This is a genomic window from Streptococcus sp. CF8-6 (genome assembly GCF_024295845.1).
GTDB classification, from domain to species: Bacteria; Bacillota; Bacilli; order Lactobacillales; family Streptococcaceae; genus Streptococcus; species Streptococcus oralis_BO.
This window is the reverse complement of record NZ_JANCOF010000001.1, coordinates 114,938-345,623: the sequence shown is the minus strand read 5'-3', so window position 1 is coordinate 345,623 and position 230,686 is coordinate 114,938. Positions and strand designations below refer to the sequence as shown.

Annotated in this window: 202 protein-coding genes, 1 tRNA gene, 1 other RNA gene, 7 pseudogenes and 1 riboswitch (2 of these 212 cut by a window edge); of the genes and pseudogenes, 48 read left to right on the top strand and 163 right to left on the bottom strand. The window is 42.5% G+C overall.

The features are described 5' to 3' along the window. From NML69_RS01625 to NML69_RS01605, 5 genes are all read right to left on the bottom strand, one after another. Positions 1-306: the start of a CPBP family intramembrane glutamic endopeptidase gene (locus tag NML69_RS01625; RefSeq protein WP_254725113.1), read on the bottom strand. 306 nt of this gene lie to the left of the window's left edge; the window shows 306 of its 612 coding nt (coding positions 1-306); the start codon lies at positions 304-306; the stop codon falls past the left edge of the window. 271 nt (positions 307-577) lie between these two features. Then, positions 578-663, bottom strand: a tRNA-Leu gene (locus NML69_RS01620). A gap of 80 nt (positions 664-743) precedes the next feature. Continuing rightward, on the bottom strand, positions 744-1,319 hold the full coding sequence (locus NML69_RS01615) for a cysteine hydrolase family protein (protein WP_198459891.1): 576 nt from the start codon (positions 1,317-1,319) through the stop codon (positions 744-746). Further along, complete coding sequence (gene codY, locus NML69_RS01610) at positions 1,319-2,107, bottom strand: GTP-sensing pleiotropic transcriptional regulator CodY (protein WP_000940725.1); 789 nt, start codon at positions 2,105-2,107, stop codon at positions 1,319-1,321. Before codY ends, NML69_RS01615 begins: the two co-directional genes overlap by 1 nt. A 282-nt stretch (positions 2,108-2,389) precedes the next feature. Further along, a complete protein-coding gene (locus tag NML69_RS01605; RefSeq protein WP_254725112.1) occupies positions 2,390-3,952 on the bottom strand; it encodes a DEAD/DEAH box helicase in 1,563 nt (520 codons plus the stop codon). Between the two features lie 348 nt (positions 3,953-4,300). Here NML69_RS01605 and NML69_RS01600 point away from each other — a divergent pair, with 348 nt between their 5' ends. From NML69_RS01600 to NML69_RS01580, 5 genes are all read left to right on the top strand, one after another. Then, complete coding sequence (locus NML69_RS01600) at positions 4,301-5,617, top strand: FAD-containing oxidoreductase (RefSeq protein WP_254725111.1); 1,317 nt, start codon at positions 4,301-4,303, stop codon at positions 5,615-5,617. 709 nt (positions 5,618-6,326) lie between these two features. Further along, positions 6,327-7,082: a hypothetical protein gene (locus tag NML69_RS01595; RefSeq protein WP_254725110.1), complete on the top strand. Its 756-nt coding sequence runs from the start codon at positions 6,327-6,329 to the stop codon at positions 7,080-7,082. 296 nt (positions 7,083-7,378) lie between these two features. After that, entirely contained in the window at positions 7,379-8,722 is a 1,344-nt protein-coding gene (gene murT / locus NML69_RS01590; protein ID WP_254725109.1) for a lipid II isoglutaminyl synthase subunit MurT, read from the top strand. Further along, a complete protein-coding gene (gene gatD, locus NML69_RS01585; RefSeq protein WP_038806325.1) occupies positions 8,722-9,504 on the top strand; it encodes a lipid II isoglutaminyl synthase subunit GatD in 783 nt (260 codons plus the stop codon). The genes murT and gatD overlap by 1 nt, the downstream gene beginning before the upstream one ends. A 127-nt stretch (positions 9,505-9,631) precedes the next feature. Continuing rightward, positions 9,632-10,714 carry a Xaa-Pro peptidase family protein gene (locus NML69_RS01580; protein WP_254725108.1) on the top strand — a complete coding sequence of 361 codons (1,083 nt, stop codon included), beginning with the start codon at positions 9,632-9,634 and terminating at the stop codon, positions 10,712-10,714. A gap of 40 nt (positions 10,715-10,754) precedes the next feature. Here NML69_RS01580 and NML69_RS01575 read toward each other — a convergent pair whose 3' ends face one another. The 18 genes from NML69_RS01575 to NML69_RS01490 all read right to left on the bottom strand — a co-directional run bounded on the left by NML69_RS01575 (position 10,755) and on the right by NML69_RS01490 (position 25,296). Then, entirely contained in the window at positions 10,755-11,216 is a 462-nt protein-coding gene (locus NML69_RS01575; RefSeq protein WP_198459901.1) for an ECF transporter S component, read from the bottom strand. Further along, positions 11,194-11,967, bottom strand: a complete 774-nt coding sequence (locus tag NML69_RS01570; protein WP_254725107.1) for a bifunctional hydroxymethylpyrimidine kinase/phosphomethylpyrimidine kinase — start codon at positions 11,965-11,967, stop codon at positions 11,194-11,196. Before NML69_RS01570 ends, NML69_RS01575 begins: the two co-directional genes overlap by 23 nt. Continuing rightward, entirely contained in the window at positions 11,957-12,706 is a 750-nt protein-coding gene (gene truA, locus NML69_RS01565) for a tRNA pseudouridine(38-40) synthase TruA (RefSeq protein ID WP_254725106.1), read from the bottom strand. Before truA ends, NML69_RS01570 begins: the two co-directional genes overlap by 11 nt. Before the next feature lie 99 nt (positions 12,707-12,805). Beyond that, positions 12,806-13,957 carry an MFS transporter gene (locus tag NML69_RS01560; protein ID WP_254725105.1) on the bottom strand — a complete coding sequence of 384 codons (1,152 nt, stop codon included), beginning with the start codon at positions 13,955-13,957 and terminating at the stop codon, positions 12,806-12,808. Positions 13,958-14,069: 112 nt separating this feature from the next. Then, positions 14,070-14,693, bottom strand: coding sequence for a Pr6Pr family membrane protein (locus NML69_RS01555; protein WP_000775204.1), 624 nt, complete (start codon positions 14,691-14,693; stop codon positions 14,070-14,072). 2 nt (positions 14,694-14,695) lie between these two features. Next, the gene (locus tag NML69_RS01550; RefSeq protein ID WP_001061600.1) at positions 14,696-15,034 is read right to left on the bottom strand and encodes a zinc ribbon domain-containing protein YjdM; all 339 of its coding nucleotides are present in this window, start codon (positions 15,032-15,034) and stop codon (positions 14,696-14,698) included. A gap of 209 nt (positions 15,035-15,243) precedes the next feature. After that, positions 15,244-15,762 carry a DNA starvation/stationary phase protection protein gene (locus tag NML69_RS01545; protein WP_000229890.1) on the bottom strand — a complete coding sequence of 173 codons (519 nt, stop codon included), beginning with the start codon at positions 15,760-15,762 and terminating at the stop codon, positions 15,244-15,246. Between the two features lie 188 nt (positions 15,763-15,950). Beyond that, positions 15,951-16,709, bottom strand: a complete 759-nt coding sequence (gene tpiA, locus NML69_RS01540) for a triose-phosphate isomerase (RefSeq protein ID WP_000087899.1) — start codon at positions 16,707-16,709, stop codon at positions 15,951-15,953. 96 nt (positions 16,710-16,805) lie between these two features. Further along, a complete protein-coding gene (locus tag NML69_RS01535; RefSeq protein ID WP_254725104.1) occupies positions 16,806-17,483 on the bottom strand; it encodes a DnaD domain-containing protein in 678 nt (225 codons plus the stop codon). Positions 17,484-17,491: 8 nt separating this feature from the next. Then, entirely contained in the window at positions 17,492-18,436 is a 945-nt protein-coding gene (gene metA, locus NML69_RS01530) for a homoserine O-succinyltransferase (protein ID WP_001122729.1), read from the bottom strand. A 186-nt stretch (positions 18,437-18,622) separates the two neighbouring features. Further along, a complete protein-coding gene (locus tag NML69_RS01525) occupies positions 18,623-19,135 on the bottom strand; it encodes an adenine phosphoribosyltransferase (protein ID WP_001049315.1) in 513 nt (170 codons plus the stop codon). A gap of 86 nt (positions 19,136-19,221) precedes the next feature. Further along, entirely contained in the window at positions 19,222-19,980 is a 759-nt protein-coding gene (locus NML69_RS01520) for a class I SAM-dependent methyltransferase (RefSeq protein WP_254725103.1), read from the bottom strand. Between the two features lie 483 nt (positions 19,981-20,463). Next, positions 20,464-21,153, bottom strand: a complete 690-nt coding sequence (gene rplA / locus NML69_RS01515) for a 50S ribosomal protein L1 (protein ID WP_001085675.1) — start codon at positions 21,151-21,153, stop codon at positions 20,464-20,466. A gap of 207 nt (positions 21,154-21,360) precedes the next feature. Beyond that, positions 21,361-21,786 carry a 50S ribosomal protein L11 gene (gene rplK / locus NML69_RS01510; protein ID WP_001085808.1) on the bottom strand — a complete coding sequence of 142 codons (426 nt, stop codon included), beginning with the start codon at positions 21,784-21,786 and terminating at the stop codon, positions 21,361-21,363. A 122-nt stretch (positions 21,787-21,908) separates the two neighbouring features. Further along, positions 21,909-22,625 carry an LD-carboxypeptidase LdcB/DacB gene (ldcB, locus tag NML69_RS01505; RefSeq protein ID WP_061453363.1) on the bottom strand — a complete coding sequence of 239 codons (717 nt, stop codon included), beginning with the start codon at positions 22,623-22,625 and terminating at the stop codon, positions 21,909-21,911. Positions 22,626-22,639: 14 nt separating this feature from the next. Then, positions 22,640-23,101 (bottom strand): HIT family protein, encoded by a 462-nt coding sequence (locus tag NML69_RS01500; RefSeq protein WP_254725102.1) that lies wholly within the window; start codon positions 23,099-23,101, stop codon positions 22,640-22,642. 186 nt (positions 23,102-23,287) lie between these two features. After that, positions 23,288-24,232, bottom strand: coding sequence for a hypothetical protein (locus NML69_RS01495; protein WP_223341662.1), 945 nt, complete (start codon positions 24,230-24,232; stop codon positions 23,288-23,290). Between the two features lie 26 nt (positions 24,233-24,258). Further along, on the bottom strand, positions 24,259-25,296 hold the full coding sequence (locus NML69_RS01490; protein ID WP_254725101.1) for a M42 family metallopeptidase: 1,038 nt from the start codon (positions 25,294-25,296) through the stop codon (positions 24,259-24,261). Positions 25,297-25,435: 139 nt separating this feature from the next. Between NML69_RS01490 and NML69_RS01485 the strand changes: the two genes are divergently transcribed. Both NML69_RS01485 and NML69_RS01480 read left to right on the top strand, forming a co-directional pair. Further along, positions 25,436-25,987 carry a DUF1307 domain-containing protein gene (locus NML69_RS01485; RefSeq protein WP_254725100.1) on the top strand — a complete coding sequence of 184 codons (552 nt, stop codon included), beginning with the start codon at positions 25,436-25,438 and terminating at the stop codon, positions 25,985-25,987. 319 nt (positions 25,988-26,306) lie between these two features. Then, entirely contained in the window at positions 26,307-26,858 is a 552-nt protein-coding gene (locus tag NML69_RS01480; protein ID WP_254725099.1) for a DUF1307 domain-containing protein, read from the top strand. Positions 26,859-26,906: 48 nt separating this feature from the next. On the opposite strand, the gene brnQ is transcribed toward NML69_RS01480, so the two are convergent. The 16 genes from brnQ to recJ all read right to left on the bottom strand — a co-directional run bounded on the left by brnQ (position 26,907) and on the right by recJ (position 43,808). Then, entirely contained in the window at positions 26,907-28,232 is a 1,326-nt protein-coding gene (gene brnQ, locus NML69_RS01475; RefSeq protein ID WP_254725098.1) for a branched-chain amino acid transport system II carrier protein, read from the bottom strand. A 184-nt stretch (positions 28,233-28,416) separates the two neighbouring features. Continuing rightward, a complete protein-coding gene (locus NML69_RS01470; RefSeq protein ID WP_254725097.1) occupies positions 28,417-28,704 on the bottom strand; it encodes a rhodanese-like domain-containing protein in 288 nt (95 codons plus the stop codon). Further along, positions 28,701-29,291 carry a uracil-DNA glycosylase family protein gene (locus tag NML69_RS01465; protein ID WP_198459919.1) on the bottom strand — a complete coding sequence of 197 codons (591 nt, stop codon included), beginning with the start codon at positions 29,289-29,291 and terminating at the stop codon, positions 28,701-28,703. Before NML69_RS01465 ends, NML69_RS01470 begins: the two co-directional genes overlap by 4 nt. A gap of 53 nt (positions 29,292-29,344) precedes the next feature. Then, entirely contained in the window at positions 29,345-30,745 is a 1,401-nt protein-coding gene (gene pepV, locus NML69_RS01460) for a dipeptidase PepV (protein ID WP_254725096.1), read from the bottom strand. 12 nt (positions 30,746-30,757) lie between these two features. After that, positions 30,758-31,363, bottom strand: coding sequence for a nitroreductase family protein (locus NML69_RS01455; RefSeq protein ID WP_254725095.1), 606 nt, complete (start codon positions 31,361-31,363; stop codon positions 30,758-30,760). Positions 31,364-31,506: 143 nt separating this feature from the next. Further along, entirely contained in the window at positions 31,507-31,800 is a 294-nt protein-coding gene (locus NML69_RS01450; RefSeq protein ID WP_000880830.1) for a hypothetical protein, read from the bottom strand. Then, the gene (locus tag NML69_RS01445) at positions 31,781-32,173 is read right to left on the bottom strand and encodes a hypothetical protein (protein ID WP_000438034.1); all 393 of its coding nucleotides are present in this window, start codon (positions 32,171-32,173) and stop codon (positions 31,781-31,783) included. The genes NML69_RS01450 and NML69_RS01445 overlap by 20 nt, the downstream gene beginning before the upstream one ends. Further along, entirely contained in the window at positions 32,155-33,372 is a 1,218-nt protein-coding gene (locus tag NML69_RS01440) for a triacylglycerol lipase (RefSeq protein WP_254725094.1), read from the bottom strand. The genes NML69_RS01445 and NML69_RS01440 overlap by 19 nt, the downstream gene beginning before the upstream one ends. Continuing rightward, positions 33,372-33,764, bottom strand: a complete 393-nt coding sequence (locus NML69_RS01435) for a hypothetical protein (RefSeq protein ID WP_001042358.1) — start codon at positions 33,762-33,764, stop codon at positions 33,372-33,374. Before NML69_RS01435 ends, NML69_RS01440 begins: the two co-directional genes overlap by 1 nt. Before the next feature lie 286 nt (positions 33,765-34,050). Continuing rightward, positions 34,051-34,905, bottom strand: a complete 855-nt coding sequence (locus NML69_RS01430; RefSeq protein WP_254725093.1) for a metallophosphoesterase — start codon at positions 34,903-34,905, stop codon at positions 34,051-34,053. Then, positions 34,895-36,742, bottom strand: a complete 1,848-nt coding sequence (gene uvrC, locus NML69_RS01425; RefSeq protein WP_254725092.1) for an excinuclease ABC subunit UvrC — start codon at positions 36,740-36,742, stop codon at positions 34,895-34,897. The genes NML69_RS01430 and uvrC overlap by 11 nt, the downstream gene beginning before the upstream one ends. Positions 36,743-36,844: 102 nt before the next feature. Beyond that, positions 36,845-37,546, bottom strand: a complete 702-nt coding sequence (locus tag NML69_RS01420) for a M57 family metalloprotease (protein ID WP_254725091.1) — start codon at positions 37,544-37,546, stop codon at positions 36,845-36,847. A 104-nt stretch (positions 37,547-37,650) separates the two neighbouring features. Then, positions 37,651-38,430 carry an alpha/beta hydrolase family protein gene (locus NML69_RS01415; RefSeq protein ID WP_254725090.1) on the bottom strand — a complete coding sequence of 260 codons (780 nt, stop codon included), beginning with the start codon at positions 38,428-38,430 and terminating at the stop codon, positions 37,651-37,653. Between the two features lie 68 nt (positions 38,431-38,498). After that, on the bottom strand, positions 38,499-40,160 hold the full coding sequence (locus NML69_RS01410; RefSeq protein WP_061415081.1) for a ribonuclease J: 1,662 nt from the start codon (positions 40,158-40,160) through the stop codon (positions 38,499-38,501). Positions 40,161-40,658: 498 nt separating this feature from the next. Beyond that, on the bottom strand, positions 40,659-41,306 hold the full coding sequence (locus tag NML69_RS01405) for a CHAP domain-containing protein (RefSeq protein WP_254725089.1): 648 nt from the start codon (positions 41,304-41,306) through the stop codon (positions 40,659-40,661). Positions 41,307-41,588: 282 nt separating this feature from the next. Further along, positions 41,589-43,808 carry a single-stranded-DNA-specific exonuclease RecJ gene (gene recJ, locus NML69_RS01400; protein WP_254725088.1) on the bottom strand — a complete coding sequence of 740 codons (2,220 nt, stop codon included), beginning with the start codon at positions 43,806-43,808 and terminating at the stop codon, positions 41,589-41,591. A gap of 177 nt (positions 43,809-43,985) precedes the next feature. On the opposite strand from recJ, the gene NML69_RS01395 reads away from it, so the two are divergent. Genes NML69_RS01395 through NML69_RS01380 form a run of 4 tightly spaced genes read left to right on the top strand, consistent with a single transcriptional unit; the run spans position 43,986 to position 46,908 of the window. After that, entirely contained in the window at positions 43,986-44,744 is a 759-nt protein-coding gene (locus NML69_RS01395; RefSeq protein WP_254725087.1) for an amino acid ABC transporter ATP-binding protein, read from the top strand. Positions 44,745-44,754: 10 nt separating this feature from the next. Further along, entirely contained in the window at positions 44,755-45,549 is a 795-nt protein-coding gene (locus tag NML69_RS01390; RefSeq protein ID WP_254725086.1) for a transporter substrate-binding domain-containing protein, read from the top strand. 12 nt (positions 45,550-45,561) lie between these two features. After that, positions 45,562-46,239: an amino acid ABC transporter permease gene (locus tag NML69_RS01385; RefSeq protein ID WP_254725085.1), complete on the top strand. Its 678-nt coding sequence runs from the start codon at positions 45,562-45,564 to the stop codon at positions 46,237-46,239. Between the two features lie 9 nt (positions 46,240-46,248). Then, positions 46,249-46,908, top strand: a complete 660-nt coding sequence (locus NML69_RS01380) for an amino acid ABC transporter permease (RefSeq protein ID WP_254725084.1) — start codon at positions 46,249-46,251, stop codon at positions 46,906-46,908. A 40-nt stretch (positions 46,909-46,948) separates the two neighbouring features. Here NML69_RS01380 and NML69_RS01375 read toward each other — a convergent pair whose 3' ends face one another. From NML69_RS01375 to NML69_RS01360, 4 genes are all read right to left on the bottom strand, one after another. After that, on the bottom strand, positions 46,949-47,971 hold the full coding sequence (locus NML69_RS01375; protein ID WP_254725083.1) for a YdcF family protein: 1,023 nt from the start codon (positions 47,969-47,971) through the stop codon (positions 46,949-46,951). Positions 47,972-48,038: 67 nt separating this feature from the next. Continuing rightward, complete coding sequence (locus NML69_RS01370) at positions 48,039-48,476, bottom strand: Rrf2 family transcriptional regulator (RefSeq protein WP_049490302.1); 438 nt, start codon at positions 48,474-48,476, stop codon at positions 48,039-48,041. 165 nt (positions 48,477-48,641) lie between these two features. Then, positions 48,642-49,583 (bottom strand): hypothetical protein, encoded by a 942-nt coding sequence (locus tag NML69_RS01365; protein ID WP_254725082.1) that lies wholly within the window; start codon positions 49,581-49,583, stop codon positions 48,642-48,644. A 160-nt stretch (positions 49,584-49,743) separates the two neighbouring features. Continuing rightward, on the bottom strand, positions 49,744-50,595 hold the full coding sequence (locus NML69_RS01360; protein WP_254725081.1) for a metallophosphoesterase: 852 nt from the start codon (positions 50,593-50,595) through the stop codon (positions 49,744-49,746). Between the two features lie 206 nt (positions 50,596-50,801). On the opposite strand from NML69_RS01360, the gene NML69_RS01355 reads away from it, so the two are divergent. The 3 genes from NML69_RS01355 (at position 50,802) to thrS (ending at position 53,904) form a co-directional block, all read left to right on the top strand. After that, the gene (locus tag NML69_RS01355; protein ID WP_254725080.1) at positions 50,802-51,176 is read left to right on the top strand and encodes a hypothetical protein; all 375 of its coding nucleotides are present in this window, start codon (positions 50,802-50,804) and stop codon (positions 51,174-51,176) included. Between the two features lie 325 nt (positions 51,177-51,501). Next, positions 51,502-51,873, top strand: a complete 372-nt coding sequence (locus NML69_RS01350; RefSeq protein WP_254725321.1) for a hypothetical protein — start codon at positions 51,502-51,504, stop codon at positions 51,871-51,873. An 87-nt stretch (positions 51,874-51,960) separates the two neighbouring features. Then, complete coding sequence (gene thrS / locus NML69_RS01345) at positions 51,961-53,904, top strand: threonine--tRNA ligase (RefSeq protein ID WP_254725079.1); 1,944 nt, start codon at positions 51,961-51,963, stop codon at positions 53,902-53,904. Positions 53,905-54,115: 211 nt separating this feature from the next. On the opposite strand, the gene NML69_RS01340 is transcribed toward thrS, so the two are convergent. From NML69_RS01340 to NML69_RS01325, 4 genes and pseudogenes are all read right to left on the bottom strand, one after another. Then, positions 54,116-55,165 carry a DUF389 domain-containing protein gene (locus tag NML69_RS01340; protein WP_254725078.1) on the bottom strand — a complete coding sequence of 350 codons (1,050 nt, stop codon included), beginning with the start codon at positions 55,163-55,165 and terminating at the stop codon, positions 54,116-54,118. 279 nt (positions 55,166-55,444) lie between these two features. After that, positions 55,445-55,746: pseudogene (locus tag NML69_RS01335) on the bottom strand (DUF898 family protein). Positions 55,747-55,906: 160 nt separating this feature from the next. Then, positions 55,907-56,881 carry a sensor histidine kinase gene (locus tag NML69_RS01330; protein ID WP_254725077.1) on the bottom strand — a complete coding sequence of 325 codons (975 nt, stop codon included), beginning with the start codon at positions 56,879-56,881 and terminating at the stop codon, positions 55,907-55,909. Then, a complete protein-coding gene (locus tag NML69_RS01325; RefSeq protein WP_000548981.1) occupies positions 56,874-57,551 on the bottom strand; it encodes a response regulator transcription factor in 678 nt (225 codons plus the stop codon). The genes NML69_RS01330 and NML69_RS01325 overlap by 8 nt, the downstream gene beginning before the upstream one ends. 320 nt (positions 57,552-57,871) lie before the next feature. Between NML69_RS01325 and NML69_RS01320 the strand changes: the two genes are divergently transcribed. The 5 genes and pseudogenes from NML69_RS01320 (at position 57,872) to NML69_RS01300 (ending at position 62,576) form a co-directional block, all read left to right on the top strand. Next, positions 57,872-58,441, top strand: a complete 570-nt coding sequence (locus NML69_RS01320) for a TetR/AcrR family transcriptional regulator (protein ID WP_219628364.1) — start codon at positions 57,872-57,874, stop codon at positions 58,439-58,441. Positions 58,442-58,526: 85 nt separating this feature from the next. Beyond that, positions 58,527-59,303, top strand: a complete 777-nt coding sequence (locus NML69_RS01315; protein WP_254725076.1) for a ferredoxin reductase — start codon at positions 58,527-58,529, stop codon at positions 59,301-59,303. A 111-nt stretch (positions 59,304-59,414) separates the two neighbouring features. Beyond that, positions 59,415-60,488: a DUF2974 domain-containing protein gene (locus NML69_RS01310; protein WP_254725075.1), complete on the top strand. Its 1,074-nt coding sequence runs from the start codon at positions 59,415-59,417 to the stop codon at positions 60,486-60,488. A gap of 163 nt (positions 60,489-60,651) precedes the next feature. Continuing rightward, positions 60,652-61,845: pseudogene (locus NML69_RS01305) on the top strand (oxidoreductase). A gap of 101 nt (positions 61,846-61,946) precedes the next feature. Beyond that, positions 61,947-62,576 carry an MBL fold metallo-hydrolase gene (locus tag NML69_RS01300; protein ID WP_007517726.1) on the top strand — a complete coding sequence of 210 codons (630 nt, stop codon included), beginning with the start codon at positions 61,947-61,949 and terminating at the stop codon, positions 62,574-62,576. 38 nt (positions 62,577-62,614) lie between these two features. Here the strand turns inward: NML69_RS01300 and NML69_RS01295 are convergent, their stop codons facing one another. Beyond that, a complete protein-coding gene (locus tag NML69_RS01295) occupies positions 62,615-64,507 on the bottom strand; it encodes a M13 family metallopeptidase (protein WP_254725074.1) in 1,893 nt (630 codons plus the stop codon). Positions 64,508-64,686: 179 nt separating this feature from the next. Between NML69_RS01295 and NML69_RS01290 the strand changes: the two genes are divergently transcribed. The 6 genes from NML69_RS01290 (at position 64,687) to NML69_RS01265 (ending at position 69,080) form a co-directional block, all read left to right on the top strand. Continuing rightward, positions 64,687-65,409, top strand: coding sequence for a metal ABC transporter ATP-binding protein (locus tag NML69_RS01290; protein ID WP_000619169.1), 723 nt, complete (start codon positions 64,687-64,689; stop codon positions 65,407-65,409). Beyond that, complete coding sequence (locus NML69_RS01285; protein ID WP_198459983.1) at positions 65,406-66,254, top strand: metal ABC transporter permease; 849 nt, start codon at positions 65,406-65,408, stop codon at positions 66,252-66,254. The genes NML69_RS01290 and NML69_RS01285 overlap by 4 nt, the downstream gene beginning before the upstream one ends. A gap of 26 nt (positions 66,255-66,280) precedes the next feature. Next, positions 66,281-67,210: a metal ABC transporter substrate-binding protein gene (locus tag NML69_RS01280; RefSeq protein WP_254725073.1), complete on the top strand. Its 930-nt coding sequence runs from the start codon at positions 66,281-66,283 to the stop codon at positions 67,208-67,210. Positions 67,211-67,331: 121 nt separating this feature from the next. Continuing rightward, positions 67,332-67,826, top strand: coding sequence for a thiol peroxidase (gene tpx / locus NML69_RS01275; protein WP_000206539.1), 495 nt, complete (start codon positions 67,332-67,334; stop codon positions 67,824-67,826). Positions 67,827-67,908: 82 nt separating this feature from the next. Next, complete coding sequence (locus tag NML69_RS01270; RefSeq protein ID WP_254725072.1) at positions 67,909-68,559, top strand: metal-dependent transcriptional regulator; 651 nt, start codon at positions 67,909-67,911, stop codon at positions 68,557-68,559. Between the two features lie 107 nt (positions 68,560-68,666). After that, entirely contained in the window at positions 68,667-69,080 is a 414-nt protein-coding gene (locus NML69_RS01265; protein ID WP_254725071.1) for a hypothetical protein, read from the top strand. A 31-nt stretch (positions 69,081-69,111) separates the two neighbouring features. On the opposite strand, the gene dtd is transcribed toward NML69_RS01265, so the two are convergent. Both dtd and NML69_RS01255 read right to left on the bottom strand, forming a co-directional pair. Continuing rightward, positions 69,112-69,555, bottom strand: a complete 444-nt coding sequence (gene dtd, locus NML69_RS01260; protein ID WP_254725070.1) for a D-aminoacyl-tRNA deacylase — start codon at positions 69,553-69,555, stop codon at positions 69,112-69,114. A gap of 29 nt (positions 69,556-69,584) precedes the next feature. Continuing rightward, a complete protein-coding gene (locus NML69_RS01255) occupies positions 69,585-71,801 on the bottom strand; it encodes a bifunctional (p)ppGpp synthetase/guanosine-3',5'-bis(diphosphate) 3'-pyrophosphohydrolase (RefSeq protein WP_001123776.1) in 2,217 nt (738 codons plus the stop codon). 293 nt (positions 71,802-72,094) lie between these two features. On the opposite strand from NML69_RS01255, the gene NML69_RS01250 reads away from it, so the two are divergent. Beyond that, positions 72,095-74,470, top strand: a complete 2,376-nt coding sequence (locus tag NML69_RS01250; RefSeq protein ID WP_254725069.1) for a bifunctional 2',3'-cyclic-nucleotide 2'-phosphodiesterase/3'-nucleotidase — start codon at positions 72,095-72,097, stop codon at positions 74,468-74,470. A 93-nt stretch (positions 74,471-74,563) separates the two neighbouring features. Here NML69_RS01250 and NML69_RS01245 read toward each other — a convergent pair whose 3' ends face one another. From NML69_RS01245 to NML69_RS01135, 23 genes and pseudogenes are all read right to left on the bottom strand, one after another. Further along, complete coding sequence (locus tag NML69_RS01245; RefSeq protein WP_000229937.1) at positions 74,564-75,694, bottom strand: ABC transporter ATP-binding protein; 1,131 nt, start codon at positions 75,692-75,694, stop codon at positions 74,564-74,566. 113 nt (positions 75,695-75,807) lie between these two features. Beyond that, positions 75,808-76,677 (bottom strand): helix-turn-helix domain-containing protein, encoded by an 870-nt coding sequence (locus NML69_RS01240; RefSeq protein WP_254725068.1) that lies wholly within the window; start codon positions 76,675-76,677, stop codon positions 75,808-75,810. Positions 76,678-76,680: 3 nt separating this feature from the next. Next, on the bottom strand, positions 76,681-77,067 hold the full coding sequence (locus tag NML69_RS01235; protein ID WP_254725067.1) for a Mini-ribonuclease 3: 387 nt from the start codon (positions 77,065-77,067) through the stop codon (positions 76,681-76,683). Continuing rightward, entirely contained in the window at positions 77,060-78,403 is a 1,344-nt protein-coding gene (cysS, locus tag NML69_RS01230) for a cysteine--tRNA ligase (protein ID WP_254725066.1), read from the bottom strand. Before cysS ends, NML69_RS01235 begins: the two co-directional genes overlap by 8 nt. A 43-nt stretch (positions 78,404-78,446) precedes the next feature. After that, a complete protein-coding gene (locus NML69_RS01225; protein ID WP_254725065.1) occupies positions 78,447-79,208 on the bottom strand; it encodes a nucleoside phosphorylase in 762 nt (253 codons plus the stop codon). 4 nt (positions 79,209-79,212) lie between these two features. Continuing rightward, positions 79,213-80,079 carry a GNAT family N-acetyltransferase gene (locus tag NML69_RS01220; protein WP_254725064.1) on the bottom strand — a complete coding sequence of 289 codons (867 nt, stop codon included), beginning with the start codon at positions 80,077-80,079 and terminating at the stop codon, positions 79,213-79,215. Positions 80,080-80,090: 11 nt separating this feature from the next. Then, the gene (cysE, locus tag NML69_RS01215; protein ID WP_254725063.1) at positions 80,091-80,708 is read right to left on the bottom strand and encodes a serine O-acetyltransferase; all 618 of its coding nucleotides are present in this window, start codon (positions 80,706-80,708) and stop codon (positions 80,091-80,093) included. Positions 80,709-80,723: 15 nt separating this feature from the next. Next, entirely contained in the window at positions 80,724-82,937 is a 2,214-nt protein-coding gene (gene pnp / locus NML69_RS01210; protein WP_254725062.1) for a polyribonucleotide nucleotidyltransferase, read from the bottom strand. 465 nt (positions 82,938-83,402) lie between these two features. Continuing rightward, a complete protein-coding gene (gene metF / locus NML69_RS01205) occupies positions 83,403-84,269 on the bottom strand; it encodes a methylenetetrahydrofolate reductase [NAD(P)H] (protein WP_002877494.1) in 867 nt (288 codons plus the stop codon). A 60-nt stretch (positions 84,270-84,329) separates the two neighbouring features. Further along, positions 84,330-86,579 (bottom strand): 5-methyltetrahydropteroyltriglutamate--homocysteine S-methyltransferase, encoded by a 2,250-nt coding sequence (gene metE / locus NML69_RS01200; protein WP_254725061.1) that lies wholly within the window; start codon positions 86,577-86,579, stop codon positions 84,330-84,332. Positions 86,580-86,931: 352 nt separating this feature from the next. Then, on the bottom strand, positions 86,932-87,225 hold the full coding sequence (locus NML69_RS01195; RefSeq protein ID WP_254725060.1) for a helix-turn-helix domain-containing protein: 294 nt from the start codon (positions 87,223-87,225) through the stop codon (positions 86,932-86,934). Beyond that, positions 87,215-87,580, bottom strand: a pseudogene (locus tag NML69_RS01190) (type II toxin-antitoxin system RelE/ParE family toxin). The gene NML69_RS01195 and the pseudogene NML69_RS01190 overlap by 11 nt, the downstream one beginning before the upstream one ends. 156 nt (positions 87,581-87,736) lie before the next feature. Continuing rightward, complete coding sequence (locus NML69_RS01185) at positions 87,737-88,102, bottom strand: TIGR02328 family protein (protein WP_254725059.1); 366 nt, start codon at positions 88,100-88,102, stop codon at positions 87,737-87,739. Further along, positions 88,086-88,496: a YbgA family protein gene (locus NML69_RS01180; RefSeq protein ID WP_254725058.1), complete on the bottom strand. Its 411-nt coding sequence runs from the start codon at positions 88,494-88,496 to the stop codon at positions 88,086-88,088. Before NML69_RS01180 ends, NML69_RS01185 begins: the two co-directional genes overlap by 17 nt. A 124-nt stretch (positions 88,497-88,620) precedes the next feature. Beyond that, a complete protein-coding gene (locus NML69_RS01175; RefSeq protein ID WP_254725057.1) occupies positions 88,621-89,148 on the bottom strand; it encodes a hypothetical protein in 528 nt (175 codons plus the stop codon). A gap of 84 nt (positions 89,149-89,232) precedes the next feature. Then, positions 89,233-90,108, bottom strand: a complete 876-nt coding sequence (locus tag NML69_RS01170; protein WP_254725056.1) for an Abi family protein — start codon at positions 90,106-90,108, stop codon at positions 89,233-89,235. A 111-nt stretch (positions 90,109-90,219) separates the two neighbouring features. Then, a pseudogene (locus NML69_RS01165) lies at positions 90,220-90,430 on the bottom strand (Fic family protein); the annotation flags it as partial. 120 nt (positions 90,431-90,550) lie between these two features. Next, complete coding sequence (locus tag NML69_RS01160; protein ID WP_213952234.1) at positions 90,551-90,964, bottom strand: hypothetical protein; 414 nt, start codon at positions 90,962-90,964, stop codon at positions 90,551-90,553. After that, positions 90,939-91,772: a hypothetical protein gene (locus NML69_RS01155; protein WP_254725055.1), complete on the bottom strand. Its 834-nt coding sequence runs from the start codon at positions 91,770-91,772 to the stop codon at positions 90,939-90,941. Before NML69_RS01155 ends, NML69_RS01160 begins: the two co-directional genes overlap by 26 nt. A 49-nt stretch (positions 91,773-91,821) precedes the next feature. Beyond that, on the bottom strand, positions 91,822-93,069 hold the full coding sequence (locus tag NML69_RS01150) for a restriction endonuclease subunit S (protein WP_254725054.1): 1,248 nt from the start codon (positions 93,067-93,069) through the stop codon (positions 91,822-91,824). Next, positions 93,062-94,666: a class I SAM-dependent DNA methyltransferase gene (locus NML69_RS01145; protein WP_254725053.1), complete on the bottom strand. Its 1,605-nt coding sequence runs from the start codon at positions 94,664-94,666 to the stop codon at positions 93,062-93,064. Before NML69_RS01145 ends, NML69_RS01150 begins: the two co-directional genes overlap by 8 nt. A 5-nt stretch (positions 94,667-94,671) precedes the next feature. Next, entirely contained in the window at positions 94,672-97,728 is a 3,057-nt protein-coding gene (locus NML69_RS01140; RefSeq protein WP_254725052.1) for a type I restriction endonuclease, read from the bottom strand. A gap of 130 nt (positions 97,729-97,858) precedes the next feature. Beyond that, the gene (locus tag NML69_RS01135) at positions 97,859-100,492 is read right to left on the bottom strand and encodes a DEAD/DEAH box helicase family protein (RefSeq protein WP_254725051.1); all 2,634 of its coding nucleotides are present in this window, start codon (positions 100,490-100,492) and stop codon (positions 97,859-97,861) included. A gap of 133 nt (positions 100,493-100,625) precedes the next feature. On the opposite strand from NML69_RS01135, the gene NML69_RS01130 reads away from it, so the two are divergent. Then, positions 100,626-101,243: a TVP38/TMEM64 family protein gene (locus NML69_RS01130; protein ID WP_084975760.1), complete on the top strand. Its 618-nt coding sequence runs from the start codon at positions 100,626-100,628 to the stop codon at positions 101,241-101,243. 276 nt (positions 101,244-101,519) lie between these two features. Here NML69_RS01130 and scrK read toward each other — a convergent pair whose 3' ends face one another. Together scrK and NML69_RS01120 are read right to left on the bottom strand one after the other, a co-directional pair. Beyond that, complete coding sequence (scrK, locus tag NML69_RS01125) at positions 101,520-102,407, bottom strand: fructokinase ScrK (protein ID WP_254725050.1); 888 nt, start codon at positions 102,405-102,407, stop codon at positions 101,520-101,522. 158 nt (positions 102,408-102,565) lie between these two features. Beyond that, positions 102,566-104,452 carry a sucrose-specific PTS transporter subunit IIBC gene (locus NML69_RS01120; RefSeq protein ID WP_254725049.1) on the bottom strand — a complete coding sequence of 629 codons (1,887 nt, stop codon included), beginning with the start codon at positions 104,450-104,452 and terminating at the stop codon, positions 102,566-102,568. 378 nt (positions 104,453-104,830) lie between these two features. On the opposite strand from NML69_RS01120, the gene NML69_RS01115 reads away from it, so the two are divergent. Then, a complete protein-coding gene (locus NML69_RS01115) occupies positions 104,831-106,285 on the top strand; it encodes a sucrose-6-phosphate hydrolase (RefSeq protein WP_254725048.1) in 1,455 nt (484 codons plus the stop codon). Next, on the top strand, positions 106,266-107,231 hold the full coding sequence (locus tag NML69_RS01110) for a LacI family DNA-binding transcriptional regulator (protein WP_000225991.1): 966 nt from the start codon (positions 106,266-106,268) through the stop codon (positions 107,229-107,231). Before NML69_RS01115 ends, NML69_RS01110 begins: the two co-directional genes overlap by 20 nt. A gap of 195 nt (positions 107,232-107,426) precedes the next feature. On the opposite strand, the gene NML69_RS01105 is transcribed toward NML69_RS01110, so the two are convergent. The 26 genes from NML69_RS01105 to NML69_RS00980 form a co-directional block, all read right to left on the bottom strand. After that, positions 107,427-108,701 carry a hydroxymethylglutaryl-CoA reductase, degradative gene (locus NML69_RS01105; RefSeq protein ID WP_254725047.1) on the bottom strand — a complete coding sequence of 425 codons (1,275 nt, stop codon included), beginning with the start codon at positions 108,699-108,701 and terminating at the stop codon, positions 107,427-107,429. Then, on the bottom strand, positions 108,701-109,873 hold the full coding sequence (locus tag NML69_RS01100; protein WP_254725320.1) for a hydroxymethylglutaryl-CoA synthase: 1,173 nt from the start codon (positions 109,871-109,873) through the stop codon (positions 108,701-108,703). Before NML69_RS01100 ends, NML69_RS01105 begins: the two co-directional genes overlap by 1 nt. A 118-nt stretch (positions 109,874-109,991) precedes the next feature. Further along, on the bottom strand, positions 109,992-110,447 hold the full coding sequence (locus NML69_RS01095) for a threonine/serine exporter family protein (protein WP_000176907.1): 456 nt from the start codon (positions 110,445-110,447) through the stop codon (positions 109,992-109,994). A 1-nt stretch (position 110,448) separates the two neighbouring features. After that, a complete protein-coding gene (locus tag NML69_RS01090) occupies positions 110,449-111,207 on the bottom strand; it encodes a threonine/serine exporter family protein (protein ID WP_254725046.1) in 759 nt (252 codons plus the stop codon). Positions 111,208-111,294: 87 nt separating this feature from the next. Continuing rightward, a complete protein-coding gene (gene pknB / locus NML69_RS01085) occupies positions 111,295-113,196 on the bottom strand; it encodes a Stk1 family PASTA domain-containing Ser/Thr kinase (RefSeq protein ID WP_198460020.1) in 1,902 nt (633 codons plus the stop codon). Continuing rightward, positions 113,193-113,933, bottom strand: coding sequence for a Stp1/IreP family PP2C-type Ser/Thr phosphatase (locus NML69_RS01080; RefSeq protein WP_000401527.1), 741 nt, complete (start codon positions 113,931-113,933; stop codon positions 113,193-113,195). Before NML69_RS01080 ends, pknB begins: the two co-directional genes overlap by 4 nt. Before the next feature lie 15 nt (positions 113,934-113,948). Then, entirely contained in the window at positions 113,949-115,262 is a 1,314-nt protein-coding gene (gene rsmB / locus NML69_RS01075; protein ID WP_254725045.1) for a 16S rRNA (cytosine(967)-C(5))-methyltransferase RsmB, read from the bottom strand. Beyond that, positions 115,255-116,190 (bottom strand): methionyl-tRNA formyltransferase, encoded by a 936-nt coding sequence (gene fmt / locus NML69_RS01070; RefSeq protein ID WP_215804395.1) that lies wholly within the window; start codon positions 116,188-116,190, stop codon positions 115,255-115,257. The genes rsmB and fmt overlap by 8 nt, the downstream gene beginning before the upstream one ends. A 12-nt stretch (positions 116,191-116,202) precedes the next feature. Then, positions 116,203-118,599: a primosomal protein N' gene (locus NML69_RS01065; protein WP_254725044.1), complete on the bottom strand. Its 2,397-nt coding sequence runs from the start codon at positions 118,597-118,599 to the stop codon at positions 116,203-116,205. A gap of 65 nt (positions 118,600-118,664) precedes the next feature. After that, positions 118,665-118,979, bottom strand: coding sequence for a DNA-directed RNA polymerase subunit omega (gene rpoZ / locus NML69_RS01060; protein WP_002874282.1), 315 nt, complete (start codon positions 118,977-118,979; stop codon positions 118,665-118,667). 24 nt (positions 118,980-119,003) lie between these two features. Then, positions 119,004-119,630 carry a guanylate kinase gene (gene gmk, locus NML69_RS01055; protein ID WP_254725043.1) on the bottom strand — a complete coding sequence of 209 codons (627 nt, stop codon included), beginning with the start codon at positions 119,628-119,630 and terminating at the stop codon, positions 119,004-119,006. A gap of 134 nt (positions 119,631-119,764) precedes the next feature. Next, entirely contained in the window at positions 119,765-121,378 is a 1,614-nt protein-coding gene (locus NML69_RS01050) for a ribonuclease Y (protein WP_254725042.1), read from the bottom strand. A 203-nt stretch (positions 121,379-121,581) separates the two neighbouring features. Next, the gene (locus NML69_RS01045; protein ID WP_000924723.1) at positions 121,582-121,836 is read right to left on the bottom strand and encodes a Txe/YoeB family addiction module toxin; all 255 of its coding nucleotides are present in this window, start codon (positions 121,834-121,836) and stop codon (positions 121,582-121,584) included. Between the two features lie 3 nt (positions 121,837-121,839). After that, positions 121,840-122,094, bottom strand: a complete 255-nt coding sequence (locus tag NML69_RS01040) for a type II toxin-antitoxin system Phd/YefM family antitoxin (protein WP_025171799.1) — start codon at positions 122,092-122,094, stop codon at positions 121,840-121,842. Between the two features lie 133 nt (positions 122,095-122,227). Continuing rightward, a complete protein-coding gene (locus NML69_RS01035; RefSeq protein WP_254725041.1) occupies positions 122,228-123,325 on the bottom strand; it encodes a nucleotidyltransferase in 1,098 nt (365 codons plus the stop codon). Positions 123,326-123,339: 14 nt separating this feature from the next. Next, entirely contained in the window at positions 123,340-123,732 is a 393-nt protein-coding gene (locus NML69_RS01030) for a hypothetical protein (RefSeq protein ID WP_000252453.1), read from the bottom strand. Between the two features lie 9 nt (positions 123,733-123,741). Next, entirely contained in the window at positions 123,742-124,482 is a 741-nt protein-coding gene (locus NML69_RS01025; RefSeq protein WP_254725040.1) for a class I SAM-dependent methyltransferase, read from the bottom strand. A 206-nt stretch (positions 124,483-124,688) separates the two neighbouring features. After that, entirely contained in the window at positions 124,689-125,042 is a 354-nt protein-coding gene (gene rsfS / locus NML69_RS01020) for a ribosome silencing factor (RefSeq protein WP_254725039.1), read from the bottom strand. Between the two features lie 12 nt (positions 125,043-125,054). Continuing rightward, a complete protein-coding gene (locus NML69_RS01015) occupies positions 125,055-125,555 on the bottom strand; it encodes a cysteine hydrolase family protein (protein WP_198460040.1) in 501 nt (166 codons plus the stop codon). Next, positions 125,556-126,149: a bis(5'-nucleosyl)-tetraphosphatase (symmetrical) YqeK gene (gene yqeK, locus NML69_RS01010; RefSeq protein ID WP_254725038.1), complete on the bottom strand. Its 594-nt coding sequence runs from the start codon at positions 126,147-126,149 to the stop codon at positions 125,556-125,558. Then, positions 126,149-126,778 carry a nicotinate-nucleotide adenylyltransferase gene (locus NML69_RS01005; protein WP_000963713.1) on the bottom strand — a complete coding sequence of 210 codons (630 nt, stop codon included), beginning with the start codon at positions 126,776-126,778 and terminating at the stop codon, positions 126,149-126,151. Before NML69_RS01005 ends, yqeK begins: the two co-directional genes overlap by 1 nt. Positions 126,779-126,829: 51 nt before the next feature. After that, positions 126,830-127,141, bottom strand: coding sequence for a ribosome assembly RNA-binding protein YhbY (gene yhbY, locus NML69_RS01000; protein WP_000060169.1), 312 nt, complete (start codon positions 127,139-127,141; stop codon positions 126,830-126,832). 211 nt (positions 127,142-127,352) lie between these two features. Further along, the gene (yqeH, locus tag NML69_RS00995) at positions 127,353-128,459 is read right to left on the bottom strand and encodes a ribosome biogenesis GTPase YqeH (protein ID WP_254725037.1); all 1,107 of its coding nucleotides are present in this window, start codon (positions 128,457-128,459) and stop codon (positions 127,353-127,355) included. A 2-nt stretch (positions 128,460-128,461) separates the two neighbouring features. Further along, positions 128,462-128,989, bottom strand: coding sequence for a YqeG family HAD IIIA-type phosphatase (locus NML69_RS00990; protein ID WP_198460050.1), 528 nt, complete (start codon positions 128,987-128,989; stop codon positions 128,462-128,464). A gap of 17 nt (positions 128,990-129,006) precedes the next feature. Next, positions 129,007-129,915, bottom strand: a complete 909-nt coding sequence (locus NML69_RS00985; protein WP_254725036.1) for a magnesium transporter CorA family protein — start codon at positions 129,913-129,915, stop codon at positions 129,007-129,009. A 57-nt stretch (positions 129,916-129,972) separates the two neighbouring features. Further along, positions 129,973-130,533: a mechanosensitive ion channel family protein gene (locus NML69_RS00980; protein ID WP_001150572.1), complete on the bottom strand. Its 561-nt coding sequence runs from the start codon at positions 130,531-130,533 to the stop codon at positions 129,973-129,975. Positions 130,534-130,682: 149 nt separating this feature from the next. Here NML69_RS00980 and sstT point away from each other — a divergent pair, with 149 nt between their 5' ends. After that, positions 130,683-131,894 carry a serine/threonine transporter SstT gene (gene sstT, locus NML69_RS00975; RefSeq protein WP_254725035.1) on the top strand — a complete coding sequence of 404 codons (1,212 nt, stop codon included), beginning with the start codon at positions 130,683-130,685 and terminating at the stop codon, positions 131,892-131,894. A gap of 49 nt (positions 131,895-131,943) precedes the next feature. Beyond that, positions 131,944-132,897, top strand: a complete 954-nt coding sequence (locus NML69_RS00970) for an aromatic acid exporter family protein (RefSeq protein ID WP_254725034.1) — start codon at positions 131,944-131,946, stop codon at positions 132,895-132,897. Between the two features lie 39 nt (positions 132,898-132,936). Here NML69_RS00970 and NML69_RS00965 read toward each other — a convergent pair. From NML69_RS00965 to NML69_RS00900, 14 genes and pseudogenes are all read right to left on the bottom strand, one after another. After that, positions 132,937-133,158, bottom strand: a pseudogene (locus NML69_RS00965) (accessory secretory protein Asp5); the annotation flags it as partial. A 2-nt stretch (positions 133,159-133,160) separates the two neighbouring features. Beyond that, on the bottom strand, positions 133,161-133,340 hold the full coding sequence (gene asp4, locus NML69_RS00960) for an accessory secretory system protein Asp4 (protein WP_000161925.1): 180 nt from the start codon (positions 133,338-133,340) through the stop codon (positions 133,161-133,163). Continuing rightward, positions 133,333-134,679, bottom strand: a complete 1,347-nt coding sequence (gtfB, locus tag NML69_RS00955; RefSeq protein WP_254725033.1) for an accessory Sec system glycosylation chaperone GtfB — start codon at positions 134,677-134,679, stop codon at positions 133,333-133,335. Before gtfB ends, asp4 begins: the two co-directional genes overlap by 8 nt. Continuing rightward, on the bottom strand, positions 134,663-136,183 hold the full coding sequence (gtfA, locus tag NML69_RS00950; RefSeq protein ID WP_254725032.1) for an accessory Sec system glycosyltransferase GtfA: 1,521 nt from the start codon (positions 136,181-136,183) through the stop codon (positions 134,663-134,665). The genes gtfB and gtfA overlap by 17 nt, the downstream gene beginning before the upstream one ends. Before the next feature lie 12 nt (positions 136,184-136,195). After that, complete coding sequence (gene secA2, locus NML69_RS00945) at positions 136,196-138,568, bottom strand: accessory Sec system translocase SecA2 (protein WP_254725031.1); 2,373 nt, start codon at positions 138,566-138,568, stop codon at positions 136,196-136,198. After that, a complete protein-coding gene (gene asp3 / locus NML69_RS00940) occupies positions 138,561-139,001 on the bottom strand; it encodes an accessory Sec system protein Asp3 (RefSeq protein ID WP_254725030.1) in 441 nt (146 codons plus the stop codon). Before asp3 ends, secA2 begins: the two co-directional genes overlap by 8 nt. Continuing rightward, positions 138,998-140,527 carry an accessory Sec system protein Asp2 gene (gene asp2 / locus NML69_RS00935; protein WP_254725029.1) on the bottom strand — a complete coding sequence of 510 codons (1,530 nt, stop codon included), beginning with the start codon at positions 140,525-140,527 and terminating at the stop codon, positions 138,998-139,000. Before asp2 ends, asp3 begins: the two co-directional genes overlap by 4 nt. Continuing rightward, positions 140,511-142,091 carry an accessory Sec system protein Asp1 gene (asp1, locus tag NML69_RS00930; RefSeq protein ID WP_198460075.1) on the bottom strand — a complete coding sequence of 527 codons (1,581 nt, stop codon included), beginning with the start codon at positions 142,089-142,091 and terminating at the stop codon, positions 140,511-140,513. Before asp1 ends, asp2 begins: the two co-directional genes overlap by 17 nt. A gap of 9 nt (positions 142,092-142,100) precedes the next feature. Beyond that, positions 142,101-143,318 (bottom strand): accessory Sec system protein translocase subunit SecY2, encoded by a 1,218-nt coding sequence (gene secY2 / locus NML69_RS00925; RefSeq protein ID WP_254725028.1) that lies wholly within the window; start codon positions 143,316-143,318, stop codon positions 142,101-142,103. Positions 143,319-143,407: 89 nt separating this feature from the next. After that, positions 143,408-144,637 carry a glycosyltransferase gene (locus tag NML69_RS00920; protein ID WP_254725027.1) on the bottom strand — a complete coding sequence of 410 codons (1,230 nt, stop codon included), beginning with the start codon at positions 144,635-144,637 and terminating at the stop codon, positions 143,408-143,410. Between the two features lie 15 nt (positions 144,638-144,652). Continuing rightward, positions 144,653-145,879: a glycosyltransferase gene (locus NML69_RS00915; RefSeq protein ID WP_254725026.1), complete on the bottom strand. Its 1,227-nt coding sequence runs from the start codon at positions 145,877-145,879 to the stop codon at positions 144,653-144,655. A 219-nt stretch (positions 145,880-146,098) separates the two neighbouring features. After that, positions 146,099-151,921: an accessory Sec-dependent serine-rich glycoprotein adhesin gene (locus NML69_RS00910; RefSeq protein WP_254725025.1), complete on the bottom strand. Its 5,823-nt coding sequence runs from the start codon at positions 151,919-151,921 to the stop codon at positions 146,099-146,101. A 747-nt stretch (positions 151,922-152,668) separates the two neighbouring features. Beyond that, on the bottom strand, positions 152,669-154,213 hold the full coding sequence (locus NML69_RS00905) for a peptide chain release factor 3 (RefSeq protein WP_254725024.1): 1,545 nt from the start codon (positions 154,211-154,213) through the stop codon (positions 152,669-152,671). 143 nt (positions 154,214-154,356) lie between these two features. Beyond that, positions 154,357-155,049: a TIGR02206 family membrane protein gene (locus NML69_RS00900; RefSeq protein ID WP_254725023.1), complete on the bottom strand. Its 693-nt coding sequence runs from the start codon at positions 155,047-155,049 to the stop codon at positions 154,357-154,359. 165 nt (positions 155,050-155,214) lie between these two features. Here NML69_RS00900 and gatC point away from each other — a divergent pair, with 165 nt between their 5' ends. The 8 genes from gatC to nusB all read left to right on the top strand — a co-directional run bounded on the left by gatC (position 155,215) and on the right by nusB (position 162,051). Then, entirely contained in the window at positions 155,215-155,517 is a 303-nt protein-coding gene (gene gatC / locus NML69_RS00895; protein WP_000705419.1) for an Asp-tRNA(Asn)/Glu-tRNA(Gln) amidotransferase subunit GatC, read from the top strand. Continuing rightward, positions 155,517-156,983, top strand: coding sequence for an Asp-tRNA(Asn)/Glu-tRNA(Gln) amidotransferase subunit GatA (gene gatA, locus NML69_RS00890; protein ID WP_254725022.1), 1,467 nt, complete (start codon positions 155,517-155,519; stop codon positions 156,981-156,983). The genes gatC and gatA overlap by 1 nt, the downstream gene beginning before the upstream one ends. Beyond that, positions 156,983-158,428 (top strand): Asp-tRNA(Asn)/Glu-tRNA(Gln) amidotransferase subunit GatB, encoded by a 1,446-nt coding sequence (gene gatB / locus NML69_RS00885; protein ID WP_001008649.1) that lies wholly within the window; start codon positions 156,983-156,985, stop codon positions 158,426-158,428. The genes gatA and gatB overlap by 1 nt, the downstream gene beginning before the upstream one ends. A gap of 62 nt (positions 158,429-158,490) precedes the next feature. Next, positions 158,491-159,447, top strand: coding sequence for a zinc-ribbon domain-containing transport protein (locus tag NML69_RS00880; RefSeq protein ID WP_254725021.1), 957 nt, complete (start codon positions 158,491-158,493; stop codon positions 159,445-159,447). An 8-nt stretch (positions 159,448-159,455) separates the two neighbouring features. After that, positions 159,456-160,583, top strand: a complete 1,128-nt coding sequence (locus NML69_RS00875; RefSeq protein ID WP_000505819.1) for an SPFH domain-containing protein — start codon at positions 159,456-159,458, stop codon at positions 160,581-160,583. Positions 160,584-160,664: 81 nt separating this feature from the next. After that, on the top strand, positions 160,665-161,225 hold the full coding sequence (efp, locus tag NML69_RS00870) for an elongation factor P (protein ID WP_000568640.1): 561 nt from the start codon (positions 160,665-160,667) through the stop codon (positions 161,223-161,225). A gap of 21 nt (positions 161,226-161,246) precedes the next feature. Next, positions 161,247-161,636: an Asp23/Gls24 family envelope stress response protein gene (locus NML69_RS00865; protein ID WP_000510584.1), complete on the top strand. Its 390-nt coding sequence runs from the start codon at positions 161,247-161,249 to the stop codon at positions 161,634-161,636. Beyond that, a complete protein-coding gene (gene nusB / locus NML69_RS00860; protein WP_000203659.1) occupies positions 161,629-162,051 on the top strand; it encodes a transcription antitermination factor NusB in 423 nt (140 codons plus the stop codon). The genes NML69_RS00865 and nusB overlap by 8 nt, the downstream gene beginning before the upstream one ends. A gap of 48 nt (positions 162,052-162,099) precedes the next feature. Here nusB and NML69_RS00855 read toward each other — a convergent pair whose 3' ends face one another. The 16 genes from NML69_RS00855 to NML69_RS00780 all read right to left on the bottom strand — a co-directional run bounded on the left by NML69_RS00855 (position 162,100) and on the right by NML69_RS00780 (position 174,672). Next, positions 162,100-162,825: a CPBP family intramembrane glutamic endopeptidase gene (locus tag NML69_RS00855; RefSeq protein ID WP_254725020.1), complete on the bottom strand. Its 726-nt coding sequence runs from the start codon at positions 162,823-162,825 to the stop codon at positions 162,100-162,102. A 26-nt stretch (positions 162,826-162,851) separates the two neighbouring features. Further along, a complete protein-coding gene (locus NML69_RS00850; protein WP_084860390.1) occupies positions 162,852-163,058 on the bottom strand; it encodes a hypothetical protein in 207 nt (68 codons plus the stop codon). Between the two features lie 194 nt (positions 163,059-163,252). Further along, the gene (locus NML69_RS00845) at positions 163,253-163,957 is read right to left on the bottom strand and encodes a CPBP family intramembrane glutamic endopeptidase (protein ID WP_254725019.1); all 705 of its coding nucleotides are present in this window, start codon (positions 163,955-163,957) and stop codon (positions 163,253-163,255) included. A gap of 147 nt (positions 163,958-164,104) precedes the next feature. Next, entirely contained in the window at positions 164,105-164,872 is a 768-nt protein-coding gene (locus NML69_RS00840; RefSeq protein WP_254725018.1) for an acetyl-CoA carboxylase carboxyl transferase subunit alpha, read from the bottom strand. Then, entirely contained in the window at positions 164,869-165,735 is an 867-nt protein-coding gene (accD, locus tag NML69_RS00835) for an acetyl-CoA carboxylase, carboxyltransferase subunit beta (RefSeq protein ID WP_001173379.1), read from the bottom strand. The genes NML69_RS00840 and accD overlap by 4 nt, the downstream gene beginning before the upstream one ends. Before the next feature lie 35 nt (positions 165,736-165,770). Further along, positions 165,771-167,138: an acetyl-CoA carboxylase biotin carboxylase subunit gene (gene accC, locus NML69_RS00830; protein ID WP_254725017.1), complete on the bottom strand. Its 1,368-nt coding sequence runs from the start codon at positions 167,136-167,138 to the stop codon at positions 165,771-165,773. An 11-nt stretch (positions 167,139-167,149) separates the two neighbouring features. Then, positions 167,150-167,572, bottom strand: coding sequence for a 3-hydroxyacyl-ACP dehydratase FabZ (gene fabZ / locus NML69_RS00825; RefSeq protein WP_000565515.1), 423 nt, complete (start codon positions 167,570-167,572; stop codon positions 167,150-167,152). Then, positions 167,569-168,057 carry an acetyl-CoA carboxylase biotin carboxyl carrier protein gene (accB, locus tag NML69_RS00820; protein ID WP_254725016.1) on the bottom strand — a complete coding sequence of 163 codons (489 nt, stop codon included), beginning with the start codon at positions 168,055-168,057 and terminating at the stop codon, positions 167,569-167,571. The genes fabZ and accB overlap by 4 nt, the downstream gene beginning before the upstream one ends. 2 nt (positions 168,058-168,059) lie before the next feature. Beyond that, entirely contained in the window at positions 168,060-169,295 is a 1,236-nt protein-coding gene (gene fabF / locus NML69_RS00815) for a beta-ketoacyl-ACP synthase II (protein ID WP_000774051.1), read from the bottom strand. 28 nt (positions 169,296-169,323) lie between these two features. Next, positions 169,324-170,055, bottom strand: a complete 732-nt coding sequence (gene fabG, locus NML69_RS00810; protein ID WP_198460092.1) for a 3-oxoacyl-[acyl-carrier-protein] reductase — start codon at positions 170,053-170,055, stop codon at positions 169,324-169,326. Between the two features lie 45 nt (positions 170,056-170,100). Beyond that, positions 170,101-171,021 carry an ACP S-malonyltransferase gene (gene fabD / locus NML69_RS00805; protein WP_198460093.1) on the bottom strand — a complete coding sequence of 307 codons (921 nt, stop codon included), beginning with the start codon at positions 171,019-171,021 and terminating at the stop codon, positions 170,101-170,103. Further along, complete coding sequence (fabK, locus tag NML69_RS00800) at positions 171,014-171,988, bottom strand: enoyl-[acyl-carrier-protein] reductase FabK (RefSeq protein ID WP_000857452.1); 975 nt, start codon at positions 171,986-171,988, stop codon at positions 171,014-171,016. The genes fabD and fabK overlap by 8 nt, the downstream gene beginning before the upstream one ends. Before the next feature lie 117 nt (positions 171,989-172,105). Next, positions 172,106-172,330, bottom strand: coding sequence for an acyl carrier protein (locus NML69_RS00795; protein ID WP_000257840.1), 225 nt, complete (start codon positions 172,328-172,330; stop codon positions 172,106-172,108). Between the two features lie 57 nt (positions 172,331-172,387). Continuing rightward, positions 172,388-173,362, bottom strand: a complete 975-nt coding sequence (locus tag NML69_RS00790; RefSeq protein ID WP_084922090.1) for a beta-ketoacyl-ACP synthase III — start codon at positions 173,360-173,362, stop codon at positions 172,388-172,390. After that, positions 173,362-173,796, bottom strand: a complete 435-nt coding sequence (locus tag NML69_RS00785) for a MarR family winged helix-turn-helix transcriptional regulator (protein WP_000386338.1) — start codon at positions 173,794-173,796, stop codon at positions 173,362-173,364. The genes NML69_RS00790 and NML69_RS00785 overlap by 1 nt, the downstream gene beginning before the upstream one ends. A gap of 90 nt (positions 173,797-173,886) precedes the next feature. Next, complete coding sequence (locus NML69_RS00780) at positions 173,887-174,672, bottom strand: enoyl-CoA hydratase (RefSeq protein WP_001015586.1); 786 nt, start codon at positions 174,670-174,672, stop codon at positions 173,887-173,889. Between the two features lie 282 nt (positions 174,673-174,954). On the opposite strand from NML69_RS00780, the gene NML69_RS00775 reads away from it, so the two are divergent. From NML69_RS00775 to serS, 3 genes are all read left to right on the top strand, one after another. Further along, a complete protein-coding gene (locus NML69_RS00775; RefSeq protein WP_000869633.1) occupies positions 174,955-176,319 on the top strand; it encodes an aspartate kinase in 1,365 nt (454 codons plus the stop codon). 2 nt (positions 176,320-176,321) lie between these two features. Continuing rightward, the gene (locus NML69_RS00770; RefSeq protein ID WP_000079382.1) at positions 176,322-176,693 is read left to right on the top strand and encodes a DUF956 family protein; all 372 of its coding nucleotides are present in this window, start codon (positions 176,322-176,324) and stop codon (positions 176,691-176,693) included. Between the two features lie 213 nt (positions 176,694-176,906). Then, complete coding sequence (gene serS, locus NML69_RS00765) at positions 176,907-178,181, top strand: serine--tRNA ligase (protein WP_198460096.1); 1,275 nt, start codon at positions 176,907-176,909, stop codon at positions 178,179-178,181. Between the two features lie 23 nt (positions 178,182-178,204). Here serS and NML69_RS00760 read toward each other — a convergent pair whose 3' ends face one another. From NML69_RS00760 to zapA, 7 genes are all read right to left on the bottom strand, one after another. Then, positions 178,205-179,104: a TDT family transporter gene (locus tag NML69_RS00760; protein ID WP_254725015.1), complete on the bottom strand. Its 900-nt coding sequence runs from the start codon at positions 179,102-179,104 to the stop codon at positions 178,205-178,207. 107 nt (positions 179,105-179,211) lie between these two features. Next, a complete protein-coding gene (locus NML69_RS00755; RefSeq protein WP_254725014.1) occupies positions 179,212-180,276 on the bottom strand; it encodes an acyl-CoA dehydrogenase family protein in 1,065 nt (354 codons plus the stop codon). A gap of 14 nt (positions 180,277-180,290) precedes the next feature. After that, on the bottom strand, positions 180,291-180,839 hold the full coding sequence (locus NML69_RS00750; protein WP_000206774.1) for a carboxymuconolactone decarboxylase family protein: 549 nt from the start codon (positions 180,837-180,839) through the stop codon (positions 180,291-180,293). A gap of 131 nt (positions 180,840-180,970) precedes the next feature. Then, on the bottom strand, positions 180,971-182,293 hold the full coding sequence (locus tag NML69_RS00745) for a sodium:alanine symporter family protein (protein WP_254725013.1): 1,323 nt from the start codon (positions 182,291-182,293) through the stop codon (positions 180,971-180,973). Between the two features lie 88 nt (positions 182,294-182,381). Next, positions 182,382-182,470, bottom strand: a riboswitch (glycine riboswitch). A gap of 167 nt (positions 182,471-182,637) precedes the next feature. Beyond that, complete coding sequence (locus tag NML69_RS00740; RefSeq protein ID WP_254725012.1) at positions 182,638-184,974, bottom strand: endonuclease MutS2; 2,337 nt, start codon at positions 184,972-184,974, stop codon at positions 182,638-182,640. 113 nt (positions 184,975-185,087) lie between these two features. Beyond that, on the bottom strand, positions 185,088-185,636 hold the full coding sequence (locus NML69_RS00735; protein WP_254725011.1) for a CvpA family protein: 549 nt from the start codon (positions 185,634-185,636) through the stop codon (positions 185,088-185,090). Further along, complete coding sequence (zapA, locus tag NML69_RS00730; protein WP_000002028.1) at positions 185,633-185,935, bottom strand: cell division protein ZapA; 303 nt, start codon at positions 185,933-185,935, stop codon at positions 185,633-185,635. The genes NML69_RS00735 and zapA overlap by 4 nt, the downstream gene beginning before the upstream one ends. A gap of 86 nt (positions 185,936-186,021) precedes the next feature. Between zapA and rnhC the strand changes: the two genes are divergently transcribed. The 3 genes from rnhC (at position 186,022) to NML69_RS00715 (ending at position 190,020) form a co-directional block, all read left to right on the top strand. Next, the gene (gene rnhC, locus NML69_RS00725) at positions 186,022-186,903 is read left to right on the top strand and encodes a ribonuclease HIII (RefSeq protein ID WP_254725010.1); all 882 of its coding nucleotides are present in this window, start codon (positions 186,022-186,024) and stop codon (positions 186,901-186,903) included. Between the two features lie 3 nt (positions 186,904-186,906). Beyond that, positions 186,907-187,521 (top strand): signal peptidase I, encoded by a 615-nt coding sequence (lepB, locus tag NML69_RS00720; RefSeq protein ID WP_001083992.1) that lies wholly within the window; start codon positions 186,907-186,909, stop codon positions 187,519-187,521. Positions 187,522-187,650: 129 nt separating this feature from the next. Continuing rightward, positions 187,651-190,020 (top strand): ATP-dependent RecD-like DNA helicase, encoded by a 2,370-nt coding sequence (locus NML69_RS00715; RefSeq protein ID WP_254725009.1) that lies wholly within the window; start codon positions 187,651-187,653, stop codon positions 190,018-190,020. A 47-nt stretch (positions 190,021-190,067) separates the two neighbouring features. Here NML69_RS00715 and tig read toward each other — a convergent pair whose 3' ends face one another. From tig to NML69_RS00630, 17 genes are all read right to left on the bottom strand, one after another. Further along, positions 190,068-191,351 (bottom strand): trigger factor, encoded by a 1,284-nt coding sequence (gene tig, locus NML69_RS00710; protein ID WP_000116504.1) that lies wholly within the window; start codon positions 191,349-191,351, stop codon positions 190,068-190,070. 90 nt (positions 191,352-191,441) lie between these two features. Further along, on the bottom strand, positions 191,442-192,098 hold the full coding sequence (locus NML69_RS00705) for a DNA alkylation repair protein (protein ID WP_198460104.1): 657 nt from the start codon (positions 192,096-192,098) through the stop codon (positions 191,442-191,444). Beyond that, a complete protein-coding gene (locus tag NML69_RS00700) occupies positions 192,099-192,731 on the bottom strand; it encodes a response regulator transcription factor (RefSeq protein WP_198460105.1) in 633 nt (210 codons plus the stop codon). It lies immediately after the preceding gene. A gap of 10 nt (positions 192,732-192,741) precedes the next feature. Continuing rightward, positions 192,742-193,740 carry a sensor histidine kinase gene (locus tag NML69_RS00695; RefSeq protein ID WP_198460106.1) on the bottom strand — a complete coding sequence of 333 codons (999 nt, stop codon included), beginning with the start codon at positions 193,738-193,740 and terminating at the stop codon, positions 192,742-192,744. Continuing rightward, positions 193,737-194,435, bottom strand: coding sequence for a cell wall-active antibiotics response protein LiaF (liaF, locus tag NML69_RS00690; protein ID WP_198460107.1), 699 nt, complete (start codon positions 194,433-194,435; stop codon positions 193,737-193,739). The genes NML69_RS00695 and liaF overlap by 4 nt, the downstream gene beginning before the upstream one ends. Positions 194,436-194,601: 166 nt before the next feature. After that, entirely contained in the window at positions 194,602-195,603 is a 1,002-nt protein-coding gene (gene fni / locus NML69_RS00685; RefSeq protein WP_198460108.1) for a type 2 isopentenyl-diphosphate Delta-isomerase, read from the bottom strand. Further along, entirely contained in the window at positions 195,587-196,594 is a 1,008-nt protein-coding gene (locus NML69_RS00680) for a phosphomevalonate kinase (RefSeq protein WP_254725008.1), read from the bottom strand. Before NML69_RS00680 ends, fni begins: the two co-directional genes overlap by 17 nt. After that, on the bottom strand, positions 196,581-197,534 hold the full coding sequence (gene mvaD, locus NML69_RS00675) for a diphosphomevalonate decarboxylase (protein ID WP_254725007.1): 954 nt from the start codon (positions 197,532-197,534) through the stop codon (positions 196,581-196,583). Before mvaD ends, NML69_RS00680 begins: the two co-directional genes overlap by 14 nt. After that, positions 197,516-198,394 (bottom strand): mevalonate kinase, encoded by an 879-nt coding sequence (gene mvk / locus NML69_RS00670; protein ID WP_254725006.1) that lies wholly within the window; start codon positions 198,392-198,394, stop codon positions 197,516-197,518. Before mvk ends, mvaD begins: the two co-directional genes overlap by 19 nt. A 117-nt stretch (positions 198,395-198,511) precedes the next feature. Continuing rightward, entirely contained in the window at positions 198,512-199,507 is a 996-nt protein-coding gene (gene cbpF / locus NML69_RS00665; protein ID WP_254725005.1) for a choline-binding protein CbpF, read from the bottom strand. A gap of 99 nt (positions 199,508-199,606) precedes the next feature. Continuing rightward, positions 199,607-200,296, bottom strand: coding sequence for a response regulator transcription factor (locus NML69_RS00660; RefSeq protein WP_254725004.1), 690 nt, complete (start codon positions 200,294-200,296; stop codon positions 199,607-199,609). An 11-nt stretch (positions 200,297-200,307) separates the two neighbouring features. Beyond that, entirely contained in the window at positions 200,308-201,732 is a 1,425-nt protein-coding gene (gene gndA, locus NML69_RS00655) for an NADP-dependent phosphogluconate dehydrogenase (RefSeq protein WP_007518502.1), read from the bottom strand. A 75-nt stretch (positions 201,733-201,807) separates the two neighbouring features. Beyond that, on the bottom strand, positions 201,808-203,250 hold the full coding sequence (locus NML69_RS00650) for a cell division site-positioning protein MapZ family protein (RefSeq protein ID WP_254725003.1): 1,443 nt from the start codon (positions 203,248-203,250) through the stop codon (positions 201,808-201,810). Positions 203,251-203,262: 12 nt separating this feature from the next. Beyond that, entirely contained in the window at positions 203,263-204,420 is a 1,158-nt protein-coding gene (locus NML69_RS00645; RefSeq protein WP_198460116.1) for a class I SAM-dependent RNA methyltransferase, read from the bottom strand. A gap of 83 nt (positions 204,421-204,503) precedes the next feature. Further along, positions 204,504-204,885, bottom strand: an RNA gene (gene rnpB / locus NML69_RS00640) — RNase P RNA component class B. 20 nt (positions 204,886-204,905) lie between these two features. After that, positions 204,906-205,235, bottom strand: coding sequence for a cell division regulator GpsB (gene gpsB, locus NML69_RS00635; RefSeq protein WP_007518509.1), 330 nt, complete (start codon positions 205,233-205,235; stop codon positions 204,906-204,908). A 69-nt stretch (positions 205,236-205,304) separates the two neighbouring features. Continuing rightward, complete coding sequence (locus NML69_RS00630) at positions 205,305-205,832, bottom strand: DUF1273 domain-containing protein (protein ID WP_000199581.1); 528 nt, start codon at positions 205,830-205,832, stop codon at positions 205,305-205,307. Positions 205,833-205,898: 66 nt separating this feature from the next. On the opposite strand from NML69_RS00630, the gene recU reads away from it, so the two are divergent. Both recU and pbp1a read left to right on the top strand, forming a co-directional pair. Then, the gene (gene recU / locus NML69_RS00625; protein WP_198460117.1) at positions 205,899-206,495 is read left to right on the top strand and encodes a Holliday junction resolvase RecU; all 597 of its coding nucleotides are present in this window, start codon (positions 205,899-205,901) and stop codon (positions 206,493-206,495) included. Further along, positions 206,492-208,660 (top strand): penicillin-binding protein PBP1A, encoded by a 2,169-nt coding sequence (gene pbp1a / locus NML69_RS00620; RefSeq protein ID WP_198460118.1) that lies wholly within the window; start codon positions 206,492-206,494, stop codon positions 208,658-208,660. The genes recU and pbp1a overlap by 4 nt, the downstream gene beginning before the upstream one ends. Before the next feature lie 167 nt (positions 208,661-208,827). Here the strand turns inward: pbp1a and NML69_RS00615 are convergent, their stop codons facing one another. From NML69_RS00615 to NML69_RS00605, 3 genes are all read right to left on the bottom strand, one after another. Further along, complete coding sequence (locus NML69_RS00615; RefSeq protein ID WP_254725002.1) at positions 208,828-216,972, bottom strand: SIALI-17 repeat-containing surface protein; 8,145 nt, start codon at positions 216,970-216,972, stop codon at positions 208,828-208,830. Positions 216,973-217,113: 141 nt separating this feature from the next. After that, on the bottom strand, positions 217,114-223,482 hold the full coding sequence (locus NML69_RS00610; RefSeq protein WP_254725001.1) for a SpGH101 family endo-alpha-N-acetylgalactosaminidase: 6,369 nt from the start codon (positions 223,480-223,482) through the stop codon (positions 217,114-217,116). Positions 223,483-223,760: 278 nt separating this feature from the next. Further along, complete coding sequence (locus NML69_RS00605; protein WP_084860279.1) at positions 223,761-225,743, bottom strand: peptide ABC transporter substrate-binding protein; 1,983 nt, start codon at positions 225,741-225,743, stop codon at positions 223,761-223,763. Between the two features lie 238 nt (positions 225,744-225,981). On the opposite strand from NML69_RS00605, the pseudogene NML69_RS00600 reads away from it, so the two are divergent. Then, positions 225,982-226,134: pseudogene (locus NML69_RS00600) on the top strand (sugar nucleotide-binding protein); the annotation flags it as partial. Here NML69_RS00600 and NML69_RS00595 read toward each other — a convergent pair. The 5 genes and pseudogenes from NML69_RS00595 to NML69_RS00575 all read right to left on the bottom strand — a co-directional run. After that, positions 226,130-226,260: pseudogene (locus NML69_RS00595) on the bottom strand (sugar phosphate nucleotidyltransferase); the annotation flags it as partial. The pseudogenes NML69_RS00600 and NML69_RS00595 overlap by 5 nt on opposite strands. Positions 226,261-226,308: 48 nt before the next feature. Beyond that, on the bottom strand, positions 226,309-227,361 hold the full coding sequence (locus NML69_RS00590; RefSeq protein ID WP_084860280.1) for a galactofuranosyltransferase: 1,053 nt from the start codon (positions 227,359-227,361) through the stop codon (positions 226,309-226,311). A 27-nt stretch (positions 227,362-227,388) separates the two neighbouring features. Continuing rightward, on the bottom strand, positions 227,389-228,492 hold the full coding sequence (gene glf, locus NML69_RS00585; RefSeq protein WP_254725000.1) for a UDP-galactopyranose mutase: 1,104 nt from the start codon (positions 228,490-228,492) through the stop codon (positions 227,389-227,391). Between the two features lie 13 nt (positions 228,493-228,505). Next, positions 228,506-229,486, bottom strand: a complete 981-nt coding sequence (locus NML69_RS00580) for an acyltransferase (RefSeq protein ID WP_084860282.1) — start codon at positions 229,484-229,486, stop codon at positions 228,506-228,508. Positions 229,487-229,506: 20 nt separating this feature from the next. Continuing rightward, a protein-coding gene (locus NML69_RS00575) for a flippase (RefSeq protein WP_254724999.1) crosses the window boundary here: on the bottom strand, positions 229,507-230,686 show its 3' portion. It continues 236 nt past the right edge of the window; only the last 1,180 of its 1,416 coding nucleotides appear in the window; the start codon falls outside the window, past its right edge; its stop codon occupies positions 229,507-229,509.

Below are 230,686 nucleotides of genomic sequence, written 5' to 3'. Positions count from 1 at the left end.
CAAAATACTGTAAATTAGAATACTTGGTAAAGCCTTAAAGCCCATAGCTGAAAAAGCCGAAGTGGCTGTTTCTAGACTACGCGTAAGAGGAAAGATAAGGATAGAAAAAATAGTAAATAAGGAAAATCCCCCTACCATCCATAAAATCAGCTGCAAAGTTTTTGCTGTTTTGATAGCTTTTAGCCCTATCCATTCCATAAATGGGACTTTTCCCCTCACAGTCAGAAACCACCAGATAGAAGGTAGTAAAATAATAAAGAGAATTTGAATAAAGGCGCTCATTATTCGTTGAAGTTCATTAACCATCGTAATCCTCCTTTACATTTTTGAAATACTCATTTCAAATACCAAATGACTATCTAGTCCTCCTTTCCTAACTTATATATCCGTTTTAACTAAACCTATTAGTATCCATTACTCGATGATCTTTCATATAAGACTTTTTACTGTTACTTTCTATCTATATTATAGCACTATTTAAAAGAAAAGAAAAAAACAAGAAAGGTAGACCTCTCTTGTTGAATAGTCACTATATAAGCTAACAAAAAAGAGCTAGCCAAAGCTAACTCTTACCCTATGCGGAGAGAGGGACTTGAACCCTCACGACCTAAAGCGGTCACAGGATCCTTAGTCCTGCGCGTCTGCCAATTCCGCCATCCCCGCGTCGATTACTTTACTAGTATATCAACTTTCAAAATCTTTGTCAACACTTTTTTCAGATTTTTTTCATTTTTCCAACAGGCTTATAGTTCGATTGTAGCAAGGTTTTCATCCAGCAATTTGGCTCCCAATGTGTTCTTAAAATGCCCAAGAGCAAACTGATGATTTTCTGGCCAAATAGAGGCAACCGCAGACTTGACAATCTCTATTTGATAACCTAAATTATAGGCATCAATAGCCGTATGAAGGACACAAATGTCAGTAAGCACTCCAGTTAGGATGACTGTATCTACCCGACGTTCCCGCAAGCGGATATCTAAGTCCGTTCCAGAAAATGCTGAATAGTGACGTTTGTCCATCCAAAAGACACGGCTATCCGCCTCATGGTCAGCATAAAAGTCAGCTAGGGGTCCATAAAGGTTACGCCCATTAGTTCCAATGATGTTGTGTGGTGGAAAGAGCTTGCTTTCTGGGTGGAATGCATCCTTCTCCTCATGAGCATCAATGGTAAAAAAGATATAGTCTCCACGATCAAAAGCTAATCGGGTTACCTGATCAATGGCTTTTGATATTGCTTGAGCAGGTGCGCCAGCAGTTAGCTTTCCATGATCTGCTACGAAATCCTCTGTATAGTCAATCGAGATTAAAGCCTTTGCCATTAGTAGTCCCTCTTTTTCACTTCCTCAAAAATATCACCAATTAGAACTTTGAGATAAGTCCCCTTCATTCCTAATGAACGACTCTCAATAATTCCCGCCGACTCCAGTTTACGAAGCGCATTGACAATCACTGAGCGTGTAATGCCAATACGGTCTGCAATAACAGACGCAGTCAGCTGACCTTCATTTCCATCCAATTCAGCTAAAATAGCTGATACGGCACGAAGTTCTGAATAGGAAAGGGTGTTGACCGCCATAGTAACAGCTGTACGACGGCGAATATTTTTCTCATCTTCTTCACGTTGGAAGTTCAATAGTTGAATTCCCACAACCGTGCTCGCAATCTCGACAAGGATCAAATCTTCATCTTCAAACTTCTTATCATTGCGCCAAATAATCAACGAACCTAGGCGAATCCCTGATACATGAATCGGAGCAATCGTTGTCAACCCATCTGGAAAGTCCGCACGGCTCTCCACAGGGAAAATGGTCAAATCATGTTCAACAGGAAGATTTGCTTCCGTATCATAAATCATGTTTGCCCCTTGTACATAGACCTCAGGGAAGGTTTTAGTTTGGAAGAACTGTTCTACTCGGTCATTATTGGTCTTATAACGCATAAAGTAGCCCAAGAGACGTCCCTTGTTATTCACAATACAAGCGTTACAGTCAATAATATCAGCTAACTGGCGTGTGATCGCATTGTAAGGAAGTTCATCTTGGAGTTGCTCCTCAGAGCGCTTTAGAATAGACGTGATTTTTCTTGTTTTTTCTAATAAATGTGCCATTTTTTACCTCGCATATAATCGCTTCCATTATAACATAGAAAAGTCTTTATTTCAATAATTATCTGAAAATTGCTTATTTAATTGCAATTTTGAACAGCAAAAATATTTTAGAAAAAAGCGAAGTTTTTTATTGACATCCTATTTTATTTTTGATATTATAACATTATAAGAAGATGACATGATAAATCCCTTTCCGTTTCACCTATCCTTTACTATCACCATCTTCTTTTACTATCGGTCTCCTTATATATAAAAGCGATTCACATTGTGAATCGCTTTTTTCTATTTGTCTCCTTTGTTACGAATAACAAAGCCGGTCTTCTTTTCGCTTGAAGTGTTGCGAGGTTTTTTATTGTCTTTATTACGGTAACGTCTGTCTTTATCAAAACGATCGTTTCCACGACTGCCTTTCTTGAAGTCATCACGGCGACCACGATCTCGACGGTCGTCTCCACGACGGCCTCCTCGACCTCCCTTACCTTTGCTACCAAAGCCATTACCTGATGGTTTAAATGGCAGTGGTTTTTCACGCGCAATTTCCACTTCTGGAAGGCTGTCTGGATCTTGGACTGTCAGACTCAAGATATACATAGCCAATTCTTCTGGACTAAATTCAGTGGCTAACTTACGAGCATCTTTAGCAAATTTCTCAAAGTTGCCACGAATTGCTTCGTCTGCGAAGTCACGTTCGATTTTCTTAAGCGCTACTTGTTTCTTAGCTTGGAAGGCTTCTTCTGCTGTCGCTGGTTTCAAGCCTTTCATTCGTTTCTTAGTCAAGTTTTCAATGATTTGAAGGTAACCCATTTCATTTGGTGCTACGAAAGTAATAGATTGACCTGACTTACCAGCACGACCTGTACGACCGATACGGTGAACATAGCTTTCAGGATCTTGTGGAATATCGTAGTTGTAGACATGGGTCACACCTGAAATATCCAAACCACGCGCTGCCACGTCTGTCGCAACTAGAACATCAAGATTCCCATTTTTAAAATCACGAAGGACACGAAGACGTTTGTTTTGGTCTAGGTCTCCATGAATTCCTTCAGCACGGAAACCACGGATTTTCAGACCACGAGTCAATTCATCTACACGGCGTTTGGTACGACCAAATACAATAGCAAGTTCTGGTTGTTCTACATCCATGAGACGTGTCATGGTATCAAATTTTTCTTGTTCCTTAACACGGATATAGTATTGGTCAACTAGTTCTGTTGTTAATTCCTTGGCAGCAATCTTGACATGCTCAGGGTCTTTCATAAACTGAACACCGATACGTTTGATCGCATCTGGCATGGTTGCTGAAAAGAGCAAGGTTTGACGATTTTCAGGGACACGGGAAATGATGGCTTCGATGTCTTCAAGGAAGCCCATGTTGAGCATTTCGTCCGCTTCATCAAGGATCAGAGTTTCAATGTCTTGTAATTTCAAGGCCTTGCGTTTAATCAAGTCCAAGAGACGACCTGGTGTTCCTACCACAATGTGAGCACCAGATTTAAGGGCTTTGATTTGTTTTTCAATGCTGGAACCACCGTAAACTGAGCGAACTTTCACACCCTTGCTACGACCAAAGCGGAAGAGTTCCTCTTGGCTTTGGACAGCGAGTTCACGAGTTGGAGCGATAACCAAGGCTTGGACGGTCGCTTCTTCTGTACGGATTTTTTCAAGGGTTGGCAAGCCAAAGGCTGCAGTTTTTCCTGTACCAGTCTGAGCTTGACCGATAACGTCTTTTCCTTCGAGAGCCAAGGGAATGGTCTGTTCTTGGATAGGACTGGCTTCTACAAATCCAGCTTTTTCAATCTCTGCTAGCAATTCAGCAGACAAGTTAAATTCATTAAATTTCACGTTATTCTTCTTTCTAAAGGTGGTGCGAAGCCACCCTATAGGGCTTTAGTTTATACTTTTCTTTTCATGACGTATCTTCTTTAAAACGAGATACCGTGTTGCTTCTTTTCCACGAAAGAAAAGTACGAGTTTCTTTGCAACCTATCTAGTATAACACAAGAGAGAAGCAAAAGATAGTAGAATCCATTAGGAATATCATGTAAACGATTTTCTAGCTGTAAAGTAACCTGAAACTTGTTTTTCAGAGGATTTGAAGAGACCATTTCAAACTCACTTCATTTCCCGTAGCAGATTTGTGCAAAAGTTTTTTTCTTGTGCTAGAATGAAATTCGAATAGGAGGACTATAAATGTTAACATATGATTTAATCGTTATTGGATTTGGTAAAGCTGGGAAAACACTAGCTGGTAAATTGGCTTCAGCTGGCAAAAAAGTTGCTCTGGTTGAACGTAGCAAAGCTATGTACGGTGGAACTTGTATCAACATCGGATGTATCCCAACTAAAACCTTATTAGTTGCTGCTGAGAAAGACTTGTCTTTTGAAGAAGTCATTGCTACCAAAAATACTATCACTAGTCGCCTCAACGGTAAAAACTATGCTACTGTTGCGGGAACAGGCGTGGATATCTTTGATGCGGAAGCTCACTTCCTTTCAAATAAAGTCATCGAAATCCAGGCTGGTGATGAAAAACAAGAGCTGACTGCTGAAACTATCGTTATCAACACTGGTGCTGTTTCAAACGTCTTGCCAATTCCTGGACTTGCTACAAGTAAAAATGTCTTTGACTCAACAGGTATCCAAAACTTGGACAAATTGCCTGAAAAACTTGGTGTCCTTGGTGGCGGAAATATCGGTCTTGAATTTGCTGGTCTTTACAACAGACTTGGAAGCAAGGTCACAGTCCTAGATGCCTTGGATACTTTCCTACCTCGAGCAGAACCTTCCATCGCAGCTCTTGCTAAACAATACATGGAAGAAGACGGCATTGAATTGCTTCAAAACATCCGTACTACTGAAATCAAAAACGACGGTGACCAAGTCCTTGTCGTAACTGAAAACGAAACCTACCGTTTCGATGCTCTTCTCTACGCAACTGGACGTAAACCAAACATAGAACCACTTCAACTTGAAAATACAGATATCGAACTTACTGAACGTGGTGCTATCAAGGTAGACAAACATTGTCAAACAAACGTTCCTGGTGTCTTTGCAGTTGGAGACGTCAACGGTGGACCTCAATTTACCTACATTTCACTTGATGACTTCCGTGTTGTCTACAGCTATCTTGCTGGAGATGGCAGCTACACTCTTGAAGACCGTCTCAATGTACCAAACACCATGTTCATCACACCTGCACTTTCACAAGTTGGTTTGACAGAAAGCCAAGCAGCTGATTTGAAACTTCCATACGCTGTCAAGGAAATCCCTGTTGCTGCGATGCCTCGTGGTCACGTAAATGGAGACCTTCGTGGAGCTTTCAAAGCTGTTGTCAACACTGAAACAAAAGAAATTCTCGGTGCAACTATCTTCTCAGAAGGTTCACAAGAAATCATCAACATCATCACCGTTGCTATGGACAACAAGATTCCGTACACTTACTTCACAAAACAGATCTTCACTCATCCAACCTTGGCTGAGAACTTGAATGACTTGTTTGCGATTTAAGTTGAGACTGATTTGTTAGCTAACAGCCCTATTTGGGCTGTTTTTGCTTCTGCGAAATCTCATACTCTTCGAAAATCAAATTCAAACTACGTCAGCTTCACCTTGCCGTACTCAAGTACAGCCTGCGGCTAGCTTCCTAGTTTGCTCTTTGATTTTCATTGAGTATCAAATCTGTCTTTTTTTCTTTTATGATATAATGTCCAAACTTTACTTAGCAGTCCTAATTATATATTGGGTCTCAGGTCACTCTTTCAAATATCAGCAATACATATGACTTTGAATAACTCGCTTCAGCTCATCGTTTTATGGGTAATTTAAAAAGTATATTTTGCAATGATTGTTTCATGCCTAATTAGTAAATTATCCACTCTTTGCGCGGGTCGTATGTGTATTTTCATCGTTTGTGGAAAGGTTTTACCGTTTGCAAATTGATGGTTAAGTCGATATATTTTTTCTTCTTAAATATTTTCCAAATTATTTAATCTTTTTAAAGATAAGAATCACTTTCTAATCAATCAAAGGATACTTCAAATTTCTTCATTCTTGATAATATGAGCAATACCCTGCAAAATGTTTAAACTTTATCATTGTAAAAAATATCGAAAGAAATCCCATATTACATTAGTATATATTTGGTATGGGATGAAATTGACTTTCGAAAACATTAACTATATAATGTCTGTAAACAAGAAATAATGAGGTAACGATTATGAATAAAACAGAATTACTGTTACAAAGACTAGATAATATTGGTCAGTCTCTAAAAGATTCTAGACAAGCACTAGCTTTGCTGGCACTTGGTTCTTGCGGAGTAGAAAGAGACCGATTGGATCAATACTCAGATTTGGATTTTTTTGTTATTGTAAAAGATGGCTACAAGCAGGCCTATATACAGGATCTAACTTGGTTAAGTAATCTAGAACCAATTGCATTTCACTACCAAAATACAGTGGACGGACATAAAGTTCTATTTGAAGATGATGTTTTTTGTGAATTTGCTGTCTTTGAAGCTCATGAACTAGTAAACATTCCCTTCGCTGAAGGCAAGATTATCTGGAAGGAGGTCGGTTTTGATGGAACAATCTGCCAGCCACAAAGATTGCCATCAAAAGAAAATAGAGACCGTGAATGGCTGTTGGGAGAGATTTTATGCAATCTATATATAGGACTAGGTCGCTATCAACGAGGCGAAAAATTGGCTGCTTATGATTTCATCCAAAACAGATCCGTCAAGCTTTGGACCGAACTAATCAATTTGGAAAAAACTTCTAAATCTGATTTTATAGATATTTTTAACAGCAACAGAAGATTTGAAAAAGGTTATCCAAACGAGGCCAAACAATTGCCTCACTTTTTGCAAGGTTACGAACGAATTTCTGAATCTGCTCAGGAACTCCTAGAATATCTTGATAAACACTATCCTCTTAACGCATTTATAAAAGAAAAAATTCGTAATTTATTATAAAAGAGACTTTCCAAAAAATGATCTAAATCCCAAAAGTTAGGTATCTTTGTCAGTTATAATGGATTAATGAAATTTTAAAACCTGTAGAGGATAATCGATGTCCTCTCCTTTCTTATATTCAGAGTGAGAAAGATTTATTTCTTAAAGTTGCCAAAGTTATCAAATCCAAAGATATTGTATTTGATTGGTTTGGTTTAATCAGAACCTAAAAAGCACTTCTAAGGTTACTTCTTTAGTTGATCTTAGAGGTTACTTTAGTTATTGGACTGCTGGGCGCAGTATGATATAATAGAAACATGAAATTAAAAACTACTTTGGGCCTTCTTGCTGGGCGTTCTTCTCACTTCGTTTTAAGCCATCTTGGCCGCGGAAGTACGCTCCCAGGAAAACTCGCCCTTCAATTTGATAAAGATATTTTACAAAATTTAGCTAAGAACTACGAGATTGTCGTGGTCACTGGAACCAACGGGAAAACCCTGACAACTGCCCTCACTGTCGGTATTTTAAAAGAGGTCTATGGTCAGGTTCTGACCAATCCTAGTGGTGCCAACATGATTACGGGGATTACAACAACCTTCTTGACTGCAAAATCTTCAAAAACTGGAAAAAATATTGCAGTCCTAGAAATTGACGAAGCCAGTCTATCTCGTATCTGTGACTACATCCATCCTAGTCTTTTTGTCATCACTAATATCTTCCGTGACCAGATGGACCGCTACGGTGAGATTTACACAACTTATAAGATGATTTTGGATGCTATCCGCAAGGTGCCTACGGCTACTGTTCTTCTAAATGGTGACAGTCCCCTTTTCTACAAGCCAGCTATTCCAAATCCAGTACAGTATTTTGGTTTTGACTTAGAAAAAGGTCCAGCCCAACTGGCTCACTACAATACCGAAGGAATTCTCTGCCCTGACTGTCAAGGTATCCTCAAATATGAACTCAATACCTATGCCAACTTGGGAGCCTATATCTGTGAAAATTGTGGATGCAAACGTCCTGACTTGGACTACCGTCTGACAGAATTGGTTGAGTTGACCAACAATCACTCTCGCTTTGTCATTGACGGACAAGAATACGGCATCCAAATCGGTGGACTCTACAACATCTACAATGCGCTAGCTGCGGTTGCCATTGCTCGATTCCTCGGTGCAGATTCGCAACGGATCAAGCAAGGATTTGATAAGAGCCGTGCTGTCTTTGGACGCCAGGAAACCTTCCATATCGGTGACAAAGAATGCACCCTTGTCTTGATTAAAAATCCTGTTGGCGCTACCCAAGCTATCGAGATGATCAAACTAGCTCCTTATCCATTTAGTTTATCTGTTCTCCTCAATGCCAACTATGCAGACGGAATAGACACTAGCTGGATCTGGGATGCTGACTTTGAACAAATCACTGACATGGACATTCCTGAAATCAACGCTGGCGGTGTTCGTCATTCTGAAATTGCACGTCGTCTACGAGTGACAGGCTATCCAGCCGAGAAAATCACTGAGACAAGCAATCTGGAGCAAGTTCTCAAGACCATTGAGAACCAAGACTGCAAGCATGCCTATATCCTGGCTACCTATACTGCTATGCTGGAATTCCGCGAACTGCTGGCTAATCGTCAGATTGTTAGAAAGGAGATGAACTAATGGTTTATACTTCACTTTCCTCAAAAGCTGGCAACTACCCTTATCAGCTCAATATCGCCCACCTCTATGGAAACCTCATGAATACCTACGGGGACAATGGCAACATCCTCATGCTCAAGTATGTGGCTGAAAAACTGGGAGCTCATGTGACGGTTGACATCGTTTCTCTCCATGATGACTTTGATGAAAACCACTATGATATCGCCTTTTTCGGTGGCGGTCAAGACTTTGAACAAAGCATCATCGCAGGCGACCTTCCTGCTAAAAAAGAAAGCATTGACAACTACATCCAAAACGACGGAGTAGTTCTAGCCATCTGCGGTGGTTTTCAACTTTTGGGGCAATATTATGTTGAAGCTTCAGGTAAACGTATCGAAGGACTCGGTGTCATGGGCCACTATACCCTCAACCAGACCAATAACCGCTTTATCGGTGACATCAAGATTCATAATGACGAATTCGATGAAACCTACTACGGCTTTGAAAATCACCAAGGTCGTACCTTCCTTTCTGATGACCAAAAACCGCTGGGTCAGGTTGTCTATGGAAATGGAAATAACGAAGAAAAGATCGGCGAAGGGGTTCATTATAAGAATGTCTTTGGTTCCTACTTCCACGGACCTATCCTCTCTCGTAATGCCAATCTGGCTTATCGCCTAGTCACCACTGCCCTCAAGAAGAAATACGGTCAGGATATCCAACTCCCTGCCTATGAAGACATTCTCAGTCAAGAAATCGCTGAAGAATACAGCGACGTCAAAAGCAAGGCAGACTTTTCTTAAACTAAGGAAAATTATATCAAAGAACTCCCCTATCTTGTCGGAGTTCTTTTTGCTTGTTCTTTTACCCTTCTCCCTTGCATTTTCTCTCTTTTTTTGCCAAAATAGAGGGGTAGAAAGAAGGTAGCATATGTCTAAATTACAACAAATCGTAACATATCTTGAATCAGAAAAACTAGACGTCGCTGTCGTATCTGACCCCGTCACTATTAATTACCTCACTGGCTTTTACAGTGATCCCCATGAACGCCAAATGTTCCTCTTTGTTCTAGCGGATCAAGAACCCCTCCTTTTTGTCCCAGCCCTTGAAGTAGAACGTGCAAGTAGCACCGTTTCCTTCCCAGTTGTGGGCTATGTGGATTCTGAAAATCCATGGCAAAAAATCAAAAACGCTTTGCCTCAATTTGACTTCAAACGTGTCGCTGTTGAGTTTGACAATCTCATCTTGACCAAATACCATGGTTTGAAAACAGTTTTTGAAACTGCTGAGTTTGAAAACCTCACTTCTCGCATCCAACGCATGCGCCTCGTCAAATCAGCTGATGAAGTGCAAAAAATGATGGTTGCAGGTATCTATGCTGATAAGGCTGTAAAAGTTGGTTTTGACAATATTTCTCTTGATAAAACAGAGACAGATATCATTGCCCAAATTGACTTTGCCATGAAAGGTGAAGGCTATGAAATGAGCTTTGATACCATGGTCTTGACTGGTAATAACGCTGCAAATCCACACGGAATTCCTGGTGCAAACAAGGTTGAAAAGGACGCCCTTCTCCTCTTTGACCTCGGTGTCATGGTTAATGGCTACGCCTCAGATATGACTCGTACGGTCGCTGTCGGTAAACCAGATCAATTCAAAAAAGATATCTACAACTTGACTCTTGAAGCCCAACAAGCTGCCCTTGACTTTATCAAGCCAGGTGTGACTGCACATGAAGTTGACCGCGCTGCCCGTGAAGTCATTGAAAAAGCTGGTTACGGTGAGTACTTCAACCACCGTCTCGGTCACGGTATCGGTATGGATGTCCACGAATTCCCTTCTATCATGGAAGGAAACGACATGGTCATCGAAGAAGGCATGTGTTTCTCTGTTGAACCTGGTATCTATATCCCTGGTAAAGTCGGTGTTCGTATCGAAGACTGCGGTGTTGTTACCAAGGATGGCTTTGACCTCTTTACAAGCACCAGCAAAGACTTGCTTTATTTTGATTAAATCTAGACAAGCAAAAAGTCAGCTATTGAAGCTGACTTTTTTATTTTATCTTCTTGACACTCTGAAAGACTACAAACCCTACAATCATACCCAGAGTATTTTGCAGGAAGTTTGGTATGATTTCTGGTAAGGCTGCTGACCAGCCATTCATTAGGGTTGAGCCCAGAGCGTAGCCACTTACCATGACGATAGTAGCTAAGACTAAGCCCAGCCATTGCCATTTCCCTTTAAAACCTGCAAAAAATCCTTGCAAGCCATGGTTTATCAAGCTAAAGAACATCCACTGTGGAAAGCCTGATAAAAGGTCAATCAGGAATCCTGCTAGTCCTCCAACGACAGCTCCTTCTTTACTACCAAAGTAAAAGGCAGTAAAGAAAATACCTGCATCCAAGAGAGTCAACATTCCTGTTGGCGTTCCAATTTTCAAGTAATAGCCTAGGACTACTGAAAGGGCGGTTAAAAGGGATACAAGGGCGATTTTAGTTGTTTTGGTTTGCTTCATATTGTCTTACTCCATATTGATCTGCTTGTGCAATGGCACGGTAAACGAAAGCTTTAGAACTTTCTACTGCTTGTAAAAGTTCATCACCTTTAACCAAGTGACTAGCGATGCTTGAGGCAAAGGTACAACCTGCGCCAGCATTTTGGCCTTGGATAACGGGATTCTCTAGAACTGTAAAAGTTTGTCCATCATAAAAGACATCTACAGCCTTGTCCTGACTGAGGCGATTGCCTCCCTTGATAATAACTGCTGGCGCTCCTAAATCATGCAATTTCTGCGCTGCTGCTTTCATGTCTTCCAAGGTTTTAATTTCCTGATCAGCCAATAATTCTGCTTCAGGAAGATTTGGCGTAACCACACTGACATGAGGGAAAAAGCGAATCAACTCTTGACAGAGTTCACTGACAGCCACGTCGTGCGTTTCCTTGCAGACCAAAACGGGATCCAATACCACAGGCACTCCTGGACGTTGCTTAATAAAGTCCAAGGCCTTCTCAGCTACGCTGACAGTAGGAAGAAGGCCAATCTTAATCCCTGCAAACTCGACATCACGCAAGCTGTTCAACTCATGTTGAAAAATAACATCGTCTGTTGGAAAGACCTCAAAGCCCTTTTCGGTCAAGGCCGTTAAACAAGTTACAGCTACAAAGCCGTGCAAGCCGTTCAAGGTAAAGGTAGCAAGATCGGCTGATAAACCACCACCACTAAAAATATCATTCCCAGAAAGGGCTAAAATACGATTATTCTTCATAACGAATCTCCTTTAAATACAAGCCATTCGGTGCAGCCGTGGGACCTGCAAGTTGCCTGTCCCTCTTCTCCAAAATCAAGTCAATCTGCTCAACTGGCATTCGATTATTTCCGATTTTGAGCAGCGTCCCCACCATATTGCGAATCTGCTTATACAAGAAGCCATTTCCTGAAAAGGTAAAGGTCAAAAACTGCCCTGTATCATCAACACTAAGACTGGCTTCTGTAATGGTCCGAACCTTGTCCTCTACACTAGTCCCAGATGCTGTAAAACCGGTAAAATCGTGGGTTCCCTCTAATTTCTTGACAGCATCCTGCATCCGCTCTACATCAAGCGGATAAGGAAAGTGAGTAGCATAGTGACGGCGCATGGGATTTTTAGGACGGCCCCTATCCACGATAAACTCATAGGTCTTGCTGTGCTTGGCATAACGGCAATGAAAATCATCCGCCACAAGCTCCATCGAGATTACATCGATATCTTCAGGAGATTGGGTATCCAGGGCAAAACGGAGTTTTTCCTCATCCATCTGATAGGGCAGATCAAAATGAATGACCTGTCCCAGAGCATGGACCCCACTATCCGTCCTACCAGCACCGTGAACAGTGATGACTTGCCCCTTATTGAGTCTCGTTAAGGTTTTTTCGATTTCCTCTTGAACGCTCCGCGCATGAGGCTGGCGCTGAAAACCGGCAAAGGCAAAACCATCATAAGAAATAGTTGCTTTATATCTTGTCATAACTTCTATTTTATCAGGAAATAAAAGTGTAAACAAGTTTAAAAACCAATAATTGTCTGGGTACAAAATTCCCAAAAAGAAAAACTTAGGAAACCAATCCTAAGCTCTCTTTTGAAGTGCGTACATAACAAAGATAGAAGTGACAATCAACCAGCATCCTAGAATGGTGAAGACCAACATACCGTTTTGAGTCACCAAGCCAATCGCCCCAAGAATAAACGGTGTCGTAAAGGCTCCAAAGCTACATCCTAGCACTGCAAAAGATGTTGCTTGATTAAGGAGCTTGGCTGGGATTCTTTCAGAAAGAAGCTGAAAGACAGTGGTCAATGCCACACTGTAAGAAAAACCTGCCACAACACTTCCAACTACCATCACACCCAATGACGGAGACAAGGCAATCACAATCTGCCCCAATCCAAAGGTGATGCCTGACCAAAGGAGCAACCTTTCTTTAAACAGAGAGATAAAGAAAGAAAAACTCACACCTGCCAAGATACCAATCAACTGCATGATACTTAAAACCAAGCTCGATAACTGGGCATCCCCTAGACCTCTTTCCACCATCAGACTAGGAATACGAATGGTGATAGCTGTATTGGTGCAGACAACAACTGCTGCTTCGATAGCCAATAGAAAGATCAAGCCTTTCATCTTTCCTGTCAAACGAGTCGTTTCGGTCTCTTTTTTCTTTGTTTCTTTCTTTTCTTTCCCATAAGGGACAAAGAGCAGATAAAGGATCAATACTAAAAATCCTGCACTGTAGGCCAAGAAGGTCACTGTCCATCCCAAGGATAAGAGTTGACCTACCACTAGAGTCAAAATCGATGCCCCGACAACTTCTGCTGATCCGCGAAGCCCCAACATCTGGATCCGTGTCTTTCCATGATAGCGTTCGCTGATGATGGAAATGGCCTTGGCATTGATCATCCCAACACCCAAGCCAAATAAAATCCGCATCGCAAAGACAAAGTTGTACTCCTGATACCAGAAAGGAGCTGTTCCACCGATAGAAAGGATGAGAAGTCCTAGACTAATCTGAAGTCGCTCAGGAAATAACCGCTCCAAAAACCCATTTAAAACCAGCATAATCATGATTCCAAAAGAAGGAAGACTGACCAGGAGCTCGATTTGTTCTTTGGGGTAGCCTTGATAGTAGTCAAACATGGCTGGCAGAGCGCTTGAGATGGAGAAGGAGGTAATCAAAACGAGGGAGAGGGCCAAAATACTAGCCCGTTCTAAATATTGTTTCATGAATTTTCTTTCTGTATATTTCTCACTGTTTATCCTTTTAAAAGGAAGATGGCAAGAAAAGAAGGAGCCCGATTGAACTAGAGACTCCGTCCTAACTTTCCTAATAGGAAGACTATTTTCGCTTGATTTGCTTGATTAGGTAGAAGATAAAGCCTGCAACCATATACGCTGCAAAAATGATCAAACACCATTTGATAACCACGTCCCAACCCTTGTTCACATTTAAAAAGAAATAAGGGAAGGGATTGTCCTTGGAATTCGGAATATTGAGTTTTAAGACCAGGCCGTTAAACAAGGCAAAAATCATATAAACCAAGGGCAAGATGGTCCACAAGACTGGATCCCAGATCTTGTATTGACCCCGTTTATCGAAGAAGAGGGTATCGGCTAAAAACCAGAGTGGAACGATATAGTGGCAAAGGAAATTTTCCACACGGTAAAAGTCTGTCGCGATCGGAGCAAGCATAAAATGGTAAATCACACAGGTAATCATGATACTCATGGTAACACCACCCTTGAGACGAAGCAAGGTCGGACTTTGCCAATTTTCACCTGAACGGCTCATCACACGGAGCAGATAACCCGTGAAAATCGTTACCAAAAGGTTGGACAACACTGTGTAGTAAAGGAGCATACCAAAGCCACCGTGCTTGGTAATCTCCAAATAAACCCCTGTAAATGCCGCTAAAAACAAGAGCACACGACTATAAAAGATAAATTTATAATTCAGTTTCATGGCTAGATTTTCTTAACAAATTCTGACTTGAGTTTCATAGCTCCAAAACCATCAATCTTACAGTCGATGTTGTGGTCACCTTCTACAATACGGATATTTTTAACACGAGTTCCTTGTTTCAAATCCTTTGGCGCACCTTTTACTTTCAAGTCCTTGATAAGGGTCACAGTATCGCCGTCAGCCAGTTTATTTCCATTGGCATCGATAGCAACAACACCTTCTTCTACTTCTGCAACTTCTGCAGGGTTCCATTCATAGGCACACTCTGGGCAGACCAAGAGGCTTCCGTCTTCGTAGACATATTCTGAATTACATTTCGGGCAATTTGGTAAGTTGTTCATAAGTCCTCCTAAAACTAACAATTATTCTTTAAAATTCATATGTTATTGAACAGCAACTATTATACCGTAAAATCCTACTTTTGACAATGTGTCCTAAGTCCAGCAGACAAAAAAATCATGCAACTGTTTACAGTTACATGACTTTTAAAAGATGATTGGTCATGAGCACTTATCAAGCACCTCATGATAAAAGGGGTAGCAACTATATTTTACAAACCAGGAGCTTGCCCAAGTTCTGCTGCAAGCATCCAAACTGTTTTCTCAAGTTCAGCCTTAGCACCAACAAAGATATCGTTTGTAACATCATCGCCTTCTTCATCAGTCACATCCAAAGCTTTTTGGAAAAGAGCGATGAGGTAGCGATAAATCGCTAGAACACGTTCCAAGCTTTCTTCAACGTTACGGAATTCTCCTTCTTCTTCTTCGATTTCACTGTGTTGAAGGAATTCTGTCAAAGTTGAGTAAGGTTTGCCGCCAAGGGTGATCAAACGTTCGCTGATTTCGTCAAGATAACCATCAAGGCTATCCATGTATTCATCCATTTTTGGATGCCATACGAGGAAACCACGACCACGCATATACCAGTGTACTTGGTGAAGGGCAATGTGAGCCACATACAAGTCTGCTACTGCTTGGTTCAATACTTCCTTTGTTTTTGCCAATGCTACTGGCGCTGTTTTAGATAATGTTGTAACGTCTTTTACTGCTTCTTTTTTCAATTCAACCATATTTCTTACCTCTTTCTTTTTTTTGTAACCATCTTCTTAGTGGTTACAATATAAGTATACTACTACCAGAAAACGATAGCAAGGAAAGTGTACTATCTGAGAAAAGTTGTAATAGACTGATAATTTAAGAAAAATTTACAGCATCTATAAAAAAGACAGTCTTAGAAGACTGTCTGGAATAACTGAGATTATTTTACAAAATCAAGCAATGCCAAGAAGCTTTCAGCTTCAAGCGACGCGCCACCAACAAGGGCACCGTCAACGTCTGGGCAAGCCATGTATGAAGCTACATTTTCAGGTTTAACAGAACCACCGTATTGAACACGAACTTTGTCCGCAACTTCTTGACCAAAGTCAGCAGCTACAACGTCACGAACGACTTTACACATTTTTTGTGCATCGTCTTGTGAAGCTGATTTACCAGTACCGATAGCCCAGATTGGCTCATAAGCGATAACGGATGCAGCAACTTGTTCAGCTGTCAATCCAGCCAATGCAGCAGATACTTGAGCACCTACGAATTCAGCAGCTTTACCAGCTTCGTAAGTTTCAAGTGATTCACCACAACAGATGATTGGAAGCATACCATTTGCAAAGATTGCTTTTGCTTTTTTGTTGATATCTTCGTCAGTTTCATGGAAGTAGTCACGACGTTCTGAGTGCCCGATAACAACGTAGTCAGTACCGATTTCTTTCAAAACTTGTGGGCTAGTTTCACCAGTGAACGCACCTGCATTTTCAAAGTAGCAGTTTTGAGCAGCAACTTTAAGGTTTGAACCTTTAGCAGCAGCAAGAACAGCTGTCAAATCAACTGCAGGAGCTGCGATACCTGCTTCAACAAGGTCTGATGAAGGAAGTTTTGATGCAACGGCTTCAACGAATGCTTTTGCTTCTTCTGGATTTTTGTTCATTTTCCAGTTACCAGCGATAAATGGTTTACGTGACATTTCACATACCTCTTTTTTCATTTTATTCACTATTATTCTATCATATTTATAAGGAGCTTGCAAACCTTACTCTAATTTTCAAGATTTTTCAAGCGACTAATCTTGCCACAAATTCATGGCATCGAGGAAATCAGCCGAAGCCTGAACCTGTTTGGGATTGTTGGCTCCTCGCTCTGCTCGTTTGGCCTCTACCTGAGCCACAGACTGAATACCTTCATGACGCCAATTCCGAAGGATGGCCTGAATATATTTCCAGTTTGGCTTGCCATTGAGAACGGCCTCTCGGAGAGCTTCCTTGATCAAATCCGCCTTAACTCCATCTTCTTTGACAGTCTTAGAAAGATCCTCGATTTCAAATGGTGTTAATAAGCGTCCTAATTCCTGCTGAAAAGTCTCAACCAGGTCCTTCAACTGATTCTGCGGGTTTTGGGCAGTTGTAGCTGGAGTTTGGCTGTCTAGTAAGCTATCCAAGCGTTCAAAAGCCAAACTAGCATCAAAGATCAGCTCAATTTCCCCATTTAGTTCAATGGTCCGATATTGTAGCAAACCATTTTCAGTCAAATTTGAAATAGATTGGTTGACATCTGCCACCTCTTTCCCAATGATTTCAGCTATTTGGCTAGGTGAAACATCTCCTAAGGCTGTGGTATTTTGTAAATAGAAAAATTGCCAGACCAGAAAATCTTCGCTAGAAGGAAAGAGTTCCTTAAAATGCAAGAGCAGGGCACTTGGCAAAACCAAGTTCCCTGATTTAAAAGCGTCAAAATATGTCATAATTCCTCTTATAGATATCCAAATGCAGCCGCATCATCCTCTACCTTTCTCCAGTCAAAAGGGGTTTCTTGATAAACTGCATAGTTTACCCAATTGCTGAAAAAGAGGGCAGCTGATGAAGACCAACAGAGACAAGGCGTCTCATTTACATCATCATTTTTAAAGTAGTTCTCTGGTATATGAGGGTCGAGTCCCGCCTCATAATCACGAAAATACTCTCTTGCCAAAGTGTCACGATCGTACTCCAAATGACCAAAACTATAAATTTCACGCAAATCTCGACTAGCTAGGATAGAAACCCCAACCTCAGGACCTTCTGACAGAATCTCCAGATTGGTCTTATTTAAGATTTCTTCTTTTAAAATCTCAGTATGACGAGAATGAGGAGCTACATAGCGATCATCAAAACCTCTAAAAAGAAGGTGCCCCTCTTTTAAGGTATCCTGTGGGTAAATACCTGATAGTTTCCGATCCATCTGGTGCTTTTCAACGCCATAGCGAACATAAAGACCTGCTTGTGCTCCCCAACAGATATGGAGGGTTGAAAAAACATGCGTCTTGGACCATTCGATGACCTGTTTGAATTCCTCCCAGTAATCTACCTCTTCAAAAGGCAAATGCTCTACTGGTGCTCCTGTGATAATCATTCCATCAAAAAAGTCATCCTTGACCTCTGGAAAGGTTTTATAGAAGGTTTCCATATGTTCGGCACGAGTTGTCTTGGAACGATGTGTTTCCATATATAAGAAATCAATATCTAATTGCAAAGGGGTATTAGCCAAATGCCGTAAGAGTTGCGTTTCTGTTACCATTTTTTGAGGCATAAGATTTAAAATCAAAATCTTCAAAGGACGAATATCCTGATGAGCAGCCCGTTGGTCGTCCATAACAAAGATATTTTCTGTCCTTAAAATCTCAACAGCTGGTAATTTTTTATCAATTCGAATCGGCATAATACCCTCCTAACAGTTCTCTATTTCGGGAATGATCTTGTCTGTTTGAAAGCAAAAACCTCCAAATACATCTTCCCTTTATTATACTGTATGAAGATATAGTTTTCAATTATAGTTTTTCTCTAACTAGCTATAGTTAATTTATATAGCAGATGAAGAGAAAACAGCCCCAAGGACTGTTTTTCATTAATAATGCATAAGTACCTTGTAATCGTAATCTCCGATTTTTTCACGGCCTTTAAGCTCATCCAACTCAATCAAGAAAGCACAACCGGCTACAATTCCACCAAGTCTTTCAATCATCTCAATGGTTGCTTTGACAGTTCCACCTGTTGCCAAAAGATCATCTACGATGAGAACACGTTGACCTGGCTTAATCGCATCAGCATGCATGGTCAAGGTATCAATACCGTACTCCTTCTCATAGTCAGCAGAAATGACTTCACGTGGCAATTTCCCTGGTTTACGAACAGGTGCAAAGCCAATTCCCAACTCAAAAGCAACTGGGCAGCCAACAATAAATCCACGAGCCTCTGGACCCACGATCATGTCGATTTTCTTATCGGTTGCATACTGAACAATTTCACGAACAGCGTAGCTATAAGCATTTCCATCTGCCATCAAAGGGCTGATATCACGGAAGGTAATACCTTCCTTAGGATAATTTTCAATCGTTGCGATATAATCTTTTAAATTCATCTTTTTCTTTCTTTCAAAGTTTTTTACTCTCTATTATAGCATATTTTTTAAGAAAGAAAAAAGGAAAAGTTAACTTCAATAATTATCTAACGATTTGACGATTTATAACTAGCCATAGCAATAAAGCCCAATTTCTGTTTATTCTTAGCAAACATTTTATACATAGTTAAAAACTGCTTTCTATTCTCCTTTTTACAAGCATTTACGCAAATTTTCAAAGTTCCTAGCCAACCTTCGTCATAAATCATACCTGATAATTTCATTAATGTCATTTCACCAGTCAATATTTTCACATCATGATAACCTGATTCTATCATCACCTGTTCCCAACCATCTTGAGTTAAAGGACCTACATTTACATGAATTGCTTGTGACAATTCCTGTCTGACAGACTCTTTAGCTTCCTTAAGAAGCACATCATGTGTCAAAAGAAGACCTTCAGGTTTTAAAACCCTTAGATACTCCATTACACATTTTTTCTTAGCTTGATCGGCTTGCATAGTCAGCATAGCTTCATTTATAACAATATCAAAACTAGCATCTTCATAAGGAAGTTTCATTGCATTTGCTCTTTCAAATCTGATCAAATGACCAACACCTGCCGTTTCAGCAGATTTTTTAGCCACTTCTAAGGCTTGTCCATCCATATCAACAGCAGTTATCTTACAACCAAAACGCTGTGCCAACTCAATTGCTGTAGTTCCCCTATTGCACGCAACTTCTAGTATTCTCTTTTCTTTTGAAAATTCTCCTTCCGCAATTAACCAATCTGTAGCACGTTTTCCACCTGGACGTAAGCGTTTTTTCCCCAGTTTTGCTAAAAACTTATGACCTGCTTCTGACATTTGAACACCTCTATTTTTTCTTCATTATAACATAAAATTATATTATCTGACAATTCTAATCTATTATTTGATAAACTAGAATCAAAAGCATACAAGCTGCCATGACTATAGCATAAATCTATTAATCACCTCTCTAGTTCGAATTCAATTGCTCACGTAGTTTACGCATATAGTTTACGACTACATATTTGTACTTTAGAGTTGCTGGCCTCCTTATCCGCTATATGCGCTTTACTATCACCTGCCTATTCGTATAGCCAAGATTTCTCTATCTCTTTCTCTACCGATTCTTGTTTCCAACGTCAGACTTAAACAGTCTATCCTAATGCCGTTCGATCAGCTACTCACAATAGTCAGGCTTGGGAATCACTTTTGGGTTTACTAGTATATGGTACCCACAGAGAACTTACACCTCAGATGAACGGAATGCCCGTTGTACCTAAAAAACGAGCACATTCGTACTCGTTTTTAAAAATCTGTTAATTAAAGTGAGTTCACGTCAACCTTGATACCAACACCTTGAGTAGTTGTGATAGTCAAGTTTGTTACGTAAGTTCCTTTAGCTGTAGCTGGTTTTGCTTTTTGAATTGTTTCGTTGAAAGCTTTGAAGTTTTCAACCAATTTTTCAGCTTCAAATGATACTTTACCGATGATTGCTTGAACGTTACCTGCACGGTCTGCACGGTAAGTAATTTTACCACCTTTAGACTCTTCAACTGCTTTAGCAACATCCATTGTTACAGTACCAGTTTTAGGGTTTGGCATCAAGTTACGTGGTCCAAGGACACGTCCAAGACGTCCAACAAGAGCCATCATGTCAGGTGTAGCGATAACTACGTCGAAGTCCAACCAACCGTCGTTGATTTTTGCAACAAGGTCATCTTCACCAACAAAGTCTGCACCAGCAGCTTTTGCTTCTTCAGCTTTTGCACCACGTGCGAAAACAAGAACGCGTGAAGTTTTACCTGTACCGTTTGGCAATACCATTGCGCCACGGATTTGTTGGTCAGCTTTTTTAACGTCGATGTTCAAGTTGTAAGCAACTTCTACAGTTGCGTCAAATTTTGCAAAGTTAGTTTCTTTTGCAAGTGCTACAGCTTCTTCTACACTGTATGCTTTTGTGCTGTCGATTTTCTCAAGAGCAGCACGAAGTTGTTTGCTTTTTTTAGCCATTTTCTATTCTCCTTGTAAGTGGTTCAATCGATTTTCATCTCCCACGTCACTCCTCGAAATGATGAAGTCTTGCGGGTTTTCAGTCTATTATTTTTCTTTTCCTACGTCGTTAAGTTCCCTTGCTGTACCCAAGTACAAGCCTCAGTCATTTGCCTAGTACGAAAAGTAACTAATAGACTGCTGTGAGATTTTCTACTGTGTTATTGATTAGTCAACAACAGTGAATCCCATAGAACGAGCAGTACCTTCGATCATACGCATTGCAGACTCAATGTTTGCTGCGTTCAAATCTGGCATCTTAGTTTCTGCAATTTCTTGTACTTGTGCACGAGTAACTGTAGCAACTTTAGTTTTGTTAGGTGTACCTGATCCTTTTTCAACACCTGCAGCTTTTTTCAAAAGAACAGCAGCTGGTGGTGTTTTTGTAACGAAAGTAAATGATTTGTCTTCGTATACTGAGATAACAACTGGAATGATCATACCAGCTTGGTCAGCTGTACGAGCGTTGAACTCTTTTGTGAATCCCATGATGTTGATACCAGCTTGACCAAGAGCAGGTCCAACTGGTGGAGCTGGTGTAGCTTTACCAGCAGGGATTTGCAATTTTACAAGTTTTTCGACTTTTTTAGCCATTTTTAAATCCTCCTTTGTGGTTTTGGCGGTAATGTAAGATTTTTACCTCCCACAAGTATGCTTTACACATACCTTTCCATTATACACTATTTATCTAAAAATGCAAGAGAAAAATTACTTTTTTAATCGACATAATCGCCGCCTTCAAAGCCATAGTACTCTTCCAAACTGAGACCACTTGCAGCAATTTCTTTGGCTTCTTTGCCAACGTAGCGAAGATGCCATTCTTCTGCCATGTAGCCCGTCTCTTTTTCTTTGCCTTTAAGATAGCGAACAACAAAGCCATAGTCAGCTGCATGATCTAAGAGCCACTGAGCCGCTTTCTCCTCTGTCACTAATTCTCCATTAGTCCCAATCAAATCAAAAGCAAGACCCGTTTGGTGTTCACTATAACCAGGACGAGCCGAGTAGCGATCTGCTGCTTCCTTACCGTCTTGATTCACATAGTCTTGATAAAGCTTGGTTTGAGTTTCATAACTTCTAAAACCACTGTAGTGATCGCTGATTGGGTAGCCAGCTGCTTGCATTGCTGCAATGAGTTTCAGCAACTCTGCTTTAGCTGTTGGATTCTCTCCTGGATTATAGTCTTTTGACAAAGGATAGTGCTTATTAGCTATGACAATTTCATCGTACTTCCCTTGAATACTATAGTAGTCACCCTTATTGACAACTTCTGCCTTCTTCTGACTAGAGGCTTGGGATTTGCTCCCTACAGTTCCTTCAGGTTGACTAGTTTGTTCCGTTTTTTGAGTGTTTTCTTCATTTTTAGGTTTTTCTTGAGAACATGCTGCTAGGGTTACTGCTAGCAAACCTGATAAAACGATGTATCTTTTTTTCATTTTTTCTTCCTCTCTTAGGCCATGTGCTTCTCTAATTCATCGGATAAGGCTTTAATCATTTGTTCCAACTCATGGGATTTCACTTGGCAATCTTCTGACGCCATTTCTTCCCAGGGCACCCACCAGACTGGACCACGGCCATTAAGCCCATGACCCTTCATATCACCAGCTCGTCTTGGAAAGAGGTGCCAGTGAGCGTGGGCATCTCCATTTCCTAGAAGTTCGATGTTCATCTTTTCCGCTTTAAACGCTTTGGCGACTGCTTCTTGGACTAAACTCATTTCCTCTAGAAAACGCAGTTTTTCAGAAGTCTCCATATGGTGGAGTTCTGTTATATGTTCTTTTGCCAGAAATAAGGTATAGCCCTTAAAGTATTGGTGATCCCCAATAACAACATAGCCTGTTTCTAGTTCTTTTACAAAGTAGGGATTTTTCCCCGCTTTAATTAGGTCTATCCGCTCACAAATAAGACACATGAGTCTCTCCTTTCAACTCTAATAAGTTCAAAATATCTTGAGCCTGACAGCTCGGGATTAGCTATACTTGCATTCTCAAGCACATAGGGATTAAATCACTCACTGTCAATCCCTGCTTTATTTACCCCTCGGATATCCACTGCTTCAAAGTCGAGAAGGATGTGATTAAGGTCAAAAAGTCGGTGTTCATAGGTCATCATTCCCCTCCCTCTTATCTTTGTGAAATAATTTTTGAATCTTATTAAAAAATGGAATAACTGTAAAATTATCTATAAAGCGTCTCTTACTTAACTTAGGTCCCTGTAGTTTTCTATATTCTTCGATATAAATTGTAGATACCTTACCAATTTCACTTTCTCCGAAGATAATAGCTTTTAAAAATATTACACCAATACTTAAACAAAGTGAAACTATTCCAACAATAAGAACAATAGATAAATTTTTATACAAATAATACGATATTACAGTATCAACTGCGACAATATAGAAAAGGCACACTGTAATAAATATTCCAGATCTTCCATCATCACTTTCATCAACACTAAATTCTGGGAGTAAAAAAATTAAAATTACAACAAGCAGCAAATAAGCCAATAACAAAGAGGGGCCAGTAGGTTGTTCTATAAAACTCTGATACCCAAAGTAAATGAAAAATAGCTGAAGTAATAACATCGCATACTGAAATAAATAAAACCATATTTTAGCTGAACTTATAAGCGGAATATTTTTTTCTACTTTTATATCTAGTAATCGTTTAGCAATTTGTATCCGATGAGCTAGTTCTTTTAAATCCTCTATTTGAAGTATTTGAGAAGCAAGTTTTTTCTCTATAATTTCTATTTGATACCATATATATCCATCATCTTCTATCCACTGATATTTTCCAAAAGTTTTTATTTTTCGTCCATACGGATTAATGTTTTGAGAAATTTTAAAAAGTAGTTTTTCTAAATCTGGATTAGTAATTCCTTTATCTACCAGTTCATCGGCATAAACAACTAGTTCTTTAAAGTTTTCTTGTTTATTTTCATACACATACTTACGATATTCCTCTTTTTTCTTTTGGAAATAAGCATACAAACCCGAAACTAACCCCGTTATTATAGCAGGCGTTGCTAATTGTTTCAGCATTTCAAACATAATACTTTATCGCCCCTTTACTCCACCAAGGTGCTCTTGAGATAGACGTCTACCATACGCTCAGTCGCCACTACTGAATCAATGTGTGTGCGCTCATAAGAGTGACTGGATTCAATACCAGCTCCAAGAAGGGCATGCTTGACCTCTGCTCCAGCTGACATAGCTGCCGAAGCGTCCGAACCATAAAATGGATAGATATCCAACTTAAATGGAATATCTTGCTCTTTCGCCAAAGCTACCAAGTGTTGACGGAAGTCGTAGTGATAGGGACCTGAAGCATCCTTAACACAGATAGACACTGTGTACTCATCCGTCTGCTGGTCATCGCCCATAGCTCCCATATCTACAGCTAGATATTCCACTACCTGACCTGAAATATTTGAGTTGGCACCGTGGCCCACCTCTTCAAAGACTGAAAAGGCAAAATGAGTTGTTACTGGCAATGCAACCCCCTCTTCCTTGTAAATACGAAGAAGATTGAGCAAAATCGCTGCGCTGACCTTGTCGTCCAAATGTCGAGACTTGATAAAACCAGTTTCCGTCACAACAGTTCGCGGGTCAAAGCTGATAAAATCACCGACTTCAATCCCCAAGGCGCGCGTTTCCTTTTCATTGGTCACTTTTTCGTCCAAACGCACTTCCATATTGTCCTGCGTGCGTTCAGCAGTTCCTGCATCTTTGTATACATGGCAAGAAGTCTGGTGGATGAGGATGGTTCCAGATACCTTTTTACCTGTGCTAGCCACATGAACCGTACAATTCTCACCTTCAATCATGTTCCAGGGAAAACCACCGATACGGTCCAATTTGAGACGGCCATCCGGTTTGACTGCACGAACAATAGCACCCAGCGTATCTACATGGGCAGTCACATAGCGCTGTTGCTCATCATTTTGACCTTTAATAGTAACATTGACACCACCCTTGGCTGTACGAACCGGCTGGTAACCAAGTTTCTCTATAGTATGGACTAGATAGTCTGAAATCTCACGAGTAAAGCCCGTCGGAGATGCAATAGCAGTTAGTTCTTTGATATAGTTTATAGTCTGATTCATTTCTTCACCTCTTTCCTACCATTATAACATTTTTCTAGTCAGACTCCTTCTCAAAAGGAGAAAAACTGTGTTTAGTTGCTTTCACTATAGATCCATGTTATAATACAAATACTTTGATTATGAAAGGAAAGTAATAGATATGAAATCATACTTTAAAGCATCGCTAGCCCTAGTGGCTTCACTTGTTCTCCTACTCGGATGTTCCAAACAAGCATCAACACCTGCAAACAGCAGTTCTAAAGAAGACACAACAACTCAGTCAAGCGAAACCAAACAAAGCACTGACCAATCATCTGAGAAAAAAGAAACAGCCAAGACACATACTTTTGTCAACAAAAACAATTCTGGAATCATTTCTACCTTGGTTTATACTGTAGAAGGCGACAATGTTACCAAGCAAACTGCTCAGAATATTGCAGATCCTGAAATCCTTGGTGCAACTCCAGAAGATGTCAAGAGTTTTATCGAGGAAAAGTACAAAGGTTACAATGGACTCAAAGGTGTTAAACAAACCATTGAAATCAAAAATGGAAAAGTTGTTCAAAATCTAGAAGTTGATTTCTCAGTTGCAAGCATTAGCGAACTTAGAAAAGCACTTCCTGAAGAATATTCTGGTATCGGCAATCGTGTCAGTTTCTCAAACTCTAAAAAAGCACTGGAAAAAATGGGATTCACAGAAAAGACGAACTAATCTCCTAAAATTTCATATAGACTAGTGTAGGTCCACCCCAAAAGTTAGACACAACTCTAACTCTTGGGGTGTTTTATTACATCCCTAACCGATGAGTCCAATAGATTCCTCGCAACTCCATAAAAAGCACATTTGAAACTTCATTCTCTTTTCAATCCATACGATAAAAGTTCTTTGAAATAGATAGAGACAAAACTTTTAATCGTCTGACTAGTTTCTGTTCATTGTCATGTCAGGTCAGATGAGAGGGGAGGTCTAGTTGATTTTGTAGTAGAATCATGTTATAATACAAAATACTTTGATTATGAAAGGAAATTTTATGAAAACTTATGTTAAAACTTCATTAGCTCTAGTGGCTTCACTTGTCCTCCTACTCGGATGTTCCAAACAAGCATCAACAACTGCAAACAGCAGTAGCAAAGAAGACACAACAACTCAGTCAAGTGAGAGCAAACAAAGCAGTCAACAATCATCTGAAAAGAAAGATGAGACAGAAACCCACACATTTGTCCACAATAGCAAACCTGGAATTCATTCTACCTTGACTTATACTGTAAAGGGAGATGACGTTGTAAAACAAACTGTTCATAATGTATTTGACCCTGAAAAACTTAATAATACCGCGGAAGGTATTAAGGAAATTGTTGACGATACTTATAAAGGTTATGAAGGGGTCAAAGGGGTTACACAAAAAGTTGAAATTCAAGACGAAAAAGTTATCCAAAACATCGAGGTTGACATGACTGTCGCAAGTCTTGACGAACTAAAAAAAGCAATGCCGAACGAATATTCTGGTATTGGAAACCGTGTAAGCTTTGCTGCTTCGAAAAAAATGCTTAAAGAGGCTGGTTATACCGAACAAACCAATTGATGACTTCTCCTCATACAAAAAATTCTTGGTCAATGACCAAGAATTTTTTTATTCCATCTCAAAAACATCACTCTCTTGCTTATTTGGTAGAACCAAGGAAAGCAAGATTCCGATAATAGCTGGCACTAGCCATGGAAGAGAGGCTGACGCAAACGGAAGGGCATTAATCAGATTTTCTAGAAACTCAATCTTAAAGGAACTTCCAAGGACGCTTGCAAGAGCAATAGCTGTAACAAGCCCAATGGTTAACTGCATGCCTGGTTTTGATAGGGCGACAAACTTATTAACAATCACGATCATCACAATGGCGATGGTGATTGGGTACAAGATTACCAGCACTGGAACTGAGTACTTGATAATTGCATCCAAACCGAGGTTTGCAATAGCAAATCCAATCAAGGTAAAGGCAGTTGCATAGACCTTGTAGCTGATTTGTGGAAAACGACCGTTAAAGAACTCCGCTGTAGACACAATCAAGCCAACCGTTGTTGTGAAGCAGGTTACTGTTACCATAACAGCAAGGAAGAGTTGAGCTGTCGAACCAAAGATTTCCTGAGTCGCTTGCGACAAGATATAGACACCTGGTGTTCCACCCTTCATCACTTCAGCTGGCACTGGGAAATGATTTCCAAGGAAACCTAAACCAATGTAAAGAGCGCTAAAGGCAAGAGCTACAACGATACCAACCACCCAAATAGTTGAAATGTATTCTTTCTTACTGGAGAATCCAAGTTGTTTCAAGGTTTGAACTGCAATCACACTGAAGGCAACTGAAGCAAGGGCATCCAAGGTGTTATAACCTTCTAGGAATCCTGTCCCGAAAGCAGAAGATTGATAGGCCGCTGAAGCTACTTGAGGACTTGTTCCACCATATTTGAAGGCACCTAGTACAACCAAGATAACGATCAACAAAGCAAAGACTGGGGTCAAGATACGTCCGATTCGGTCCAAAATCTTTGAAGGATTGAGCGAAATCAGATAGGCTGCTGCAAAATACAGTACGGTAAAGACAATCAATCCTAGACCTTTGTTTGCTTCGGATAAGAGGGGACTAATCCCAACTTCGTAAGCTGTTGTTGCTGTACGCGGAATGGCAAAGAAAGGGCCAATCGATAGATAAAGGACTGCAAGATAAAGCGTCGCAAACCAAGGTGAGACTTTCTTAGAAATCTCGTGAATGTATCCTTTCGGGTTTAGCGTTCCAATAATAAGTGTCAAGACGGCAATACCGACACCTGAAAAGACAAAACCTGCGATGGCAGGAAGAAACTGTTCTCCAGATAAAGCACCTAGAGAAGGTGGAAAAATTAAGTTCCCCGCACCAAAAAATATTCCAAACAGGAGCAAGCCTGTTAGGGCACCTTTTTTAGCCATAATAATCTCCTTCATATTTCTAAAATACTGACCTAGTATACCATGATTAAGACTCTGAAAAAAGTATCCAAAATTAATCATTGAATGTTTTCAATATTTTTAAAAATAAGAATTATCTAAAAACAAAATCCCTCACTCAGTTGGAACCGAGCAAGGGAAGATTAGGTTCTATCGCTATATAGCTTTAAAGATTTTCAAAGGCCGTCATTCCACCTTGGACATTGATAACGTCATAACCCTGTTCAGCTAGAAATTGACAAGCACGTGCTGACCTCATCCCAGATTTGCAAATGACATAATACAAGAGGTTCTTGTCCAATCGATCATAGATATCAGCTAATTGACTAAGTGGTAGGTTCTGAGCACCTTCTAAATGAAGCGTCTCGAACTCTTCTACTTCTCTCACGTCCACTAGAGAAAGTTGCTCATTTTGATAAAGCTGGTAAAATTCGTCAAAGGAAATATCTTTCATTCTTTTTCTCCTAAAATGGTTTTAATTCTTTTTTTCAAATCGGGCACTACTTCTGACTCAAACCAAGGATTTTTAGCCATCCAAATTTGATTTCGTGGTGACGGGTGCACCAGAGGGAAAAATTCTGGTAGATAGTCTTTGTAGTGTTTTACCCGCTCCGTTACCTTGCCACTAACTTTCTCATGTAAATAATAGGCTTGGGCATATTGTCCAATCAAAAGGGTCAATCCAATATTTGGACATTCCTTGAGAAGTTGTGGGTGCCATTTTTCGGCAAAGCCTTTACGGGGTGGAAGGTCGCCTGATTTTCCATGTCCTGGGAAATAAAAGTCCATGGGAATAACTGCAAACAACCCCGAATTGTAAAAGGTATCTTCATCTACACCTAGCCACTCACGCAGACGATCACCGCTCTTATCCTTCCAATAAATCCCAGCTTCTTGTGTTTTAAGCCCAGGAGCCTGACCGACAATATTGATGCGAGCAGTCTTTGGCGCTGCAAAGAGTGGTTCGATTCCGCGTTCTGTATAGCTTGCATTCTGTGGATCCGCCATAATAGCTTGCTTGATTCTTTCGATTTGAGACATCTGTTTTCCCTCCAAAAAGAAGTCCAAGCATAAAATCTCAGACTTCTATCGTTTTATTTGATCAATTCATAAATAGCTTCTGCATAGATTGCTGCTGCTCGGAAGAGATCGTCCAAGGCGATAAATTCGTTGGCTTGGTGCATGGTGTCAATAGAGTCTGGGAACATCGCGCCGTAGGCAACTCCACGTTCCAGCAAGCGACCAAAGGTACCACCACCGATGACTTGTTCGTGACCTTTAAGCCCAGTTTGTTTTTCATAGACATTCAACAAAGTTTGCACAAGTGGATCTTCCATTGGCACATAGTGAGGGGTGTGACCGTGTTCAGAAAGGCTAACAGAAGCAACTGGCAAGTTTTCAAGGACTAACTTGATTTGCTCTGGACTTATTCCTTTTGGATAACGGAAGTTGAGAGCAATGGTATTGTCAGCACTTGCTTCGTCAAAGCGGAAGACACCGGCATTCATAGAAAGGGCACCCATTTTTTCATCCACATGAGCAACCTTGAGATTTTCACCCTCATGGTCATTTAAGAGAATCTTACCAGCGATGTCGAGGTAGTCTTTTGCTGGTCCTGCAAAGTCAAACTGACTGAGGAAGAGGGCCAGGTAGGTCGCACCATTGACACCTGAAGCAGGCATAGCACCATGGGCAGATTTACCAATCACAGTCACCTTGTGCTGACCGTTTTCTTCTTGGAGTTCTCCTCTAAGTTTGTGCTCCGCAACAAAGGCATCTAGTTTAGCTTGCAAGTCAGCCAAGTCACCTGAAACAACTGCTGTCGCTGATTCAGGTACCATGTTTTCACGCAAACCACCTGTGAAGCTGTGAAGACGGGCTGCACCTGTATTTTCACCTGCAAAGTGGAGGTATTCAGTGATGTTTCCTTTTTCACCATTGATGATTGGGAATTCAGCATCTGGTGAGAAGCCAAAATCTGGTTTTGCTAGTCCTACATGTTCAAAGTAGTAGTCCATGTCTGCCCAACCTGATTCTTCGTCTGTTCCGACGATGAAACGAACTTTCTTAGAAGTTGGAAGGCCCAATTCTTTGATGATTTTCAAACCATAGTAACAAGCTGTTGTTGGACCCTTGTCATCGGAAGCCCCACGCGCATAAAGGCGACCGTCTTTGATAGTTGGTGTATAAGGGTCCGTGTCCCAACCGCTACCAGCTGGCACCACGTCCATGTGAGCAAAGATTCCAAGAACTTCTTCTCCTTCACCAAACTCAAAATGTCCTGCGTAGTTATCAACATTTTTAGTTGGATAGCCATCGCGGTCTGCGATTTCAAGGAATTTTTCCAAGGCTTTTACCGGCCCAGGTCCAAATGGATGCTCAGCATCGGCCTTGCTATCGTCACGTTCTGAGTTGATTTCCAAAAGGCTAAACAAGTCAGCCAAGAGGTCTTCTTTGCGTTTTTCTACTTCTGCTGTAAAATCAATTGCTGTCATTTTTTCTTCCTTCTATCTTTTCTCGATGATTTCATCCACTGGTAAGCGGTAGCTTGGTTCCAATTTCTCATCTGTATAGCCCACTGTGATCAAGAGTTCTGGGCGGAAACGGTCTTCGATATCCAAAACTTCGTTGGCTTTTGATTTGTCAAAACCAAGAATAATGTTAGATCCAATTCCCTGGTCTGTAAGAGCCAGAACCAAGTTCATGGCAACCAAACCTGCATTGAGGGCTAGATAGTCGCTGATCTGTTGCTCACTGTAACGTGCAAATTCAGCAGGCAGATTCTTCATAAAATATTGAAGTTGCTCTTCAGAAAAGTTATTAGCGCCGCCAACTCGGGCAATCTTACGAGCACGTTTGGCAAGATCTGTATCTGTAAACAGGGCAATGGTTACAGGTGCTGACGAAACCTGCTCAAAGTTCGAACCATAAGCCAATTTTGCCAATTCTGCATTTTTTTCACGAACCACAACAAACTTCCAAGGCTGGCTGTTGTGGGCACTTGGGGCCAAGGTTGCGATTTCGATAGCCGTACGCACATCTTTGGGATCTACCGGTTTATCAGTAAAATGCTTAGTCGCATGACGTTTTTTATTCAATTCAAGAAATTTCATAATCGATTTCCTTTTCTAATTCTACTGCATCCATTCTACCATATTTTGAAAGAGCTTGCAGAGATTTTTCATAGGAAAAGCAAGAGCAAAACAAACTGCTCTGTGCAGTTTGTAATAATTATTCTATATCACTCACCATAAAATTAGCAAATGGAATCATACTGAGATAGCTTCTCCGTTGTCACTTCTTCCAACTTTTTCTTTACCTGACCTTTTATGGCCGTATCCATCTGTGATTTTATTTTCCCAATAGCGACTTTTGTCTCCTCCGCACTTTCTCTCACTTTTTCTTTATAGTTGGTTTGCAAAGAATTTTTTTCCTTTAAGATTACTGTCGCCATTGTATAGATTCTATTCCTCTCCATCATGCGATACATCTGACGTAAAGCAAATTCATATTCTTCATCTGTGTAATATTCATTTAATGGTGCGAGCATATGACCTCCTTAAATCTCCGATTGTCTGTTCTAACTCATCTTGCTTTTTACGATAATCTCTATCTAACATCTCTTCATGGTACTGCAATTCATCTTCTCTACGCCTACACGCAAACTGAGAATCCTCCATCAATTGTTGCAAACTCCTATAAAACTGTTCTCCATCTTGGTAACTGTGTTGTCCCTTTTGAAGAAAGACATCCATTTTGCTAGCTTCGTCTTCAATGATTCGGGCAAGGCGGTCTCGACGTTCATAGAGTTCGTTATATTGATTCGTAAAAGTTGCTTTCCGCTTTAGATACTCATCTTCCAAATCATAATGCTCTTTTTCTTTTGCTTTTAACTTTTGGAAGACTAAATCCGACTGTTCCATTTTCTAAATTCTCCTGCCAATTCCTTATCTGTGGCCAGTTTACTCTCAATGACTTGGATAATCTGTTGGTTAAGGGTATCAAACTCTGTGGCTAGTTTTTCAGCCTTTTGATTCATTTGCTCAAAATCTTGCTTAACTGAACCGACAATCGTATCCTGAGTCACACCCGCAGACGCAAAAGTCGATAGAACTTCATCATAACTCAGGTATCGGAAACTACTAAAGTCAAGCTGATTCCATAGTTCTTGTGCTTTTGACACCACCTCTTCTTGAAGGTGCTTGACGTCGTCTGCACCAGCTCGAGCCGCATTAGCCATTCCTTCCCCTAGAGCCATTCCCTGCAAGCTATCCAAGTATATCTCTTCCCTACTTGACAAACCATCTGCCGAGAGGTAGCTTTTAATTTTTTGGTAGCGGTACATACCCGCTGTTGCTTCTGCTAATGCCGTTACTTTGAGATTTGTGACACGTTTTCCATCCAAATCAACTAGCTGGCCATTCTCATCAAATCGCCACTGGGACAAGTTATGATATTCTAACTTGTCACCCCAGTTATCTTTTGCAGGGTAGATGTAGGGAAATATAGCTGTTTGAGTCGTATTTCCCGTAATATTGCCAATAACATCATACTTATGACGGAAATTGCGAAATTGTTCTGGATGTTCTTGCATATACTTGATTTCTTCTTTCGAAATCAAGTTATGAATATCTGGCCCATTATACCCAACATTGGCATAACCTCGCTTTAAAGCGACATACATAGCCAGAGACTCTCCAAGCGAATGCCCCGCAGTTGTAATTTTAGCAGAGGGATAAGTTTTTTCGATTTCTTCCGCAAAACTCAGAGCCGTTTGAAATTGAGATTTTCTAAATGTCTTTGTTTTCAAATCCGACAACACCTGTCTATCACCAAATCCTATTGATTGGATATCTGTTTGGATGTCAAGTTGATCATCTTTATTCGTCCCTGCATAAGCAATCACTACATGGCTATAATCCACATTCCCATTTTTATCCACAGGAGCAACCGCCATCGCCTGCATACCGTTGGAGGTGTTGTCTTTTGCACTAAGAACTCGAAAAGTTTGTCCATTTGATTTAAAAATCTTATCGTCTCTCCAAGGTCGTTTTACTTTTCCTGCATCAACATTATAAACTCCATCAACAATATCATTATAATTTTTATCTGTTATTTTCATCACTTGCTCCAATATTTCACTTTAATATTATCTATTGTTTGTTGATTAGTGATTTCATTTTTTTCTTGTAAATTTAATCTTTTATTCCAACTAATTACATAATTGTCAGTTTTATCGTTAAATTTAAAGAAAGTAATTTCCATTTCAAGTTCTTTATTTAGAGTTAATAACGCAGTTCTTGAACCTGTTGTAGCATTATTTTCTATATCATTAAATTCTATTTCATTGATTCCCTCATAATGATTAACTAAATACAATACCATCCTATCCTGTTCGATTCTCATTTTTTCTTCCAATGTTTTTTCTTTTTGATGATTTAAACTAAACATCACGATTCCTCCTATTACACAAATTACTAAAGCAATAATACCCCATTTTTTACGCTTATTCATTAACACACCTCCTTATATCATTCTATAAAGCAACTTGGTCTTAATTACCTTATAATATAGGACCAATAGCCACTATGGTCTTGTGCATTGAATTCAAGTTTAGCATAGTTCACTTACGATTTCCTTTTCTAATTCTACTGCATCCATTCTACCATATTTTGAAAGAGCTTACAGAGATTTTTCATAGAAAGAAATTGGAACAAGGATGAGTAACCAAACGAAGTCCATCTTTTAAATCAGGGAACCCCTCATCCAGTTCCAACTAATTTTCAGGGATTTAAAGAAACTAGTCTACCTTATATTCTGACTTTATAGTCTCCAAAAATTTCTTCACATCCTCCACATACCCATGCTTTTCAATTAAACTAGCTAAGAGTTCTAGATTGTGCCCCCGATAGTTGTCATCTCGACGTAGTTCTTCATACATTTCGATAAAAGGAAGCCCCTTGGACTTGGCCAATTCTAACTCCGCTTCATAATCATAAGAAACTTTTCGGAATAGAATATTTACCAATTCCCCATCTTCTACTTCTATCACGGCATACTGGGCACGGTGATTTTTTAACGCCTCCCAATCAAAATAGGGCATGCCAATCGTACCTGGGTTGATGATTTGTTGCCCTTGACTACCGTAACGAAGCAACTGCTTGTGGACATGACCATAAACTGCCACGTCCGTTTCCTCGTCTAGGAGTTGGTCAAATTTATCTGTGTTATTCCCAACAGACAAGTCACCACCATAGTTCTTATTTGGCAAATTATGAGAAAGAGAAAAGCGCAGTCCATCAACTTCTTTCTTTTCTAGCAAAGGTAAGCTTCGTAGCCAGACAATCGTTTCAGGATCCATTCGCTCCATCAAAAACTGGGTCAATCGCATGAGCTGGACTTCCTGTGGGTCTTCTAAGCCATATTGCCCATCTAAAGCCTCTAAGACACAATCATCCCAATTGCCTCGAACACTTGCCGTGATAGGAAGATTCTTTAGCAGAGCGACCAAGTCATTTGCACCTGGACCGGGAAGAAAAATATCTCCCAGAAGCCAGTATTCACTGACTCCTTGATTTTTAGCATCTGCAATCACTGCTTCTAGGGCAGTTGTATTGCCATGAATATCTGATAAAATTGCGATTTTATGGTTCATGATGGTCTCCTTCTGTTTGGTAACCTACTTTTTCTTCCGCTACTTGAGGTAGATCTAGTGTTTCCTGCGGATTCAACTTCCTCTGAACAGCTTCTGCGACTGCTCTTGGCACACCAACTTCGACAATCTCATCCACACTAGCTTCCTTGATTTTAGTCAAAGACTTGAAATGCTTCATGAGATTCTGCTTGCGTTTAGGTCCCAGACCGTCAATCCCATCCAGTTGTGATGAAAAAGAATTTTTTGAGCGCAGTTGGCGGTGGAAGGTAATGGCAAAGCGATGTACCTCATCTTGAATGCGTTGGAGGAGGAAAAATTCCTGAGAATTGCGAGATAACTCCACCACTTCCAGCGGATCTCCAAAGAGCAACTCGTGGGTTTGGTGCTTATCATTCTTTTGCAGACCTGCAATTGGGATATCCAAACCTAGCTCTTCTTGGATGACCTGCTTGGCGATATTAACTTGACCTTGTCCTCCATCGATGACAATCAAATCTGGCGGGGTCAAGGCCTCACGTTGAACTCGGCCATAGCGTCTGCGAATAACTTCTCTCATACTAGCATAGTCGTCTGGTCCAACAACCGTTTTTATCTTGTACTTACGGTAATCCTTCTTACTGGGTTTACCATTGACAAAGACTACCATGGCAGACACCGGACTGGTTCCCATGATATTAGAGTTATCAAAGGACTCGATGCGGACTGGGGTCGGAATTTGAAGCAAGCGTCCCAGATTTTCAATAGCTCCTTGGGTCTTTTCGACAGATTTTTCTAGCAGATTGAATTTTTGCTCCAGACTAACACGGGCATTTTTTATGGCTAGATTGACCAGCTGTTTTTTCTCACCACGCTGAGGTTTGAGAATCTTGGTATCCACCAAGGCCTTGACGGCTTCTTCATCGATATCCTGCGGAATCAATACTTCATTGGGAACCAGGTGGGATTTTTCTTGATAAAACTGCCCCACGTAGGTCAAGAAGTCCTCATCCGGATCATTGTAGTAGGGGAAGAGATTGACGTCCCGCTCAATGAGCTTGCCTTGACGAACAAAGAAAACCTGGACACACATCCAGCCCTTGTCGACATAGTAGCCAAAGACGTCCCGATTTTGCAAATCTTTTGCCATGACCCGTTGCTTAGTCCGAAGCGTTCCAATGGCCTGAATCAGGTCACGATATTCCGCTGCACGTTCAAACTCCATACTTTGTGCTGCGGATGCCATCTTTCCCTTGAGGTCATCGATGATTTTGTCATCCTGTCCTTTTAAGAAGTCAGAAACCTCCTGAGCCATGGACTTGAAATAGGACTCATCTTTTTTACAGATAGTATGGGCCATACACTGGCCGATATGGTAGTAAAAACAAACCTTAGACGGCGGGTTGGTACATTTCCGAAAAGGGAAAATTCGGTCCAGTAGTCGCTTGATTTCATTGGCTGCCCCCACATCTGGATAAGGACCAAAGTAAAGACCACCGTCCTTTTTGACCTGACGGGTGATAATCAATCGAGGATAGCGCTCATTGGTGATTTTGATGAAGGGATAAGACTTGTCATCCTTAAGCATGATATTGTACTTGGGCTTATTTTCCTTGATGAGGTTGATTTCTAGGAGAAGTGCCTCAATATTGGACTCAGTGACGATAAATTCAAAATCTACAATTTCAGACACCAGTGCCTCCGTCTTGGTATCGTGACTTCCACGGAAGTAGGACCGCACGCGATTGCGCAGATTTTTAGCCTTTCCTACATAGATAATGGTGCCATTTTTATCCTTGTGAATGTAGCATCCAGGACTAGTTGGCAAGAGCTCCAGTTTTGATTTGATCAAGTTATTCATAGTTCCATTATAGCAAAAAGCCTGTAACAGGACGAACAAAAAGCCCCCACCAATCGCTTGATAGAGGAACTTTGATTTCTTTTTAGACTACACCGACTTCATCTAGTCGCTACTGGTATAGAGTTCTTGAACAGCTGTCACATCCTGAGGCTGAATTCCATAGTAAGAACCTGCTGGCTGCATGACTGAAGTTTCGTTGGTATGATCCAATCCGATGGCATGCCCCAGCTCGTGCTCCGCCGTGTGCACGATCCGTTCATAAGAATAACCATAGTTTGGATTGGATAGATAATAGTGATTCAGGCGAACCGTTACAGATATAAATTGTTTGGTTAACAAATTGGTTTGACTCTCGGCTTGACCTGCTACAGCGGTCGATCCATCATTCATCTCACTTGCCACAATATCTGCCTGGCTAGGATCCGCAACCACCTCAAAGGTAAAGGCTCCCGTTTGATTCCAGTTTTTTATAGCTTCTGCATAGGCACCTTGGAAGGTCTCATCCATTTGAGGTTCAATATAGATGTGAGCTGAGGCTTGAGCCCACTTGCCTTCTGCATGTTGGTGACTGTCTGTCTGAGACAAGACTTCCAGCGTTCCCGTCTCCTTCCATTGATTCCAGCCACCTTGACCAATTTTACTCATTTTTTCAACCTGATTGACCGCAGAATGAAAATCACCTGTCAGATACCAAACCACTCCAAAGGCAATGAGCAGTAGAATGACCACAGTCCAAACCAGACGCCAGAAGAAACGCCAAATTCCCAAAAGAAATCGGAAGAATAATCGAATAATCCAGAACATGACGTCCCACCTTTCATAAAAATAAGAACCTATCTTGAAATTACATTCTCCTTGATCAAGATAGATTCTCTATTTTACTGAAGAAAGCTGAAAGAAACCTAAAACTAAGATAAACGTTCTTCCAAGACAAAGTCAATTGGTAGAGTAGCTAAAAAACGTTCCAATTGTTTTTCCCAGTAGTACCACTCGTGCTTACCTGGACTATGACTATAGGTCACCTCAAAACCAAGATTTTTGAGGTTTTTCACTGCGAGATTATTGGCAGAGTAGAGATAGTCTTGCTCCCCACACCAAGCCCATAGTTTGGTCTTTTTATCGGATTTTGCAGCCATGCTTTCAAGCGAATGAGGGCTAGCTGCCCAGTCTTTGATTTCTCCAAAGACTCCTCGCCAGTAGGCAAGAGAGCCCAAATCCTGGCTTTCAGGAGAAAATTCTTGAAAACTGAGTGCGCCAGAAAAACTAGCCGCATGAGAAAAACGATTGGTTGCGAGAGCGAGTTTGAAGGAGCCGTAGCCACCCATGGAGAGACCAGCTATAAAGGTCTTTTCTCGCTTGCTGGTCATATTGGGGAAGAAACGTTTCATGACTTGGGGGAGTTCTTCTGCTAGAGCAGTATAGTAGTTAAAGCCATACTGAGTATCTGTGTACCAGCCATTGCTAGTATTGGGCATGATAACAATGAGATTGGTTCCACGCAACAAGCGTTCGACATTGGTACGTTTGAGCCAGCTATTTTGATTTCCTGACATTCCGTGCAAAAGATAAAGAACAGGAATATCTGTGCAATCTGGTTCAGTCACCCGACTAGCATCTGGATAGAGTACGGTAACACCCCACTCCATATCCAAAACTTCTGAGTAATACTCAATATTCATAACTGCCATGGTTGTCTCCTTTTACTATTCTATAAGAAAAAGCCGAATTTCGACTTTTTCTGTAGGTATTCTGCTTATCATTTTGCTTCCATCACGACTGGCAAGATTGCTGGACGACGCTTGGTTTGATCAAAGAGGTACTTGGTCAAATTGTCACGAACCTTCCCTTTGAGATCTGCCCAGTCAAAGTCATCCCCTTGAAGATATTCTTCTACCGTTTGGTTAATCAATTCTGAACTTTCACGGAGAATATCGCGGCTCTTCTTGAGATAAACAAATCCACGTGTATGGACGCGAGCCTTGGCCACAATTTTCTTCTCACGACGGTTGACAGTGATTGCCACGATGAAAATACCGTCCTCTGACAAGACCTTACGGTCTCGAAGGACGACATTTCCAACATCCCCGATGGCATTTCCGTCAATCAAGACATCCCCTGCAGAAACTGCTCCAGCTGGAACAAAGTCTCCATGTTCATAAGACATGGTCGTTCCCTTTTTAGGGATGAAAATGCGTTCTGGCAACATCCCAACTGCCATGGCAGCCTTGGCATGCGCATCCAGCTCACGGTACTCCCCTTGGATAGGGAAGAGGTAATTTGGTTGCAAAAGATTGATCATCAACTGCAAATCACGCGCATTCCCATGTCCGGATACTCGCAAGCTTTGGGTAATGAGTTTCACCACACCACCAGCTTGGTAGATCATGTTTTCCACACGCGCCATGACGGCTTCTTTGGCGATAGATGGAGTCGTTACGATATAAACCAAGTCTCCATCTTTGATTTCTACATAGCGGTGGCGTCCAATGGACATCTTACGAAGTCCATTAATAGGCTCACCCATACGACCTGTCTCGAGAATAATCAACTCATGGTCTTCAAATCGAGACATTTCTTTTGGTTTAATCAAGAGACTTTCATTAGCTAGAGATAATTTTTTGAGACGAATCGCAGTGCGGACGATATTTTCAATATCAAATCCAGTCAGAACAACTCGGCGACCTGTATCTGCTGCAGCATCAAAAACCTGCTGGATCCGAGAGAGGTTGCTGGCAACTGCTGCAACGATGATACGACCTTCCCAGTCTGCAATGGTCTGGGTAATTTCGTCTCCAACTTCACTCTCACTCGCCACCTGGATATTGCTGTCTGCATTGGCTGAATCACTGAGGAGCGCCAAAACACCATCACGACCGATTTCTGCCAAACGAGCAAAATCCGTCGCATAGGATTCGCTAGCTGTCTGGTCAAACTTGAAGTCCCCTGTGTAAACAATGCTACCTTCAGTTGTTTTCAAAACTACTCCCAAACTTTCTGGGATGGAGTGAGTTGTACGGAAGAAGGAAACCACAGTTCCTCCAAAGTCGATCTCTGTATCTTCATCAATCACATGGAAGTCATTGAATTTCTTAACCGTATCATTTCCTTTGACAAAGAGTTTGGCCAACTCAATGGTCAGCTCAGAACCAAACACAGGCACCTTAGCCTCTGCCAAAAGATAAGGCAGGGCACCAATGGCATCCGCATGTCCGTGGGTCAAAAAGACCCCTGCGATACGATCGCTATTTTCAAAAAGGTAGTCCATATTTGGAATGACGACATCAACACCTAGTTGTTCATTTTCAGGGTATTTAAGCCCCGCATCCAAAACAAAAATAGAACCATCGATTTCAGCGATGTACATATTTTTACCATTTTCTCGTACACCACCTAGTGTTGTTAAACTAATATTACTCATTTTTCCTCCGAAACTTCATTTATCTTGATTATAGGGGTTAATTTACCCTCTTATTCTAAAAGTTCTAAAACTTTCAGCCGAATCTTTTCCTACCATTATACCATTTTTTTGATTATTTTCAAAACGAAGATTGGTTTTTAACTAGAGATTAGTCACTACTGTGAATCGAATCTTTTTACTTTGACTTCTCTTTTGGAGGCTTCATCGAAGATAATAGAACGATTGTACCATTAAAAATACGGATTTTCTGAATCATTTTGATTTCAGATACCTTTCTCGAACTCTAAATTTCTCTTTTAGTTCAAAAAACTTACTTTTACCTCTCGACTTGAGAACTTTTTCTACAAAGACATGATTTATCTACATGCAAAAGCGAGAATTTCCTGTTCGCTACAGAATCTAAAAATTTCAGCAATTAGCCATTAAGATGGAGGTTAACGATAGGAAATTTCTTCAAAAAGAAAAAAGACTTAGAAATTCTAAATCTTTTTATCATCTTTAGTTTGGATAGATATAAGTGACGTTACCTAAAAATTCATGTGGATTAAAGAAGCCACGGTAATTTGCAATCTGCTTTTGACGTCTGTAGTTTGCTTCCAATACCTGGATAGAGTTTTCACTTTGAACATCTGTCACATAAGCAACGTGTCCATATTCACCACCATCCCAAACGGCGATTGCTCCTACTACTGGAACACTTCCTGTCTTATAACCTTGAGCACTCGCGTAGATTGCCCACGTGTTGGCATTTCCCCACCAGTTGCTTGCCCAAGGAGCCAATTCTTTCACGCCCCATGTACACTGACCAACAGGATAAGAGTTTCCATAGTTTGTTGGTGTCTTTTCGACAACATCTTCTGTATCTGATACCACGTTCGCAGTGCTAGCTGGAGCACTGTAGGTAGGGCTAGCCTGAACAGAACCACTCACTTCCAATACGTCCCCTGGGTGGATAGTGTCAAAGATGGTTTTTCCATTCAAAGCTGCCAACTCATGCGGATCCATGCCGTTTGCAGTTGCAATGGCATAAAATGAATCACCGTCTTGGACAACATAAGAATTCGCATGAACCGTTTGAGCCCCAACTGTAGCCAAAATAGCGGTAGAAGTCAAACCAAGAGTCAGTTTCGTAACTGTTTTTTTCATAACTGGATTCCCCTTATATTTTCTTGATAAGAAAATCATACTTGATTTACATGTCAGTTAGTTTAGAGTTATATTTTAGTCATGTTACAAAAATTTATACTTTTACTACATAAGGTTTAAAAGCAGACATCGTATAAAGTGATAGAAGAGAATAAAAAATCAATCATTTCCCCAATCTTCACATCGGTAAATCACTCAAAAGACCGTCTTATCAACAACTCCCACATCAAGCATTTATCCGACAAAAAGAGACCGAGATCGGTCATCTCAGTCCCTTTCCATCTATAATTCCATTAAAAAATCATATATTTCTTGCACGGTCCCCAGTGCCATCATTTCTTGATTTTTTACAGTTTGTTTGAGATTTTGGTAAATCTGACTTTCAGCAATTTCCCTTTTCGGCGCTTCTTTATTGACTGTCATGACACCATCTTTGATCGTCACAAAGCCCAGCTCTTCAAATACTTGGATCATCTTGACCAGCAAGATTTGTTGGATATTGAGATAAGCCGCCAAATCTTTCAGCTTGTAGCGAATATCAAACTCTGGGAACTGGTAAATAGTCTTGTACAATTTTGCAAACTGTTCTCTAGTCCCGTAACCTGTCAGATAGTAGGCCTTATCGATGTCGTTTTTGAAATAGACAACTGAGAAATCCTGTTCCTGAAAAATGGTCTTCAGCAAGGTAATATCCTCGGGAATGGTTTTCACAACCACAGCTTTACTGGTCGCTAGATCTGGCAATTCTCCAGCAAAATCCAAGACTGGAACCCCTTCTGGCAAGGCTGCATTTTTCCCACGGATGTTAAAGAGCTGAACGCCCTCCACACGCGCATCTACCATCATCAACTGGAGGGCAGTTTGCCCATTCCATTGGTTGACAGACAAGGTGACTGCCAATTCTAAATTCTTGGTTTGAGAAAATTCTGTCGCCCATCTACCTTGTCCAAAGGCCACTACTTCGAAACTCGCCTCACCCTTGGAAATTTTTAGTTTGAGGTGGGCATTGCCTGCTCCCATAGTACGGGCACTTTCGACATGAAAATCCTTGATATAAAAGACAGGTTTCTGATTGTCCATTCCAAAAGGTGCCAAGCGTTCAAAACTTTTAACCGTTTCTAAACTAAGAGTCTCCAAATCCAACTCTTCATCTAGATTTAACTTATTCTTACCACTAGCATCTGCACCTTTTTCACGAACATAGTCTTCCAAAACCTGAGATAAATCTGAGAGTTTCTCCACTTCCAGCGTCATTCCTGCTGCACCAGCATGGCCACCAAATGCGATAAAAAGGTCTCGATGGGGATCCAGAGCTTCAAAAATATCGACCGCTTCCACACTACGAGCACTGCCCTTGGCACGACCGTCCTCTATGTTAAGAACGATGACTGTCTGCCCTAGTTCTTCCAGCAAACGACCAGCAACGATACCCAGAACGCCAGGATTCCAGCCTTCCTTGGCCAAAACCTGGACCTTCTTCGCAGGATCCACCATGGTCTTAGCTTCTTCATAGATTGACTGAACGATTTCCTTGCGCTCTTCGTTTTTCTGGTGAATCATGAGGGCAATTTCATGAGCTTCCTCGTCGTCAAACCCAGTCAGCAAATCAATGGCAGGATTGGGATCATCCAATCGCCCCAGGGCATTTAAACGAGGGGCAATCTGGAATCCAACCGTTTCTTCTGTTACTTCATTAGCAGCAATCCCAGCCATGTCTAGCATTTCTTGCAGACCGATGCGCTGAGTATGCCCCAACATTTCCAGGCCATATTGAACCAAAATACGGTTTTCATCCGTCAAGCTCACCATATCGGCAATGGTTCCGATAGCGACCAAATCGAGTAGCTCCACTTGCACTTCTTCTAAAAGGGCGCAAGCCAGCTTGAAAGCCACTCCGCATCCGGCCAAATATTTGAAGGGATAATCCGCATCTGGATGCTCGGGATGAACAATCGCATAGGCATCAGGAAGGGTTTCCGGCATGGAATGGTGGTCGGTCACAATGACATCCACTCCCATAGACTGGGCCAGTTCAATGGCTTCATGACCTGCAACCCCATTGTCCACTGTCACAATCAAGGAAATTCCCTCTTGCTCGATAAAGTATTTATAAACACTGGCATTGGGACCATAGCCATCGGTAAAACGATTTGGCAGGTAAACACGGCACTCGGCGCCCAGCTGTTCCAAACTTTCCTTCACAATCGACGCTGAAGTCATGCCATCCGCATCGTAGTCCCCATAGATGAGAATGTTTTCCCCTTCTTCAATGGCCTGACGAATCCGTTCCACAGCCTTATCCATATCATGGAGCAGATAGGGATCATGCAAGTCCTCTAAAGAAGGTTCTAAAAACTTCTTGAGACTTTCTTCATTCTGAATCCCTCTTTCAAATAATAACCGAGCCACCTCAGGACCCAGTCCAGCCTTCTTGGCTATCTTTGTAAAATCCGCATCTTCAACCTGCGGGGCAAACTGCCATTCATAAGTAGGAGTTATCAAAAAAACATCCACTCTTTCTAAGAATTCTATCGTTTCATTATAACATGATTTAGGCTTTTTCTCTATTCAGATTGCTTTTTTATAACATTTTAGTGAATTTTTTTCAGATATGATTTGACAAGAACATTCTTTCGGTGTAGAATTATGTTATAAAATCTAACACAAAGGAGATCTCTCATGACTTTAGTAGAATTTAAAAACGTCGAAAAATATTACGGAGACTATCACGCACTCCGCGACATCAATCTCCGTTTTGAAAAAGGACAAGTCGTTGTCCTGCTTGGACCTTCCGGTTCTGGGAAGTCCACTCTTATTCGTACCATCAATGGTTTGGAGGCTGTTGACAAAGGAAGTCTCCTAGTAAATGGACACCAAGTAGCAGGTGCCAGTCAGAAAGATTTAGTTCCTCTTCGTAAGGAAGTCGGCATGGTTTTTCAACATTTTAACCTTTATCCACACAAAACAGTGTTAGAAAACGTGACACTTGCGCCCATAAAAGTTCTAGGGATTGATAAAAAAGAAGCTGGAAAAACAGCCCAAAAATATCTGGAATTTGTAAATATGTGGGACAAGAAAGATTCCTATCCAGCCATGCTGTCTGGTGGACAAAAACAGCGGATCGCCATCGCTCGTGGTCTTGCCATGCATCCGGAGCTCCTCCTCTTTGATGAGCCAACATCTGCCCTTGACCCTGAAACCATCGGAGACGTTCTAGCAGTTATGCAAAAATTGGCCCGAGATGGTATGAATATGATTGTCGTTACTCACGAAATGGGCTTTGCCCGAGAGGTTGCGGACCGCATTATCTTTATGGCCGACGGAGAGGTTTTGGTAGATACGACAGATGTCGATGACTTTTTCGACAATCCAAGCGAACCTCGTGCCCAACAATTCCTCAGCAAAATTATCAACCACGAAAGTGACAAAGTCAAATAAGGAGGCGCCTATGAAAAAGAAATTCTTTTTATCCGCATTATTGATTAGCCTTTTCAGCCTTGCTGCTGCCAAACCAGTTCAGGCTGATACCACTGTCGCAGACATTCAAAAAAGAGGCGAACTAGTTGTCGGTGTCAAACAAGACGTTCCCAATTTTGGCTACAAGGATCCCAAGACAGGGACTTATTCTGGTATCGAAACGGACTTGGCCAAGATGATTGCAGACGAACTCAAGGTCAAGATTCGCTACGTTCCTGTTACCGCGCAAACTCGTGGACCACTCCTAGACAATGAACAGGTAGACATGGATATCTCAACCTTTACCATCACAGATGAACGTAAAAAATTATACAACTTCACCAGTCCCTACTATACGGATGCTTCTGGATTTTTGGTCAATAAATCCGCCAATATCAAAAGCATTGAGGACCTAAACGGAAAAACTATTGGGGTTGCTCAAGGATCCATCACCCAGCGCTTAATTACTGAACTGGGCAAAAAGAAAGGTCTAACCTTTAAATTTGTCGAACTTGGTTCCTACCCAGAATTGATCACTTCCCTTCACGCTCATCGTATTGATGCCTTTTCTGTAGACCGTTCTATCCTGTCTGGCTACATTAGTAAACGGACAGAACTACTAGATGATAGTTTCAAGCCATCTGACTACGGTATCGTTACGAAAAAGTCAAACACTGAGCTAAACGACTATCTTGATACCTTGGTCACTAAATGGAGCAAGGATGGTAGTTTGCAGAAGCTCTATGACCGATACAAGCTCAAACCATCAAGCCATACCGCAGATTAAGGAGGACACACCATGACAGATTTATCATCTTGGACATCCTATTTTCAGGATTTTGGACAATTTTTCAATGGTTTCCTCTTCACCCTTGCCCTAGCAATCGGATCCTTTATCCTCGCCATGCTTTTGGGCATCTTCTTCGGGGCCATGTCAACTAGCAAACGCCCGTTCTTGCATGTTTTGGCTCGTATCTTTGTCGAATTTTATCAAAATACTCCCCTCTTGGTCCAGTTTGTCATCGTCTTTTATGGTTTGCCTCTTATCAGTGACCATACCATCATGATTCCCATTTATTGGACAGCTGTACTTTGTGTGGGACTCTATCACGGCGCTTATATTGCTGAGGTTATTCGATCAGGGATTCAGTCTATTCCTAGCGGTCAGATGGAGGCCGCCTTGTCGCAAGGTTTTACCTATATCAGTGCCATGCGCTTGATTATCTTGCCTCAGGCCTTCCGTATCATTCTCCCTCCATTGACCAACCAAATTGTTAACCTCATCAAGAACACCTCTACAGTTGCCATCATCTCTGGAGTGGACTTGATGTTTGTGACTAAATCTTGGTCTGCTCTCAACGGAAATTATATTCCAGCCTTTTTAGGTGCTGCTCTTCTCTACTTTGCCCTATGCTTCCCTGTTGCCCAGTTTGGTCGCAAGATGGAGCAAGCCAACAAAAAAGCCTATTCACTTTAGGAGGTTACTATGGAATCTATTTTAGAAGTTTTGACCCCAGATAACCTAATCTTTATCTTTAAAGGATTTGGCTTGACCCTTTACATCTCTTTGATTGCTATCATTCTCTCTACCCTTATCGGAACTGTGCTAGCTGTTATGAGAAATGGGAAAAGTCCTGTTTTACGGATCATCTCCAGCATTTATATCGAGTTTGTACGTAACGTTCCCAACCTCCTCTGGATTTTCACCATCTTTTTGGTGTTTAAGATGAAGTCCACACCAGCTGGTATTACTGCCTTTACCCTCTTTACCTCAGCAGCCCTGGCTGAGATTATCCGAGGTGGTCTTAATGCTGTGGACAAGGGGCAGTACGAAGCAGGAATGTCGCAAGGATTCACTTCTGCGCAAATCCTCTACTATATCATTCTCCCACAAGCGATCCGCAAAATGCTGCCAGCTATCATTTCACAATTTGTAACTGTGATCAAGGATACCAGTCTTCTCTACTCTGTTATCGCCCTACAAGAACTCTTTGGCGCTAGCCAAATTCTCATGGGACGCTATTTCGAACCAGAGCAGGTCTTCAGTCTTTATATCCTGATTGCCTTGATTTATTTTATCTTTAACTTTGCTATTTCCAGCCTTTCTCACAAGCTAGCAAAACGTTGGCAACAAGCTGCAGAATAAAAATCCAGCTCTCCGCAAAAATGGAGAGCTGATTTTTTAATTACCATAAAATACCTCTATAAGAGAAAATCAGAGCTAAAATTAATAAAATATAGAAGGCGATAAAAAGCCATCTCATCTTCACACATAGAGCAATATATTCTCTAATAAAGGCCGATGGAATATAGTAGGCAGCTGTACGGCAACCAAGGCCATCTCCCTTCATCCCAATACGGCGAGCATAGGTACTGGTACGAAAAACATGGTAATCATTGGTCACAAAGAGAAAACGTGGACTAGCCACCAGCTTCTCACCCATTTCTTTTGAGAAGAGAAGATTCTCATAGGTCGTCGTTGAGCCTTCCTCTATGAGAATCGCTTCTCTCGGAACATCCGTCTCTTCCAACAAATAATTACAAATCGCCTGAGCTTCGGATATCTTTTCATCTCCACCTTGACCACCACTTGCGATGATTTTAACATTGGGATTGAGAGACTGGTGATAAGCTTCTACTGCCTTGTCAATGCGACTCTTCAGTAAGGGAGTCACTTTTTCTCCATTCAATAAGCCTGCTCCGTGAATGATGATAAAATCATAATATTTTTTCTTGGGAATAAAAAGATACAGAATAGAATAAAGCAGAAATCCTGCAAAAGCAAAACCAAAAATCAAATACGAATAAATCAAAAAGAAAAAGATAATATTCACTAGATGATTGGTATAGAACAAGCCCTTAGTATCGCTCACTCGAATCGCCATGATTACAAAAAAGAATAGAATCACGCACCCTAATCCTAGAGACAAATAATTTGCCTTGGATTTTCCTTCTTTTTTCAATAACACAAATCCGTTATAAATAAGGAAAAAGCCACTTAGAAAAACTAAAAAAGGGAGCAAGAGAAAAATCACTGCAAAGAAAATCATGTGCAATTCTTCTTGCCCAGCCTCATAAAAAAGATTGGCAATAGACAGGTAAGAAAAGAGCAGAGATAAAAGCAAAAGAGCCGGATTCCAGAGACTGCGATTATCCCTAAAAAATGAAATCAGAAAAAGTAGGATAAAAAATCCTGTGATAAAGTACATAGTCTCCTCCTTTGATGACTACATTGTACCATAATTATAGCAATAGAAAAAGAGAACCTTAGTCCTCTCACTTAGACAGTTTATTCTGAGCATCGGCTACAACCTGAGCCAGACTTGTCTGACGCAGTTGGTTTTCCATAGCTGCTTGAACATCGAACAGCTTTTGGTCCAAAACTGCATGGATATTCGCACCAATTGGGCAATTAGGATTTGGATTGTCATGGAAACTAAAGAGCTTACCAGATTTTCCTAAACACTCCACAGCTTGGTAGACATCCAACAAACTGATATCCTGAAGGTCTTTTATTATCTCAGTTCCTCCCGTACCACGAGCAACTGAAATCAATCCAGCTTTTTTGAGTTGCGATAAAGTCTTACGGATAATGACTGGATTGACTCCGACACTGGCCGCAAGAAAATCGCTGGTTACCTTACTGTCTGTATCCTGCATTGCAATAATAATCATCATATGAGTCGCAATTGTAAATCGGCTTGAAATTTGCATCTTCTTCTCCTTTCATTGATATTTTATTCATCTTTTCCCGTATAAACATTATACCGTTTTTGGTTTTCCTGTCAAATATTATAGACTAATTATCTTCTCCATGTAAAAAGTCCTGTATCCCTCTTGGCAACCAGAACGGCGGAGGACATACAAAGACTTATTTTTTTATGCAATTTTACGGACAATCCCTTTTGTTTTATGACTTGACCAAACCGAGCTGATAGACACCCCAGCACCAACTAAGGTAAACACAGCTAACATAGCTAGATTATAAAAATAGTTATCTGGAAAATCACCGCTAAAGATTAATTGATTCACCACTCGGAAAGCAAAGGCAAACTCAACCCCTAGTTTGGCAACGACTTCCATCACCAAATCAATTTGATTCACTAGAAAGACAGTAATCACCATCCAAATAGAGGAAATCACAATCCCCTTTCGAGATACCTTTCTTCCAAGGATTTCATATCCTTTAATGGTACAAATCCCTAGAACAATACCCGCTACCATAGCTACATAACCTAGACGTGCGATAAATAGAGCAACTGCTCCACCAATCAAGGCTCCCAGCAAGGCACCAACTGCTCCAAGAAGAACGTTTTCCTTCTGGTTTTGATAAGAATCCACCTCAATCTGAAGGTTGCTCTTCAGCAATTGATAGCTTTCCTCGTTGATAAGAAAAATTGAATCACCTAATTGATAGAGACCAACGGGACCCTCCTGACCGCTATAGGCACAGACTTGGACGAAATGATGGGTTTCAAGGAAGGCAACGAGGTCTGTTATGAGCGTCTGTAACTTTTCAATTGTTTTTGATTTGCGCATGGCACCTTTTACGACAAAAGAAACAAGGTACTGGTTGATAGACAAGGTCGACAAGTTTGGAAGAGATTCACTCTTAAACTCATCCCAAACCATTTCGTTTTCTTCTGAATCCGCAGGATTGCCATTCAAACTCACACTGACACAAAGTCGAAACTGATTTTTCACGTCAGTTTCTTGCAGGAAAAGTAAATAGCCTGACTGCGTGCCATAAATACAACGTGAATCTTCGTCAAATTGCAAGCCCAACTCCGAGGCAATAGCGTGTAACTCTTCTGGTTTCATTATCTGTCTCCTCTTATTTTGAATATCAATTAGTATGAGATTCAAATTAGTTTTATTCCGTTATTCTAACATAAATTTGAGAAGCCGTCAATTCGTATCCAGTTCGACTTATCGCAAAACAGCAGTCACTAGACTATCTTATTTCTAGCTAGAAATCCTCTTAAAACCAATCTTTCTTTTCTCTTTCCATCCAGAGTTCAACATCCTGATCATAGCCTTCTTGTTCACTGATTTGACCTAACAATTCGTGGTTATGAGTATGGTGAATCCCATTTACCATACTTTCATAGTAGATTTGGAAATAGGGGAGCTTCAAATCCTTAGCCAACTGCAATTCAGCTTCTACATCATAATCCACTCGACGAAAATCAATATCAGCCAAACCAGTTTCATCAAACTCTAAGATCATATACTGAGCCCGCAGGTCCTTACGCAACTTCGCATCTAGAAAGAAAGGTTGCCCAATGGATCCTGGATTAAGAATCAACTGTCCGTCACTTCCATAACGAAGCAACTGTTGGTGGATATGGCCATATACTGCGATGGAGGCGTGTGGATTCGTCACCAATCTATCAAAATCTTCTTGTTTTCCCGTATGGATCAATTCTCTTCCCCAGTTTTTATCAGGGAGATGGTGAGTGATTCCCACCATCAAATCACCAAACTGACGATGAACTTGCATAGGTTGATTATTGAGGTCTTCGATTTCTTTAGGGCTGACCTCCTCTAAGATGTACTGACTTAGGCGCAGGAGATAACGATGGCTCGCTTTTGTAGGATCTAACTTGCGATGCAGACCTCGCCAGAGACTATTCTCCCAATTTCCCAGCACTCTTACAGTGATAGGCAAACTTGCTAAGAGATCCAAGATCCTTCTACGTCCTGTTCCAGGCATGAGAATATCTCCCAAAAGCCAGTACTCGTCTACCTCTGCCGCTCTTGCATCAGCCAGAACAGCTTCCAAAGCTGTCGTATTTCCATGTATGTCTGAAAGAACTGCTATTTTGGTCATTCTTTCTCCTTACCCTTTTACTTCTTTTGTTAGTATTATAACAGAAAACACTCGAAAAGATCACTATCACTGATCACTGGATTAAATTGTAAGAGCTCCTATATCGTGCTATAATATAAGTAGAGATTTCCCCTTCATTTAGGATTATGTGGTCTACAATATCTATCAAATATCTCTCAATTTTTGCAGATTGGAGGATTATTGCCATGCGGAATTATCTTAAGTATATTCCATACTACCTTGTCATTTTCTTCTTTTACTGGCCACTCTATGAACTCCTCTCTCTATGCATCTCTGACCCATATACACTGAAGGGACTGTACATCTACAACATCATCCTTTTTGCACCTCTGGTAACCTTTATCGTATCGCTACTTTATAGCTATCGATTTCATTTCTCACTTTGGTGGCTACTCGGTATTGGTCTGCTCTATTGTTTTACCATCATCACCTTTGGCGAGTTCATCCTGCTTTACTTCCTAGCCTATGAACTCTTTGCCCTACTTGGCTTGGCTTCTGGTGTGGGTATCAAGCATCTCTTCCAGCGAGCAAAAAACAAAAAAATTATACAAAAACCTTGAAAATTCTCGCAATCATGCTATAATAATGCATAGAGACAAGTCACTTAGTCCCTTTCTACTAGAGAGTGCGTGGTTGCTGGAAACGCATAGAAAGCCTAAACTGATACTACTCTACTGACTTTTATGAAAACATAAAACGGTGGCCACGTTAAAGCCAATCTGAGGTGTCCCTCTTTTTTGAGGAACATGAATGAAGGTGGAACCACGTTGCGACGTCCTTTTGAGGATGTCGTTTTTTGTTTGGAGAATAGAGATATTGCCAGGTTAAATGAAACATAGCTAAGAAAAGAAGATGGAGGTTGATATGAATAAATCACTGTCTTGGGTGATTCCCTGTGCCTTCCTTATCGTCTATGTATGGCTAATGAAAACTCTCAGTCTATGGGGGTTAGAGTACATTGTTGTCTTTTCATTTTTTGCATTTGTTCCTCTTTTGCCATTTCTTGCTCCTTTTCTTGGCATCTTAATGTTTTTTAAGAAAAAGAAACTCATCCTATCAGGATATTTTCTAAGTCTAACTGCTGGTATTTATTTAGTTAATGCTATAAGAAACTATCCACTAAGGATATACATGAGAGGTGAGATGACTGATGAACAATATCTGTCTCTAATCCTTTCCTTAGTATGCTATCTATTCATTTCTACAGCTTTCTTTATCTTTAGCATAAGAAAGTTAAACTATCATTTGTTTAGATAATCAATTGTTATCATTCTTTGTAGATATCGAATTCTCTATTTCTTCAACCTCAGCTTTTAAATATGATAAATTTTTAAGGAGAAAACCATGATTAAGATTACTTTCCCAGATGGCGCTGTTCGTGAATTCGAATCTGGCGTTACTACTTTTGAAATTGCCCAATCTATCAGCAATTCCCTAGCTAAAAAAGCCTTAGCTGGTAAATTCAACGGCAAACTCATCGACACGACTCGTGCTATCACTGAAGATGGAAGCATCGAAATCGTGACACCTGATCACGAAGATGCCCTTCCGATTTTGCGCCACTCAGCTGCTCACTTGTTTGCCCAAGCAGCTCGTCGCCTCTTCCCAGATATTCACTTGGGTGTCGGTCCAGCTATCGAAGACGGCTTCTACTACGATACAGACAATACTGCTGGTCAAATCTCCAATGAAGACCTTCCTCGTATCGAAGAAGAAATGCAAAAAATCGTTAAAGAAAACTTCCCATCTATTCGCGAGGAAGTCACTAAAGACGAGGCTCGTGAAATCTTCAAGAACGACCCTTACAAGTTGGAATTGATCGAAGAACACTCAGAAGACGAAGGCGGGTTGACTATCTACCGTCAGGGTGAATATGTAGACCTCTGCCGTGGACCTCACGTTCCATCAACAGGCCGTATCCAAATCTTCCACCTTCTTCATGTAGCAGGTGCTTACTGGCGTGGAAATAGCGACAACGCGATGATGCAACGTATCTACGGTACAGCTTGGTTTGACAAGAAAGACTTGAAAAACTACCTTCAAATGCGTGAAGAAGCTAAAGAACGTGACCACCGTAAACTTGGTAAAGAGCTTGACCTCTTTATGATTTCACAAGAAGTGGGACAAGGACTTCCATTCTGGTTGCCAAACGGTGCGACTATCCGTCGTGAATTGGAGCGCTATATCGTAGACAAGGAGTTAGCTTCTGGCTACCAACACGTTTACACTCCACCACTTGCTTCTGTTGAACTCTACAAGACTTCTGGTCACTGGGATCATTACCAAGAAGACATGTTCCCAACTATGGACATGGGTGACGGGGAAGAATTTGTCCTTCGTCCAATGAACTGCCCACACCACATCCAAGTCTTCAAACACCATGTTCACTCTTACCGTGAATTGCCAATCCGTATCGCTGAAATCGGTATGATGCACCGCTACGAAAAATCTGGTGCCCTCACAGGTCTTCAACGTGTGCGTGAGATGTCACTCAACGACGGTCACCTCTTTGTTACTCCTGAACAAATCCAAGAAGAATTCCAACGTGCCCTTCAGTTGATTATCGATGTTTATGAAGACTTCAACTTGACTGAATACCGCTTCCGTCTCTCTCTTCGTGACCCTCAAGATACTCACAAGTACTTTGACAACGATGAGATGTGGGAAAATGCCCAAACCATGCTTCGTGCAGCACTTGATGAAATGGGCGTGGACTACTTTGAAGCTGAAGGTGAAGCAGCCTTCTACGGACCAAAATTGGATATCCAAGTTAAGACAGCTCTCGGAAAAGAAGAAACCCTTTCAACTATCCAGCTTGACTTCTTGTTGCCAGAACGCTTCGACCTCAAATACATCGGAGCTGATGGTGAAGAACACCGTCCAGTCATGATCCACCGTGGTGTTATTTCAACTATGGAACGCTTCACAGCTATCTTGATTGAGAACTACAAAGGTGCCTTCCCAACATGGCTTGCACCACATCAAGTGACTCTCATCCCAATATCTAACGAAAAACATGTGGACTACGCATGGGAAGTTGCTAAGAAACTCCGTGACCGCGGTGTCCGTGCAGACGTAGATGAGCGCAATGAAAAAATGCAGTTCAAGATCCGTGCTTCACAAACCAGCAAGATTCCTTACCAATTGATTGTTGGTGACAAGGAAATGGAAGACGGAACAGTCAACGTTCGTCGCTATGGCCAAAAAGAAACACAAACTGTCTCAGTTGATGACTTTGTTAAAGCTATCCTAGCTGATATCGCCAACAAATCTCGTGTTGAAAAATAAGAGATAAAACCTGGGATAAAATCCTAGCTACCTAAAAAGCAACAACTATTTCAGTTGTTGCTTTTTTATATTTTATTTAACCCGAGCTAGTAGTGATTGGTTAAACCACCACAAATGGTATCCTCATAAACAATCCTTTCTATCCACTAGTTTTTGGATATAGGTTATCCTCCCAAGATTTGCTTTCATGAGTGAGATAAGTTCAATATCCTCAATCCTTGTCTGCTTCATTTTCTTTTACGAGATCTTTTTGTGAATCTTTTTCAGAGAGTTTTTGATCGATATACTTGTTAATGGTTTCATAAAATTCCTTGGTGGTATCACTGTCTAGTTTTGTCGAATTATGGACTTGATTGACTTTCAATTGGACAGATTGAATACCGTAAGAGGCTTGTTTTTGGTGGATCCTTTCTAATTCTTCTTCTGAAATCGGATCTCCAACAACCGTCAAGACTAATTCATTGTCCCTTGACTTGTAGACTTGATTAATGACCGTGTGATTGGCGAACTCTTTTCCTACAAACTGTTTGATTCCTTCTTTTCGCGCTTGATCTATCGTCAGAGTGACTGCTGAATAACTAGCTGGAAGAATCAATAATACAATCAAGGATATCAAGCCAATTCTCATTTTAATGTTTAGCTCTTTAAATGAACTTAAGGGAGATTTCCTCATCAAAATTCTTGTTCCAACAATGTTTGTTAACATGATGAAGACACAGTTGATCAAGAAAAGATAGAGAGCCCCAAATAAAAATCGTACATTTCCATTAGCTAAACCATAACCTGCAGTACAGATAGGTGGCATCAGAGCTGTTGCAATAGCTACTCCTGGAACAATATTGTTTGCTTCTTTTTTCCTTGACCCAATTACACCTGCTATCCCACCAGCAATAGCTATGAGAACATCCCAAATGGTTGGAGAGGTTCGTGCAATCAATTCGCTACTTTCATAAGATAAGGGAGAAATCCAGAAATACAGAGCCGAGACAAGCAAGCTGACCAATACTTGAGTAAATAAAACCCCTAGAGATTGTTTGATTAAACGGGTATCAAAAATAGCTAAACCAAAACCCAGTCCAACAATCGGTGTCATAAGAGGGGAAATCAGCATGGCTCCAATAATGACCGCTGTTGAATTCATATTTAGACCTATAGAGGCAATAAAAATCGCACACATCAAAATCACTGTATCTCTTAATCGAACATGAAGGTCATCATATAGTTTCTCGCGGAATTCACGTGTTGAATAGTTTCTGGACATTGGTTACTCCTTTTATTTCATATACTCTTGTTTCTGCATGGATGATGGTAGAGGGACTTCTGTCCAATCTTACATATTTTTAATTCTCACCTGTTATGTTTTTGAAAATTATCCTTTAAGCATCCGTCAGTCTATCCTTAACATTATATCAAAAATTTTACAGTCTTTCTCCAACGAAATCTATCAATTGAACAGATAGAGAAAGGAAGAAATTTTTGTTTCCTTATACGAAAAAGAAAAAAACGGTATCTCCTCTGAAAGAAGATGCCGTTTTAATCTTTAAATATGATTGGTGTGTTCGACAATCCATTGCTTCATTTTGATTTGCAACCAGAAGCCATAGATTCCAAACGTGATGATGGTTAGCAGAAACCACTTGATCCAGTTACCGAACAGTTGTGCTCCAGTTCCGTCAAAGTATAGACGTTGCCCATCCACTACTGTGTGGTTGGTTTTCAATTTTGCATCATGCAAATCGCCCAAGGTGTTGCGATCCCCAAGGTAAGCCCGAAAATTATGGCTACTAAGATGGAGCATCCAATATAATCTATGATTCCTCCGTCAAAATAACTTTCTTTCATTTTTATCTCTTTTATTTTTTGACTATATTCTAGTCGTTTCCTAGTGTAACATTTTTTACATCTGGACAATCTTACGGTAGCTTCTAGACGTTATCATGAAAATAGAGATATAGACTAGAACAAAAATTCCACAGATGGATAAGGTTATCATCAACTATGCTCACTCAATCATCAGATTCCTATTGGAAAACTTGATGCGAACGGTTGTTCCTTTTCCAACCTCAGACTCGATACGAATCTCGTGGCCCAGTTCTTCAGAAATTTTCTTGGATAGGTAGAGGCCAAGTCCAGATGACTGCTGGGTTAGACGACCATTATAGCCCGAAAAGCCACGTTCAAAGACTCGGAGAACATCGCTGTTTTTAATCCCGATTCCCGTATCCTTGATACAGAGCTCCTGACCTTCCATATAAATCTCTAGCCCACCTTCCTTGGTGTATTTGAGGCTGTTTGAAAGGATTTGTTCAATGACGACCAACAGCCACTTCTTATCGGTCACGATGATTTTGTCAAGGTCATAGAGATTGAGCGCCAGTCCTTTTTGGATAAAGAAAAGGGCATACTTGCGAACCACTTCCTTCACCAGATCCTCAACTTGAACCTTTTCAAATACCAAGTCATCATGGAAGCTTTCCAAACGAAGATACTGCAACACCAGATTGGTATAGGAGTCAATCTTAAAGATTTCCTGTTCCAGTTGCTGCTTGACCTCACGATCAGAGACTTCTGCCACTAATAGTTGACTAGCCGCAATGGGGGTCTTGATCTGATGAACCCACAAGGTGTAGTAGTCCAGTAAATCCGTAAGCTTGCTCTGTGCTTCCGACTTCTTTTGATACAATTCAGACTCACGCTCTTCGAGTTTTTCTGCTAGCGCACATTCCAGAGGAGACTTGGGGTCTCTCTCAGCATAGAGTACTTCCTGCCGGTAAACCCGAGCTTCTGCAAAAATATCCCAAGCCAAAAATAAGAAGGTCAAAAAGCCACTGAGCAGAAAGAAGTAAAGAAAATAGGTCCCTAGACTAGCAAATAAAAACTGAAAGAGAAGGACGAGAAAGCCTAATGAAAAAATATAGACAAAAAGACGACTGCGAGAACGCAGATAGGCTAGAAAAAATGATTTCCAATCAAGCATGTTTCAGTCCGTATCCTATCCCTTTCTTGGTTTCGATAAATCCTGCCAATCCTTGCTCCTCCAACTTTTTACGCAAACGAGCAACATTGACAGACAAGGTATTGTCATCGATGAAAAAGTCGCTGTTCCAGAGCTCTCGCATCAGGTCATCACGCGCCACGATATTGCCAGCATGTTCAAACAAGACCCGCAAAATTTGAAATTCATTCTTGGTCAAACTCAATACTTCCCCCTGATAGTGCAGGTCCATAGACTTGGTATTGAGGATCACACCCGCATACTCCAGCAGACTTTCATCACGGCCAAACTCATAGGAACGACGCAACAAGCCCTGAACCTTGGCAAGGAGCACCTGCTGGTCAAAAGGCTTGGTCACAAAGTCATCCGCTCCCATATTGATTGCCATGACGATATCCATCGCCTGGTCTCTCGATGACAGAAACATAATGGGTACCTTGGAAATCTTGCGAATCTCCTGACACCAGTGATAACCATTAAAAAGAGGCAGGCCAATATCCATGAGGACCAAATGAGGTTCTGACTGAACAAAAAGGCTCAATACTTCCATAAAATCTTCTACCAAAACGACCTCAAATCCCCACTCAGAGAGCAGTTTTCCCACTTGTTGTCGAATAACTTGGTCATCTTCTACTAGTAAAATCTTGTGCATGCGCTCCTCCTTTACTCTTGTTCAAAATATCAAAAACCTTAATAAAAAATCTATGAATTAGTAACTCAACTATTTGGCTATTTATCTTTCAAATCCAGATTCGGAAACGAAAGCTAAATAGAGAATCATCCCTTTGATATCATACCTTATTTTTAGGTATAGTTCCAGCCTTATCCTACATTTTCCTTTTTGTGTTCATTTAGTTAGCCCTTCTTTCACTTATTTAATAGATCTAGCCTTCTCATTGACAAGCTAGCCATGATTTGTTAGAATATGAATGAACAAATAAATTTATTCATTCATAAAGCGAAGGAGGTTAAATCCTATTGGACAAAAAACAAGCTTTAAAGACAGCGGCTTATGACGTTTTTTCGAAAAAGGGTTACAAGGCAACAGGAATTTCAGAAATTGCTAGGCAAGCTGGTGTTGCAGTTGGTTCTTTTTATAACTATTACGAGAGTAAAGAAGCCATTTTTCTAGACATCTATATAGATGAAAACAACCGTGTTCGCCAAGCTATGATCGAAGAACTGGATTGGGAAATTGACATGATCGACCTCATTGGTCAACTATTTGCTCAGTCCAGAACTCTCGTTTCTTCCAATAAAATCCTTGCAGAATGGTACAATCCTGCCATCGCAGATGAGTTGCACAGCTACTATTCCTCGGAAGAAGGCAAAGTCGCAAATCCTTTTCATCAGTTTCTAGTTAAAACTTTTACAAATCGTATGCAGACTGAAGGGTACTCGCCAGAAAAGATTCAAGATATTTTACAGGTTTATAATCTGTTTTACTATATGGATATGCATATCACAGAAAAAGATTTTCCAGATATTGGCAAAACTGTTGAAATACTTGCAACCAACTTCATTAAAGGAGTTCTAAAATAAAGAATGGATTTCTTTATTTTTTGAAAAGATATGAATGAATTATTTTATAGTTCATTCATAAAATTAAGAACAGGAGTCATAAAAAATGAAAAGAGGTAAAAAAATGTTTATTATCATTCTATCAACACTTGGAGCGCTATGTATTATAACTTGGGGTGCCATCGCTTATCTTGGACGAAGCCAGACATTATCGATAAAATCCATCGAAAACCCTAGCGGAGATCTATATTTAATTCATATCACAAAACCGAGTCATCAAATCTGGAAAGCTGGGGCTTATGCTAAGTTTACACTCCCTGATACTTCGTCTACTGCTAAAAAATATGAAGCTACGGGAGAGCAAACCAGTCGATGGCTAACCATTGCCTCCACACCTGATGAAGATGAAATTCTCATTTTGACTCATAATAGTGGAAGCAACTTTAAGAACACCTTGACACATTTACCGGCTGGCAGTGAGATTGAGATGAGTTGGTTGGATTCCTCTTTGACTGTTAAAGATACGAATAAGCCACTAGTTTGCTTTGCATCTGATGTCGGCATTTCTGCTCTACGCCCCCTTATCAAAGAATGGGCTGGTAAATGTCCGATTATTCTCAACCATTTTGACAAAGGAGTTACTATTTTCGATAATGAGATGAAAGAACTGGCTCAAAAAACACCGAATTTTACTTATAAAACTAGCGAGGAACTTTCTCAAAGTCAAGAATTTTTAAAACATGCTATTGATGAATACGGCAATCAAGCCAACTATCTCATCACAGGTCAGCCTGATGATGTAAATGAGATGAAGAATTTTTTAAAGGAAAATGGGATTGATAGCAAAAACATACAAGTAAGCTCGTTTAGAGGTTTGAAATAGGAGCAATCTATCTTCTATGTATTTCAATCAAACCCTACTAGGTCATTCTAACAAGCCCACTAGCTAATTCTAGGTAAATGTGGTAGGATAAACATAGAGAAAGGAGCTTTTATGGCCAATATTTTTGACTACTTAAATGATGTAGCATACGATTCCTTTTATGACCTCCCCGTGAACGAGTTAGATGTTCTTGCCTTGACTGAATTAACCTACCTTGCTTTTGATGATGTAGTCACCCAAGAACCAAAGCGTCTCATAGATCTTGCACCTCAAATCCCTAGAGACACGACGATGTTGACCAATAAAAATCGCCTCCAGTTGTTGGATCAGCTCGCTCAACACAAACGCTTTAAAAATTGCAAGCTCTCAGACTTTATCAACGATATCGATCCTGAATTGCAAAAACAGTTTGCAGCCATGACTTATCGTATCAGTCTCGACACCTATTTGCTTGTTTTTCGCGGAACGGATGACAGTATCATTGGTTGGAAAGAAGATTTCCATATGACCTATATGAAGGAAATCCCTGCTCAAAAACATGCCCTCCAGTATTTAGAGAACTTTTTTGCCCAACATCCTAACCAAAAGGTTATCCTAGCAGGACACTCAAAAGGAGGCAATCTAGCTGTCTATGCTGCCAGTCAACTTTATCCAAACTTGCAGAAAAACATTGTCGCTGTCTATACTTTTGATGCCCCTGGGCTTCACAAGGAACTAACCGAAACACCAGGCTATCAAAACATGATGGAAAGAACGAAAGTGTTTATCCCGCAAGGGTCTATCATCGGAATGATGCTGGAAATTCCAGATAAAAAGATCATCGTTCGAAGCACCGCCTTAGGTGGCCTTACTCAGCACGACACCTTTAGTTGGCAGGTTGAAGATAAACACTTTGTCCAACTGGACGAGACCAATAGTGACAGCCAGCAAGTCGATACTACCTTCAAGGAATGGGTTGAGACGGTCCCTGATACGGAACTGCAGCTCTACTTCGACCTCTTTTTTGGAATCATTCTCGATGCAGGCATCTCTTCTGTCAACGACCTTTCTTCCTTCAAGGTCATTGAACACATTCACCATCTCTTTGTCCAAGCTCAATCCCTCACTCCCGAAGAAAGAGAAACCATGGGACGCTTAACCCAACTCTTGATTGATACTCGTTACCAAGCTTGGAAAAATCGTTAAGATAAGAAAGTCAATGAACCACCCGATTCGTTGGCTTTTTTAGAAAAAAGGGTCAAAAAAGTTAGCCTAAATCACAAACCTTGACGACAGATTCATTTTTTGTTAAAATGTAACAAACCTTATTACATCTAATATAAGATAAATCCATGAAAGGACTTCTACTATGAAATCATTAAAAGGTATTTTATTTATCGGACTTAGTATGCTTCTGACGATCCTAGCTTGGCTCAGTTCAGGTGCTAGTCAGTTTCTAATCCCTGGTTTAGCTCTCACTACCCTCTCACTTACTTTTATACTAGCTAGCCGTTTACCCTTGCTTGAGGCTTGGTTCAACGGACTTGAAAAGATGTATCTAGCTCATAAATTCACGGCTTTTCTATCCATTCTCCTACTAACCCTACACAACTTTAGCATGGGCGGTCTCTGGGGTTCGCATTTGGCCGCACAGTTTGGAAATATCGCTATCTATATCTTTGTCAGTATCATTCTGGTTGCCTATCTGGGACAGTACATCCAGTATGAAGCTTGGAGATGGATTCATCGATTGGTTTATCTAGCCTATATCTTTGGCCTTTTTCATGTTTTGATGATCATGGGAAATCGCCTCCTCTCCTTTAGTTTCCTAGGTCTTATCTTTGGAATCTATGCTATTTTAGGCTTGCTTGCAGGTTTTTATATTATTTTCCTTTATCAAAAGGTCGGTTTCACCTATCTTGGAAAAATCGTAGGAATCAAACGCCTCAACCACGATACGACTGAAATTGAAATAGAACTTAGCCATCCTTTCACCTACGAATATGGACAATTTGCCTTTCTAAAAATTTTCCAAAAAGGTTTTGAGACTGCTCCACACCCTTTCTCCATCTCTGGAGGACAAGGACAAACTCTTTATTTTACGATTAAAAACTCTGGTGACCACACTAAGAATATCTATGACAATCTTCAAGTTGGTAGCAAGGTTGCGCTTGATCGCGCCTATGGACATATGACTATGGAACACGGTCCAAAACAGCAAATCTGGATCGCAGGTGGAATTGGAATGACACCTTTCATCTCTTATATCCGGGAGCATCCTATCCTAGACAGGAACGTCCGCTTCTACTATAGTTTCCGTGGAGAGGAAAATGCTGTCTACCTAGATCTACTTCGTGACTACGCCCGTCAAAATGCTAACTTTGACCTGCAGCTGGTCGATAGCAATGAAAAAGGATACCTGACTTTGGATCAAGAAGAAATCCCTGACCAGACTACAGTCTATATGTGTTGACCTCTTCCTATGATGAAGGCCCTTGCCAAGCAAATCAAGAAAAAGAATCCCAAAGCAAAACTCATTTACGAAGGTTTCAAGTTTAAATAAGATCATTGTCCCTCTAACACAAAAGAGGGACTTTCTTTTCACTTTATTTCCCTCTTCTATGCTATACTTAGTTTAGTACATTCTTTGAGATTGGAGCTAGTATGAAAATCCATAAAACCGTGAATCCCGTTGCCTATGAAAACACTTATTATCTAGAAGGGGACCAACACCTGATTGTGGTTGACCCAGGTAGCCATTGGGAAGCTATTCGCAAGACTATTGAGAAAATCAACAAACCCGTCTGCGCGATTCTCCTGACCCACACCCACTACGACCACATTATGAGTCTGGACTTGGTCAGAGATACTTTTGGAAATCCCCCTGTTTATGTAGCAGAGAGTGAAGCTTCTTGGCTTTATACACCTGTAGATAATCTCTCTGGTCTCCCTCGTCACGATGATATGGCAGATGTGGTCGCAAAACCTGCAGAGCACACCTTTGTCTTTCATGAGGAATACCAGCTTGAGGAATTTCGTTTTACCGTTCTACCGACCCCAGGGCACTCTATTGGCGGTGTTTCCCTGGTCTTTCCTGATGCTCATCTAGTCTTGACGGGAGATGCTCTATTCCGAGAAACCATCGGACGGACAGACCTTCCTACAGGTAGCACGGAACAACTCCTCCATAGCATTCAGACGCAACTCTTCACACTTCCTAACTACGATGTCTATCCTGGGCATGGTCCAGCTACGACTATCGCTCACGAAAAGACTTTTAATCCCTTTTTCTAGCAAGCAAAAAACCAAGGATAACATCCTTGGTTTTTGTCTTACCAAATAATCACACGATCCTCTGGTGAACGCCACATACCGTCGCCTTCTTTGACATCGTATGTTGTAAAGAAGTCATCGAAGTTTGGTACTTGCACGTTGACACGGAGTTTGGCAGGCGCGTGCACATCGACACTGGCCATAAGTTTCATCAACTCAGGACGGCCTTTCATGCGCCAGATACGAGCAAAGTTGTGGAAGAATTCTTCAGCAGAGAAGTCTGGTTCTCTCTTAGCAGCTTCAAGGGCTGCAGCAATTCCTCCTAGGTCGGCAACATTTTCTGATACAGTTAGTTTCCCGTTAATCGTTGCGCCGTAAGATTCTTGGCCATCAAACTGGTCGATAACTTTCTGCGTTTTTTCTTTAAAGGCAGCATAGTCACTCTCTGTCCACCAATCCTTGAGACTACCATTTTCATCAAAGGAAGCACCATTTGTGTCAAAGGCATGAGAAATTTCATGGGCAATAACTGCACCAATCCCACCGTAGTTGGCCGAAGACGACTGATGCAAGTCATAGAATGGAGCCTGTAAAATAGCCGCTGGGAAGACAATCAAGTTCTTCTGAGGATTGTAGTAGGCATTAACCATGTGAGCTGGCATGCCCCACTCCTTGTAGTCAACCGGTTGGTTCCACTTGCTCCAGCTGTGTTTGATTTCTACACGCGCAAAGGCTAGGGCATTCTCAAAGAGACTGGCAGTTTCGTCCACTACTTTGTCCTTGTAGCGTTCTGGCAATTCCTCTGGATAACCGATATAAGGCTTGATGACATTGAGTTTGACAATGGCCTTGTCACGTGTTTCAGGCGTAAGCCAGTCATTCTTAGCCAAGCGTTCCTTATAAACGTCAATCATGGTCGCTACTTTTTTCTCTACGTCAGCCTTAGCTTCTGGGGAGAATTTTTCATGCGCATACCAGAGACCAAGAGCTTGCTTGAAAGGTCCTTGGGCCAAGTGATAAGCTGCCTTGACCTTGTCCTGAGCTTCTGGCACACCTGAAAGGGCACGACCATAAGCACCTGACAAGACACGAATCTCATCTGTCAGATAGCTGGTTGAAAGATTGACCACACCCAAAATCAAGGTTGCTTTGAGTAGAGGCCACGCTTCTTCACTATAGAATTGCTCTGCTGCTTGCCAGAAACGTTCTTCGTCTACGATAACCTTATCTGGAGTTTGTCCAAGAACTGTTTGGAAGAAATCATCCAGAGGTAGGGCAGGAGCGAATTTCTTGAAATCTTCATAAGCGTATGGATGGTAGAGTTTGGCATACTCTGAACTTTCTTCGTTAGAAAGCACCACAGCCGCAATGCGACGGTCCAATTCCAATCGTTTCTCTAGTAAGTCTGCGATTTCCTCATCTGAAAAATCATAGGCTTTGAGAAGATTCGTAGTACTTTCCTTCCAAAGAGTCAAGAGCTCCTCACGCTGAGGATGGTCTTCAGCATAGTAGGTTGTATCTGGCAAGATTGTTCCTGGTGCACTAGCCCAGAGAACATTGGTTCTGGCATCCATAAAGTCTGGTGATACACCAAATGGAAGGAAGTTTGACTTCCCTGCTAGTTCAAACTCTGCCAGTTTGCTGGTGAAATCTGCGAAACTCTTCAAGTCTTGGTATTCCTTGAGTAGAGGAAGGACGGGCTTGATCCCATCTGCTTCTCTCTTGTCAAAATCACGTACCATACGATGGTACTTAACAAAGTTTGCGAGGATGGCATCCTCTGGGACTTCTTCACCTGCCAACCACTTGTCCGTAGTTGCTAGCATTAACTCTTCAATTTCCTCGTCAAGGTCAATAAAACCACCTGTTCGAGATTTGTCAGCTGGAATGACAGCTGTTTTTTCCCATTCGCCATTGATTGCATCATAAAAATCGTCTTGATAACGTGTCATCTTGTTCTCGCTTTCATTTTTTCACTTATTCTTAGCTTAGCAAAAAACACTTGGGAATGCAATTAAAAATGGTTTCTCTTTTTTCTTCATTTTTCAGTTATTATTTTAAATTTTTCAAAAATTAACTTGACTTAATTTTTTTTTTAATGTATATTAAAAGACAGGAGGAATACAACTGTATGATACGTATCGAAAACCTCAGTGTCTCCTACAAAGAAACGTTGGCACTAAAGGATATTTCACTAGTGCTCCAAGGACCAACTATTACCGGAATTATTGGTCCAAACGGTGCTGGAAAATCAACTTTATTAAAAAGTATGTTGGGAATTATCCCGCATGAAGGTCAGGCCTTTCTCGATGACAAAGAATTTAAGAAATCTTTACATCGAGTGGCCTATGTCGAGCAAAAAATCCATATCGACTACAATTTCCCTATCAAGGTCAAAGAATGCGTCTCACTGGGACTCTATCCATCTATCCCACTCTTTCACACCTTAAAGGCCAGCCACTGGAAAAAAGTGGCAGATGCACTTGAAATCGTTGGGCTCTCAGACTATGCTGATCGCCAAATCAGCCAGCTCTCAGGCGGACAATTTCAACGTGTGTTGATTGCTCGCTGCTTAGTGCAGGAAGCTGACTACATCTTTCTAGATGAGCCATTTGTCGGGATTGATTCGGTTAGTGAAGAGATTATCATGAACACGCTGAGAGACCTTAAAAAAGCTGGTAAAACAGTTCTCATCGTCCATCATGACCTCAGCAAAGTCCCCCATTATTTCGACCAAGTTTTGCTTCTCAATCGAGAATTAATAGACCTTGGTCCGACTAAAGAAACCTTTACCGAAGCCAATCTTAAGAAGGCCTACGGTAGCAAACTCTTTTTCAATGGAGGTGACCTATGATAGCAGAATTTATCGATGGATTGCAACATTTCCATTTCCTACAAAACGCCTTGATAACAGCTATAGTCATCGGAGTGGTTGCTGGAGCTGTGGGATGTTTTATCATCCTACGTGGGATGTCTCTCATGGGAGATGCCATCTCTCACGCAGTTTTGCCCGGCGTAGCCCTTTCCTTTATCTTGGGAATTGATTTCTTTATTGGAGCCATTATCTTTGGCTTGATGGCCTCCATCATCATTACCTATATCAAGGGAAACTCTATCATCAAGAGTGACACTGCCATTGGTATTACCTTTTCATCTTTCTTAGCCCTAGGTGTCATCTTGATTAGTGTTGCCAAGAGTTCGACAGACCTCTTCCATATCCTTTTCGGGAATATCCTCGCTGTCCAAGACATGGACATGTGGATTACCATTGGTGTGGGGGCAATCATTCTCTTGATTATCGGGATTTTCTTTAAACAACTATTGATTACATCCTTTGACGAGCTCCTGGCTAAAGCCATGGGAATGCCTGTCAATTTCTACCACTATCTGCTCATGGTGCTCTTGACCCTTGTGTCTGTCACCGCCATGCAAAGTGTTGGAACCATTCTTATCGTGGCCATGCTGATCACCCCAGCTGCGACGGCTTATCTTTACGCTAATAGCCTAAAGAGCATGATTTTCCTTTCATCAAGTCTAGGGGCTCTGGCTTCTGTTGTGGGACTCCTTATCGGCTATAGCTTCAATCTCGCAGCAGGATCCAGCATCGTGCTCACATCTGCTAGTTTCTTTCTCATTAGCTTCTTTATCGCTCCAAAACAACGATATTTGAAACTGAAAAATAAAAAAATCAATAAATAAGGGGAGACCCTTTCTGGAGGAATCTAATGAAAAAATTAGGTACATTGCTTGTACTCTTTCTTTCCGTCATTGCACTGGTAGCATGTGCTAGCGGAAAAAAAGATGCTACTTCTGGTCAAAAACTAAAAGTTGTTGCTACAAACTCAATCATCGCTGATATTACCAAAAATATCGCTGGTGACAAGATTGATCTTCACAGTATCGTTCCTGTTGGTCAAGACCCACACGAATACGAACCACTTCCTGAAGACGTTAAGAAAACTTCTCAAGCTGACTTGATTTTCTATAACGGTATCAACCTTGAAACAGGTGGCAATGCTTGGTTTACCAAATTGGTCGAAAATGCCAAGAAAACTGAAAACAAAGACTACTTTGCAGTCAGCGAAGGCGTTGATGTTATCTACCTTGAAGGCCAAAACGAGAAGGGCAAAGAAGACCCACACGCTTGGCTCAACCTTGAAAATGGGATGATTTATGCTAAAAATATCGCTAAACAGCTGATCGCTAAGGACCCAAGCAACAAGGAATTCTACAAAAAAAATCTCAAAGACTATACTGAAAAACTAGACAAACTGGACAAGGAAGCCAAAGAGAAATTTAACAATATACCTGCTGAGAAGAAACTCATCGTAACCAGCGAAGGATGCTTCAAATACTTCTCTAAAGCCTACGGTGTCCCAAGTGCCTACATCTGGGAAATCAACACGGAAGAAGAAGGAACACCTGACCAAATCAAGACCTTGGTTGAAAAACTTCGCCAAACAAAAGTTCCATCCCTCTTTGTTGAATCAAGTGTCGATGACCGTCCAATGAAGACTGTTTCACAAGACACAAATATCCCAATTTACGCACAAATCTTTACTGACTCAATCGCTGAAGAAGGTAAAGAAGGTGACAGCTACTACAACATGATGAAATACAACCTTGACAAGATTGCTGAAGGTTTGTCTAAGTAAGCCATTAAAAACGTCGTTCTCACATGAACGGTCGTTTTTTTCTCTTTTAATTTCCAGTCAAATCATTGGAAAAATCTGACAATTCTCGGTAAAATAAAAGAAAAAAGAATGGAGTAGTTTCATGACCACTTTTCTCGGAAATCCTGTAACCTTTACAGGTAAACAACTGCAAGTCGGAGACAAGGCACTTGACTTTTCTCTCACTACAACAGATCTCTCTAAAAAAACGCTAGCTGACTTTGATGGAAAGAAAAAAGTCTTGAGTGTTGTCCCTTCTATCGATACCGGTATCTGCTCAACGCAAACACGTCGATTCAACCAAGAACTAGCCAACCTCGACAATACCGTCGTTCTTACTGTTTCTATGGACCTACCATTTGCCCAAGGACGCTGGTGTGGGGCTGAAGGTCTTGACAATGCCATCATGCTCTCAGACTACTTCGACCATTCTTTCGGGCGCGATTATGCCCTCTTGATCAACGAATGGCATCTCCTTGCACGTGCTGTCTTTGTTCTCGACACTGATAATGTCATCCGTTACGTAGAATACGTTGATAACATCAACACGGAACCAGACTTTGAAGCTGCTATTGCTGCAGTGAAAGAACTGGACTAAAATCAAAGCCATTAGGGCAGAGGCTAGAGAAATCTAGCTTTTTTTGATATACTAGATGGAGAGAAAAGACAAGAGGAAACGAATGACGCCAAATAAAGAAGACTACCTAAAATGTATTTATGAAATCGGTACGGAAATGCAAAAAATCACCAATAAGGAAATTGCTGCCCGTATGCAGGTCTCTCCACCTGCTGTAACAGAGATGATCAAACGCATGAAAAGTGAAAATCTCATCCTCAAGGACAAGGAGAATGGCTATCTATTGACAGATATTGGGCTCAAACTAGTCTCCGAGCTCTATCGCAAACACCGATTGATTGAAGTCTTTCTAGTTCACCATCTCGACTATACCAGTGACCAGATCCACGAGGAAGCTGAGGTCCTAGAGCACACTGTATCTGACCACTTCGTAGAGAGACTGGATAAACTGCTTGGCTTCCCTAAAACCTGCCCCCACGGAGGAACCATCCCAGCCAAGGGGGAGCTATTGGTTGAAATCAACAACTTACCACTGGCAGACGTCCAAGAAGCTGGAACCTATCTCCTGACTCGCGTTCATGATAGTTTTGAACTACTCAAATATCTAGAAAAGCATGAAATCCATATCGGTGACCAAGTCAAAGTCAAGCAGTTTGATAATTTTTCCAATACCTTTACACTGGTCAACAAAGGTGAAGACTTCCAAGTTAGCATCGATATCGCCAAACAACTCTATGTCGAAAAAATCAACTAAGCCCTTATTCCTGAAAGAAGTTCCTTTCAGGGATTTTTTGTCATTTGGCTTGTAAGTCCTATTTATTTAGTGTAGAATGAAGCTAGATAAAAGAGGGAGGTCTTCCTATGAAAAAGCTCTTTAGAATCCATTTTGCAGCCATTGTAGTCAGCGATTTGCTACTGTTGGTAACTTTCAGACCCCGATACGAACTTTCTTTGGAGAGAGGCCTGATTTTTTGCTTCATTTTCATCCTTGCTCAAGGACTACTGCTGTCTCGCTTGGTCTTCCAACTCAAAAAACAGTTCTCTGAGATTTATTCTCAAATCAATAAAAAGATTCGTTTCTACTATTTAGGAGTGCTCATCAGCGATTTTCTATTATTTGTCTTTTTATCCATCACTGGCCCTCAATATTTCTACTCTCTTACTCCAGTCTTTACTTCCTGTCATTCTACTTTATATTATATAACGGCTAGCCACCTAAGAGAAAACTATCCCGACTTTTACAACAAACACATCGCCTTCTGGGAGTGTCTATAAACAAAAACCAAGCCAACTGGGCTTGGTTTTCTTATCTATTTTTAGTATCAAGAATGATGGTGACTGGTCCATCATTTACCAGCTCCACCTGCATATCCGCTCCAAAGATGCCTGTCTGAACGGGCACTTCTTGCGCTAGCATTTGATTGAGAGCATCATAGAATTCTGATGCCATATCCGGCTTGGCTGCACCTGTAAAAGCTGGACGATTGCCTTTCTTGGTATCCGCAAAGAGGGTAAACTGGGAAATAGAAAGGATTTCCCCCTTGATATCCTTGACAGACAGATTCATCTTGCCTTCTGCATCAGAAAAAATCCGCATGTTGACAAGCTTTCTCACAGCATAGTCCAGATCTTCCTCTTGGTCCTCTGGCCCAACACCGACCAGTAATAAGAGTCCCTGATTAATTTTTCCATGAACCTGACCTTCGATACTGACTTGAGCTTTTTTAACCCGTTGGATAATGATTTTCATAATAGCCTTTCTAGTAACTGAAGGGAGAATTAGCCGTTGGTCCGTTTGACAGAGTAGACCTCTGGCACACTCTTAATCTTGTCCACGACTGTGGTCAGTGTAGAGAGGTTGGAAATACCAAATGAGACATGGATATTAGCAAATTTCATATCCTTGGTTGGTTGAGCATTAACGGTTGAGATATTCTTAGTTGTGTTGGAGAGAACTTGTAAAACATCGTTCAAAAGCCCTGTACGGTTGAGGCCGTAGATATCGATGTGAGCAGTGTATTCCTTGCTTGAGAATTGATCTTCCCATTCCACATCAAGGAGACGTTGCTCATAGTTTTCTTGGGCGCGCAGGTTCATACAGTCCACACGGTGAATAGCTACACCGCGTCCCTTAGTAATGTAGCCGACAATGTCGTCACCCGGAACTGGATTGCAACACTTAGCAATCCGAACTAGGAGACCTGAAGCACCTTCAATGACCACACCACCCTCATGCTTGACCTTGAGAGTTTCTTTGTTCTCGACCTTAACTTCGCCACCTTTGACAAGCTCTTCTGCCTCCGCTTTGGCCTTGGCACGCTCTTCCTCACGACGTTCCTTTTCTGTCAAACGGTTAAAGACGGTAATAGCGCCAATTTCTCCAAAACCAATGGCTGCATAGAGGGCTTCCTCTGTCTTGTAGCTGGTCTTTTGAAGAACCTCGTCCATGTGACGCTTGTCCATGAATTTATTGGCTACATAGCCGTTTTCTTGGAATTGGGCCATCAACATTTCACGGCCCTTGTTAACGGATAATTCCTTGTCTTGATTTTTAAAGAACTGACGAATCTTGTTGCGCGCCTTACTGGTCTTGACCATGTTGAGCCAATCACGACTCGGACCAAAGGAGTTGGGATTGGTGATAATTTCAACCTGATCCCCTGTCTTGAGCTTGGTTGTCAGCGGAACCATACGGCCATTGACCTTGGCACCAGTCGCTTTTTCACCGACTTTGGTATGGATTTCATAGGCAAAGTCAATCGGTCCTGAATCTTTTGGAAGGGAGCGAACCGCACCATCTGGAGTAAAGACGTAAATCTCCTCCGCCAGATAGTTTTCTTTAACAGAGTCCACAAATTCCTTGGCATCATCAGCCTGGTCTTGGAGCTCCATCATCTCCTTGATCCAGTTCATCCCAATAGCAGATTCCTTGCTGTTGACCTGCCCTTTAATGCCTTTCTTATAAGCCCAGTGAGCCGCAACCCCGTACTCAGCCACCTCGTGCATTTCTTTAGTACGAATCTGAAATTCAATCGGTCCTTTTGGCCCATAAACAGTCGTATGAATAGACTGGTAACCGTTAGCCTTGCGATTGGCGATATAGTCTTTGAAGCGGCCTGGCATTGGTTTCCAAAGCTCATGCACATAACCTAGCATAGCATAGACATCACTCTGGGTATCTAAGATACAGCGAATGGCAATCAGGTCATAAATTTCCTCAAAGCGTTTCTTCTTATCCTGCATCTTGCGGTAAATCGAATAGATATGCTTAGGACGACCATAGATTTTTCCTTTGAGATTGCGTTCGGTAGCATACTCTTCCAACTTGGTTACGACTTCATCGACCAAAGCCTCACGTTCTCTGCGTTTTTCCTTCATCATGTGAGTGATTTTGTAAAACTCAGTTGGATTGAGGTAACGGAAAGATAGATCTTCCAACTCCCACTTGACACTGGAAATCCCTAGACGATGAGCAAGTGGTGCGTAAATTTCCATGGTTTCTCTGGAAATCCGTTCTTGCTTGTCCTTTCGCAGGTGTTTGAGAGTCCGCATATTGTGCAAACGGTCCGATAATTTAACCAAGATAACACGGATATCCTCTGACATGGCCATAAGCATCTTGCGGTGATTTTCTGCCAATTGTTCCTCGAGTGATTTGTACTCAACCTTACCAAGCTTGGTCACCCCATCAACGATAATCCGAACATCATGACCGAACTCCCGCTCCAGATCATCCAGTGTCGCATCTGTATCCTCAACCACGTCATGCAAAAAACCACAGGCAACGGTTACGGCATCCAGCTTGAGTTTAGCCAGAATGCCTGCTACCTGAATGGGATGGATAATATAGGGCTCACCTGATTTCCGAAACTGCCCACTATGACAATCAACTGCGTAAATCAATGCTTTTTGTACAAAAGCAACATCTTCCTTTGTTAAATATTCTTTCGTTAAAGCGACTACCTGATCGCCCGTCAAATTCACTTCTTTCGGCATCTATACTCTCCAATTCTTCCTACCATTTTATCACTTTTTTAAGGATATGAAAACTAGAAAAGCTCTGCAGTTCTATAATTTACTCCATTCCTTACAAGGATCTCAAAAAGAACAATAAACTTTAAACTGTTTTATTATTTCTATTTACTTTTATAATTAATGAGTGGATTTTATAAACAAACTAGCTATTTCTTATCATTTTAAACAAATTTTATAAAAAACATTCGTATTTAACTTGATTGATTGGCTTCCATCCTGTATAATAGAGTGAAACTATTTTTGAGGAGATTTTTATGTCATCATTTCGTAAACAAGCAGCCCTTTTAGGTCTGACTGCAGCTATATTTGCAGCTTCTACTGCACAAGCAGATGAAAAAGCTACAAATCTAGATACTAGCACAACACCTACACCAGTAGCAAATCAATCAGAGAAATCTGTTGCAGCTACTGGAAATGAAAAGGAAACGGCATCTGAAAAAACGGACGCCCCTGCTAAGCAAGATGAAAATGCTACTCCAGTAGCAAGCACTGAAACAACCCCTTCTAAAGAAGGAAGCCTTGCAGACGACAAAGCCCTTCAACCAACAGAAGGACAGGAAGTCGATGTCCGCATCCTTGCAACAACTGACCTCCACACCAATCTAGTTAACTATGATTATTACCAAGACAAACCTGCTGAAAATGTTGGACTAGCAAAGACAGCTGTTCTCATCGAAGAAGCTAAAAAAGAAAATAGCAATACACTTCTTGTAGATAATGGAGATACGATCCAAGGAACGCCACTTGGAACCTACAAAGCCATCGTTAACCCGGTCAAAGAAGGGGAGCAACACCCTATGTATGCAGCCCTTCAAAAGCTTGGTTTTGAAGCTGGAACACTTGGAAACCATGAGTTTAACTATGGTTTAGACTACCTCAAACGTGTCATTGATACAGCTGGAATGCCAATTGTCAACGCCAATGTTGTAGATCCTAAAACGGGCGCTTATGTCTATGACCCCTATAAAATCATCAGCAAAACCTTTGTTGATAAAACTGGTCGCAAAACGACCGTCAAAATTGGGGTGACTGGAATCGTTCCCCCTCAAATTCTCAGCCGGGATAAGGCCAACCTTGAAGGAAAGATTCAGGTCAATGACTCTGTAGAAGCTATTCAAAAGATTATCCCTGAAATGCGCAAAGCAGGTGCAGACATTACTCTTGTACTCTCTCACTCAGGCATCGGAGATGATAAGTACGAAAAAGGGGAAGAAAACGAAGGCTATCAAATTGCAAGCCTACCTGGTGTGGATGCAGTCGTAACAGGGCATTCTCACGCTGAATTTCCAAGTGGAAATGGCACTGGCTTTTATGAAAAATATGCTGGTGTTGATGGCGTAAATGGCAAAATCAACGGTACTCCTGTAACCATGGCTGGAAAATATGGTGACCACCTCGGCATTATCGACCTCAACCTTATCTACAAAAATGGAAAATGGACTGTTGCCAACAGCAAAGGCTCTATTCGCAAGATTCACACTAAGTCCAAAGACGCTGATGAACGAATCAAAGAAATTGCCAAAACAGCCCACGAAGGAACCATCCAATACGTTCGTCAACAAGTCGGAACAACGACTGCACCAATCACGAGTTATTTTGCCCTTGTCAAGGATGATCCATCTGTCCAAATCGTCAATAACGCACAAATCTGGTATGCTAAGAAAGAACTGGCAGGAACTCCTGAAGGAGATCTTCCTATTCTCTCAGCTGCTGCACCGTTTAAGGCGGGTACTCGTGGAGATGCTACAGCCTATACAGATATTCCAGCTGGCCCAATCGCCATCAAAAACGTAGCCGATCTCTACCTCTACGACAATGTCACGGCCATCCTAAAAGTCACTGGAGCTCAACTCAAAGAATGGTTGGAAATGTCTGCTGGTCAGTTCAACACCATTGATCCAACTAAAAAAGAAGCGCAACAGCTCATCAATCCAAGCTACCGCACTTATAACTTTGATGTGATTGACGGAGTGACCTATGAGTACGATGTCACCCAACCAAATAAATACGATCGCGAAGGTAAGTTGATCCACCCAGATGCTAGTCGTGTCCGCAATCTAAAATACCAAGGAAACGATGTCCGTCCAGATCAGGAATTCATCGTGGTAACCAACAATTATCGCGCAAATGGTAAATTCCCTGGCGTTCGTGATGCTAGCCTCAATCGTCTCCTCGGACTTGAAAATCGCCAGGTTATCATCAACTATATCCTCGATGTAAAAAATATCAACCCAAGTGCAGATAAAAACTGGCACTTCACAAATAGCATAAAAGGGTTGGATGTTCGCTTCTTGACAGCTGATAAGGCCAAAGACTTGGTTGGCACAGATGGTGACATTCAATATCTAGCTAGCTCCGACCAAGAAGGGTTCGGCGAATACCGCCTTCTCTATGTAGAGCCTAAGACTGAACCTGCAGAAACAAATCACCACGAAGTCCAAGATACGCAGGAACAAAATCAAGGCGATGCAATCACTCTTTCAAACGGTGGTCAAACTATTATTTTACCAAGCGCTCATAATCCAGTAGCTACTACCCTACCAAATACAGGTGAGAAAACGTCTATCCTAACCTTCCTAGGTGTCATTCTAGCAGGGCTCGGACTTTCTCTCAAGAAAAAGGAAGAATAACATAATAGAAGCAAGGCGAGACTCGTCCTGCTTCTTTTTAACCAGCAAAAACACTGCCAGATTTCTCTAGCAGTGTTTTGACATTTCATTTGCTTAGTAAACTGTTTTTTCAGTTTCTACGTCGAAGAAGTGTGCTTTGTTCAAGTCAAATCCAAGTTCAACTGTCGCACCTGTTTGCAAGTAGTCACGAGCATCTACTTTGGCAACAAATTCGTCTTTACCAACTTGGCAGTAAAGGTGAGATTCTGAACCAAGCAATTCTGATACTGAGATAGTAGCTTTGACAACTGATTCTGGGAATGTTTCAAGGAAAGCAGGTTCTGCATTCACGTCTTCTGGACGGATACCGAAGATCAATTCTTTTCCTTCGTAGCCTTTTTCACGAAGAACTTTCAAAGCACCTTCTGGAACTTTCAAGCGGAAACCGTCTGAAACAATTTCATTGCCTTCTAATTTCACATTGATGAAGTTCATAGCTGGGCTTCCGATAAATCCTGCTACAAATTTATTAACTGGGTTTTTGTAAACTTCTTGAGGAGTTCCGATTTGTTCAACACGTCCGATAGTACCTGTACCAGCAGGGTTCTTAGTTGCTGACATGATAACGATACGGTCTGCAAGAGTCATCGCTTCTGTTTGGTCGTGGGTTACGTAGATAGTTGTAGCTCCGATACGACGGTGAATCTTCGCAATTTCAGCACGCATCGATACACGAAGTTTGGCATCCAAGTTTGACAAAGGTTCGTCCATCAAGAACACTTTTGCATCACGGACGATGGCACGACCCATGGCAACACGTTGACGTTGACCACCTGAGAGGTCAGCAGGTTTACGATCCAAGAATTCTTTCAAACCAAGGATTGCTGCTGCTTCTTGTACACGTTTGTCGATATCTTCCTTGCTGTATTTACGCAATTTCAAACCGAAAGCCATGTTGTCATATACAGTCATGTGTGGGTAAAGAGCGTAGTTTTGGAATACCATGGCGATGTCACGGTCTTTTGGAGCTACGTCGTTGACAACCACGCCATCGATAGATGCAGTACCTTCTGTAATGTCTTCAAGACCAGCAATCATACGAAGAGTTGTTGATTTACCACATCCTGAAGGACCTACGAAAACGATAAATTCTTTGTCTTTGATGTCCAAGTTGAAGTCTTCAACTGAGTAGTGTTCGCTGTTTGGATATTTTTTGTAAATGTTTTTAAGATTTAATTCTACCATCGAGGTGAACTCCTTTTGTCTTTTGATAGTTTTATTATAGATGAAAACGCTTTACTTTTCTATGGCAAGGTGACCAAAAAAATAAAAAAGTTCTGTGCAACTTGCACAAAACTTTAGAGAATATCTGGTAAAATCAACTGATAACACAAGGTCAAGTCGGTCAATTCCTTCAACTGTAGCCCTGTCAATTCTTCCCATCTATCAATCTTGTATTGGAGAGAATTGCGGTGCAGATAGAGTTGCTGGGCTGTTTTAGTTAAGACCGCACTGTTTTCCCAGAGAGAAAGGATAATTTCCTGAATCTGATCCTGATCCAAAATCATCTGATGCAGGCATTCTTTAATGACTCTCAGTTCCACAAGTCTTTCCCCCATACTCCATAGATAGAGCTGTGAAAAGGTGTGAACACCTTGATGACCTTGGCGCCACCAAGTCTTAAACAAATCTCGCTCTGCTTTGATTAAGTCTGATAGGGCTTGATGTCCTGTCTGAGACCACACCTGGCCTAACATGATAGAGAGACGAAGTCCAAAATCGTACTCCACTGCTTCAATCGTATCACTTAAAATAGCTCTTACAGAAGTGTACTTATCTTGTTGAAGCACAAAAACATAGTCCTGAGCACCGACTTGTAACACTGTCTGGCAGTTGGGAAAGAGAGTTTGCATCATATCCAGCCAAGAGGCTAGATTTTCCTGTTGGTAATAAGACAGATGGCAATAAACCAGCTGAATCTTTTTAAAAGTTTGAGGCGCCTGCCCCTTCCCCTCAATCAGATAGGGATACCAAGGATTGAGCGAATGAGCCTGATCCTGCTGGGTCAAAAGGGCAACCAGCTGCTTTTCACGCTCGCTGAGCCCAGCTTCCTCCAGCAAAATCCACTGCTGAGAAGACAAAGGGAGAGTGAGATAGCCTGGTTTCTCTACTGGTTGATCTAAAATCTGAGCCTCAGGAAACCAGTCTTGTAGTTCTTTTGCAATCATGCCCTAGCCCTCCACTTTTTGGATGCACCAAGAAATTAAGGTCTCTAGACGCTCCACATTTTCAGTCAGATGGAGATAGCCCATGACCGCTTCAAAGCCAGTAGACATGCGGTAAGTCACCACATCAGCATTTTTAGCCTTTGTGTGGCTATTGGTATTGCGACCACGTTTATAGATTTCTTCTTCTTTTTCAGTGAGAATATGGTCCTCTAGCATGAGAGAAATCAAGCGAGCCTGAGCCTTGGCTGAGACATACTTGGTCGCCTCTTGGTGAAGTTTATTGGGTTTGGTCATACCTTTGAGGATGAGGTGGCGGCGAATATACATAGAATACACCGCATCCCCCTCAAAAGCTAACGCAATCCCGTTAATGAGATTGACATCAATCACGTGTCCACCTCACTCCATCCTTGGTGTCAAGGAGCTTAATTCCTTGAGCCGCCAATTGGTCACGGATTTTGTCTGCTGTCGCAAAGCCACGATTGGCACGCGCTTCTTGGCGTTTTTGGATCAAGGCCTCGATATCTGCATCCAAAACTTCCTCGACAAAGACAATTCCGAAGACTTCTAACATATCCGCAAGAGCTTCCTTAACACTTGCATCATAGTTGCCAGAATTGATCCATTTGGCCATTTCAAAGACTACTGTGATACCGTTGGCAGAGTTGAAATCCTCATCCATAACAGCTACAAACTTATCTTTAAAGGCTTGTAACTCTTTGACATCCACTTTTCCTGTAAATGGTTGCTCATAAGTGTTCTTCAAATACTTGAGATTGGTCTCAGCGTCTCGCACTGCTTTTTCCGTAAAGTTGATTGGCTTGCGGTAATGCTGAGTGGCAAAGAAGAAACGAAGCACTTGCCCATCAATGGTTTTGAGGGCATCATGGACTGTGATGAAATTCCCCAAGGATTTAGACATCTTGACATTGTCAATATTGACAAAACCATTGTGCATCCAGTAGTTGGCAAAAGTCTTGCCTGTTTTAGCTTCTGACTGGGCAATTTCATTGGTATGATGCGGAAACTCCAGATCGGCTCCACCACCGTGAATATCAATGGTATCTCCCAAAATCTCTGTCGACATGACCGAACACTCGATATGCCAGCCCGGACGACCAGGCCCCCAAGGACTATCCCAAGAAATCTCGCCTGGTTTTGCAGCTTTCCAAAGGGCAAAGTCTACAGGATTTTCCTTGCGAGCCGTTTCTTCATCGGTACGACCTGAAGCACCCAGCTCCAAATCTTCCAAGGTTTTATTGGCCAATTTAGCATAGTTGTGGGATTTTTCCACACGGAAGTAAACGTCCCCTTGACTCTCATAGGCAAAGCCTTTCTCGATCAAGTCTTCCACAAAACGGATGATGTCCTCCATAAACTCTACTACACGTGGATGGCGAGTCGCAGGTTTTACGCCCAAGGCTGTCACATCCTCACGAAAGGCAGCGATGTACTTATCCGCAACCTCCTGAGGCGTGATGCCTTCTTCCTTGGCACGGTTAATAATCTTATCATCCACATCCGTAAAGTTGGAAATATAGGCAACTTCGTAACCGCGGTATTCAAAGTAACGACGAATGGTATCAAAAGCCACTGTTGAACGGGCATTCCCCACATGGATATAGTTATAGACGGTTGGCCCACAGACATACATCTTAACCTTGCCGTCCTCGATAGGGACAAATTCTCGCAAATCACGAGACATGGTGTCATAGATTTTAATCATTCACTGTCTCCTTTCTGTTTCTTGTTTATCGTAAAAAGTAGTTTCAATCCAACTCTCTAGCAATTACTAATGCTATCTCAAAGAAAGTCATAGCATCTGCTTTTCTTTCTTCATGTCTTGCATCCCACTCATGATTGTGATGGTCAACATAATCAGCCGTATAAAAAAATTGATAGACTTTTGCTTGTCGAAATTGCGTCCAAGCAATGATTGCAGAAGCTTCCATATCCACAACAGTCGCACCTGCTGCTAATCTACGTTTGACCTTATCGGCTGTTTCACGATAGAAAGCATCAGTCGTCCAAGCCTTTGTTCGAATGTGCTCAATGCCAGATTTGTTCAAAGCTTCTTCCATGGTTAAGAGCAAAGTTTCGTCATAAGCTATCTCATCACTTGGAGGAGCGTAATGGTAACTTGTACCTTCATCACGTAGAGCTGAACTTGGTAGGATAATCTTATCTGCCTGAATAGACTGATCTAGAACTCCGCAAGAACCCAACACAATAAAGTTCTTAAATCCTCTTGCTTTGAGTTCTTCTAAGAGTCCAACAACCATCGGGGCTCCAATCGTAGCTATAGCAACTGCTACCTTACTCCCATCTTTTTCATAGATATACCATGGAAGTCTGCCATTTAGATTGGTTAGATAGCCACCTTCATAAACATCTTCAAACTGCTTTACTCGTTCAACGATTTCTCCATTAAAAGATAAAATAATCGTGTCACAGACTTCTCCACCATCACGAATACTTCGATCAGTTGGTTCGATAACCGCAGGTACATTTTCGAATTCTTCTAATAGCATTTTTCTACTCTTTCTCATTCAGATAAACTACCTGTGTCTGTTTGACAAAGCCGATTTTTTCATACAAGCGCTTGGCACCTACGTTGCTATCTTCCACTGCAATCTGAAATCCCTTATCATTTTGCTCAATTAGTTGGTTGACAAGGGATTTTGCTAAATAGCTTCCATAGCCTTTTCCACGTTCAGGTTCCGATATTGCCAAACCATAGAGGTAATTCGTATTAGTCGATAAATCTACCGTGCAAGTTCCAATAACCTGACCGTTTTTTAATAAAATATATAGGCGACTTTCTGGATCTTTTAGAGCTTCAGCAACATATCTATCCGCAACTTCTCTCGATTCATGCTCCTCTGAAAATGCCTGAAATTGTAACTGGCTAATTTGCTCCTGATATGAACTATCTGCTAACAAAACTTCAAGATTGGAAAGTTTTGCTAACGGATAAGGTCTTCTATCCTTACCTAACCAGATTTCTGTATTTTCATCCTCGACCAATCCCCAGTTGCTGACAAAATCAGGATGACGCTCTAGAAAAATACGTTCTGTCTGAAAAGTAACTGAACGAATAGGAAAAGAAGCCGTTTCTTTCTCAAAACTCGTAAACAAAGCACGCGCAATTCCCTGACGGCGATGATTTGGATGAACCAGTATCGTCACTTCCACATCTTGGTCATCAGCATAGACAGTTAATAGACCAACAAGTTCGCCTTTTTCATAATAAAGGAAAAAGGCGGGCATGTTGGGGTCAAAATTAAGCATGTTAGAAAGATAGGGAGCACGATAAGTTCCATCATAGGCTTGGCAACAGTCAATTAGTTTTTTCGCCTCAGATAACTCCTCTTTGCTTAACTTATTTCTTGCTTGAATCATATAGCTATCCTCTACAAACCAGACGATCTGTGACTGGCTTCTCTAGCCTGCTCGAGTTTATTGACGTAATACTCACGTTTTTCTTCAACTTCGTGGATGATAGGCTCATCTTTCTGTCCATGAACTCGGACGATCTTAGCCGGGATTCCGACAACCGTTACATCACTAGGTACGTCTGCCACGACTACTGCGGCAGCACCGACTTTGGCATTTTCACCGATTTCTACCGGTCCAATGACTTGGGCATGGGCTGATATGAGAGCTCCTTTACGCACAGTCGGATGGCGTTTGCCAACATCCTTCCCTGTTCCACCAAGGGTTACTCCGTGATAGAGAAGAACGCCTTTTTCAACAATCGCCGTCTCTCCAATCACCAGGCCTGAACCATGGTCAATAAAAACACCTGAGTCAATCTGGGCACCCGGATGAATCTCGATTTGAGTCCAAAAGCGCCAAAACTGACTGTGCATACGAGCCAGGAGTTTGAAGCCATGATTCCATAAAAAATGCGAGAGACGGTGGGCAGCTAAGGCCTTGACACCTGGATAAGTCAGCAAAACTTCTAAACTGTTGCGTGCCGCTGGATCATTTTCTTTTACAATATCAATGGTTTCGCGCCACCATCCCATACATTTCTCCTTTTCTTATTCTGAATCTTTTGGTGTTTCTGTAACTTCTTTCTTAGGTTTGTGGTCCTTGTGATGACGTGGACGGTGAGGTCGCTCAGACTTTTCACTTTTTTCATCATGCTCAGGTTTTGGCGGACGAGGAAGAAGAACTTTCATAGAGGCATCGATACGGCCTTTTTCATCAATCTTGATAACCTTAACATCGACTTCATCACCGATAGCTACCAAGTCCTCGACACGGTTAGTACGAGTCCAAGCCATTTCAGAAATGTGCACAAGTGCATCTGTCTTATCAAAGAGGTTGACAAAGGCACCAAATTTCTCGATACGAACAACCTTAGCATGGTAAACTTCATCTACTTTGGCTTCACGAACTAGACCAGCAATGATTTCTTTGGTACGGTTAATAGCATCTTGGTCGCTAGAGTAAATAGAAACATTACCTTCTTCGTCGATATCAATCTTAACGCCTGTCTCAGCGATAATCTTGTCGATGGTTTCTCCACCCTTACCGATGACAATCTTAATTTTGTCCACATCAATCTTGATAGTATCAATTTTCGGTGCAGTTGGAGCCAATTCTGGACGAACTTCTGGAATAGTTGCTTCAATCACATCAAGGATTTCAAAACGCGCTTTCTTGGCTTGGGTAAGGGCCTCAGTCAAGATTTCTGCAGTAATTCCTTGGATCTTGATATCCATTTGAAGGGCTGTAATCCCGTCACGAGTTCCTGCAACCTTAAAGTCCATATCACCGAAGTGGTCTTCCAATCCTTGGATATCTGTCAATACTGTATAGTTATTTCCATCTGAGATAAGTCCCATGGCAATACCAGCTACTGGCGCCTTGATTGGCACACCCCCAGCCATAAGGGCAAGCGTTCCCGCACAGATGGAAGCTTGAGATGAAGAACCATTTGATTCCAAAACCTCAGCTACCAAGCGGATCGCATACGGGAATTCTTCCAAACTTGGCAAGACTTGAGCAAGAGCACGCTCACCGAGAGCACCGTGACCAATTTCACGACGACCTGGTGCACCATAACGACCTGTTTCCCCTACAGAGTATTGAGGGAAGTTATAGTGGTGCATAAAGCGTTTCTTGTACTCTGGGTCCAAACCATCAATGATTTGCGTTTCACCCATTGGTGCCAAGGTCAAGATAGAAAGAGCCTGAGTTTGTCCTCGCGTGAAGAGACCGGAACCGTGTACGCGAGGAAGGTAGTCCACTTGTGCATCCAATGGACGGATTTCATCAACCTTACGACCGTCAGGACGCACCTTGTCTTCTGTGATCAAACGGCGCACTTCAGCGTGTTCCATTTGTTCCAAGATTTCAGCCACATCACGCATGATACGATCAAATTCTTCGTGGTCTGCATATTTTTCTTCGTAAACAGCAGTCACTTGGTCCTTAACTGCTTGAGTTGCAGCTTCACGCGCCAATTTTTCTTCTACTTGGACCGCTTTTTGGAGATCACTGTTGTAAGCTGCGATGATTTCAGCCTGTAATTCAGCATCTACGTGAAGCAATTCCACTTCTGCTTTTTCCTTACCAACTGCTGCAACGATTTCTTCTTGGAAGGCAATCAATTCTTTAACAGCTTCGTGCCCTTTCAGAAGGGCTTCCAACATGATCTCTTCTGACAATTCTTTGGCACCAGACTCTACCATGTTGATAGCGTATTTGGTACCAGCTACTGTCAATTCAAGAAGCGATTGCTCAGCTTGTTCTTGAGTAGGGTTAATGATGATTTGACCATCCACATAACCCACTTGTACCCCAGCAATTGGTCCGTCAAATGGAATATCTGAGATAGACAATGCCAATGATGATCCAAACATAGCCGCCATTGGAGCAGAGGCATTTTCATCATAAGAAAGGACGGTGTTGATCACTTGCACTTCGTTACGGAAACCTTCCGCAAACATAGGACGGATTGGACGGTCAATCAAACGCGCTGTCAAGGTCGCATCTGTTGAAGGACGTCCTTCACGTTTCATAAATCCACCAGGAAACTTCCCAGCCGCATACATTTTTTCTTCGTAGTTGACTTGAAGTGGGAAGAAATCCCCAGTTGCCATTTTCTTAGACATGACGGCTGCAGTCAAGACAGTTGACTCACCGTAACGCACGACAACTGCGCCATTTGCTTGCTTAGCAACCTGGCCAGTCTCTACGATCAACTCACGACCCGCAAAAGTCGTTTGAAACACTTGTTTTGTCATTTTAATCCCCTTTGGATTGCTGAAATTATACGCCTTGCCTACAAAAATCAGGATACAAAGGGCGTAAAGAATCCCGTATGAAAATAGGAGATTGACGCAGTGTGCAATGCACACCAGGAAATCTATCTTTTTCACTAGGGATTTAGCCCGTGTTCAACTACCTAAATACCTTGAAAAGTTTAAAAATATTATTCTTTAGCATTTGTATCTTTTATAGCATAGCAGATTTGAATAGCTAAGAATATGTTTATACCCTCATCTTTGTATCAAGTACGTACAGAGTCTATTTTATCATATTTTTCTTAAAAAGTGCGGGCTTTTCTATTAAAAAGGAACCATTCCCCCATAAAAGAGGAATGGTTTGTTGTTTATTTTATTTAGCAAATCCTTCGGCTTTCGCAACTGTCATTTTTCATTTAAAAACAAGTAAATGACAAGCTGTCGTCTCAGTGGTTAAAGAATCGATTACCCTAAAGACTGATGATTAAACAAGGCATGGGTTGCTTGGTGGATGTATTTGGCTGTTTCAGCATTGTTCATGGTGTAGAGATGCACACCTGCGACATCTTGAGTTACCAAGTCCACGATCTGATCCACTGCATAGGCAAGTCCTGCTGCTCTGAGCGACTCAGGGTCATGCTCATACTTGTCCAAGATGGCCTTAAATTTACGTGGAAGATGGATATTCTCACATGTTTTCAAGAGACGAAGCGCTTGGTTACGGTTAAGAATGGGCATGATCCCCGCATGAATGGGAACATCAATCCCTGCCAAGGTACACTTGTCTTGGAAATCGTAGAAACGCTCATTGTCAAAGAAAAGCTGCGTTACGAGGCTGGAACAGCCTGCATCCACTTTCTTCTTGAGATTTTGAATATCTGAGATTTGGTTTGGCGAGTCAGGGTGCCCCTCTGGGTAGCAAGCGCCAATAATATCAAAGTGAGGAGCTTGTTCCTTGATGAACTCGATCAAATCCGTTGCGTAGCGGAAATCCTTTTGTGGTTCCACATCAGGGATAATATCCCCACGCAAGGCCAAGATTTTCTGTACCCCAACCTTATCCAAGTCTGCAATTGTTTCAGCAACCTTGTCCTTAGTCAGATAGATGGCTGGCAAGTGGGCAATGGTTGGAATCGCCAAGTCATTCTGGATAAAGTCAGCCAAACGAACCGTTGTTTCCTTGATATTAAATTTATTATTGCTGGCAGTCACACTGATAAAGTGCGGTGTTAGCTCCCGCATATCCTGCAAAGCTGAAATAATTTTATCATTACCCACAGCTGGGTTTGGAGGGAACACTTCAAATGAAAGTGACGGTGTTTGGCGTGACATATATATTAACCTTTTCTAGTTGATTTCTTACTGATCAACCGTGTAGGGAGAAATGGGTTCTTACAATTTCTCACGCGCAGCTTTAGCTGCTTCTACAAGGCGGATCAAGCTTTCTTTTGTTTCTGGAATACCACGTGTTTTCAAACCACAGTCAGGGTTGATCCAAACTTTCTTGCTTGGTACTTTGGCAAGAATAGCATCAATTGTGTGGTCGATTTCGCCTTCATTAGGCACACGAGGAGAGTGGATATCGTAAACCCCAGGTCCCACTTCTGTTTGGAAGTTTTTTGCTTTGAGTTCGTCCAAGATTTCAAGATTTGAACGGCTTGCTTCAAAGGAAATAACGTCCGCATCCATGTTGTCGATGGCTGGGATGATATCTGTAAATTCTGAGTAACACATGTGAGTGTGGATTTGTGTGTCTGGTGCTACTGTAGAGTGTACCAAGCGGAAGGCAGGAATTGCCCAGTCAAGGTAGTCTTCGTACCAGTCGCTGCGACGGAGTGGCAATTTCTCACGAAGAGCAGCTTCGTCAATTTGGATGATTTTCACACCAGCAGCTTCAAGGTCAAGAACTTCATCCTTGATGGCAAGAGCGATTTGAAGAGTTGAGTCCTTGATAGAGATGTCTTCACGTGGGAATGACCAGTTGAGGATGGTAACCGGTCCAGTCAACATCCCTTTAACAGGTTTGTCTGTACGGCTTTGTGCGTAGCTAGACCATTTGACAGTGATTGGGTTGAGACGAGTGACGTCACCCCAGATGATTGGTGGTTTCACCCCACGCATACCGTATGATTGTACCCAACCATTCTTAGAGAAGAGGTAACCGGACAAGTTTTGACCGAAGTACTCAACCATGTCGTTACGCTCAAACTCACCGTGTACAAGCACGTCGAATCCAACTTCTTCTTGCCATTTGATCCATTCGTCGATGGTTTCAGCAAGGAAAGCGTCGTATTCTTCTTGTGACAATTCACCCTTACGGTAAGCCAAACGTTTAGCACGGACTTCCTTAGTTTGAGGGAATGAACCGATGGTTGTTGTTGGAAGGGCTGGAAGTTTAAAGGCTTCTTCTTGGATAGCTTCACGTTCTGCAAAGGCTGGCAAACGAGTGTAGTCAGCGTCTGTCAATCCAGCGATGCGCGCACGAAGTTCTGCATTTTCACCCACACGCTCAGTAGCAAAGAGTTCTTTGTTAGCTGCAAGAGCTTCTTCACCTTGACCATTGCGGATAGCATCCAAGTCACGAAGTTCTTCCAATTTTTCAACCGCAAAGGCAAAGTGGTTCAAGATAGCTGGCTCAAATTCTTCGTTAGCAGTTGTAAATGGCACATGAAGAAGCGAGCATGAGCTAGTCAAAACGATGTTTTCAGCTGGGATTTGCTCAAGAACAGCCAAGCTCTTTTCGTAATTGTTGCGCCAGATGTTTTTACCATTGACAATCCCTGCATAGAGTGTCTTATCAGCTGGAAAACCACCTTTAACGAGTTCAAGAGTTTTCTTACCTTCAACGAAGTCAAGACCAATGGCATCTACTGGCAATTTCACAAGGTCAGCATAAACGTCACGAACGTCTCCGAAGTAAGTTTGAAGCAAGACTTCAAGACCTTTTTTGTCAGCCAAGAGTTTGTTGTAGAGGTTCAAGAAGAGAGTTTTTTCTTCAGCTGTCAAATCTTTGACAAGAGCTGCTTCGTCGAGTTGGATGCGAGTCGCACCAAGCTCAGCCAATTTAGCAAAAACTTCTTGGTAAGCAGCTACTAAGCTATCTACGAAGTCTTCTGCTTTCACGCCTTCCTCAAAGTCTGATAATTGAAGGAAAGTGAACGGACCTACAAGGACAGGACGAGTGTTCAATCCAAGTTCTTTGGCTTCTTGGAACTCATCAAAGATCTTGTGACCAGCCAATTTAACTTGAGTGTCTTTTTCAAATTTAGGCACGATGTAGTGGTAGTTGGTGTTGAACCATTTCTTCATCGGAAGGGCACGAACGTCCCCTTTTTCTCCTTGGTAACCACGTCCCAAAGCAAAGTAGCGTTCAAGTTCTGATAATTCCAAGTTTTGAACAGAAGCTGGCACCACGTTAAAGAGGAAAGCAGCATCTAGGAAGTTGTCATAGTGAGAAAAGTCATTTGATGGAATTTCAGTAATGCCTTTTTCTTTGACAATGTTCCAGTGTTTGGCACGCAAGTCTTTTGCTGCTGCTAAAAGTTCTTCTTCTGAGATTTCTTTTCTAAAATATTTTTCAGTTGTAAATTTCAATTCGCGGAATTCGCCCAAACGAGGGAAACCGATGATTGTAGTTGACATGATGTGTCCTCCAAAATTTGTTGTTGAAACTATCTTAACAGAAAAGAAACTGTCTGTATAATTGTAAATAATTAGGCTTTGATATAGTTTGAAACTATATCACTCTTTTGGTCAAAAGAAAAAGACTTGAGACCAGCGTCTCAAATCCTTTGTATAGCTTGTTTGGTGGCTGTATTTTAGTTGGAATGCTCAAACGAGCTATTGACGATTCTCATCAGTGACTATGGCTTGTTATTAGAAAAGACTATAGGTTGGTTTTCTTTTGTAATTCTGATATTTCCCTGAAAAAGTGCGGACGGGAAGTAAAATTATCCAGTGGATGGTTTTAGCCAACCAAGTAATTTCATCCCTATCAACCTTTTTCCTGTTCAAGTGGTACGACTGCTAGTGTCTTTCCTAAACTGGCTAAGACTTTTAAGACGGTATCCAACTGAGGACTGGTCTTGCCAGTTTCCATCCTAGCTATGACAGGCTGGCTCACTCCACTGAGTTCTTCTAGTTTTTTCTGACTGATACCTTGCTCATGTCTAGCCTCGATTAATTCACTCATGATAGTCACTCGCATATCACTCTCAAGGATTTCCTCCTTGGTGAAGAGTTCTGTCCGAACATCCTTCCAATTACTCCCAATAGCACTATTCTTCATCACTTAACCTTCTTTCTTTTAAGTCCTTCAATTCACGCTTGGCTTTTTCAATTTCTCTTCTAGGAGTTTTCTGAGTCTTTTTGGCAAAATGATGTAAGAGAACGAAACTCCCACCAAGCCAAGCTACAAATAATATCCTATCCCTAAGAGGTCTAAGCTCCTAAATCTCATCTTCCAAATGTTTGATATAGGGTTCACCTACTCTAGTCCCATGCTGACTAAGCAACTCGATATAGTCATTTAGTTTATTGAGTTTGATGCGACTGTCCTTACTCTTCTTTCTAGCCAATTCTCTCATATAATCTAAGACTGGCTCATTTCCATTTTTGTCCTTATAGAAGTAAATTGTATGCACCAAGCAACCTCTTTTCAATTTAATTATAACTTAAAAGTTATTAAAAGTAAATTCTAATACCCATAAAAAGGAGACCTTAGAATCATTCTAAAGGTCTCATCTTTATTATTCGAAAAAATTACGAGAAGAGTTATAATATGGAGCTAATCCTGACTCTTACTCCAGCTCAATGCCTTTCTCACGGAGATTAGCCAAACATTCCTCATAGTATCCTGCATCATGCTCACTATAGATGGGCTTGCCTAGCTTCTCCTCTGCTAACTCTTGATAAGAAGGGCAAGTCTTACCACGGTAGTTCTTGTCCAACCATTCTGGACTCACCTTATAGTCTCGATTAGCCATCTCTTCCATGATCAAGCGATGATAGGCATAGAGACGATAGGGCGAGTGAGTAAAGACATAGTCCACCGTCGCATGCTTTCTGCCCCAGCCATTGCCACGTAGGGCGCAACACTCTCGATGTTGCCCCAAGAGTTGAGGACGGGGAAGTTGTGAAATCAAAGCCTCATGCCAAAGTCTCATGGGCGTCTCCTTTCAGTAAAGTCGAATGTTGCAAGTAGGTATTGGGATAGCGATCTAGCAAGTCTCGAGTTTTAACGATCAAGTCCTCCTTAGAAACCTGACCAAAGCGGTAGCGATCCAGCAAGAGCATGTAGTCCTTGCGCTCGGCATCTGTCGCTTTCTTTTTGAAATAGCCCCAAATATGCTGAAAGGCATTGCAAACCTGACCCCTATTTTCTGGGATTTGACAGGCACGGTCTATCATCTCTTGAACCAGAACCAGACTCAGCTCCACCTCTTCATTCTTCAAGTATTGGCGAATCTCATTGTAAATATTGCTGGAATGACTCAAAACGAGGTATTTGTTTCTAGCCCAGAGTTGCTGACACTGGGATTTTGGGTTAGTTTGTTCCATGTTTCTCCTTGCTTTCTATCAGTTTCCGGGGAATATGGAAATAAAGTTATTTCTATAAAATGAGCGAATAAAGAGTGTTTTTTGTCGTTCCTGATTTTTCTAATAAACCTTGATTGACAACCCCTTAAATACCTGAATAAGTCTCTACTAACAACTGAATCTTACGTAAAACTTCTTGCTTTTTCCGTTCACGCGCTCCCTGTCTACGAGAGGTTGGTGGAATAATCGAATCCAAATCAGTCCCACTATTTTCAGCATAACCTCGTTGAATTGATTTGTCGATAAACAATTGATAGTCATCTACAAGTTTCTCAGCCTCAGCTAGGTCATGAATCGCAATTTTCTTGCGCTCCTTGCCATATTCGTAGAAAGCATTGATAATCCCTTCATGGTCTTTCAATTTTTGCAAATCGGTATCATTGATAAATCCGATTACCAACTCTTCTTTGGCACGAATATCAATACTAGAACGAATCACGCGACTAACTTCTGCTTTCATTACTTCTTTAGACTCAGAATTCTTCGATTTTTCAACAATCAATGCAAGAATGTAGTCTAGATTAATCTCATCTGTTTTAAGGTTCAAAGATTCATCTCGAATTTCTACATAAGAACTTCGTTTTTCAAGTAAATGATGTAATTGTTTTCCCACGCTTTATGAATGCCACTTCCCCCAACTCTTTCCACTCAACGGAACAGTTTTGGATTTCTTCTAGGGTGTTCATATCATACTCCCTCATTTCTTTAGTACTTCTTCCCACTCCTCCACAAATCCAATATGATGCAGATGAATCACTGTTTGATAGCGTTTAATGAGTGCTGACAATTCACATAAAAATCCTTCATTCCATTTTTTCTTAACAGGGTAGAGACTTTTAACTGCGTAAAGTTGCGCCATCAGTCTATTTCTCAATTTACTATTTTCATTCATAAGAGCAGGAAGTTGTCCAGGTATCTTTGTGAAGCTTGTGTAGTATAATCGATTATAATGGGCGCAGTAATTTCTTAAAACCACTGCAACTTCTAGATAGGTTCTAACTTGAGTGGACTTTATACCGACATTTTTAGCAATTTCTTGTTGAATATCTATCGGAGAATCTGCAAAAAATTTCGAAGTCATTCCAAAAGTAAAAAATTCTACTAGAACCCAAATAGGGAATTCTCCATCATATTTCCGCTGATGATGCTTATAAATCGGGCTTTTTTGTCTATGGCTCAATTCTTTTTCAATATCTTCTAAAAATTCATCATGTTTATGAAATTTATTAAAGTTAATCGCTTCTTTATAAGCTAAAGCTCCGTATTTGTTTCCATGATGATAGGCAACTTGAGTCCTAAAATACAACTCAATATCCTCTAAATACTTGAAAATAAGCAAGCGTAACTCTGCATCAAAACAAGCAATTCTATAGATTTTCTCCAAAGAAACCTTACTAGAATCATACTTCTGCGTGTCTTTATCACGAAAAGGTAAAAAATAAGCAGTTAGCCGATAATAATTAACCTTTTGTAAAATATCAATCGCATACTCCTTTGATTTGATATCTTTACAACCGTGCTCAATTAATTTGGCCACCTGCTCATCCCAAGTTTTAAATTCTTTAATTTTCATAATAACTTCCGTATAAAAAAATGTCCGCCTTGTCACATCAAAGAGAGGTGGGCGGTCCTATTAACTCTATTATACCGTTTTTAACAGATAATTCAAGGATTTTTTACTTTTTTTGAAATTATGACAAATTTTTTTCAAAATGCACGATACAAGATTTGACAATATCAGATATCTGACTAAATTTAGTCCAAATAAATAAGCCCGATACCAGATTAGGAACAAACTGTAGTCTCGCTCCAAGATGAACAACTTTCCCTGCTACATCAAAAATACCAACATCTCCTAATCGAAACCAACCTGGATGGAAAGCAATCAGGTCTCTGTATTCAACATTTTATTACTCATAGTGATTGCTGACCTCCTCTATTTTTAGAATTTCGATTTTTATAGCACTTGTGATGGTTCCTAAAATAACTCAAATGTAAAATTGAATTCAAAAAATTTAATCATTTATCTCAACTAAAAGTAATTTAAACAAGCCTTGAGTAACTACAATTATTATAATTACAATACTTAGTAAAAAACCTACATTGATAAAATTTGGAATACAATTAATATTTAAAGATAACTCCATCATATAAAGTAAACTAACTACAAATGTATAGAAATATCTAATAATTATCTCCTCCCATTTTGATGAATAAATCTTTGATTTTTTATCATATAAAACAGATCGCATAGGAGAAGAATACAGTATAGCAATAGCAGAAAGTAAGAAACCCGTGATTACAGAAATAAAAGATACCGTATCACTATGATTTAGTAGCACATAGTCCCTTAATAAATATGATACAAACAGACTTACTACTAAAATACCACCAGAAACAATTCTATCTTTTCTTCGTAACTTTCTCATTTGCCAAACTCTCTATTTCTTTAAGCAAGATATCCTTTACCTCTGAACCTAAATATTTCCCTGTTGCCTGTTGTTTCTCGACATTAATTGAAATCTTTTTGATAAAAGTACCACGGTTAAACACATGTTCAAATCCAGCATCATCGTTTCCTCTAATTAAAATACCTGAAAGTTGATGATTCTCAGACTCTTTTACAATTTTTCTGAGAAATGCTTTGATGTTATTTATTTTCATACTAGAGAGTTTTACGTTCAGAGTTATATCTTTTAAACCATCAGTTTCGAATAAATCATATAAAGCTTCGCGTTTTTGTGATAAAGTTGAAAAAATATCATCTTTTGAAGTAAATTGAATTTCATCAACACTAGACAATATTTTTAAAAATTCCTCTTTATCTTCGTAAAAACCTTTTATACTAAACTCAACCTCTGTTGTATCTTTAAGAATTTTTTCTAGCAAATTACGGTGTCTCACATCCGAAAAGTACAATAAATTATTATCTAAATCGAATAAGACAAAGAATTGCTTCAAAAACTCCAACTCCGTTTCTGATTTAGGATTTTCGCGTTTTTGATTTGTATAGTAGTCCGTTACAGTAGTATCTCTGGGCTCTAACTTTCCAGATTCTATAACTATAAAAACATAATGCTTATTTTTATCAACCTCTATATGATATAACCCTTTTTCGTGCTTTAAATCACATGGGGTCAACTTATCAAAAGTCTTTAAAATAGGCTGTAACCACCGCTCCCCTCTTTTTTCACTTTTAATAAATGGTTTCCATATAGAAAAAGTAAGCTCTGACATTTATTTGCCCTCAAATTCTTTCGACTTTATAATTCTAACTGCTATTCCCTTACTCCACCTTCACCTGTCCATTCATCAACATTGGTAAGAGCCAGTCGCGAAGTTGGGTGAGTTCTTGGTTTTGGTTTTCTAGAATCTGTTGTTTTAACATTATGGGTTGTAGTTTGGCATCTAATTTTGAAATAATTTCAATCGGTGGAACTACAATCTTAGCCTGCTTTAAATGGTCCTGAGTAATATGTCCCATAGTTGTTTTTCTCAACTCAGCAATTGCTTTAAATACCTTCAAATAGCTTTTCAATTCAAAGTAGATGAAGGATTTTGGATAAGTATCCGAGGTAACTTTAAAAATATGTTGATTTAAAGCTCCTCTCTCTTTCCCCCAGATTATAACCTCTAATGTTGCAGACCAAGAAAATAATATGTCTCCTCTCTCTACAACTGCTTCTGTGGGAATATCTAATCTCGCTTTTTCTGTATCCTTTGAGAAGTCGTTCATCATTTCTCGAATTTTAATAACTGGAAGGTAATCATCTTCATTTGTATCTGGTCTATATTTTTGCATAGCAAGACCATTATAAAAATTCGCTATATTCCATAAAGAATCCACTCCCCACCCCTCTGGGATTTCGCGTTTAAGTTCGGGGTTATAGACCATCTTTCCGCCTGATGATTTGTAGGGTTTGCCATTCTGGTCTGGGAAATCAAACTGCACAAACCAGTAGTCATAGAGGGTCTTAGCCATGGCTTCCAACTCTTGGTTGATTTGGTTGTTGATTTGGATTTTTTTATCTAGTATACTCAAAAAAATCGCAATATTTTTCTGAGTTTGAATTTTTGGAATATCTACTTGAACATCATAAATTTTCTCTGGCGAAGTATGCTTAACTTTTGTTCCAGATGCAGAACGACTTATCTGCTGTCTAACTGATTGTGTCATAAATAAATAGTAAGCAAAATCTTTATTCAAGGATTCATTACAAGAAATCAATCCTATTCGCTGATTATGTAAATATCGATTATCTTCAGGAACTATCGCTGTACTACCTAATAAACCAGCAGCTTGTTCAGTCATTGCAACAACCAAATCCCCTTTTGAGCATAAGTATTCTTTCGGATAATCTCCACTATAAAACCTATCTTTCGAGGGATTTGCTTTGAAGCCGCCAGATTCATAAAAGTTTCCCGGAGTTAATATACTTTGAACTCCCGTATCTGAAAAAAATTCTCCTTTAAAAGCCCAACCATGTTTCACCCTAAGCAGCTCACCTAATTTATACCTTTTCCACTCACTCATACTTCAATCCCTTCATCTGCTCTTCAATTTCCTGCTCCAATGCATGCGATTGCTGGAAGAGGTCTGAGAGTTTGTCTTGAAAAGCGGTCATCTTGGCTTCAAACTCTTCTTCTGTGATATCTACATAGTCGATCTTGATATCAAAGTATTGACCTGCGCTGAGAGAGTAGTTTTTCTCCTTAATGTCCTCATAAGAGACGGTGACAGAAAAGTCCTCGATGGCTTCTTTCTTGATAAAGGTCTCGACGATCTTCTGCTCTTCCTCAGGAGATAGCACAGTCTTTTGATTCTTGCCTTCCTTGACCTTGGTTCCGAGGTTTGAGGCATCGATGAGGACGACATCGTCCTTGTTTTTCTTATCGATAAAGAGGATAGAGACGTTGGTACCTGTCGTCGCAAAGATATTAGACGGCATGGAAACGACACCCGCCAGCATTTGATTGTCCACCAAGTATTGACGGATAGCCTTATCAATCCCTGACTGGGCAGTGATAAATCCTGTCGGCAGGACAACAGCTGCTTGACCATCTGGCTTCAAGGAGTAGATGATATGCTGAACAAAGAGCTCGTAAATCGCCATCTTGTCCTTGGACTTGGCTGGAACCTTTGGCACTCCTGCAAAGAAACGCTCACTGGCTTCTGGCAAGGTCTCTACTTGGTCACGCCACTCTGAAAAGTCCAGCTTAAAAGGCGGGTTAGACACGATATAGTCCATTTTTTCAGGATGACGGTTGGCGATGATTGTATTTCCCTGTACGATATTATGGATGGAATGTTGCAGTCCATTCAAAATCAGGTTTAGACGGAGGAGATTAGACGATTTTTGCGAGATATCCTGACTATAGACAGTGGTCTTATCCACACCGATACGACTAGCCAAATTCATAAGCAAGGTTCCCGAACCAGCCGACGGGTCATAAATTCGTACGTTTGATGGTTGGTTATTTCCCACAAGGATATCAGCGATAATCTTAGCCACAGAGTGGGGCGTGTAGTACTCAGCATACTTGCCTCCACCGTCTTTGTTGTAGTCCTTGATCATGTATTCAAAGAGGGTAGAGAAAAAGTCGAAACCTTGTGAAAAGATGGTCTCATCAAACTTAACGCGCGCAAGGAGATTGATGATAGCTTTTGCCACCTCGTTGCGCTTACTGCCATCTGATATGTTATCGGTAATCAGACGCTCGTCAAAGAGACGAATGGCCGTATCTCCATCCGTATGAACAGAGAAAATATCATTATTTTCGATGGCGATTTGGTTGAGGGTATTTTCAAAAGTCTCGTAGAAAGTCGCTTCATTTTGCTGACGGTGGAGGGTTTCGATCAACTGGTCTGGCTTGAGCCAAGCTGTGCTGGTACCGATAAATTTTAGAAGCCAAGAATAATCTTCTTCACTCATATCAATTAGTTTTTCATAACTATTAGAAGCATCAATAGCTTTTGCCTGATATAAAAATTTGTCGTTTAAAAACTTATAGAGGAAAGATTGGGTAAGAAGTTTATATTCAGCTGCTTCTCCACCTAATCCAACATGCGTAAAAACAGCCTTCAAATCATCTACTAAGTCTTTAATTTGAGATTTAAATGTTTCACTCATAAAAGTTAATACTCCCGTTCATATTCTTCAAACAATGATTCAACCACACGATCAACATCTTGCATTGATAATCTTTTATCAGGTTGACTATCCAAGACTCCATGTGTGATTTCTTCTTCAATCAATCTTTTTAAATATCCTTCATTTTCTAATATTCCTTGGTTTTGACCTATTTTATGATCTAGTCTGACTTTAGAATCTTTGATGACATAGTAAATTGCAAGAAACTCACTGACCGTCGTTGAGTTGGTCACATGCTTGTATGAACGAGCAGCCATTTCATCTCCGTTAAAGTTCATGGTCAAGCGTCTCATACGAGTATGATAGTTTTCCACGGACTTAAAGAGTTCTTCATAGTCTTTTTGTGTTTCCTTGATATTTTCCATCGTATAGCCTTCTTGGCCATAGATAAAATGTTTTTGCATGATGCGTTGGAATTCTTCGTAGAGAGAAACCCACTCAGGATCCTTTTCATCACGCTGTTTTTTAATCTTACCAGCTACCCGACGTCTCCAATCCTCCAGGTCATTAGCTGCTAGACGAAGTTCTTCCTCTGCAATCTTGACAAAACTAAAACTAGTCTCAGACATCGCTAAATTTAAGAGCGTTTGACTAGAAAAGTCTGCTGGTTTATCAATCAAGGACAGTGTCAACATCCGTCTAGAGAGGATGTTGAGCAAGGTTGCGACCTGAGCAATGTCAATCTGCTCAATCAATTGATGGTAACCAAGGAGACGAGCAATATTGTAATACTGCTTGATTGACTCCAAAGCTTTTCGTAGATCGATTAACTGCTTTCTATCCTTGATATCATTGATAGCTTGGGAAAAGTATTCCAGATTATCCGTTGGATAGTCAAGCAAGATTAGCTCAGTTTTGCTTAATTCGTGAGAAATCTCGTCTGCAGGGACAAATAGAGAGCCAAAAACATCCTCTCCATTTTCCCCAGTCAAGGCTGTATCATACTCTTGATTGAGTTCTTCCAGATAGGCACGATTGGTCCTGTCAAACTCCTTAGAAATATCCGCGAAGTCAATGACATAGCCAAAGAGATAGTCCTTGTAAGGTCGATTGACACGGGTTAGAGTCTGTAAAAGGTTATGAGCCTTGATTTTACGCCCTAGGTAGAGACGTTTGAGACGAGGGGCATCAAAACCTGTCAAGAGCATGGAATAGACGATGATAAGGTCAATTTTGCCTTCTTTGTAAGCATCTACCTTGTCTTTCTTCTCTTCCTTATCTCCCTCATCATGGAGAATCAATGCAGATGTCAAGTTGATTGTTCCAGCTTTACGACGTTTTTCTAATTGCTTTTCAAGCTCACGCGCCTGCTTTGACGAGTCACAGACGATCATGCCACCAATCGTCTGATCATCAAAAATTACATCACGTGCTCGATTAAAGTCCTCGATGATAAAGTCTAACATAGGTTCTACATAACGAGGGTGAGCAAAGATATCCTCCTTGGACAAGCCTCCACGTTGGATCTCTTCATTGATGGATCTGAGATTGTCTTTATAAGAAGTTTCGATATCTTCTCGCATCAGGCGTAGGGTAAAGCCATCATCGATAGACTGGTTGTAGTAGTATTTGTGGATATAGTCCCCAAAAATATCACGTGTGGTCGCATGATTTTCCTTGGTCTTGCCATCTTTCTTATAGGTAATCAATGGGGTCCCAGTCAAAGCAATCTTGATTGCATTGGTGTCTGCCTGATAGAGATTTGGTAGGTAGGAACCACGTTCATTATAAGAGCGATGGGCTTCATCGATAAAGTAGATATTTTGACGATTGAGGTCATAACCAGAGCGGTCAGTCAAGTCTGAATTATCCTTGAACTTCTGGATATTGACCACAGCGACATCATAGCCATCTTGTTTTTGATTGAGCTCTTGAGGGCTGTTGATACGCTTAACCTTGAGACCACGTTTGGTAAATTCTTTAAAGGCTTGGTCTGCTAGATCCAAACGATCCACGACAAAATAAAACTGAGGGACAATTCCCTGTTTCGAGAAATAATTGGTCAGATAGCGGATATTGAAGAAAGCCAAGGCTGTCTTCCCTGAACCTTGTGTATGCCAGATAATGCCTTTCTTAACACCTCTTGCAATTGTTTCTTCAATGGCACGTGTCGCAAAATACTGAGGGTAGCGCATGACGTGCTTCTGCAGTTGCATCTGACCATCCTTGCTCTCTTCCTCTACATAGACTAATCCAAAACGAAGCATAAAGAGCAGGCGTTCTTTCTGATACAAGGAGGACAGAAAGGCATTACAAGGTGTGTCAGGGTTTAGGTTTGTTTTGAATTCTGGCTGGGACTTGAGGGCAAAGTGGTTCATGTCATCTAAAACGAAGTCGATTTGGTCCTCTGTTAAGGTTGCCAAGGAATGAAGGAAATCTTCTTCTCTTTCTTCCTTGAAAGCATTAAACTTAGTTTTTGAATAGGCATTTGAACCGTAGTAAGAACCCTGTTTCTGTTGACCTTGCCCACTGATATAGGGCAAGTTATCAGACAGAGCTATCAACTGGGTGATATTGTTAAAGCGGCGGAACTTGCGATTTTCAAAGCGTTGTCTAGTTCTGTCTTGCTCCGACTGAATTCCTGTTTTCCCATCTCGAATCGCATTTGGCTGTTTCACTTCGATATAAGAAAGAGGCAGACCATTGATAAATACGACAATGTCAGGACGGAATTCATCCTGGCCATTTTTACAAGTGACTTCAAGCGATAGATGAAAAGTATTGGCTTCAGGGTTTTCCCAGTCAATATAAACGGTATCTTCTTGACCTTGCAGGCGTCTAAAGAAAGAACGTCCCAAGTCATTTTGATCTAGTTCCAACTTGATATTGGCCAGTTCTCTCTCAAAGTCTTCCTCTGTCAGGTAGTTGTTAAATTTTAAAAATTGCTCCTTAAAAACAGATACGAGGATATTGGTATCTGGATCTCGTTCTGCAATCTCCTTCCCATTACGTGGAAGATAGGTATATCCCAGTCTCATAAGGTGTAGAGCTGCTGGAATTTGTACCCTGGTTAATTCAGAAAAATCTTTTTTCTTTGCCATCAAAAAACCTTTCTTAAGCTTTGTAAGAATAGTTTATTCTAAATGCTTCATCCTATTCAACTGTTTCAACTATTAAAATTTATTTTCTCTATTATTATATCATGTTTCAGATAGATTTTTCCATACGCCCCTACTCCAACTGGCTTTTAACCTTCTTCTTAGTCAAGGTACGGTCGTTTTTATTGGAGAGTGCTTTGATACGAGCTTCGAGAAGGGTTTTCCGTCCGGTCTCTGTTCGTGTGTAGACGAGGTGATAGCGTCCGATAGTTGGTGTCAGAAAGTCGAGGAATTTCTGCGCTTCTTCCTTGCGCTTGTCAAAAAGACTAGGCACGGCATAGTAAGGTGACTGACCTTGTCGGACTTTCTCTGCCTTCAAGAGATAGCGCTGGTTGTCCACTGGAGCAAAGAATTCTCCCACAGTCTGTGCAAACAACTCTTTGTCTCTCATGCTTCCTCCCTTGAGATAGGCAAAAACCATGTAGTTTTCCTTGTCCTCCTCTACCTGAACACGGGATTGATCGTCTGTTAGATACCCCGAATCTAGCAGAGCTTTTCGGATCTGCTCACCTAGAGACTGCAAGCGTTTATAGGGACTCTTATAGCGGAGGTAGCACCAAGATGCAAAGGCCAAAAAGAGGAAACAGGCTGCTGTAAGCCACCAAACACCGATCAGTCTTAGTCTAAATAGCAAAACCAACAAATCCACTGCTAACAAGAGCAATGACATGCGAACCCATTTTAATGCATCAAGCAGGAGCATGACTGGGATCTTTTGTTTTTGGGTTGCGACTTCTGTAACTATCTCAAACTGATCCGCTACGACAAGAGCTTCTTGCCATTTTTGTCTCAAGTCTGCTCGATCCTTGGAGAGACTCTTAACTCGCTCATTATACTCACTAATTTGCTTTTTCTTAAAAGGGGGCTTTGGAAAATCCAAACGATCCAAACCAGTCTCAATACTCTCCTGATTATAGGCCAATCCAAGAAAATGCTCCATCCGTCGCGACAAGGTTTGCAGATCCTGATTGCTCTCTGGTCTAGGCTCCTCACTAGGAAGAGTGATGAGTGCTTGCGCTTGAACGGCTACCAGATGCCAGATGGTGCTGGTCTTTTCTGGATGTCCCGGCCAGATACGAATGGCACGTCCCCGCATCTGGTTACTCAGCATAAAGCTCCCCACAAAGCTTCCGAGGATTAAGGAATTAACACAAGGAGCATCCCAACCCTCTCCGAGGAGAGATTTGGTTCCGACTAGGACTTGAATCCGTCCTCGTTGAAAAAGCTCCGTCACTGCCGCTACGATTCCCTTAGCTGAGCTTGGAAAACCAACCCGCACATAATCTTTTGGATCCAAGTGACCAATAGATGAGAAACTAAGAGGAACCTGAGGTACGAGTTCCTTCAACTCTGTTACCACATCGGTAGGCAAAATAACGACACTACCTGACAAGACAGTCAAAGACACAGGTATTTCTTGCTCCTGAGCTTTTCGACGAATGCTTTCAAAATAAGGGAGAACCCCCAACTGAGAAATGGTTGCCTGATTATCTCCCAGATAGGTGGCAAAATCCTTGCGAATATAGTCAGCTAGTACTAACTGTCTCAGTTCCTGACCTAGGCTCTCATACTCCGTCAAAAAGATATCGGCAATGGCAGACAACTTCCCCAGAGATTGGGTTAAAAGCTGGTCAGAAGCCTTGGACTTAACTAGATAAACCTGACGTTTTTCCACCAACCCACGCGCCTTCAAGTCAGCCTCTAACTTTTTCCTATATCCATCTGGATCCTCATACCAATCTGGTATCTGATAGAGTATGCTCTGCAACAGCGTCTCCAACCAGTAGGAGGTCAATGCTGGAAGCTTCTGGGTTCCCAGTAAATTTTGTAAAGAGGGAGGAATCGTTAACCCCTGAGAATGCATATAAATCAACATAGCAGACAAGTACTCGGGATCTTCTAAAAGCAAATCAGATGAAATATCCCCTTTGAGGACCTTAGACCCTGCTACAAATGTTTGAAAATCAGGATCGACTATAAGGTGATGAATATAGTCCCACTTAGTCTCCTCAAACCGTTTGAGACGTTCCGCCTCTTCAGCTGTTGGTGAACACATATAGACAAAATCCTGATGAGGGCAAAGGGTGTCTTCCTTGACTAGTTCAGGCACTGTTATTTCTTGGTCGATTTCCCCACACATACGGATATAGCGTTCCCATAGTTCAGGCTCGCTGTCATATGGTGGTGTGGCTGTCAGGGAGATGACTTGCAGCTGTTCATACTGCTTGCGAAAGGCTTCCAGACTTTTCCACCATTCATTACGCAGGTGGTGGCATTCGTCCAAGCAAAGAGTCGCAACTTTCTGAGTTCTTAGACTTGCAAGCAAATCAAACCCCATAAAATCCTCTGCTTCTCCATCTTCTTGTGATTGCAATTGGTTCATGGCGCTATGAAAAGCCTGATAGGTCACAATCGTTAATACCTTCATCTCCTTTAAGTTTTGGGAAACGATGTCTGAAAGCCTCTGACCATCCTCTAGAAAAGCAGTTTGGATCCTATCTACCCATTGTTCACGAATGGTGACAGTCGGAACTAAGATGAGGGCTGGGTTGCCAAAACGAGCGATTAGCTCGATACCAATGGTTGTCTTTCCAGACCCTGGAGCTGCCACTAGATGAACATGACCGTCTGCTTGATAGTCCTGAAAACGATCCAAGACCTGTTTTTGATATTGGCGCCATCTTCCTTTAAAGTTTAAACCTAACATGATACTCCCTCATTCTATACCGTCATTTTCTTATTCTCATTTTACCACACTTATTTCACCAATCAGATAATCCAGATAGTTTTTCTCCTCAAAATATGGTATAGTAGAATCATACTATCTATGAGGAGTTTACATGTCACAGGATAAGCAAATGAAAGCTGTTTCTCCCCTTCTACAGCAAGTCATCAATATCTCATCTATCGTCGGGGGAGTCGGCACCTTGATTTTCTGTATTTGGGCCTATCAGGCAGGAGTGTTACAGTCCAAGGAAACCCTATCAGCCTTTATCCAGCAAGCTGGAATTTGGGGGCCACCACTCTTTATCTTTTTACAGATCCTACAAACCGTTGTTCCAATCATTCCGGGAGCTTTGACCTCAGTGGCTGGGGTCTTTATTTACGGCCACATCATCGGGACTATCTATAACTATATCGGCATCGTGATTGGCTGTGCCATTATCTTTTACCTCGTGCGCCTCTACGGAGCTGCCTTTGTCCAGTCCGTCGTCAGCAAGCGCACCTATGACAAGTACATCGGTTGGCTAGATAAGGGCAATCGCTTCGAGCGGTTCTTTATCTTTATGATGATTTGGCCAGTTAGCCCAGCTGACTTTCTCTGTATGCTGGCTGCCCTGACCAAGATGACCTTCAAACGCTATATGATTATCATCATTCTGACCAAGCCCTTTACCCTAGTGGTTTATACTTATGGTTTGACCTATATTATTGATTTTTTCTGGCAGATGTTTTGAGAGTAGAAAATAGCCTGATACTAAAGATAGTTTGGTATGGAAATCATCCTTTTTTTGCAAGTAAAGTGAGAACTTACCTAGCCTTTCCGCCGTGATAAAAACACCTGAAATCTAATGGTTTCAGGTCTTGGGAAACTTTGAGACATTGGGCTCAAAGTTTAGGTATGGAATTTCGAAGAAAGTCGCTACCGTCCGTCATCACTTAAGGAAAGGCTCAAAAAAATTGTCTTCAAACAAAAAATCCGTTTGGTTGCCCAAGCGGATTTTCTGTTTGTTTTATTTTGCGACACTCTTAGCAAGGACAAAGTTCCCAAGTGTTGCGGAACCATTTCCAGCAACTGCTGGAGTCACGATATAGTCACGCACATCTGGTACTGGTAAGTAGCCGTTGAGAAGAGCTGTGAATTTCTCACGCACACGGTCCAGCATGTGTTGTTGGGCCATAACCCCACCACCAAAGACGATGACGTCTGGACGGAACGTCACGGTAGCATTGACCGCAGCCTGAGCGATATAGTAGGCTTGAACATCCCAGACAGAGCTGTTGAGTTCGATGTTTTCGCCACGAACACCTGTACGAGCTTCTAGACTTGGTCCAGCCGCAAAGCCTTCCAAACAACCCTTATGGAAAGGACAAACGCCATTAAATTCTTTCTCCACATCCATTGGGTGTTTAGCCACATAGTAGTGACCCATCTCAGGGTGACCCACACCACCGATAAACTCACCACGTTGGATAACACCTGCACCGATCCCTGTACCGATCGTGTAGTAGACCAAGTTTTCGATACGACCACCAGCATTGTTACGAGCAACCACTTCACCATAGGCAGAGCTGTTTACATCTGTTGTGAAATACATGGGTACGTTGAGGGCACGACGAAGGGCACCAAGTAGGTCTACATTTGCCCAGTGAGGTTTTGGAGTCGTTGTGATAAACCCATAGGTTTTTGAGTTTTTATCATTATCGATAGGACCGAAGGAACCGATGGCAAGACCTGCAAGATTATCGAATTTTGAAAAGAATTCGATGGTTTTATCGATAGTCTCGATAGGAGTTGTTGTAGGAAACTGTGTTTTTTCTACAACATTAAAATTTTCATCTCCGACAGCACAGACAAACTTTGTACCGCCCGCTTCTAAGCTTCCATATAATTTTGTCATGATAAACCTCTTATCTTTGTTTTCTCTATTATAGCACATTTTAAAGGGCTAGATTTCTCAATATTTTAGATTTTCCTCTGTAAATCTTACCATCCAAGTAAAAACGAACAAACATAATATTTGTTCGTTTTGTTTTTAGATCTGGTTTTCGAAGAGGACTAGGCTTTCACTTCGATGATAGCGTCACCCTTGACAACTGAACCACTTGCGACTGGTGTCACAGAAGCGTAGTCTGCTGTGTTGGTTACGATAACCATTGTTGTGTCGTCAAGACCTGTAGCGACGATTTTGTTTGAGTCAAAGGTTCCGAGAACATCACCAGCTTTGACCTTGTCGCCTTGAGCAACTTTTTGTTCAAAGCCTTCACCGTTCATAGTCACCGTATCGATACCAACGTGGATCAAGATTTCAGCTCCATTTGCTGTCTTCAAACCGTAAGCATGTCCTGTAGCAAAGGCGATCGATACTTCTGCATCAGCTGGTGCGTAAACCACACCTTGGCTTGGTTTTACAGCAATCCCTTGTCCCATTGCACCACTTGAAAAGACTGGATCATCAACATTCTCAAGAGCAACTACGTCCCCAACGATTGGAGTTTGGATTGTTTCATTTTGAGGAGCTACTGGAATGTTACCAGTTGTTTCTTCTTGAACCAAACGTTCTGTCGCTACTTCAGAAGCAACTTCTTTTTCGTCCTCGTAACCAAACATGTAAGTAAGGGCAAAACCAAGAACGAATGATACAGCTACCATAAGAAGGTATTGGAACAATTGACCATTTCCAACGTACAACATTGTACCAGGGATGATGGTGATACCATTACCAGTACCAGCGAGTCCAAGGATAGAAGCCAATCCACCACCGATAGCACCAGCGATCAATGAAAGGAAGAATGGTTTACGGAAGCGCAAGTTCACCCCGAAGATAGCAGGCTCTGTAATACCGAGGAAGGCAGAAAGAGCAGCTGGGAAAGCAAGTGTTTTCAGTTTAGGATTCTTCGTTTTAACACCAACGGCAACAGTTGCAGCCCCTTGAGCTGTCATCGCTGCAGTGATGATAGCGTTGAATGGGTTCGCATGGTCCGCAGCAAGCAACTGCACTTCAAGCAAGTTGAAGATGTGGTGTACACCTGATACGACGATCAATTGGTGAACCCCACCGATGACCAAACCACCAAGACCAAACGGCAAGCCAAGAATTGCCTTTGTTCCGAGAAGGATGTAGTTTTCAACAACGTGGAAGACTGGTCCGATGACAAAGAGTCCAAGGATAGACATGACCAAAAGTGTCACGAACGGTGTTACCAAGAGATCCAAGACATCTGGAACCACCTTGCGGAGAGCTTTTTCAAACTTGGCTCCGACCACCCCAATGATGAAGGCTGGAAGAACAGAACCTTGCAAACCAACAACAGGAATGAAGCCAAAGAAGTTCATAGCTGTTACTTCACCACCTGATGCTACAGCCCAGGCATTTGGAAGCGAACCAGAAACCAGCATCATACCGAGGACGATACCAACGGCCGGATTTCCACCGAATACGCGGAAGGTTGACCACACAACCAAACCTGGCAAGATGATGAAGGCTGTATCTGTGAGGATTTGGCTGTAAATGGTAACATCTTCTGGAAGTGTCATTCCAAGAGCGTTCATGAGACCACGAAGACCCATGAAGAGACCAGTTGCCACGATAACTGGGATGATTGGCACGAATACGTCACCGAAAGTACGGATAGCACGTTGGAACCAGTTTCCTTGTTTAGCAGCTTCTGCTTTCATGTCTTCTTTAGAAGATGTTGGTAAACCAAGTGCAACGACTTCGTCGTACATCTTGTTTACTGTACCAGTACCAAAGATGATTTGGTATTGACCTGAGTTAAAGAAAGCTCCTTGAACTTTATCCAAGTTCTCAATCACTTCCTTATTGATTTTCCCTTCATCTTTGACCATGACACGTAGACGAGTCGCACAGTGGGCTACACTGTTGACATTTTCACGTCCGCCAAGGGCTTCGATGACCTTTTTTGCAATATCCTGATTGTTCATTTGCAAAAATCTCCTTATAAAATTTTGTTCTTGTTTGAAAGCGATTTTATTCGCCCTACGACTATTATTTTATCATGTTTCTAAAATATGTCAAGCGTTTTGCATAATTTTTTATTTCCTTTCTTTTATTCCTGATTATTCTTGATCGTTTTTGAAGGATATTTTCTTTTTCCTCAAAAAAATATCTTTATAATTGAGGAATCAAGGCTTTCATTTACATTTTCTTTCATTTTTTCGTGAAAATTTGCTAGATTTCCTTTACTTGATTTCTAGCAATCGTTTGACATATTTTTCTTTTTTTTAACATAAAAGACTTGCTTTTTTTGCCGAAAACGTTTACTATTAATAATAGAATAGAACTTATGGAGGAAAGATAAAATGGAATGGACAACCGAGCGCCGTTACAGACGCTATGAAAACTGGTCTAATGATGAAATCAAGCAAATCAAGGAAAAGATGGCACAATCTCCTTGGCATACTCGTTACCATGTCGAGCCTAAAATGGGGCTTCTCAATGACCCAAATGGCTTTTCTTATTTTGATGGCAAATGGATTCTCTTTTACCAAAACTTCCCCTTCGGTGCAGCCCATGGGTTGAAGTCTTGGGTGCAGCTTGAAAGTGATGATTTGGTACACTTTACAGAAACTGGAGTCAAAGTTTTGCCAGATACTCCATTGGATAGCCACGGTGCCTACTCTGGTTCTGCCATGCAGTTCGGCGATCACTTGTTCCTATTTTATACTGGAAATGTCCGTGATGAAAACTGGATCCGTCACCCATACCAGGTTGGCGCTTTGATGGATAAGGATGGCAAAATTACAAAGATTGACAAGGTCTTGATTGACCAGCCAGCAGACTCTACTGACCACTTCCGCGACCCGCAAATTTTTAACTTTAAAGGTCAATATTATGCCATCGTAGGTGGACAGGACTTGGAGAAAAAAGGCTTCGTCCGTCTCTACAAGGCTGTGGACAATGATTATACAAACTGGCAAGCAGTTGGCGACCTTAACTTTGCTAACGACCGTACTGCCTACATGATGGAATGTCCAAATCTGGTCTTTGTAGGGGAGCACCCTGTCCTTCTCTACTGTCCACAAGGATTGGATAAAGCTGTTCTAGACTACGACAATATCTATCCAAATATGTACAAAATCGGGGCTTCCTTTGATCCTGAAAATGCCAAAATGGTAGATGTATCTCCATTGCAAAATCTAGACTATGGTTTTGAAGCCTATGCGACTCAAGCCTTCAACGCTCCGGATGGACGTACATTGGCAGTAAGCTGGCTTGGGTTACCAGATGTTTCTTACCCATCTGACCGTTTTGACCACCAAGGAACCTTCTCATTAGTCAAAGAACTCACTATCAAAGATGGCAAACTCTACCAATATCCGGTCGCAGCCGTCAAAGAACTTCGTTCTTCTGAAGAGGCCTTCTCAAATCGTACTCAAACCAATAACACCTATGAACTCGAGCTCAACTTGGAGGCCAATAGCCAAAGCGAGATTGTCTTGCTCGCTGATAAAGAAGGCAAGGGGCTTTCCATCCACTTTGACCTTGTCAATGGACAGGTGACAGTGGATCGTAGTCAGGCTGGTGAACAGTACGCCCAAGAATTTGGTACTACTCGTTCTTGCCCTATCTATAACCAAGCTACTACTGCCACTATCTTCATCGATAAGTCAGTCTTTGAAATTTTCATCAATAAAGGAGAAAAAGTATTTTCTGGTCGTGTCTTCCCACATGTGGATCAAAACGGTATCCTCATCAAGTTTGGAAACCCAACCGGAACTTACTATGAATTAGATTATGGTCGCAAAACTAACTGATGTCGCAAAACTTGCAGGCGTCAGCCCTACTACCGTCTCACGGGTCATCAATAAAAAGGGTTATCTATCTGAGAAAACCATCCAAAAGGTTAATGAAGCCATGCGAGAGCTAGGCTACAAGCCCAATAATCTGGCTCGAAGTCTTCAAGGAAAATCTGCCAAGTTGATTGGACTTATTTTTCCAAACATCAGTCATGTCTTTTATGCGGAGTTGATTGACAAGTTGGAACACCAACTCTTCAAGAATGGCTACAAGACCATCATCTGTAACAGCGAACATGACTCTGAAAAAGAACGGGAGTACATTGAAATGCTGGAGGCCAACCAGGTCGATGGTATCATTTCTGGAAGTCACAACTTGGGAATCGAAGACTACAATCGTGTGACAGCACCGATCATTTCCTTTGACCGAAACTTGTCTCCAGACATCCCTGTCGTCTCCTCTGATAACTACGGTGGCGGGGTCCTCGCCGCCCAGACTTTGGTCAAAACAGGCGCCCAGTCTATCATCATGATTACAGGAAATGATAACTCGAATTCACCTACTGGACTGCGCCATGCTGGATTTGCCTCTGTTCTCCCGAAAGCACCTATTATCAATGTTTCGAGTGACTTTTCTCCCGTCCGAAAAGAAATGGAAATCAAGAATATCTTGACCCATCAGAAACCAGATGCGATTTTTGCTTCGGATGATTTGACAGCTATTCTGGTGATCAAAATCGCTCAAGAGCTGGGAATTTCTGTTCCTGAAGAGCTCAAGGTCATCGGCTATGATGGAACTTACTTTATCGAGAACTACTATCCTCACCTGACAACGATTAAGCAACCTATGAAAGAGATTGCCCAACTCACTGTTGATCTCCTCTTGCAGAAGATTGAAGGTAAGGAAGTTGCGACAACTGGTTACTTCTTACCCGTCACTCTATTACCTGGAAAAAGTATTTAATACTCAATGAAAATCAAAGAGCAAACTGGGAAGCTAGCCGCAGGTTGCTCAAAGCACAACTTTGAAGTTATAGATAAGACTGATGAAGTCAACTCAAAACACTGTTTTGAGGTTGCAGATGGAAGCTGACGTGGTTTGAAGAGATTTTCGAAGACTATTAGCACAAGAAAACTCAGACTGATTGGTCTGAGTTTTTTATGATCTTAAATTTTCGAGATAGCGCTGGGCTGTCTCTAGGTTAAAGGTTTTGTCTGCAATGAGACGCTCAACGAGAGGAGCAACCTCGGACTCACTAGCACCAGCTAAGAGAGCTAGGGATTTGGCCTGTAATTTCATGTGGCCTTGCTGGATGCCCGTACTGACCAAGGCTTTGAGGGCCGCAAAGTTTTGGGCAAGACCGATGGACACGATAATCTGAGCCAATTCCTTAGCTGAAGGATTTCCCAGTAGTTCATGACTGAGAGCTACACGAGGATTGAGTCCGATAGAGCCACCCTTTGTCGCTACCGGCATGGGCAGGGTCATCTCACCGACCAATTCTTCTGTGTCCCTATCTAGACTCCATCGACTGAGACCTTGATAGTGTCCATCTCGACTGGCAAAGGCATGGGCCCCAGCTTCGATGGCACGCCAGTCATTACCAGTGGCAATCAAAATGGCATCAATACCGTTAAAAATCCCTTTATTATGAGTAGCCGCTCGGTAAGGATCAGCCTGCGCAAACTGGCTAGCCAAGGCTATTTTCTCCGCAATTTCTCGTCCTTGGTCCCTTTGGGGACTCAAGTAGCGAAAGGCGATACGACAACTTGCTGTCACCAGAGAATCAGTCGCGTAGTTGGACAAAATTCCCATAAGACTCTGTCCTTGACTGAGTTCTTCTAAGACTGGCTTCAAGGCTTCCAGCATGGTGTTGAGCATATTGGCTCCCATAGCTTCCTGGGTATCGACATGGAGATAGACAACGAGAAAGTCTGTTTCACCTTTGATCTGCTCTACATGCAAATCACGCGCCCCGCCTCCACGTTTGACGATAGAAGGATAGGCTTGATTGGCAAGTTCCAAGAGTTCGGCTTTCTTGCTGGAAATCTTCTCTTGCGCTTGTTCAGGTTCAGCAACTTGATAAAGTGCTACTTGACCGATCATCTGGCGCTCATGTACTTGAGCAGTAAAGCCACCTGACCGCTTGATGATTTTGCTGGCATAGCTGGCTGCAGCAACCACTGAGGGTTCTTCTGTCACATAGGGAACTGTGTAGTCCTGACCGTTCACCACAAGCTCTGGAATGATCGAATAAGGCAGAGAAAAAGTTCCTACCACATTCTCACTCAGCTGGTCTGCAACTGCCAAGCTGACTTGTTCATCCTGCTCGAGACTCGTTTGCTTCTCAGGACTAAGGAGCGCCTGAGCTTTCAACAACTCTAGGCGCTCATGGTATGATTTTTTAGAAAATCCATTCCAACTTATCTTCATTATTTTTCAACCTTGCTATAACGGCGTTGGTGGTCGACAATTTCAACCAAGGCATAGTCTTGATGTTCATAACCTGCAAATTGGGCTGAGCCAGACTCATCCAACTGCACCTCTTCGAAGAAGACTTTTTCATAGTCTGCAACAGACAATGCTGTACGTTGTTTAAGTTTGCTCAAACGATCCTTATCAAGGTAAGCCTTATAGCCTTCGACCAATTCACCACTAAAGAACTCTGAAACCGCTCCACTTCCGTAACTGTAGAGAGCAATTTTATCTCCAGCCTTCAAAGTCTCTGCATTTTCCAAAAGGGAGAGAAGACCGAGGAAGAGGGAACCTGTATAGATATTCCCAATCATCTGACTGTAGAGAATGGACTTATCAAAGTTCTCTTGCAAACTATCCTGTTTTTCTTTAGACAAAGTTTTGTCCATCATCTTGCGCAAGCCTTTTAGGGCCAACTTAGGATAAGGCAAGTGGAAGCAGATAGCCACAAAGTCATCCATAGTCCAATCGTAGCGCTTCTTGTATTCATCCCAAGTTGTCGTGAGACTGTCCAGATACTGCTGGGTTGAATAAACACCATTGACATAAGGAGTCGTTGAATAATTTGGACGCCAGAAATCCATGATGTCGCGCGTTTGAGCAACATTATCATTGTTAAAGGCCATGATGCGCGGATTCTGGGTGATTAGCATCGCTACACTTCCAGCACCCTGAGTTGGTTCACCTGGAGTTCCTACACCATACTTGGCAATATCACTGGCAATGACCAAAACCTTAGACTCTGGAGAATTTTCCACATGCAATTTAGCATAATGAAGGGCAGCTGTCGCTCCATAGCAGGCTTCTTTGATTTCAAAGCTACGGGCGAAAGGCTGAATGCCTAACAAGCCATGAACAAAGACTGCCGCTGCCTTACTCTGGTCAATCCCTGACTCGGTCGCCACGATGACCATATCGATTTCTTCTTTTTCTTTGTCTGTTAAAATAGAGTTGCTTGCACTAGCTGCCAAGGTAACAATGTCCTCAGTCAATGGCGCAATACTAATTTCATTTAACAAGAGTCCCTTGCTAAATTTTTCGGGGTCAACTCCCCTCGCTTCTGCTAAGTCTTGTAATTTCAAGACATATTGACTGGTCGCAAAACCAATCTTATCAATACCGATTGTCATATTTACCTCTGTTTTTTCATTCATTGTAAAAAATCGTTTCATTCTATTTTATCACAAATAGGAACAAAAGAGAGAAAAAAGACTTGATTCAACAAATCAAGTCTTTGCTTTGATTGTATTAGGAAGAGATTCCTCGTTGTTTGCGGATGTAGTAATAAAGCTTTAAAATCACCGTTCCACTTGCCATTCCAATAGAAATAACAAGGGCTAACATAACCACCAAAGTCGCGCTGGCAATAGCATGGCTGTAATCGCCTGTCACAAAGAAAGCTGTCGTTCGATAGGATAAATAACCTGGCACCAAGGGAGCAAGAATGGCCAAGACAAAAACTACCGCTGGTGTCTTATAGACAATACTTAAAATCTGACTGATGCAAGAGCCAATTACTGCTGCGATAAAGGTCGCAATAATAACATTGGTTGGTTCTTTGAGCACGAGATAGAGGAGCCAAACGCCCATTCCCAAAACACCACCAGGTAGGAGCATGGAGCGTTGAACATTCAGTACGATTAGAAAGGTGATAATGGCGAGTAAACTCGCCACTGCTTGGAGCAAAATACTTGTTAGAGTCATCTTATGTCATCAAAACCAGGGCGACAGATGTGCCTGCCCCTAAAGCGAGGGTAATGAGCAAAGATTCAAACATCTTGCTCATACCAGAGTTGATATGGTTGGTCATGATATCCCGTACCGCATTTGTCAGAGCAATCCCTGGAACAAAAGGCATGACCGCTCCTGCTATGATTAGGTCTGCCGTCGAAGGAAATCCTGTGTAGCGGGCCCAGAACTGGGCGATCAATCCGAAAACAAAGGCACCCGCAAAGGCCGTTACAAAAGGAATGCGGACAAACTTCTCTACGTAGAGAGAGAAGGCAAATCCCAATAAGGTCGCAATAGCTGCGCCAAAAGCGTCATAGACATTGCCCCCAAACATAATCGAGAAGAAAGGGGCACTGAGGGTCGCTGCTACGGTCACTTGGAACTTGGTATAAGGTAAGGCTTGATTGCCGATTTCTTTCAGCTTTTTAAAGGCTGTTGAGAGATTGATTTTACCGCCCACAAGCTCCCGTGATACTTGGTTGACATCACAGACTTTTTCAATGTTATAAGAGGACGAGGTTACCCGTTTCATCCGAGAAATATTGGTATTTTCAATAGAAAAGAAAATAGCTGCGGGCATGGCAAGAACATTGCAATCCAATATTCCCTGCGAATGGGCAATACGGATCATAGTATCCTCAACCCGATGAATCTCTGAGCCACTTTTCAGGAGAATGGTTCCTGCTAGCATAATCACATCAATGACGGCATTCAACTCTCTCGATTCGTCCATTTTCTCCTCCTTTTTTCTACTTCCTATATTTTATCACAAAATCTTGTGAAAAAAAATCTTTGTCATGAAATCATGACAAAGATTCGTTTAATCTCGAGAACTTTCATGAGTTCCTTCACTATTGGATGAACTGCTAGAAGGAGTATTCCCTTGTTGATTTCCTTGTTGGTTCCCCTGGTTTGGACTTGTAGGAGAACCCTGGTTTCCTCGTTGAGCAGGGTTAGAGGATGAAGTTGACGGCGGTGTTTTTGGTTTGTAGATGGAAAGTTTGATACGCGTACTTGCAAGATCAACCTGTTCTCCTGCTCTTGGCGTTTGACTTACAACAGTTCCTTCTGCCGTTCCTTCAGGAGCAGTCGATACTTCTACAACCTCAATATTTGCTTCCTTCACACCGACAATCTGAGTCAAGTTATTCTTTGTAAACTCGAGACTTGAACCGATGTAGTTCGGCATGCTGACACTAGTCACCTTCTTAGCCACTGTTAAGGTAATCGTAGTGGCTTTTGAGAGATCATAGGTCGAACCCGATGCAGGGGTCTGTCTGAGGACGGTTCCAGGTTCGCTTTCATTGGATTCTTCCTCTTCCATCTTGATTAGATTTTCAGGAACCTTCTTCTCCTTGAGTTCAGCTACAACTTCCGTATACTTGCGTCCGACATAATTGCTTAATTGGAAGGATTGCTTACCAGAAGAAACGATCAAATTGACCTTGGTTCCTTCTTTTCGGCCACTACCAGCTTCTGGATCCGTTCGAATAACACGTCCTTCTGCTACGGTATCGCTGGCTTCTGACTTTTCTTCACCGGCTTCAAACTTGGATTTTTTAAGAGCTTCCTTAGCCTCTGCAACGGTTTGTCCAGCCACGTTAGGAATAGCAATCGTTGCTGGTGTTCTTGACAAAATCCAGACCAAAGAGGCTGCAACCAATAGAAGACTGGCCAAAAGAATCATATAGCGAGCCTTAAACTTCCGTTTCTTGGCTGGCTTTGGCGCTGGAGCCGGCTCTGCCACTGGTTGAGTTGGTTTCTTTGGCTGAGGGCGTTCTTCCTGCGCCGGAGCTTTAGGAATCGATGTCAGTGTACTTTGTGGAACTTTAGGTAAAGTCTTAGTGTCTGCCTTACTCGCATCGTCAAAGACCAGTTTCGGTTCATTCCGACGATTATAAGACAAGCTAGTTGACAAGTCCACATACATTTCTGAAACAGACTGATAACGGTCTGACAACTTCTTAGCAGTTGCCTTGATGACAACATTTTCTAAAGCCTGAGGGACAGATGGATTTTCAGCTATGACGGACGGTAGTGGCTTCTGGAAATGCTGGAGGGCAATCGTAACCGCACTATCCCCATCATAAGGGATATGTCCCGTTAGCATCTCATAGAAGATAATCCCCATTGCATAGATATCACTCTGGAAGGTCGCTTTAGAACCACGTGCTTGCTCAGGTGACAAATAATGAACAGAACCCAGCATTGAGTTCGTCTGGGTCAGACTGGTCTCCGCAAAGGCTACTGCAATCCCAAAGTCCGTGACCTTAGCTGTGCCGTCTGGTGTCAAGAGGATATTTTGAGGTTTCAAATCCCGGTGAACAATTCCTCGAGTATGGGCTAAGCGCATGGCCAAGAGGATTTGCCCCATGATCCGAACTGCTTCTTCGTTTGAAAGAGGATAGTGTTCTTTAATATAGCGCTTGAGGTCAAGGCCTGCAACGTATTCCATAGCTAGGTACTGTTGACCGTCTTCCTCACCAATATCTGTTATCCGAACGATATGAGGATGGTCCAGATCCGCCATGGCCCTCGCTTCACGCTGGAAACGTGCCACAGCAATCGGGTCTGTCTGGTAGTTGGTCCTCAGGACCTTCACTGCCACTTCTTCCCCGTCTAGGATCAAATCCTTGGCCAAGTAAACATCTGCCATGCCTCCTCGACCAATCTGCTTGACAATCCGATACCGCCCGGCAAAAATCTTGCCGATTTGGATCATTCTGCTGCCTCCTCGTTCATGTAAACAAGGGCAACCGTAATGTTGTCTAAACCTCCTGCATTGTTAGCGAAGCGAATGAGGGTTGCCGCCTTGTCTGCTAGGGAAATATCGCTGGTTACGATATCATAAATCTCGCTTGCCGAAATCATATTGGTCAAACCATCACTATTGAGCAAGAGATAATCTCCTGACTCCAGTGTAATCATCCCAAAATCTGGCTGGATTTCATCTTTTTGTCCGATAGACTGGGTGATGATATTCTTTTGAGGGTGAGTTTCTGCTTCTTCTGGAGTCAATTGACCAGCCTTGAGCAATTCGTTGACCAAGGAATGGTCACTCGTCAACTGGTGGTATTCTTCTCCACGAATCAAACCGATACGAGAATCACCAATGTGAGCATAGATGGCTTGGTTGTCAATAAACGCAACAGCTTCTAGCGTTGTTCCCATACCTCTGTAAGCTTCGTCCTGACCTAGTTGATGAATTTTTTGATTTTCAATCTCCAGGTAGTGGGCAAACCACTCACGAACTTCATTGACTGAGTCAATTTGGGTATCTACCCAAGCCACACCGAGGTCTGTTACAGCCATCTCACTAGCGATATTTCCTGCACGGTGTCCTCCCATCCCGTCAGCCAAGATGATCATAGTGCGTCCTGCTCGGTTGACAAAGTGATTGACATAGTCCTGATTATTTGTCCGTTTCTGACCAACATCTGTTAATAATGCTATTTCCATTGTGTCAGTTCCTTCCTATTCTGATATCTTGCGAAATTGGCTGATAAAAAATCCATCACTTCCATACAATTCAGGAGTGATCAGGATACAGCCATCTTTCAGGATATCTTTACATTCGTGTTCTAGTTTAACCTGCTCGAACTCGGGATGACTTTCTAAAAACGCCTCAACGACTTGAAAGTTCTCCTCAGAGACAATAGTACAGGTACTATACGTTATTATACCACCTTTTCGTAGTGTTTGACAAACACTACCTAATATTTCCAGCTGAATTTCCTGTAAGGATGTGAAATCTGCTGTTTCTTTATTGTATTTGATATCTGGTTTGCGACGTAAAAGTCCAATCCCAGAACAGGGAGCATCTACCAAAATCTTATCAAAAGAATCCCGACCGAAAAACTCATGAACCTTTCTGGCATCCAATTTTTGTGTTTGCACTCGATCTGCCACACCTAAACGCTCCGAATTTTCTTGGATCAAGTCCAACTTATGATCATAAAGATCCAAAGCCGTCACCTTACCGGATGTGAGATACGAAGCCATATGGGCTGTTTTCCCACCCGGAGCGGCACAGGCATCCAGGACCTGTTCATCTCCTTGCAAATCAAGAGTCGGAGCAACCAATTGACTGGACTCGTCTTGGATGGTTATAGCCCCTTCTGCGAACAAATCATGACCTGCAAAGTGGCCTTGCTCCTTGACCAGACCAGAGCCAGCCAAAGGAGAATCAGCCGCCTCTAAAACGGCTTTGATTTCCTCTTTTCGGCTCAAATCGGCTACACGAATACTGGCTTTGCTGCGCACCAAGAGACTTTTAAAGATGGCTTGTGCTCGCTCTTCACCGTATTCTTCCTTGAGCTTAGATACTAGCCAAACTGGGAGAGAATAAGCAATGGAATCACGCTTGTTTTTGCGTTTGATACTGTCAATGTCTGGCCAGCCTTCTCGCAAGATACGACGAAGGACGGCGTTGACTAATTTTTCACTGCCTTTTTTACGCTCTTTGGCTAGTTCCACTGCTTCATTAACAACAGCGTGATTAGGAATCTTATCCAGATACCGAAGTTGGTAAGCGCTCAGGAGGAGCAGGATATAGAGCCAGTTATCTAGCTTATCCCGGTCTTCGATAAAGTGGGACAGGTACCATTCCAGAGTCAGTTTTCGGGCTACCGTACCGTAGACAATTTCTGTCACCAAGCCCTTATCTGCTGCTGAGAGTTGACTCCCCTTAAGGTGTTTGTTTAAGGCAATATTGGAGTATGCTTGGTTGACTAGAACATCCTCTAGCACTGCTAGAGCTAGACTTCTAGCCGTTTCTACTTTAGTCACCAAATCGTTCTCCTACAGTCAATGTACGTCCAACTCCGTTGAGGAAGGAAGCAATGTCCATCTTAGGCTTACCAGCTGGCTGCACTTGCTTGAGAGATAGAGCACCTTCAGCCGTTGCGACGATTAATTCCTTTTTGCCAATAGAGAGAATCTCCCCTGGATTTCCCTGACCTTCTACTGGTAGGGCTTCATAAATCTTAAAGCGGTCGCCTTTGAGAAAAGTATGGGCAACAGGCCAAGGATTCATCCCACGGATTTGGTTGAAGAGTTGGCGATTGGTTTTAGTCCAATCGAGTTTCTCTTCTTCTGGCTTAATATTTGGCGAGAAAGTGACTTGGCTTGGGTCCTGAGGCACAGGTTTGATCTCCCCAGCAATATAGCCAGGTAGCGTATCCAAAAGCAAGTCACGACCAACAATCGCTAATTTTTCAAATAAGGTTCCAACATTATCCTCATCAGTGATAGGAATACTGCGACGGGAAATCATGTCTCCTGCATCCATTTCCTTGACCATCTCCATAATGGTCACACCAGCTTCCTCATCCCCTTGAATCAAGGCATAATGAATGGGTGCGCCACCACGGTGTTTGGGAAGAAGGGAGGCGTGAACATTGACCGCAAAATCCATGCTATCAAGGAGTTTACTTGGGAGAAACTGTCCAAAAGCAGCAGTGATAATCCCATCTGCCCCTAAATTCATAATGGCTTCCATCTCTGGACTTCCAGATAATTTTTCAGGCTGGTAAATGGGAAGGCCTGCTTCTTTGGCAGCCTGCTTAACTGGGGTTTCTTGGATTACTTTTTTACGGCCGACAGCGCGATCTGGCTGGGTCACAACAGCTAGAATCTCGTAACAGTCGTCTGATAACAAGCCCTTCAAAACTGTCGCTGAAAAATCAGGTGTCCCCATAAAGATTAGTTTTGTCATTTCTTCTCCTTCTTATAAAAATTGCTGTGGTTCGTGGTCAATGCTGAGACGAAGCTCGCTATTTTCCCGTTCTTGAGTCAAGGCCAAGACCTGGTTGAGGGTTGGGCCCAGCTCATCTTCTAAACGGTATTTAATCAAAATCTGGTAATGGTAAAGGTTGTGGGTACGGGCAATGGGTTTTGGTGTCGGTCCAAGGATTTTACTAGTTTCCGATAAACCTGATCGCAAAATTCCCATAACTTCATAGGCACGTTTGACGACCTCTTCTTCTTTCTTGTGAGAGAGGGTAATCCCAATAGTGAAATAATAAGGCGGATAGCCGAGTTGGCGCCTGATACTCATTTCATAAGCATAAAAACCTTCATAATCCTGTTCCTTGGCAAAACGAATGGCATAGTGCTCAGGATTGTAAGACTGGATCAAGACCTGACCAGCTTTTTCCGCTCGACCTGCACGACCAGCCACCTGAGTTAAGAGTTGGAAGGTTCTCTCAGAAGAACGGAAATCAGGCAGATTCAAGGCCGTATCTGCATTAAGAACTCCGACCAGAGTCACATTTGGAAAATCCAAGCCCTTGGCAATCATCTGAGTTCCCAACAAGATATCTGCTTCCCCTCGGCCAAACTGGTCAAGAAGAGCTTGGTGACTACCCTTCCTGCGGGTCGTATCCACATCCATCCGCAGAATGCGAGCCTGAGGAAAGAGCTCTGCCAGCTCATCGTAAGCTTTCTGAGTCCCTGTACCGTAGTAGCGAATGCTGCGACTCTGACAGTTGGGACAAACATGAGGAATCCCCTTAGAAAAGCCACAGTAATGGCAGTTCATGGTCTTGGTATCCATGTGCAAGGTTAGAGAAATGTCACAGTTGGGACAACTATCTACCGTCCCACACTCCCGACACATAACAAAGCTAGAATAGCCCCGACGGTTGAGCATAAGGACTACCTGCTCTTTTTTATCCAGACGGTCTTGGATAGCTTCTAGCAAAGGAGGGGTAAAGTTTGATGTCTCATTCTGCCCGATATAGTCCCGAAAGTCAATCACTTGAACCTCAGGAATGGTGGCTAAAGGATTGGCCCGTTGGGTCAGACGTAAGTGTTGATAGACACCTTTTCCAGCCCGCGCACGGCTCTCTAAGCTCGGTGTTGCCGAACCAAGGACCAGGGCCGCTTGATTGTACTGGGCCCGTAAGATGGCGACCTCTCTGGCATGATAACGAGGATTGCTGTCTTGCTTGTAGCTAGCTTCATGTTCCTCATCGATAATCATGACACCCAGATTTTTCAGAGGAGCAAAGATGGCTGATCTGGCACCAACAACAACTTGGGCATCGCCACGTTCAACCTTGCGCCATTCGTCGTACTTTTCACCATTGGACAGGCCTGAATGAAGGATGGCTACTTTCTCGCCGAATCGGGCAATAAAACGCTCCGTCATTTGTGGCGTCAGAGAAATCTCAGGCACCAGCAAAATAGCCGTCTTACCCTTATCCAAGGCTCCTTGGATAATCTGCAAGTAAACCTCAGTTTTCCCACTTCCTGTAATTCCTTGAAGGAGGAAAGGAGGCTGTTGACTGCCAATAGCACTGACAACGGCATCACGCGCCTGTCTTTGTTCAGGATTCAATTCCAAAGGTTGGCTGACTTCAATGCCTTCAAAATAAGCGGCTGAGCGTTGCACTTCCTTTTGGACTAGAGTTAAAGCTCCTTGCTCCACAAAAAAATTGACTTGCTCGCGTGAGTAGGACTCTAACAAACTAGCCAGAGGAGCACTCTCAGGATGAGACAGCAGATAATCTCTCAGCTCTGCCTTTTTCTTAGCACGCGCAGAAATCTCAATCCGCTCTAGCTGAGTAGCATCAACCTCATACCAAGACTGGGTCTTGACCTTCTTTTGATCGACTGCCTGGTATTCTAAACGGAGTAGCCCTTTTCTAGTCAAGCGCATCATTTCTGCCTGTTTGGCCAAATCTAGAGAAGAAAAGGCGAGCGAATCTTCTGAACCAAACAAACGCTCTCGGTCTGCCTGACTCAGACCTTCCAGAGGATAGAGAATCTTATCATAACTGGAGTTTAAAAATCCTGGCAACATGGCTTTTAGGATGGAGATTTTGTAAGAAAAGACGGACTTGCGTAATTCCTCAGCCAACCAGAGTTGCTCTTGAGTGAGAACCGGGGAAAAATCCAGCACCTCCGCAATCTCCTTCAAGTCCTGATCAGCCACCTCTTCATCCGACTGGGACTCCATACCTAGCACAATCCCTTGTATCAAACGATTGCCCTTACCGAAGGGGACATGGACCCGCATACCGACTTCCAACATCTCTACAAATTCCTCAGGAACCTTGTAGCTATAGGGCTGGTCCGTCTGCATAAGGGGAACATCTACGATAATCTTTGCAATAGCCATCTTCTCACCTCCTTCTTGTCAGTAAATTCTTGCAATAGAAAAAATAAGATTGAGTCCCCCCAACCTTAAATTTTTTCACCATCTTCTTTTTCTTTAGCGATTTGCTCTTTGATTTTCTTTTCTTCTTCTTCTTTGCGGCGTTTTTCTTCTTCGATACGGAGACGAACCGCTTCACGTTTTCCTTCTGGATCTGGGTGAATGGTTACATTGCCTGACTCGATTTCTTCCAAGGCGCGAAGAGTTGATTTTTCAGACTTAAACTCTTGAGTTGCTGGCGCACCTGCTTCTAGTTCGTGGGCACGTTTTGCTTCCAAGATTACGAGTGAATATTTTGATGGCACCTTGTCTAGCAAGGTATCGATAGAGGGTTTTAACATCATTTGCTTGTACCTGTTTCCTATAGTTTATCGAGTAGTTGGAGATTTTGGCAACATCTCCTGGTAGTGACCAATGACACGGTCCACACGGAAGTGTTCTGCTTCGATCACACGCTTGACACGTTCAGCAGCGAGGGACACCTGATCGTTGACAATGGCATAATCATACTCACGCATGAGAGCAATTTCTTCCTTGGCTTTTTCGATTCGTTGGGCAATCACTTCAGCGCTATCTGTTCCACGACCTACCAAACGATCTTGCAATTCATCCAAATCTGGTGGCGTTAGAAAGATAAAGACAGCATCTGGAACCTTTTTCTTAACCTGAAGAGCTCCTTGGACTTCAATCTCAAGGAAGACATCGATTCCCTTATCTAGGGTTTCGTTGACATAGGTCAGCGGAGTTCCATAGTAGTTACCGACATATTCTGCATATTCCAACATCTGACCTTGACGGATCAGCTCTTCAAACTCTTCACGAGTACGGAAGAAATAATCCACTCCGTCCACTTCACCAGGACGTTGCGCACGCGTCGTCATCGATACAGAGTATTGAAATTGATTCTCAGAATTCTCAAAAATCTCTCTTCTAACCGTTCCTTTCCCAACTCCTGAAGGACCAGAAAAAACGATTAGCAAGCCTCGGTCTGCCATTATGTCTCCTTTAGTTAGTCTGTGAAATAAAGTAAAATTTCTCTCGGATAGTGATGATAGCGTCAGTTATCCTTCTACAGTCTTTCTATCTAGTGTAACAAAAAAGCAGTAATTTTTCAACTGCTCTTTCTTTTTTATTTAGCATAATCTACTGCACGAAGTTCGCGGATCACGGTTACCTTGATATTTCCTGGGTAATCGAGATTATTTTCAATTTTCTCACGAACTTTGTGAGCCAAGATTGTGACTTTGTCGTCCTTGATTTGTCCTGGATTAACCATGATACGGATTTCACGTCCTGCTTGAAGGGCAAAACTATTTTGCACTCCTTCAAAGCCATTGGCGATTTCTTCCAAATCATGGAGACGCTTGATGTAGCTTTCAAGAGACTCGCTACGAGCACCTGGACGCGCTGCACTCAAGGCATCTGCTGCAGCAACGATCACTGCAATGACGCTTTCAGCTTCGACATCGCCGTGGTGGCTAGCAATGGTATTCACCACAACTGGGTGTTCCTTGTACTTACGAGCCAATTCCGTACCAATCTCAACGTGGCTACCTTCAACCTCGCGGTCAATAGCTTTCCCGATGTCGTGAAGGAATCCAGCACGACGGGCAAGAGCTGCATTTTCACCAAGTTCACTCGCAATGATACCAGATAACTTAGCAACCTCAATCGAATGACGCAAGACATTTTGTCCATATGAAGTACGGAACTGCAAGCGCCCCATGATCTTCATCAAGTCTGGATGGAGGTTTGGCGCACCAATCTCATAGGCAGCAGCCTCACCATATTCGCGGATTTTATTGTCAATCTCCTGACGGTTTTTTTCCACCAACTCCTCGATACGAGCTGGATGGATACGGCCATCCTTGAGCAACATTTCCATGGTCATACGAGCAATTTCACGACGAATCGGATCAAATCCTGACAAGGTTACCACTTCTGGCGTGTCATCGATGATCACGTCGACCCCTGTCAAACTTTCAAAGGTACGAATGTTTCGACCTTCGCGTCCGATAATGCGTCCCTTCATGGTATCATCTGGTAGGTGAACTGTCGAGTTTGTTGACTCTGCTACATAGTCACCAGCGATACGCTGCATAGCCTGAACCAAGATATCTTTCGCAATCTTGTCTGAACGTTCCTTGACTTCTTGCTCAGCCTCACGAATGCGGCTAGCAATTTCCTTAGTCAAGTTTTCCTCTGTCTGAGCCAAGATAATATCTCGAGCCTCAGTTTGGGAAAGGGAACCGATACGTTCAAGTTCAGCTTCTTTTTGTCTTTCGACTTCCTCTAATTGCTCTTCACGTGCATCAAGGTTTTTTGCTCTATCAGAAATACTTTGTTCTTTTTGTTCAAGTGTTTTTTCTTTGTTCGTCAAATTGTCGTCTTTGCGGTCAAGGCTCGCAGCTCTCTCCGTCAAACGACTTTCAAGTTGCTTGAGCTCCTGACGTTCTGACTTAAATTCAGCGTCCACTTCTTCACGGTATTTTCTGGCTTCCTCTTTGGCCTCCAATAGTGCTTCTTTTTTAAGAGACTTGCTTTCGCTCTTGGCTTCATTTAGCAATAAATCCGCTTCGCGCTCAGCTTGTCCTCGTAAATTAGTTGCTTCTTGTTCAGCATTTAGAAGCATCAACTCTGCAGCCTCTTGAGATGATTTCATCTTAGCTGAGATGCTGACATATCCAATGACTAAACCAATGATGACGGCAAAAACAGCAATCGCAAGTGTCATGATTTCCATGTTTTTACCTCATTAAATTTGTTTATCGAATGACATACATTCCTTAATATTCTATCATAAAAAACCGATTTTCACAAACCCAAATTGAAGAGTTTTGTGTGAATTTTGGAAGAAACCCCTTAGATTTCCAAGCAAAATAAAGATTCTTTTAAAATTTAAATTTTTATGAAAAATGAAGCAAAAAAGCCTACCTCCCAGTAGACTTAGTAATGATCTTTGAAGGACAAGAAAGCCACGCTATCTCCATCTATCATATAAATCAAGCGATTTTCTGCATCAATGCGCCGCGACCAAGCTCCTTGGTAGTCATACTTGAGTGGTTCTGGTTTCCCCATTCCTACAAAAGGATCGCGTTGAATATCCTTGATTAATTTATTGATTCTTTTTAATGTTTTCTTATCTTGATTTTGCCAATAGCAATAATCCGCCCAGGCATCTTCTGTAAATTTGAGCAGCATTTCTCACTCCTCAATCACATGTACCTGAGTGCCTCCAGCACGAACTTGAGCCATTCCTCGCAAGACCTTGTCAGAAAGTTCCTTATTTTGAGCGATTCTCAGGGTTTCCTGAATACTATCCCACTCGCTCTTTGAAAGGACTACAATATCCTCATCTGGATTTTTATTGACCACCGTCAAAGGCTCAAATTCATCGTTTACCTTCTTCATGTAGTCTTTTAAATGATTTCGGAATGTTGAATAAAGAACTGCTTCCATAACCATACCTCATTTTACCTCTTTTCCACTATTATACACAAAAAGAAAGAAATTGTCAGGAACTTGTACAAGATTTTTCTTTTCTATCTATTTATTCGAAAATCTTCTAAAAAAAGCCTACCTTTCAGTAGACTCAGTTTGTTTCTATTCTAATCGGCACTCTGCCGAAATTCTGCTCTGCTATTCTTGGCTGTCCTAGTTGGTAAATCTGGTCTGCCTTTTGAGTCATAGCATCCCAGGGTTCTTTGCCAATTCGGCTGACTAGATGGACCTGTTCTTTCAGAGACTTGAGGTGTTGTCTGCCTTTTTCAGTAAAACCAAGGACATGGATGGCTTCTGGCAAGTCGCTTTCTCTGGCCTGCACCAAAATATAGGTCAAGAGGCGTCTGACACGCGCCTTGGTATAACGCTTGGTCGCAACTGCCTCGACCAATTCGTCAACAGACTGGGCTGTTTTGATAGCTTCCTTGATGCGCACAGCCATTTCTTGATTGACCTGATAGATCGTTGTTAGGTCTGGATTTGACAAAATTTGATAGCGGAGCAAGGGAAAATAGTCGTCCCAACTCACCTTACTGGCCTGCTCAAAGAGAGCAACGGAAGGCATAAAGCGTTCTAAGAAATCTTGGTCTGATTGATGCTGGCGGAGCGCTGTCGCTGAGGCAAAGGCCACCTCCTTGTCCACAGAATGGTAACCAGCTCCCTGACGCTGAATCGGCTCAAGCTTGATGTTGCGTCCTGCAACAGCCTTGGCATAAGCTAGAGCTAGAACATGATTGGGGGTGTTGCCAGAAAAATCAAGATCTGCAAATTCCTGCCACATGGCTTGGGTTTTCTGGGGGTAGGAGAGTGAATCAGGCAGATTTTCCACAAAATTCTCCATCTCTCTACCTTGCTCTGTGTATAAGTCAGCAATTTTCTGATAATCCAAAACTTCCTCTGTCCCAAAAGCTAGCCTATCAATACCCAAGCGAACCAAGATATCCACAGCCCCTTGACCGAAGAAATCTGCCGCCTGAACACTGACTAAAAAGGGCAATTCCACTACAAGATCCGCTCCGTTTTCCAGCGCCATCTGAGCCCGTGTCCACTTGTCCACTATAGCAGGCTCTCCACGCTGCATGAAATTCCCAGACATGGCAACGATTTTCAGTCCCTTCGCCTGCTCAAGCAAGTATTTGTGCCCATTATGAAAAGGATTGAACTCTGCGATAATACCTGTGATGGTCATGATGTTCTCCCTTTCTAATGACGAAATCTACGATACCGCTCAGGCAATCTTCCTCTCCAGTTAAGCCATTGTTTTTCTCCTACTGGAAGGATTTCTGCCAGTTGTTCATTACTATAATTTTTTTGTAACTCAGGATAAGCTATCAACATAGTTGGTCTATGGCATCCAGCAACTGTCATTGGCCATGTTCCATACATCAGCATATGTCGGATATCATCCTCCGATTTTATTTCATTTACTAACATATCAAAAAGTTTCTTAGACATATCGTAAACGACTAACTCCGAAAATACAGTTCCTTCTTCCTGAACATAGAAGTATTGCCCATCTTTCTCCCAAAGCGTTCCATTTTGACGAATACGATTAAACTGCGAAACTTCTTCCCAAGAATATTTTGATCGAACCATATCCATCTCCTACTTCTGCGCGACAAAAAACCAACGGGTACTGGTTTCTGTTGGTTCCTTGTCCTCAAAGTCCGCATAGAGTTTGAAAGACTTGAAACCAGCCTGTTCCAGCAAGATATCATAGGTCAAGACTTCATATGTACGCTCCTCATGCACTTCATCGTGGCGACTAAAGGAACCGTCCGCTTCCTTGACAAAGAAGGTCAACTCATGCACGATGGAGTGAGGAGCCGCATCCTCATAGGTGTCCCAAAGCATGGCAAAATCTTCCGCATTTTCATGGTAAGAATAGCCTGGAAAAACCTCATCCGTCTGGTAGATCGAATGCACATCAAAGATAAAAATTCCGTCTTCATTGAGGGCATTATAGACTTCCTTAATGACGTCTCCTACCTCCACCTCATCCTGCATATAGCAGATAGAGTCCGAGTAACACGTAACAAAGTCGTATTGACCTGCCTTAGATAAATCCAGCATATTGCCTTCAATAAAATCAATCTTTTGCTTGGCTGAAGTAGCTCTTTTCTCCGCAATCTTCAGCATATCTGCGCTCAAGTCAAGCCCCGTCACATCAAAGCCTGCTTGAGAAAAGCGCACAGACTGGATACCTGTTCCACAAGCCAATTCCAAAAGCTTCTTTCTCTCCTTGGTCTTAGGCAAATGACGCAGAGAAAAATCCGTCCATTTATCATATAAACTATCATCCATCACAGCATCGTAAACAGCCGCAAAGGTTTCATAAGTTGCCATAATTAAGATACAAAGAGCGTTAAAAGCAAGGAGAAAATAGGAAACTTTCTGCTGTATCGTCAGATACAAAGGAAGTTACTCTTTTTCTCGCAGCTTTTAGCTCGTGTTCAGTTTCGAGATGAACAAAACACGACGCCCTCACCTTTCTATCCATTTTTTCTAAAATAAGCAAATAAAACCCAGTTGAGTGCAACTGAGTTCATCTACTAGGCCAAGGCTTCTGAAATATCTACAGAAGCCGCCTCATGCCATAGTTTTTCTAGGTTATAGTGGGCACGCATTTCTTCTGAGAAGATATGCACAACGACAGCACCGAGGTCTAGCAAGACCCAACCTCCAGCTGCATCGCCTTCAACATGACTACCTTTAAAGCCAGCTTCGGCTACTTTTTCACGGATATTATCTGCGATTGCGTCCAACTGACGGCTATTCATCGAGCTAGTGATGACAAAGTAGTCCGTCACGCTAGTCAAATCTTGTACGTCAAGTGCAAGGATATCCTCCGCACGTTTCTCATCAGCCGCTTTCACGACTAGTTCTAGTAATTCTTTTTCGTTCATTTAGTCCTCTTTCTAGAAAATATGTTTGTAATCTAGGACATCTGCAAAGCGCCCCTCCCAAATGCCCTCATAAAATTCATTTATCGTTTCTGCTGGAATGTCTTTCCCATCAAATGTTGTGCAAGTTCCTTCTGGAATAATAAGCTGATAGCCATATTCAAAGGCGACCTTGACAGAGGTATCCACACAATATTCTGTCTGCATACCACATAAAACTAATTTTTCAATCCCCTGTTTATCCAAGTATTCTTTTAAACCAGTTTCTTTGAAAATACTGTTATACTTCTTCTGAAAGACCTTTTCATTAGGTTTTCGATTTAAAAACTCAGATAACTGCCAATCTTCTGATGTTTGAGCTTCAGAGTCCTCAATATGTTGAACATAGATAATTTCGATATTCTTGCTTCTAGCCTGGTTTTGTAAATAAGAAATTTTTTCCAATAGACTATTTGTCTGAAAACCGGTTTCCACTAAAATATTCTGAACATCAATGATGATAAAAGCCGTCCTCATTTAGTCCTCTTTCAAATAGCGCACAAAGGCGTTATAGGTTTCCAGGGTTTGGGGATAGATGGGGAATCCCTGATGAGCTAAATGCTCCACAGTTCGTGCCGTTTCGTAGGCCACTGCCTTATTAAGTGACAAACTTGCAATTTCACGTGCCATATCCACACCTGGAAAGGCGCGGTTATGCTCGATATAATCTGCAACGTAGATTACCTTATCAAGATTGGTCATCTGATCAGCTCCGACTGTATGGATTTCAATAGCTCGCAGGATTTCAGAATCATGCAAATCCAAATCTTCCTGAATCTTGTAGATACCAACCATTCCATGCCAGACATTATTGCCCCAGTTTTTGAGGTCAGGGTCTAGCTGATAACGGTCAATCAAGTCTAGAAATTCCTGATCTGACAACTTTTTAGCATAGTCATGAAGAAGGCCCGCTAGACCCGCTTTCTCAGCATCAACTCCGAATCGCTTCGCTAGCTCTACGGCTGCACGCTCCACACCCAAACAATGGGTTAAACGTTTTTCAGGTAGAAGCTCTGCCATTTTTTTCAACAAAGCCTCGCGGGAGCAGTTGATATAGTCTTGGTATGCCATCAGTAAAGCCCCTCCTTCTCGATGTAGTCTAGCACTGGCTGAGGTAGGAGAAAGTTAGGTTTCCGACCTTGAGCAATGAAGTCACGCACCATGCTGGACGAGATGTCCATGAGAGGCACATCCACCCAGATAACAGGATAGGAAGTTCCAGCCTTGTAGCGTGGACGCTGAACCCCTACAAACTGAACCATGTCGACCAGTTCATCAATTCGGTACCACTTAGGCAGATAATCCACCATATCAGCCCCGATAATGAAGTAATAATCCGTATCTGGATGTTGCTCTGTCAAAATCTTCATGGTGTCGTAGGTGTAAGAAATGCCCTTCCGCTCTAGCTCGATGGTTTCAATGGCTAGACCTTCAATCCCCTCAATCGCTAACTCAAGCATCTTGAGACGATGATGCTCAGGTATGGTTTCCTTTTTATCTACATGAGGAGGTTGGTATTCGGGCATGAGCAGGACCTGGTCCAGTCCTAACTGTTGTCGTACTTGGTCTGCCACAACAAGATGGGCATTGTGAACAGGGTTAAAATTTCCCCCTAAAATCCCGACTTGTTTGCGTTTTTTCTCCTTGATTTCTGGTTCCAACTCTACCTTGGTAAAGGGAGTCAATAATTCGATTGCCATAGGCTCGTCTTCCTTTAATTCTCTGTAAAAACAGTTGTTTGGAGTAGATTTTTAGATTTCTTTAACTTTCTTGGAAATCTTGCGATTTTCTTTCTTGCTGGATTGTTTAAACAAAATCAAGATGCGTCCAATTTTTTGGACAGTATCTACACCAATTTCTTCTTCCAAGATTTCAGCTACTTCGTGGATGTTTTCATCTGTATTTTGTAAGAGTGTAACTTTAATCAATTCACGAGCGTCAAGAGCCTGACGGACGCTGGTTTTGATTTGGTCGTTGAGACCATTTTTCCCGATTTGGATGATGGGTTTGAGGGTGTGTGCCTGGCTGTTGAGGAAGGCACGTTGTTTTGAGGTTAATGACATATTCTTTCTTCCTTTTTTGATAGTTATTTTAGGTGGTGAGGGACGGTCGGAACTAATTTTCCAAAGATATCATCTTTGAAAAATGGATTTCCTGACCTCACAATTGAGCCTAGGTCTCAATTGTGCCCCTTGCCAATCTATCGATTGGCAATCACACCACGGCAATAACTATCGCTATATGAGCTCACTTTGTTCGCTCAGCTATTTTATTTTAAATGATTGCTTTTCGTGTGACGACGGCGACGCCTTCTGGTGCCCAGACAGCGACTTTGGCGGTGCCTGTTACTCGGATCCAGCCTAGGCCTGAGATGACTAGGTCGGTTTTGTCCTTGATGGTAAAGACATGTTGAACTAGTTTTGGAAAATCTTCTTTCTCCTTGCTATTTGGTGGTGTCAAAAGAGTTCCAAGATGTTTGTCATAAAAGGTACTAGCGCCTTCTAGCTTGGTACGGTGAAGTTTGAGTTCATTGTCAAAGAAAGCAGTAAATCCTTGCTTTTCTCCTGATATAAAGTCAAACCGTCCGAGACCACCTAGAAACAGGGTTTGTTCAGGATTGAGTTGATAGGTTTTTGGCTTGATTTCCTTTTTAGGGCTGACATACTTGAGGTTTTTAGCCGTCAAGTAGTGGGCCATCTGGTGACGGTGGATAATCCCCGGTGTATCGTAGATATAAGATCCGTCATCAAGCGGAATCTCAATCTTGTCCAAGGTTGTTCCTGGGAAACGCGAAGTCGTGATGACATTTTGGTCACCCGTGATTTCTTGGATAATGGCGTTGATGAGGGTTGACTTTCCAACGTTGGTAACACCAACTACGTAGACATCACGGCCCTTGCGATAGTGCTCGATTTTATCAACGACTTCCTTAATAGCATGCTTATTCTGTGCCGAAGTCAGGATGACATCAACAGGACGAAGTCCTTCTTCATGGGCACGCTCCATGAGCCACTGGCTAATCTTGCCCGGTTTAACTGACTTGGGCAGGATATCTTTCTTATTTCCGACCAAGAGAACATCATTGCCCGATACAAAACGTGGTAAGCCTGGGATGACAGAGCCATTAAAGTCAAAAATATCTATGACATTGACCACCAAGGCATCACTGTCTCCCACTTCGTGCAAGAGCTTGAGGAAATCATCGTCCGTCAACTGAACATCCGTGATTTCATTGTAATGGCGGAGACGGAAACAGCGTTGGCAATAAACTTCGCCAGTCTCCAAACCTTTTTCAAGCGCCGACTGGGGAGTAAAACCAAGACCAGCCTTGTCTGTCGTCTGAATGGTTGCTCCACAACCAATACAGAGAATTTCTTCCATAGTTAAATTCCTTTTTTATATGTAATCGGTCCGTACTTTTCAGTGATTTGCTTCATGACACGGCGCTCGCGAGCTCGGTTGATCTGCGTCTTGATCGAGTCGTGTTGGACCAAGGGTTTGACTAAGATCGAGCGAATGCCTGCACGGTGGGCTGCTCGTATATCCGTCATGAGTTGGTCGCCGACCATGACCACTTCATTTTTCTCATAGTGGAATTCCTTCATGGCACGGTCAATCCCAAATGTGAAGGGCTTCAAGGCCCAATAAACGTAGTCAATCCCAAATTTCTCAACTGCACGTTGAACCCGTTTTTTGGTGTTATTTGAGACCACGATGATGCGGATACCCGCGTCACGGAGGTCATGTAGCCATTGCTTCATTTCTGGCGTCCCATCAGGGTTGTTCCAAGCAATGAGGGTATTGTCCAAATCAACCAAAACAGCCTTGATCCCCTGCGCTTGCAGGCTTGGGACTGTCAGATCATAAACTGCTTCCACGGCAAAGTCTGGCATGTATTTTTCAATCGCCATTCTGGCTCCTTTTCTTTTTAATTTCTAGCAATATTCTTTAAACATTGGGCTAAGACTACCCATAAAATGAGACTAGCTATCAAAATATAAATCCAAGCATTTGGTTCATCTGCAAACGGTAGGGGAACATTCATTCCGAAGAATCCTGTAATAACCGCAAGGATAGCTAGCAAGACTGAGATAATGGTCAAAGTTGTCAAATTATCATTTAGATTATTATTTAGGATGTTGTTGTAAGAGGCTGAGAGTTGTTGCAAAACTTGAGAAATCAAGTCTGTCATCGAAACCAACTGATGCGCTTCAATCATGGCATCGTCAAACTGCTCTCTTTCTACCTCATTAAAATTGCGATAAAGAGCATGCCCTTGAATGTGTTCCAAGAGGAGACGATTTTGTTTGGCAGCTGCTGTCAGGTAAACCATACCAGTTTCCAAGTCAGAGAGGGCAAAAAGATTCTTTTTAGTTGTTTTTTGACGAAGAAGTGCACTGATTTCATCCTTACTTTTATCCATCTCTTCAATCACTGGATAGTAAGCATTGCTGATAATCTCTAAACTGGCAAAAAGAAATTTGTAGATTGAAACAACTTCATGGCTTTCGAGGTAGGTTGCCATACGTTTAATCACATAAGTATTCTTATGATTGCTGATAGTAATCAGCCGTTGTTTTTCAACGATAAAGGTCATCGGAATCGCTTCATAATATTCTTTATCTTTTTCTAAGTCAAGAACATTATAAATGAAGGTGACCGTTCCCGTTTCACGGTGATAGTCCATGTGGGCACGCTCATTTCTATCCAGGGCATACTCGATGGTTTCCTTGTCCAAGCCATAGACATCCGAAAGGTCTTCCATGTTTTTAATCTTGTCTACATCAAGGTCTATCCAGGTACAATCGTGACCTAATTTTTTCTCTACAAATAGCATACTCTCTCCTTTACCAAACTCCTTCTATTGTACCACAAATCTGCTAAAATAGCCGGCCTATTCAGTACGAGATAGATTGCTAACGACGGTGATATTGCGATTTGGTACAAAGTGAAGGGCTTGATCGTCACCTCGCAGTTGCGTTGTACGGATCCCTACGCTAACGACCTTTCCAGAAACGGTAATCGGTCCATTTGTGAGAACGACTTCATCACCCACATCAAGCTGGCGTTCAAAAAGGATGAAGAAACCATTAATGACATCGGATAGAAAGCCTTGCGCCCCCATACCAATGGCCACCCCAGCAATCCCCGCACCGGCAAGGAGGCTGGAAACTGGCAGTCCTAAAATAGACAGGATACAGTAGAGCAAGAAGAAATAAAGAATGTAATTAAAGACATTCTCTAGCAAACGCGAGATGGTCTTTTGTCTTCCTGCATCTCGATTTGAAAATTTAAGTGAGGGTTTGACAATCTTTCGTACAGTCGCATGAAGCATCTTTTTAGCTATATAAAATAGTAAAAACAAAATCAAAAGAGAAATCACCTTGGTTAAGAGATTCTCTAACATGGTTGTTAAATCAAGTTTATCAAAATAGCGTTGAAAAAAATCTTGCATATAAAACTCCTTTCCCCTATTATACCATAAAATCGTCCTTCTCTTTTCTTTCATAATTATTCAATTATCGGCTCTGTTTTCAAAATATCACTTGCCTCTATAGCATATTTATACTATAATTATAAACAATACATTTGAAGGAGACTGCTATGAAACGAATCATTAGAGCCTGGATCAAGGCAAGCCTCATCAAACGAATCCTTATTGGAATGATTTTGGGAGCGACATTAGGGATGCTCTTTCCAAACCTTACAGGAATTGGTCTGCTTGGAGACCTCTTTGTAGGCGGACTGAAAGCCATCGCTCCTATTTTAGTTTTTGCCCTTGTTGCCAATGCCCTTTCCCAACACCAAAAGGGGCAAAACACCAATATGAAGACAGTTATTTTCCTATACTTGCTCGGAACCTTTGCTGCTGCATTGGTAGCCGTTCTAGCTAGTTTCTTACTGCCTGTGCAAATCACCCTGACCAGTGCAAATACAGAAGTTGCTGCTCCTGACGGTATCGGTCAAGTCCTCAGCAACCTCTTGCTCAAACTGGTGGATAATCCTTTGAATGCCATTGTTGAAGCCAACTATATCGGGATTCTCTCTTGGGCAGTCGTCTTTGGTCTGGCTATGAGAGAGGCAAGTAAACACAGTAAAGAATTGCTGAAAACCATGGCGGATGTCACCTCTAAAATCGTGGAATGGATTATCAATCTAGCTCCCTTTGGGATTTTAGGCTTGGTGTTTAAGACCATCTCTGACAAGGGCATTGCCAGTTTGGCTAACTACGGTGTCCTCCTAGGACTTTTGATTGCTACCATGGCCTTTGTTGCTCTCATCGTCAACCCACTCATCGCCTTTCTCTTTATGAGGAAAAATCCCTATCCCCTTGTTTTGAAATGTCTACGTGTCAGTGGTATTACAGCCTTTTTCACTCGTAGCTCTGCCGCCAATATCCCTGTCAATATGAAACTCTGCCAAGACTTGGGACTGAATCCTGACACCTACTCTGTCTCCATCCCGCTTGGATCGACCATCAATATGGCTGGCGCTGCTGTTACCATAAATGTCCTAACCCTGGCTGCCGTCAACACACTTGGAATCTCGGTAGACTTTGGGACAGCATTTGTGCTCAGTGTCGTGGCTGCCATTTCTGCCTGCGGGGCCTCTGGAATCGCTGGGGGATCCCTTCTCCTCATTCCTGTGGCTTGTAGCCTCTTTGGGATTTCCAACGACTTGGCTATGCAGGTTGTCGGAGTCGGTTTTGTGATTGGGGTCGTTCAAGACTCCTGCGAAACAGCTCTGAACTCTTCAACAGATGTCCTCTTTACAGCAGTTGCTGAGTATGCTACAAACCAAAAACTTCGCCCCTAGTCTCTGATTTCTCGTTAAACACTTGATTCTATTAGTTTAGGAAATTTTCATGTCCCTCACTCAACGTACGACCAAACTGATCTTAGCGACCTGTCTCGCTTGTTTTCTCGCTTATTTTTTAGATTTATCATCAGCAGTTTCAGCTGGAATTATCGCTCTCTTAAGCCTCTCCGACACGCGCAGAAGCACGCTGAAATTAGCACGTAACCGCCTCTTTTCCATGCTCCTAGCGCTCGCTATCGGTGTTCTAGCCTTTCAGCTGACGGGCTTTCACATCTGGAGTCTGGGCCTCTACCTGGCTCTTTATGTCCCTCTAGCTTACAAAATGGGCTGGGAAATCGGTATCACCCCTAGCAGTGTCTTGGTCAGTCATCTCTTGGTACAGGAGTCTACTTCTCCAGAGCTCTTGCTTAATGAAGTACTCCTCTTTCTCATCGGGACAAGCTTTGCCCTATTGGTCAACCTTTATATGCCGTCTCGTGAGAAAGCTATCCAAAGCTACCACCTTCAGGTCGAAGAAAAGTTAAAAGACATCCTGCTTCGCTTTAAATACTATCTGTCGCGAGGAGACGGACGCAATCAAGCCCAACTCGTTGACGAATTAGATAGTCTTCTTGAGGAAGCCCTCAAGCTGGTTTATTTGGATCACTCAGATCATCTCTTTCACCAGACGGACTACCACATCCACTACTTTGAGATGAGACAGCGACAAAGTCGTATCCTGCGAAATATGGCCCAGCAGATCAATACCTGTCATCTGGCCGCAAGTGAGAGTTTGATCTTGGCCCAGCTCTTTTCAAAGATTGCTGCTCAGCTAAGTCAGACCAATCCTGCTCATGACCTACTTGATGACATCGAACGCTATCTGCAAGTCTTCCGCAATCGGAGTCTCCCGAAAACACGTGAGGAGTTTGAAACCCGTGCCACCCTCCTGCAACTACTACGCGAAGCAGAAACCTTTATCCAAGTCAAGGTCGATTTTTACCAGAAATATGGAAACTAAAACGCAAAGAACCTCAGAGAATTCCTCTGAGGTTCTTTGCTGATAGGTCACCAACATAAAAACGAGGAGCAATACAAACAAGGCTAGGCTAATCAAGAGGGTCACCATTTTTACCAAGCGGTTGTTCTGCCAGTAGCCTGGTTTTCCGATATTGCTAGTCGCATCCATGGAAAAGAGTTGGCTTTGGCGAGGTTGGATGAGAACCAGGACAATCAAGGCGACGGCTAGGACTATCCCTACAATCATTAAAACTTCCATCATTTTCACCTCAAGATTCCTAATAATGTAAAGATCAGGGTAAGAAGGATAAGCAAGCCGAGTAAAATGGAGAAGGTTTTACTGATCTTTTCTCCTCGGGTAGGCTTTTCTTTCTTAAGCGCTCCTTGCTTTAACTCTTCCATGCGTCCTTCGACATCCTTGTAAAATAAATCTTTTTTAGTCATGGCCTTCCCCTATTATCCTTTCCATCCTCTCTCGGTAAGTAGCCAAGTCCACATAGTTAGCATGACGACCTTGATGCCCAAGGGCTTGCCCCATCTTGTCAAGACTGCTGAGAGCTTCTTGAATCTTCGCAATCATGTCTCCAACAGCCTGCACATCAAAGAGGTGTTCTGGAGCTGTGTAAGGTCTGTTATGAGCTGTCTGATCAAAGGCTAGGATAAGCATATTGTGCTCGAAGGCTTGACGGACAGCATCCAAAAGCTCGTTTCCGTAATTGATATCTAGATAGAGATCCGACAGCTGGTAGAGTTCTCGAATCTTTTGCGGACTGGCGTTTTGATAGAGAACGACATTGGGATAGGAAAGCAAGGTCAGCAATTTGGATGACATTTCAGTCACTGCCGCGATTCGGAAGGTCACCATTGGCAAGGACTCAATCAGGGTTTCGATATGCTCGATCTGATCTGAGTTGGTAACGATCAAGGCATCTGGTCGAACGAAGTTTTCTCTTTTGAACTGATAATGATAACCTAGATGGACAAACTTGCCATAATAGGCTGGATTAGCCAAGGCCAAGGCTTGTTCATAGGTAGCCTTATCTGGTATGAGGATCTGCTTGGCTCTCAGCTCCCCTTGCTCCAGTAGCAGCTGCATATTTCCAGGAAGACAATCATCTAGTGGTTCTTGCCAGACTAAGATATCCTGTCCAGTCTTATCTGGATAATGGTATGAGACCAAGAAAGAGGTGGCGAGTGTGTTAAAGAGAAGGTAGCGAGTGTCGATTCCCAAGTCCTGCAAAAAGAAGATCGTGAACTCCACTCGATTGTTAAAATGGCGCAGGGCTTGTCCGGGCAAGGTTAGGAGGATATCACCTGTTACATGATTTTCTAGGACAATTTCCTGTCCCTTTGCATCCTGGTACTTGGTCAAGATAGCCTGTCCATCTGCACTATAAGTGGTCTTGGCAAAGCAGGCTCCGCATCGGTTATAGTGGTCTGCTTGGTAGATGCGACCGGATAGGTCCTTCCAGTCGACTTGCTTGACCCAACGGGCCTGAGGAGCCTCCACATAGTGAATCACGCCCCTCTCCCGAGAATCCTCTAGGATATGCGCAGACTGGTTATTGCCCGCAATCTCCCAAAACTCAGGTACAGCTACTTGATTGAAATAAAGAGCTTTTCCCGACTCGTAACCTAGATAGTAGGTAAAGGGAGAAAGAATCCCATCTGGGAGAAAGCCATCTGGCTCGATCACAACTGTGACATGGGACAGACCAGCAACTTCTAGACTTTCATGTAAATCTCGACTTTCCTGGCCATATCGATCAAATAGTTGAATCATGCAGGACCTCCTCTATCGTTTTCTTCCACTTGTCCCTTACCTTGTCTGTTAAAAATCCTCTAGCTAGGTCATAAGATGCTGTTCGCATAGCTGGCAAATGATTTTCCTGATAGAGCTGGCAGATCTTTTCCGCAAAGGCACTTTTAATCGCCGTTTCAACATGGTCATCCGAACTTGGGATTAAGTAGCCATTTTGACCGTTCTTGATAAAGGTTTGATTCCCATAAGGAACATCAAAGCCAATCAAGGGCAAGCCTGAACCAACTGCCTCCATCAAGGTCAGACCAAAGCCTTCACTGGTTGAGGCTGTCAGATAGACCTCATACTGGGGATAGATCTGAGCCAGGTCTGCATGCCCTTTGAGCTGGATATAGTTCTCCGCTTGGTGAGATGTGATGATTTCCCTTAAAAGGGATTCCTCACCCCCACTGCCATAAATGTCAAAGGTAAGCTCTGGAAGGACTTGATGCGCCTGGATAACCGCCTTGACGAGCCAGTCGATGTGTTTTTCCTTGGCCAAACGCGAAGCGGTAATGAGAGAAAAGGGCTTGCGTTCCCTAGCAGGTTCCGTCAGCTGATCAATGCTCCCAACTGGAATCGTGACGATTCGTGGACGATGCTGACTGTACTGGGCAAATTGACCTTCGAGAACTTCCTTCTGCCGATCCGTAGACACGATAAAACAATCGACCTTGTCCGCATTTGTAAATTGATACTCATAGTAGTTGTTCCAAAGGAGATAGTCTTCGTTACTAGCATTTTCACTATAGTGCTCTGCGTGAACGACAACTGCTAGATGGGCCTTTTGTGCTTCTTCAAAAACAGCCTGACCAATCCCTGTTTCCCTGTCCAAGATGACCAAATCAGACTTGCTCAAGTTCAAACTTTGCATAAAATAGCGCATAAGGGCTGGCTTTCCGTACAGAATCCGGTCCTTAAATCGATAGACCTCTTCTTGTCCTTCAGTCAGCAAGATATCGTAAGCAGTGCTGCCGTCTTCATTGAAAAAGCTTCGTTGATAGAGTCTAGCCACTTGGTCTTTGGGCGCGAAATATTCTGTACAGTAGCGTGTGTAGGAGAAATAATCCTTGCGAATCAAGTTCCCTCCAAACACATACTCTGCATGCTGTACTAGATTCTTAGCCGAGTCTACCAAGTAACAGGTCACAAACTTATCCTCATCTGAAAAGTAGACACGCAAGACCTTGCCATCCTGCTCCCTATGACTCTCAAGGCCACCGAAAGCGGCCAAGACCTCGTCAACTGTAACACTGGTCGGTGCTAGCTTGATATCTGTAAAATGATTGTAAAGCCAGATTACCTGATCATCCGCAAAGCCGATATTGGCCGTTAAATGCTGGATATTGTCTGCTAAAATCAAATCTGTAAAGATAAACTGAGATGCTAGGTCTAAACTTCTAAAAATCCCTGCTCGGTAGGCCTGGGCATACTCGACACCACTGCTCGCCCAACCGATCCCTAGATTTATATTGTAAATTGTCATATGATCCTCTTTTTATGGAAAATGGGTGAGAATCTCACCTTTGGGCGTTACTTCCACAATCCCCATGAGAAGATTGCGTACCATATCTGTACGGATTTGTTGCTTCATGGTTTCAAAGCCTGTATAGGCCTCCTGATAGTACTCCACGATAGGGTTCTTTTGAGAAGCAGACTGGCTCCCGATTGCTAGACTGAGCTGTTGGAGATAGTCAACTTGCTCAACCCAGTTGTCATCAATCGCCTTGAGCATGGATATTCTCAGAAAAGAATCATAGAGCTGGTGAGGTTGGAGAAGTTCCTTTTTAGCTGCGATTCCCTTGGCTATTATTTGCTCTAGTAACTCCCGAATCTGATCTGCATCAGCTAAATCCAAATCAGCTGGTAATTCTCTCATCCCAAAGCTAATATTGGTCACGATGAAATGAAAGAGCTCTTGGGAGCTGCTATAGGCTTTTTCTGAGATTTGTTTGGTATAGTCTGCCAGTATATCCTCAAGGATATGCTCTAGATCACGGCTTCCATCCAGCAAGCGATCTCTTTCTTTGTAGACCATCTGGCGCTGGATATTGACGCTTTCCGCATACTCTAAGGTTTGTCTGCGTGCTGAGCGACTGGCACTATCACTAGCCTCTTGGGCTTTTCTGACGAGATTGCGGTACTTGCGAGCCTTGAGTAAGATGGGTTTACTAATATCTTCCACTTGGTAGTCTTGATACAGGTCATGAACCCAAGACGGCCCGAACTTTTTGATCACATCATCTTCAAGCGATACGAAAAATTGAGACATGCCTGGATCACCCTGACGGCCAGAACGACCTCTGATTTGCAGGTCAATCCGTCGGCTCTCCATTCGCTCGGTACCGATCACAATCAAACCGCCCAATTCTGCAACACCTGGACCGAGTTTGATATCTGTCCCTCGACCTGCCATAGAAGTCGCAACGGTCACTGCCCCCATCTGTCCAGACTCTGCAATGATCTGGGCTTCACGTGCCGCATGATTGGCATTGAGGACATTGTGGGAAATCCCCTCTCGCAAGAGCAAGGACGAGTATAGCTGGGACATTTCTACAGATCCGACAAAAATCAGGAGTGGATTGCCTTTGGCGTGGTAGGTCTTGATAGCTTCGAGAGAAGCATAGACTTTCTCAGGGAGGGTCACATAGAGATTGTCCGGATGGTCCATTCGCCTAAGTGGGCGATTGGTTGGGATGCGAATGACAGACATGTTGTAAGTTTCGAAAAATTCTTTCTCTGCCACCTTTCCAGTTCCTGTCATACCTGAGATTTTGCGAAACATCTTAAAGAGACTCTGGTAGGTGATTGAAGCCATGACTCTGGTTTCAGGAGAGAGCTTCACATGTTCCTTAGCTTCGATGGCTTGGTGGAGACCACCTTGAAGTTTGGTCATTTCCATCAGGCGACCTGTTCCCTTGTCTAACAAGACCATCTCTTGCCCTCGAACCAGGTAATCCTTGTCCTTGGTAAAGTGCGTATGAGCTCTGAGCGCATAGACTAGATGTCGAACATAACTGGAGTACTCTTCCTTATAAAGATGATCGATTCCTAGGAATCCTTCAACCGTCTGGGCCCCCTTTCGGGTCAACCAAACTTGGTCTTTTTCTTCCTTGTAGATGTAGTCCACTCCCTCAACCAAGGTCGTCACTAGGGTATCAATCATCCCATAATAGTTAGACTGGACACGGGGAGAGCCTGCGATAATCAAGGGAGTTTGGGCACTATCGAGTAGAATGTCATCGATCTCATCGATGATGACATAGTTAAAGGGAGGCAGGAACTTTCCTTCACTAGTGGAGGCAAGATTGTCATTGAGATAGTCAAATCCCAGTACACTATTGGTCGTGTAGACGATGTCTGATGTGTAGATCTTTCTTTTCTCTTCGGCAGTCAAGTCCTCTTTTGGATCCTCTGAAAAAGGCAGACCGACAGTTAGACCTAAAAATTGGTAGACTGGACCCATTTCACTTGCGTCCCGTCTAGCCAGATAGTCATTGGTCGTGACCAGCATGCTGCCTTTTCCCGTTAGGGCATTGAGGTAGAGGGGCATGGTTGCAGTCAAGGTCTTGCCCTCACCCGTATTCATCTCAGCCACATTTCCTTGGTGGATCACGATGGCTCCCATGACTTGCACATCATAGGGAAAGAGACCCAAGACCCGTTTATCGGCCTCACGAACAAGGGCATAGGCTTCTACCAATAGCTCATCCAAGGTTTCTCCCTGAGCAAGGCGCTGGCGAAACTCCTCTGTCTTTGTAGCCATTTCCTCATCACTGAGAGCTGCCATCTCTTCTTTGAGGGCATTGATTTGGCTTAAAAGTTTCTTGACCCTTCTCAGTTGTCTTTCCTGATACAAACGATTAAACACCAGCATCCTCCTCAATAGAAAACGAAACAAAGTCAAGAGCCTCAAAACCTGCACTAATCAAGGAAAGGCGGTAGGTGTAGGCCGTTTCAGGATAGGTGAAGCTAAAGGAAAATTGCCTTTCAATCTTCTCCTCTATGATTTCCTCATAACGGTTTAAAAAGGTCAGTTTGAGATAAAGTCCATTGGCCGGTTGAACCCGCATCTTCATGGATAAGCGATAGGTGTTGTTTTTCTTGAGAAGAGGGAGGCTAGGCTGGCTTCTAGTAGCCTGATAGTTGACACTGGAAAACCAGGTTTTAAGGGTTTCACCTGAAGCCAGCAAAGGATTTTTCAGGGTAACATGACCATCTGCATGATAGGTGATCTGGCTACCGTAAAGATAAGTAGCTCCCATCTCGCCCCATCTAATATCCTCTCTCTTGATGATAATCATGTCTCACCTCTTCCGTATTCTTCTAGTATCATCTTGTAAAAATGAATAAACCAGGCAACGTTTGTTCCTGTGTCATCATTGTGTCGACCTGCTGTCCCTTTCGACAAGATCTTAGCGCCTGTCTGGCAGAGGGTCTCCACTAGCTGGTCATAGGCACCACTATCCATATCCTCGTCCTTCATGTAAGAAAGGCCAAAGGTCGTTTGGGAAAAATCAGCTTGTTTAAATCGGGTCCAAAAGCGTTGATCCAAGTCCTTCATGTCTTTCTGGCTCACTCCTCCAGTCTGAAGGCGCAAGACATCAAAGCTAGTTGGAAAGACTCCTGGCGCCTCTAGTCGCCCCCGCTGTGCGATGGTTCCTAGATTGGTCAAGGGTTTTCCGACTACGATTCCTTTGGGTTCAAAGTGGGCTCCATAATAGAGGGCTGGGAAGGTTCCCATTGACAGCCCAGATAGGATCAAGTCACTTCTATCCAAGCCTAGATAGTCTAGATAGTGTTGGATCGTTGCTTGTATGCTGTCTTCTAATTCCTCAGTTCCTAGGTAAAAGGCTCCTCCTTCTAATCGAGGGTCCGAAAAGAGGAGAAAGGGGCATCTGAGATTCTTCATCATCCAGTAACCCTCAAAACCTTCCGCCGGACGGTAACCTGAGAAATAGACTGCTAGAGGTGGCTTGAAATCCCCTGGGTGAAAGAAATAGTTGATTTCCTCACGTTTTTTGTCATGTAGGATATTGCCTCCGAGAACAAACTTTCCAAACTGTTTCCGGCTCCAGCGTTGGTGGAGATTGCCGATGTTGACCTTCCCCTGACCACTCGCTTCAAGAGAAATGCTCAGATAAGCGTCATAGTCTTGTTCCACGATGATTGCTGAGGCAAAGTCTACTTCCTCAAGGAGAATGTCCTGTTTTATCTCTGAGATAGCCCCTGTTGGAATTTTTCGCAAACGCAGGCGCAAGTCCACTGGTCCACTCTTTTCATATTCGAGCCAGAGTTCGATTGGCGAATGGGCTTGGACAGTCTGATTATAGGCCCAAGAGGCTAGCTGGGTATTGGTCTTGCCAAATTCTCCTTCTAACTCCAGGTGCTCAAATCCTTGATAGGAGATGGAGCCTTGAAAACTCGGGTGAATCCGTATCGTAGCTGGGCTCAGCTTGTCCCCATAACCACCTTCAAAGAGAGAGGTGGAAAGGTCTCGAACAAAGCCCTGTCGGTCTGACAGGTCCATCACCTGCATGCAGTGCTGTTTGATGAGGTTTTGAAGACCTTTATCCTGACTTGCAAACTGTTCTGGATAGAAAACTGTATAGGGTTCCAAGCTAGATGCAAAAGGCAGCAAATCTACTAGATAAGCCCCATCCGTGAGAATGACAGCATGAAAGTGATCTAAGTCATTCTCATCCATGATTTTCTGGATGGCAGACGGTGTGTTGGGAGGGACATGATACCAGTCTAGTTGGGCTGGTAGGGCAAGTGTATCTCGCCAATCCTCTGGACCGATTTGCAAGATCTTATACTTCTTTTCCATAAGTCACCTCCTCCAACCACTTTTCTAGCTTGATTAGGAATTGCTCCCCGGTATGTTCCTTTATCTTTTCAATCGAATGGATCAGAGCATCATTCCACACCTGCAGGCTATCGAGATAGTAATGGGCCGCTTGAGCAAAATCAGCAGTGTTTTCCAACAGATAGCCATTCTTCTGATGGCTGACATACTCTGTTTTGACCCTGTTGATTTGAGGGATACCGGCACTAATGCCTGCTATCTGGGTATAGAGGAGAGGCTGCCTGTTCAAATCGACAATCAAACGAACAAATTCCAGCTGCTTGATTAACTCCGATTCATCCTTCATATTGACAAACGAATAGCGCTTGCTCTGATGGCGATTGTCCTCAAGCGGATTTTCAGCTCCTTGGTAATCAACTTCCTTCTCCAGTTCCTGGTCTTGAAACTGCTCTGCAATTATCTCAGAAACACGTGTTTCCAGCTGCTTCATTTTTTCTTGACTAGCAGCAAAGGCTCCAAAGACCAGCTCCGTATCTTTGTTTTCAGAAAGAAAATGCAGGACCTGATAGAGCGCTTGGTCGTCTATCCCCTGCTCAAAGTCCAGTTGATAGTAGAGGAGCGACTCCTTCCGAGTCTGGCTCTTTCCTAGCTCCAAGCGGGTATCAAAAGGCGATAAATGGCGAAACTTATCTGCTTGATTTGGAAAGGCAGACTGAGTCAAGTGCAAGGTGTCCTCTCTATCAACCAGAACAAGGTCCACCTTATCCAGCAGACCTGCCAGTTGCGGTAATTGCTCTTGAGGATTTCGTCCGATAAAAAGGCTGAGAACCTTGGTGGTTTGATGAGGCAATCGTTCTAAAAGGAAAGCATTGTGCTGGTCACATGCAGGCAGAAAATAGGTCGCTCCTTCCTCAGGGAGTTGAGCTATTTTCTTCTCAAAAAACTCCGCAATCAATTCTCCCATATCTCGGTAGGCCTCTTTTTGAAAGCGAAAAGCAAAGATAGGATTGACCTCGATACGGCCCCCATCTTGCAAATACTCTCTAAACTGCCACAGTCCCTTGGGATTGAGGTAGTCTTGGTAAATCGCCTGACCGTCTTCGTAGTAAATCACACTGGAAACCAGCCCCCGATCATCCATCAGGTAGTTGGCAGACAAAAGCCCATCTTCCTTGAAATACTGAATCGTACTGATAAAACCTTCTATCCCATGCTCTACCTGGGCATAGGGCTTGCCATCCTTCAGCACCAGAATAGTAAAGGGACTGTAAACAAACTCGCAGTCCTCTTCCCACTCAATATCTCTGAGTTGCAAGACCTGCGGTCGAATCTCATGAAAATCCTGCAATTCATCAAATAAGGAATAAACCTGTGCTTCTAAAATACCTTGGCGATGGAGAAAATAGCGCAGATGAGGCTGATAGGACAAAAGGAGGACCTGTGTAGGAATCCCTTGGCGTTGCGTTAAGCGAATCTGATTGAAGGTGTCATCAAATTCTAGCTTAAAATGAGAAAAATACCAAGGTGTCAAATCAGCATGCCAGGGACGTTCCTTGCCATACCAGGCTGGGATAAAGTAATACATCAAAACCTCCTAGAATAGTGGCCGATACCTTTCATTTAGTCTGAGCGCTTGCAGTTCGTCGTGAATCGTAAAGAGCATGCCACTCAAAATTAAAAAGAGTCCGGGAAGCATGCTGACTTTTAACAAACTCTCATCCTTCAAGACAAACAAGATCGGAAGTCCAGCCAAGGTAACGTTAAAGACTGCACCTATCAGTGCAAATCGGAGAACCAAGCGATTGATAAAGCGACTGGTATCCTCACCAGGATAGACCCCGTAGATGTAATCTCCTGATTGCTTCATCCGATCTGCGATCTGTTGACCACTCACATTGACAAAGGCAAAGGCAATGCTAAAGACAAAGAGGTTAAGGATATAAGCGTATATCCATAAGGGTTTCCCCATCGCATACTGCTCCAGTAGGGCAGGGTAGAGGGGATTTCCCTTATCCAGATATTGAAGTAAGAGCAAGAGATAAGAAGGCAAGCCCATGAGACTCATCACATACATATAAGGCATGCCACCTGCAGGATTGAGCATGATTTCCAGATAAGAATATCGTTTAAAGCGAGAATGAAGTCCGATTTTATTGATAGGGATGCGGTATCTAGCTCGGTAAAAGAGAACAACTAGATAGGTAAAGAGGATGCCAAGTATCAGCAACAGGAAAAGCAACCAAGGAGAGATCTTATGAACTTGGACCGATTGGATGATGTCCTGAGGGAGTGAAGCCACCATACTCGCCAATAAAATGACCACAGGGCCTCCAACTCCGATAGTCGCATTGATGTCTGACAGCCAAACCAAGAAGAAGGTCCCCGCAACCAAAATGCTGGTATTGAGGAGAAAGACCAAGAAGGGATTGTAGGGAGATTGGACAGGAAGGTTTGTAGTCAAGGCCAAGGCCTGAATCAAGGCAATTCCTAACGTCAAGTACATTTTCCGTCTATCCTGGACTTCCGAAGAAACTGAGTTTAAGCCCAGTTTCTTTGAAAAGGAAAACATCTGCCACAAGATCATAGCTGACATCCAAGGTGAAAGCCCGATGGAAAAGAGAGAGAGGCTCCGAAGATTTCCACCAGTTAAGGCTACTGGAAAGTCCAGATAGGCTGCGCCTCCTCCGAGAAAATTCCGGCTATTGAGGTCAACAAAAGGAAGAGCCAGACGACTCCCGAGCACATAAATAAAGAGCAAAAACAGAGTGTGCATTCCTTTTTTTACTGCTATCGATGAACGAAATTCTTTCACTAGCTCCTCCTTTTCATTTTTATCCTTCAATCATCCTACCCGAGGGGAATAACTCAGCATTTTTATCTTAGCATCTTCAAATTCTCATCTCAGTTTTCATGAGTTTTCTCGTCCAGGTAAGCCTTCAAAGTAGCCACCATTTCTTCCGGTTTTTCTGCTGAGAAAATACCCGCATAGGCACTTTCAGGTAATCCCTGCGACTGGGTATTGTCAAAAGTCAAGATCGGTTTATCAAAGCGTGAAATATAGTCATAAACAACACTCAACTTGTCATCGTGGTTAATATCAAGATAGACATCTGTCTGCTGGATCAGTTTTTCGACCAAGAGGGGGAAGGTGTTGGGATAGAGGGTAACATTTTTAAAACGTGACAAGAGCATGAGTTCCGGTGCCATCGTCGTATAGGCTGCAATGTAGAAATGCACCTCTGGCAAGGCTTGAACCAGATAGTCGATTTTCTCAAGATGCCAGGAGTTGGTCAAATTGACACAAGTCATAACTGGCTGATAGACTGTGACTGGATAGTCAATTCCAGCCTGACGCCATTTTTCAGTAATGGCAGACCACTCCATCAGATGATAGTGCCACCAAACCTCACGCAAACGCCCAACCGAATGAGTATTCCAAGGTTTGTCCTGAGAGAGGAAATGCAAGATAGCTGGCAGAGGCTCCAAAGGGATTTGGAAGATAAATTCATGTCCATGTGATGCAGCCCCACTGTCAAAACCAATCTGGAAATTATAGTTCTGATCCAGAGGAGCATAGCTGTCATGAAAGAGCATATTGAGGATAGACTGGTCCCCTTCACTGACATGTTGGTGTTCCCGCTCCGTCAGCTCAACTAGCTCTTGTCTCACAGCTTCTGATCGCCATTTTTTGTTATTGATCAAGAGTACACCTGCATTAAAGCCAACTCCAACTCCAAAACAAGATGGTGCCGCGGCCAAGTAGTTTTCCCCCAAGTCCATTTCAAAGAGGGGCGTCAAATCAGCCGTCACTACCAGATCGCTGTCCAAGTAAAGAACCTTGTCCTCTGCAACAAAATCAGGGATAAAATAACGGGCAAAGGTCATGTGATTGATATGGGGCAGTTTGTTGCTCCAGTTCATCTGAAACTGGGCGCCAAGCATCTTGACATCCACTAACTCACCTCCCATTTGCTCTACTATCGGTCTGAGAGCACGGAACCACTCCTGGGGAATATCCTGGTTAAAGATATAGACCTTGACATGGCTATTATGGTAGCAGAGAGACTTGAGCGCTGTTTCAATCTGACGAATATAGGCATAATCTCCTGCAAGAACAATTGTTTTTTTCATTTAGTTTCCTTCAGTTTACAACGACTGCTTCTTTGATTCCAAAAGCGTGCGGATAGACTCGATCATTTGATCTACGTCTGCTGGTGAGTAGACATGACTGCAACCACTCGAGTCATGACTAGTGGTCTCAAAAGCAAATATAGGGATTTCTCTTTGCTGCACTTCTTGGATAATGTTTGCAATTTCATCCTCATGATTGATATCCAAGTAAAAATCAATCTTTTCCAAGACTTTTTTGACATTCATGGGATTAAAGTAAGGATAGAGGCGTACGTTCAGATGCGATTGCAAATTCATAATCTCCGGCGCAAAGTTGGTATGAGCTAGGATAGAGAACTCTACATCGGGCAGTTCTTGGATTAGGTGTTCGATTCTCTCTATGTGACACGTATTGGTAAAAATAGCGGTCGCATACTGGGGAGCTTGAACTAAAGATGCCAATCCTTTATGGAAATCACATTTTTTCATGACGATATCAGACCACTCTAGTCCGTAGTAAAACCACCAGTCCTCCCTAAAACGGTTGAGGTTGATTTGGTACCAAGGCTTGTCCCCTGTATAATGAATAATCTTGGCTGTCTTCTCAGTAGCAAGAGAATCCCTATACCAAGTATCCATCTGGTAATTTCGAGCCACTGTATCCATACCAACCATAAAATTATAGGTAGCTGACAGAGGTTTCCAACGACCTTCAAAGAGGTGATTTAACACGCCCTGATCGCCAAAAACTTGGTCATGCAGTTGGTCTGTCAAGCTCAGCAAGTGCTCCGTCACCTTTTCTTGACGCCAGAGAGCCACATTAATCAGCAAGACACCTGCATTAAAAGTGCTAGGAACTAGAGCATCTGCTACAGCCGCTACCGGCCAGTCTGCCATGTCTTCTAAAAAGAGTTGATCTAAGTTTGATCTAACGATGATATCCGAATCCAGATACAAGGCTAGGTCTTCGTTGACATACTGAGGTATAAAATAGCGAAAGAAAGTTGCATAACTTAGGTGAGCTAGTGGCAAACTATACCCTTTCAAACCTTGATGACTAATCTTGACATTGATGATTTTTGAGGCTAGAGGTTCTAAACGTCTCTCCATGAGCTGAAACCATTCGGATGGCAAATCATCATTGAAAACATAAAAAGTCACTGCTCGGTTATGGGCGCAGATTGACTTGATTGTTGTCTCAATCTTGTCCATATAAGCATTATCACCACCAAGTACAATGGCTTTTTGAAGCTCTTTTTTCATTTAGTCCCCTTTTCTTTTCACATTCTTTTGGCTACTTTTCTACTACTGTAGTTCTGATTTTTTCGATGATTATCTCACCTTCCTATTATACCTTTTCCCCTAGTTTATTTCAAACTCAAAAGAGGATTTTCCCCTCCACACATATAGAAAAAACCTTTGAAAAATCATGTTTTCAAAGGTTTTCCATTTTACTATTTATTCATTGATTTTTATATCTTATCAATGACTTGATTCATCGTCATTCCGACCCTTCTTTGCAAGAAGACCGATACCTGTCACAGCTGCCAATGCTCCCAATAAAGCAGATGCTACCGAAGTCGACGCTCCTGTATTTGGCAAGACTTGTTTCGGCTTGCTTGAAGCGGATTGACCTTGGCTTGCAATGTTTGCCATTGAAAGAGAGGTGCTTGTTGAAGTAGATACCAGAGCACTTGCTGACGCAGATCTACTAATAGAATCTGAAGTTGAGAGACTAGCGCTAATCGACGTTGACTCGCTCACTGACATACTTGCTGAAATCGAAGCGCTTGCTAGAGTCGATTCACTGGCTAACATGCTAGCTGAGAGTGATTCGCTCACTGATGTACTTGCTGAGATCGAGGCACTTTCCAATGCTAACTCGGCTGCTAGCATACTTGCAGAAGTTGAAGTACTTGTTGAAGCGGATTCGCTTGTGCTCACTGACACAGATTGACTCGAACTTAATGAGGCTGATTGGCTCGAACCTACTGAAGCCGATTCGCTCGAGCTTGCCGATGCTGACTGACTGGCGCTCAATGAAGCTGACTGACTCGAACTTGCTGAAGCAGATTCGCTTGAGCTTACTGAAGCCGATTCGCTTGCGCTTACGGAAGCGGACTGACTAGCGCTGACTGATGCTGACTGACTCGAACTTGCAGATGCAGACTGACTGGCACTCACTGAAGCCGATTGACTCGAGCTCGCTGAGGCAGATTCACTTGCACTTACTGAGGCTGATTGACTCGAGCTTGCCGATGCGGACTCACTTGCACTCACTGATGCGGACTGGCTAGCGCTGACTGATGCTGACTGACTAGCACTTACTGAGGCTGACTGACTAGCGCTCGCTGAGGCTGATTGGCTCGAGCTTACAGACGCTGATTGACTCGAACTTACCGATGCGGACTGGCTTGAGCTTACAGACGCTGACTGGCTCGCACTTACTGATGCAGATTCGCTTGAGCTTACTGATGCAGATTGGCTGGAGCTCGCTGAAGCGGACTGACTCGAACTTGCCGACGCTGATTGACTAGAGCTGACCGATGCAGATTCGCTTGAACTTACTGAGGCTGATTGGCTAGCGCTCGCTGAAGCTGATTGGCTCGAACTTACTGAAGCCGATTCGCTCGAGCTTACAGATGCTGACTCACTTGCGCTCACTGATGCTGATTGACTTGCACTTGCCGATGCAGATTGGCTCGAACTTACTGAAGCTGATTCGCTTGAACTTACCGATGCTGATTGACTAGCGCTTACTGAGGCTGACTCACTTGCGCTGGCTGAAGCTGACTGACTCGAACTCGATGATGCCGATTGACTCGAGCTGACTGAGGCTGACTGACTTGCGCTTACTGAGGCTGACTGGCTGGCACTCAATGAAGCGGATTGGCTCGAGCTCGCTGAGGCGGATTGACTGGCACTCGCTGAGGCTGAATGACTAGCGCTTTCTGAAGCGGATTGACTCGAGCTTGCCGACGCTGATTCGCTTGAGCTCATTGACGCTGATTGGCTAGCACTCTCTGAGGCAGACTGACTGGCACTTGCAGATGCGGATTGACTCGAGCTGACTGAGGCTGATTGGCTGGCACTCAATGAAGCGGATTGGCTTGAACTTACAGATGCAGATTCGCTTGAGCTTGCAGAGGCAGACTGGCTAGCGCTCGCTGAAGCTGATTGGCTGGAGCTTACCGATGCGGACTCACTCGAGCTGACTGATGCGGATTGGCTGGCACTCACTGATGCTGATTGACTCGAGCTTACTGAAGCAGACTGACTCGAGCTTACTGAGGCGGACTGACTCGCACTTACTGACGCTGATTGGCTGGCACTCATTGACGCTGATTGGCTGGCACTCATTGACGCTGATTGGCTTGAGCTTACTGAGGCTGATTGGCTCGCGCTCGCTGAAGTTGATTGACTCGAACTTACTGATTCAGACTGGCTCGCACTTGCTGATGCTGACTGGCTCGCACTCACTGAAGCGGATTGACTCGAGCTCGCTGAGGCTGATTCACTTGCACTTACTGAAGCGGATTCGCTGGAGCTTACAGACGCGGATTGGCTAGCGCTCACTGAAGCGGATTCGCTGGAGCTTACTGAAGCTGACTGACTTGCACTCACTGACGCTGACTGACTCGAACTTGCCGACGCAGATTGACTAGCGCTGGCTGAAGCGGATTCACTTGCACTTGCAGACGCAGACTGACTAGCGCTGGCTGAAGCGGATTCACTTGAACTTACCGATGCAGACCGGCTGGAGCTTACTGAAGCGGATTGGCTAGCGCTCGCTGAGGCTGACTGACTAGCGCTCGCTGAAGCAGATTGGCTTGAGCTTGCAGATGCAGACTGACTTGCGCTTATTGAGACTGACTGGCTGGCGCTCGCTGAAGCGGATTGACTGGCACTCAATGATGCTGATTGGCTCGAACTTACTGAGACAGACTGACTTGAGCTTACGGATGCTGATTGACTGGCACTTACTGATGCAGACTGACTAGCGCTCGCTGAGGCGGATTGGCTTGAGCTTGCTGAGGCGGATTGACTCGAACTTACTGAGGCAGACTGACTCGAGCTCACTGAAGCTGATTGGCTCGAGCTGGTTGAGGCGGATTGGCTAGCGCTCACTGAGGCAGATTCGCTTGAACTTACTGAGGCGGACTGGCTGGTGCTTGCTGAAGCTGATTGGCTTGAACTTACAGACGCAGATTGGCTCGAACTCACTGAAGCGGATTGACTTGAGCTCACTGACGCTGATTGACTCGAGCTCGCTGAGGCAGATTCGCTTGAACTTACTGAGGCTGATTGGCTAGCGCTCGCTGAAGCAGATTGGCTCGAACTTACTGAAACAGATTGACTAGCACTTACTGAAGCGGATTCGCTGGCGCTTACTGAGGCGGATTCGCTGGCGCTTACTGAGGCTGATTGGCTAGCACTTACCGAAGCTGACTGGCTCGAACTTACCGATGCTGATTGGCTTGAACTTACCGATGCTGATTGGCTAGCACTCGCTGAAGCGGATTGACTAGAGCTCACTGACGCTGATTGGCTCGCACTCGCTGACGCTGACTGACTCGAACTTACCGAAGCTGATTGACTCGAGCTCACTGAAGCAGACTGACTCGAGCTTACCGATGCAGACTGACTTGAACTCACTGACGCTGACTGGCTCGAGCTTATAGATACAGATTGGCTGGAGCTCACTGACGCTGATTGGCTCGAACTTACTGATGCAGACTGACTCGAACTTACTGAAGCGGACTGGCTTGAGCTGACCGATGCGGACTGACTTGCACTTACAGATGCCGATTGGCTTGAACTTACGGAAGCTGACTGGCTGGCGCTGACTGAAGCAGATTGGCTAGCACTTGCTGAAGCCGATTGACTCGAGCTTACCGATGCAGACTGACTTGAACTCACTGACGCTGACTGGCTAGAACTTGCAGATGCTGATTGGCTGGAACTTACTGAAGCAGACTGACTCGAGCTTACCGATGCAGATTCACTCGAACTTGCTGAAGCCGATTGGCTCGAACTCACCGATGCTGATTGACTTGCACTCACTGACACCGATTGACTGGAGCTGGCTGATGCAGACTGGCTAGCGCTGGCTGAAGCGGATTGGCTATTACTTACTGAAATTGACGCTTGATTTGGCGTAATTTGCCCATTAAACACATCTGAAATCAAACCATCTACTGTCGTACTAGCAGTCACTGGTCCACTTGGAAGTCGTCCTCCATTGCGATCATATACTTTCTTCAAGTCAGTTGCAGTAAAGGTTACACTGGTAGAACTCCCTGTTGCCTGTTTGGTAAATACTTCACCTGCAATTGTTAAAGTAACTGTCCCACCTGGAGCAACCCCATCTACCGTAATCGCTTGATTTGAGAGCCCACCTTTTTCGTTAAGATATTGATTCTCTATCCTCGGCGTCTGAGGACGCACAGTAAAGCTCACGTCAATTTCATCCGTACTTCCATCTGGATATGTCACCACGGCTGTTAACTTATGACGACCAGCTGGTAAATCTGTATTGGTTCCAGATTTCCAAGTATAGGTAGTTTTAGTTCCCTTAGTAATTCCTGTAGTAGGTAATTCTGGCGTCCCTGTAGCATTCGTGATGTACTGACTGGCTTCACCAACAGAAACAGTCCCTGAATTGGCCGTTAGAGTAAAGTTTCGACTCACCTCAGCATTGATAGCTGGTTCGTACTTTTCAGACTGAGCATGGACTTCAAATTGAATTGCGGCAGGGTTGGCTGTTAAATCTTTTACAAGACCTACGTCAGTAGTATTTCCGCTAAAATTACCTTCCTGATCATAGGTGAAAACATAACGGGTCCACAAACTATTTATTGCTTGATTTTTTCCAACAGAACCCGTGATTGAAACGGTGAAAGGATTTGATGCTGTAGCATTTCCATCTTTGGCTAGTTTATTTGTTGGAACAATCATTCTGATACTTTGACCATTACTCGTAGTGAATGAGACAACAGTTGAAGTAGCCGGATAGGCCGCGGGAACAGCAGTAGGAACAAATTTTGCATGTTCAATTCGACCACTGTTATCAGTAAACTCAATGGTCGCAGAAAAATTTTCTTCTCGATAAATTTTAAATTTTTGTCCTTCTAGAACTGCGCCACCTGTAACGGTTATTTTCTGAAGTTCTGGCTTCTCAGTATCCCTAGCAGCTCTGAAGCTAGCGGTATTTGAAGCTTTGGTCAGAGCTTGTCCATTTCTGCTGTCACGAAGTCCAGAGTTGGCACGTAACACAGCATTTGCAATGCTATTTCGAGCTTCTGTAGCTTTTTGTAAGATAGCGGCAAGGTCAGAAACCTCCCCTTTCAAGGATTCTACTATCTCATTTTTCGCTAGACTAGCCTTCGTGATTGCCTCATCCGAGTTTGGAAGTCCCTGCGCTTGAGCTAGAAATTGCCCAATCTCGGCTGATAAGGATTCTAATTTCTTCCGTTTTTCTTCATTTTGTTTTTCCGTCATGGCAACGGAAGTCATTGTAAGACCTGATTCAGCCGTCGCACCTTCATTCTTTACAAGACCAGACTGACTTTGAGGCAAGGATTCTGTAGAAAAATCAACTGCTTTTAATTCTTTTGAAGGTTGTGATTCTTTCACTGTCTCCCGAGCTGACTCACTTGCTTGGTACTGACTTTGAACACCAACTGAAGCTCTCTCTGACAGAGCACTATTCGCTTGATTTCGTGTTCCAAGTGATTCACTTGAACTAGCAGTTACACTTTGACTGTTTACCAAGGATTGACTAGTAGCAGCAGATTGGCTCATAGACTGGCTTACGCTAGAAGAGCTTGAGGCACTGATAGACTGACTCGTAGAGGCAGATTGACTGGCACTCTGCGAATTGAATTCTGACAAGGACTGTCTTTGACTAGTAGACAAAGACAGACTCGCAGTATCCTGATGATCCTGTGTCGTCCCCAGTACTACTGAATCTCTCGTCGCCAGAGTATCTTTTGATTCGACAGTCTTTTCAACGGCGACTGCATCATTGGCATAAACACGCGTTTGCGTCGCAGCAAAACCACCTAAGATCGTCCCCGTAGCTGCTATCCCTTTCAAGACATCCAAGCCGGTCAACTTCTGACCTTCTTGCCTTTCAACCATTTCTGTCTTTACTTGGCTCGCATCCGCGCTTCCACGCATCACCTTAAATAAGCCAAAAAGGGAAGTCGAGGCCCGTAGCCAATGCTTCCCTGATTTGATTAATTTAAACCGAGTTACACGGTCTGTTTCTCTATATTCACCCTTCTGGCGTCTAAAAAACATGTTCATCCCCTCAACTTGAAAAAGATCTATTCACCTATAAAATACTATCTTTTTATTATATACCAAATATACCGACAATTCAATATCTATAACACTCTCTAAAGAAAGAAAATGATTTCAAAAATGACTTTATTTCAAATCTATTCTGTTTTTTCAATATAATTTCCATTTTATTGTTCTGTTAATATATTTTATTTATTTTTAACCATTTCTAAATGCTTTAAAAATTGAGCAAATAATTCCAATCACTCAGGGAATTGATTTTTATTCAAAATATAGAAAAAGTCCATGAATCAATAGCATCCACAGACTTTTAGGAGTAGAGTATTTAAAGGCAGTTTCACAAATGAATCAATGAGGCCGGTAGCCGAGGTAACTTTCTATCCTTTCCAACAAAAAAATCCACGAATCGAAACCATTCGTGGGATTTTTTACGAAGCATTAAAGTAAAATGCCATACTGATTAGTAGACACAAAGAGGCGAAAACGATTATTTTTCGCCGATGAATTAGTGAGGCAGGTTGCTAGCCCTCTCACTACCCGTTACAACGGAAAAATCCACGAATCGATAATATTCGTGGATTTTTCCTAGTGAAGCGTTTAGGTAAGCCGATTTTACACTACGACACGGAGTTTGGCAAATCGGTTCTATTTGCCAAACGTAGTTAGTAAGGCAGTTAGCTAGTTCGCCAAATAGCGACTAGCGTCCAACAATTAGGAACTTTAGTTCCAATTGTTGGTGCTGAGTTACATCTTTTCCTCCAACTCTACGTCTGGATACTTGTCCGCAAACCAGCGAAGGGCAAAGTCATTTTCAAAGAGGAAGACTGGTTGGTCAAAACGGTCTTTGGCCAAGATATTGCGGCTTGAGGACATCCGTTCATCCAAGTCCTCAGGCTTGATCCAACGAACGGTCTTTTTACCCATCGGGCTCATGACTACTTCCGCATTGTATTCGCCTTCCATGCGGTGCTTAAAGACTTCAAACTGGAGTTGTCCGACAGCTCCTAGCATGTACTCACCAGTTTGGTAATTCTTGTAAAGCTGAATGGCTCCTTCTTGCACCAATTGTTCGATACCCTTGTGGAAGGATTTTTGTTTCATAACGTTCTTAGCAGAAACTTTCATGAAAATTTCAGGGGTAAAGGTTGGCAGTGGTTCAAACTCAAACTTGTTTTTTCCAACCGTCAAAGTGTCTCCAACCTGATAAGTACCGGTATCGTAAACTCCGATGATATCACCTGCAACAGCATTGGTCACATTTTCACGACTTTCGGCCATAAACTGAGTGACATTAGATAGTTTGGCAGTCTTCCCAGTACGAGGCAGATTGACACTCATTCCACGCTCGAATTCACCTGATACGATACGAACAAAGGCAATGCGGTCACGGTGACGAGGGTCCATGTTGGCTTGGATTTTAAAGACAAATCCTGAGAAATCCTTGTCATAAGGATCCACAATTTCGCCATCTGTTTTCTTGTGGCCATGTGGTTCTGGAGCAAACTCAAGGAAGGTCTCAAGGAAGGTCTGCACCCCAAAGTTAGTAAGAGCCGAACCGAAGAAGACTGGTGTTAATTCACCCGCTAAAATAGCCTCCTCTGAAAACTCATTTCCTGCTTCTTGCAACAGTTCGATGTCGTCCTTAACCTGAGCATAGAAAGGATTGCTTCCAAAGAGCTTATCCCCTTCTTCCAGACTGGCAAAACGCTCATCTCCTTTATAGAGTTCCAAGCGTTGGTTATAGGGGTCATATAAGCCCTCAAAAGCTTTCCCCATCCCGATTGGCCAGTTCATAGGATAGCTCGCAATGCCAAGGACTTCTTCTAGTTCTTGCAAGAGGTCCAGTGGCTCACGACCGTCACGGTCCAGCTTGTTCATAAAGGTAAAGACTGGAATGCCACGGTGCTTCACAACCTCAAACAATTTCTTGGTTTGGGCCTCGATACCCTTGGCAGAGTCCACGACCATGACGGCAGCATCCACCGCCATCAAGGTACGATAAGTATCTTCTGAGAAGTCCTCGTGTCCTGGTGTGTCGAGGATGTTCACGCGCTTGCCATCGTAGTCAAACTGCATAACAGATGACGTGACCGAAATCCCACGTTGTTTCTCGATATCCATCCAGTCAGACTTGGCAAAAGTCCCTGTTTTCTTCCCTTTAACCGTACCAGCCTCACGAATCTCGCCCCCAAAGTAGAGCAACTGCTCAGTGATGGTTGTTTTCCCGGCGTCCGGGTGGGAGATGATGGCAAAGGTACGGCGTTTCTTGATTTCTTCTTGAATAGTCATAAGTTCTCTTTCTTTGATTTTCTATTTTTAGTTGTTTCAGTAGCTAAGAATGATGTTTACATTGGATTTTACCATTCCTTTCAACTCTCCATTATAGCGGATTTTGGGGAGTTTTTCAATTGCTCATCTGATGAAAAGGCGAGCTAGAGCACAGATTTCACCTGATTTCTCTTTTTCCACCGTTTCTTGAACAAGATATCAAAAAGAACCAGAGCCAGTGAGAGGATGACGGACACAAGAAGATACTTTAGCCATAGAGGAGCATTCGAGATAAACGGGGTATCTCTTAACAAACCATAATTTCCACCCGTCAGCTGATTAATCCCAACTAGAAAGAGATTGAGAATAAAGGTATAGGCTACAATCATATATTTCTTGAGCAAGGTCTTGTCATAGTGATTCATCAAGTAAACCAAGGAATTCACTAGAAGGGCATAGTGCCCAATCAAAAATGAAAAACTGGTGATATGGGGGAAATCATAGGGATCAAAAACTGGGTAAACCAGTGCAAAGACCGCTCCACTAGCTCCTAAAAGAGCAAAATACTGCTTGCTCCGCCATTTATCTGGCAAGAAAACCACCGCAAACATAGCCAAACGGCAATGATAAAAAGGAAGGCTATTAGAAAAGGGAATTCCAAAGCCAACATACCAACTGTAAAGAGCTAGTAACTGGAGAATCTGAATCCCCTTAAACAAGCGAACAAATTTCGGATTCTTGTGATAAGCAAGTGCTCCATAAATACAAAGCACTAAAGTAAGCATCATAATCCCATACCAAAAGAGGGAAATGGGAGGAGGAACCGTCTGAGATCTGGTGATAAATTGATGGAGCATATTTCTATCCTAACTTTTATTTTTTCTATTCTCTAGTTTAACCATTATAGCGAATTAAAAGCGATTTTTCAATTTCTATTTCTTTTCAGTTTGGCTCCCTTATTTATAGGAAAATATGGTAAAATAGAACAGACTAAAAATCATCATTTCACGAAAGGATGCAAGATGAAAATTACGCAAGAAGAGGTAACACACGTTGCCAATCTTTCAAAATTAAGATTCTCTGAAGAAGAAACTGCTGCCTTTGCGACAACCTTGTCTAAGATTGTTGACATGGTTGAATTGCTGGGCGAAGTCGACACAACTGGTGTCGCACCTACTACAACCATGGCTGACCGCAAGACCGTACTCCGCCCGGATGTGGCCGAAGAAGGAACAGACCGTGACCGCTTGTTTAAAAACGTACCTGAAAAAGACAACTACTATATCAAGGTACCAGCTATCCTAGATGATGGAGGAGATGCCTAATGACTTTTAATAACAAAACGATTGAAGACTTGCACAACCTCCTTGTATCTAAGGAGATTTCAGCTACTGAATTGACCCAAGCAACACTTGAAAATATCAAGTCTCGCGAGACAGCTATCAATGCTTTTGTCACTATCGCTGAAGAACAAGCCCTTGCTCAAGCTAAAGCCATTGATGAAGCTGGAATTGACGCGGATAATGTCCTTTCAGGAATTCCACTGGCTGTTAAGGATAATATCTCTACCGACGGTATCCTTACAACTGCTGCCTCAAAAATGCTCTACAACTACGAGCCTATCTTTGATGCGGCAGCCGTTGCCAATGCCAAAGCTAAGGGTATGATTGTTGTCGGAAAAACCAACATGGACGAGTTTGCCATGGGTGGTTCAGGTGAGACTTCCCACTATGGTGCCACTAAAAATGCTTGGGACCACAGCAAGGTTCCTGGTGGTTCATCAAGTGGTTCAGCCGCAGCTGTAGCTTCAGGGCAAGTCCGCTTGTCTCTTGGATCTGATACTGGTGGTTCCATCCGCCAACCTGCTGCCTTCAACGGGATTGTTGGTCTCAAACCAACCTACGGAACAGTTTCACGTTTCGGTCTCATTGCCTTCGGTAGCTCATTAGACCAGATTGGACCTTTTACACCAACTGTTAAAGAAAATGCCCTCTTGCTCAATGCAATTGCTAGCGAAGATGTCAAAGACTCTACTTCTGCTCCTGTCCGCATTGCTGACTTTACTTCCAAAATTGGGCAAGACATCAAGGGCATGAAAATTGCTTTGCCTAAGGAATACCTTGGTGAAGGGATTGACCCAGAGGTTAAGGAAACCATTCTGAATGCAGCCAAACACTTTGAAAAGCTTGGTGCCATCGTCGAAGAAGTCAGCCTTCCTCACTCTAAATACGGTGTTGCCGTTTACTACATCATCGCTTCATCAGAAGCCTCATCAAACTTGCAACGCTTTGACGGTATCCGTTATGGCTACCGCGCAGAAGATGCAAGCAACCTTGATGAAATCTATGTAAACAGCCGTAGCCAAGGTTTCGGTGAAGAAGTGAAACGCCGTATCATGCTAGGTACTTTCAGCCTTTCATCAGGTTACTATGATGCCTATTACAAGAAGGCTGGACAAGTTCGTACCCTCATCATCCAAGATTTCGAAAAAGTCTTTGCGGATTATGACTTGATTTTGGGACCAACTGCTCCAAGTGTTGCCTATGACTTGGACTCCCTCAACCACGACCCAGTTGCCATGTACTTGGCTGACCTTTTGACCATCCCAGTCAACTTGGCAGGTCTTCCAGGGATTTCGATTCCTGCTGGATTCTCTCAAGGTCTACCTGTTGGTCTGCAATTGATTGGTCCTAAATACTCAGAAGAGACCATTTACCAAGCTGCTGCTGCCTTTGAAGCAACAACAGACTACCACAAACAACAACCCGTGATTTTTGGAGGTGACAACTAATGAACTTTGAAACAGTCATTGGACTTGAAGTCCACGTAGAGCTCAACACCAATTCAAAAATCTTCTCACCTACTTCTGCCCACTTTGGAAATGACCAAAATGCCAACACCAACGTGATTGACTGGTCTTTCCCAGGAGTTCTGCCAGTTCTCAATAAAGGTGTTGTCGATGCTGGTATCAAGGCAGCTCTTGCTCTTAACATGGACATCCATAAAAAGATGCACTTTGACCGCAAGAACTACTTCTATCCTGATAATCCAAAAGCCTACCAAATTTCCCAGTTTGATGAGCCAATCGGCTACAATGGTTGGATTGAAGTGGAACTAGAAGACGGTACGACTAAGAAAATCGGTATCGAACGTGCTCACCTAGAAGAAGACGCTGGTAAAAACACCCACGGTACAGATGGCTACTCCTATGTTGACCTCAACCGCCAAGGGGTGCCTTTGATTGAGATTGTATCTGAAGCCGACATGCGTTCCCCAGAAGAAGCCTATGCTTATCTAACTGCCCTCAAGGAAGTCATCCAGTACGCTGGTATTTCTGATGTTAAGATGGAAGAAGGTTCGATGCGTGTGGATGCCAACATTTCGCTTCGCCCTTATGGTCAAGAAAAATTCGGTACCAAGACTGAATTGAAAAACCTCAACTCCTTCTCAAACGTTCGTAAAGGTCTTGAATACGAAGTTCAACGCCAAGCTGAAATCCTTCGCTCAGGTGGTCAAATCCGCCAAGAAACACGCCGTTACGATGAAGCTAACAAGGCAACCATCCTCATGCGTGTCAAGGAAGGCGCTGCTGACTACCGCTACTTCCCAGAACCAGACCTACCCCTCTTTGAAATCTCAGATGAGTGGATTGAGGAAATGCGCACTGAATTGCCAGAGTTTCCAAAAGAACGCCGTGCACGCTACGTATCTGACCTTGGCTTGTCAGATTACGATGCTAGCCAGTTGACTGCAAACAAAGTCACTTCTGACTTCTTTGAGAAAGCTGTTGCCCTCGGTGGTGATGCTAAACAAGTCTCTAACTGGCTCCAAGGTGAAGTTGCTCAGTTCTTGAACGCCGAAGGCAAAACACTGGAACAAATCGAATTGACACCAGAAAACTTAGTAGAAATGATTGCCATCATCGAAGACGGCACGATCTCTTCTAAGATTGCCAAGAAAGTCTTTGTCCACCTGGCTAAAAATGGCGGTGGCGCGCGTGAATACGTGGAAAAAGCAGGCTTGGTGCAAATCTCAGATCCAGATGTTCTGATTCCAATCATCCACCAAGTCTTTGCGGATAACGAAGCTGCCGTTGCCGACTTCAAGTCAGGCAAACGCAACGCAGACAAGGCCTTCACAGGATTCCTTATGAAGGCAACCAAAGGCCAAGCCAACCCACAAGTTGCCCTTAAACTCCTTGCACAGGAATTGGCGAAGTTGAAAGAAAGTGAGTAATTCGCTAGTAGCCACCCAGTAGTCTAGCCAACTACCTTTCCAATCATATAGTTAGGAGACACATGAAGAAGTTTTATGCTCTTTTAATGACCTGTTTATTACTTGTTTTTCTATCCGTGCCTCAAATCGTTGATGCGGGTGTCGGACATTCCAGAAGTGGAGGGAGTAGCCGCAGTAGCTCCAGAAGTAGCAGCCGCTCAAGTGGAGGTGGAAGTCGTTCTGGTGGCTCATCCTACCACTACTACCGCTCTGGATATGGATCATCCTCTGACAGTTCTGCTAGCTCTCCCTATCTAGGATTTATGTTCATATTAGTCGGAGGAATCATACTAGTTGTTATCGTCAAATCCTTGCAGAATAAATCTGGAGATTCGAGTTCAACCTACACTAGTAATGATTATCAAACGCTCCATCGTCGAGTTGAACAAAACACACTGGCCATTAGTCGTGTGAAATACGGGGATCCAAACTTTGACGCGGAAGCCTTCACATCTTGGGTTAAGGAAGTCTACCTTAAATTGCAGGTTGCCTGGACTGAAAAAAATTGGAACTCTGTCCGCGCTTTAGAAAGTACCAGCCTCTACTCTCAACACAGTACCCAACTTGAGGACCATATTCGAGCTAAAACCACTAATGTTTTAGAGAAAGTTTGTATCGAAAACGTTCGCATCAAGGAATTCATTGAAAATCCTGACGGAAACGATACCTTAGTGGTGATTTTGTCATCTACCTTGCGGGACTATGTCATTGACGATGAGACTCGCCGTGTCCTTGAAGGAGACCCTAAAAAAGATCTCTTCACCGTGTATCAATTAAACTTTATCCGTCAACACGGTAGTCAAACGCAAGCAGTCAATCCAGACGAAGTTGTGAGCGACCACTGTCCAAACTGTGGCGCCCCTTTGAAAATCTCTGCAGTTAGCGAGTGCGACTACTGTGGTGCCAATCTCTCTCGCAGTCCAAACCAATGGGTACTCGATACCTATGATGTTGTGGATGAAGACGAGCTTTATAATTAGGAGGAATTATGGGATTTATACGTGCAGCCTTATCAGCAGGCTTAAATAGTTTTAATGATAGTAAATTCAAGGAAGCCATTGTCCTTCCAGATAATGTCTCTGGCGACGCCTTGGCCGTCAAGGGACAATTGCTCACTAAAGATCCAGATGGACGTTCTCGTCACAGCAATCAAAATACTGGACTTTTGTCAGATGGCAGTGTGGTTATCGTTCCTCAAGGTTATACTGCTGTTTTGGTAAACAACGGTACCTTCCTTGGTGAAGTCCTCGAAGCTGGTAGCCACGAATGGCAAGCTGGTGATAACGCCTGGCTCCTTGAAAAAGGTGGTTTAAAAGGCACTTGGGAAAACTTTAAAAACCGTTTCTCTTTTGGTGGACAAGTCATCACCCAACAAGAAATTATCTTTATCCGCATGCAACCTATTGCAGGTAATAAGTTCGGCACACAAAATGCGGTCGAATACTTCAGCGAACGTTACCAACAACTGCTCAACATCCGTTTCTATGGCTTGTTTGATGTAAAAATAGCTGATCCAGTCCTCTTCTACGTAAGTTCTGTTAGCCGTCAAATTACTGACGGACAGCCATTTACTCTCCAGGATGTAGCTCAAGGAACGCTCCGTCAAAATATCGCACCGAAAATCGCGATTGCCATTGCCAAATATACCAACGAAAACAAGGTTGATATCTATAGCCTCAATGCCAACCAAGACACCTTTAACGAACTCGCTAAACAAGAGGTCAACAAGGTTTGGACAGGTCTCTACGGGATTGAAGCAACTAACATCTTGCTTGAAGATCTCAGCTACGACCAAGAAAGTCTTGATATCGTTCGCAAGCTTGATAGTGAGCTCGTGGCAATGAAGTACAACACGATTGAAATTGAAGAACGCCGTGCTCGAAACGAAGCGCTCATTGCTGCAGCTGCCAATGAAGGGAATGGCAATGGGATGAACATGTTTATGGGCATGAATCTTGGCCAAACTCTTGGTGGTCAACTAAGCCAACAAGTCCAAAATCAAGCACCGGCTCAAAATACTGGACAAACTGCCAGCAAGAATTTTTATATCGAAGTCGATGGAAAATACGTCCTCGTCACCAAAGACGAAGATGGCAATATCGTACCAGTCAACTAATTAAGATCCTTTCGACATTTGAGTAATGTTGTCTTTTATGGTACAATAAAGAGTAAATTATTTTATTAAAGAGGTAAAAACATGATTGAAGCAAGTAAATTAAAGGCTGGTATGACCTTTGAAACAGCTGACGGAAAATTGATCCGCGTTTTGGAAGCTAGCCACCACAAACCAGGTAAAGGAAACACAATCATGCGTATGAAATTGCGTGATGTCCGTACTGGTTCTACATTTGACACAAGCTACCGTCCAGAGGAAAAATTTGAACAAGCCATCATCGAGACTGTCCCAGCTCAATACTTGTACAAAATGGATGACACAGCCTACTTCATGAACACAGAAACTTACGACCAATACGAAATCCCTGTAGTCAACGTTGAAAACGAATTGCTTTACATCCTTGAAAACTCTGATGTGAAGATCCAATTCTACGGAACTGAAGTGATTGGTGTTACCGTTCCTACTACTGTCGAATTGACAGTTGCAGAAACTCAACCATCTATCAAAGGTGCTACTGTTACAGGTTCTGGTAAACCAGCAACGATGGAAACTGGACTTGTCGTAAACGTTCCAGACTTCATCGAAGCAGGACAAAAACTCGTTATCAACACTGCAGAAGGAACTTACGTTTCTCGTGCCTAATCTCTAGAAAGAGGTCATTCTATGGGAATTGAAGAACAACTTGGCGAAATCGTTATCGCCCCACGTGTACTTGAAAAAATCATTGCTATTGCTACTGCAAAAGTAGAGGGTGTTCACTCTTTTTCAAACAAATCAGTGTCTGATACCCTTTCAAAACTTTCTCTCGGCCGTGGTGTTTATCTTAAAAATGTGGACGAAGAGCTCACAGCAGATATCTATCTCTACCTTGAGTACGGAGTAAAAGTTCCTAAGGTAGCGGTTGCGATTCAGAAAGCTGTCAAAGATGCCGTCCGCAATATGGCTGATGTAGAACTCGCTGCTATCAATATTCACGTTGCAGGTATCGTTCCAGATAAAACACCAAAACCAGAATTGAAAGATCTATTTGACGAGGACTTCCTCAATGACTAGTCCACTATTAGAATCTAGACGCCAACTCCGTAAATGCGCTTTTCAAGCTCTCATGAGCCTTGAATTCGGTACGGATGTCGAAACTGCTTGTCGTTTCGCTTATACTCATGATCGTGAAGATACGGATGTGCAACTTCCAGCCTTTTTGACAGAGCTAGTTTCTGGTGTTCAGGCTAAAAAGGAAGAACTAGACAAGCAAATCACACAGCATTTAAAAGCAGGTTGGACCATTGAACGTTTAACACTCGTGGAGAGAAACCTCCTTCGCTTGGGAGTCTTTGAAATCACTTCATTTGACACTCCACAGTTGGTTGCTGTTAATGAAGCTATCGAGCTTGCAAAGGACTTCTCAGATCAAAAATCTGCCCGTTTTATCAACGGACTGCTCAGCCAGTTTGTAACAGAAGAACAGTAAATAGAAAAAGTGTTTGACAAATATCAAACACTTTTTCTTTGACTCCTACTATCTAAAAAAATGATAATAGATATAATTGTAAACAAAAATCCAGATGGGTTTTGCATAAATGAGAAAGTTGAAAAAACTATGGCACAGGATGGTAATTTTTAAGTTCCTTGTCCAACGGTAGACAAGGGCATAGAAGAGACCGCCTAAACTATAAATAATCAAACTGATAGGATCTCGGTGAGTTAGGATCAAATGACTAAATCCAAAGATAAGAGCAGATAGGATAACATCCAGATAGTACTTGGACTGGGGGAAAAAGGTATTCATAAAATACCCTCTATGAATCAGTTCCTCTAATATAGGTGCGGCGACTACTGTTAAACTAAAACTGAGAACAGTTGATAGAAAAGTTGGTTGCCCATTGGAGTATAGAATCGAAAGAAGGTCTTGAAAGATATACTTGTTATCAATTAAGTGATGAAACTGTAACTGAAAAGCATCCACCAATTGACGATCAAAATAAGTAGCTACTAGACCAACTACAAGGTAAAAGAATCTTGACTTCTTTGAACCCTTTTTTTCAAAAATATAGAGCATCTCTTTCTTTTTGAGCCAGTAGATAAATAATAGCAAAAGAGCTATTACTTCAACTGTTAAAAAGATAAAATAGCCATCTATCCCCCATCCCAAAAACTTAGTTAGATGCATAATCCCTAACTCTGGTAGATAAATCGATAGAAATACCAGTAAGATAAAGACTCCCAAATGCCCTAGTTTTTTCATACTTACCCCTTTAAATTATTAGACTATTAAGGTATAATTCCGTTACCATAACCAGTCATTCTATTACGTATTGTACTCGAATCAGTTGCAATGCTATATGCATAAGGCCAACTCCAATAATAATCATCAACCAACCAAATCATGCCACCACCTGAAACTTGCTCTAAGTCCTCAGATGAAAGAACAGTAAATGTATCTGTACCTGTCCTATCAAGTAGCTCCTTAAAATAAATTATTGTAAGCTTACATCCACAGTATACATCTTTTTTGTCTATTTTATAGCCTATCTCCTCAACTGTCAATTTTTCACCCTAAATGGTAGCTTTACTCATTGAGAAATAAGAAATTGATAAAAGAGATTTCTCTATCTTCCCATTAAATTAGAAAAAAGTGTTTGACAGCTATCAAACACTTTTTTCTTTACTTTCTACCATCTAAAAATCAAATAATAGATATAAAATAAGAGCGACGGAGCATAGGGAATAACATTATAGAAACTATGACAAACAATGGTAAATCGAAGACTACCCGTAACTCGATAAGCGACTGCAAATAGAAGACCAAGAATACTATAAATGATGAGACTGATGGGGTCACGATGGGATAGAACCAAGTGACTGAGTCCAAAGATGAAAGAAGACAAGATCACATCCAAATAAAACTCCGACTTCGGAAAGAAGGTATTCATAAAATAACCTCTATAGATTGTCTCCTCAACAACAGGTACAATCGAAATGTTAAAGATTAAAAATATAAGACTTGATAGAGTCGTTTCTCTTCCGTTTAAGTAAAGTTCCGAAAGAAGGTCTTGGAAAATAAAGCTATGGTCAATCAATCGAATATTCTGCATTCTAAATCCATTTAAAAAAGAATAGATAAGAAAGCTAGCCACTAAGAAAGCGAGATAAGACCAGCGCCAACTCTTTTTCTCGAAGATAAAGAGCATCTTCTTCTTTTTCAACCACAAAACGAAAAGAAAGAAAATAAGCAACACTTCTCCAACTAGGAAGATTATATAGCTGTCCATTCCTAAACCAAAGGTCCTAGCTAGAGTTATAGCTCCTAATGGCGTTAAATAAATGTACAGGAACATTAAAATCATACAGATTCCTAAATGTATTGTCTTTTTCATTCTTGCTCTCCTAATGGTAAACTCTCTATTAGGGCAATATAGAGGATATACCATTGATTGTTTTTCTTATTTATCTAGAGTATTCATGTTTATCCATGCTCTATTATCAAAATAGCTAGAACAAATTGTTCTAGCTTTTAAGTTTTCTTAGTATTTTCTAAAGCGTTGGTAACGTTCTTCGATAAGTTGGTCGAGTGGTAGTTCTTGCAACCTATCTAGTTCTGCACACAATTCATTTTTAACGCAACCTAGCAGTTCTTTACTTGACAGCCCTGCTTCTGAGATTACCTTGTCTACGATTCCCATTTCTAGAAGTTCATGTGAAGTGATTTTCATCAACTCCGCTGCTTCCATAGCACGACTTCCATCTTTCCAAAGGATAGAGGCAAATCCTTCAGGGCTAAGTACGGCGTAGATTGAGTTTTCTAACATCCAGACACGGTTAGCTACTGCTAGAGCGAGGGCCCCGCCAGATCCACCTTCACCGATAATAATCGCGATGATTGGAACCTTGAGGTCACTCATTTCCATCAGGTTTCGGGCGATTGCTTCACCTTGTCCACGTTCCTCAGCTCCAACACCTGGGTAAGCACCCGCCGTATTGATAAAGGTCACAACTGGACGGCCAAACTTTTCTGCCTGTTTCATCAGGCGAAGAGCCTTACGATAGCCTTCTGGATGTGGTTGCCCAAAATTTCGTTTGAGGTTATCATGAAGACTTTTTCCCTTTTGGATACCAACGACAGTTACTGCCTGTTCACCTAACCAGCCAATTCCACCGATAACCGCACCATCATCACGGAAAGAGCGATCTCCATGCAATTCGATAAACTCATCAAAGATTCCATTGGCAAAATCAAGTGCGGTCAAGCGACTCTGCTCGCGTGCCTCTCTGACTATTTTTGCAATATTCATCCGCGACTTCCTCCATGCAATCTCACTAATTTAGCAATTGTTTCAGGCAATTCTCTCCGTTTGACAATTGCATCAACAAATCCATGTTCAAGCAAAAATTCTGCCTTTTGGAAGTCATCCGGCAAGGTCTCACGAACTGTATTTTCGATAACACGACGTCCAGCAAAACCAACCAAACTCTGTGGCTCCGCTAGGATAATATCCCCTTCCATAGCAAAAGAAGCGGTCACCCCACCTGTTGTCGGATCGGTTAAAATAGTTAGGTAAAAAAGTCCTGCCTTGGAATGACGTTGAACTGCCGCAGAAATTTTAGCCATCTGCATCAAGCTCATGATTCCTTCTTGCATACGGGCTCCACCAGAAGCTGTGAAGAGAACGACTGGCAAGTTTTCTACCGTTGCATATTCAAACAAGCGCGTGATTTTTTCACCCACAACGGTTCCCATAGAAGCCATGATAAAGTTTGAATCCATGATCCCAAGGGCAACTTTTTGTCCCTTGATGCTAGCTGTACCAGTTAGTACTGCTTCATCCAAACCTGTCTTTTCACGCATTGTTGCAAGTTTTTTCTGGTAGCCAGGAAAGTTTAATGGATCTTGAGTTTCAATACCTGTAAACATCTCCACAAAGCTACCAGAATCAATCGTCAAATCCAAGCGTTCCTGAGCTGAAATACGGAAAGTATAGCTACAATGGGGACAAATTCGTTCGCTCCCAAGATCCTTTTGGTAAATGGTGTGTTTACAACCAGGACACTGGGAGAAGAGTTCATCCGGAACCTCAGGCTTGGCTTGTGGTTTCTGCCTTACGGAACGGTTAGGATTGATCCGAATATACTTATCCTTTTTACTAAATAGAGCCATAACTCCCCCTTTTAGTTCTCATACTATTTGAAAGTCTATTCTTTTTCTTGGTATTTTGGCAAGAAAGTTTCCATCAAGAAGGAAGTATCGTAGTCACCAGCGATAACTCGGCGGTCTGAAATCAGATCCAACTGGAAGTCTGCATTGGTTTGCACTCCTTCAATATCAAGTTCATAAAGTGCCCGTTGCATCTTCATAAGAGCATCAAAACGATTCTCCCCATGAACAATGATTTTGGCAATCATACTATCATAGTAAGGGGGAATGGTATAACCTGGATAAACTGCTGAGTCCACGCGCAAGCCAACTCCACCACTTGGTAGATAGAGATTGGTAATTTTCCCTGGGCTTGGGGCAAAGTTAAATGCTGGATTTTCTGCATTGATCCGGCACTCGATAGCATAACCTCGTAGGACGATATCTTCTTGTTTGAAAGGTAAAGGTTGACCGGCAGCAATGCGAATCTGTTCCTTCACGATATCAACACCTGAAACAAACTCTGTGACTGGGTGCTCCACTTGCACACGAGTATTCATTTCCATGAAGTAGAAATTGCCACTCGCTTCATCGAGAAGAAATTCAATCGTCCCTGCATTTTCATAGCCAACAGACTCTGCTGCACGAACGGCTGCAGCACCAATTTCATTACGAAGGGTTTTGCCAATCGCAATGGATGGGCTTTCTTCTAAGACCTTTTGGTTATTCCGTTGGAGTGAACAATCCCGTTCACCAAGATGGACAACATGACCCTCTTGGTCCGCAAGAATCTGAACTTCGATATGGCGAGCTGGATAAATCACACGCTCAAGATACATAGCGCCATTTCCAAAGTTGGCCTTGGCTTCACTGGATGCTGTTTCAAAGGCTGCGATCAAGTCTTCTGCCTTTTCAACCTTACGAATCCCTTTTCCACCACCACCTGCCGATGCCTTAAGCATGACTGGATAGCCAATTTTTTCTGCAACTGCAAGCGCCTCTTCAGCTGTGTGAACTTCACCATCAGATCCTGGGATAACTGGAACCCCAGCCTTGATCATTTGCTCACGTGCATTGATCTTATCTCCCATGGTGTCCATCACAGCACCAGAAGGACCGATGAACTTAATTCCCACTTCATCACACATCGTGGCAAACTTGGAGTTTTCGCTAAGAAAACCAAAACCTGGGTGGATGGCTTCTGCTTCTGTCAAGACTGCAGCAGATAAAATAGCGTTGATATTGAGATAAGATTCTGTCGCCTTACCAGGTCCGATACAGATAGCTTCATCCGCTAGGAGTGTGTGAAGAGCTTCCTTATCAGCAGTTGAATAGACTGCTACGGTTGCAATGCCCAATTCACGCGCAGCTCGAATAATGCGAACCGCAATCTCACCACGGTTGGCAATCAAAATTTTACGAAACATGGAGAACCTCCTTAGTTTCCAATTGCAAAGGTAAGAGTACCACTCGCTGCAAGCTTACCATCTACTTCAGCCTTTGCTTCAACCACAGCAATCGTACCACGACGTTTAACAAAAGTAGCCGTCATGACTAATTGGTCACCTGGTACAACTTGCTTCTTGAACTTAACCTTGTCCATGCCAGCGTAGAAGACCAGTTTCCCTTTATTTTCAGGTTTGGACAATTCCAAGACACCAGCAGTCTGAGCCAAGGCTTCCATGATAAGAACACCTGGCATGACTGGGTATTGTGGAAAATGACCATTGAAGAAAGGTTCGTTGATGGTCACATTTTTAATGGCAACAATGGTATCCTCGCTCACTTCCAAGACACGATCCACTAGGAGCATGGGGTAGCGATGGGGTAGAGCTTCTTTAATTCCTTGAATATCGATCATTTGATACGTACCAATCCTTTACCGAACTCAACCATTTCTTCATTTGAAACGAGAATTTCTGTCACCACACCATCCTTAGGTGCAGGAATTTCATTCATGACCTTCATGGCTTCGATGATCACCAAAGTCTGACCTTTTTTAACACTGTCTCCAACTGTGACAAAGGCAGGTTTATCTGGTCCAGCAGCCAAGTAAGCCACCCCTACAAGTGGACTTTCAACGACATCACCCTCTGGAGCAATAGTCGTATCAGCTGGTGCTGGTGCTTCTTCTACTGCACTCTCTACTGGAGTTGAAGGGGCAGAAACTACTGGACTTGCAGCTACTGCTGCTGGCGCTGGAACAACTTGAGCTGGTGCTTCAGAAGCCATTCTTGCTTCATTCTTACTGAACTGCAATTCGTCCGTTCCATTTTTATAAGAAAATTCTCTCAAACTTGATTGGTCAAATTGAGCCATCAAGTCCTTGATCTCATTTAAATTCATAATTATTTATTCTCCCAACGTTTGAAAGCAAGAACCGCATTGTGTCCACCAAAACCAAAAGTGTTTGAAATAGCATAAGGGATTTCTTGCTCCAAGCCTTGTCCATAAACGACGTTTGCTTCGATATAGTCTGATAACTCACTTGTTCCAGCCGTCATTGGTACAAAGTTATGACGCATAGCTTCGATGGTAGCGATGGCTTCTACTGCTCCTGCAGCACCAAGTAAGTGTCCTGTAAAGGACTTGGTTGAAGATACAGGTACTTCTTTACCAAGAACAGCTACGATCGCACCACTTTCTCCTTTTTCATTAGCAGGAGTTGAAGTTCCGTGGGCATTGACGTAAGCTACTTGCTCTGGAGAAATTTCTGCTTCTTCCAAAGCCAACTTCATAGCCTTGATTGCACCTTGACCTTCTGGATGAGGTGAAGTCATATGGTAAGCATCACAGGTATTTCCATAACCAACTACTTCAGCCAAGATAGTTGCACCACGTTTTTCAGCATGTTCAAGGCTTTCAAGAACCAACATCCCTGAACCTTCTCCCATCACAAAACCATTACGGTCTTTGTCAAATGGAATAGAAGCACGAGTTGGATCTTCCGTAGTTGATAGGGCAGTCAATGCTTGGAAACCAGCGATAGCAAAAGGAGTGATAGATGATTCTGATCCACCAACTAACATGACATCTTGGAAACCAAACTTGATAGAGCGGAAGGCATCCCCAATGGCATCGTTTGATGAAGCACAGGCTGTATTGATTGATTTACAGATACCGTTTGCTCCGAAGCGCATAGCAACATTTCCTGAAGCCATATTTGGCAAGGCTTTTGGAAGTGTCATTGGTTTAACGCGTTTTGGACCTTTTTCATGAAGACGGATAACCTGATCTTCGATTTCTTTAATTCCCCCAATACCAGAAGCAACGATGACACCAAAGCGATCTTTATCGATTGCTTCTACATCAAGATTTGCATTTGTCACCGCTTCTTGAGCCGCATACAAGGCATACAAAGAATAGTTGTCAAAACGGTTGGTATCTTTTTTGACAAAGTATTTATCAAATGGGAAATCTTGAACTTCTGCCGCATTGTGCACAGCAAATTCGCTGTGATCAAATTTAGTGATTTCTCCAATTCCAATCTTACCAGTTTGCAAACTGTTCCAAAATTCTTCTGGAGTATTTCCGATAGGAGAGGTCAATCCGTAACCTGTTACTACAACTCGATTTAGTTTCATCTGTCTTACCTATATCTTTCCTTATTTTTTACATGCTAAGTCCGCCATCAACAGCGAGAACTTGTCCAGTCAAATAATCCTGTCCAGCTAGGAACACTGTAGCATCTGCGATATGTTCTGCTTGACCGAAATGTTTCATTGGGATTTGGGCCAATGTCGCTTCCTTGACCTTATCAGACAAAACAGCAGTCATATCTGACTCGATCATTCCTGGTGCAAGAGCATTTACGCGCACATTGCGATTGGCAACTTCACGTGCAACTGACTTGGTAAAACCAATCAAGCCTGCTTTAGAAGCTGCATAGTTGGCTTGTCCGATATTTCCCATCAAACCGACCACACTAGACATGTTGATAATCGCACCTTCACGTGCCTTGATCATCTGTTTCAAGACTGCTTGCGTCATGTTGAAAGCACCTGTCAAGTTGATCTTAATCACTTTTTCAAAGTCTTCTTCGGTCATCTTGAGCATAAGCGTATCTTGAGTGATCCCAGCATTGTTGACCAATACATCGACAGAACCGAGTTCTGCAATCGCTTGATCTACCATACGCTTGGCATCTGCAAAGTCTGAAACATCACCTGAAATCGGTACTATTTTGACACCATAGTTTGAAAACTCAGCCAGCAATTCTTCTGAGATTGCTCCGCGACTATTCAAAACTACATTAGCGCCTAGTTGGGCAAATTTGTGAGCAATGGCAAGTCCGATACCACGACTTGAACCTGTTACAAAAACATTTTTGTTTGTAAGTTGCATTCTATTTCTCCTATTTCCTGTTGTATTTTGTGGGAGAAGGGATCACTAGTTTCCTAACAGAGCATCCAAGCTTGCTTGGTCTTCAACGTTAGCTAGCTGAGCTGATTTATCGATTTTTTTGACAAAACCTGATAGGACCTTGCCAGGACCAATTTCAATAAAGTTGGTTACCCCAGCATCCTGCATCACAGCAATACTTTCATAAAAACGAACAGGTTCTTTCACCTGACGCGTCAAAAGCTCTTGGATTCGACCTTTTTTCATAACAGCAGCTTCCGTATTGTCGACTAGTGGGCAAGTGAAATCAGCGAAACTCACTCCCTCAAGAGCTCCAGCTAGTTGCTGACTGGCTGGCTCAAGAAGGGCTGTATGGAAAGGACCCGATACATTTAAAGGAATCAATCGTTTTGCTCCTGCTTCCTGCAAGAGTTCAACTGCGCGGTCAACTGCAGCCACCTCACCACCGATGACGATTTGGCTTGGGGTGTTGTAGTTAGCTGGAGTGACTACTCCAACTTTAGAGGCTGTTTCACAAGCTTCCTCAATCACTTCAACTGGAGTATTAAGAACGGCAACCATCTTCCCAGAGCCTGCAGGTGCAGCCTCTTCCATATAAGCACCACGTTTAGCAACCAAGGCAACTGCATCCTCAAAGTCCAAGGCACCACTTGCTACAAGAGCAGAATATTCCCCAAGAGACAATCCTGCTACCATATCTGGCTGATAACCCTTTTCTTTCAATAGTCGGTAAATAGCAACCGAAGTCGCTAAAATAGCTGGCTGCGTATAGCGAGTCTGGTTTAACTTGGTTTCTTCCTTATCGATCAAGTCACGAAGGTCATAACCCAAAACCTGACTGGCTTGGTCAATTGTTTCCTTGACGATAGGGTAGCGATCATAGAGATCACGCCCCATTCCTAGATACTGAGCACCTTGACCCGCAAATAGAAAGGCTGTTTTAGTCATTTCTTACAACTCCTGCCCAACGAGAGGCTTCTTCTTGAATTTTTTTGGCTGCGCCATAGTATAAATCTTTTAGGATTTCTTCGACAGTTTCCTCTTTAGATACCAAACCAGCAATCTGACCTGCCATGACAGATCCACCTTCTACATCTCCATGAACAACGGCTTTAGCAAGAGCACCAGCCCCCATTTGTTCAAAGATTTCTAAATCTGGATTTTCTTGTTTAAAGGCATCTTTTTCAGCCTGCTCAAAGTCACGTGTCAATTGGTTTTTAATGGCACGAACAGCATGTCCAAAGTGTTGAGCTGAAATAGTCGTATCAATGTCACGCGCTTTTAAGATTTTTTCCTTGTATTTTGGATGGGCGTTAGATTCCTTAGCTACTACGAAACGCGTACCAACTTGAACAGCCTCAGCACCAAGCATAAAGCCTGCAGCAACACCTTCACCGTCCGCAATTCCTCCAGCTGCGATAACTGGAATTGAAACAGCTGCAGCAACTTGGCGAACCAAGGTCATCGTCGTCAATTTACCAATATGTCCACCGGCTTCCATTCCCTCTGCAATAACCGCATCTGCACCAATTTTTTCCATGCGTTTTGCCAAAGCAACACTTGGAACAACAGGAATAACTGTAATTCCTGCATCATGGAAACGAGTCATGTATTTACTTGGATTTCCTGCACCAGTTGTCACTACCTTGACCCCTTCTTCAATCACGAGATCAACGATGTCTTCTACAAAAGGTGACAAGAGCATGATGTTGACACCAAAAGGTTTGTCCGTAAGTGATTTGATTTTATCGATATTAGCCTTTACGACCTCTTTAGGTGCATTCCCACCACCTATGATCCCTAGACCACCAGCTTTTGATACTGCACCAGCCAAGTCACCATCCGCAACCCAGGCCATTCCTCCTTGAAAAATAGGATAATCAATGTTCAATAATTCTGTAATACGTGTTTTCATAGTGCCTCCATCATTCCTTGCTTACGTAATAGTTCGATGAGTTTATCATTTGAGTTTCAAACTATTACCTAAACAAGAGGGAGTGGGTTTCCCCTACTCCTTCTAGTAATATGTTAATTATTTTGTTTGCTCTTCAACGTAGGCAACCAAGTCACCAACTGTTTTCAAGTTATCTTCTGCTTCGATTTGGATATCGAAAGCATCTTCGATTTCAGAGATTACTTGGAACAAGTCCAATGAATCTGCATCCAAATCATCAAAAGTAGATTCAAGTGTTACTTCTGATGCGTCTTTCCCAAGTTCTTCAACGATAATTTCTTGTACTTTTTCAAATACTGCCATGATAGGACTCCTTTAAAATATAAAAAATTTATAACTATGTGTTTACCACATGATTACCTAGATTGTAAGAATGAGTGTGCCCCATGTCAAACCTCCACCGAAGCCTGATAGGAGAATCGTCTGGCTACCATCTAAACGAATCATGCCATTCTCCACACACTCTGAGAGCAAAATCGGGATACTTGCTGCACTGGTATTTCCATACTCCATCATATTGGCAGGAAGTTTGTCTCGGTCTACGCCGATCTTCTTAGCCATCTTATCCAAAATGCGGATATTTGCCTGATGAAGCAAGAGATAATCCAATTCCGATGCTGCGATTGGACCATTTTCAATGGTTTCTTTGATTGATCTAGCAACATCACGATTTGCAAAATCAAAAACTGCTCGTCCATCCATCTTCAAAAAAGCAGGAACTGCTTCTTGATCTGAGAAAGGAGAAGCCAAAGCCGTTTGACCATAGGTCAAACACTCGCTCCGAGAGCCATCTGTATAGAGACTTTCCACAAGGAAGTGTCGTGTTTCGCTCGCTTCCAAGAGAACCCCACCAGCTCCATCCCCAAAGAGAACAGCTGTTGAACGATCTGACCAATCAACTGCCTTAGATAAGGTCTCAGCCCCGATAACAATCCCTTTTTTGAACTGCCCAGAACTTAAAAACTTTTCAGCAGTTGAGAGAGCGAATACAAAGCCACTGCAAGCTGCTGTCAAATCAAAGGCGAAAGCTCTATGCGCTCCGATATTTGCCTGAACTCGAGTTGCTGTGGAAGGCATCATCGAGTCTGGGGTAATCGTCGCTACAATGATAAAATCAATCTGATCTGCTGTTAAGCTCCCTTTAGCCAACAGGCTCTTAGCTACTTCTGTCGCCAAATCACTTGTAGACTCTGTTTTTGAGATATGTCTCTGTTTAATTCCTGTCCGACTTGAAATCCACTCATCGCTTGTGTCCATGATTTGGGCTAAGTCATGATTAGTGACCACTTGCTCTGGAACATAATGAGCAACCTGGCTTATTTTTGCAAAAGCCATTATTTCAAATCCTCCAAAAATTGATAAAGGTTCGTTAAACCTCTGCCCATGACCTCTTTTTCCTCAGGGCTCATGCCATCGATGATTTTTTCGACCATAGCCTTGTGGAACCGTTTATGAAGGCGGTGAACCAAACGACCTTGCTTTGTCAAATGCAGATAGACCACTCGACGGTCTTGGTCAGAACGAATACGCTCAATATAACCTTTTCTCTCCAGGTTATTCAAACTCGTCGTCACTGTCCCAAGAGTTACCATCAGTTCTTTTGAAACCTTACTTGGCGTTGCCTCCGGGAACTTCCCAATCACATCGATCGTGTGCATTTCTTTGATGGAGATGTCTTTGAATCGACTACCTCGTAAGCTAACCTCCTCAATCACAAGGACGTTATTAAAAATAGATGTTAGATAATCATTTACTTGTTGGTAGTCCAAACTTTTTCCCTCCCCCTCAAAAAGCTTTTACAATCAAAACATTTGATAGAAAAAGTATAACAAACTTCAAAAAATTATGCAAGTATTTTTTTATTTTCCTGAAAATTTTGGTCTTCTTCTTTCAGAATGTGCTCGAACCCCTTCTTTAAAATCTTCAGTTAAAGATAACGATTCTTGTAATTCCAATTCTAATTCGGCATAATTCTGCCAATCCTTAAATTGACTTTCCCAAACTAACTTTTTAATCGCTGCGTATGAGTTTGCTGAACCTCTTCTTAATTTTTTCAGAACTTGTTCTCTTGTTTTTTCTAATTTGTCAACTTCACAAACACGGTATACCACGCCCCATTCCAGTGCTTTTTCTGCGGTCAAGGCTTCACCTGTCATGGCAAGCTGTGCAGCCCGTGTTACCCCGATACTACGACTCAAGAGATGAATCCCACCAGCGTCTGGCGCCAATCCCACTCCGACAAAGGCTTGGATAAATTTTGCCTTGTCAGTCGCCAAACAGAAATCAACTGCTACTGCCATATTTGCTGCAGCACCAGCAACCGCTCCATCTACCTCCATCAAAACAGGTTTTGGAATTTGCTTGATTTTAAAAGAAATTGTATTGACTAATTCTGCAATCTTATTCAAAGAAGGGATATCATCTTCGTCTACTGCGCGTTTCATCTCAACCAAGTCTCCTCCAACTGAAAAGACCTTCCCATTCGCATTAATCAAGATGAACTGCACAGCTTGATCCTGCTCTGCTAGGGTCAAAGCTTCTAAAATTTCCTCACACATTGGGATATGGAAACCATTTGCCACTTCGGGACGATTCAAAGTAATGATAGCCAGATCATCTACGATCTGATATAAGATATGATTCATAGCTTCTCCTTTTCTTTTATAAGGCAATAAAATTGTTTTATCATCAAAGTATACCTTTTTTTGGATAAAGAGGCAAGGAAAAACTAAAGGAAAGTGTCTCAGCTGATTATTTTCCCATTCATTATGAATGTGAGAGAAATTTTACACACTTACTTTTAAACTGTTATTGCTTTTCAGAATAAGTTAATGTTTTCTTCTATTATAATAGGAAGTTATTTTCTTCATTGAAAAATACCCCTCTTTCTGCTATAATCGTATAAAATACTTACTTGAGGAGTCCTTATGAAGGTTGTAAAATTTGGCGGAAGCTCGCTTGCCTCTGCTGGTCAGTTAGAAAAAGTCTTAAACATCGTTAAAAGTGATAAAGAACGCCGTTTTGTAGTCGTTTCTGCACCCGGCAAACGCAATGCTGAAGATACCAAGGTAACTGATGCTTTGATTAAATACTATCGCGACTATGTGGCTGGAAATGACATCAGTGCTAGCCAAAGCTGGATCATTGACCGTTATGCCGCTATGGTTAGTGAACTAGGGTTAAAACCTGCTGTTTTAGAAAAAATCTCTAAAAGTATTCGGGCCTTGGCAACTCTTCCTATAGAGGACAATGAATTTCTCTATGACACCTTCCTAGCGGCTGGAGAAAATAACAATGCCAAATTGATTGCAGCCTACTTTAACCAAAACGGTATCGATGCACGCTATGTTCACCCAAGAGAAGCTGGAATTGTTGTCACAAGTGAACCAGGAAACGCACGTATCATTCCATCTAGTTATGACAAGATTGAAGGCTTGGCTGATAGCAACGAAGTCCTTGTCATCCCTGGTTTCTTTGGTGTGACTAAGGAAAATCAAATCTGTACTTTTTCACGTGGTGGTTCAGATATCACAGGTTCTATCATTGCAGCAGGTGTTAAGGCTGATCTCTATGAAAACTTTACGGACGTAGATGGTATCTTTGCTGCCCACCCTGGTATTATCCACCAACCACACTCCATTCCTGAATTAACCTACCGTGAAATGCGTGAGTTGGCTTACGCTGGATTTTCAGTTCTTCATGACGAAGCTCTTCTTCCTGCCTACCGCGGAAAAATTCCTCTTGTCATCAAGAATACCAACAACCCTGATCACCCAGGTACGCGCATTGTTTTAGAACACAGTAGTGATAAATTCCCAGTAGTAGGGATTGCAGGTGACTCAGGATTCGTCAGCATCAACATGTCAAAATACCTCATGAACCGCGAAGTCGGGTTTGGTCGCAAGGTTCTGCAAATCCTTGAGGACCTCAACATCGGTTGGGAACACATGCCTACAGGTATCGACGATCTTTCAATCATCCTCCGCTCCCGTGAATTGACTCCTATCAAAGAAGAAGAAATTCTACGTCAACTCGTTCAAAAAGCTGAAGTGGACCATGCTGAAATCGAACACGACCTTTCCATCATTATGATTGTCGGAGAAAAGATGAAGAGCCATATCGGGGTAACTGCTACTGCAACACGCGCTCTATCTGAAAACAAGATCAACATCCAGATGATGTCCCAAGGCTCAAGTGAAGTTTCCATCATGTTTGTTGTCAATAAAGAGCAAGAAAAGGCAGCTATCAAGGCTCTCTATCATGCCTTTTTCGATGAAAGTAAGGAAGATTAATCATGGCCCAATCACTCAATCAAGTCATTGACCTCCAAACTACTGGGACATCTTACCTCTCTATCTCTGGAAAAGTTGGAAAATTTTTAGTTGGGGATCAAGCCTTAGAGTTTTATCCTGATGTCAATGTCGAACAATATATCCAAATCCCCTGGTCCAGCGTCAATCAAATCGGAGCTAACGTAAGTGGTCGCAAGATCAGCCGCCACTTTGAAGTCTTTACCGATCAAGGAAAATTCCTCTTTGCTTCAAAAGACTCCGGAGCTATCCTCAAAATCGCTCGGGAAAAATTAGGAAACGACAAGGTCGTGAAACTTCCAACTCTACTCCAGACCATTGGACAAAAACTTAAAAATCTATTTGCAAAAAAGTAGAAACTTTAGTATAATCATAGCAACGGATAAGTAGGTTATCTCCTTCTTTCAGAAAGTCTGCGGGTGCTGCGAGCAGATAGGAGGGATAGGTGAAATTCTACCGTTGTTCACAATTAAATACTCAATCAAGTGCACACCTGTGAAGTTGGATGGAACCGTGGCCCTGCCACTCCAACACTTTATCAGATGTGCTTTTTTCATAAAGGAGTTCTTATGTTAGATATTAAACGTATTCGTACAGATTTTGATGCTGTCGCTGAAAAATTAGCTACACGTGGTGTAGATTCTACTATCTTAAATGAGATGAAAGAAATCGATGCTAAACGTCGTGACATCTTGGTTAAGGTTGAGACTCTCAAGGCTGAACGTAACACAGTTTCTGCTGAGATTGCCCAAGCTAAGCGTAACAAGGAAAACGCCGATGACAAGATTGCTGCGATGCAAACCCTATCTGCTGAAGTCAAAGCCTTGGATGCTGAATTGGCAGACATCGATGCTAAATTAACAGAATTCACCACTACTCTTCCAAACATCCCAGCTGACAGTGTTCCTGTTGGGGCTGATGAAGATGACAATGTGGAAGTTCGCCGTTGGGGTAGTCCGCGCGAATTTGACTTCGAGCCAAAAGCTCACTGGGATCTTGGTGAAAACCTTGGTATCCTTGACTGGGAACGCGGGGGTAAAGTAACGGGCGCTCGCTTCCTCTTCTACAAAGGTCTTGGCGCTCGTTTGGAACGTGCTATCTACAACTTTATGTTGGACGAGCATGGAAAAGAGGGCTATACTGAAGTCATCACACCATACATGGTCAACCATGATTCTATGTTTGGTACTGGTCAATATCCAAAATTCAAGGAAGACACTTTTGAATTGAAAGATACTAATTATGTCCTCATTCCTACAGCTGAAGTGCCTTTGACAAACTACTACCGTGATGAAATCCTTGACGGTAAAGATCTACCAATCTACTTTACCGCTATGAGTCCATCTTTCCGTTCTGAGGCTGGTTCAGCTGGTCGTGATACACGTGGCTTGATTCGTCTGCACCAATTCCACAAAGTTGAAATGGTCAAATTTGCCAAACCAGAAGAATCTTATGAAGAATTAGAAAAAATGACAGCTAACGCTGAAAATATTCTTCAAAAACTCAACCTTCCATACCGTGTCGTTGCCCTCTCTACTGGGGACATGGGCTTCTCAGCTGCTAAGACATACGACTTGGAAGTTTGGATTCCAGCCCAAAATACCTATCGTGAAATCTCAAGCTGTTCAAATACAGAAGATTTCCAAGCCCGTCGTGCCCAAATCCGTTACCGTGATGAAGCAGATGGCAAGGTGAAACTCCTTCACACTTTGAATGGTTCTGGACTTGCAGTTGGACGTACAGTGGCTGCCATTCTTGAAAACTATCAAAACGCAGATGGTTCTGTAACCATTCCAGAAGCTCTTCGTCCATATATGGGTGGGGCTGAAGTTATCAAACCATAAAAATAAGGCCTAGCTATTTCTAGCTAGACCTTTTTTCGTAACCAAATCAGATAAGCACCCAAGACAAAGAATAAAATAGTTAGGCAAATAACGGTTTCAGCCAATACCAGATAATCCAGAAATGGAAGTTTCAAAATTCCCTGAGCCATCTTGAGCGAAGTAGCTGTGATAATGGTTGGGAAAGTTAGGGCTGAGAAGGCTGGTTGAAAGCCTCGCTTTAAAATATGGGGCAGGCGAGTTAAAACAAAGAAAAAGAAGGATTGAGATGCCAAAATCATGACAATCAAGAGCCAAGTCGGTAGACCTGCTCCTCCAACTCGAACTAGAGAAGCTAAGAGTAGAGAAAAGGGAGCACAGTAGATTCCTTCCTGTCCAAGCAAGGCCACTGGGAGTGGATCTTTCTTTAAATCGCTATAAATAAGCGGATAGAGATAGAAGGTCAAGACAAAACCAAAAATCAAGGTTGCATAGGCAATTTCAATGATTCCGACAAGAGGATAGGTCAAGGCTGCTACTGCTATTCCCACATAGAGCACCGTCCAGCTTGGAGTCGCATTGACCCTCCGACCCGGACAGGCAAATTTGATGGTAAAAGTAGCAATCAAAGTCAAATCCAAGAGAAAGGAAAACCACCAGATTCCTTGTGCTAGCAAAGAAAGAGCAGGGAATACGCGAAAGACATAGGTCGATAAAATCATCCCAGCCATAGGAAAAGTGGCCATCCCAGATAAAAGAGGGGGCTTGGTCAATTCTTTCCTGATTTCTTCCCGATTAAAAAGATGAAGAATCAGAAAGAAAAGCCACAAAACTAATCCAGTCAGACTTAATAAATGCGACAGAACTGGCCAAGTATCTGCAATCAGATTTCCTGCACCTGCTAGACCTAATAAACAGCCAGAAAATACCAAGGGGAGCTTTTTCATCCGGGCCTCCAATAATCATGTTATTATTAGTATAGCATAAAAGCGCTTAAATGAGGACTTAAAAAACGAAGTTGGAAATTCAAACTTCGTTTTTATTCTACTATTTTTTAACTCGTTGCTAAGATATGGCGCAACTGAACAGCACTTGGAGAAACAATCGGAAGAAAGGCTCCTTCATTCCATCGACGGATAAAACCAGATGTTGATTTGCTAAAGTAGCCTCTACCTCCACCAGCTTGTAACTCTAATAGCAGACTCTGAGCAACCACATCCACAATGTCTATTCTTAACTGAAAGAGTTCACGTGGATTGGTAACGAAATAGGAACGGTCAGACAATCCTTGATAAAGAGCTTGCCGAATAGCCTCTAACTGCTCTACCTGATATTGCCATTCATCTGTTAATACACTTCGTTTCCCCAATTCTTTTTCTACTTCTGATAGAGAACGTTCAGCTAAACCAAAGGCTAAACCAAATTGGTAACCTAAAAAAGCGGGACGATTTTGAGTTAAAAATTCTTTAGCATTCTTGGATAGAATCCACTCTTCTTTTAAATGAACCCGATTAAAGGTCAAAGCAGCCGTGTTTCCTCCCTGAAGAGAAACAAATTCTAAGTCTTCTGAGCGACTAAAATTCTCTGCGTCCGATGGCACAGTCACCACATAGCTTTTACTTGGATCATCAGCAGAGCCTGCCACAAAAATAGTTAAGAAACGATTTCTACGGGCATTGGTTACCCATGGCAGTCGCCCTTTTAGATAAAATTGCCCATTTTCTTCGATGATATAAACATTCAGCTCTTCTAAATCAGATAAATACTTGACAGCATTAGATAGGGCGGTCGCGCCTGCATATTCACCGGACAAGAGCTTTTCCAGATAGTTTTCTTTCAAATAGGAATTCTCTGAATGGAGAATATTGTCAATTAGGGTTCGTTGTCCCCAGGAAATAAAGGAGGCCGTCAAGGAATGTTGTGCAAGTTCTGCTAGGATATCAATGACATCTTGATCACTTCCGCCTGAACCGCTAAGAGATTCCGGAACACCTACACGAAAAGCTCCTTCTGCTGCAATCCTTTCAATCAGTTGCTCTCCAGCCTCACAAGACTGTTTATCAATTTCATCAGCATGTTGGTCCAACCAGCTCAAAAACTCTTCGGAAAAAAATCCCATACTCTTTCCTCCTTTTATGCATAAGGTTGCAATTCTGGGTTAATAGGCGTATTGGCTAGGTTGTTGGCATAGTTGCAAAGACTGGCAAGACTAACACCGAGAACCACATCCAAGGCATTTTGTTGCGTGTAGCCAGCTTCCAAAAATTCAGCCAAGGCTTCATCCCCTACACGCCCTTTGGTATTGATGACTGCCAAGGTAAACTTAGCTAGAGTATCTAGTTTTGGATCTGTCTCGATTGGGGTACGGTTACGGAGGGCTTGGAGAAGATCATCATTCATCTGAATTTGTTTGATTGAAAAGGCTGTGTGACCAGCGACACAGAAGGCACAACCATTGGTTACAGCAGCTGTGATTTGCACTACTTCACGCTCTACTGGTGTCAGGCTGTTGCGACGGTTGATGGCTCCGACAGTTCGGTAGGCTTCAAGCGCGGTTGGGGCATTGGCCAAGAGACCGATTAGGTTGGGAATATAGCCATTGTTATCTTTTTGTACTGTTTCAAGAACTTCTTTCACTTCTGCTGGTGCTGATTCTACTGTGTGGATGGTAAATGTTGTCATAAGAAACCTCTTTTCATTTTATTGTCATTTAGTCTATCATAGAATTTTCCACTTGGATAATATATATTTTCAATCGCCTTGATAGGAAATGTCTATGAAATGAAAAAAATCACACTAAAAGTGTGATTGGGTTAGTGTTTAAAATACTTTTTAGTCTCAGCAATGACGACTGGTGATAAAACTAAGAGGGCAATCAAATTTGGCAAAGCCATCAAGGCATTGACGATATCAGCGATAATCCAGACCCTGTCCAGCTCGATAAACCCACCCAACAAGACCATGCTGACAAACACAATCCGATAAATCCAAATATAACGTACTCCAAAGAGAAACTCAAAACAGCGTTCTCCGTAGTAGTTCCATCCGAGAATCGTCGTAAAGGCAAAGAGTACAAGGAAGATGGTCAAAAGAGCAGGTCCAAAATGTGAAAAAACTGTTGAGAAGGCTGACTGAGTCAAGGCAACCCCATTTAAATCACCACTCCAAACACCAGTTACTAAGATTGTCAGACCTGTAAGAGTACAGATTATCAAAGTATCAATAAAGGTTCCTGTCATGGAAATCAAGCCTTGCTCGACAGGCTCATTTGTCTTAGCCGCAGCAGCTGCAATGGGAGCTGAACCAAGACCAGATTCGTTAGAAAAGACTCCTCTCGCCACACCATTTTGGATAGCCATCCGAATGCTGGCACCGGCAAAGCCACCTACTGCAGCAGCTGGACTAAAGGCTGAAGTAAAGATGAGGGCAAGTGTAGCTGGGACTTTCTCGATATTAAAGAGAATAACTGTAAGAGTTCCCAGAATATAGACAATAGCCATAAAAGGAACCACTGCTGTCGAAACTTTTGATATGGATTTGAGGCCACCAAAGACGGCAATCCCTACAAAAATGGATAAAATCAGAGCCGTGATAGCTGGATCAACTTGGGCTGTATTTTGAATGGATTCTGTAATCGAATTGACTTGGGTAAAGGTACCAATCCCTAGAAGGGCTACCAATACACCCGCTAGGGCAAAGAAGATAGCAAGTGGACGCCACTTTTCTCCCATCCCCAAAAGGATGTAATGCATGGGGCCTCCAGCTACAGCTCCATTTGCATCCTTTGTGCGGTATTTGATGGCCAGCAAGCCTTCGGCATACTTGGTCGCCATCCCAAAAAAGGCTGCCATCCACATCCAAAAGAGGGCCCCTGGTCCTCCAACCTTGATGGCAGTCGCGACCCCGATGATATTTCCCGTACCAACGGTGGCGGCTAGAGCCGTACACAGAGCAGCAAAGCTCGACACGTCACCATGTCCCTTGTCCTTGGTAAAGATCAACTGAAAGGCCTTAGGGAGACGAGCCACCTGCAAAAGGCCTAGTCGGATGGTCAAATAGATACCTGTTCCGACCAATAAGATCAAGAGGGGAGGCCCCCAAACGAAAGCATCAAGCGCTTTAAGCAATTCTAACATTTCCTACTCCTATCTTTCAACCCCAAAAGAAAGAGCACATGCAAGATACATGTACTCTGGAATGCTTAGATAAATACCCAAAACGGTCTATCTTAGCTCTGTCCTTTTACCTGAGAGTTTGAGCAGTTGCCTGCCTTGCCCCTTCGGTGCCTTCACGGTCTCTCCAGAGTTCCGTCCATTTACAGTCATGGAAAACAAACCTTTCTCCACTTCTATTAAACTTCGTTCGGTGTTGGTATTTAATTTTTTATTATTTTACAAGAAAAGTCAGCTTCTGTCAATATATTCTATGAAAATTTTTGGCTTTTCATTTCTTTTTCAGAAAGATTGACTCTTTCTTCTCTCTATCCTTTAAAGGTCACAATGGTGGCGCCACTGCCTCCAGCATTCTGTGGGGCATATCCAAAACTTTTGACATGCTTGTTTCTTTGTAGATATTTGGTGACGCCCTCACGGATGACACCCGTTCCGATACCATGGATGATGTCGACCTGCGCCATGTTATTGAGCAGGGCTTGGTCGATAAAGGCATCTAGCTCATTCATGGCTTCTTCGTACCGTTTGCCTCGGAGATCCAATCTCGCTTGCGGACCACGACCAGATGTACGTTTGACGACATTGACTTGTTTTTTCTTGACTGGGGCTTCTTGCTGACCCTGAACAAGGTCAAATTCTTTCTCTTCCAAGGTCATCTTGATCAAACCAACTTGGGCTTCCCAACGGCCGTCCTTAAGCTGATTGGTCAAGGTTCCACGTTGGCCATAACTGAGGACCACGATATCATCTCCCACCTTTGGAGCTCGTTTTTTCTTGGCCTTTTGAAGAACCTTGTTTTTAGACAAGTCGACTTTTTCAGGAGCTAGTTTTTTCAGTTCTGCCTTGGCTTCAATGATTTCGTGGGGCTTGAGTTGAGACTTGCTGTGAAGATTCTTGAGAATCTGGTCACTCTCACTTAGAGCGAGTTCCACAATCTCGGCAGCTTGTTCACGCGCCTTGTTGAGCTCAGTTTCCTTTTCACGATTGAGTTCGTTGTAGAGTTTTTTGAGCGCCCGGTTCATCTTGAGGTTTTCTTGCTCCACCTCACGGATATTGTCCAAGCGTTTACGGCTTTCAAGCGTTTGCTCTTCCAATTGTTCAATGATGCGGTTGACATCATTATCTTGATTGACCTGCTGGCTGGCATCTCCTACGATGACATCTGACAAGCCCAGACGTTTGGCAATTTCAAAGGCATTACTTCGACCAGGAACTCCCTGCATAAAGCGATAGGTCGGACGCAAGCTGGCTGTATCAAACTCCATGCTGGCATTTTGCACAAAGGCTGTTTCGATACCGTAGGCCTTGAGCTCTGGATAGTGGGTCGTCGCCATGGTCTTGACCTGACGGAGACGAAGATCCTCCAAAATAGCCATAGCAAGCGCTGCTCCTTCCTGCGGATCGGTCCCTGCCCCAAGCTCATCTAGCAATAAGAGCGAGTGCTGATTGACCTTGCCAAGAATATCTACGATATTGGTCATGTGACTGGAGAAGGTAGACAAGCTTTGCTCGATAGACTGCTCATCCCCAATATCCGCGAAGATTTCCTCGAAAACACCGACACGGCTCCCCTTATCAGCTAGAATGGGCAAGCCTGATTGGGCCATGAGTTGAGTCAAGCCCAGGGTTTTGAGCATGATGGTCTTCCCACCCGTATTGGGACCTGTAATGACAATGGCCGTTAATTCCTTACCAAAGTGTACATCGTTTGCGACAGCATTTTTGACCAAAGGATGGCGAACATGAAGGAGTTGAATCTCTTGGTTCTCTGAAAGTTGAGGAACAACTGCTTGTCTTTCTTGGATGAAACGCACCTTGGCACGAATCAGATCCAGATGGCCAATAATCCAAGCGTCATTAGCAATCTCTGCAGCATGAGGACGGACCCGTTCTGAAAGCTCCTGTAGGATGCGAATCATCTCATAGCGTTCATCAGCTCGTAAACTAGCGATTTCTTCGCTCAGCTTGACGACCTCACGTGGCTCGATATAGACCGTATTCCCACTGGCAGAGATGTCATGGACAACACCTGCAATCTTATTACGATAGGTATTCTTGACAGGTAAGACTTGACGACCATTTCGGCTAGCGATTATGCCCTCCGTCAACATCTGAGCTTTTTGTTTGAGCAAGTCTTGCAAGACATCTCGGACCTGACTCTCGCTATAATGGATTTTCCGACGGATGCGTGCTAGCTCTTCACTGGCGAAATTTTCGATAAATCCTGCATCATTTAGGGCTTGAAGACTCCCTTGCAAGTGTGGAAAATCATGTAGTTTTTCAAACCATCTTGCCAACTGCTCCAAGCGTACATTTTCAAGATTGGCATAAAAACTTTGCAACTCTCTGCTAGCCAGCAAGACTCGTTTGAGAAGCAAGAACTCCTCAATGTTGAGGTCCGCTCCCATCTCCAGACGCTTGCAAACAGCTGATATCTCACGCGTCGCTAGGATGGTAAAGTGAGGTTGCTCCACAAATAGAGCTTGCATTTCCTCCATCTCTGTAAAGGCTTGCTTGATCTTATCCACCTTGGCAGTTGGGGCCAAGCCTTTTAGCTCCTCTAGCCCTTGTTCTGTCAAAAGATGCGGTTCAAACAAGGCTTTGATTTTATTAAATTCTAAGGTTTCTAGTATTTTTGTATTCATATTCTTTCCTTGTATGCTTGTTTACAAGATTGTAGTGCCTAGAGGTTTTTGTACTTTACCTGACCCTAGTCGTCCAATCTGTAAACAAAGGGCTAGGAAAAATCCCGCCCTTTTTATCCGATTAAATTTGTCACCCAGAGTTGTTTGATAAGGTTTGTCGTAAAAGGGACACTTTGGATGATGTGTTTGGCTACTGTACTTTTTTCGAGTGAATTTTGAATGACTGCCAGAGGCACCGTTGCAAGGATGGTCAGAGCCATTTGCAAGACAAATAAGGTTACCAATAGAGACAAAATGCCTGATCCGATACGCAACCATTTGACATCGAGCTTTTTAGTTGGAATCAAGTGCAGGAACAAACCGATAAAACGTCCGATACTATAACAAATTCCGAAAACTAAAAGGTAGGCTAGGCCTGCATAAAAGACCTTGTCTAGGTGAAACAGCTGGTCTGAAGGGAAGAAAAAGGTGCCCTGTCCTTCCTGAGGATTGGCATAAGGGACAAGCAAGTGGAAATGGTCGCCCAGTGATTTATAAAACTGTCTCGCAACAAAGGCTGAAATCACTGCAACGAGGAAATAATAAACTTGCAGGACCAAACCTCTACGGTAGCCGATGTAAAAGCCCCAAGCAAGAACCAATAAGAGTAGGATTGAAATCATAGGGAATCCTCAATCTTGCTCTGTTCTTGTTTGACAGCAATTAACTTGTGGCGGAGTTCTAACAACTCTTGCTCCTTGTCATCAAATTCAATTTCACGATTGAGTTGTGTAGACAGACAGTTGACCGCCAAAAGAAGCGCAATGGTTTCATCATCCGCCCCAGGCATTTGTTCTTTAATTGCTTGGTATTTTTCAGTCGCAACCTTGGCAATTTCCTCCATAAAGAGGTTGTCATGCTCGGTTGTCAAGGTTAATGTCTTTTTCCCGAATGTAAACTTATATCGATTTAGATTTGCCATAAAATTCACCTCACGATATTATACCAAATTTCGCTAACTTTGTCAGTTTTTACCAATTCTCCTGCTTTTGTGGTACAATAGAGACTATGGCAAGTATCACACTCACACCAAGTGAACAGGAAATTCAGAGCTTTTTAAGTCAGTATCAGAAGGCTCTCAGTCCTAGTAAAAATCCCTATATCCGCTATTTTTTGCGCTTTCCTCGGGCAACGGTTTCCATCTATACTTCTGGAAAAGTCCTCCTGCAGGGCGAAGCTGCTGAGCACTACGCCAATTTCTTTGGCTACCAAGTTCAACAAGAAAACAGTGGACAAGATTTTCCTATAATCGGTACCGATGAGGTGGGAAATGGTTCCTACTTTGGGGGGCTAGCTGTTGTGGCTTCCTTTGTGACACCTGATCAGCACGACTTCTTGCGAAAATTCGGCGTAGGGGATTCAAAAACCTTGACTGACCAAAAGATTCGTCAGATTGCCCCTATCCTCAAGGAAAAAATCCAGCACCAAGCGCTCCTCCTTTCACCGAGCAAGTACAACGAAGTTATCGGAGAGCGTTACAATGCTGTTTCTGTAAAGGTTGCCCTTCACAATCAGGCTATCTTTCTCCTGCTTCAAAAAGGAATCCAGCCAGAAAAAATCGTGATTGACGCTTTTACAAGTCCTAAAAACTATAACAAGTACTTGGCACAAGAAGCCAACCGTTTTCCAAACAAAATTAGCTTAGAAGAAAAAGCCGAGGGCAAATACCTGGCTGTTGCAGTTAGCTCCATCATCGCGCGTGATCTCTTCCTCGAAAACTTGGAAAATCTCGGACGAGAACTAGGCTATCAACTGCCAAGTGGCGCTGGAACTGCATCTGATAAGGTTGCTAGCAAAATCCTTCAAGCCTATGGTATGAAGGGACTTCATTTCTGTGCCAAACTGCATTTTAAAAACACTGAAAAAGCCAAAACACTTCTAGAAAGGTGAATCATGAATTCGTTTAAAACATTTCTAAAAGAATGGGGAGTTTTCTTCCTGATTATCGCACTGGTCGGTCTTAGCCGTATCTTTCTTTGGAGCAATGTTCGTGTGGAAGGACACTCTATGGACCCTACCCTAGCCGACGGAGAAGTTCTCTTCGTTGTCAAACACCTCCCAATTGACCGCTTCGACATCGTGGTTGCGCACGAGGAAGACGGAAATAAAGACATTGTCAAAAGGGTTATCGGCATGCCTGGTGATACCATCCGCTACGAAAATGACAAACTCTTTATCAACGGTGAAGAAACGAATGAACCTTACCTAGCTGAATATCTCAACTTGTTCAAAACAGAAAAGTTACAAAACACCTATACTGGCAAAGGATTTGAAGGCAATAAGGGAGTTTACTTTAGAGAACTTGCTCAAAAGGCACAGGCTTTTACAGTTGATGTCAATTCCAATACCAGCTTCAGCTTTACTGTCCCTCAAGGCGAATACCTTCTCCTTGGTGACGATCGTCTAGTCTCTAGCGACAGCCGCCATGTCGGTACCTTCAAGGCAAGCGATATAAAAGGTGAAGCAAAATTCCGTTTCTGGCCACTTAACCGTATCGGAACTTTTTAAGATAAGGAAGAGGCCGAGAATGCTAAGTCTTAGCCTCTTTTTCTATTGCGAGAAGAAGACCTTTTAGTCTCCTAGCTTGTTGAAAGAAGCTAAGGGTACAACTCTCACGAACTCATGTAAAGGAAACCTATGGAAGTTTATTTTTCAGGCACCATTGAACGGATTATTTTTGAAAATCCCAGTAATTTTTATCGCATTCTCCTCCTAGATATTGAAGATACGGACGCAGAGGACTTTGACGATTTTGAAATCATCGTTACAGGAACCATGGCGGACGTGATTGAAGGGGAAGACTACACTTTTTGGGGGCAAATCGTTCAGCACTCCAAGTATGGGGAACAGCTTCAGATCAGCCGTTATGAACGCGCAAAACCAACTAGCAAGGGCCTCGTCAAGTACTTTTCCAGCAGCCATTTCAAAGGAATTGGTCTCAAAACGGCCCAAAAAATCGTTGATAGCTATGGTGACAATACCATTGATGAAATTCTGGAACATCCTGAAAAGCTAGAAGGCATCTCAGGACTCTCTGCCAAAAACCGTGAGGCTTTTGTTTCCACTCTTCGTCTTAACTACGGAACCGAGATGGTCTTAGCTAAACTAGCTAACTACGGCATTCCCAATAAACTGGCCTTTCAGATTCAAGACTTTTACAAGGAAGAAACCCTTGATGTTGTCGAAAACTATCCCTACCAACTAGTTGAGGATATCAAGGGCTTGGGATTTACCATTGCTGACCAATTGGCTGCAGAACTAGGCATCGAAAGTCAAGCTCCTGAACGCTTCCGTGCTGGCCTTGTTCATAGTCTTTTTCAGGGATGTATGGATAGGGGCGATACCTATATGGAAGCCCGAGATTTGCTGGAACAAACCCTGACTCTCCTCGAGTCTTCCCGTCCTGTGGAACTGGACCCCAGCCAAGTAGCTCAGGAATTATCTCATCTGATCGAAGAAGATAAGGTTCAACAGGTGGATACTAAAATCTTTGATAACAGCCTCTTTTTCGCTGAAGAAGGCATTCGCAGTCACTTGGTTCGTATCCTTGAAAAAGAAGAGCAGAAAAATCAGGATTTGGAAACCATTCAAAAGCATATCGCTACTGTCGAGCAAGAATTAGGTATCCAGTACGATGACATTCAAAAGCAGGCTATCTGTGACGCTATCCAGAACAAGGTCTTTATCCTAACAGGTGGACCTGGTACTGGTAAAACGACTGTTATCAATGGGATTATCGCTGTTTATGCCCTCTTAGAAGGGCTTGATCTCAGGAAGAAAAGTAGTCTGCCTATCCTTCTAGCAGCTCCAACTGGTCGAGCCACTCGGCGCATGAATGAATTGACAGGTTTGCCTAGCGCGACCATACATCGCCATTTGGGGATGACGGGAGACGATGATACCAGTCATCTAGAAGATTATCTGGATGCCGACTTCATCATCGTGGATGAGTTTTCTATGGTGGACACTTGGTTAGCCAACCAACTCTTCTCCAACATCTCTTCTAACAGTAAAATCCTCATCGTGGGAGACAGTGACCAGTTGCCTTCTGTTAGTCCCGGACAAGTCCTTGCTGACCTGCTCCAGATACCCCTGATTCCGCAGACGCGTTTGGAACGGATTTACCGTCAGAGCGAAGAATCAACTATCGTTACCTTGGCGAGTCAGATTCGACAAGGCATCTTGCCAGCCGACTTTACCCAGAAAAAAGCTGACCGTTCCTACTTTGAAATCGCTAGCGGCCATATCCCAGCTACCATTGAGAAAATCCTCGGTGCTGCCCTCAGAAGTGGCATTCCGGCGCGCGATATTCAGGTGCTAGCGCCTATGTATCGAGGAACTGCTGGTATTGACGCCATCAACCAACTCATGCAAGAACTGCTCAATCCTCAGCAAAAGGGGCAAGTTAGCTTTGAAGCAACTCAGTGTCACTATCGAACAGGGGACAAGGTTATTCACCTAGTCAACGATGCCGAAGTCAATGTCTTTAACGGAGACCTAGGCTACATCACAGACCTGATTCCTGGAAAATACACCGAGTCCAAACAAGACGAGATTGTCATTGATTTTGATGGAAATGAAGTCATCTACCCACGTAACGAATGGTACAAGATTCGACTAGCCTATGCCATGAGCATCCATAAGTCTCAGGGAAGTGAGTTTCCCGTTGTCATCCTGCCCATCACCAGTGCTAGCAAGCGCATGCTAGAGCGAAATCTCATCTACACAGCCATTACACGGGCCAAGAGCAAGCTCATCCTTCTTGGCGAGTTACAGGCCTTTGACTATGCAGTCAAGCATATCGGGACTGCTCGCAAGACCTATCTGATTGAACGCTTCAGTGATTTAATTGAAAATAATATTGAAGAAAGTAAACAAGCCTTCTCTGAAACTGCCACAGCAAGTGACTCTGAACACTCCTACATCCTCACCGAGGAAAACTGGTCTAGCATCCCAGCCATGATCGGGATTACAGATGCAGACTTAAAAGAGATTTTTGGAAAATAGTGCAACAGAAAACCCACCTAGACAGGTGGGCTTTTTCTCTTTTAAAATTATTTTACTGTTGCTGTGCTTGTGATCAATTCAACAGCTTTTTTAATAGTGATATCGTGTTTCAACATGTCAGCTGAAAGCAAGTTTTGTACTTGTGCAACTTCCATGTTGTAGTCTGCTGCCAATTGCTCGATTTCTTTTTGGATTTCTTCTTCTGAAGCGTCAAATCCTTCAGCTTTCGCAACTGCTTCGATAACAAGGTTAGTCTTCGTACGTGACTCAGCTTCTGCTTCGTATTGTTTGTGAAGGTCTTCTTGAGTAGTTCCAGTGATTTGGAAGTACATGTCAGGGTTGATACCTTGACGTTGCAAGTTTCCAAGGAACTCATTTACTGAGCGGTGAACTTCTTCGTGGATCATTTCTTCTGGAAGTTCTACGATTTCAGCGTTTTCTACAGCTTTATCGATTGCTGCACCTTCAACGGCATCTTTGTAAGCTTCTTCTTTCGCAGCAGTCAATTCTTTGCGGTATTTTTCTTTCAATTCGTCAAGAGTTTCCACTTCTTCGTCGATATCTTTTGCAAGTTCATCGTCAAGAGCTGGAACTTCTTTAGCTTTTACTTCGTGAATAGTTGTCACGAATTTAGCTTCTTTACCTGCAAGATCTTCTGCTTGGTAGTCTTCTGGGAATGTTACGATAACATCAACAGTTTCGCCAGCTGAGTGTCCAACCAATTGGTCTTCAAAACCAGGGATGAATTGACCTGATCCAAGTCCAAGTGAGAAGTTTTCACCTTTTCCACCGTCAAATTCAACACCGTCGATAGAACCAACGAAGTCGATGACAACAGTGTCGCCATTTTCAGCAGCACCTTCTTTGATAACCAATTCAGCCAAGTTGTTGCGTTCGCGTTCGATACGCTCTTCAACGTCAGCGTCTGTTACTTCTTTTTCTACATCTACTGATACTTCAAGGTTTTTGTAGTCACCCAATTTAACTTCAGGTTTTGTCACGACTTCAGCAGTGATAACCCAGTCTTGACCTTTTTCCATTGAAGTCACGTCAATTTTTGGTTGTGCAACTACTTCAAGACCAGCTTCTTTTACAGCTGCTTCATAAGCGTTTGGCAAAAGTGCGTTCATTGCATCTTGATAAAGAGCTTCTTCACCAAATTTTTGGTCGAAGATAGGGCGTGGAAGGTGACCTTTACGGAAACCAGGAACGTTAAGAGTTTTCTTTACTGAGTTAAATACACGGTCCAATTCTGGTTTGATTTGGTCTTGAGAGATTGTGAAAGTCAAGACACCACGGTTTGTTTCTTTGTTTTCAAATGATACAGACATTCTGTCATTTCTCCTTAAAATTTTTAATACATTCCATTATACCATATAATAGCGACTTTTTTCAAGTAATGAATGCGCTTTTCAATAGTGCTAGAGGTACTTGCTCGCTTCCTTGATACTAAGTTCAGCCATTCTTTTCTTATTTTTTTCAATAAAACGTGCTACCCATTCGGGATTGGTTTTAGAGTAGTCTCTTAGAGTCCAGCCGATGGCTTTGTTGATGAAAAATTCTGTCTGGTCCAGATTGTTGAGCAGGATCTTTTCCATCAGTTGGACATTCGTTTTCTCTTTTCTTAACAACTGGTGGTCAATAGCGACTCGTCTCAGCCAGATATTGTCTGAGAGGCTCCATTTTAAAAGCACTTCTTCAAGTTCCGGATGGTCGGCTACCAAACTTCCTACTACTCGGTCTAGGATATCTACCGTGTCCCACCAAGACTTGGTCACGACCAGGTACTCAAGCTTAGGCAAATCATCCTTCGCTAGATAAGATTGCATAGCTTTCAAATAGTTGGCAGCTACATATTGGTATTCTCTAGGCTCCTTTTCCCAGCAGATATCTACAAAATCCCAGTCAATAACTCTTGTTTTTTTCGCGCTTGGAAAGTACTTTTTATAGAGAGCATTTCTTTCAGGACCTGCAATGCCTAGAAAGGGAAATTGATGGCGCATATAGGCTTCCATGGGGCCTGCTTTTTTCGGATTTTTTGCTGCTTCTAGCTCCTCAAGTAAATCTGCAAGACTCATCTAAAATTCCTCCTGCCCGACCAAGTGGTGCTGGAAGGCATAGACCGCTGCCTGAGTCCGATCACTGACCTCAAGTTTGGCTAGGATGTTGGACACATGGGTCTTGACCGTCTTGAGAGAGATAAAGAGTTCATCTGCAATCCGCTGATTTTCGTAGCCCTTGGCGATGAGTTGAAGTACGTCTCGTTCACGCGCAGTCAGCTCCTCATGAAGCTCCATATGATTACGGTGGTATTCGACTTTCTTGCTGACCTCTTGTTCAATGGCCAGCTCGCCAGCAGCCACCTTACGGACAGCATGGAGCAATTCATCTGCACTTGAAGTCTTAAGCATATAGCCTTTGGCACCAGCATTCAAGACTGGCATGATTTTTTCATTGTCCAAGTAAGAGGTCACAATCAAGATTTTGGCTTCAGGCCATTCTTTGAGGATGGCCAAGGTAGCATCAATCCCATTCATCTCAGGCATGACAATATCCATGACAATGACATCTGGGCGCAGTTCCAAGGCCAAGTCAATACCTTGAGCCCCATTGGCAGCCTCGCCCACAACTTCCACATCGTCTTGGAGATCAAAATAGCTTTTCAAGCCCAATCGAACCATTTCATGGTCGTCTACCAGTAAAATTTTCATCTCTACTCCTTTATGATTCCTTGTCTAGCAGGGGAATACGGATATCAACTGCCAGTCCTTGCTTAGGTGCTGTCAAGAGTTGAACAGTCCCTGCCATATCCTCGACCCGCTCCTTAATATTTCGCAGCCCATAACTCAAGTCATCTAAACTCCCTAACTGGAAACCAATCCCATTGTCCACCACCTTCAGCTGCAATTCAACATCCGTCTGATAGAGGTAGACATCTAGACAAGAGGCCTGAGCATGGCGAAGGGTATTGCTGATCAACTCCTGCAAAATGCGAAAGATATGTTCTTCGATTTTCTTAGGCAATTTAGACACGTTTTGCTTGAGACTGACCTTGAGATCGCTCTTGTCCTCAAGCTCTTTTAAGAGGATTTGAATCCCCTCAACCAAACTCTTTTCTTCCAACTCTACAGGTCGCAAATGTAGTAGCAAGACCCGCAGATCTTTCTGGGCTGTCTCTAGGATGGCCGCGACACTTTGCAACTGGGTCTGCATCTTTTCTCTATCCAGCTTCAAAGCCTGCTGACTGACACCTGATAAAATCATGTGAGCCGCAAATAACTCCTGACTAACTGTATCGTGCAAGTCACGTGCTATTCGCTTCCGTTCTTTCTCTATGATTTCTTCTTCCTTGACGAGGCCTTGATTTTCAACCTTTTGAACAGCCTCAGTCAAGAGATTGAGCTTGCCAGACAAGGACTTGAAGCTGGCATCCAAGTCTGGATCTGCAAAGGAAACTACCTCTTTTCCTGCTAGTAGTCGCTTGAGATTAACCTGCATTTTTCTGCGAGAGACTTCTTCTATCACACGCCAAAAGAGGACAAAAAAGAAGGTCATGGAAAGGCTAAAGACCAAGATCAAGAAGATGAGTTTCTCTGTTTTCTCGATATCCTGTAGCAAATAGGACCAATCAAGATTTAAAATATCAAGCAGACTATTGGTTAAAAAGAGGATAAAAAGGAGAGAAGTCAGGCCGATTATCAGATAGGATTGCTTTTTCATCCTCTGACCACCTCCACATCGCCAACCATAGTAGTTAGGAAAATTTTGACGCTCTTGTTACTCTTGAGATAGTCTCTGGTCTCCTGATGATAGTGTTCATTGCGAAGGGATTTCTTAGGTTGATGAAGGAAGGTAAGATCTCCATAGAGGCAGTTGACACTGAGGCTGATTTCCACATCTACAGGTACGATAATCCTAGTCGTTCCGACCATCTTTCTAAGGATAATGACATTGTCATGATTGGTTAGGATAACTCTTTCTAGATGAATGGTGTCCTTGCCCATGAGGCGAAAGAGGTTGATATCGTCAAATTGGCAGGTCTGGTGACTAGAGAAATGATGGAGATTGCCAAACCAAGGATTGTGTTCATTTTTAACTGTTACCACCTCTTCAAAGACCAAATCCGTATCCTCTCTTTCTTGATTCATCATTGGATAGAGAAGAAAGAGACTATAGATAACTGCCACAAAGATAGCTAAAATCACAAAGGGATTGAGCATGACGATGAAAAAGAAAAGAATAGTCGCCACAAGGAGGAACACATTGTTGTCCTCTTTACCTGTATAATAGCGGAGCAAGAGCAAAAAGAGGAATAGAATCAGCAGAAAACGCGAAAAATGCTCTGATACCATCAAAATCAGAGCTCCCGTCAATAGACAGGCTTCAATAAATAAAAAGATTTGAAATTTTTTCATAGATGCATCCTCTCCCTTCTATTTTATCACAATTCAGAAAAGTCACCTCGGTCTGAGGATGGAAAAAGGAGATTGGACAGAAATCACTCCTACAAGCTAGGTTTCATCAACTCACCACAGTTGGCAAAAGGCTACAAAAAAGGGCGGGATTCTTGTCCCGACCTCTCTACATCTGATCTTTTGCTTCTTTTAGTTTACCGTAAAGAATATAGTCTACGTTTTGCAGATCTGCTATGGTTGCACAATTAAGGGCACACATGATCAAGCGCAGATCTTCTTTCCAGCCTTGGACAATGCCAATCACCTCTTCGACGGAGTAGGTTTCAATCAACTCTAGAACGATACGCGACAGTCCTACAGCCTTAGCTCCAAAGACCAGGCACTTAATCATATCAAGAGGATTTCGAACCCCTCCGCTAACCAAAAGTTCGACCTTGTCTTTCCAGTCTTGGGCATTGAGAAGGGCTTGCATAGTAGACTGGCCCCATTGATTGAGGTAATCACGCTGGCCACTGCGACGGTTTTCGATATAGGCAAAGCTGGTGCCACCACGACCTGACAGGTCCACTGTACGAACACCAAGTTCATAGGCTCTTTCGATGGTCTTCACATCCATCCCAAATCCCACTTCCTTTAAAATGATTGGAACGGGGATTTGGTTGCTATAGTCTGCTAGATGCGATTGCCAAGTTCGAAACTTTCTTTCTCCCTCGGGCATGAGTAATTCCTGCATGACATTAACATGCACTTGCAGGAGAAGAGGATTCATCGCTTCTACAGTCTGAAGTCCTAACTCAACAGGCTTGTCCAATCCAATATTGGTTCCAAGGAGGAGCTTTGGATGGCTAGACTTGACAGAAAAAGAGTCATCTGTTGGATCTTTGAGGGCTGCGCTATATGATCCCGTCACAAACAAAATCCCACAGGCTTCTGCCACCTGAGCCAGCTTTTGATTGATTTCTCTCCCCTTATCGCTTCCACCTGTCATGGCATTAATATAAAAAGGAAAGTCCCACTTTCGACCTGCAAATTCTGTAGACAAATCAATCTCAGCCAGGTCATAAAGAGGCAGGGAAGAATGAATCAACTCTACCTCATCAAAGCTGTTATAGTAACTTTTTTGCTCAAGGGCATAGCGGATGTGCTCGTCCTTACGATTTGTCGTCATGTCCAATCCTTTCTTGGTATAAGAGCTCAATCCCCAGATTGGCCCAGCGATTTTTTATGGTTTCAGTCGATTGCGCATCAAAACTCAAGGCAATGCCACAGTCACCACCACCAGCGCCACTACTCTTGGCAACAGCCTGCAAATCTTGACTGGCTTCTTTCAACTGTCTCAGCGAAGGCGTGTAAATATCTGGGCTCAAACCTTCTAAAAGTTGACTGGCTACTTCTACTTGCTCGATAACTTTTTCGGCTTTCCCCAACTCCAAGGCTTCTACCAAAGCAGACACCGTTGCTTTTGAGGAAGTTAAAAAATTCTGATTGATATTTTGCTTGATTTGCTGGACCATGTTACTAGACACAGCTACTTGCTTGGTCCATCCCACTAAGAAATCACATTCTAAGGTTGGTTTCACTTGTGAGATAGAAAAGCCCCAATCACGCTCCAAAACTGTCGCCAAGCTTTCTTCTTCCAACCACGTAGCTATCTTCTTTCGATCAAAAGACTGGTAGAGAACCAAATCCTCTGCCACAATACAGGCTAGATCTCCCATAGAACCATTGTCGCCTCGCTTGAGCAAGACCGCGCTTGCCAGCTTGAACAAGAGTTTCGGATCAACTGTAATATCATATAGAACCAGCAGGGCCTTGATCACCAAGACAACGACGCTACCACTAGAACCCAGACCAAACTTTTTGCCTTCTCGTTCCATTTTTCCACGTATTTCCAAGGAAAAAGGTCGCAAGGTCTTGCCATGGTAAGTAAGAAAATCTTCCACTAGAGCAATCGTTTCTTGAATCAAGCTATAGGCAGGATTTGGCGTCAAGTCCACTGCAAAGTCAAACATGTCTGAATAGATACGGTAGCTATCAGAAAAAGCAATCTCAGCCTTCATATAGATGGGGATGGCCTTTATCAAGGCTAACTGTCCTGGCTCTAAAATAGCATATTCACCTGCCCAGTATAGTTTTCCGCAAGTTTTAACAGCAATCATCTTGACTCAAATCCTTTGTTTTTGACACAATCAAGCGGTAACGTTGACCGAAGATTTCTGATAAATGCTCCAAGTCTTTCTCCTGACAGAGGACCTTGACATTGGGACCAGCATCCATAGTAAAGTAGCAGGCTTCTCCTTGCTCACGAAGCTGGCGGACAAAGTCCATCGCTTCATAGGACGCATCCGTCAGATATGAAAAGGCTGGCGATGCTGTTTTGGTCGTAGCATGCATAGCAAGGGCATTTTTCTCCGTTAGTTCCCCAACCTTGGCAAAGTTATTCTCTTTGAGATAAACCAGCATATCTTGATAATCTTTCTCAGACTGGCGCACCCAGTCATCAAAGGTCGTCGAGGTTTCCACACAGAGTTTCATCCCATCACGGCTAGAGATTGGTTTTTTCTTGTCTTCTAGCACCAACATAATCATAGCTAGTTTCAGGTCTGTATCTACAGGGTAAATCTCTCCACTATCCTTGTCCCAGGCACCTAGCGGACCATAAAAACTGCGAGAGGAAGAACCTGAGGCAAACTTAGCCTCCTGCGCCAACTGGCTCCGATTCAAACCAAGCTGGAAATAAGCATTGCATGCCTTGACCAAGGCGGACAAACCACTAGAACTGGATGATAAGCCCGCTGCGGTAGGCATATTGTTTTGAGTATCAATACGGACAAAACCTTCCCCAGCCGGACGGTAGCGGTCAATGATTTTGCTCATCTTGGCATGCTCGGCCTCACTCTGAAGCTGACCATTGATATAAAAGGCATAAGCAGTCGCATCCGTCGGTAAAGGCGACAAAGTCGTCTCTGTATACATGTTTTCCAAAGTCAGAGAGATGCTACTAGTAGCAGGAACCATCTCTTTTTCTTTTTTCTTTCCCCAGTATTTGATAATGGCAATATTTGCGTAGGAACGTACTGTTACAGGCTTTCGATCCATGTCTGAACAGCTCCTTTCTCTTCTAATCGTTTTGCTAGTTCTTGCGCTTGGTCCAGATTAGCTACCAAGGCGATAATACAGCCCCCAAGTCCACCACCACTCATCTTGGCACCTAGAGCACCATGTCTCAGAGCCGCTTCAACGAGGGAGTCTGCCTCAGGGCTACTGACACCAATTTCTTTTAAATGTAAATGAGCTTGACTGAGGATTTGTCCCAGTCCCTCAGCATCTTTTCGTCTAATTGCCTCTTCTGCCTGCTGGGTCAATTCTCCCAAGGCATGCAAAAACGGCAGAGCATCCTTCCTCTTGCTTTGAACGACTTGGATAGCTTCACGAGTGTGACCATACACGCCCGTATCAGCAATCACCAAATAGGCAGATAGATTCATCTCAAGTTCTGTAAAACCAAGGTTCTTGATAAAGCGAATAGGTTGGTCACTAAGACAGGTCTTGGCATCCAAACCGCTTGGATTCATATGGGCAATCATCTCAGCCCGATTGACCAGGATTTCCAATACATCATGAGGCAGGTCGGCTTGATAATAGTCAAAAACCGCTCGAATGGCTGCTATGCTGATAGCCGCTGACGAACCCATCCCTCGTTTTTCAGGGATAGCCGAGTCAATCTCACAGCGAATGCAGGCTTCTTTGATATCCAAATACTCCAGCGAAGCATAAACTGCCATGGACAAGGTATCCTCCTCATAGAGACGCCAAGGACTCGCTGTAGGAACTACCTTACAAGTCACCTCCACCTCTAAAAGAGGCAAGGAAATCGCAGGATAGCCGTATACGACCGCATGCTCTCCTATTAAAATAATCTTACTATGTGCCTGACCGACACCAACTTTTTTTGTCATGTTTTCCTTTAACCAGACGGAAAGACCGTCTCATTTCATACAGTAGTATTTTCTCCTATCTATTTTATTATATTTTCACAAAAAAAGCGATTGTTTCCTTCACAATCGCCTCTTTCATTATTGGACCCATTCGCCATTATAGTTGACTGAATAGCCTTCTACGGTCGTATTCACTGCCAAAGCACCTGAGCTGTAAGCGTAGTACCATTTGCCATTAACCTGGAACCAACCAGTCTTCATATCGCCATTACTTGCATTTAGATAATACCAAGTCGAACCTTCCTGATACCAGCCAGTCGCCATAGCTCCTGATGAACGGAGATAGTACCACTTGTTCCCAAGGTATTGCCAGCCCGTTTTCATATCGCCATTTGGATCGTCTAAATAGTACCAAGTTGAGCCTTCCTGATACCAGCCAGTGGCCATTGCTCCTGATGAACGGAGATAGTACCAGTTATTGCCAAGTTGTTTCCAACCAGTTTGCATTCTAGCAGTTGTTGGATCTAGATAGTACCAAGTTGAGTTATCATTGATCCAGCCACGTACTGGCTCCCCAACCGTTAAGCTGTCGATACGAGCATCGAAGCTACCATCCTCCTGTAAATAATACCAATGCCCTTCGTCAGAAATCCAACCAGTTTTTAAGGTATGATAGCTACGCTGATCTTCAAAATAATAGACTCGTTTCTCTGCTGGACTATCATATTGTTCCCCATGATGTTTGTTGGTATTTGTAGCAGTTTTTGCTTCTAAAACTTGCTTGCCAACAAACTCTTGTAATACTCCATCTTGACCAAAGTAAAACCAATCTGGTCTAAAAGCAACATCTTGCCTTAGAGAAGAACCAATCGTAACCCCTTTGTGTGGAGCAGGTATATATTGCCAGCCGACAACCATTTCTCCAGATAAAGGATCAAAATAATAGTACTTCCCATCAATCACTCGCCAGTAGGTTTCTTTGAGTTCTCCCTTCTTGTAGTAGGTTCTACCATTTTCTTGGACAAATTGCCAGCCTTCCGAATCAGCATCATCCGCAAAGACGGTGCTTGTCGCTAGCAAAGCAAAGAAAAAGACTGCGAGTAAAACTTGCATCATTATTTTAAATTTTTTCATTCGATCTTTCCTCCATAACTGACTGTAGCAAAGACTCTACTGTATGTCAATATATAGAAATTGCTCAAAAAAAGCAGTTACACAACTGCAACTGCTTTTCTATTCTTGCATGGTGTACCCGACACCACGCACGGTTTTAATGTAGCTTTTTTGACCTTTTACATCAAGCTTGCTACGTAGATAACGGATATAAACATCCACAATATTGGTTTCTGTCGCACTTTCGTACTTCCAAACACTTTCCAATAACTGCTCACGAGTCAAGACCTTCTTGCTTCCCATGAGAGTGGCCAAAAGGTCATACTCACGGCGCGTCAGAGCAATCATCTCCTCGCCACGATAAACGGTATGATGTTCTACATCCATACGTAAATTGCGGTAAGACGTTGGGACCTTCATCTGGCTACAGTGTTGGTCGATAAAGTCCCGACCTCGGAAAATCGCTGAAATACGAGCCACCAGCTGATCAATAATCACTGGCTTATAGATGTAAGAAACGGCGAAGCGCTGGATTGTCTCAATCTGGTCTTGCAATTCTTCGCGATGGTCCAAGACCATGATCACTGAGGCAGGTTTTGTCCGACTCAGCTTGTCTGCAAAATCTTGGACCGTCATACCCCCCAGACGAGCATTCAGTAAAATCAAGTCATAATCTGTCTGGAGAGCCATGGAGAGGGCTTTTTGCCCCTCCTCGACCAGATCAACACGGTATTGCTCTTTTTGGAGTTCCAGACTGAGAAAATGAGCGAGATTTCGTTCTTTCTCAAGTAATAAAATCCGTTTCCCCATGGCAGACCTACTTATTTTTCGTCATACCAAGAGTAGTGGAAGATTCCTTCTTTGTCTTTACGTTGGTAAGTGTGGGCACCAAAGTAGTCACGTTGTGCTTGGATTAAGTTAGCAGGAAGGTCTGCTGAACGGTAGCTATCAAAGTAAGTAATAGCTGCTGAGAAGGTTGGCACTGGTACACCAGCTTGAACAGCAAGAGCTACGATATCACGCACTGCTTGTTGGTACTTAGCAGTAACATCCAAGAAGTACTCATCCAAGAGAAGGTTGGCAAGATCAGCATCGCGGTTGTAGGCATCTGTAATCTTTTGCAAGAAACGAGAACGGATGATACAGCCATCACGCCAGATAGATGCGATGTCCGCAAATGGCAAGTTCCAGTTATTTTCTTTAGAAGCCACACGCAATTGGGCAAAACCTTGTGCGTATGAAATGATTTTTGAGAAGTAAAGGGCTTGACGGATCTTTTCGATCAACTCAGCCTTGTCACCTTCAAATTTGAAGGCAGCTGGTTTTGGAAGGACCTTGCTAGCATGTACACGCTCTTCTTTGTATGTAGAGATGTAGCGGGCAAATACTGACTCAGTGATCAGTGACAATGGCACACCAAGGTCAAGTGCTGATTGGCTAGTCCATTTACCCGTTCCTTTGTTTCCTGCAGCATCCAGGATGTAGTCTACGATTGGTCCATCTTGACCTTCATCATCTTTACGGCTCAAGATATCAGCTGTGATTTCGATCAAGTAGCTGTCCAACTCACCCTTGTTCCACTCAGTAAAGATTTCAGCCATGTCTTCTGCAGAAAGGCCAAGCAAGTGTTGCATGAGGTCGTAGCTTTCTGCGATCAATTGCATGTCACCATACTCAATACCGTTGTGGACCATTTTCACATAGTGACCAGCTCCATCAGGACCGATGTAAGTCACACATGGTTTGCCATCTTCTGGTGCTTTAGCTGAGATTTCTTCGAGAACGTCCGCAACCAATTCGTAGGCTTCTTTTTGTCCACCAGGCATGATAGAAGGACCTTCAAGGGCACCTTTTTCACCACCAGAAACTCCAGTACCGATAAAGTTGATACCTGAGTTTGCCAATTCTTCATTACGACGGATGGTATCTTTGTAGAAAGTGTTTCCTCCGTCAATCAAGATATCACCCTTGTCAAGGTGGGGAAGAAGGGCTTGAATAGTAGCGTCTGTACCAGGCCCAGCTTGAACCATGAGCATGATACGACGTGGTTTTTCGATTGAGTTTACAAAACTTTCAACGTCATAGCTTGGCACAAAGTTCTTTTCAGGATGGCAGGCAATTACGTCTTCTGTTTTTTCTTTACTACGGTTGTAAATGGCAACTGTATAGCCACGAGATTCGATATTTAGGGCAAGGTTACGACCCATTACGGCCATACCAACGACACCAAAGTTAGCTTTTGTCATGTGACACTCCTCTTATTTAATTTGTTTTATTTTATCATTTTTACCTATGAAAGGAAAGAATTTTGTAACGGACTCCTAATAGTCCAAGTCATCTGCATGACCAAAACCATTCCCTACAAAGTAACCCGTCTTACAGTTGAGGGTGAAGAGGTAGGTTCCATCTGGTTTGTAGAGGTTGTAATAGCCGTTTCCGTTTACAATATTGACACGTTCGAGAATGTATTGGTTGCCAGTTATATAGCCACGAGCACGTGAGGTTGCTAGGATTTGTTCCAATACACCATCTGCAAACGTCCAAGCAGGGTTATTGCTATCGTCTACAGCTGATTGGTTGTAGGGTACACGACTAGCACTTCTTTGAAGATTAACCCCATCGCCAGACAAACCACCATTTGTGTCTCTAGCTGGTGTCGTGGTGCTTGTTGAAGGTGTCGTACTGCTTGCATTGCTTTCTGTAGCTGAACTTGAGCTTGCTTGACTCGTGCTAGAACTTGAGCTGGAAGCACTGGTTTGTTGACTCTTACCAAGACTAATCGCCTGAGCCAACAGTTTATCGAGCTCTGTATTTCCCGTTTTAACTTCCGTGAACTTAGCATCCGCCTTGGATTTAGCATTGGTATCCAAGACACCGTCAGTAATAGCTGGACTTTCAAAGAGGGCGTTGACATCTTGAATGGCCTTGATTTGAGTTGCTAGGCTATCGTATTTTGACTTAGCAAGTGTATAATCACGGCTACCTTCTAACTTATCTAGCAAGGTTTTCAGTTGGCTCAATTTATCAAACTGGCTGTTTTTCAGAGCTGTCTTATTAGCATCCGTATAGAAAGTATCATAGAGATCATTGAAGTCCTTCAAAGCGGTTGGTGTTCCTTGATCATCCGAAGAGGCTGCTTGAGAAGACTGGATCTCTTGGTTTGAACGAGATACTTGACGGTAGACATAATATGTTCCAGCAAGCACAAGGATTGCAGCGACCACTGAAGCAATGATGATGATGACAGCTTTCTTCTTAGATCCTGTTTCAGGTTCTGTTTGAGTCGAACGTGATAGAGGTGTATAGGCCTCCTCTTCTTGTTCCTCATTTATTTGCTTGGGCTCTGTTTCTGTTAAAACGAGAGGCTCTATTTCAGCACTTTCTTCATCTTGAAGTGGTGGAACAAACTGAGTAGTCTCTTCATTATCTACCTCTTCAATAGATCCCTCAGCAACCAGGTCTGAATCGTCTACCTGATCAGAAGGTTCACTTGATTCACGAACTTCTTGGATCATTTCCTCGAGGTTTTGAGTAGAAGCTAGCTCTTCTTTTTTAAACTGACGAGTTTCAAACTTGTCAGCTTCGATTTCCTCACGGTGCTGTTTGATGTATTTGTCTAAGATATTGTCCTCAGGCAATACTCCTGCTTCAACCTCTTCATTCTTACGAATGACTTGACCAACAGTCAAGTCTTTTGCTTCGTCAAAGTCGAATTGTGGTTCTTGATGTCCTTTTTTATGACGATCACGTCTTTTCTTACTCATGAGTTCACCTTTCTATTTTACCTCTTGGCGTTTGACACGCTGACCAAAGTATTGATACAAATCCACTTTTAAGGTCCCATTATAGAGTTTTCGCTTTTTATCAGCTGGACTTCCGTACTTGCTTTCAAAAGCTTCGTCACTCGTCAGGATAAACTTACTCCACGTTTTCAGTGGTGCAAAAACCTGTCCCATCTCAGCATAGAGCTTGGTAACTCCTGCATCATCAGACAAGCGTTCCCCATATGGTGGATTGGAAATGATAACGCCATTAATCTTGTCTGTGCGCAAGTCCTGTACCCGCATTTGCTTAAAGGTGATATCACCTGCGACACCTGCTGCTTGAGCATTTGCCTTGGCAATTTCCACCATGCGAGCATCTATATCACAGCCCATGATGTCCAGCTCAAGTTCACGATCCATTTTCTTAGCCGCCTCTGTGCGAACTTCCTGGATTATCCGATCACTGACCCAGTTCCATCCCTCAAAAGCAAAGGAACGGCGAAGGCCTGGAGCCATTTTTCTGGCAATCATAGCCGCCTCGATACAGAAAGTTCCTGAACCACAGGTCGGATCAATTAAGGGCTTGTCTGGATACCAGTTAGATAGTTGTAAAATGGCCGCTGCCATATTTTCCTTGATCGGCGCTCCACCCTTTTCCGTACGATAACCACGTTTAAAGAGACTGGAGCCTGTCGTGTCAATCATGACCGTTGCCACATCTTTCAGGATAGATACCTCAATCTTAAACTCGGGACCAGTTTCCATCAAGGGAACTCCTTCTGGACGGGCATAGTGTTTTTGTAATTTCTTTACAACAGCCTTCTTAGAAATAGCCTGAACACTGGGTTCGTTGTGGAGTTTAGACTTCACACATTTTGCCTTTGATATCGGGAAACGTGCTCCTAGCGGGAGATAGTTTTCCCAATCTAGAGCAAAAACTCCTTGAAAGAGCTCTTCAAAGGTCTTAGCTGGAAAGCTTCCGACTACAATCTTGATGCGATCCGCTGCTCGAAGCCAAAGATTGGTCTCGATGATTGCCTTCACATCTCCTTGGAAGCGGACACGCCCATTTTCAACCTGGCAATCATAACCCAGGTCTCGCACCTCTCGTCCAACGACAGCCTCAAGACCCGCCGCAGCAGTTGCGATTAAATTAAATTGTTCTTTCATTTCTAGTCTTGCAAGACCTTTCTCTTGTTCACTTTAAAAAATGAGGTTGAGAAAGATTTCTCAGCCCCAACCTATATGCAATTTTCTATAAGCCATGTTTTGTTCCAGAAGTGACTAGGACCACTTCCTTCGATAATCATCTGTCTACCGCTAACAGCATAAATCTGCTAGCAGTCAGAGTACTACGTTCGTTTCCGTGCACTCCATGCCCCGACCAAAATTTGGGTTGCTAGCTTGAGGGGTTTACCGCGTTCCACTCTCTCTGTTTCCAGAAAGACTCCGTCACTGTGGCACTTTCAAGCCTATTCTGACCTATCCGAAGACTTAGCCATTTCGACTGCCGTAACGATTTCTCGTCCCTAGGCTTATGGATTCGCCTAGCACAAACACTACAGGCATCACAGCCTGTGCTAGCATGGACTTTCCTCATGAAAAGAGAACCTCTTCACGCGATTATCCAAAAATTGCACTCATTCCTTAGTCAATTATAAATCTTGGTTGTCTAAGATTTGCTTACCAAATACTTCTTTTTCGAGACGATTTAAGCGTTTCAAAATATCAAAGTTTGTCATTGAAGTAGAAGCTGTTACTTCAATAGAGTCTGGTTGAGTTGGAGCCACCTGTGGTTTACGAGATAATTCTTCCTTCAAATCAGCAATCTCTTGACGAAGGGATTTGACCAAAGCTGCGTAGGTTTCATAGTCCTTAATCACATCGTCTAGGAATTCATCGACCTCTGCTTTGCTGTATCCACGTACTTCACGTCCAAATTCTTGTTCAAAAATATCTTTCGCTGAAAATATAATACTTGCCATGTCTCTCTCCATTCTGGGTTACTAGTATTATTATATAAAAAAAGACAAGTAAAAATCAAGGTCAAAGGCTTACTTTTCAGAAAAATTTTCTACTATTTCATTCAAGTCCTCAAATGTTAATCTTCTTGTAACATAGTCCGCTTGATTTTTCATCATTTGGTAAAAATATCGTAACTTGGTTTCGTTTTCTTCGTCGTAAAAAAGGTAACAAGTATCTGTATTTTCCAGCAGAAATTTCTGATAATCGCGTAATTGTCCCTTGTGCTCATATTGTGGATAGGCGTATTTGACAAAATCAACCTGCTTGAACTCACTCAATTTCGCTTGATTTGCTTCATTCCAATTACTGCCATGGGTTTCAAAATCAAAAATGGTCGCCAGTTGAAATCCATAGTCTGCTTTCATGTCTTTTGCCACCTGAAGCGCCCAGTACTCAAAGCCCAAGGTCCCTGTAAAGACAAGCCAGGTCACCCCATCCTCTGCTAGACGTTCCAAGTCTCTCCGAATAGCTGTTTTGATAATATCAACGCGAATATCCTTGTCATTAAAGAGACCAAGGTCGAAGGCTGAATAGCCTAAAATCAAGGCTGATGTCATTTTTAACCCTTTCTTTGTAAATTTATGATATAATAGAGTGATGTTATTGTACCAATAAGGAGAATTATGGTCAACTATCCACATAAAATTTCATCTCAAAAGAGGCAAGCACCCCTGACACAAACTAAAAATTTCGCAAATCGGGGAATGTCTTTTGAAAAGATGATCAATGCTACGAACGACTACTATTTGTCGCATGGGTTAGCTGTTATTCACAAGAAACCGACTCCCATCCAAATCGTACGTGTCGACTATCCCCAACGAAGTCGTGCCAAGATTGTTGAAGCCTACTTTAGACAAGCTTCAACTACTGACTATTCAGGGGTTTATGATGGATACTACATCGACTTTGAAGCAAAGGAAACCAGGCAAAAACATGCGATTCCGATGAAGAATTTTCATCTCCATCAGATCCAGCATATGGAACAAGTCCTTGCCCAGCAAGGAATCTGCTTTGTACTTCTTCACTTTTCTTCTCAGCAAGAAACCTACTTATTGCCGGCTATTGACCTCATCCGTTTCTATCATCAAGATAAGGGACAGAAGTCAATGCCACTTGGATATATTCGAGAAAATGGATATCGGATTGAGCCTGGTGCCTTTCCTCAAATTCCCTACCTCGACATTATCAAAGAACATTTACTAGGTGGTAAAACAAGATGAACAAACAAACTTTTCTGCGAATAGCTAAATATGTCAGTATCAGTCTCTTAACTGTATTTATCGCAGCTGTAATGCTTGGTGGAGGTCTCTTCCTCTACTATGTTAGCAAGGCTCCAGAACTTTCTGAAAGTAAACTAGTCGCTACAACGTCAAGTAAGATCTATGATAGCAATGACGAGCTTATCGCTGATCTTGGATCGGAACGTCGGGTCAATGCTCAAGCAAACGAAATACCGACCGATTTGGTCAACGCTATTGTTTCAATTGAGGACCATCGCTTCTTTAATCACCGAGGAATCGACACGATCCGTATCCTAGGTGCTACCCTACGAAACCTTCGTGGGGGGGGAGGTCTGCAAGGAGCTTCAACCTTGACGCAGCAGTTGATTAAATTAACTTACTTCTCTACGTCAACTTCTGACCAAAACCTTTCTCGTAAGGCTCAGGAGGCATGGCTCGCCGTTCAGCTAGAACAAAAAGCGACTAAACAAGAGATCTTGACCTACTACATCAACAAGGTTTACATGTCAAACGGTAACTACGGAATGCAGACAGCTGCCCAAAGTTACTATGGCAAGGATCTCAAAGATTTAAGTATTCCTCAACTGGCTCTCCTTGCCGGTATGCCTCAGGCTCCAAACCAGTATGATCCATACTCGCATCCAGAAGCTGCTCAAGAACGTCGTAATCTCGTCCTCTCTGAGATGAAGGGGCAAGGTTACATTACAGCTGAGCAATATGAAAAAGCAATTAATACTCCGATTACAGATGGACTTCAAAGTCTAAAATCGGCTAATAGCTATCCTCCATACATGGACAACTATCTCAAAGAGGTAATCGATCAAGTCGAACAAGAAACAGGCTACAACCTCTTAACGACTGGTATGGATGTCTACACCAACGTTGATCCTAAAGTTCAACAACATCTCTGGGATATCTACAATACTGACGAGTATGTCAACTATCCAGATGATGAAATGCAAGTAGCTTCAACAATCGTGGATGTGACAAACGGGAAAGTCATTGCTCAGTTAGGTTCTCGTCACCAATCAAGCAATGTTTCCTTCGGAATCAACCAAGCTGTTGAAACCAACCGTGACTGGGGTTCTACCATGAAGCCAATCACAGACTATGCTCCTGCCTTGGAGTATGACATCTACGATTCAACTGCTTCGATTGTACACGATGTTCCTTATAACTATCCTGGAACAGATACCCCTGTTTACAACTGGGATAGAAGTTATTTTGGAAATATCACCATCCAATATGCGCTCCAACAATCACGAAACGTTACAGCTGTAGAAACCTTGAACAAAGTCGGTTTGGATAGAGCCAAGACCTTCCTAAATGGAATCGGTATTGACTATCCAGATATGCACTATGCCAACGCGATTTCAAGTAACACGACTGAGTCGGACAAAAAGTATGGAGCAAGTAGCGAGAAAATGGCTGCTGCTTACGCTTCTTTTGCTAACGGTGGTATCTACCGTAAACCTATGTATATCAACAAGATTGTCTTTAGTGATGGCAGTTCAAAAGAATTCTCTGATTCTGGTACACGTGCTATGAAAGAAACGACAGCCTATATGATGACAGATATGATGAAAACCGTCTTGGCATACGGAACTGGTCGAGGAGCCTACCTCCCTTGGCTACCACAAGCTGGTAAAACTGGTACGTCAAACTATACAGATGATGAGATTGAAAACTACATTAAAAATACGGGTTATGTAGCTCCGGACGAAATGTTCGTTGGCTATACTCGTAAATATTCAATGGCAGTTTGGACAGGTTACTCAAATCGTCTTACTCCTATCGTTGGTGATGGCTTCTATGTTGCAGCTAAGGTCTACCGTTCAATGATGACTTATCTCTCCGAAGATGATCATCCTGGTGACTGGACTATGCCTGAGGGTCTCTACAGAAGTGGGGAATTCGTATTTAAAAATGGTGCTCGTTCTACATGGACTACACCTGCTCCACAGCAAGCCCCATCAACTGAAAGTTCAAGCTCATCATCAGAAAGCTCAACTTCACAGTCTAGTACAACTACTCCAAGCACGAATAATAGTGCAAACAATAATACCAATAACCAGCAACCAAATACAACGCCTGGTCAACAAAACCAGAACCAAAATCAGAATCCTCAACCAGCACAACCATAACATTTATCACCCGGATTTTTCTGGGTGATTTTTTCATAGCACTATTGCATTTATGTGCTTGACAAAAGCCTGAGAAGACATCTTCTCAGGCTTTTTCTGTACTATAAACCTCATTGGGAAAGATAGGAAACGGATTTCGTAATCTTGTTAAGAGGTTTTACTAAATACTAGTCTTTCTTTGTTTTTGCTACAAAGAGAGCAGATAGGGCTAGGCTAACACCTGCTAGGAAGAGGGCCGTGTCAGATTGGCTCTCACCTGTTGCTGGCAAGCTTTGTTCAGTAGTTTCTTGCTTCGTCACTTCTTGTTTTAGATCCGGTGCCGGTGTCTTACCTTCATCTGAAGCAAGTGAGCTAAGTTTAAACTCAGGTTTCTCTACCGTTGGAGCAGCTTGCTCACCTACTGCCGCTACTGGGCCTGTGTACTCTGGTACTTCATTGACTAAGGCTTCAACTGCATTGACACCACCCTTGAACTCAGGTTTCTCTACTGTTGGAGCAGCTTGGTCACCTACTGTCGCTACTGGGCCTGTGTACTCTGGAAGGTCATGCACTAGGGCTTCAACTGCATTGACACCACCAGTAAATTCAGGAACTTCAAGCACTGGTGCTGGTTCTTCACCCTTGCTTGATTGAACAGCTTCCTCTGTTAATTCTTGATAGAAGCTTGCCAATTCATAAAACTCGGCCTTGCCACTTTCCCAGGCTAATTTGACATCTAGAAGAGTGCCACCATTTCGGATAGCGAAGGTTTGGAGACTGGATGTAATAGCACCGAGGTCTAGCCAACTGTCTTGGCCATCCTTCAGTGTTCTAGCAAGAACACGTACTTGCGCTCCTTCAGGAATACTGGAAACAAGACGAAGGTGGTTAGCTTTGGTTGGTTCAGACAAGTGATATACCAATTCGCCCTTGTCTTTTTCAGACTTGTAGCTGGTCAAGACTTTGCCGTCTACAAGATTATTATAAAGGTTGCCTTGGCTTTCTCCACTACTTCCTTCTACTGTTGGATCATTGATTGGTTTGACAAATTCACCATCGTTGATGACCAATTCTGTAAAGCCTACAAACCGGGCATCATAGTCTGCTGTATAGAGGACACGGAGATAATTAGCTTTGACTGGTGTCGTCAATTCACCCTCAATATAGCGATTTCCTGGCATCTTAGAATCATGTGTCCAACCATCTGTCAGAGAATCATCGTGTTGGCTATTGGCCACACCATCTCCTACTGTAACGACATCAGTCCAAGTTTTACCGTCTTGGCTGACTTGAATCTTACCATCACGAAGATAGTTTTGTGTTCCGTCTTGGATGTAGGCTCTGATCTTCTTGATAGTGCGTTCGCTGCCAAGTTTCAAGGTCACGTGACCATCTTTATGGGCATAGTCTGAAAACTCAACGAAGTTGTTGTAAACACCGTCAAATAGTTGATCTAGGTTGTTCAGTTTACGAACATCATTGCTTCCGTATGTTGGATGAATGCCCATAGTTGTAGATTCTAGTTTGGTTGGTTGTACTTCTTTGGTTGTCACAAGGAGAGAAGTGGCTGTCACAGCTTGTTCCTGATCTGTTTTATTGACCAGACGAACATAACGAACCAAGTGGGTTGCGACAGTTCTGTCTGTCAATTGGCTAGCTGGCGTCCATTCTTGCGCATTTGCAGAGTACTCTAGAGTAAGAGCAGGGTTGGCCTGACCTTTGAGCTGGATGCTCTTGATTTGATGGATACGGTCAAGCTTCATTCCTAGATAGCTATGAGCAGGGAGTTTGGTTCCAGCTGGAATTTGAAGCTCGTAACTGCCCAAGCTATCCACTACTGGTGTTTCCTTCAAGGCGTCGACGTTGGTGTCTGTTAACTCACTGTTTCCAGAGCGTGTCTCAACAGAGAAGTCCTGGATACGCCACCAGAGGTCGAGGGCCTTGGTATTGCGGACTCGGATGTAACGAGCGTTGATCGCTCTGGTCACTTCCTTGGTTTGTTCTCCTGATAGGCGATCCAACTCTTGCCATGCAGTTCCATCTGTAGAGTACTCAAGTACACCTGCGGCAAGCTTATCACCCGTTCCTTGGCGAAGTCGTACTTTAGTGACTGACTTGACTTCACCGAGGTCCAGTTGTGCCCAAGCATCTACTGGTGTCGTATTGCTACCGTCAGCATTTGCCATCATGGCTTCTGTATTGTCCTTGCCATCAGTGATTTGATGAGCTGAGGTATTTAGTTTGTAAACTAAGTTTGAGCTTAGACTAACTGTCGTTGCTTGTTGGCTACGAGCTTTTTCAACTGGACGGTTGACTGCAATTTCCTGAACTGCAAACCAAGTGTTCTCGCGGTCTGCTGTCGCAATCATGCGAACTGCCTTGGCCTTGATAGTGAGATTTTCAAACTTAAGTAGGGATTCATTTCCGACATAGCTTGGCTCTTTCAAGGTTATCCAGTTATCGTTTTCATCTTGATACTGCACTTCTGCCTTACTAAAGGTATCACGTGGATTTGCCTGCGTTCCCATTGCAAAGGTCAAGGTTTGGATCGCTACCGGCTTGTTGAACTTCATACCAATATAATCACCTGTCTTGATGCTGTTTGGTGATTTAATAATCGCATGAGTTGCCAAGTCGCCATCCGTTACTTCTGCCAAACCACCTTCTACACCTGTTCGATTGGTAATAAAGGTACTGATGATTTGGTCTGGATGCAAGACTTTTTGAACTTCAGACGCTAGAACTTCTTTCAAGGATAGGATAAATGGACGAATATGTTGAACACCCAATTCAGCCTTTTCCATATGGTCTACATAATGGAAGGTGTGAGTTTGAGACTGTTCGTACAATTTCAAACCTTTATAGTAACTATCCCAGAGTTTGGCTGCATCATTTGTAGCCATGGCTTCGATTCCTGTAAGGAAGGCATCGAGAGCATTCATTTGGTCGATTGCATTATCCAACCAATAGTGGATTTGGGCAACCATTTTTTTATCGCCTGATGCTTTATAGAGTTCGGCTGCTTCTTTAATCTTGGCAAATTCTGCACGCAAGGCTGCACGTTCTGCAGTCACATCCTGACCTGCTTTGAGCTTGGTCATGAAGTCTGTTAATTTTGGAGCCAAGTCTACAGATTCTTCTAGTTTGACGACACGATTATCCATGTTTTGGTTAATCATGTGCTTACCAAGTTCGCGGAAGGCTGCTGATACCTTGCTATCTTCAAAATGACCATTTTCTACAAAGTTGAAGGCAATATCATTGATTTTCTTAGCTTCTTCTTCTGATTTCCACTGTTTCCATGAGTATTGAGCTCCTGCAAAGAGGGCAATCTTAGATGGTTCAGACTGTTGCATTGGGTTCAACATGATACCAGATAGCAAGCTTGGATCTACATTTGGATGAAGGAATTTCTCACCACCACCTAGAATCAAGTGTTGTTTCGAGTTATCTGTTACAGGCCAGTTAATCCAAAGTGAAACTGGGCGATAGGTCTTGCCACCTGCGGATAGATTGTTTTTGAGAGTTGAAAGGAAGCTTTCAGAGACTTCGCCCCAAATCTTACCACCCGTCAAGGTCATGGATGTTGAACTTGGGAGATTTTCATTGAGGGATTTCAACTCATCCTCACGTCCATTACCCCAATACTGTCCAGGAACAAAGATCATTTCTTTACGAAGACCACTGTAAGTTCCCTGCATTTCAGTCAACCACTTGGTCATATCTTGCATCAAGCGGTTGTAGCTATTGTAGCCTCCGACTGGACTTGGAGCATCATCTGCAAGGATACCAAATTCGCGGACACCCACTTTCATCAACTGGGTAAATTTAGCCTTGATGGTTGCCAAATCTTCTTGGTAATGCGCTTCATTGCCAAAGCGGATGCGGTTGTTCATGAATGGATGGATAGTCCAGACATAGCGTGTTTTACTTTGATTTCCGACACGAGCAAGTTCACGAATTTCAGCTAGTTTTTCTTCTGGATAGAGTTCACGCCATTTCTTGTTGTGATATGGATCATCTTTTGGTGCAAAGAAGTATTGGTTCAATTTCAAATCGCCACCATAACGCATGAGCTCTGCACGATCGGCATTCGACCATGGATTTCCATAGTAACCTTCGATGAAACCACGGTTCTTGAGCTCTGCGTAATCTTCTACTGTCACATTGCGAAGGACTGGCACTTGGCTTTCCTTGAGCATGTGTTTCAAGGTTGTCAAACCATAGAAGACTGCATCTGTATCTTTCCCGACGATAGAAATCGAGTTATCCTTAATGGTCAAGGCATAGGCATCAATCTTGTCAAAGAGGCCTGCTGAAACGTTAGATAAGTTTTGTTCTGCTTGTGAACCTTGTCCATGCACTCCAAGATAGATATTGGTTGCGCCAGCGATTGCCGCCTTACCAGTTGTATAAGACACTTGATTGTCCTGCAAGACACTCTTCAAGCGATTACGAGTATAGATATCAAGTTGATCGCCCATGACCAGATTGACTTGCTTGCGAAGAGCTGTAACACCTTCTCCATAAGTCACTTTTTGTGGAGTTGGGAAGACCTTGTACTCTTTCTTGAGATAGTCTGCGCTCTTGCTGGCAGCTGCAATGCTATCTTCGCTAGCTGGTTTACTTGCAGTGAATTGATCTGCCAATTCAACTGTTCCATCACCGGTTTGGTCTACTTTTGGTTTTTCTGGTGTAGTTGGTTTTTCTGGTTTACTTGGTGCAGGCGTTTCTTGCTCTTCTTTGACAGGTTTCAATAGATGAACTTCGGCTGCACTTGCAAAACCACCAACGCCTTCCAATACTTTCAACTCAATCTTGTTGGTATGTACCGCCGCAAAGTTGACTGTTTTTTCTTGGGCGTTGTTGTCCCAGCTTCCTTCTGAAACCTTGACCATTTGGCCATCTTTTTGTGCGTAGATTTCGTAGCGCGTCACGACACCATTTCCACCACCTGGACGTGGGAGATACGTCAAGCCATTGACTTTTTCTGCTTCTTTCAAGGTCATAGTAAGGGTGTATGGCGCAGTGTCACCAGTCCACTTAGTATGCCAGAAGGTATTTGGATCATTGTCAAAGGCCTTTTCAACAGCGCCTTCAGTCGCGTTTCCTGGAAGTTGCTGACTGCTTGCGGTTGCCGTAATCTTATCATTTGAAATCAAACGAGGATTTACAAATGGTTTGTCTGACAACTCTGCACTATGCAAGATTCCTTTGAAACCACCAATGCTTTCAAGCGGTAGAACCAAGCTATTGTGGGCAAAACGAGGGTGGGCTGGATTTGCGATACGTTCAATCTTTTCACCATCTACATAAACTTCTGTAGATTGTGGTTTGGTCACAATAGAGATTTGATAACGTTTGTTCTTTTTAAGTTTTTTATTGAATTGAATATGGAACTGTTCAAACTGGTAAGCAAGATAGCCGTCTTTATCAGCTAGATAGATACGGTTGTCCCCACTTGTTGAGAAGGTTTGTTCTCCGTCCCCAGTGACAGTTACATCAAACTTCAAGACATGACTTGGACCAACATCACCAGCCAATCCTTCGATACTGCTGTCTTTCTCAAAAGCCAATCCTTGCTCGCTTGTCTTCACCCTCTTGCTTGCATAGTTCTTGACTGTTTCAGGATTGATGGTAAACAAGTCGCTTTGATCAATCTCTTTATCAGGATTTGACTGTGGCGCATAAGGACTCGTTGGTAGGGTGCGTTCTGCAAAGGTCGCAGCTGCACGGTCAGATCCCCAAGTGCGCTCTGCAGTGGTTTGCATGCTCTTGAAGAAACGTTTAAAGATATCATAAGAGGTCAAACCGGTCTCATGAAGGTCGATATTATCATTCCAAACTGCGTGACCACCACCAAGGATGTTTGGATTAGAAGCTTCTAGTAGTGGGCCATGGCCAGTTCGGAAATCGTTTGGTGTCCAACTATTATATTGAGTTTCATAGTTGGCATAATCACCATAACCAGCTTGACGATTATCTCCATTCGGAACGCTATATGTTGGGATATCAGTGATATTAATAATCTTAGCTCCCTGAGCAATAGCTTCTTTTGGCTGCTGCCAACCAATACTCCAGATGTCAACCTCTACATCTTTCCAATCAACCGCTGTTTTACCTCGTTTCGCACTGAGCGAACCCCAGATACGAGGGGTATAACCTTTTCCTTTAATGTATTTGATAAGGTCATTGACATAGCGGCGATAGCTTTCTCTGCTGCCATAGTATTCATCCGTTCCGATATGAACAGTTGATACCCCATGAAGCGGTGCATCTGGACCATCGAGGAGTTTGTCATAAACTGATTTGACAAAAGCCAGCGTTTCATCGTATTTATTATCTAGGTCGAGCATAGCTACGCGCTCGACATTGTGCTTGCCTGCATAATCGCTCAAACTACCTTGATACATGAGGTCTGGGCGGACTTTGACAAAGGACAAGGCGTGACCTGGTGTGTCAATTTCTGGCACTAGGTTGATATGCAAGGCCTTGGCAAGTTTAATCAGATTTTGCATTTCTTCCTTGGTATAATGCTCATCTGATGTCAATTTTTGACCATTCTTACCGACAATGTCTGTCTCCACACGGAAACCAGTCTTGGCATGTTCAAGTACATACTTGAGTTGTTCTTCTGGACTTAAATTCTTACCTGCCAAGTGTTCCTTAAGGAAGATATAGTTATCATTAAGGTGCAACTGCAAGTCGTTCATCTTGTAGTAAGCCATGTTGAGCATGATGTCTACAAGAGTGTCATAAGGGATAAATTTACGACCTGTATCCAACATAAAGCCACGGTGGCTGAAACTTGGGAAATCACGAATTTCGCCATTTTGTAGGTCTGTTTCTCCCATTTGAAGAAGAGTACGAGTGGCGTAGAAGGCACCTGTGTTTGTAGCAGCTTCTATGGTAATCACATCATTTTGGATAGTAATGCCATACCCTTCTTTACCATAACCTTTGTTTTCAACCTTTTTAAATTCGATTCGTTTTTGAGCTTGCTTGTTACCTGTTGCTAGTTCCAATCCACGGCTAGCAAGGTCTGACTGGTAGAAGGTTGCTGCTTGATCAAAGCCAGAATCACCTGTCGCAAGGACTGTATCTGAAGTGATAGAAGATTGGCCTTCTTTCCCATACCATTGTTGAACAGCTGGTGCTACTTTGGGTTTGACACCTACACCCTCGTCCTGATGTAGTCCCTTGATGACTACTTCAAACTCTTTTGTAAAGGTATGACTGTCTCTGATTTGTTGGACCATGACCTTGACACGTTGGTCTGTCAAAGGCTTATAGATGTGATTTTGAAGGTCAATCACGCCTTGCTTGTTGCTTCCGATAAGGCTAACTTTCCCTGGTAAAGTTGGTAAGACAAGAGACTGTCCATCTTCTGCTACTGTTAGTTCGGTTACTTGGCGGATATCCGTTACCTTACTATGGTCCGGAACGTTTGAATAAGCTCGAATTTCTTGGATACCAACGTTTCTCCAACCCATTGTGCCCACTTGATAGTCGTTAATTTCTAACTTAAGATATTTAGCTTGAATACTTTCAGCTAGGTCAACTTTCTCATCTAAAACAGGTTCTCCAGTTTTGGTATGAGCTAGTTTCCATTGTTTTTCTCCATTAGCCCCCACATCTTCTTGGCCTGCGTAATAGAGACTCCAAGATTTGATATTTGGGTCATTTTGCCCATTACGAAGACGACGATCCCAATCAATTTCTACATGTTTGATCAAGGTAGTCTTTGGCAGAGTCAGTTCAAAAGTTGGTTTTGGTACATCTTTGTCTGTAGCCCAACGAGTATTATCATCTCCGTCGATAGCCTTATCCGCAGTAAAGTTGGTACCAGTCTCATGGTTGCTCGCCTGAGCAGTAGCACCTTCGAGATGGTTGACATCTTCTCTATCTTCAATTTGCTTTTCAGCTGGTTTTGCTGCTGGCGTAGCAGTTTCAGCTGGTTTATTGTCTGCCTTTGGTGTTTCAACCGGTTTCGGCGTTTCTGCTGGCTTGGGACTTGTAGGACTTGTCTCTGGTTTTGCCTCTTCACTTGATGTAGGATTGCTTCCTTCGTCAGTCGCTGGAGTTTCTTCATGACTTGCTTCTGTTGCAGCTTCTGCATCCGCCTTTTTAAGCGCATTGGCTAAATCATCGGGTAACTTATCCAGTGCTTCAACATGGGTGATGCTTCCCCCTGTTTCTGAAGGCGCTGCTGTTTCTGCTGCCTGAACCATATTGGCTCCAAAGATACTAGCACCAATCATCACGGAGGCTGCACCGATTGCAAATTTTCTTATACTAAAGTGACAGCGTTTCTCAAAAAAATGTCTATCCATCTTTCTCCTATTCCTTTCATCCGCATACATGAGTAAGCGGTATCATTTCTCCTTTGAAAAAAGGAGAGAACCTAGAGGTCCTCTCCGGCTGTTTGATCCTATTTGATTCGAGATCTTTTGGACTTCTAAAACCAAATCTGTTTAGTCTTCTTTTCGTTTTGTCGTAAGAACAGCAGCAGATAAAGCGATACTCACACTTGCCAAGAAGAGGGCTACTTCTGAGCTGTGCTCCCCTGTAGCAGGTAGTTTTTCTTCATCTTTAGCTCCCGGAGTTTTGGTATCAGCTACTGGACTTGGAGTGAGCGGGTACTCAGGTTTTTCAACAGTTGGAGCTGCTTGATCTCCAGCTGTAGCCAATACACCTGTGTAGGCTGGCTTTTCATTCACCAAGGCCTCAACTGCATTGACTCCACCTCTATACTCTGGAACTTCATTTGCAGCTGCTAGAACTGAATTGGCTCCACCTTTGTATTCTGGCAATTCGTTTACCAAGGCTTGAACTGCATTGACTCCGCCCTTGAACTCAGGGACTTCATGTACAACTGCTTCTGCTGCATTGACGCCGCCTTTGAACTCAGGTACATCAAGAACTGGTGGTTGTTCTTCACCCTTGCTACTTGTTGGAGCATCTGGTTTCGTAGCAGAATCTTTTAATTGGTTGAGATAGTCTGCGAAGTAGGCCACCATTCTTTCCGTCAAGAGATGGTTATCCGTCGCATATTTCATGCTTGCCTGAACGCTAGCTACTTCCTCTTGATTGTCTTTGTCTGTTAATTTCTGCGCCTTAGCTAAAGCTGCCTCATAACCAGACATGTCAAGTGGTGTTTCTGCTACCTGTGGACGGGTAAAGATGAGTTCCGCTGCAGATTGGTATTTATCGCCACCATCTCCGTAAGTCTTGGTACCAGTAAGGACAATTTTCTTAGCCTTGATTGTCTTGCCAAAGTCAATGTCTTTTGGTTTGTTGTTATTTGGCCAATCTGTCACTGTGAAGGTATGTTCCTTACCAGACTCATCTGTGACAACCAGTTTCACATCACGCAAGTTTCCATTTGAATCAGAGGCACGTGGAACATAGCGAAGTCCAGTGATTTCAGTTGATTCTTTCAAGACCATGGTTGCAGGCTTGCCTACATCTCCACCATTCCAAGATGTATGCCATAGACTAGACACATTTCCATCAAAGGCATTCTCAAGACCTTCACCTGGTTGAGATGGCGCATCCAAACTTTCAAAGTCTTCTGCTACTAAGGCTGTTTTCTTCTGAACCAAAGCATTCTTCAAGGCTTCAATCTTGGCAATCTCTGCACGCGCTTCTTCCACGCTAATGTCATCATCTGCCTGACTGAGGTTAAAGACCGCCTCTTTCAAAGCATCCATAGACTCTTTCGTGTAGTTAGTCATGGCAACCGTTGGCAAGTAGTTCTTCAGAGCATTTTCTGTCAACATCTTACCTGTTAGGGTAATTTCCTCGATGTGAAGATTGTCCATCATGAAGTCGTTGTAACCACGGAAGTTGGCATTTCCACCAGAATCACCACGAGTATTGCTTGCGTTTCCAGTTGAGTAGATACCTACCCAAGTATCGCCTGTTTCTGCACCTGTCACGAGGAAGGTTACCTTCTTAGCTTTCTTAGAATCTGTCCAAGTATTTGGCAATTCATGCATTTCCAAGTTGCTTGCTTGAGTACCACGACGACCTGACTGGAATTCTCCCTTACCAACTACAAAGGCATAGGTATTGTCTGATCCTGCTTCGTATTCAAAGGTTACGCGATAAGTCTTACCAGCTTCAAAGCGGAAGTTTTGCGGAATAGTTTGGTAAACCAAGTTACGACGGCTCACTAGCCCATTTGTCTTGAGTGACCAATTCCCTTCGATAACATCATCGACTTTCTTACCGTTCCAACCACGCTGTGTATATGGATCGTGTTTTTCAGACAAGTGAGTGCGGTTATCTTCAACACCTTCGACACCACCTACTACAAATGGGAAGATTCCTTGAGCTACATTTTCAAAGTCTTGTTTGAAGGTTCCTTGACCTGTATCATGCTTGTCTCCGTACATGCTTGAATTATTTTCAAAGGTACGAATTTCATCAAAGTAAGTTGCTTCATCACCAGCTTCACGACTCAATGTCAGAGTGACATTTGATACGTCAGATCCAGTTGTAAAGAAGGCGTACATATTTTGGAAGTAACTTGTATCGTCAACTGTAGCATTTTCACGACGATTGTTATGAGCATAAGCTTTGATATAGTTGAGAGCGAGTGACTTATTGGTATAAGTAGTCACTTCTTTTTCGCCAGTATTCACTGTGATACTTGCCTTAGCATTACTACGGTTATCGACACCAACATAAACCGCATACTTGGTATTTGGTTTCAAGCCAGTCAGTTTCTGAGTAAGGCTGACCTTGCTCTTATTGCCTTGGATACGAAGCATTTCATTTGCGCCTTGTGATTTGACAATTTCTGCCTTGGAAGCATCACCTGAAATGGTCCAGTGTTTCAAGGTTCCACTGTTAAATCCTTGGTCATAGATGTGCATGCCTTCGCTCCATGATATTTCAGGATTGGTTTGTTTCGAACGGTAGAGAACGTATGGTTGATTTGCTAGAAGGTCTAGGGTAATCTTACCATTTGTTACAGTTAGTTCTTGCTCTTCTGTTTTACCTTGGTCAGTTAGCTTGTAAAGGTAAACCTTGCTATTTGCCCAATCGCTCGGAAGTGTCCAAGTTGTTGCACCGGCCTGCGTATTGAAGTAGTACATTTTTTCCTTATCAGTAGGAAGTTTCTTACCATTCGCATCCCAGTTCCAAGGAGTCAAGTAAGCTGAACCATCTTGGATGACACGTCCATTGAGAGTTACTGTACGTTCGCGGTATTGCGGGTTATTGACATCGTTTGACTTACGAGTCACAACCACTTTGTTACCTGCAGCATCGACTAGCTCAACCTTCATTTCTGGAGTCCATTTATAGGTGCTACCATTATCAGACATGGTAACTGGTGTACCATTTTCCCATTTACTTACAGTGAAGTGTTGGAAGTACTTAGTCATGACGTCATGAGCAAATAAGTTGGTTACATAGCCATTGTAGTCGCTTCTTCCTTGCCAACCTTCAAAGTCTTTCATGCTGTAGCCACCTAGAAGTGGGTAGTTGGCTGCACCACCGTAACTTCTATAGTCCCCAACCCAAGAATCTTTTTGGTGGTTACGGATAAAGCGCGTGATGGCGCTGTTGATACCTTTATTAGTGTAGCCACCATAGGTCAAGTCAGCTGCCCAGTGTTGGAAGGTAGAGTCGTATTCACCACCATGACCCCACTCAATCGCAAAACGCCAGCCTTGTTTGTTGATTTCTTTAGCAAGAACGTGGGTAGCCCAGGCACCGTTATCACCTGATTGACCATTGCCCCATACGTCCACATAGATAAAGTCGAGACCATCACCAAGTTTTTTCTTCAAGTCTTCCCAGCGAGCCAAGCGTCCATGTGCTAGGTCATAAGCAGCATCAATGTTGATACCTTGGTCTAGCCAGTTCCAGCCGTAGCTGTAGCTGCCATCTGGATTCTTACGAAGAATATTTTCATTAAAGTATTTAGACTCAGGATAAGTCTCAGAAGCGTTAACGTGGATGCCAAGATGAGCTCCATATTTCTTCGCTTTTTCGATCAAGGTCTTGAAGTCTTCGACACCACCAATACGTTTACCAATATCAGCATAGTTCAAGTGTCCAGAGTCATGACCTTCACTACCATAACCTTTAAGGAGAACACCTTGCCCAAGACCACCTGTGTGGAGATTGATTTTCTTGATACCATCCAAGGTCATAAGGAATGGGTTTTGTGCTTGAGAACCAAAGTTCATCGCGATACGGTAAGCAGTGATATCCTTGACTTTTTCCCAACCTTGAGGGTTGTTCATGATGCTACGATAAGCAATGGCACCATCTTGCCAATCGACTTTGTTGTCTGCATTGGCATCTTCGGTGATAACAACCTTGGCACTTGGAAGTTCCTTGGTGTATTCTGGGAAGACAATGCCCTTATAAGCCTTTTCCCATTGCCATTCAGAGCTGTGAATTCCGACATAGTTGGCATTTCCAACTGTTTCTTTATAGGCTGTCAAACGAGTCCAGTCATTCGAACCACCACCGTAGCTGTTTTGAGAGTTACTCCAAACACCTGCAGCAAGCTTATCTGTAGAAACAAATCCATACATGTAACCCTTAGCCAAATCCTTCATTGGATTGGTTACATCGATATGATCATCTCCGCTGACATGGGTATTGTTTGACATGGTTGCCCCATCAAACTTAGCACCAGCTTGATCACTAGAAACAGAGACTAAAGCATTGCCAAGGAAACTAATCGTAGAAAGCAATTTTCTTTCGTCATCAATCTTTTGACCTGGAGTGACTTGATTGTGGTTGACAATCTTGGTCACATCAAAGTGCAATTGATTGTCCACGACTTGCAAGCGTACTGTCATTTCCGCATTGATTAAGTGAGCATCATCGCGAAGCTTCATCACGTACTCTGCTGTTGTCTCATTGATTTTCTTATAAGTGACTTCAGGAGTGATTCGGTGGTTATTGATAAAGACTTGGTTGAACTGTTGCACCTGTCCTGGCAAAGTATGTCCATTCAAGGTGTATTCCTTGACACGAGGGAAGGCTTGGTCAATCACTGCCTTGAGAACCTTAGACTGGATCGTATCATAAGTCACCTTGCTATCGTCAACGGCCGGACCTGTTTCTTTCTGGGCAGGAGTATCATCCGCTTTTACACCTTCTTGATTGTCTGTTTTAACGCTGACAACCGTGCGATCATTGCTATAAGTTCCTGCCTTGAGAAGGATCTTCTTCTCATTTTTAAGATTCTCATTGACCGCCCCAGGTAGGGTCACTGTGTCAAAGAGATTTACATCATTGTTGCTGGCATTGAGTTGTCCATCTGACTTGAGAGTGATAGAAAGACGGTTTACAGAACCTGGTTCTGGTGCTGCTACACGGTTGCCTTTATACCATGTGCTATTACCTGGAGTTTTGTATTCCCAGAACCAGCCACCTTGGTCATATCCAACAAAAACATTGTTCTTGGTATCTTTAAATTTCAAGAAGACACCAAAGCGTGATTTGCCCTTTTCAGAATCATCTTTGAAGGTTAAATCAACCGTCGCATTTCCATTAGCGTCAACTGTCAATCCTTGTTTTTCAAACAAAGCTGGTTTGCCATCATTGTCATTTTGGGCCGTTGAAGACAATTGATTGTAGCGAACACCCTTTTCTTCACGAATAGTGACGGTTCCTTGTTGCTCTTTATTCGCTACTGTTTGCCATTCAGGAGTTACTGCCTTAGGTGTTTCAGGTTTAGCAGCTGCAGGTTTATCCTCTTTTGGTTTTTCTTCAGCCGGTTTTTCTTTCTCTTCCAAGTCTGCTGGTTTCACACTTGAAATTCCCTGTATGTGGTCTTGAATCCATTTTAGTTGAGCTGGTGAGAAGAGAATGCCTCCGCTCCGTTTTCCAACTACACCATTTTGGTGAACACCGACTAGTTTGCCTTCTGTATCAAAGACACCGCCGCCACTAGCACCCGGTTTTCCTCCTTGGTAACCAATCCCTTGGACACCTTCTCCGTATGGTTCCGCAAAATCAACTGTAGTATTGACAATCGGATTCAATTTTCCTTCTGGATAACCAAAGACATGAAGCTTATCTCCGATTTTCTTAACTACTGGCTTTTTGGTTACTTCAACAGGCGTATTTTCTAGAACTGTACGCAATCTCACTAGGGCCAAATCATTCTTGAAGCCTTTCAGATAGCCTTCACGATCCCAATGAATGATATCTTTCTTGCTAAACTTGACATCTGGCAATCCTGGATATGAGATGCTATAGATATCTCCATCCCCTTGGTCATTATCCACAACCTTACGGATATTGCCGTCTTGGCTATCCTTGATAAAGTTATGAGAAACCGTCAAGACAAGGTCTTTAGCAACGACAATACCGCTACCTTCTCCTGATGGCGTCTTAATCTTAACAGTCGCGCCATAGTTTAATTCCCCATTGGTAGTCTTAGCCACATCTTCTGGGACGAGCTTGCCAGTGTCTTGGGCCAATTGATCCTTGTTAACTTCGCGCCCATTGTCTTCAGCTTTCTCCAACTTATCTTCTAATTCTTTTGGCAGATTGCTTGGCTTTTCAGACTTTTCTTTTTCTTGAGCCAACAACTCTTCTTCTGTTTGAGGGCCTTCAGTAGTCTCAGCTGAACCAGGATTTTGAGCGGCAGCTTCCTTGTCAAAATCGTGCCCCTCATCACTAGCCTTCTTATCCAAATCAGCTAGTTCACTCGGCAAATTATCTGTTGAACCAACTCTTGCTTGATCAGCCAATACTGGGCTAGCTGCGAAGAAAGTCGCTCCAATCATCACCGAAGCTACTCCAAGCGTAAACTTACGAATACTGAACTTACAGTGTTTTTCAAAAAATCGTTTATCCATGAACTCCTAAATCCTTTCACTTTCCAGTAAGCGTTTACATTTCTTTTTTAAAAAATACTCCTTTCTCTGAAAGTACTCTGCTTAACTGTTATAAATAAAAAATAATTGTACTTTTAATATAACAAATAAAAGACCAGAAAGCAATAGGAAATAGGTAAAATTCACTAAAATTTTCTCTTTTCTGAAAAATCCTATCTCTAATCATTCAGAGACTTATACCAAAGATAAAAAAGGACTTAACCATCATGTCAATGGCTAAATCCTTTACTTTTTTAAAGTTATTTCACATGGTTTGCAAGTTCTTCTTGAGCCTTTTTATTTGACTCTTCTTTTTCTTTCAACCATTTCTCTTGAGCTTTTTGGTATTCGTCTGTTGTCACGGCTTTATCTTGTACTTCTAGATATTTGTACAAAAGGGCTTCACTCATACCCTTGTTACCAGAGTATGCAAATGGAAGTGTAAATGGTACCATCTTAGACAGCATTGGACGACCAGTTTGAGAAGTTGTTGGGATGAGCAAGGCACTGTCTGTCAACCAAGCTTGGGCAGCAGCATATTTCTCATAACGTTTTGAAACATCAGTAGTTTCTTCACCAGCTTCCACAACCATTTTTTCATAATCTTCTAAACCGACTTGCTTAGCAGCAGCGTTGTTTGTCCCAGAATCAAATCCTAGATATGTTTTCGTATTTTCTCCTACAGAAGGTTTGATAATATCAAGATAAGTAGATGGATCGATATAGTCTGGAGACCAACCCACGTTATCTGAGATATCCCAGTCTTCTCCAGCCGCAGTTTCAGCGAAGTAGGTAATGTTTTGAACATCATCTTTTTGAAGTTGTTGGATATCGATAACCACATTATCTGACCCTAGATTTTCTTCAACTGACTGTTTAAAAGATTGAACACGTTGAACTTTTGTTGTGTTGGTTTGGTCTACAGGCATGTCCAAGTGGATTGGGAATTTCACACCTTCCGCTTGAAGGGCTGCCTTAGCTTTAGCGAATTCTGCTTTGGCTTTGTCAGGATTGTAGAGACCATCTTGGGCATCATCCAAGTTTACGTTGCTCCACTCGTCTCCATAGGTCACTAATTTTTCTTTAACTAATTCCCCAAAGTTTTTCCCATCTGCCTGTACAAATGTAGGAGGAACAAATAAGTTACGAAGCAGTTTAGTAGCCCCGCTTGCACCATTTACTTGAGAAGCGTAGGCTGTTCTGTCAAAACCAAATGCAATAGCTTGACGGAAGTCCTTATTCAAAAGTGCCTTCTTGGTTGATGCTTTTTCCTCATCTGTTGTCTTAGAAGTGTACTTATAAGACTGGCGATCGATATTTGTACCTACTAAATAAGTAGTAGAATCTTGTTGGGTATAAACGATATTGTCTTTGAATGCTTTTTCAGTCTCTGAGTAACTAGCACTTGTTGGGAAGAGGCGAGCCATTGTAAAGCTACCGTCTTTGAAAGCTTCAGTTGGCTTATTGGTATCTTGACCATCCCAGAAGGATAATTTCACTTTATCAAGATGAACATTGTCTTTGTCCCAATAGTTTGGATTCTTTTCGAACTCGACTGATGATTTGGCTACGATTGATTTGAGTAAGAATGGTCCATTGTAGAGAATGCTGCTTGGGTCCGTACCTTTAGCAAAGTCATCCCCTTTAGAGTTCAAAAATTCTTCATTGACAGGAGCCAGAACACCCATTGTTGTCTTAGAATTCCAGAAACTTTCTGGCTTGTTCAATGTGTATTGAACGGTATAATCATCAAGAGCCTTGATTCCTACTTGAGAAAAATCTGTAGTTTCTCCTTTGACATAGGCATCCAATCCCTTGATAGATTCCTGAACCAGGTAAAGACCATCTGATTTCTTATCAGCAGCATACTTAAGACCAGTTACAAAGTCTTGAGCTTTAACTTCTGCATACTCCTCACCTTCAGATGTATACCATTTTGCATCCTTTCGGAGTGTATACGTGTAAGTCAATCCATCCTTAGATACAGACCAATCCTCAGCCATAGATGGTACAAAGTTACCATAGCGGTCATTTTCAAGCAAACCATCAATAACGTTACTAGTAATATTTGCTGTAGCTGCCTTACCAGTTGTCAAATAGTTTAGGTTATCAGGATCCGTTTCGTAAATGTATGAGAATGTTTTCTCACCTTTAGCATTTGAACTTGATCCAGAGCAAGCCGCAAGTGTCGCAGTTGCCAATAACGTCACACCCGCAAGGGCAAGTAGTTTTGAACTTTTCATTGTTTTCTCCTTTAAAACTTTCACCCCATTATAGTCCCTTTTCAGAAACATGTCAATAAAATTTTCAGAATTTTTGAATTACTTTGGTAAATTCTGAAAAATAAGTTTTCTATTATAAAATTATGATTCTCTAATACTATATTTTTATATCTTAAACCAGCAAAATAAGGGCCGAAAATCAGATTTTTTATCATTTTTTTTGCTATGATTAAATAGAAGAAAAGTTAAGGAGAAGACAATGATATTAATTACAGGTGCAAAGGGTCAACTCGGTACCGAACTACGTTATTTATTAGATGAACGAAATGTAGACTATGTTGCAGTTGATGTGGCCGAAATGGATATCACTAATGCTGAAATGGTTGAGAAAGTCTTTGCTGAAGTCAAGCCAACATCAGGGTTGACAAAGGATAGTAAATCATGGGTTTATCATAAATCGACATCAGCTGTTTTGACGCAGCCCGAGTAAGTGGTACAGGCGCGTTCCCGAACCATCTGAAAGAATAATACCTTTCATAATGAAGTAATCTTTCTAACGAACTGATCAATGAGTAGCTTCAAATTCTTACTTCAATTTAGAAATGGCCGATTTCAGATAATCTCCACTTCGAATCGCTACTCCTACTTGTCTGGCATTAGCCGACAGTTTCATGTAATCTTGATCTGTCAAATCGTCCAGTGCCTTTTGGAGGTCATGTAGAGAATCAATTGCTATACCACATTGCTTATCTAGCACAAAATGCGCAAGGGCAGACTCTTTCCAAACAACTAGAGGAAAGCCCGAAGCCAAATAAAGAGAAGCCTTGTGGGAGTTGTTAATACGTAGGTAATTTCCGAAAGAACCTTTGCAAGTTTCTGAACTATCACCATCCCACACCAAACCAAAACTACCTTGAAGAGCATTTGGGAGGTCATCTGGCATAAAGGAACCAAAGTAGGTGGTATTTTTCAATGCACGACTTTCATCGTACCCCATTCCATAGAGATTATAGGCTGGCTGTTCTGGCAAATTATAAAGATAGCCTGATTTTGTTGGAATTAGATTTCCGGCGATGATAATCGCTTCTTCTTTTTGGGGAACATTTTTTTCCTCAAAGTTCGGAATCAGATAGTCAAAAATCTCCAAGCTAACCATTTTATCTGATGGTATGCCTTGAATTGTCAAGGCATTTTTCATGATATCATTATGAACGATAATGCCATCCACTGATGTAAGAGCCGCCTTCTCTTGGAAGTAATTTCTCACTTTATGACGAATTTTCACTGCTGAATTTCCTACATGACGCAAGGTTTCAATATCATGGATCACAAGATAGAATTTGACTCCTCTATTTTGCGCCTGCTTAATGAGTTGTGAGATGAAAAATGTATGGTGTATAATCGGGAACTGAATCAGCAATTCATCTCCAGATCCTAACTGATCAAACACAGACTTGATTGCCCGATATTTGTGTTGCTGAGCTTTAAAGAAATTCATCTTATACCAATTCTCAACCTTGAGTTCCACCCCCTTATAACCCTCTGAGATTAGAATAGCTTCCACGTCATTTCGTGCCTTATTTCCTGCATTCTTTTCGTATTCATTATGCAGAAATGAATCCTTCAGATAATATTTCACCTTTTCTCCCCTTTATCTGTGATGTTCTTAGATACTCCCTAGTTCTTCCTCTACCACATCCAATGCACGTTCAATGACCACATGCATATCGTAGTATTTATAATCTGCTAAACGTCCACAGAAAATAACCTTATCATTCTGCGCCGCTTCTTCTTGATACTTAGCAAACATGGCATTGTTTCTCTCATCATTGATTGGATAATATGGCTCATCTCCACGTTTCCAATCAGCTGGATACTCACGAGTGATAACCGTCTTTGGTTGAGTACCATACTCGAAATGCTTGTGCTCGATGATACGAGTATAAGGAATCTCACGTTCTGTATAGTTGACCACGGCATTCCCTTGATAATTTTCTTCATCCAAGACTTCATGTTCAAAACGAAGGCTACGGTATTCCAACTCCCCGTGTTTGTAGTCAAAGTACTGGTCAATCATCCCTGTAAAGACAACTTTTTCAGCTGATTCTTCTAGCTCTTCACGATTGGCAAAGAAATCAACACCAAGCTCTACTTCTACATCGCCAAGCATGTTTTCAATGATGACGTTATAGCCACCGATTGGAATACCTTGGTAACGGTCGTTAAAGTAGTTGTTATCAAAGGTCAAACGCACTGGGAGGCGCTTGATAATAAATGGCGGAAGGTCTGTTGCAGAACGTCCCCATTGTTTTTCTGTGTAGCCCTTGATCAACTTTTCATAGATATCTGGACCAATCAACTTGATGGCTTGTTCTTCCAAGTTCTTGGGCTCAACATCTTTCATATCAGCCGTTTGCTGGGCAATCTTGTCCTTGACTTCTTGTGGTGTCTTAGTCCCCCACATAGCGTAGAAGGTATTCATATTGAAAGGAAGATTGTAAAGACTCCCCTTGTAGTTAGCCACTGGCGAGTTGATATAGTTGTTAAACTCAGCGAATTGGTTAACATAGTCCCATACTTTTTTATTGGAAGTATGGAAAATGTGGGCACCATACTTGTGGACATTGATGCCCTCAACATTTTCACAGTAGATATTTCCACCGATGTGATCACGCTTGTCAATCACTTTAACTTTTTTACCGCGTTTTGTAGCTTCGTGTGCGAAGATTGCTCCAGACAAACCAGCACCAACGATAAGATAATCGTACATAGTGTTCTCCTTTTTATAATTTGACGATTCGATTGAAGTAAGGAATCTTCATTAACATTCCAACAATAATAAAACTAACACTTAAAGTAAATAGAGCAAAAAGTAAATATGCTCCTACAAAATTAAAACCAAATATCCTTTCCCACAATTTCATAATATAAGTGTGTATTATGAAAACTCCCATTGTTTGATTAGAAAGGAAAACAATCCATTCGTTTCGGTTTTCATTCAACGTAAGCGTGAGGATAGTTAGAAAAATTCCTAGAGTACTGACTTTTACAAATAAAGTATCATAAAAATATTCAGCAAAAAGATTATGGTAAGTATTCTTTGCTAAGAAAAACAATATAATTGGTGAAATCAATAACAAAAGTATGCTAACTATTTTCATCCAATTTTTAAATCTATATTTGAGGTTGTCTATATTGAATTGCGCTATATAACCACCTAAAAGATAGTAGAAAAACCAAGTCCATAATCTAAAAGTTTGCATAACATGAGTTTGTATAGGCATCTGAAGGAAAATATTTGCTAATTCAACTATAAACCCAATTGCCACCAATAAAGATAGAATGTATACATATTTTCTTTTTGAATTTATAACTGTTTTCAAAACAGGCAAACATAAATAAATAAGAATCAGCGAACCAAAAAACCAAAACTGAAAGAAATACCCTTTTTGTAACAGAGAGCCTACAATTTTTTTAATTGGATTAACCGCAAAGTCTCTTTTACAGAGCCAAACGATAATGTTCCATGATGACACTGTTATTAGAATCCATTTGACTTTTTGAAGTATGTAAGGATAAGTTATTTCCCTTTTGCCTAACAATAAATAACCATTGACCATAAAAAATAAAGGGATAGAATAGGTTCCTAGGTAGTATAAATATGTCGAAAAATTCCATGAACCTGTCTCTTTAAATCCGCCCATTGTTGTATGGAGTAAAACGACCCCAATACACGCAAGCACTTTTAATAAATCTAGGCTGATATTCCGATTTTTTTTGCATTCTACTTTTTCCTAATAATTTGTTTTAATTCTTTTACATCTACCACTTTCAAAGATAGAATTGCAAAAAGATAAATGATTCCACCAAGCACTGCAAATACTAAAACATTTATGGCTGGTGAAAAATGTATAAGTGTTTTTAAACCTAGCAAGATACCATACATGATAGCTGATGCTAGAATAATTTTTGTCAAAGATCCGATAAGTGGAACTTCTTTTAGGTATCTACGGGTAAAGTATAATTGTATCGCCCATACCAACGCCTCTGTCAAAACAGAAACAATGGCTGCTCCGATATATCCAAGTTTAGGAAGGAATAGTAAGTTCAAACCTACACTGATTATTGCGGGAGCTGTTGTTGAAATCATGAATTCTTTATTTTGATTGTGAGGTATCAGGATCTGAATTCCCATGATATTGGTCCAACCGATAAAGAACATACGGAAGATCATAATGGCGATTGCATAACGTGCATCCTGAAAATCTTGACCAAGGAAAAACTGAACAAAATCATCATTGACAATCAAGATTCCTGCCATCATCGGAAAAATGACTAAATTATAAATGAGGAAGGACATTTCATGCATCTTATTGACTGCCTTATGATCACCTGTCGCTAACAAATGCGCGACACGAGGCAACATAACGCTTCCCAAGGAAGTTACCAAGGTCAGAAGGATATTTACTAATTTTAGGGCCTGGTCATAAATCCCTACATCTTTTGTAGAAGCTAAGGCTCCAAGCATGGTACGATCCAGCGTAATGTACAAAGAAATAGCTACTTGAGGAAGGAATAATAATATGACCGGCTTTAAATGATGTCTAGCATATTCTATGCTAAAATGAGAACTGCCGATAAACCCACGAGCAGGCACCCACATACTTAGTTGCCCCAAGAGTTCAAATATGGTTAGCAAAACAACATAGAGATATAGGTCATTTGCAGATTTGACAAAGAGGAAGATTGAAATGACTCCAACGAGTTTAACTGTGATATTTCGAACAGTAATCTTTCGAAAATCTTCTAGCCCTTGAAAGAGCCAGGAAATGTCTAAACCTTTTGAAACTAAACTCAAGCCTAGAATGTAGGCTACCGGATTTTGCATAAAGGGAAGAGTTAGACAAAGAAGAGCATATAAGGACAGAGAAAGAAGTGTCGCCCCTAATTGTAGAGAATATATA

Coding starts and splice junctions, on each gene's coding strand:
- lepB (WP_001083992.1), top strand. CDS start 186,907: ATGAATTCGTTTAAAACATTTCTAAAAGAATGGGGAGTTTTCTTCCTG.
- metE (WP_254725061.1), bottom strand. CDS start 86,579: ATGTCAACTACAATCATCGGTTTCCCTCGTTTGGGCGAATTCCGCGAA.
- NML69_RS01405 (WP_254725089.1), bottom strand. CDS start 41,306: ATGAAAAAAACAGTTACGAAACTGACTCTTGGTTTGACTTCTACCGCT.
- NML69_RS01095 (WP_000176907.1), bottom strand. CDS start 110,447: ATGACTCTAACAAGTATTTTGCTCCAAGCAGTGGCGAGTTTACTCGCC.
- NML69_RS01300 (WP_007517726.1), top strand. CDS start 61,947: ATGAAAATCCATAAAACCGTGAATCCCGTTGCCTATGAAAACACTTAT.
- NML69_RS00715 (WP_254725009.1), top strand. CDS start 187,651: ATGGAAGTTTATTTTTCAGGCACCATTGAACGGATTATTTTTGAAAAT.
- NML69_RS01285 (WP_198459983.1), top strand. CDS start 65,406: ATGATAGCAGAATTTATCGATGGATTGCAACATTTCCATTTCCTACAA.
- yqeK (WP_254725038.1), bottom strand. CDS start 126,149: ATGGCATACCAAGACTATATCAACTGCTCCCGCGAGGCTTTGTTGAAA.
- NML69_RS00610 (WP_254725001.1), bottom strand. CDS start 223,482: ATGGATAAACGATTTTTTGAAAAACACTGTAAGTTCAGTATTCGTAAG.
- NML69_RS00920 (WP_254725027.1), bottom strand. CDS start 144,637: ATGAAAAAAACAATTGTTCTTGCAGGAGATTATGCCTATATTCGTCAG.
- NML69_RS01185 (WP_254725059.1), bottom strand. CDS start 88,102: ATGAGACTTTGGCATGAGGCTTTGATTTCACAACTTCCCCGTCCTCAA.
- nusB (WP_000203659.1), top strand. CDS start 161,629: ATGACTAGTCCACTATTAGAATCTAGACGCCAACTCCGTAAATGCGCT.
- NML69_RS01240 (WP_254725068.1), bottom strand. CDS start 76,677: ATGATTGCAAAAGAACTACAAGACTGGTTTCCTGAGGCTCAGATTTTA.
- rplA (WP_001085675.1), bottom strand. CDS start 21,153: ATGGCTAAAAAAAGCAAACAACTTCGTGCTGCTCTTGAGAAAATCGAC.
- NML69_RS01455 (WP_254725095.1), bottom strand. CDS start 31,363: ATGAAATTTCTTGAATTGAATAAAAAACGTCATGCGACTAAGCATTTT.
- NML69_RS01395 (WP_254725087.1), top strand. CDS start 43,986: ATGACTTTAGTAGAATTTAAAAACGTCGAAAAATATTACGGAGACTAT.
- NML69_RS01390 (WP_254725086.1), top strand. CDS start 44,755: ATGAAAAAGAAATTCTTTTTATCCGCATTATTGATTAGCCTTTTCAGC.
- NML69_RS01355 (WP_254725080.1), top strand. CDS start 50,802: ATGCGGAATTATCTTAAGTATATTCCATACTACCTTGTCATTTTCTTC.
- NML69_RS01145 (WP_254725053.1), bottom strand. CDS start 94,666: ATGAGTGAAACATTTAAATCTCAAATTAAAGACTTAGTAGATGATTTG.
- cysE (WP_254725063.1), bottom strand. CDS start 80,708: ATGGGATGGTGGCGCGAAACCATTGATATTGTAAAAGAAAATGATCCA.
- NML69_RS01120 (WP_254725049.1), bottom strand. CDS start 104,452: ATGAACAATCAGGATATTGCAAAAAAGGTCATCGAAGCCCTTGGCGGA.
- accB (WP_254725016.1), bottom strand. CDS start 168,057: ATGAATTTAAATGAGATCAAGGACTTGATGGCTCAATTTGACCAATCA.
- yqeH (WP_254725037.1), bottom strand. CDS start 128,459: ATGGAAGAAATTCTCTGTATTGGTTGTGGAGCAACCATTCAGACGACA.
- NML69_RS01155 (WP_254725055.1), bottom strand. CDS start 91,772: ATGTCAGAGCTTACTTTTTCTATATGGAAACCATTTATTAAAAGTGAA.
- NML69_RS00990 (WP_198460050.1), bottom strand. CDS start 128,989: ATGGCGATTGAAAAATACATGCCAGACTTTGCCGTGGAAGCAGTTTAT.
- asp2 (WP_254725029.1), bottom strand. CDS start 140,527: ATGGAAAAGAAGTATAAGATCTTGCAAATCGGTCCAGAGGATTGGCGA.
- gpsB (WP_007518509.1), bottom strand. CDS start 205,235: ATGGCAAGTATTATATTTTCAGCGAAAGATATTTTTGAACAAGAATTT.
- NML69_RS00855 (WP_254725020.1), bottom strand. CDS start 162,825: ATGAAAAAACTAGGGCATTTGGGAGTCTTTATCTTACTGGTATTTCTA.
- NML69_RS01555 (WP_000775204.1), bottom strand. CDS start 14,693: ATGAAACTGAATTATAAATTTATCTTTTATAGTCGTGTGCTCTTGTTT.
- murT (WP_254725109.1), top strand. CDS start 7,379: ATGAAATTAAAAACTACTTTGGGCCTTCTTGCTGGGCGTTCTTCTCAC.
- fni (WP_198460108.1), bottom strand. CDS start 195,603: ATGACGACAAATCGTAAGGACGAGCACATCCGCTATGCCCTTGAGCAA.
- rplK (WP_001085808.1), bottom strand. CDS start 21,786: ATGGCTAAAAAAGTCGAAAAACTTGTAAAATTGCAAATCCCTGCTGGT.
- NML69_RS01495 (WP_223341662.1), bottom strand. CDS start 24,232: ATGCTGAAACAATTAGCAACGCCTGCTATAATAACGGGGTTAGTTTCG.
- NML69_RS00900 (WP_254725023.1), bottom strand. CDS start 155,049: ATGCTCCATCAATTTATCACCAGATCTCAGACGGTTCCTCCTCCCATT.
- NML69_RS01490 (WP_254725101.1), bottom strand. CDS start 25,296: ATGAATCAGACTATAAACTATATCAAAGAACTAACTGCTATTGCATCT.
- NML69_RS01415 (WP_254725090.1), bottom strand. CDS start 38,430: ATGGCAGTTATGAATATTGAGTATTACTCAGAAGTTTTGGATATGGAG.
- NML69_RS01105 (WP_254725047.1), bottom strand. CDS start 108,701: ATGAAGATAAGTTGGAATGGATTTTCTAAAAAATCATACCATGAGCGC.
- ldcB (WP_061453363.1), bottom strand. CDS start 22,625: ATGAAAAAAAGATACATCGTTTTATCAGGTTTGCTAGCAGTAACCCTA.
- gatB (WP_001008649.1), top strand. CDS start 156,983: ATGAACTTTGAAACAGTCATTGGACTTGAAGTCCACGTAGAGCTCAAC.
- NML69_RS01170 (WP_254725056.1), bottom strand. CDS start 90,108: ATGAAAATTAAAGAATTTAAAACTTGGGATGAGCAGGTGGCCAAATTA.
- NML69_RS01375 (WP_254725083.1), bottom strand. CDS start 47,971: ATGTACTTTATCACAGGATTTTTTATCCTACTTTTTCTGATTTCATTT.
- tpiA (WP_000087899.1), bottom strand. CDS start 16,709: ATGTCACGTAAACCATTTATCGCTGGTAACTGGAAAATGAACAAAAAT.
- NML69_RS01040 (WP_025171799.1), bottom strand. CDS start 122,094: ATGGAAGCAGTTCTTTATTCAACATTCCGAAATCATTTAAAAGACTAC.
- NML69_RS01380 (WP_254725084.1), top strand. CDS start 46,249: ATGGAATCTATTTTAGAAGTTTTGACCCCAGATAACCTAATCTTTATC.
- NML69_RS01360 (WP_254725081.1), bottom strand. CDS start 50,595: ATGACCAAAATAGCAGTTCTTTCAGACATACATGGAAATACGACAGCT.
- NML69_RS01280 (WP_254725073.1), top strand. CDS start 66,281: ATGAAAAAATTAGGTACATTGCTTGTACTCTTTCTTTCCGTCATTGCA.
- NML69_RS00840 (WP_254725018.1), bottom strand. CDS start 164,872: ATGAATATTGCAAAAATAGTCAGAGAGGCACGCGAGCAGAGTCGCTTG.
- NML69_RS00770 (WP_000079382.1), top strand. CDS start 176,322: ATGGCCCAATCACTCAATCAAGTCATTGACCTCCAAACTACTGGGACA.
- NML69_RS00980 (WP_001150572.1), bottom strand. CDS start 130,533: ATGCAAGATTTTTTTCAACGCTATTTTGATAAACTTGATTTAACAACC.
- NML69_RS01500 (WP_254725102.1), bottom strand. CDS start 23,101: ATGTGTCTTATTTGTGAGCGGATAGACCTAATTAAAGCGGGGAAAAAT.
- NML69_RS01410 (WP_061415081.1), bottom strand. CDS start 40,160: ATGAGTAATATTAGTTTAACAACACTAGGTGGTGTACGAGAAAATGGT.
- NML69_RS01385 (WP_254725085.1), top strand. CDS start 45,562: ATGACAGATTTATCATCTTGGACATCCTATTTTCAGGATTTTGGACAA.
- NML69_RS01250 (WP_254725069.1), top strand. CDS start 72,095: ATGTCATCATTTCGTAAACAAGCAGCCCTTTTAGGTCTGACTGCAGCT.
- NML69_RS00905 (WP_254725024.1), bottom strand. CDS start 154,213: ATGACTATTCAAGAAGAAATCAAGAAACGCCGTACCTTTGCCATCATC.
- gatA (WP_254725022.1), top strand. CDS start 155,517: ATGACTTTTAATAACAAAACGATTGAAGACTTGCACAACCTCCTTGTA.
- NML69_RS01365 (WP_254725082.1), bottom strand. CDS start 49,583: ATGAAACCAGAAGAGTTACACGCTATTGCCTCGGAGTTGGGCTTGCAA.
- fabD (WP_198460093.1), bottom strand. CDS start 171,021: ATGACTAAAACAGCCTTTCTATTTGCGGGTCAAGGTGCTCAGTATCTA.
- pnp (WP_254725062.1), bottom strand. CDS start 82,937: ATGACAAAACAAGTGTTTCAAACGACTTTTGCGGGTCGTGAGTTGATC.
- fabF (WP_000774051.1), bottom strand. CDS start 169,295: ATGAAACTAAATCGAGTTGTAGTAACAGGTTACGGATTGACCTCTCCT.
- NML69_RS01560 (WP_254725105.1), bottom strand. CDS start 13,957: ATGAAACAATATTTAGAACGGGCTAGTATTTTGGCCCTCTCCCTCGTT.
- NML69_RS01015 (WP_198460040.1), bottom strand. CDS start 125,555: ATGAGGACGGCTTTTATCATCATTGATGTTCAGAATATTTTAGTGGAA.
- rpoZ (WP_002874282.1), bottom strand. CDS start 118,979: ATGATGTTAAAACCCTCTATCGATACCTTGCTAGACAAGGTGCCATCA.
- dtd (WP_254725070.1), bottom strand. CDS start 69,555: ATGAAAATCATTATCCAACGGGTTAAAAAAGCTCAAGTCAGTATCGAA.
- NML69_RS01450 (WP_000880830.1), bottom strand. CDS start 31,800: ATGCTCGCACCATTAAATGAATATTACACAGATGAAGAATATGAATTT.
- NML69_RS01110 (WP_000225991.1), top strand. CDS start 106,266: ATGGTCGCAAAACTAACTGATGTCGCAAAACTTGCAGGCGTCAGCCCT.
- NML69_RS01310 (WP_254725075.1), top strand. CDS start 59,415: ATGGCCAATATTTTTGACTACTTAAATGATGTAGCATACGATTCCTTT.
- accD (WP_001173379.1), bottom strand. CDS start 165,735: ATGGCTCTATTTAGTAAAAAGGATAAGTATATTCGGATCAATCCTAAC.
- NML69_RS01255 (WP_001123776.1), bottom strand. CDS start 71,801: ATGCCGAAAGAAGTGAATTTGACGGGCGATCAGGTAGTCGCTTTAACG.
- NML69_RS01435 (WP_001042358.1), bottom strand. CDS start 33,764: ATGAATAAGCGTAAAAAATGGGGTATTATTGCTTTAGTAATTTGTGTA.
- fabK (WP_000857452.1), bottom strand. CDS start 171,988: ATGAAAACACGTATTACAGAATTATTGAACATTGATTATCCTATTTTT.
- NML69_RS01150 (WP_254725054.1), bottom strand. CDS start 93,069: ATGAGTGAGTGGAAAAGGTATAAATTAGGTGAGCTGCTTAGGGTGAAA.
- NML69_RS01595 (WP_254725110.1), top strand. CDS start 6,327: ATGAATAAAACAGAATTACTGTTACAAAGACTAGATAATATTGGTCAG.
- NML69_RS00970 (WP_254725034.1), top strand. CDS start 131,944: ATGTCCCTCACTCAACGTACGACCAAACTGATCTTAGCGACCTGTCTC.
- fabG (WP_198460092.1), bottom strand. CDS start 170,055: ATGCAACTTACAAACAAAAATGTTTTTGTAACAGGTTCAAGTCGTGGT.
- NML69_RS01465 (WP_198459919.1), bottom strand. CDS start 29,291: ATGTCTCAAATCGAAAGAATCAAGCAAGCTATTATGGCGGATCCACAG.
- NML69_RS00865 (WP_000510584.1), top strand. CDS start 161,247: ATGGGAATTGAAGAACAACTTGGCGAAATCGTTATCGCCCCACGTGTA.
- gmk (WP_254725043.1), bottom strand. CDS start 119,630: ATGGCAGACCGAGGCTTGCTAATCGTTTTTTCTGGTCCTTCAGGAGTT.
- NML69_RS01080 (WP_000401527.1), bottom strand. CDS start 113,933: ATGGAAATAGCATTATTAACAGATGTTGGTCAGAAACGGACAAATAAT.
- liaF (WP_198460107.1), bottom strand. CDS start 194,435: ATGAAAAAATTTCAAATCTTTTTATTTATTGAAGCCTGTCTATTGACG.
- NML69_RS01220 (WP_254725064.1), bottom strand. CDS start 80,079: ATGATTCAAGCAAGAAATAAGTTAAGCAAAGAGGAGTTATCTGAGGCG.
- NML69_RS00740 (WP_254725012.1), bottom strand. CDS start 184,974: ATGAATACAAAAATACTAGAAACCTTAGAATTTAATAAAATCAAAGCC.
- NML69_RS01600 (WP_254725111.1), top strand. CDS start 4,301: ATGTTAACATATGATTTAATCGTTATTGGATTTGGTAAAGCTGGGAAA.
- scrK (WP_254725050.1), bottom strand. CDS start 102,407: ATGACAAAATTATATGGAAGCTTAGAAGCGGGCGGTACAAAGTTTGTC.
- truA (WP_254725106.1), bottom strand. CDS start 12,706: ATGACAAGATATAAAGCAACTATTTCTTATGATGGTTTTGCCTTTGCC.
- NML69_RS00745 (WP_254725013.1), bottom strand. CDS start 182,293: ATGTTAGAATTGCTTAAAGCGCTTGATGCTTTCGTTTGGGGGCCTCCC.
- NML69_RS00880 (WP_254725021.1), top strand. CDS start 158,491: ATGAAGAAGTTTTATGCTCTTTTAATGACCTGTTTATTACTTGTTTTT.
- NML69_RS01480 (WP_254725099.1), top strand. CDS start 26,307: ATGAAAACTTATGTTAAAACTTCATTAGCTCTAGTGGCTTCACTTGTC.
- NML69_RS01090 (WP_254725046.1), bottom strand. CDS start 111,207: ATGGACGAATCGAGAGAGTTGAATGCCGTCATTGATGTGATTATGCTA.
- zapA (WP_000002028.1), bottom strand. CDS start 185,935: ATGGCAAATCTAAATCGATATAAGTTTACATTCGGGAAAAAGACATTA.
- tig (WP_000116504.1), bottom strand. CDS start 191,351: ATGTCTGTATCATTTGAAAACAAAGAAACAAACCGTGGTGTCTTGACT.
- NML69_RS01315 (WP_254725076.1), top strand. CDS start 58,527: ATGAAAAGAGGTAAAAAAATGTTTATTATCATTCTATCAACACTTGGA.
- NML69_RS01550 (WP_001061600.1), bottom strand. CDS start 15,034: ATGAACAACTTACCAAATTGCCCGAAATGTAATTCAGAATATGTCTAC.
- NML69_RS01115 (WP_254725048.1), top strand. CDS start 104,831: ATGGAATGGACAACCGAGCGCCGTTACAGACGCTATGAAAACTGGTCT.
- NML69_RS00795 (WP_000257840.1), bottom strand. CDS start 172,330: ATGGCAGTATTTGAAAAAGTACAAGAAATTATCGTTGAAGAACTTGGG.
- NML69_RS01005 (WP_000963713.1), bottom strand. CDS start 126,778: ATGGCAATCGAATTATTGACTCCCTTTACCAAGGTAGAGTTGGAACCA.
- NML69_RS00910 (WP_254725025.1), bottom strand. CDS start 151,921: ATGTTTTTTAGACGCCAGAAGGGTGAATATAGAGAAACAGACCGTGTA.
- metF (WP_002877494.1), bottom strand. CDS start 84,269: ATGTCACGCCAAACACCGTCACTTTCATTTGAAGTGTTCCCTCCAAAC.
- NML69_RS00630 (WP_000199581.1), bottom strand. CDS start 205,832: ATGACATCAGCCTTGATTTTAGGCTATTCAGCCTTCGACCTTGGTCTC.
- codY (WP_000940725.1), bottom strand. CDS start 2,107: ATGGCACATTTATTAGAAAAAACAAGAAAAATCACGTCTATTCTAAAG.
- NML69_RS01325 (WP_000548981.1), bottom strand. CDS start 57,551: ATGCACAAGATTTTACTAGTAGAAGATGACCAAGTTATTCGACAACAA.
- gtfB (WP_254725033.1), bottom strand. CDS start 134,679: ATGATTCAACTATTTGATCGATATGGCCAGGAAAGTCGAGATTTACAT.
- cbpF (WP_254725005.1), bottom strand. CDS start 199,507: ATGAAAAAATTTAAAATAATGATGCAAGTTTTACTCGCAGTCTTTTTC.
- NML69_RS00780 (WP_001015586.1), bottom strand. CDS start 174,672: ATGAATCATATCTTATATCAGATCGTAGATGATCTGGCTATCATTACT.
- NML69_RS01135 (WP_254725051.1), bottom strand. CDS start 100,492: ATGTTAGGTTTAAACTTTAAAGGAAGATGGCGCCAATATCAAAAACAG.
- NML69_RS01195 (WP_254725060.1), bottom strand. CDS start 87,225: ATGAAGAATAGTGCTATTGGGAGTAATTGGAAGGATGTTCGGACAGAA.
- serS (WP_198460096.1), top strand. CDS start 176,907: ATGTTAGATATTAAACGTATTCGTACAGATTTTGATGCTGTCGCTGAA.
- NML69_RS00750 (WP_000206774.1), bottom strand. CDS start 180,839: ATGACAACATTTACCATCCACACAGTAGAATCAGCACCAGCAGAAGTG.
- mvk (WP_254725006.1), bottom strand. CDS start 198,394: ATGACAAAAAAAGTTGGTGTCGGTCAGGCACATAGTAAGATTATTTTA.
- NML69_RS01615 (WP_198459891.1), bottom strand. CDS start 1,319: ATGGCAAAGGCTTTAATCTCGATTGACTATACAGAGGATTTCGTAGCA.
- NML69_RS01580 (WP_254725108.1), top strand. CDS start 9,632: ATGTCTAAATTACAACAAATCGTAACATATCTTGAATCAGAAAAACTA.
- NML69_RS01430 (WP_254725093.1), bottom strand. CDS start 34,905: ATGAACCATAAAATCGCAATTTTATCAGATATTCATGGCAATACAACT.
- NML69_RS00845 (WP_254725019.1), bottom strand. CDS start 163,957: ATGAAAAAGACAATACATTTAGGAATCTGTATGATTTTAATGTTCCTG.
- NML69_RS01535 (WP_254725104.1), bottom strand. CDS start 17,483: ATGACATATTTTGACGCTTTTAAATCAGGGAACTTGGTTTTGCCAAGT.
- NML69_RS01030 (WP_000252453.1), bottom strand. CDS start 123,732: ATGGTTCGATCAAAATATTCTTGGGAAGAAGTTTCGCAGTTTAATCGT.
- rnhC (WP_254725010.1), top strand. CDS start 186,022: ATGGCAAGTATCACACTCACACCAAGTGAACAGGAAATTCAGAGCTTT.
- NML69_RS01225 (WP_254725065.1), bottom strand. CDS start 79,208: ATGCTATTAGAAGAATTCGAAAATGTACCTGCGGTTATCGAACCAACT.
- gatD (WP_038806325.1), top strand. CDS start 8,722: ATGGTTTATACTTCACTTTCCTCAAAAGCTGGCAACTACCCTTATCAG.
- NML69_RS01130 (WP_084975760.1), top strand. CDS start 100,626: ATGTCACAGGATAAGCAAATGAAAGCTGTTTCTCCCCTTCTACAGCAA.
- NML69_RS01180 (WP_254725058.1), bottom strand. CDS start 88,496: ATGGAACAAACTAACCCAAAATCCCAGTGTCAGCAACTCTGGGCTAGA.
- NML69_RS00680 (WP_254725008.1), bottom strand. CDS start 196,594: ATGATTGCTGTTAAAACTTGCGGAAAACTATACTGGGCAGGTGAATAT.
- fmt (WP_215804395.1), bottom strand. CDS start 116,190: ATGACAAAACTAATCTTTATGGGGACACCTGATTTTTCAGCGACAGTT.
- NML69_RS01445 (WP_000438034.1), bottom strand. CDS start 32,173: ATGGAACAGTCGGATTTAGTCTTCCAAAAGTTAAAAGCAAAAGAAAAA.
- brnQ (WP_254725098.1), bottom strand. CDS start 28,232: ATGGCTAAAAAAGGTGCCCTAACAGGCTTGCTCCTGTTTGGAATATTT.
- cysS (WP_254725066.1), bottom strand. CDS start 78,403: ATGATTAAAATCTATGACACCATGTCTCGTGATTTGCGAGAATTTGTC.
- NML69_RS01470 (WP_254725097.1), bottom strand. CDS start 28,704: ATGAAAGATATTTCCTTTGACGAATTTTACCAGCTTTATCAAAATGAG.
- NML69_RS01140 (WP_254725052.1), bottom strand. CDS start 97,728: ATGGCAAAGAAAAAAGATTTTTCTGAATTAACCAGGGTACAAATTCCA.
- glf (WP_254725000.1), bottom strand. CDS start 228,492: ATGTACGATTATCTTATCGTTGGTGCTGGTTTGTCTGGAGCAATCTTC.
- pknB (WP_198460020.1), bottom strand. CDS start 113,196: ATGATCCAAATCGGCAAGATTTTTGCCGGGCGGTATCGGATTGTCAAG.
- NML69_RS01290 (WP_000619169.1), top strand. CDS start 64,687: ATGATACGTATCGAAAACCTCAGTGTCTCCTACAAAGAAACGTTGGCA.
- accC (WP_254725017.1), bottom strand. CDS start 167,138: ATGTTTCGTAAAATTTTGATTGCCAACCGTGGTGAGATTGCGGTTCGC.
- gatC (WP_000705419.1), top strand. CDS start 155,215: ATGAAAATTACGCAAGAAGAGGTAACACACGTTGCCAATCTTTCAAAA.
- NML69_RS01045 (WP_000924723.1), bottom strand. CDS start 121,836: ATGCTGCTCAAATTTACAGAAGATGCCTGGGCGGATTATTGCTATTGG.
- NML69_RS00735 (WP_254725011.1), bottom strand. CDS start 185,636: ATGATTTCAATCCTACTCTTATTGGTTCTTGCTTGGGGCTTTTACATC.
- NML69_RS01525 (WP_001049315.1), bottom strand. CDS start 19,135: ATGAATTTAAAAGATTATATCGCAACGATTGAAAATTATCCTAAGGAA.
- gndA (WP_007518502.1), bottom strand. CDS start 201,732: ATGACAAAAGCTAACTTTGGTGTCGTTGGTATGGCCGTAATGGGTCGT.
- NML69_RS01100 (WP_254725320.1), bottom strand. CDS start 109,873: ATGACAATCGGTATTGATAAGATTGGTTTTGCGACCAGTCAATATGTC.
- NML69_RS01065 (WP_254725044.1), bottom strand. CDS start 118,599: ATGGCTATTGCAAAGATTATCGTAGATGTTCCCCTTATGCAGACGGAC.
- pbp1a (WP_198460118.1), top strand. CDS start 206,492: ATGAACAAACAAACTTTTCTGCGAATAGCTAAATATGTCAGTATCAGT.
- metA (WP_001122729.1), bottom strand. CDS start 18,436: ATGCCGATTCGAATTGATAAAAAATTACCAGCTGTTGAGATTTTAAGG.
- NML69_RS01160 (WP_213952234.1), bottom strand. CDS start 90,964: ATGAGAAAGTTACGAAGAAAAGATAGAATTGTTTCTGGTGGTATTTTA.
- NML69_RS00660 (WP_254725004.1), bottom strand. CDS start 200,296: ATGGGGAAACGGATTTTATTACTTGAGAAAGAACGAAATCTCGCTCAT.
- sstT (WP_254725035.1), top strand. CDS start 130,683: ATGAAACGAATCATTAGAGCCTGGATCAAGGCAAGCCTCATCAAACGA.
- NML69_RS01265 (WP_254725071.1), top strand. CDS start 68,667: ATGAAAAAGCTCTTTAGAATCCATTTTGCAGCCATTGTAGTCAGCGAT.
- fabZ (WP_000565515.1), bottom strand. CDS start 167,572: ATGATCGATATTCAAGGAATTAAAGAAGCTCTACCCCATCGCTACCCC.
- NML69_RS00755 (WP_254725014.1), bottom strand. CDS start 180,276: ATGGGATTTTTTTCCGAAGAGTTTTTGAGCTGGTTGGACCAACATGCT.
- mvaD (WP_254725007.1), bottom strand. CDS start 197,534: ATGGATCGAAAGCCTGTAACAGTACGTTCCTACGCAAATATTGCCATT.
- NML69_RS00695 (WP_198460106.1), bottom strand. CDS start 193,740: ATGAAAAAGCAATCCTATCTGATAATCGGCCTGACTTCTCTCCTTTTT.
- thrS (WP_254725079.1), top strand. CDS start 51,961: ATGATTAAGATTACTTTCCCAGATGGCGCTGTTCGTGAATTCGAATCT.
- NML69_RS01035 (WP_254725041.1), bottom strand. CDS start 123,325: ATGACCATCACAGGTATTATCGCAGAGTTCAATCCTTTTCATAATGGG.
- rsfS (WP_254725039.1), bottom strand. CDS start 125,042: ATGAACGAAAAAGAATTACTAGAACTAGTCGTGAAAGCGGCTGATGAG.
- NML69_RS01340 (WP_254725078.1), bottom strand. CDS start 55,165: ATGTCCAGAAACTATTCAACACGTGAATTCCGCGAGAAACTATATGAT.
- NML69_RS00615 (WP_254725002.1), bottom strand. CDS start 216,972: ATGGATAGACATTTTTTTGAGAAACGCTGTCACTTTAGTATAAGAAAA.
- NML69_RS01330 (WP_254725077.1), bottom strand. CDS start 56,881: ATGCTTGATTGGAAATCATTTTTTCTAGCCTATCTGCGTTCTCGCAGT.
- efp (WP_000568640.1), top strand. CDS start 160,665: ATGATTGAAGCAAGTAAATTAAAGGCTGGTATGACCTTTGAAACAGCT.
- NML69_RS00705 (WP_198460104.1), bottom strand. CDS start 192,098: ATGAGTCTTGCAGATTTACTTGAGGAGCTAGAAGCAGCAAAAAATCCG.
- tpx (WP_000206539.1), top strand. CDS start 67,332: ATGACCACTTTTCTCGGAAATCCTGTAACCTTTACAGGTAAACAACTG.
- NML69_RS01485 (WP_254725100.1), top strand. CDS start 25,436: ATGAAATCATACTTTAAAGCATCGCTAGCCCTAGTGGCTTCACTTGTT.
- NML69_RS01050 (WP_254725042.1), bottom strand. CDS start 121,378: ATGGAAATCATGACACTTGCGATTGCTGTTTTTGCCGTCATCATTGGT.
- NML69_RS01370 (WP_049490302.1), bottom strand. CDS start 48,476: ATGCAAATTTCAAGCCGATTTACAATTGCGACTCATATGATGATTATT.
- NML69_RS01420 (WP_254725091.1), bottom strand. CDS start 37,546: ATGTTCTGGATTATTCGATTATTCTTCCGATTTCTTTTGGGAATTTGG.
- NML69_RS00760 (WP_254725015.1), bottom strand. CDS start 179,104: ATGAAAAAGCTCCCCTTGGTATTTTCTGGCTGTTTATTAGGTCTAGCA.
- yhbY (WP_000060169.1), bottom strand. CDS start 127,141: ATGTCATTAACCTCAAAACAACGTGCCTTCCTCAACAGCCAGGCACAC.
- NML69_RS00605 (WP_084860279.1), bottom strand. CDS start 225,743: ATGAAAAGTTCAAAACTACTTGCCCTTGCGGGTGTGACGTTATTGGCA.
- NML69_RS00700 (WP_198460105.1), bottom strand. CDS start 192,731: ATGAAAATTTTACTGGTAGACGACCATGAAATGGTTCGATTGGGCTTG.
- uvrC (WP_254725092.1), bottom strand. CDS start 36,742: ATGAATAACTTGATCAAATCAAAACTGGAGCTCTTGCCAACTAGTCCT.
- asp1 (WP_198460075.1), bottom strand. CDS start 142,091: ATGTATTACTTTATCCCAGCCTGGTATGGCAAGGAACGTCCCTGGCAT.
- NML69_RS01545 (WP_000229890.1), bottom strand. CDS start 15,762: ATGGTTGAATTGAAAAAAGAAGCAGTAAAAGACGTTACAACATTATCT.
- NML69_RS01295 (WP_254725074.1), bottom strand. CDS start 64,507: ATGACACGTTATCAAGACGATTTTTATGATGCAATCAATGGCGAATGG.
- NML69_RS00790 (WP_084922090.1), bottom strand. CDS start 173,362: ATGGCTTTTGCAAAAATAAGCCAGGTTGCTCATTATGTTCCAGAGCAA.
- pepV (WP_254725096.1), bottom strand. CDS start 30,745: ATGACAGCAATTGATTTTACAGCAGAAGTAGAAAAACGCAAAGAAGAC.
- NML69_RS00645 (WP_198460116.1), bottom strand. CDS start 204,420: ATGAAAGAACAATTTAATTTAATCGCAACTGCTGCGGCGGGTCTTGAG.
- NML69_RS01245 (WP_000229937.1), bottom strand. CDS start 75,694: ATGGTAGAATTAAATCTTAAAAACATTTACAAAAAATATCCAAACAGC.
- NML69_RS01270 (WP_254725072.1), top strand. CDS start 67,909: ATGACGCCAAATAAAGAAGACTACCTAAAATGTATTTATGAAATCGGT.
- NML69_RS00915 (WP_254725026.1), bottom strand. CDS start 145,879: ATGAAAAAAGAGCTTCAAAAAGCCATTGTACTTGGTGGTGATAATGCT.
- recU (WP_198460117.1), top strand. CDS start 205,899: ATGGTCAACTATCCACATAAAATTTCATCTCAAAAGAGGCAAGCACCC.
- NML69_RS01025 (WP_254725040.1), bottom strand. CDS start 124,482: ATGGCAACTTATGAAACCTTTGCGGCTGTTTACGATGCTGTGATGGAT.
- NML69_RS00775 (WP_000869633.1), top strand. CDS start 174,955: ATGAAGGTTGTAAAATTTGGCGGAAGCTCGCTTGCCTCTGCTGGTCAG.
- NML69_RS01440 (WP_254725094.1), bottom strand. CDS start 33,372: ATGAAAATAACAGATAAAAATTATAATGATATTGTTGATGGAGTTTAT.
- gtfA (WP_254725032.1), bottom strand. CDS start 136,183: ATGACAATTTACAATATAAATCTAGGGATCGGTTGGGCGAGCAGTGGT.
- asp3 (WP_254725030.1), bottom strand. CDS start 139,001: ATGATTATCATCAAGAGAGAGGATATTAGATGGGGCGAGATGGGAGCT.
- NML69_RS00650 (WP_254725003.1), bottom strand. CDS start 203,250: ATGAGTAAGAAAAGACGTGATCGTCATAAAAAAGGACATCAAGAACCA.
- NML69_RS00875 (WP_000505819.1), top strand. CDS start 159,456: ATGGGATTTATACGTGCAGCCTTATCAGCAGGCTTAAATAGTTTTAAT.
- asp4 (WP_000161925.1), bottom strand. CDS start 133,340: ATGACTAAAAAAGATTTATTTTACAAGGATGTCGAAGGACGCATGGAA.
- NML69_RS01520 (WP_254725103.1), bottom strand. CDS start 19,980: ATGTCAGAAGCAGGTCATAAGTTTTTAGCAAAACTGGGGAAAAAACGC.
- NML69_RS01575 (WP_198459901.1), bottom strand. CDS start 11,216: ATGAAGCAAACCAAAACAACTAAAATCGCCCTTGTATCCCTTTTAACC.
- NML69_RS00985 (WP_254725036.1), bottom strand. CDS start 129,915: ATGCTATTTGTAGAGAAAAAATTAGGTCACGATTGTACCTGGATAGAC.
- NML69_RS01570 (WP_254725107.1), bottom strand. CDS start 11,967: ATGAAGAATAATCGTATTTTAGCCCTTTCTGGGAATGATATTTTTAGT.